At 66.5% G+C, this 230,686-nt stretch carries 201 protein-coding genes and 2 pseudogenes (2 of these 203 cut by a window edge); 96 read left to right on the top strand and 107 right to left on the bottom strand.

Going from position 1 to position 230,686, the window contains the following annotated elements:
* The 5 genes from KR541_RS25685 to KR541_RS25665 all read left to right on the top strand — a co-directional run.
* Positions 1-860 carry the 3' portion of a serine hydrolase gene (locus tag KR541_RS25685; protein ID WP_089489438.1) on the top strand. Its footprint begins 223 nt before the window's first position, so only the last 860 of its 1,083 coding nucleotides appear in the window; its start codon lies off the left edge, out of view; its stop codon occupies positions 858-860.
* A gap of 44 nt (positions 861-904) precedes the next feature.
* The gene (locus tag KR541_RS25680) at positions 905-1,138 is read left to right on the top strand and encodes a DUF7661 family protein (RefSeq protein ID WP_050012804.1); all 234 of its coding nucleotides are present in this window, start codon (positions 905-907) and stop codon (positions 1,136-1,138) included.
* Positions 1,139-1,211: 73 nt separating this feature from the next.
* Complete coding sequence (locus tag KR541_RS25675) at positions 1,212-1,667, top strand: MarR family winged helix-turn-helix transcriptional regulator (RefSeq protein ID WP_050012805.1); 456 nt, start codon at positions 1,212-1,214, stop codon at positions 1,665-1,667.
* A 64-nt stretch (positions 1,668-1,731) separates the two neighbouring features.
* A complete protein-coding gene (locus KR541_RS25670; RefSeq protein WP_124554960.1) occupies positions 1,732-2,295 on the top strand; it encodes an isochorismatase family protein in 564 nt (187 codons plus the stop codon).
* Entirely contained in the window at positions 2,292-3,749 is a 1,458-nt protein-coding gene (locus tag KR541_RS25665) for a DHA2 family efflux MFS transporter permease subunit (protein WP_050012807.1), read from the top strand. The genes KR541_RS25670 and KR541_RS25665 overlap by 4 nt, the downstream gene beginning before the upstream one ends.
* Positions 3,750-3,785: 36 nt before the next feature.
* Here the strand turns inward: KR541_RS25665 and KR541_RS25660 are convergent, their stop codons facing one another.
* On the bottom strand, positions 3,786-4,385 hold the full coding sequence (locus tag KR541_RS25660; RefSeq protein WP_050012808.1) for a LysE family translocator: 600 nt from the start codon (positions 4,383-4,385) through the stop codon (positions 3,786-3,788).
* Between the two features lie 96 nt (positions 4,386-4,481).
* Between KR541_RS25660 and KR541_RS25655 the strand changes: the two genes are divergently transcribed.
* A complete protein-coding gene (locus tag KR541_RS25655; protein WP_089489441.1) occupies positions 4,482-5,357 on the top strand; it encodes a LysR substrate-binding domain-containing protein in 876 nt (291 codons plus the stop codon).
* 97 nt (positions 5,358-5,454) lie between these two features.
* Here KR541_RS25655 and KR541_RS25650 read toward each other — a convergent pair whose 3' ends face one another.
* Positions 5,455-7,173: a SulP family inorganic anion transporter gene (locus tag KR541_RS25650; RefSeq protein WP_050012810.1), complete on the bottom strand. Its 1,719-nt coding sequence runs from the start codon at positions 7,171-7,173 to the stop codon at positions 5,455-5,457.
* Between the two features lie 328 nt (positions 7,174-7,501).
* Between KR541_RS25650 and KR541_RS37075 the strand changes: the two are divergent.
* Positions 7,502-7,738 (top strand): annotated as a pseudogene (locus tag KR541_RS37075) (mechanosensitive ion channel family protein); the annotation flags it as partial.
* Here the strand turns inward: KR541_RS37075 and KR541_RS25645 are convergent.
* Complete coding sequence (locus KR541_RS25645; RefSeq protein ID WP_050012811.1) at positions 7,663-9,084, bottom strand: aminotransferase-like domain-containing protein; 1,422 nt, start codon at positions 9,082-9,084, stop codon at positions 7,663-7,665. The pseudogene KR541_RS37075 and the gene KR541_RS25645 overlap by 76 nt on opposite strands.
* 153 nt (positions 9,085-9,237) lie before the next feature.
* Between KR541_RS25645 and KR541_RS25640 the strand changes: the two genes are divergently transcribed.
* Complete coding sequence (locus tag KR541_RS25640; RefSeq protein WP_050012812.1) at positions 9,238-11,562, top strand: FdhF/YdeP family oxidoreductase; 2,325 nt, start codon at positions 9,238-9,240, stop codon at positions 11,560-11,562.
* Between the two features lie 39 nt (positions 11,563-11,601).
* Positions 11,602-11,880: pseudogene (locus KR541_RS25635) on the top strand (hypothetical protein); the annotation flags it as partial.
* Positions 11,881-11,904: 24 nt separating this feature from the next.
* On the opposite strand, the gene KR541_RS25630 reads toward KR541_RS25635, so the two are convergent.
* Positions 11,905-13,935, bottom strand: a complete 2,031-nt coding sequence (locus KR541_RS25630; RefSeq protein ID WP_176015776.1) for an FUSC family protein — start codon at positions 13,933-13,935, stop codon at positions 11,905-11,907.
* Between the two features lie 146 nt (positions 13,936-14,081).
* Here KR541_RS25630 and KR541_RS25625 point away from each other — a divergent pair, with 146 nt between their 5' ends.
* From KR541_RS25625 to KR541_RS25610, 4 genes are all read left to right on the top strand, one after another.
* Positions 14,082-14,984: a LysR family transcriptional regulator gene (locus KR541_RS25625; RefSeq protein WP_050012814.1), complete on the top strand. Its 903-nt coding sequence runs from the start codon at positions 14,082-14,084 to the stop codon at positions 14,982-14,984.
* A 394-nt stretch (positions 14,985-15,378) separates the two neighbouring features.
* Complete coding sequence (locus tag KR541_RS25620; protein ID WP_050012815.1) at positions 15,379-16,938, top strand: DHA2 family efflux MFS transporter permease subunit; 1,560 nt, start codon at positions 15,379-15,381, stop codon at positions 16,936-16,938.
* A 285-nt stretch (positions 16,939-17,223) separates the two neighbouring features.
* Positions 17,224-17,556 carry a sugar ABC transporter ATPase gene (locus tag KR541_RS25615; protein ID WP_050012816.1) on the top strand — a complete coding sequence of 111 codons (333 nt, stop codon included), beginning with the start codon at positions 17,224-17,226 and terminating at the stop codon, positions 17,554-17,556.
* Between the two features lie 139 nt (positions 17,557-17,695).
* Positions 17,696-19,285 carry an ABC transporter substrate-binding protein gene (locus tag KR541_RS25610; RefSeq protein ID WP_089489446.1) on the top strand — a complete coding sequence of 530 codons (1,590 nt, stop codon included), beginning with the start codon at positions 17,696-17,698 and terminating at the stop codon, positions 19,283-19,285.
* Positions 19,286-19,436: 151 nt separating this feature from the next.
* Here KR541_RS25610 and KR541_RS25605 read toward each other — a convergent pair whose 3' ends face one another.
* From KR541_RS25605 to KR541_RS25590, 4 genes are all read right to left on the bottom strand, one after another.
* Positions 19,437-20,744 carry an Nramp family divalent metal transporter gene (locus tag KR541_RS25605; RefSeq protein WP_216089880.1) on the bottom strand — a complete coding sequence of 436 codons (1,308 nt, stop codon included), beginning with the start codon at positions 20,742-20,744 and terminating at the stop codon, positions 19,437-19,439.
* A gap of 94 nt (positions 20,745-20,838) precedes the next feature.
* Positions 20,839-22,095 carry an oxalate decarboxylase family bicupin gene (locus tag KR541_RS25600; RefSeq protein WP_050012819.1) on the bottom strand — a complete coding sequence of 419 codons (1,257 nt, stop codon included), beginning with the start codon at positions 22,093-22,095 and terminating at the stop codon, positions 20,839-20,841.
* A gap of 317 nt (positions 22,096-22,412) precedes the next feature.
* The gene (locus KR541_RS25595) at positions 22,413-23,747 is read right to left on the bottom strand and encodes a type II toxin-antitoxin system HipA family toxin (protein ID WP_050012820.1); all 1,335 of its coding nucleotides are present in this window, start codon (positions 23,745-23,747) and stop codon (positions 22,413-22,415) included.
* A 3-nt stretch (positions 23,748-23,750) separates the two neighbouring features.
* The gene (locus KR541_RS25590) at positions 23,751-23,999 is read right to left on the bottom strand and encodes a helix-turn-helix domain-containing protein (protein WP_050012821.1); all 249 of its coding nucleotides are present in this window, start codon (positions 23,997-23,999) and stop codon (positions 23,751-23,753) included.
* Between the two features lie 257 nt (positions 24,000-24,256).
* Here KR541_RS25590 and sapR point away from each other — a divergent pair, with 257 nt between their 5' ends.
* From sapR to KR541_RS25525, 13 genes are all read left to right on the top strand, one after another.
* Positions 24,257-25,144: a sap1 transcriptional regulator SapR gene (sapR, locus tag KR541_RS25585; RefSeq protein WP_050012822.1), complete on the top strand. Its 888-nt coding sequence runs from the start codon at positions 24,257-24,259 to the stop codon at positions 25,142-25,144.
* Positions 25,145-25,160: 16 nt separating this feature from the next.
* Positions 25,161-25,724 carry a D-alanyl-D-alanine dipeptidase gene (gene ddpX, locus KR541_RS25580; protein ID WP_050012823.1) on the top strand — a complete coding sequence of 188 codons (564 nt, stop codon included), beginning with the start codon at positions 25,161-25,163 and terminating at the stop codon, positions 25,722-25,724.
* Positions 25,725-25,794: 70 nt separating this feature from the next.
* On the top strand, positions 25,795-27,396 hold the full coding sequence (locus KR541_RS25575) for an ABC transporter substrate-binding protein (RefSeq protein WP_050012824.1): 1,602 nt from the start codon (positions 25,795-25,797) through the stop codon (positions 27,394-27,396).
* A gap of 10 nt (positions 27,397-27,406) precedes the next feature.
* Positions 27,407-28,477 (top strand): ABC transporter permease, encoded by a 1,071-nt coding sequence (locus KR541_RS25570; RefSeq protein ID WP_050012825.1) that lies wholly within the window; start codon positions 27,407-27,409, stop codon positions 28,475-28,477.
* A 67-nt stretch (positions 28,478-28,544) separates the two neighbouring features.
* Complete coding sequence (gene nikC, locus KR541_RS25565; protein WP_050012826.1) at positions 28,545-29,459, top strand: nickel transporter permease; 915 nt, start codon at positions 28,545-28,547, stop codon at positions 29,457-29,459.
* A gap of 1 nt (position 29,460) precedes the next feature.
* On the top strand, positions 29,461-30,378 hold the full coding sequence (locus KR541_RS25560; RefSeq protein ID WP_050012827.1) for an ABC transporter ATP-binding protein: 918 nt from the start codon (positions 29,461-29,463) through the stop codon (positions 30,376-30,378).
* The gene (locus KR541_RS25555) at positions 30,375-31,151 is read left to right on the top strand and encodes an ABC transporter ATP-binding protein (RefSeq protein WP_050012828.1); all 777 of its coding nucleotides are present in this window, start codon (positions 30,375-30,377) and stop codon (positions 31,149-31,151) included. The genes KR541_RS25560 and KR541_RS25555 overlap by 4 nt, the downstream gene beginning before the upstream one ends.
* Positions 31,152-31,545: 394 nt before the next feature.
* Positions 31,546-32,097 (top strand): fimbrial protein, encoded by a 552-nt coding sequence (locus KR541_RS25550; protein WP_050012829.1) that lies wholly within the window; start codon positions 31,546-31,548, stop codon positions 32,095-32,097.
* 111 nt (positions 32,098-32,208) lie between these two features.
* Positions 32,209-32,949, top strand: a complete 741-nt coding sequence (locus KR541_RS25545; RefSeq protein WP_050012830.1) for a fimbrial biogenesis chaperone — start codon at positions 32,209-32,211, stop codon at positions 32,947-32,949.
* A 209-nt stretch (positions 32,950-33,158) separates the two neighbouring features.
* Positions 33,159-35,756: a fimbria/pilus outer membrane usher protein gene (locus tag KR541_RS25540; protein ID WP_050012831.1), complete on the top strand. Its 2,598-nt coding sequence runs from the start codon at positions 33,159-33,161 to the stop codon at positions 35,754-35,756.
* Positions 35,757-35,819: 63 nt separating this feature from the next.
* Positions 35,820-36,764 (top strand): fimbrial protein, encoded by a 945-nt coding sequence (locus KR541_RS25535; RefSeq protein ID WP_235356180.1) that lies wholly within the window; start codon positions 35,820-35,822, stop codon positions 36,762-36,764.
* A 169-nt stretch (positions 36,765-36,933) separates the two neighbouring features.
* On the top strand, positions 36,934-37,188 hold the full coding sequence (locus tag KR541_RS25530) for a GlsB/YeaQ/YmgE family stress response membrane protein (protein WP_050012833.1): 255 nt from the start codon (positions 36,934-36,936) through the stop codon (positions 37,186-37,188).
* A 364-nt stretch (positions 37,189-37,552) separates the two neighbouring features.
* Positions 37,553-37,888, top strand: coding sequence for a hypothetical protein (locus tag KR541_RS25525; protein ID WP_050012834.1), 336 nt, complete (start codon positions 37,553-37,555; stop codon positions 37,886-37,888).
* A 25-nt stretch (positions 37,889-37,913) separates the two neighbouring features.
* On the opposite strand, the gene KR541_RS25520 is transcribed toward KR541_RS25525, so the two are convergent.
* The 3 genes from KR541_RS25520 to KR541_RS25510 all read right to left on the bottom strand — a co-directional run bounded on the left by KR541_RS25520 (position 37,914) and on the right by KR541_RS25510 (position 40,868).
* A complete protein-coding gene (locus tag KR541_RS25520; protein WP_050012835.1) occupies positions 37,914-38,786 on the bottom strand; it encodes a LysR substrate-binding domain-containing protein in 873 nt (290 codons plus the stop codon).
* A 112-nt stretch (positions 38,787-38,898) separates the two neighbouring features.
* Positions 38,899-39,798: a class A beta-lactamase gene (gene bla, locus KR541_RS25515; RefSeq protein WP_050012836.1), complete on the bottom strand. Its 900-nt coding sequence runs from the start codon at positions 39,796-39,798 to the stop codon at positions 38,899-38,901.
* Positions 39,799-40,007: 209 nt separating this feature from the next.
* On the bottom strand, positions 40,008-40,868 hold the full coding sequence (locus KR541_RS25510; protein ID WP_050012837.1) for a peptidoglycan DD-metalloendopeptidase family protein: 861 nt from the start codon (positions 40,866-40,868) through the stop codon (positions 40,008-40,010).
* A gap of 499 nt (positions 40,869-41,367) precedes the next feature.
* Here KR541_RS25510 and KR541_RS25505 point away from each other — a divergent pair, with 499 nt between their 5' ends.
* From KR541_RS25505 to KR541_RS25495, 3 genes are all read left to right on the top strand, one after another.
* Positions 41,368-42,264, top strand: a complete 897-nt coding sequence (locus KR541_RS25505) for a LysR substrate-binding domain-containing protein (RefSeq protein ID WP_050012838.1) — start codon at positions 41,368-41,370, stop codon at positions 42,262-42,264.
* A gap of 46 nt (positions 42,265-42,310) precedes the next feature.
* Complete coding sequence (locus KR541_RS25500) at positions 42,311-42,697, top strand: ester cyclase (RefSeq protein ID WP_050012839.1); 387 nt, start codon at positions 42,311-42,313, stop codon at positions 42,695-42,697.
* 504 nt (positions 42,698-43,201) lie between these two features.
* Entirely contained in the window at positions 43,202-45,352 is a 2,151-nt protein-coding gene (locus KR541_RS25495) for a hypothetical protein (RefSeq protein WP_050012840.1), read from the top strand.
* An 83-nt stretch (positions 45,353-45,435) separates the two neighbouring features.
* On the opposite strand, the gene KR541_RS25490 is transcribed toward KR541_RS25495, so the two are convergent.
* Both KR541_RS25490 and KR541_RS25485 read right to left on the bottom strand, forming a co-directional pair.
* Positions 45,436-46,176 (bottom strand): sulfite exporter TauE/SafE family protein, encoded by a 741-nt coding sequence (locus KR541_RS25490; RefSeq protein ID WP_050012841.1) that lies wholly within the window; start codon positions 46,174-46,176, stop codon positions 45,436-45,438.
* 129 nt (positions 46,177-46,305) lie between these two features.
* Positions 46,306-47,307, bottom strand: coding sequence for an aldo/keto reductase (locus KR541_RS25485; protein WP_050012842.1), 1,002 nt, complete (start codon positions 47,305-47,307; stop codon positions 46,306-46,308).
* A gap of 143 nt (positions 47,308-47,450) precedes the next feature.
* On the opposite strand from KR541_RS25485, the gene KR541_RS25480 reads away from it, so the two are divergent.
* Positions 47,451-48,362: a LysR family transcriptional regulator gene (locus tag KR541_RS25480; RefSeq protein ID WP_050012843.1), complete on the top strand. Its 912-nt coding sequence runs from the start codon at positions 47,451-47,453 to the stop codon at positions 48,360-48,362.
* A gap of 41 nt (positions 48,363-48,403) precedes the next feature.
* Here the strand turns inward: KR541_RS25480 and KR541_RS25475 are convergent, their stop codons facing one another.
* Complete coding sequence (locus KR541_RS25475) at positions 48,404-49,558, bottom strand: porin (RefSeq protein ID WP_050012844.1); 1,155 nt, start codon at positions 49,556-49,558, stop codon at positions 48,404-48,406.
* Between the two features lie 381 nt (positions 49,559-49,939).
* On the opposite strand from KR541_RS25475, the gene KR541_RS25470 reads away from it, so the two are divergent.
* The 3 genes from KR541_RS25470 (at position 49,940) to KR541_RS25460 (ending at position 52,989) form a co-directional block, all read left to right on the top strand.
* The gene (locus tag KR541_RS25470) at positions 49,940-51,037 is read left to right on the top strand and encodes an OpgC domain-containing protein (RefSeq protein ID WP_050012876.1); all 1,098 of its coding nucleotides are present in this window, start codon (positions 49,940-49,942) and stop codon (positions 51,035-51,037) included.
* A gap of 61 nt (positions 51,038-51,098) precedes the next feature.
* Positions 51,099-52,046 carry an alpha/beta hydrolase gene (locus KR541_RS25465; protein ID WP_050012845.1) on the top strand — a complete coding sequence of 316 codons (948 nt, stop codon included), beginning with the start codon at positions 51,099-51,101 and terminating at the stop codon, positions 52,044-52,046.
* Positions 52,047-52,230: 184 nt separating this feature from the next.
* Entirely contained in the window at positions 52,231-52,989 is a 759-nt protein-coding gene (locus KR541_RS25460) for an SDR family oxidoreductase (RefSeq protein WP_050012846.1), read from the top strand.
* Positions 52,990-53,091: 102 nt separating this feature from the next.
* Here KR541_RS25460 and KR541_RS25455 read toward each other — a convergent pair whose 3' ends face one another.
* Positions 53,092-53,466: a hypothetical protein gene (locus KR541_RS25455; RefSeq protein WP_050012847.1), complete on the bottom strand. Its 375-nt coding sequence runs from the start codon at positions 53,464-53,466 to the stop codon at positions 53,092-53,094.
* Positions 53,467-53,889: 423 nt separating this feature from the next.
* Here KR541_RS25455 and KR541_RS25450 point away from each other — a divergent pair, with 423 nt between their 5' ends.
* The 4 genes from KR541_RS25450 to KR541_RS25435 all read left to right on the top strand — a co-directional run bounded on the left by KR541_RS25450 (position 53,890) and on the right by KR541_RS25435 (position 60,341).
* A complete protein-coding gene (locus KR541_RS25450; RefSeq protein ID WP_050012848.1) occupies positions 53,890-57,144 on the top strand; it encodes an efflux RND transporter permease subunit in 3,255 nt (1,084 codons plus the stop codon).
* A complete protein-coding gene (locus KR541_RS25445; protein ID WP_216089879.1) occupies positions 57,134-58,339 on the top strand; it encodes an efflux RND transporter periplasmic adaptor subunit in 1,206 nt (401 codons plus the stop codon). The genes KR541_RS25450 and KR541_RS25445 overlap by 11 nt, the downstream gene beginning before the upstream one ends.
* Positions 58,332-59,798, top strand: a complete 1,467-nt coding sequence (locus tag KR541_RS25440; protein ID WP_124631055.1) for an efflux transporter outer membrane subunit — start codon at positions 58,332-58,334, stop codon at positions 59,796-59,798. The genes KR541_RS25445 and KR541_RS25440 overlap by 8 nt, the downstream gene beginning before the upstream one ends.
* Positions 59,799-60,068: 270 nt before the next feature.
* A complete protein-coding gene (locus KR541_RS25435; protein WP_050012851.1) occupies positions 60,069-60,341 on the top strand; it encodes a DUF4148 domain-containing protein in 273 nt (90 codons plus the stop codon).
* 35 nt (positions 60,342-60,376) lie between these two features.
* Here KR541_RS25435 and KR541_RS25430 read toward each other — a convergent pair whose 3' ends face one another.
* Entirely contained in the window at positions 60,377-60,652 is a 276-nt protein-coding gene (locus tag KR541_RS25430) for a hypothetical protein (RefSeq protein ID WP_160300506.1), read from the bottom strand.
* A 63-nt stretch (positions 60,653-60,715) separates the two neighbouring features.
* Positions 60,716-60,925: a hypothetical protein gene (locus KR541_RS25425; RefSeq protein WP_089489464.1), complete on the bottom strand. Its 210-nt coding sequence runs from the start codon at positions 60,923-60,925 to the stop codon at positions 60,716-60,718.
* A 278-nt stretch (positions 60,926-61,203) separates the two neighbouring features.
* On the opposite strand from KR541_RS25425, the gene KR541_RS25420 reads away from it, so the two are divergent.
* Positions 61,204-61,509, top strand: a complete 306-nt coding sequence (locus KR541_RS25420) for a DUF4148 domain-containing protein (protein WP_089489465.1) — start codon at positions 61,204-61,206, stop codon at positions 61,507-61,509.
* Between the two features lie 98 nt (positions 61,510-61,607).
* Here the strand turns inward: KR541_RS25420 and KR541_RS25415 are convergent, their stop codons facing one another.
* Positions 61,608-62,609 carry a zinc-binding dehydrogenase gene (locus tag KR541_RS25415; protein ID WP_216089878.1) on the bottom strand — a complete coding sequence of 334 codons (1,002 nt, stop codon included), beginning with the start codon at positions 62,607-62,609 and terminating at the stop codon, positions 61,608-61,610.
* A 135-nt stretch (positions 62,610-62,744) separates the two neighbouring features.
* Between KR541_RS25415 and KR541_RS25410 the strand changes: the two genes are divergently transcribed.
* Positions 62,745-63,638, top strand: coding sequence for a LysR family transcriptional regulator (locus KR541_RS25410; protein WP_216089877.1), 894 nt, complete (start codon positions 62,745-62,747; stop codon positions 63,636-63,638).
* Positions 63,639-63,677: 39 nt separating this feature from the next.
* Here KR541_RS25410 and KR541_RS25405 read toward each other — a convergent pair whose 3' ends face one another.
* Entirely contained in the window at positions 63,678-64,595 is a 918-nt protein-coding gene (locus tag KR541_RS25405; protein WP_050012856.1) for a LysR family transcriptional regulator, read from the bottom strand.
* A gap of 117 nt (positions 64,596-64,712) precedes the next feature.
* On the opposite strand from KR541_RS25405, the gene KR541_RS25400 reads away from it, so the two are divergent.
* On the top strand, positions 64,713-65,522 hold the full coding sequence (locus KR541_RS25400) for an alpha/beta fold hydrolase (RefSeq protein WP_124631052.1): 810 nt from the start codon (positions 64,713-64,715) through the stop codon (positions 65,520-65,522).
* Between the two features lie 26 nt (positions 65,523-65,548).
* Here the strand turns inward: KR541_RS25400 and KR541_RS25395 are convergent, their stop codons facing one another.
* The 8 genes from KR541_RS25395 to urtA form a co-directional block, all read right to left on the bottom strand.
* On the bottom strand, positions 65,549-66,574 hold the full coding sequence (locus tag KR541_RS25395) for an aliphatic amidase (RefSeq protein WP_124653271.1): 1,026 nt from the start codon (positions 66,572-66,574) through the stop codon (positions 65,549-65,551).
* 83 nt (positions 66,575-66,657) lie between these two features.
* Positions 66,658-66,993: an FmdB family zinc ribbon protein gene (locus KR541_RS25390; RefSeq protein WP_216089876.1), complete on the bottom strand. Its 336-nt coding sequence runs from the start codon at positions 66,991-66,993 to the stop codon at positions 66,658-66,660.
* Positions 66,994-67,030: 37 nt separating this feature from the next.
* Entirely contained in the window at positions 67,031-68,269 is a 1,239-nt protein-coding gene (gene fmdA, locus KR541_RS25385; RefSeq protein WP_216089875.1) for a formamidase, read from the bottom strand.
* 66 nt (positions 68,270-68,335) lie between these two features.
* Positions 68,336-69,025, bottom strand: a complete 690-nt coding sequence (urtE, locus tag KR541_RS25380; RefSeq protein WP_089489469.1) for an urea ABC transporter ATP-binding subunit UrtE — start codon at positions 69,023-69,025, stop codon at positions 68,336-68,338.
* Between the two features lie 34 nt (positions 69,026-69,059).
* Complete coding sequence (gene urtD / locus KR541_RS25375; RefSeq protein ID WP_050012862.1) at positions 69,060-69,803, bottom strand: urea ABC transporter ATP-binding protein UrtD; 744 nt, start codon at positions 69,801-69,803, stop codon at positions 69,060-69,062.
* A gap of 3 nt (positions 69,804-69,806) precedes the next feature.
* Positions 69,807-70,976, bottom strand: coding sequence for an urea ABC transporter permease subunit UrtC (gene urtC / locus KR541_RS25370; RefSeq protein WP_216089874.1), 1,170 nt, complete (start codon positions 70,974-70,976; stop codon positions 69,807-69,809).
* A gap of 55 nt (positions 70,977-71,031) precedes the next feature.
* Positions 71,032-71,949 (bottom strand): urea ABC transporter permease subunit UrtB, encoded by a 918-nt coding sequence (urtB, locus tag KR541_RS25365; protein WP_011875582.1) that lies wholly within the window; start codon positions 71,947-71,949, stop codon positions 71,032-71,034.
* A gap of 55 nt (positions 71,950-72,004) precedes the next feature.
* Positions 72,005-73,279 (bottom strand): urea ABC transporter substrate-binding protein, encoded by a 1,275-nt coding sequence (gene urtA / locus KR541_RS25360; protein WP_089489759.1) that lies wholly within the window; start codon positions 73,277-73,279, stop codon positions 72,005-72,007.
* Between the two features lie 224 nt (positions 73,280-73,503).
* Here urtA and KR541_RS25355 point away from each other — a divergent pair, with 224 nt between their 5' ends.
* Together KR541_RS25355 and KR541_RS25350 are read left to right on the top strand one after the other, a co-directional pair.
* Positions 73,504-76,923, top strand: coding sequence for a hybrid sensor histidine kinase/response regulator (locus KR541_RS25355; protein ID WP_050012865.1), 3,420 nt, complete (start codon positions 73,504-73,506; stop codon positions 76,921-76,923).
* 67 nt (positions 76,924-76,990) lie between these two features.
* A complete protein-coding gene (locus KR541_RS25350) occupies positions 76,991-77,929 on the top strand; it encodes a response regulator (protein ID WP_050012877.1) in 939 nt (312 codons plus the stop codon).
* Between the two features lie 459 nt (positions 77,930-78,388).
* On the opposite strand, the gene KR541_RS25345 is transcribed toward KR541_RS25350, so the two are convergent.
* Positions 78,389-80,257, bottom strand: a complete 1,869-nt coding sequence (locus KR541_RS25345; RefSeq protein WP_239468977.1) for an FUSC family protein — start codon at positions 80,255-80,257, stop codon at positions 78,389-78,391.
* 128 nt (positions 80,258-80,385) lie between these two features.
* Complete coding sequence (locus KR541_RS25340; RefSeq protein WP_124640423.1) at positions 80,386-81,483, bottom strand: branched-chain amino acid aminotransferase; 1,098 nt, start codon at positions 81,481-81,483, stop codon at positions 80,386-80,388.
* A 183-nt stretch (positions 81,484-81,666) separates the two neighbouring features.
* Between KR541_RS25340 and KR541_RS25335 the strand changes: the two genes are divergently transcribed.
* Complete coding sequence (locus tag KR541_RS25335; protein WP_050012095.1) at positions 81,667-82,125, top strand: Lrp/AsnC family transcriptional regulator; 459 nt, start codon at positions 81,667-81,669, stop codon at positions 82,123-82,125.
* Positions 82,126-82,178: 53 nt separating this feature from the next.
* On the opposite strand, the gene KR541_RS25330 is transcribed toward KR541_RS25335, so the two are convergent.
* The 8 genes from KR541_RS25330 to KR541_RS25295 form a co-directional block, all read right to left on the bottom strand.
* The gene (locus KR541_RS25330) at positions 82,179-83,327 is read right to left on the bottom strand and encodes a porin (RefSeq protein ID WP_050011869.1); all 1,149 of its coding nucleotides are present in this window, start codon (positions 83,325-83,327) and stop codon (positions 82,179-82,181) included.
* Between the two features lie 385 nt (positions 83,328-83,712).
* On the bottom strand, positions 83,713-84,948 hold the full coding sequence (locus KR541_RS25325) for a S53 family peptidase (protein WP_050011870.1): 1,236 nt from the start codon (positions 84,946-84,948) through the stop codon (positions 83,713-83,715).
* A gap of 33 nt (positions 84,949-84,981) precedes the next feature.
* On the bottom strand, positions 84,982-87,114 hold the full coding sequence (locus KR541_RS25320) for a polysaccharide deacetylase family protein (RefSeq protein WP_089489472.1): 2,133 nt from the start codon (positions 87,112-87,114) through the stop codon (positions 84,982-84,984).
* A 651-nt stretch (positions 87,115-87,765) separates the two neighbouring features.
* Complete coding sequence (locus KR541_RS25315) at positions 87,766-92,154, bottom strand: autotransporter domain-containing protein (protein ID WP_216089873.1); 4,389 nt, start codon at positions 92,152-92,154, stop codon at positions 87,766-87,768.
* Between the two features lie 562 nt (positions 92,155-92,716).
* Positions 92,717-93,907, bottom strand: a complete 1,191-nt coding sequence (locus KR541_RS25310) for a M20 aminoacylase family protein (protein ID WP_050011873.1) — start codon at positions 93,905-93,907, stop codon at positions 92,717-92,719.
* 69 nt (positions 93,908-93,976) lie between these two features.
* Complete coding sequence (locus tag KR541_RS25305) at positions 93,977-95,311, bottom strand: DUF3100 domain-containing protein (RefSeq protein WP_050011874.1); 1,335 nt, start codon at positions 95,309-95,311, stop codon at positions 93,977-93,979.
* Between the two features lie 48 nt (positions 95,312-95,359).
* On the bottom strand, positions 95,360-96,877 hold the full coding sequence (locus KR541_RS25300) for an aldehyde dehydrogenase family protein (RefSeq protein WP_050011875.1): 1,518 nt from the start codon (positions 96,875-96,877) through the stop codon (positions 95,360-95,362).
* 54 nt (positions 96,878-96,931) lie between these two features.
* Positions 96,932-97,804, bottom strand: a complete 873-nt coding sequence (locus tag KR541_RS25295) for an NAD(P)-dependent oxidoreductase (protein ID WP_213346372.1) — start codon at positions 97,802-97,804, stop codon at positions 96,932-96,934.
* 143 nt (positions 97,805-97,947) lie between these two features.
* Between KR541_RS25295 and KR541_RS25290 the strand changes: the two genes are divergently transcribed.
* Positions 97,948-98,856 (top strand): LysR family transcriptional regulator, encoded by a 909-nt coding sequence (locus KR541_RS25290; protein WP_050011877.1) that lies wholly within the window; start codon positions 97,948-97,950, stop codon positions 98,854-98,856.
* A 174-nt stretch (positions 98,857-99,030) separates the two neighbouring features.
* A complete protein-coding gene (locus KR541_RS25285) occupies positions 99,031-100,218 on the top strand; it encodes a GGDEF domain-containing protein (protein WP_089489474.1) in 1,188 nt (395 codons plus the stop codon).
* A 119-nt stretch (positions 100,219-100,337) separates the two neighbouring features.
* On the opposite strand, the gene KR541_RS25280 is transcribed toward KR541_RS25285, so the two are convergent.
* Together KR541_RS25280 and KR541_RS25275 are read right to left on the bottom strand one after the other, a co-directional pair.
* Positions 100,338-101,432: a potassium channel family protein gene (locus tag KR541_RS25280; protein WP_089489475.1), complete on the bottom strand. Its 1,095-nt coding sequence runs from the start codon at positions 101,430-101,432 to the stop codon at positions 100,338-100,340.
* A gap of 60 nt (positions 101,433-101,492) precedes the next feature.
* Positions 101,493-102,827 (bottom strand): NAD(P)/FAD-dependent oxidoreductase, encoded by a 1,335-nt coding sequence (locus tag KR541_RS25275; RefSeq protein WP_089489476.1) that lies wholly within the window; start codon positions 102,825-102,827, stop codon positions 101,493-101,495.
* A 598-nt stretch (positions 102,828-103,425) separates the two neighbouring features.
* Between KR541_RS25275 and KR541_RS25270 the strand changes: the two genes are divergently transcribed.
* Complete coding sequence (locus KR541_RS25270; protein ID WP_216089872.1) at positions 103,426-104,073, top strand: hypothetical protein; 648 nt, start codon at positions 103,426-103,428, stop codon at positions 104,071-104,073.
* Positions 104,074-104,191: 118 nt separating this feature from the next.
* Here KR541_RS25270 and KR541_RS25265 read toward each other — a convergent pair whose 3' ends face one another.
* A complete protein-coding gene (locus KR541_RS25265; protein ID WP_050011882.1) occupies positions 104,192-104,467 on the bottom strand; it encodes a hypothetical protein in 276 nt (91 codons plus the stop codon).
* 176 nt (positions 104,468-104,643) lie between these two features.
* Positions 104,644-104,853: a hypothetical protein gene (locus KR541_RS25260; protein WP_216089871.1), complete on the bottom strand. Its 210-nt coding sequence runs from the start codon at positions 104,851-104,853 to the stop codon at positions 104,644-104,646.
* A 487-nt stretch (positions 104,854-105,340) separates the two neighbouring features.
* Between KR541_RS25260 and KR541_RS25255 the strand changes: the two genes are divergently transcribed.
* The 4 genes from KR541_RS25255 to KR541_RS25240 all read left to right on the top strand — a co-directional run bounded on the left by KR541_RS25255 (position 105,341) and on the right by KR541_RS25240 (position 109,807).
* Positions 105,341-106,195, top strand: coding sequence for a helix-turn-helix domain-containing protein (locus tag KR541_RS25255; RefSeq protein ID WP_050011883.1), 855 nt, complete (start codon positions 105,341-105,343; stop codon positions 106,193-106,195).
* A gap of 123 nt (positions 106,196-106,318) precedes the next feature.
* Positions 106,319-107,992 (top strand): ATP-binding domain-containing protein, encoded by a 1,674-nt coding sequence (locus KR541_RS25250; RefSeq protein WP_050011884.1) that lies wholly within the window; start codon positions 106,319-106,321, stop codon positions 107,990-107,992.
* A 196-nt stretch (positions 107,993-108,188) separates the two neighbouring features.
* On the top strand, positions 108,189-109,409 hold the full coding sequence (locus KR541_RS25245) for a DUF6402 family protein (protein WP_216089870.1): 1,221 nt from the start codon (positions 108,189-108,191) through the stop codon (positions 109,407-109,409).
* Positions 109,410-109,435: 26 nt separating this feature from the next.
* Positions 109,436-109,807 carry a hypothetical protein gene (locus KR541_RS25240; RefSeq protein WP_235356150.1) on the top strand — a complete coding sequence of 124 codons (372 nt, stop codon included), beginning with the start codon at positions 109,436-109,438 and terminating at the stop codon, positions 109,805-109,807.
* Between the two features lie 160 nt (positions 109,808-109,967).
* On the opposite strand, the gene KR541_RS25235 is transcribed toward KR541_RS25240, so the two are convergent.
* On the bottom strand, positions 109,968-111,527 hold the full coding sequence (locus tag KR541_RS25235) for a methyl-accepting chemotaxis protein (RefSeq protein WP_050011885.1): 1,560 nt from the start codon (positions 111,525-111,527) through the stop codon (positions 109,968-109,970).
* 231 nt (positions 111,528-111,758) lie between these two features.
* Here KR541_RS25235 and KR541_RS25230 point away from each other — a divergent pair, with 231 nt between their 5' ends.
* Positions 111,759-113,273, top strand: coding sequence for an MDR family MFS transporter (locus KR541_RS25230; RefSeq protein ID WP_089489762.1), 1,515 nt, complete (start codon positions 111,759-111,761; stop codon positions 113,271-113,273).
* A 40-nt stretch (positions 113,274-113,313) separates the two neighbouring features.
* Here the strand turns inward: KR541_RS25230 and KR541_RS25225 are convergent, their stop codons facing one another.
* Positions 113,314-114,312, bottom strand: a complete 999-nt coding sequence (locus KR541_RS25225; RefSeq protein ID WP_050011886.1) for a quinone oxidoreductase family protein — start codon at positions 114,310-114,312, stop codon at positions 113,314-113,316.
* A gap of 131 nt (positions 114,313-114,443) precedes the next feature.
* On the opposite strand from KR541_RS25225, the gene KR541_RS25220 reads away from it, so the two are divergent.
* From KR541_RS25220 to KR541_RS25195, 6 genes are all read left to right on the top strand, one after another.
* Positions 114,444-115,316 carry a LysR family transcriptional regulator gene (locus tag KR541_RS25220; RefSeq protein ID WP_050012097.1) on the top strand — a complete coding sequence of 291 codons (873 nt, stop codon included), beginning with the start codon at positions 114,444-114,446 and terminating at the stop codon, positions 115,314-115,316.
* A 79-nt stretch (positions 115,317-115,395) separates the two neighbouring features.
* Positions 115,396-115,956, top strand: a complete 561-nt coding sequence (locus tag KR541_RS25215) for a GNAT family N-acetyltransferase (protein ID WP_050011887.1) — start codon at positions 115,396-115,398, stop codon at positions 115,954-115,956.
* 9 nt (positions 115,957-115,965) lie between these two features.
* Positions 115,966-116,805, top strand: coding sequence for a MerR family transcriptional regulator (locus tag KR541_RS25210; RefSeq protein ID WP_050011888.1), 840 nt, complete (start codon positions 115,966-115,968; stop codon positions 116,803-116,805).
* A gap of 381 nt (positions 116,806-117,186) precedes the next feature.
* Positions 117,187-117,390, top strand: coding sequence for a cold-shock protein (locus tag KR541_RS25205; RefSeq protein ID WP_006485974.1), 204 nt, complete (start codon positions 117,187-117,189; stop codon positions 117,388-117,390).
* 279 nt (positions 117,391-117,669) lie between these two features.
* Positions 117,670-117,894 (top strand): hypothetical protein, encoded by a 225-nt coding sequence (locus KR541_RS25200; RefSeq protein ID WP_050011889.1) that lies wholly within the window; start codon positions 117,670-117,672, stop codon positions 117,892-117,894.
* A gap of 277 nt (positions 117,895-118,171) precedes the next feature.
* Entirely contained in the window at positions 118,172-119,152 is a 981-nt protein-coding gene (locus KR541_RS25195) for a sulfonate ABC transporter substrate-binding protein (RefSeq protein ID WP_050011890.1), read from the top strand.
* Between the two features lie 79 nt (positions 119,153-119,231).
* On the opposite strand, the gene speB is transcribed toward KR541_RS25195, so the two are convergent.
* Positions 119,232-120,200, bottom strand: a complete 969-nt coding sequence (gene speB, locus KR541_RS25190; protein WP_089489479.1) for an agmatinase — start codon at positions 120,198-120,200, stop codon at positions 119,232-119,234.
* A 361-nt stretch (positions 120,201-120,561) separates the two neighbouring features.
* Between speB and KR541_RS25185 the strand changes: the two genes are divergently transcribed.
* The 5 genes from KR541_RS25185 to KR541_RS25165 all read left to right on the top strand — a co-directional run bounded on the left by KR541_RS25185 (position 120,562) and on the right by KR541_RS25165 (position 125,848).
* Positions 120,562-121,233, top strand: a complete 672-nt coding sequence (locus KR541_RS25185) for a lysoplasmalogenase (RefSeq protein WP_124592903.1) — start codon at positions 120,562-120,564, stop codon at positions 121,231-121,233.
* Between the two features lie 246 nt (positions 121,234-121,479).
* Positions 121,480-123,060: a flavin-containing monooxygenase gene (locus KR541_RS25180; RefSeq protein ID WP_050011892.1), complete on the top strand. Its 1,581-nt coding sequence runs from the start codon at positions 121,480-121,482 to the stop codon at positions 123,058-123,060.
* 21 nt (positions 123,061-123,081) lie between these two features.
* Positions 123,082-124,005: an SDR family NAD(P)-dependent oxidoreductase gene (locus tag KR541_RS25175; RefSeq protein WP_050011893.1), complete on the top strand. Its 924-nt coding sequence runs from the start codon at positions 123,082-123,084 to the stop codon at positions 124,003-124,005.
* The gene (locus tag KR541_RS25170; protein ID WP_050011894.1) at positions 124,002-124,907 is read left to right on the top strand and encodes a metal-dependent hydrolase; all 906 of its coding nucleotides are present in this window, start codon (positions 124,002-124,004) and stop codon (positions 124,905-124,907) included. Before KR541_RS25175 ends, KR541_RS25170 begins: the two co-directional genes overlap by 4 nt.
* Complete coding sequence (locus KR541_RS25165) at positions 124,904-125,848, top strand: alpha/beta fold hydrolase (RefSeq protein WP_089489481.1); 945 nt, start codon at positions 124,904-124,906, stop codon at positions 125,846-125,848. The genes KR541_RS25170 and KR541_RS25165 overlap by 4 nt, the downstream gene beginning before the upstream one ends.
* Here KR541_RS25165 and KR541_RS25160 read toward each other — a convergent pair.
* Complete coding sequence (locus KR541_RS25160) at positions 125,809-126,363, bottom strand: putative glycolipid-binding domain-containing protein (protein ID WP_050011896.1); 555 nt, start codon at positions 126,361-126,363, stop codon at positions 125,809-125,811. The genes KR541_RS25165 and KR541_RS25160 overlap by 40 nt on opposite strands.
* A 358-nt stretch (positions 126,364-126,721) precedes the next feature.
* On the opposite strand from KR541_RS25160, the gene KR541_RS25155 reads away from it, so the two are divergent.
* The 4 genes from KR541_RS25155 (at position 126,722) to KR541_RS25140 (ending at position 133,644) form a co-directional block, all read left to right on the top strand.
* Positions 126,722-127,612, top strand: a complete 891-nt coding sequence (locus tag KR541_RS25155; RefSeq protein WP_216089869.1) for an urea transporter — start codon at positions 126,722-126,724, stop codon at positions 127,610-127,612.
* On the top strand, positions 127,590-128,363 hold the full coding sequence (locus KR541_RS25150) for a class II aldolase/adducin family protein (RefSeq protein WP_050011898.1): 774 nt from the start codon (positions 127,590-127,592) through the stop codon (positions 128,361-128,363). The genes KR541_RS25155 and KR541_RS25150 overlap by 23 nt, the downstream gene beginning before the upstream one ends.
* A gap of 49 nt (positions 128,364-128,412) precedes the next feature.
* Entirely contained in the window at positions 128,413-128,601 is a 189-nt protein-coding gene (locus KR541_RS25145) for a 4-oxalocrotonate tautomerase (protein ID WP_050011899.1), read from the top strand.
* A gap of 201 nt (positions 128,602-128,802) precedes the next feature.
* Positions 128,803-133,644 carry an NAD-glutamate dehydrogenase gene (locus tag KR541_RS25140; RefSeq protein WP_124630746.1) on the top strand — a complete coding sequence of 1,614 codons (4,842 nt, stop codon included), beginning with the start codon at positions 128,803-128,805 and terminating at the stop codon, positions 133,642-133,644.
* Positions 133,645-133,657: 13 nt separating this feature from the next.
* Here KR541_RS25140 and KR541_RS25135 read toward each other — a convergent pair whose 3' ends face one another.
* The 6 genes from KR541_RS25135 to KR541_RS25110 form a co-directional block, all read right to left on the bottom strand.
* On the bottom strand, positions 133,658-134,521 hold the full coding sequence (locus tag KR541_RS25135; protein ID WP_216089868.1) for a class I SAM-dependent methyltransferase: 864 nt from the start codon (positions 134,519-134,521) through the stop codon (positions 133,658-133,660).
* 7 nt (positions 134,522-134,528) lie between these two features.
* Positions 134,529-134,879, bottom strand: coding sequence for a VOC family protein (locus KR541_RS25130; protein WP_050011902.1), 351 nt, complete (start codon positions 134,877-134,879; stop codon positions 134,529-134,531).
* 1 nt (position 134,880) lies between these two features.
* A complete protein-coding gene (locus tag KR541_RS25125; RefSeq protein ID WP_050011903.1) occupies positions 134,881-135,057 on the bottom strand; it encodes a ribbon-helix-helix domain-containing protein in 177 nt (58 codons plus the stop codon).
* 114 nt (positions 135,058-135,171) lie between these two features.
* Positions 135,172-136,002, bottom strand: coding sequence for an arylamine N-acetyltransferase family protein (locus KR541_RS25120; RefSeq protein ID WP_216089867.1), 831 nt, complete (start codon positions 136,000-136,002; stop codon positions 135,172-135,174).
* Between the two features lie 126 nt (positions 136,003-136,128).
* Positions 136,129-136,818 (bottom strand): hypothetical protein, encoded by a 690-nt coding sequence (locus KR541_RS25115; RefSeq protein ID WP_124630743.1) that lies wholly within the window; start codon positions 136,816-136,818, stop codon positions 136,129-136,131.
* Between the two features lie 353 nt (positions 136,819-137,171).
* Positions 137,172-138,656 carry an amidase gene (locus tag KR541_RS25110; RefSeq protein WP_050011905.1) on the bottom strand — a complete coding sequence of 495 codons (1,485 nt, stop codon included), beginning with the start codon at positions 138,654-138,656 and terminating at the stop codon, positions 137,172-137,174.
* A 343-nt stretch (positions 138,657-138,999) separates the two neighbouring features.
* Between KR541_RS25110 and KR541_RS25105 the strand changes: the two genes are divergently transcribed.
* The 3 genes from KR541_RS25105 (at position 139,000) to KR541_RS25095 (ending at position 140,772) form a co-directional block, all read left to right on the top strand.
* A complete protein-coding gene (locus tag KR541_RS25105; protein WP_050011906.1) occupies positions 139,000-139,434 on the top strand; it encodes a universal stress protein in 435 nt (144 codons plus the stop codon).
* 478 nt (positions 139,435-139,912) lie between these two features.
* Complete coding sequence (locus KR541_RS25100) at positions 139,913-140,161, top strand: hypothetical protein (RefSeq protein WP_050011907.1); 249 nt, start codon at positions 139,913-139,915, stop codon at positions 140,159-140,161.
* 137 nt (positions 140,162-140,298) lie between these two features.
* Positions 140,299-140,772, top strand: a complete 474-nt coding sequence (locus KR541_RS25095) for a nuclear transport factor 2 family protein (protein WP_050011908.1) — start codon at positions 140,299-140,301, stop codon at positions 140,770-140,772.
* 29 nt (positions 140,773-140,801) lie between these two features.
* On the opposite strand, the gene KR541_RS25090 is transcribed toward KR541_RS25095, so the two are convergent.
* Complete coding sequence (locus tag KR541_RS25090) at positions 140,802-141,539, bottom strand: BPL-N domain-containing protein (RefSeq protein WP_239468979.1); 738 nt, start codon at positions 141,537-141,539, stop codon at positions 140,802-140,804.
* A 433-nt stretch (positions 141,540-141,972) separates the two neighbouring features.
* Here KR541_RS25090 and acnB point away from each other — a divergent pair, with 433 nt between their 5' ends.
* A complete protein-coding gene (gene acnB / locus KR541_RS25085; RefSeq protein ID WP_089489489.1) occupies positions 141,973-144,558 on the top strand; it encodes a bifunctional aconitate hydratase 2/2-methylisocitrate dehydratase in 2,586 nt (861 codons plus the stop codon).
* 114 nt (positions 144,559-144,672) lie between these two features.
* On the opposite strand, the gene KR541_RS25080 is transcribed toward acnB, so the two are convergent.
* Entirely contained in the window at positions 144,673-145,185 is a 513-nt protein-coding gene (locus tag KR541_RS25080; RefSeq protein ID WP_089489490.1) for a DUF4274 domain-containing protein, read from the bottom strand.
* A 71-nt stretch (positions 145,186-145,256) separates the two neighbouring features.
* A complete protein-coding gene (locus tag KR541_RS25075) occupies positions 145,257-145,670 on the bottom strand; it encodes a PPC domain-containing DNA-binding protein (protein ID WP_216089866.1) in 414 nt (137 codons plus the stop codon).
* A gap of 312 nt (positions 145,671-145,982) precedes the next feature.
* Between KR541_RS25075 and KR541_RS25070 the strand changes: the two genes are divergently transcribed.
* Positions 145,983-146,885: a hypothetical protein gene (locus KR541_RS25070; RefSeq protein WP_050011913.1), complete on the top strand. Its 903-nt coding sequence runs from the start codon at positions 145,983-145,985 to the stop codon at positions 146,883-146,885.
* Positions 146,886-147,078: 193 nt separating this feature from the next.
* Here KR541_RS25070 and KR541_RS25065 read toward each other — a convergent pair whose 3' ends face one another.
* The 15 genes from KR541_RS25065 to KR541_RS24995 all read right to left on the bottom strand — a co-directional run bounded on the left by KR541_RS25065 (position 147,079) and on the right by KR541_RS24995 (position 161,156).
* Complete coding sequence (locus tag KR541_RS25065; RefSeq protein WP_050011914.1) at positions 147,079-147,627, bottom strand: GNAT family N-acetyltransferase; 549 nt, start codon at positions 147,625-147,627, stop codon at positions 147,079-147,081.
* Between the two features lie 170 nt (positions 147,628-147,797).
* Complete coding sequence (locus KR541_RS25060; RefSeq protein ID WP_050011915.1) at positions 147,798-149,198, bottom strand: MFS transporter; 1,401 nt, start codon at positions 149,196-149,198, stop codon at positions 147,798-147,800.
* Positions 149,199-149,235: 37 nt separating this feature from the next.
* Positions 149,236-150,480, bottom strand: coding sequence for an NAD(P)/FAD-dependent oxidoreductase (locus KR541_RS25055; RefSeq protein ID WP_089489491.1), 1,245 nt, complete (start codon positions 150,478-150,480; stop codon positions 149,236-149,238).
* Entirely contained in the window at positions 150,477-151,439 is a 963-nt protein-coding gene (locus tag KR541_RS25050) for a VOC family protein (RefSeq protein WP_050011917.1), read from the bottom strand. Before KR541_RS25050 ends, KR541_RS25055 begins: the two co-directional genes overlap by 4 nt.
* Before the next feature lie 18 nt (positions 151,440-151,457).
* A complete protein-coding gene (locus KR541_RS25045) occupies positions 151,458-152,948 on the bottom strand; it encodes an aldehyde dehydrogenase (RefSeq protein ID WP_050011918.1) in 1,491 nt (496 codons plus the stop codon).
* A gap of 72 nt (positions 152,949-153,020) precedes the next feature.
* Positions 153,021-153,842: an aspartate dehydrogenase gene (locus KR541_RS25040; protein WP_050011919.1), complete on the bottom strand. Its 822-nt coding sequence runs from the start codon at positions 153,840-153,842 to the stop codon at positions 153,021-153,023.
* Positions 153,835-155,502: a thiamine pyrophosphate-binding protein gene (locus tag KR541_RS25035; protein WP_050011920.1), complete on the bottom strand. Its 1,668-nt coding sequence runs from the start codon at positions 155,500-155,502 to the stop codon at positions 153,835-153,837. The genes KR541_RS25040 and KR541_RS25035 overlap by 8 nt, the downstream gene beginning before the upstream one ends.
* The gene (locus KR541_RS25030) at positions 155,495-156,292 is read right to left on the bottom strand and encodes an SDR family oxidoreductase (protein ID WP_050011921.1); all 798 of its coding nucleotides are present in this window, start codon (positions 156,290-156,292) and stop codon (positions 155,495-155,497) included. Before KR541_RS25030 ends, KR541_RS25035 begins: the two co-directional genes overlap by 8 nt.
* Entirely contained in the window at positions 156,289-157,149 is an 861-nt protein-coding gene (locus tag KR541_RS25025; protein WP_050011922.1) for an IclR family transcriptional regulator, read from the bottom strand. The genes KR541_RS25030 and KR541_RS25025 overlap by 4 nt, the downstream gene beginning before the upstream one ends.
* Complete coding sequence (locus KR541_RS25020; protein WP_050011923.1) at positions 157,146-158,048, bottom strand: alpha/beta fold hydrolase; 903 nt, start codon at positions 158,046-158,048, stop codon at positions 157,146-157,148. Before KR541_RS25020 ends, KR541_RS25025 begins: the two co-directional genes overlap by 4 nt.
* Before the next feature lie 18 nt (positions 158,049-158,066).
* Positions 158,067-158,594, bottom strand: a complete 528-nt coding sequence (locus KR541_RS25015; protein ID WP_006489904.1) for a cupin domain-containing protein — start codon at positions 158,592-158,594, stop codon at positions 158,067-158,069.
* Between the two features lie 34 nt (positions 158,595-158,628).
* The gene (locus tag KR541_RS25010; RefSeq protein ID WP_089489494.1) at positions 158,629-159,399 is read right to left on the bottom strand and encodes an SDR family oxidoreductase; all 771 of its coding nucleotides are present in this window, start codon (positions 159,397-159,399) and stop codon (positions 158,629-158,631) included.
* Positions 159,392-160,462, bottom strand: coding sequence for an aromatic ring-hydroxylating dioxygenase subunit alpha (locus tag KR541_RS25005; protein ID WP_089489495.1), 1,071 nt, complete (start codon positions 160,460-160,462; stop codon positions 159,392-159,394). The genes KR541_RS25010 and KR541_RS25005 overlap by 8 nt, the downstream gene beginning before the upstream one ends.
* Positions 160,463-160,525: 63 nt before the next feature.
* A complete protein-coding gene (locus tag KR541_RS25000; protein ID WP_050011926.1) occupies positions 160,526-160,837 on the bottom strand; it encodes a recombinase-like helix-turn-helix domain-containing protein in 312 nt (103 codons plus the stop codon).
* Position 160,838: 1 nt separating this feature from the next.
* Complete coding sequence (locus tag KR541_RS24995; protein WP_050011927.1) at positions 160,839-161,156, bottom strand: non-heme iron oxygenase ferredoxin subunit; 318 nt, start codon at positions 161,154-161,156, stop codon at positions 160,839-160,841.
* A 444-nt stretch (positions 161,157-161,600) separates the two neighbouring features.
* Here KR541_RS24995 and KR541_RS24990 point away from each other — a divergent pair, with 444 nt between their 5' ends.
* Positions 161,601-162,680: a porin gene (locus KR541_RS24990; RefSeq protein ID WP_089489496.1), complete on the top strand. Its 1,080-nt coding sequence runs from the start codon at positions 161,601-161,603 to the stop codon at positions 162,678-162,680.
* Between the two features lie 107 nt (positions 162,681-162,787).
* Here the strand turns inward: KR541_RS24990 and KR541_RS24985 are convergent, their stop codons facing one another.
* The 5 genes from KR541_RS24985 to KR541_RS24965 all read right to left on the bottom strand — a co-directional run bounded on the left by KR541_RS24985 (position 162,788) and on the right by KR541_RS24965 (position 167,194).
* A complete protein-coding gene (locus tag KR541_RS24985; protein WP_023475914.1) occupies positions 162,788-163,684 on the bottom strand; it encodes an IclR family transcriptional regulator in 897 nt (298 codons plus the stop codon).
* Positions 163,685-163,967: 283 nt separating this feature from the next.
* A complete protein-coding gene (gene tecA, locus KR541_RS24980) occupies positions 163,968-164,447 on the bottom strand; it encodes a type 6 secretion system effector deamidase TecA (protein ID WP_050011929.1) in 480 nt (159 codons plus the stop codon).
* A 323-nt stretch (positions 164,448-164,770) separates the two neighbouring features.
* Positions 164,771-164,977 (bottom strand): hypothetical protein, encoded by a 207-nt coding sequence (locus KR541_RS24975; RefSeq protein WP_034204546.1) that lies wholly within the window; start codon positions 164,975-164,977, stop codon positions 164,771-164,773.
* Positions 164,978-165,282: 305 nt separating this feature from the next.
* Positions 165,283-165,882 carry an alpha-ketoglutarate-dependent dioxygenase AlkB family protein gene (locus tag KR541_RS24970; protein ID WP_179233172.1) on the bottom strand — a complete coding sequence of 200 codons (600 nt, stop codon included), beginning with the start codon at positions 165,880-165,882 and terminating at the stop codon, positions 165,283-165,285.
* Between the two features lie 166 nt (positions 165,883-166,048).
* The gene (locus tag KR541_RS24965; protein WP_050011931.1) at positions 166,049-167,194 is read right to left on the bottom strand and encodes a metallophosphoesterase; all 1,146 of its coding nucleotides are present in this window, start codon (positions 167,192-167,194) and stop codon (positions 166,049-166,051) included.
* Positions 167,195-167,380: 186 nt separating this feature from the next.
* On the opposite strand from KR541_RS24965, the gene KR541_RS24960 reads away from it, so the two are divergent.
* The 6 genes from KR541_RS24960 to KR541_RS24935 all read left to right on the top strand — a co-directional run bounded on the left by KR541_RS24960 (position 167,381) and on the right by KR541_RS24935 (position 173,786).
* Positions 167,381-167,704 carry a hypothetical protein gene (locus KR541_RS24960; RefSeq protein ID WP_143328905.1) on the top strand — a complete coding sequence of 108 codons (324 nt, stop codon included), beginning with the start codon at positions 167,381-167,383 and terminating at the stop codon, positions 167,702-167,704.
* Positions 167,705-167,872: 168 nt separating this feature from the next.
* A complete protein-coding gene (locus KR541_RS24955) occupies positions 167,873-168,166 on the top strand; it encodes a hypothetical protein (RefSeq protein ID WP_050011932.1) in 294 nt (97 codons plus the stop codon).
* A complete protein-coding gene (mdtN, locus tag KR541_RS24950) occupies positions 168,163-169,212 on the top strand; it encodes a multidrug transporter subunit MdtN (RefSeq protein WP_050011933.1) in 1,050 nt (349 codons plus the stop codon). The genes KR541_RS24955 and mdtN overlap by 4 nt, the downstream gene beginning before the upstream one ends.
* Positions 169,193-171,238 (top strand): FUSC family protein, encoded by a 2,046-nt coding sequence (locus KR541_RS24945; protein ID WP_089489497.1) that lies wholly within the window; start codon positions 169,193-169,195, stop codon positions 171,236-171,238. The genes mdtN and KR541_RS24945 overlap by 20 nt, the downstream gene beginning before the upstream one ends.
* Positions 171,225-172,775, top strand: coding sequence for a TolC family protein (locus KR541_RS24940; protein WP_089489498.1), 1,551 nt, complete (start codon positions 171,225-171,227; stop codon positions 172,773-172,775). The genes KR541_RS24945 and KR541_RS24940 overlap by 14 nt, the downstream gene beginning before the upstream one ends.
* 303 nt (positions 172,776-173,078) lie before the next feature.
* Positions 173,079-173,786, top strand: coding sequence for an MgtC/SapB family protein (locus tag KR541_RS24935; RefSeq protein ID WP_050011936.1), 708 nt, complete (start codon positions 173,079-173,081; stop codon positions 173,784-173,786).
* Between the two features lie 51 nt (positions 173,787-173,837).
* Here KR541_RS24935 and KR541_RS24930 read toward each other — a convergent pair whose 3' ends face one another.
* On the bottom strand, positions 173,838-174,557 hold the full coding sequence (locus KR541_RS24930) for an autoinducer binding domain-containing protein (RefSeq protein WP_050011937.1): 720 nt from the start codon (positions 174,555-174,557) through the stop codon (positions 173,838-173,840).
* A 73-nt stretch (positions 174,558-174,630) separates the two neighbouring features.
* Here KR541_RS24930 and KR541_RS24925 point away from each other — a divergent pair, with 73 nt between their 5' ends.
* From KR541_RS24925 to KR541_RS24915, 3 genes are all read left to right on the top strand, one after another.
* Positions 174,631-175,074 (top strand): DUF4902 domain-containing protein, encoded by a 444-nt coding sequence (locus tag KR541_RS24925; RefSeq protein WP_089489499.1) that lies wholly within the window; start codon positions 174,631-174,633, stop codon positions 175,072-175,074.
* A gap of 211 nt (positions 175,075-175,285) precedes the next feature.
* Positions 175,286-175,894 (top strand): acyl-homoserine-lactone synthase, encoded by a 609-nt coding sequence (locus KR541_RS24920; protein WP_050011939.1) that lies wholly within the window; start codon positions 175,286-175,288, stop codon positions 175,892-175,894.
* A 51-nt stretch (positions 175,895-175,945) separates the two neighbouring features.
* Positions 175,946-176,710, top strand: coding sequence for a hypothetical protein (locus KR541_RS24915; protein WP_179233173.1), 765 nt, complete (start codon positions 175,946-175,948; stop codon positions 176,708-176,710).
* A gap of 204 nt (positions 176,711-176,914) precedes the next feature.
* Here the strand turns inward: KR541_RS24915 and KR541_RS24910 are convergent, their stop codons facing one another.
* Positions 176,915-177,205: a hypothetical protein gene (locus KR541_RS24910; RefSeq protein WP_050011940.1), complete on the bottom strand. Its 291-nt coding sequence runs from the start codon at positions 177,203-177,205 to the stop codon at positions 176,915-176,917.
* Between the two features lie 302 nt (positions 177,206-177,507).
* On the opposite strand from KR541_RS24910, the gene KR541_RS24905 reads away from it, so the two are divergent.
* Positions 177,508-177,894, top strand: coding sequence for a VOC family protein (locus KR541_RS24905; protein ID WP_050011941.1), 387 nt, complete (start codon positions 177,508-177,510; stop codon positions 177,892-177,894).
* A 275-nt stretch (positions 177,895-178,169) separates the two neighbouring features.
* Here KR541_RS24905 and ribA read toward each other — a convergent pair whose 3' ends face one another.
* Entirely contained in the window at positions 178,170-178,820 is a 651-nt protein-coding gene (gene ribA, locus KR541_RS24900; RefSeq protein WP_006480964.1) for a GTP cyclohydrolase II, read from the bottom strand.
* Between the two features lie 175 nt (positions 178,821-178,995).
* On the opposite strand from ribA, the gene KR541_RS24895 reads away from it, so the two are divergent.
* On the top strand, positions 178,996-179,457 hold the full coding sequence (locus tag KR541_RS24895) for a CBS domain-containing protein (RefSeq protein ID WP_050011984.1): 462 nt from the start codon (positions 178,996-178,998) through the stop codon (positions 179,455-179,457).
* A gap of 157 nt (positions 179,458-179,614) precedes the next feature.
* On the opposite strand, the gene KR541_RS24890 is transcribed toward KR541_RS24895, so the two are convergent.
* On the bottom strand, positions 179,615-179,944 hold the full coding sequence (locus KR541_RS24890) for a DUF4148 domain-containing protein (protein WP_050011985.1): 330 nt from the start codon (positions 179,942-179,944) through the stop codon (positions 179,615-179,617).
* 510 nt (positions 179,945-180,454) lie between these two features.
* Between KR541_RS24890 and KR541_RS24885 the strand changes: the two genes are divergently transcribed.
* Positions 180,455-180,853, top strand: a complete 399-nt coding sequence (locus KR541_RS24885; RefSeq protein WP_050011986.1) for a GreA/GreB family elongation factor — start codon at positions 180,455-180,457, stop codon at positions 180,851-180,853.
* Between the two features lie 176 nt (positions 180,854-181,029).
* On the opposite strand, the gene KR541_RS24880 is transcribed toward KR541_RS24885, so the two are convergent.
* On the bottom strand, positions 181,030-182,151 hold the full coding sequence (locus tag KR541_RS24880; protein WP_050011987.1) for a porin: 1,122 nt from the start codon (positions 182,149-182,151) through the stop codon (positions 181,030-181,032).
* Between the two features lie 583 nt (positions 182,152-182,734).
* Between KR541_RS24880 and KR541_RS24875 the strand changes: the two genes are divergently transcribed.
* Positions 182,735-183,106, top strand: a complete 372-nt coding sequence (locus KR541_RS24875; protein ID WP_050011988.1) for a YXWGXW repeat-containing protein — start codon at positions 182,735-182,737, stop codon at positions 183,104-183,106.
* Positions 183,107-183,470: 364 nt separating this feature from the next.
* On the opposite strand, the gene KR541_RS24870 is transcribed toward KR541_RS24875, so the two are convergent.
* The 6 genes from KR541_RS24870 to KR541_RS24845 form a co-directional block, all read right to left on the bottom strand.
* Entirely contained in the window at positions 183,471-184,721 is a 1,251-nt protein-coding gene (locus KR541_RS24870; RefSeq protein ID WP_050011989.1) for an MFS transporter, read from the bottom strand.
* Between the two features lie 339 nt (positions 184,722-185,060).
* A complete protein-coding gene (locus KR541_RS24865) occupies positions 185,061-185,708 on the bottom strand; it encodes a glutathione S-transferase family protein (protein ID WP_050011991.1) in 648 nt (215 codons plus the stop codon).
* Between the two features lie 166 nt (positions 185,709-185,874).
* Positions 185,875-186,330 (bottom strand): MarR family winged helix-turn-helix transcriptional regulator, encoded by a 456-nt coding sequence (locus KR541_RS24860; RefSeq protein ID WP_050011992.1) that lies wholly within the window; start codon positions 186,328-186,330, stop codon positions 185,875-185,877.
* Positions 186,331-186,494: 164 nt separating this feature from the next.
* On the bottom strand, positions 186,495-188,006 hold the full coding sequence (locus KR541_RS24855) for an efflux transporter outer membrane subunit (protein WP_050011993.1): 1,512 nt from the start codon (positions 188,004-188,006) through the stop codon (positions 186,495-186,497).
* The gene (locus tag KR541_RS24850; protein ID WP_050011994.1) at positions 188,003-191,176 is read right to left on the bottom strand and encodes an efflux RND transporter permease subunit; all 3,174 of its coding nucleotides are present in this window, start codon (positions 191,174-191,176) and stop codon (positions 188,003-188,005) included. Before KR541_RS24850 ends, KR541_RS24855 begins: the two co-directional genes overlap by 4 nt.
* Positions 191,177-191,189: 13 nt before the next feature.
* Positions 191,190-192,389, bottom strand: a complete 1,200-nt coding sequence (locus KR541_RS24845) for an efflux RND transporter periplasmic adaptor subunit (RefSeq protein WP_216089865.1) — start codon at positions 192,387-192,389, stop codon at positions 191,190-191,192.
* A 79-nt stretch (positions 192,390-192,468) separates the two neighbouring features.
* Here KR541_RS24845 and soxR point away from each other — a divergent pair, with 79 nt between their 5' ends.
* Positions 192,469-192,948, top strand: a complete 480-nt coding sequence (soxR, locus tag KR541_RS24840; RefSeq protein WP_050011996.1) for a redox-sensitive transcriptional activator SoxR — start codon at positions 192,469-192,471, stop codon at positions 192,946-192,948.
* Positions 192,949-192,972: 24 nt separating this feature from the next.
* Here soxR and KR541_RS24835 read toward each other — a convergent pair whose 3' ends face one another.
* Positions 192,973-193,734, bottom strand: coding sequence for an SDR family NAD(P)-dependent oxidoreductase (locus tag KR541_RS24835; RefSeq protein WP_050011997.1), 762 nt, complete (start codon positions 193,732-193,734; stop codon positions 192,973-192,975).
* A 108-nt stretch (positions 193,735-193,842) separates the two neighbouring features.
* Between KR541_RS24835 and KR541_RS24830 the strand changes: the two genes are divergently transcribed.
* A complete protein-coding gene (locus KR541_RS24830) occupies positions 193,843-194,754 on the top strand; it encodes a LysR family transcriptional regulator (RefSeq protein WP_124555943.1) in 912 nt (303 codons plus the stop codon).
* Between the two features lie 24 nt (positions 194,755-194,778).
* On the opposite strand, the gene KR541_RS24825 is transcribed toward KR541_RS24830, so the two are convergent.
* The gene (locus tag KR541_RS24825) at positions 194,779-195,438 is read right to left on the bottom strand and encodes a TetR/AcrR family transcriptional regulator (RefSeq protein ID WP_050011999.1); all 660 of its coding nucleotides are present in this window, start codon (positions 195,436-195,438) and stop codon (positions 194,779-194,781) included.
* A gap of 145 nt (positions 195,439-195,583) precedes the next feature.
* Between KR541_RS24825 and KR541_RS24820 the strand changes: the two genes are divergently transcribed.
* On the top strand, positions 195,584-196,876 hold the full coding sequence (locus tag KR541_RS24820; RefSeq protein ID WP_216089864.1) for an NAD(P)/FAD-dependent oxidoreductase: 1,293 nt from the start codon (positions 195,584-195,586) through the stop codon (positions 196,874-196,876).
* A 44-nt stretch (positions 196,877-196,920) separates the two neighbouring features.
* The gene (locus KR541_RS24815; protein ID WP_050012001.1) at positions 196,921-197,310 is read left to right on the top strand and encodes a DUF3331 domain-containing protein; all 390 of its coding nucleotides are present in this window, start codon (positions 196,921-196,923) and stop codon (positions 197,308-197,310) included.
* A 3-nt stretch (positions 197,311-197,313) separates the two neighbouring features.
* Here KR541_RS24815 and KR541_RS24810 read toward each other — a convergent pair whose 3' ends face one another.
* Positions 197,314-198,642 carry a dicarboxylate/amino acid:cation symporter gene (locus KR541_RS24810; protein WP_050012002.1) on the bottom strand — a complete coding sequence of 443 codons (1,329 nt, stop codon included), beginning with the start codon at positions 198,640-198,642 and terminating at the stop codon, positions 197,314-197,316.
* A 153-nt stretch (positions 198,643-198,795) separates the two neighbouring features.
* A complete protein-coding gene (gene ggt / locus KR541_RS24805; protein WP_216089863.1) occupies positions 198,796-200,547 on the bottom strand; it encodes a gamma-glutamyltransferase in 1,752 nt (583 codons plus the stop codon).
* Positions 200,548-200,915: 368 nt separating this feature from the next.
* Here ggt and KR541_RS24800 point away from each other — a divergent pair, with 368 nt between their 5' ends.
* The gene (locus KR541_RS24800; protein WP_069619302.1) at positions 200,916-201,794 is read left to right on the top strand and encodes a MurR/RpiR family transcriptional regulator; all 879 of its coding nucleotides are present in this window, start codon (positions 200,916-200,918) and stop codon (positions 201,792-201,794) included.
* Between the two features lie 120 nt (positions 201,795-201,914).
* Here the strand turns inward: KR541_RS24800 and tssJ are convergent, their stop codons facing one another.
* The 11 genes from tssJ to KR541_RS24745 form a co-directional block, all read right to left on the bottom strand.
* Complete coding sequence (tssJ, locus tag KR541_RS24795; RefSeq protein WP_176015801.1) at positions 201,915-202,424, bottom strand: type VI secretion system lipoprotein TssJ; 510 nt, start codon at positions 202,422-202,424, stop codon at positions 201,915-201,917.
* Between the two features lie 17 nt (positions 202,425-202,441).
* A complete protein-coding gene (gene tssF / locus KR541_RS24790; protein ID WP_089489510.1) occupies positions 202,442-204,292 on the bottom strand; it encodes a type VI secretion system baseplate subunit TssF in 1,851 nt (616 codons plus the stop codon).
* Positions 204,289-207,873: an ImcF-related family protein gene (locus tag KR541_RS24785; protein WP_252996684.1), complete on the bottom strand. Its 3,585-nt coding sequence runs from the start codon at positions 207,871-207,873 to the stop codon at positions 204,289-204,291. The genes tssF and KR541_RS24785 overlap by 4 nt, the downstream gene beginning before the upstream one ends.
* A complete protein-coding gene (locus tag KR541_RS24780; RefSeq protein WP_244137962.1) occupies positions 207,821-209,173 on the bottom strand; it encodes a hypothetical protein in 1,353 nt (450 codons plus the stop codon). The genes KR541_RS24785 and KR541_RS24780 overlap by 53 nt, the downstream gene beginning before the upstream one ends.
* Positions 209,125-209,385 carry a PAAR domain-containing protein gene (locus KR541_RS24775; protein ID WP_089489513.1) on the bottom strand — a complete coding sequence of 87 codons (261 nt, stop codon included), beginning with the start codon at positions 209,383-209,385 and terminating at the stop codon, positions 209,125-209,127. Before KR541_RS24775 ends, KR541_RS24780 begins: the two co-directional genes overlap by 49 nt.
* Before the next feature lie 88 nt (positions 209,386-209,473).
* The gene (locus KR541_RS24770; RefSeq protein WP_176015803.1) at positions 209,474-210,139 is read right to left on the bottom strand and encodes a hypothetical protein; all 666 of its coding nucleotides are present in this window, start codon (positions 210,137-210,139) and stop codon (positions 209,474-209,476) included.
* Positions 210,103-212,472, bottom strand: coding sequence for a hypothetical protein (locus KR541_RS24765; RefSeq protein ID WP_306427013.1), 2,370 nt, complete (start codon positions 212,470-212,472; stop codon positions 210,103-210,105). The genes KR541_RS24770 and KR541_RS24765 overlap by 37 nt, the downstream gene beginning before the upstream one ends.
* Before the next feature lie 76 nt (positions 212,473-212,548).
* On the bottom strand, positions 212,549-214,903 hold the full coding sequence (locus KR541_RS24760; protein ID WP_216089862.1) for a type VI secretion system Vgr family protein: 2,355 nt from the start codon (positions 214,901-214,903) through the stop codon (positions 212,549-212,551).
* Positions 214,904-215,439: 536 nt separating this feature from the next.
* Positions 215,440-216,786, bottom strand: a complete 1,347-nt coding sequence (locus KR541_RS24755) for an ABC transporter ATP-binding protein (protein WP_060733366.1) — start codon at positions 216,784-216,786, stop codon at positions 215,440-215,442.
* Between the two features lie 11 nt (positions 216,787-216,797).
* Positions 216,798-218,552 carry an ABC transporter permease gene (locus tag KR541_RS24750; protein ID WP_089489517.1) on the bottom strand — a complete coding sequence of 585 codons (1,755 nt, stop codon included), beginning with the start codon at positions 218,550-218,552 and terminating at the stop codon, positions 216,798-216,800.
* An 85-nt stretch (positions 218,553-218,637) separates the two neighbouring features.
* Positions 218,638-218,823: a hypothetical protein gene (locus KR541_RS24745; RefSeq protein WP_050017457.1), complete on the bottom strand. Its 186-nt coding sequence runs from the start codon at positions 218,821-218,823 to the stop codon at positions 218,638-218,640.
* Between the two features lie 254 nt (positions 218,824-219,077).
* Here KR541_RS24745 and KR541_RS24740 point away from each other — a divergent pair, with 254 nt between their 5' ends.
* On the top strand, positions 219,078-220,022 hold the full coding sequence (locus KR541_RS24740; RefSeq protein WP_216089861.1) for a metallophosphoesterase family protein: 945 nt from the start codon (positions 219,078-219,080) through the stop codon (positions 220,020-220,022).
* Positions 220,023-220,041: 19 nt separating this feature from the next.
* On the top strand, positions 220,042-220,383 hold the full coding sequence (locus KR541_RS24735) for a cupredoxin domain-containing protein (RefSeq protein ID WP_050017455.1): 342 nt from the start codon (positions 220,042-220,044) through the stop codon (positions 220,381-220,383).
* Between the two features lie 153 nt (positions 220,384-220,536).
* Here the strand turns inward: KR541_RS24735 and KR541_RS24730 are convergent, their stop codons facing one another.
* Positions 220,537-221,706, bottom strand: coding sequence for an alpha/beta hydrolase (locus KR541_RS24730; protein ID WP_216089860.1), 1,170 nt, complete (start codon positions 221,704-221,706; stop codon positions 220,537-220,539).
* Positions 221,707-222,056: 350 nt separating this feature from the next.
* Here KR541_RS24730 and KR541_RS24725 point away from each other — a divergent pair, with 350 nt between their 5' ends.
* Together KR541_RS24725 and KR541_RS24720 are read left to right on the top strand one after the other, a co-directional pair.
* Positions 222,057-222,365, top strand: coding sequence for an ArsR/SmtB family transcription factor (locus tag KR541_RS24725; protein WP_050017453.1), 309 nt, complete (start codon positions 222,057-222,059; stop codon positions 222,363-222,365).
* An 81-nt stretch (positions 222,366-222,446) separates the two neighbouring features.
* On the top strand, positions 222,447-223,508 hold the full coding sequence (locus KR541_RS24720; protein ID WP_050017452.1) for an alkene reductase: 1,062 nt from the start codon (positions 222,447-222,449) through the stop codon (positions 223,506-223,508).
* 18 nt (positions 223,509-223,526) lie between these two features.
* Here the strand turns inward: KR541_RS24720 and KR541_RS24715 are convergent, their stop codons facing one another.
* Entirely contained in the window at positions 223,527-224,054 is a 528-nt protein-coding gene (locus KR541_RS24715; protein ID WP_204384362.1) for a GNAT family N-acetyltransferase, read from the bottom strand.
* Between the two features lie 102 nt (positions 224,055-224,156).
* On the opposite strand from KR541_RS24715, the gene KR541_RS24710 reads away from it, so the two are divergent.
* Positions 224,157-224,768 (top strand): LysE family translocator, encoded by a 612-nt coding sequence (locus KR541_RS24710; protein ID WP_050017450.1) that lies wholly within the window; start codon positions 224,157-224,159, stop codon positions 224,766-224,768.
* Positions 224,769-224,789: 21 nt separating this feature from the next.
* Here the strand turns inward: KR541_RS24710 and KR541_RS24705 are convergent, their stop codons facing one another.
* Positions 224,790-225,710 (bottom strand): phosphatidylinositol-specific phospholipase C, encoded by a 921-nt coding sequence (locus tag KR541_RS24705; protein ID WP_176015809.1) that lies wholly within the window; start codon positions 225,708-225,710, stop codon positions 224,790-224,792.
* A 6-nt stretch (positions 225,711-225,716) separates the two neighbouring features.
* On the opposite strand from KR541_RS24705, the gene KR541_RS24700 reads away from it, so the two are divergent.
* Entirely contained in the window at positions 225,717-226,739 is a 1,023-nt protein-coding gene (locus KR541_RS24700; RefSeq protein WP_089489522.1) for a LacI family DNA-binding transcriptional regulator, read from the top strand.
* A 32-nt stretch (positions 226,740-226,771) separates the two neighbouring features.
* Here the strand turns inward: KR541_RS24700 and KR541_RS24695 are convergent, their stop codons facing one another.
* From KR541_RS24695 to KR541_RS24680, 4 genes are all read right to left on the bottom strand, one after another.
* Positions 226,772-227,632 (bottom strand): carbohydrate ABC transporter permease, encoded by an 861-nt coding sequence (locus tag KR541_RS24695; protein ID WP_124630721.1) that lies wholly within the window; start codon positions 227,630-227,632, stop codon positions 226,772-226,774.
* Complete coding sequence (locus KR541_RS24690; protein ID WP_124555964.1) at positions 227,629-228,498, bottom strand: carbohydrate ABC transporter permease; 870 nt, start codon at positions 228,496-228,498, stop codon at positions 227,629-227,631. Before KR541_RS24690 ends, KR541_RS24695 begins: the two co-directional genes overlap by 4 nt.
* 40 nt (positions 228,499-228,538) lie before the next feature.
* Positions 228,539-229,783 (bottom strand): ABC transporter substrate-binding protein, encoded by a 1,245-nt coding sequence (locus tag KR541_RS24685; RefSeq protein WP_124630720.1) that lies wholly within the window; start codon positions 229,781-229,783, stop codon positions 228,539-228,541.
* 313 nt (positions 229,784-230,096) lie between these two features.
* Positions 230,097-230,686, bottom strand: the 3' end of a protein-coding gene (locus KR541_RS24680) for a porin (RefSeq protein ID WP_216089859.1). The gene runs 619 nt beyond the window's last position; 590 of the gene's 1,209 nt are visible here — the last part of the coding sequence; its start codon lies beyond the right edge, outside the window; it ends in the stop codon at positions 230,097-230,099.

Below are 230,686 nucleotides of genomic sequence, written 5' to 3'. Positions count from 1 at the left end.
CCCAACGCCACGCGGCACCCGCATCGCAGCAGCGGCGCGCGAAACGCACGACCGCCGTGCGACCGCCCGCGCCCGCGAAACCGAAATTGCTCGCCAGTTGCGGCTATACGCCGCGCGCGGTCGCGTCGCTGCATTCGCGCGCGGCTTACGTGCTCGACGTCGATTCCGGCACCCCGCTGCTCGCGCGCAACGCGCGAACCGTACGGCCGATCGCATCGATTTCGAAACTGATGACGGCCGTCGTCGCGCGCGACGCCGATCGTCCGCTGAACGGCGTGCTGCGCGTGACCGCGCGCGACCGCGACACGATCAAGTTCACCGGCTCGCGCCTACAGGTGGGCTCGGAACTGTCGCGCCGCGACATGTTCCATATCGCGTTGATGTCGTCGGAGAACCGCGCAGCCGCCGCGCTGAGCCGCGACTATCCGGGCGGGCGCGCGGCGTTCGTGAAGGCGATGAACCGCGAAGCGCGCCGGCTCGGCATGCGGCGTACGCACTTCCGCGAGCCGACCGGCCTGTCGCCGCGCAACGTGTCGACGGCGGAAGATCTCGCACGGCTCGTCGGCGCGGCCGCGCAGGATCCGCTGATCCGCTATTTCTCGACCGACCTGTCGACCACCGTGCGCCCCGGCGACGGCGAACTCGTGTACGTGAATTCCGACCCGCTCGTGCGCTACCGCCGCCTGCCGATCCGGCTGCAGAAAACCGGCTTCATCAACGAATCGGGGCACGGCGTCGTGATGCGCATGCGCGTGAAAGGCCGCCGCGAAACGGTCGTGCTGCTCGGCGCGCCGACGCGTGCCGGCGTGTCGAGCGACGCAATCAAAATCCATCGCTGGCTGTCCTGCTCGATCCAGTAAACACACACGGGCAGCCGGCGCGTTCACGCTAACGGAGCGACGCGATGCAGCACGAATACCGCTTCAACGCCTTCGGCCGGCTGCTCGCCGTCGTGCGCACGGACGGCCGCTGGGCCGTGTTCGATCTCGGCGCCGAAGGCAAGCGGCGCCCGGCCAATCTGCAGATTCCATCGGCGCTCACCGCCGACGAACTCGGCCAGTACCTCGGCGATCTGCTGCACGAAAACGCAACCCCGCGATACAGCGAAGTCGTACCGGTCGCGCATCGACGCACGTAATCGCGCATCGGATAGTAACGCCGGCCAGCGATCAATTCGACAGTTAAACTTGCAAGTCTAACTGTCGTGCTCTATGATTCGCCGCATGAACCCGCCACGCAAACCCGGCGTTTCCGCCGAAACCGTTGCCGCCGACCTGACCCTCGCGGTCGGCCAGCTCATCCGCCGGCTGCGCTCGGAGATCGATTCCGAAGGGCTCGGCATGTCGCAGACGAGCGCGCTCGCGCGACTCGAACGGCACGGGCCGATGACGACCGCCGATCTCGCGCGCGCCGAGGCGATGAAGCCGCAGTCGATGAAGGCGATTCTCGCGAGCCTCGAGGAAGACGCGCTCGTCGAGCGCGAACCGCATCCGACCGACGGCCGCCAGATCCTGTTCAAACTCACCGCCGCCGGCCTCCACGCACGACGCAAGCGCAACGCCGCGAAACACAAGTGGCTCGGCGCCGCGATCGAGAAGCTCGACCCGCACGACATCGACACGCTTGCCGCGGCCATCCCGCTGATCCGCCGCATCGGCGACCAATAAACCCGGCCCGTGCGCCACGCAGCATTCGCGCACGGCTTTCCTCGCCCTTTCCCCGGAGCCCATCATGAGCGCAACCCGTCTCGACACGAACACGGCGCTGGTCGTCATCGACCTGCAGAAAGGCATCGTCGCCCTCCCCACCGCGCACCCGGTCGCACCGGTGATCGCCCACGCCCGCGAACTGCTCGACGCCTTCCGCGGTCGAGGGCTGCCGGTCGTGCTGGTCAACGTCGCGGGCGGCGCACCGGGCCGCACCGAGCAACCGCCGCGCACGGCGCAGCTTCCCGCCGACTGGACCGAACTCGTGCCCGAACTGAACCGCCAGCCAAGCGACCACGTCGTGACGAAGCGGACCTGGGGCGCGTTCACCGGCACCGGTCTCGACGCGCATCTGAAGGCATCCGGCGTCACGCAGATCGTGCTGACCGGCGTCGCGACGAGCATCGGCGTCGAATCGACCGCGCGGCAGGCGCACGAACTCGGCTACAACGTGACGCTCGCCGTCGACGCGATGACCGACCTCAACGCGGACGCACACGCGAACAGCGTCGAGCGGCTGTTCCCGCGCCTCGGCGAGACGGGCACGACGCAGGACATCGTCGCGCTGCTCGACCGGCGCGGCGCGTGAGCGAGCCACGCAGACAGCCAACGCCGGGCCACGCGGCCGGCCGGCTCGATCCGTCGATCTGGAAAGTCAGCGCGGTCGCGACGCTCGGCTCGCTGCTGTCACAGCTCGATGCGACGATCGTCAACGTGTCGCTGTCGAGCCTCGCGACCGACCTGCATGCGAGCCTGTCGACGATCCAGTGGGTGACGAGCGGCTACCTGCTCGCGCTGACGCTGGTGCTGCCGCTGAGCGGCTGGCTCGTCGATCGCATCGGCGCGAAGGCGCTGTACCTGTGGTGCTTCTCGGCGTTCACGCTGACGTCGGCGCTGTGCGGGCTCGCATGGTCCGCGCCGTCGCTGATCGCGTTCCGCGTATTGCAAGGCGTCAGCGGCGGCTTGCTCGCGCCGATGGCGCAGATGATGATCGCGCGCGTCGCCGGCCAGCAGATGGCGCGCGTGATCGGCTACGCGGCGGTGCCGGTGCTGCTCGCGCCGATCCTCGGGCCGGTCGTCGCCGGCGCGATCCTGCAGCACACGTCATGGCGCTGGCTGTTTCTGGTGAACCTGCCCGTCGGCGCGCTCGCGCTCGCACTGGCCGCGCGGTTCCTGCCGGGCGACCGGGACGACGCGCCGCGGCGCGAACTCGACTGGATCGGCCTCGCGTTACTGTCGCCGGGCCTCGTGCTGTTCCTGTACGGCGTCGAGCGGATCGGCTCGATGCCCGGCATCGCGGCGGTCGCAGGTTCGGCGCTATTGCTCGTCGCGTTCCTGCGCTTCGAGCGCCGCCAGGGCGAGCGTGCGCTGATCGATCTCGCGCTGTTTCGCTCGCGCGTGTTCGGCGCCGCAGCCGGCACGCAGTTCCTGTCGAATGGCGCGCTGTATGCCGGCCAGATGCTGATTCCCGTGTTCCTGATCCAGGCGTGCGGGCGCTCGCCGGGCGAAATGGGCTGGCTGCTCGCGCCGCTCGGGCTCGGCATGCTCGTCACCTATCCGTCGATGGGCGCGCTGACGAGCCGGTTCGGCGTACGCCGGCTGGCCGCCGCCGGCGCGCTGCTCGCACTCGCCGCGACACTGCCGTTCGTGTTCGTCGCGCTGACCGGCTACGATCCGCTCGTGCTCGTCCCGGCGCTGTTTCTGCGCGGCATGGGCCAGAGCGCGATCGGCGCGCCGTCGATCGCCGCCGCGTATGCGTCGGTCGAGCGCCGCGACCTGCCGATGGCGACCACGTCGCTCAATATCGTGCAGCGGCTCGGCGGCCCGACGTTCACGACGCTCTGCACGCTGTTTCTCGCGTGGCGGCTGCACGCGGAAGCGACGTCGGCCGGCGGCACGCAGGCCGTCGCGTATGCGTGGGCGTTCGGCCTGCTGTGCGCGCTGCATGCGGCGAGCTTCGTGACGACGCTGCGGCTGCCGTTGCGATCGGCCGGTGCAGGCGGCGACCGACGGGCCGGCAACGCGCCGGCCGGTTCGCGCTGAACGGGCGCCGCGCCGCACCGCGTGCGCGGTTTCCTGTTACGGCAACCACATCGGCACGATCGACGCCACGAGCAACAGGCCGAGCCCCGCATTCAGGCAACGCCACTGCCGCTCCGTGCGCAACACGCGGGCAAACAGCAGCCCGGCGAAACACCACAGCGACAACGACGCCATCGCGGCCACGCCGAACGCCACCCCAAGCAGCACACCGAGCCGCGCCGGCCCCGACGCGAGCGCCGCGAACGACGCGGCCGCGCCGAGCGTCATCGCCCAGCCTTTCGGGTTGTGCCACAGCATCCACACGCCGCTGACGAACCCTTGCGGCCGGTGCACGTCGACATCGAGCCGCGGCTTGCCGCCACGTCCGATGCGCAACGCCAGCCACATCAGGTACGCCGAACCGACCGCCTTCATCGCGAGCTGCAACGCGGGCAGCGCGAGCAGCACACTGCCGAGCCCGGCGGCGGCCGCCGCCGCCATCGACGCGAGGCCCGCCGCGATGCCCGACATCAGCGGCAGCGAACGCCGATAGCCGAAATGGGCGCCCGAGGCGGTCGCGAGCGTCGTCGCGCCACCCGGCGTCGCGGTGGAGACGATCACGAACAGCACCAGCGGCAGATAGTCGTGAAGCGGCACGAGGGCTCCCGGTTGTCGTCATTGAAGCCCCGTTTTTACCTGCGATTGCGCCATTACGACAGCGAAAGATTTTTATGCCTTCCATTAGCATCCATAATGCGAAGCATGGCTCGCAATCTCGATCTCGCGCTGCTGCGCGCATTCGTCTCCGTCGCCGATCATCGCAGCATGACGGCGGCCGGCCACGCGCTGCACCTCACTCAAGGCGCGATCAGCCAGCAGGTCGCGCGGCTCGAAATGCTGTCGGGCCCGCTGTTCGTCCGCGAGCATCGCAACCTGCTGCTGACGGCGGCCGGCGAGCGGCTGCTCGAACAGGCGCGCCGGCTGCTCGCCGTTCACGATGCGCTGCTCGCCGACCTGAGCGCCGGTGCGGTGGAAGGCCCGGTGCGTCTCGGCGCACCGCAGGATCTGGTCGGCACCTGTCTCGCGCCGATCCTGAAAAGCTATGCGCACGCACATCCGCACGTCGCGCTCACGCTCGTGTGCGCGGCATCGCCGGAGTTGCGGCGCGGGCTCAAGCAGGGTGATCTCGACGTCGCGCTGATCGAGGCGCCGGTCGGATCGTCGCGCGGCGAATGCATCGCCGTCGACCGGCTGGTGTGGGTCGGCGCGAAAGGCGGCACCGCGCACCGGCACTCGCCGCTGCCGGTATCGATGGTCGCGCAGACCTGCGCGTTCCGCCCGACGGTGCTCGACGCACTACGCGGCAGCGATCGCGCGTGGCGCACCGTGTTCGAGAACGGCAGCTTCGATGCCACGGCCGCGACCGTGCGCGCCGATCTGGCCGTAACCGTGTGGCTCGCGTCCACCGTGCCGGCCGACCTCGAGATCCTGCCGGCCGGCAGCGGCCTGCCCGCGCTGCCGAATTTCTCGATCAACCTGCATGTGCCGCGCGGCCAGCACACGGCGGCCGCGGCGGAACTGGCCCGTTGCCTGCGCAACGGTTTCGCACGCCTGCGCGCGGTCGCGTAGCGCTGCTGAGCAAGAGCGTGTTCACGCTAATAACGCACGTTCCCGTGTTTGGAAAAAATCGTTCGTGGGGCTGGCCCGTTATCGGCGTGTACAGGCCCTACACCGTGCCCGGCTCCTGCGGTGCGGGCGTCGCGCCCGCCGCCTCCAGCGCCTGATGCAGCGTGGCAAAGATGCACGACGCGCCGACCGCCTCGGTGATCCCGTGACGATCCATGTCCGCGCGCAGATAGCGGTTCACGCGCCCGAACAGCACGCCGATCCCACGCACATGCAGCGCCCTGACGAGATCGACCAAGGTCCGTGCGGCCGAATAGTCGACGTCGGTGATCGCGCCCGCATCGACGACGAACCAGCGCGGCGGCACCGGCGCCGCATCGACGAGTTCGATTACTTCGGCAGCGAACAGATGATCGTTCGCGAAGAACAGGTCGGCGCCGAACCGGTAGACGATCAGCCCGGGCGCCGTCATCGCGCCGCGCCGGGCGGGCACCGGCTGCCACCGTCCGTTGCCGGCGACGGGTTCGAGCACCATCGTGTGCGGCTGGTAGCTGTGGCGCACGTGCCGCATCAGCGACAGCGCGACGGCCAGCAGGATGCCCTGCTCGACGCCGACCGTCACGACGGCGGCGGCCGTGACCAGCGCGAGCGTGAATTCCCCGGGGCTCTCCCGACGGATCGCGGCGAGACTGCGCACGTTGATCAGCCCGAGCGCGATCGTGAACACGATGCCGGCCAGCACCGCATGCGGCAGATACTGCAGATACGGGCTGAAGAACAGCAGCACGATAGCGACGACCGCAGCGAACGCGAGATGCCCGATCTGGCTGCGCACGCCCGCGCCGTCGGCCATCGCCGTCTGCGTCGGGCTGCCGTTGACGACGAACGCGCCGCCGAGCGCCGCCGCCGCGTTCGCGGCCGCGAGGCCGAGGATGTCGGCATTGGTGTCGACGTCCTCGCCGTACTGCTGCGCGAACACCCGCGCGGCGGCCGCGCTCTGAGCGATGATCATCACGAAGCACGAAGCGGCGACCGGCACGAGATCGAGGAACTGCTGCCACGTGACGGACGGCCAGCGCAGCGGCGGCAGCCCGCCCGCCACGGGCCCGAGCACCGCGATGCCGTGCGCGGCGAAACCGAACGTTGCGCTCGCGGCGATGCTGCCCGCGACCGCGATCATCGGCATCGGCACGCGCGGCAGGAACCGCTTGCACGCGAGAATTGCGACGACGACGAGCGCCGCGAGCGCGAGCGTCGGCCGGTGCGCGTCAACCAGGTGCATGACGACGTAGTCGAGTTGCGCGAGGCTGCGCGACGCCGGGTACGGCACGGCCACGCCGAGCATGTCGCCGAGCATCGCGATCGACACCTGCGCGCCGACGCCAGCGAGGAAACCGACCAGCACCGTGCGCGACAGGAAATCGGCGAGGAAACCCAGCTTGAAGATGCGCGCGAGCAGCAGCATCGCGGCGGTCAGCAACGCGACCATGCCGGCGAGCGCCGCATAGTCGGCGCTGCCGGCCGGCGCCATCGACGACAGCCGGCTCGCGAAAATCGTCGCGGTCGCGGAATCGGCGGCGACCACGAGATGGCGCGACGCGCCGAAGCATGCGAACGCAACGAGCGGCAGGAACACCGTGTAGAGCCCCGTGACGGCCGGCATGCCGGCGATGCGTGCGTAGCCGAGCACCTGCGGGATGTCCATCGACGCGAGCGACATGCCCGCGAAGATGTCGCGGATGGCACCCGCGCGACGGATCGGGAGGAGGCCTTTCAGCAGCCGCACGCGCGACGGACGGCTTTCATTGGAATCTTGCATGCGTGAAATGCGTGAAGTCGAAATGACGGGCCACGAACGGGTGCGCAACGGTGTCGCGTGTCGCTCACCGTTGCCGGAGGAGCCGCACGCCAACGCGCGCGGCACACCGACGACGCCTGCGACGTCCGCATGATTGCATGGATCGCCGACCGCGCGCATCGAAACGCGACGGCCTGCCGTCATGGCTTCGGGCCGATCGCGTTCCTGTAGACGCCGCATCCGGCAACCGGCTCGCACGCCGGCTTGCGGTGATGCGGGTTCACCAGCGGCCTTCACCTCGATGCAGAGGATACCTTCACAAAGGTGAGCCGATTCGGGAGCCGATCGACCTGCGTTCGCGGCACGCATTCCGCTCGAACTGCCCTGCTTCACCGATACGACGACGTGAGTCGACTACGAGGCCATCCAGGCCGACCTGTTCGACCACCTGATCGCAGTGCTGCCGGCGTTCCCGCTGCGCATGTACCCGCATCCGCCGGCCGGCAGCGCTCACCGCGCCGCGCACTCCGACGCGAGCCGCCCCAGCACCTTCAGCGCATCCTCGATCTGCCGCGACCACGGGTAGCTGTAGTTGAGCCGGATGAAATGCCGGTAATCGGTGCCGGCCGAGAACATATGCCCGGGCCCGAGCGTGATCCGCTGCGCGAGCGCGAGCGTATACAGCTTCATCGCATCGACCCGCGGCGGCAGCTCGACCCACAGCACATACCCGCCCTGCGGCTGCGACAGCCGCGTGCCTTCCGGGAAGAAACGCCGCACCATCGCACTCATCAGGCTCGCCTGCTGCGCATACAGCTTGCGCATGCGCCGCAGATGAAAATCGTAGCCGTCGTGTTTCAGGTATTCGGCGATCGCGAGTTGTTCGATCGCGGGCGTCGCGAGCGTGTTCAGGAATTTCAGCTTCTCGACCTGGTCGCGGTAACGGCCCGGCATCGCCCAGCCAATCCGGTAGCGCGGCGACAGGCTCTTCGTGAACGACGCGCAATGCAGCACCAGCCCGTCGCGATCGAACGACTTCAGCGCGCTCGGCGCCGTGTCGCCGAAGTGCAGCTCGTGATAAACGTCGCTCTCGATCGCCGGCACGCCGTGCTTCGAGAGCAGTTCGACCAGCGCGCGCTTGCGCGCATCGGGCATCTGGAAGCCGAGCGGATTCTGGAAATTCGGCATCACCATGCATGCGGCGATGCGCTCGCGCGCGAGGATCCGCTCGAGCGCGTCGAGATCGATGCCGTCGCCCGGGTGCGTCGCGACTTCCAGTGCACGCATGCCCATCCGCTCGATCGCGTGCAGCATCGCGTAAAACGTCGGCGACTCCACCGCGATCGTGTCGCCCGGTTTCGCGACGGCCTGCAGGCACAGGTTGATCGCCTCGGTCGCGCCGATCGTCATCACGATCTCGCCGGGCTCGACCGCGACCCCGCGCTCCGCATAGCGCCGCGCGATCTGGCGGATCAGCTCCTGGTTGCCGGGCGGCAGGTCGTCGATCACGCCCCAGCGCGTGCGCCGCCGCCCGATCGCCTGCGCATAGCGCGCAAGACGCTGCACCGGAAACTGCGACGCGTCGGGATACGGCGAGCCGAGCGGCACCGCGTCGTCGCGCGCGATCGAACGCAGCGTCGACAGCACGAGCCGGCTCACGTCCACGGCCGACGGCTCGGCGGCCGGCGCGGAAATATGCAGCTCGGCCTCGGCCGGCACTGCCGCACGCGCCCGCACGAAGTAGCCCGACTGCGGCCGGCTTTCGATCAGGCCGCGGCTTTCCAGCACGAGGTATGCGCGCAGCACGGTCGTGACGCTGAGCTGCTGTTGCCGGCCCGCGTGCCGCACCGACGGAATCCGCTCGCCGGGCCGGTACACGCCGCGCTCGATCTGCGCCTGGAGATCGTCGGCCAGTTGTTCGTAACGCTTCACGCGCTTCCCCTTTCAATTTCCCTTCAGCAACACAGTTGCGATCCGCACGGGATGAATGGCCGGAACTGTACTCTTTTTTGAAGTGAACAGGTGTACACACAGCCGCACGGGTGCCGCGCGTACTCTGCACGCATCGACCCCGACACCTGCATCATGAAAAAGAAATCCGCGACCGCGCGCATCGAACCGTACACCCACCCGGCCGCCGGCTGGGGCGCGCTGAAAGCCGTCACGATCAACCTGATCAAGGAAAAGGTCGCCGGCGGCAACTACCGTACGCTGCTGCGCCAGAACCAGCCGGACGGCTTCGACTGCCCGGGCTGTGCATGGCCGGACCGACAGCACGCGTCGACGTTCGAATTCTGCGAGAACGGCGTGAAGGCCGTGGCCGCGGAAGCGACGAGCAAGCGCGTGACGCCCGAATTCTTCGCCGCGCACACGGTGACCGAACTGCTCGAACAATCGGATTTCGAGCTCGAACAGCACGGCCGGCTCACCGACCCGATGGCGTACGACGCACAGACCGACCGCTACGTGCCGATCGCGTGGGACGATGCTTTCGCGCTGATCGCGCGCCATCTGCGCGCGCTGCCCGACCCGAACCAGGCCGCGTTCTACACGTCCGGCCGCGCGAGCAACGAAGCGGCGTTCCTCTATCAACTGTTCGTGCGCCTGTACGGCACCAACAACTTCCCCGATTGCTCGAACATGTGCCACGAGGCGACGAGCCGCGGGCTGCCGGCGTCGGTCGGCGTCGGCAAGGGCACGGTCACGCTCGACGATTTCGAGCATGCGGACATGCTGCTGATCTTCGGCCAGAACCCCGCGACCAATCACCCGCGGATGATGGGCGAGCTGCGCGAGTGCGCGAAGCGCGGCGCGACGATCGTGTCGATCAACCCGCTGAAGGAGCGCGGCCTCGAGCGCTTCGCCGATCCGCAAAGCCCGCTCGAGATGCTGACGATGTCGGGCACGAAGATCGCATCGACGTTCATCCAGCCGACCATCGGCGGCGATTTCGCGCTGATCAAGGGGATGGCCAAGCGCGTGCTCGAACTCGACGACGCCGCGCGCGCCGCCGGTGCGCCGCGTGTGCTCGACACCGCGTTCATCGACGAGCACACGGCCGGCTTCGATGCGTTCGCCGACGATCTGCGCGCCGAAAGCTGGTCCGCGCTGACGGCCGAAAGCGGCGTGCCGTACGAGCAGATCGACGCGCTTGCGCAGCGCTATGCGCGCAGCGAACGCGTGATCGCGACGTGGGGGATGGGCATCACGCAGCACAAGCATTCGGTCGCCACGGTGCAGATGCTGACCAACCTGATGCTGATGCGCGGCAACATCGGCCGCCCCGGCGCCGGCCTGTGCCCGGTGCGCGGCCATTCGAACGTGCAGGGCAACCGCACGGTCGGCATCGAGGAAAAACCGTCGCAGGCGTTCCTCGACCGGCTCGGCCACGTGTTCGATTTCGAACCGCCGCGCCACCACGGCTACGACGTCGTCGAAACGATCGAAGGGATGCTCGACGGCCGCGTGAAGGTGCTGATCGGTCTCGGCGGCAACTTCGCGATGGCGACGCCGGACACGCCGCGCACGTGGGAAGGGATGCGCCGCTGCGCGCTTTCCGTGCACATCACGACGAAGCTGAACCGCAGCCACCTGATCCACGGCCGCGACGCGCTGATCCTGCCGACGCTCGGCCGCACCGAGATCGACCTGCAGGACAACGTCGTGCAAGGCGTGACGGTCGAGGATTCAATGAGCATGGTCCACGTGTCGTACGGGATGAACAAGCCGGCGTCGCCGAACCTGATGTCGGAGCCCGCGATCGTCGCGCACATGGCGCACGCGCTGTTCGGCAGCGGCAAGATCGACTGGCTCGCGTACAAGGACGACTACGCGAAGATCCGCGATGCGATCGAGGCGACGCTCGACGGCTTCTACGACTACAACACGCGCATCGCGCGGCCCGGCGGCTTCCACCTGCGCGTCGCGTCGCGCGACCGCGAATGGCTGACGCCGACGGGCAAGGCGAACTTCATCGCGCACGCGCTGCCGACCGACACGCCGATCCAGCGCGCCCGCGCGCTGCACGGCGAACGGCTGATGACGCTGATGACGACGCGCTCGCACGACCAGTACAACACGACCGTGTACGGGCTCGACGACCGCTATCGCGGCGTGTTCGGCCAGCGCCGCGTGGTGTTCGTCAACCGCGACGATCTCGCGATGCTCGGCCTCGCGGCCGGCGAATGGGTCGACATGGAAACGGTGTGGCACGACGGCATCGAGCGGCGCGCGAACGGCTTCCTGCTCGTCGAATACGACATCCCGCGCGGCTGCATCGGCGCGTACTACCCGGAAACCAACCCGCTCGTGCCGCTCGACAGCGTCGGCGACGTGTGCAACACGCCGACGTCGAAGTCGGTACCCGTGCTGCTGCATCGCGCGGCCGCGCCGGCGTCGATCGCTGCCTGACGGAGCACGACGATGATCGTTCGTCCGCGCGAGCACTGGCTGTGGATGCTCGATGCGCATCTCGACAAACTCGTCGCGATGGTGAGCGGCTGCGAGCGCATCGCGTCGACGCCGATTCCGTTTTCCTACGACGTGCTGCTGCCGTTCGGTCTCGTCGATTCGATCGGCGCGGCGACACTCTTCGTCACGGTGTTCGTCGCCTATACGCTGATCGCGCTCGATGCGATGACGCGACAGATCGAGCGCACGCTGCTCGAACTGAACCGCGAGCCGCTGCCGGCCGAAGTGACGCCCGGCCCGTCGTACCGACTCACCTGACCCGCTTCGCCTGACTCGCGCCGCTCAATCGCGGCGGCCGCGCAGGAAGCCGCCATGTTCGGCGGCCGCGTCCGCGATCCGTCGCAGCAGGACAATGCCGCTCAGCAATGCATGCGCGGCGTCGCCGTCGCGCGCGGCCACGCGACGCCGCAACAGGCGGGCCGCCGCGGCACACGTCTGCTCGAGCCGCGCGAAATCGGCCTGCGCGATGCGCCCACGCACCACCGCTGCCGCGCGGCGCGCGGCCGGCTCGCGCGTGGCCAGTTCGGCAAGCGACAGCAGGCTGTCGCCGAGCCCCCAGATCGCGAGCAGGTCACGCATGTCGCGCTCGATCAGCGTCTGCGGCAGGCTGCCCGCGAAACCGAGCTCGCGCCCGAGACGGTCGGCCGTGCGGCTCAGCCATGCGCTTGCGGACCATGCACGCGGATCGCGTGCGATGCCGGCCAGATCGCGACGCACCGCGCGGTGCAGACGCCGTCGGCTCGTGCCCGGATCGCCGGGAAACACCAGCGCGAATACCAGCGCGCCGAACGCGATGCCGAGCAGCGTCGCGAGCGCGCTGTTCAGAAACGCGGCGTCGCCGATGCGCGTCGTGTTGTCCGGCGACGTGAAATTCCAGAAGAAGATCGAGAACGCGCTGCCCATCGCGGCCGTGCGCGGATGACGCATCGCGACCCCGGTGCCGATCAGGAACATGCCGAGAATGTAGGCGAGCATCTCGAAGCCCGACACCGCCGGCAGCAGGATGAAGTTGCAGACGGCGCCCGCGACCGCCGCGCATGTCGTGCCTTTCATGAAACCGACGATCGCACGCACCGAATTGGGGCGTGTCGAGAACAGTGCGCTCACCACGGCCGTGATCGCAACGAAGCCGCCGCCTGACGGCCACGCGGTGAAGATCCAGATCGCCGACGCGGCCAGCACCGCGATGAACGCGCGAATGCCGTTGTGGCACGCGAGCACCGGATCGCGGTGGAACGCGTAACGCACGCGTGCAGAGGGAGGCACCGGCCGGTCGAACAATGCCAGGCTCGCGAATGCGCGGTCGAACCCGCCGAGCAGTGCCGACAGCCGGTCGAGCATGAGCAGGCGCGACGTGTCCGGGCCGGCCGGCACGGCGGCTTCGACACGCAGTGCATCGTCCACGCGCGCGCGCAGCGCCGCCATCTCGTGCGCCGCATCGCCCGACACGGCGACCCGGTCGAGCACGCTTGCCGCCTCGTCGACGAGCGGTTCCGGCGCATCGCCGCCGCGCGCCGCGTGTTCGCGAATCGCTTGCCCCGCGGCCTGCGCGGTGAGCACGCCGAGCGCCGCCGCGCGCACATGGCCGATCATGTTGCGCACCGGCGGTGCGCCGGCGGCCGCATATTCGGCCGCCGTGTCGAGTTCGAGCGCCTCCGCGAACAGCCGGTGCACGGCCGCGCCGTTCGGCTCGCGGCGCAGCGCGCCGGCGCCGAGCGCCACCGCGCGCTCGAGATAGCGCGCGAGCCGCGTCCGGACATCCTCCAGCGGTGTGCCCGGCGCGAACACCGTTTCGAACAGCGCACCGCACAGGATGCCGACCACCACGTACAGGAACCGCGCGACCGCGATATCGAACGCGTGCAGCGGCGCCGACACCGCGTCCATCGCGACGATCGCGGCCGTATAGCCTGCGAGCACCGCCGCATACGCGCGGAAATTCCGCTGGAACGTCGCGATACCCGCGCACAAGCCGATCCACGCGGCGAGCGCGGGCAGGAACAATTCGGGTGTCTGCGCGAACGCGCCGGTCAGCGCGAGCGCGACGGCCGCACCGATCGCGGTGCCGAGAATCCGGTACTGGCTCTTCGACAGCCCCATCCCGCGGCTGCCCTGCGCGACGATCCAGACGGTCGACGCGGCCCACATCGGATCGTCGAGATTCATCCGGAACGCGATATAGAGCGCGAGCAGCGACGCGGCCGTATTGCGGAGTGCGAAGGCAAGCGCGCCGGGCGGCAGCGTCGGCCGCGCGTCGCGCAGCGCGGCCCGGACGGCCGCGAGCGGCGGCATGCTGGGGAATGCGAATTTCATGCGGCGAGCATACGGTCGCGCGCCGGCCGCCACTACGGGGCAGCGGCGGGATGCGTTATTGCGCCGGGCGGGATAATCGGCTCGACCCGCGGCGATCCGGCCCGCGACGGTAAGATGCGCGCATGTCGAACACTGAAACGAATCGCATGGACCTCGAGAGCATCCGGATATTCCTGCGCGTGGTGGAGCGCGGCAGCTTCACGGCCGCCGCCACGCAACTCGACATGCCGCTCAGCCGCGTGAGCCGCAAGATCCGGCAGCTCGAGGACGACCTCGGCGTCCAGCTGCTGTACCGCACGACGCGTCGCGTGTCCGTCACCGAAGCCGGACGCGACTATTACGAACGCTGCCTGCGCGCCGAGGAGATCCTGCTCGATGCGGACCGTCAGGTGCGCGCGCTGCGCACGGAGCCCGAAGGCACGCTGCGCGTGCTGGTGCCCTACGCGATCGGCCTGTTCGAACTGGAACCGGCGCTCGCCGAATTTCGCCGGCGCTACCCGCTGGTCCAGCTCGTGCTGATCTACGACAACAGCGCGCTCGATCTCGTCGAACACGGCTTCGACGTCGCGCTGCGCACCGGCGTGCTGACGGATTCAGGCTATGTCGCGCGCTCGCTCGGCTGGTCGCACGCGAAGTTCGCGGCCAGCCCGCACTATCTCGACCGCGCCGGCCGGCCGCAGACGCCGCAGGATCTCGCCGATCACGACATCCTGTTCGTCGGCCGCGACACGCCCGGCCTGACGCTGCGCCTGACCAACGCGGCCGGCGACGTCGCCGACGTGCCGGTGCGGCCTGTGCTGATCTCGAACGAATCGGTCACGGTGCTGCGCCAGGCCGCGAGCGGCGGCGGCATCGCGCTGATTTCGACCCACTTCACCACACGGCGGCTCGCGAGCAACGAACTCGAAATCGTGCTGCCCGACTGGCACCGCACCGACGACGTCGAGCTGCACGCGCTGTACCCGAAGCGCGCGACACTCGACAGCAAGGTGCGTGCGTTCGTCGAATTCCTGACGGAAGTCTTTACTGCGTGGCGGGCCGCGTCGTAGTCGACTCGGCACGACCGGCAATCGATGCACGTCCGCTGCATTATTGCAGCGCAGGAAAGGAATTAATGAGCGCGCAAGCGTTGATCGCCGTTCGCCGCATCGTTAGCCTGTGCCGATGAAAAATGACCACACACGCGACGGCAGCCACCTGAGCGCTGCCCGCCGACGCGTCACGCGCGTCGCGCCGTCCTGACCGGCCTGCCTGCTTGCCGAAGCCGTCACGGCTTCGCCGATCCGATCGAACGCCTGAACCGCACGCCGCGCGCGAGCGGCCCTCCGCTTGGCCGGCCGCGCGCACGTCGCGCGTGTCCGCACGCGCGGCCGCCGCACGCCCGTGCGCGGTCGCCATCGGCGCATGCGCCCCGCGGGCCACTTTCCATCACGCAGGAACACCATGTCATCTCCGTCACCCCAGGCGCCGCTGTCGGGCGGCAAGCTCGCGATCGGCACGATCGCGGTATCGCTCGCGATGTTCATGAACGTGCTCGATTCGTCGATCGCGAACGTCGCGATCCCGACGATCTCGGGCGACCTCGGCGTGTCGGTCGACGAAGGCACGTGGGTGATCACGATCTTCGCGGCCGCGAACGCGGTGTCGATTCCGCTGACCGGCTGGCTCACGCAGCGCTTCGGCCAGGTGCGCCTGTTCGTCACGTCGATCCTGCTGTTCGTGTTCGCGTCGTGGCTGTGCGGGATCGCGCCGAACCTGCCGACGCTGCTCGCCGCGCGAATTCTGCAAGGGGCCGTGGCGGGACCGCTCGCGCCGCTGTCGCAGGCGCTGCTGCTCGGCGCGTGGCCGCGGCAGAAGTCGTCGACGGCGCTCGCGCTGTGGTCGATGACCGCGCTCGTCGGTCCGATCGCGGGGCCGTCGCTCGGCGGCTGGATCACGTACGACTACAACTGGTCGTGGATCTTCTACATCAACATTCCGGTCGGCTTCTTCGCGGCGGCCGTCACGTGGTTCGTGTTCCGCGATCGCGAATCGGCCACGCGCCGCCTGCCGATCGATACGGTCGGACTGCTGCTGCTCGTGCTGTGGGTCGCCTCGCTACAGATCATGCTCGACAAGGGCAAGGATCTCGACTGGTTCAATTCGCCCGTGATCGTCGCGCTGGGCATCGTCGCGCTGATCGGCTTCGCATTCTTCCTCATCTGGGAGCTGAACGAGGCCAACCCGATCGTCGACCTGCGGCTCTTCACGCAACGCAACTTCGCGGGCGGCACGATCGCGATCTCCGTCGCGTACGGGATGTTCTTCGGCACGCTCGTGCTGCTGCCGCAATGGATGCAGGGCTATCTCGGCTACCGCGCGGTCGATTCGGGGCTCGCCACGGCGCCGCTCGGCGTGTTCGCGATCCTGCTCACGCCGGTCATGGGGCGCCTGCTGCCGCGCACCGATCCGCGTTATATCGCGACGCTCGCGTTCGTCGGCTTCGCTGTCGTGTTCATGATGCGCACGACGTTCTACACCGACGTGTCGCGCTGGGATCTCGTGCTGCCGACGCTGCTGCAAGGCATTCCGATGGCGATGTTCTTCGTGCCGCTGACGTCGATCATCCTGTCCGGGCTGCCGCCCGACAAGATTCCGGCCGCGGCCGGCCTGTCGAATTTCGGTCGCACGTTCTGCGGCGCGGTGGGGACGTCGCTGATCAGCAATGCGTGGAACGACCGCACGATCCTGCATCACGTGCGGCTCACCGAACAGGCGAGCGTCACCAATCCGGTCTTCACGCAACAGCTCGACACGTCCCGTTCGCTGCTGCACCTGGGCCCCGATTCGGCGCTCGCGTTCTTCAATGCGTCGGTCGATTCGCAAGCGGCCGTGATGGGATTGAACGACATCTTCTACGTGTCGGCGATCATCTTCGTCGCGATCATCCCGCTCATCTGGATCACGAAACCGGTGCGCTCGGGCGGCGGCGATGCCGATGCGGCGGCGGCCGGCGCGCATTGATCCGCATGCGCGGCAGCGGCGCGCCTCGCGCCGACAGCGCGACGACCGGGCGATCCGCCGGTCGCGACGACAACCGAAGCGAGCGCCCGTCCGACAGCGGGCGCCGGTTGTATCGAATCGTTTCAACGCGCCAACGGCGTCAAATGCTGCGGGTATACTCCGTCGTCAGCCGCCTGCCGTGTCGTCGTCCGTCAAAAAGGCCCGATTCCAGGCGGTTTCGTCGCGAAGCTTCGCGTTTCGCTCCCCCGCGCCCCAGCCTCGATACGAGACACCCGACGACCGATCATGAAACGATTCCTGCTGCTTCTTCCCGCCGCCCTGCTCGCCGCCTGCGGCTCCGCACCCTCGTCCGATTCGGCCGGCTCGGGCGCCGCGCCGATGATCTACGTGTCGTCGCAACGTCCAGCCTACGCGGTCGCGAACTGCCTCGACAGCCGCCTGTCGGGCACCGAACAATCGCAGCACAACGGCGTCACCGACATCGCGGTCGGCTCGAATTCGTACTTCGTCACGCTGACGCCGTCGGGCAACGGCTCGGTGATCAAGGTCGTGCGCGGCTCGGGCAACGAACCGGCCGAGGAAGCGATGCGCTTCGCGGTCGCGCGCTGCGCGATCTGACGCCCTCCGGCGCCGGGCGCCCGCCCGGCCCTCCCGCCTGCCTGCCGCTGCGCGCCACCCGGCGCGCCTGCCGAATATTTTCATCCGGGTGCCCGTCGATGAGAGAATCGCACCACGATTCCCTTTCGAAGGAGCCCGCATGAAGCACCTGCTGTCCCGGCTGTTCGTCAGCGCCGCGCTCGTCGCGCTTGTTCCGGCGCTGCCGGCGCAGGCTGCCACGCCGCCCGGCATCTTCGTCGTCGCCACGCAGCTCGGCGAATTCACGACCCTCGACCCGAGCGGGATCTACGAACTGGTGCCGTCCGAATACGTCGCGAACACCTACGAGCGGCTGGTGCGCGTCGACCTGAAGGACCCGACGCGCTTCGACGGACAGATCGCGCAATCGTGGACGGTCGGCGCCGACGGCGTGACCTACACGTTCAAGCTGCGCCCGGGCCTTACGTTCCATTCCGGCAACCCGGTCACCGCCGACGACGTCGCGTGGTCGTTGCAGCGGACCATCCTGCTCGACAAGGGGCCGGCCGGCGTGCTCGCCGATCTCGGCCTCACGAAGGCGAACGTGACGCAGAAGGTGCGCGTGGTCGATCCGCAAACCGTCGTGCTCGAAACCGACCGCAAGTACGCGCCGAGCTTCGTGCTCAACGTGCTGAGCGCGTGCCCGGCCTCGGTCTTCGACAAGAAGCTGCTGCTGTCGCACCAGCAAGGCAACGATTTCGGCAGCGGCTGGCTGCGCACCAACGACGCGGGCTCGGGCCCGTACCAGCTCGTCAAGTGGACGCCGAACGAGAGCATCGTGCTGCAGCGCTTCGACAAATACCGCACGCCGTACCCGATGAAGCGCGTGGTGCTGCGCCACGTGCCCGAAGCGTCCGCGCAACGGCTGCTGCTGGAGAACGGCGACGCCGACGCCGCGCGCAACCTGAGCCCCGACAGCCTCGCCGCGCTGTCGAAGGCCGGCAAGATCAAGATCGCGTCGTGGCCGGTGTCGGCGCTGCTGTACCTGAGCCTGAACACGAAGAACCCGAACCTCGCGAAGCCCGAGGTGCAGCAGGCGATGAAGTGGCTCGTCGATTACGACGGCATCCAGCGCAACATCGTCAGCACGACCTACAAGGTGCATCAGACCTTCCTGCCCGAAGGCTTCCTCGGCGCGTCGAACGCGCGGCCGTACAAGCAGGACGTCGCGAAGGCGAAGGCGCTGCTCGCGAAGGCCGGCTTGCCGAACGGTTTCGACGTGACGATGGACATGCCGAACGACTATCCGTACCTCGAGATCGCGCAGGCGCTGCAGGCGAACTTCGCGCAGGGCGGCATCCGCGTGAAGCTGATTCCGGGCGACGCGAAGCAGGCGATCGGCAAGTACCGTGCGCGCCAGCACGACATCTTCGTCGGCGAATGGTCGCCCGACTACATGGACCCGAACAGCAACGCGCGCGGTTTCGCGTGGAATCCGGACAACTCGGACCAGTCGCCGACCAAGATGCTCGCGTGGCGCAACAGCTGGGACATTCCGCAACTGACGAAGGACACCGAGGCCGCGCTCGTCGAGCCGTCGCCCGCGAAGCGCGCGCAGCGTTACGAAGCGCTGCAGAAGGCCGTGCTCGCGAACTCGCCGTTCATCATCATGTTCGAGAAGGTCGTGCAGGTCGCCACGCGCCCCGGCGCGACCGGACCGGAAATCGGGCCGATCAACGACCTCGTGTCATACCGCACGCTCGCGAAGTAATCGCGGCTGCCCGCGCGTGCGGCCACGCCGCCGTGCGGGTAATCGCCGCGCGCCGCGGCGCTGGCGCCGGGCCGTGCGCGATCGACAATGACCGCCATCGGTCGGATACCGTGCCGCGCACACGTCACGGGACGAGAACGCGCATACCCGTTCAATTGAATGCCGCCCATACCAGGTACGCATTCAGCCCGACGATCACGACCGTCGCCGCGCCGGCGACGATCCGCAGCGGCATCCGCATCGCGTAAGCGCCCATCACGTCCTTGCGCGCCGACAGCATCAGCAGCGCGATCATCGGCATCGGCAGCACGAAGCTCAGCACGACCTGGCTGGCCACCATCGCCCGCGTGACGTCGCAGCCGAGCGCGACCACCACGAACGCGGGCGCGATCGTCACCGCGCGCCGCACCCAGATCGACATGCGGCGGCGGATGAAGCCCTGCATCACGACCTGCCCCGCCATCGTGCCGACCACCGAACTCGACACGCCGGAGGTCAGCAGCGCGACGAGAAACAGCGCGCCGGCCGCCGGCCCGAGCACCGGGATCAGCGTGTGATAGGCGTCGCCGATGTCGGTCATGCCGGGCGCGGCCGCGTGAAACGCCGACGACGCCATCATCACCATCGCGAGATTCACGAATCCGGCGAGCCCCAGCGCGATCACGACCTCGCGGTTCGAGAAACGCACGAGCCGCCGCCGCTCTCCGTCGTCGCGCGGCGCGGTGCGATCCTGCGTGAGGCCCGAATGCAGATACAGCGTATGCGGCATGATCGTCGCGCCGATGATGCCGACTGCGATCGTCAGCGCCGCATGATCCGGAATCTGCGGAACCACCAGATGGAACGCGGCCGCATGCCAGTCCTGCGGCGCGATCAGCAGTTCGCCGAGATAGCACGCGCCGATCACGCCGACCAGCGCCGCGATCGCCGCTTCCAGCGGCCGGAAGCCGCGTTTTTCGAGCGCGAGGATCGCGCAGGTCGCGAACGCGGTCGCGATCATCCCCGCGAGCAGCGACAGGTGGCACAACAACCCGAACGCAAGCGCGCCGCCGAGGAATTCGGCGAGATCGGTGGCCATCGCGGCGATCTCCGACGCGATCCACATGCCCCACACGACCGGCGCGGGGAAACGGTCGCGGCACAGCTCGGCGAGATTGCGGCCGGTCACGATGCCGAGCTTCGCCGACATCGCCTGGAACAGCATCGCGATCGCGTTCGCGGCCAGCACGACCCATAGCAGCCGGTACCCGTACGCGGCGCCGGCCTGGATGTTGGTCGCGAAGTTGCCGGGATCCATGTAGCCGATCGACGCGATCACGGCCGGGCCGACGAACGGCAGCAGCGCGGCGACGCCGGTGCGGCGCCCTTCCAGCGCGGCGCGCGCCGCGCCGTCGATAGGCTCGATGGACCGGCTCGGCAGCGCGAAGCCACCGGCAGGTTTGCTCGGGACGGGGATCATGTGAGTATTCCGTTCGAATAAGGACGGCTGATTGCGGATCGCGCCCGCCGTGGCCGGCATGCCGCGTGCCGGCCACGGCAAGACGCCGGCGACATTACAGCGGCACGACGTCGGGACGATTGCGCGGAAACTGCGCGATCACGTCCGGCGCGATGTTCAGGTGCGCTTCGACGAGCTTCGGCGGCGTGTGCGCGAGCCAGTCGGACAACGACACCTCCGCATAGCGGTCGGTCTTGAAGATCTCGAGGAACACGAGGTCGGTCTGCCCGGTGTTCTGCACGTAGTGGCCGAGGCTCTTCTTCACATAGCCGACGTCGCCCGCGCGGAAGTCGGCCGTCTGCGCCTTCGGCCCCGTGTCGAACACGGTCATCCGCGCCTCGCCCTGCAGGTAGTACTGCCATTCGTCGGCGTTCGGATGCCAGTGCAGCTCGCGCATGCCGCCCGGGTGCACGGTGACGAGCGCCGCCGCGACGGTCGTCGACACGTTGAAGTTGGTGCTGTCGGCGATCCGCACCTCGCCGCCGCGCGTCTTCCTGACCGGCTTCATGTCGCCGAGCGAAAACACGAACGGATGCGGCGGCGCACCGGCCGACGCGGCCGACGCGCGCTGCGCGTCCGCGAGCGGGCCCGGTTCGTCGCCCTGGAAGATCCACAGGTTGTCGAGCGGCACGTTCCTGAACGCGTCGGCCGGCACGCCGAAGTTGAGCGCGAGCACGTCGGGCGGCGTATGCGCGATCCAGTCGGTCAGCAACAGCGTGTTGAATTCCGATGCGCGGCCGTTATCGAATGCGAGCAGGAATTCGGCGCCGTCGCTGCCGAGGCCCTGCAGCGAATGCGGCAGGCCGGGCGGGAAATACCAGAGATCGCCGGTCTTGACGTCCTGCACCGACGGCCGCCCGAGTTCGTCGAGCACCGTGATCCGGCAGCGGCCGTCGAGCATGATCGCCCACTCGGCCTGCTGGTGCCAGTGCATCTCGCGAATGCCGCCGCGCGTCAGCCGCATATTGACGCCGGAGATGGTTTCGGAAATCGCGAAATCATCCTGCGTGACTTCGCGCGCCCATCCGCCATTCTGAATGCGCTTATGCGCATTATTGAAAGACGCCCAGAATAACGGCATCCCGTTGATATCGGTAGCCGGCGGATCCTGAAAGGACGGGAATTGATTGGCGATGGCCGGATTTTTAGGCCCCGGGTCGGTCAGGCTCTGACGGTTGCGCGCATTCACCGCGCCTTCCGGCGGGCTGTCCGGGTTACCGAACGAAGCGGCCTTCGCCGTTACCGCAATACCCGCCGCGGCAATGGCGCCGGCCGTACTCGTCAACATCCTGCGTCGAGAAAGATTCGTCATGATTTCCTCTTCATTTCTGCAATCGAGAGAATTTCCACTACGGAACACTTGCCGTTTTTCGAATTACCGAAAATCGAACATCCCGTGACGCAAGTTAAATCCATATTCATCTAAAAATTAAATGAATTATTAACCTGAATTAATGACTAAAACTGATCGATTTTAATTTTTTGTAATTATTGCGATGCAGCAATGGATGAATGGCGACGAGAAGAGATCGATAGGCGCGCCGCACGATGGCGACTCAATGCGATCGACGGGAACAGGAAAATGCGGATGCGCGTGCTTTCACCTGCCCGGCCCGGACCTGGACCGGGTCACTCCCGCGGCATGTCGGCAAGCCGTTGCGCAGCGAAGCGCAATCCGCCGAGAATGCGTTCGGCGATCCTTGCCGGAAACCCGGCCGGCAGCGCCGCGCCGACCGATTCGATCACGTGCGGCGTCATCGCAATCAGTCGTTCGACAATCGGCGTAGCGATATCGCCAAGCAGGCAATACTCCGCCATCGCAGTGAAGTGCCGGCGCGTGATGTCGCGCATCGCGTAGTGCTTGCGCTTGCCGTGCACGGCCATCGCGAGCTTCGCCTTGTGCCACGACCACTGGTTCGCGCCATCTCCCTCGACCGGCCAGATCGACATCACGTCGTAGAGCGGCGTCAGGTGGAAGCGGCCGCCGGGCAGCAGGCGCAGGCTGAAGTTCTTCGCATGCCCGTCCGGTGCGGCGAGCATCCAGAACACCACCAATGCGGCGAACAGCGTGTCGAGGTCGGCCTGCGCCGTTTCCGACCGGCGCAGGATGCCGGCCAGATCGGGCACGCCGGGGCCGCCCTGCGATTCGTATTTCAGATGCGGCGGCACGCCGAGCGCCTGGCAAAAATCCTCTTGCGGCAAGCGCAACAGCCATCCGCCATCACGATGCAGCACGCGATCGAAGCGCGCGACCGACAGCACCTTGTGTTCGCCGAAACGCAGGATGTCGGCATCCGCCGTCGGCAAGCCGAACGCGCGCAGGACCGCGAGGCACAGCCACTCGTTTTCGACGGATGTCGTCAGATCCGCACGCTTGTTGCCGACCAGCCCGAGCGGCAACTTGAGGATATGCGTGGTCGGCGTCGCGCCATGCGGACGCATCCATCGCCCGTCGTGAAACAGCAACGCGGTCTTTTCCTGCGCGCCGGCCAGCGACAGGCGGAAGTCGTCGTCGTCCTGCGCACCGCCCGCCGCCCCGCTCGCCTGATCGAGTACGCGCGCCACGTCGTCGTCGGACAACGGCGTACCGTCGATCCGGTCATGGCCGGTCGGGGCTTCATCCTCCCCGAGCAACTGCACCGCACCGACGCAGTCCCGGCCGAGCGCGGCGAGCAGATCGAACGGCTCGGTCGTCGCCGTGCCGAATCGCGACGCAAGCCGGCGCCGAATCGCGTCGCTGTCGGGCAGCAGATTGTCGAAGTAGTGGTTCACGCGCTCGCCGCGCAACGGCGCAGGGCCGATGCCGAACGGCAGCGACAGCGACAGCGGGCGGCCGGCATCCGACTGTTTCCAGCCGATGTCGTACAGCAACTCCATGTCGCCGCGCGCGGGAATCCGCCAGATGCCGACCCGCACGCCGTTGGCCCAGATCGATAGCGCGCGGCTGTGCGATTTGCGTCCCATCGATTACCACTCGACGTTGGCAGCGTCGCGCCCGTCCTTCGTGCGAATGCTGAGCTCGAGACCGTACAGCGCGGTCAGTTCGAGCAACTGCTTGAGCGACAGGCTTTCGGTGCGGATCGTTTCCAGCGACGACAGCCGCGATTGGCCGACGCCGATGCGTGCCGCCGCCTCGGCTTGCGTCAGCCCCTTGGCCTGACGCGCGGACGACAGGATTTCGCCCAGTTGAGCAGGGGTATTGACGATGAGATTCACGGCGCGGGTCCTCTATGCAATCCATGCAGTATATCTCTGACAGGCATAAACGCAAATTATCTCTGATACAAATAAACGCGAAATATCCCTGTCAGGAATATTTTCACACTACAGGGCGTGGCGGCCCCAGTCGTTGCGCGCACGCACCGCCCTATCGCCTCCTACCACCCCATAGTTTTTATTCGCTGGCGCCGATGATTTTGGCTTTGTCAGATAGATGACATCGAATCATCAAATGACAACGATCTAACAGCCCGATGACCTGCGCATTCGCCCACACCGTCGAATCCCGCTTTGCCGAGCTGACGCCGACCGCGAAACGCATCGCCAGCTACATGCTCGCGAATCTCGATCGGCTCGGCCTCGAAACCGCCGACCAGATCGCGCAGCAGACCGGCACCAGCGGCATTTCGGTCGGGCGTTTCCTGCGCAGCGTCGGTTACCGGAATCTCGACGACCTGAAACGCGAACTGCGCGGCGGCGGCGACCGCCCGTGGATGATCACCGACCGCCTCGACGAGTACCGCCGCGCCGCCGCCATGCCAACGACCGCCGACGCGCGCGACAGCGAGCGCAGCGCCGGCACGCTCGCCGCATCGCTCGACCGCGAACTCGACGCGATCCGCCACGTGTACCGGCTCGCCGAGGAACCGGTGTTCGCGCAGGTCGCGGACCGGATCGCGCATGCCGATGCCGTCTTCATCCTCGGCATCCAGTCGACGCGCGGCATCAGCAATGCGTTCAGCAGCTACCTCGAATACCTGCGCCCGCGCGTGTTCTATTCCGACGGCCAGTCGGGCTCGTACGTCGATTCGCTGAATTCCGAGTTCGAACGGCCGTACTGCATCGTCACCGATACGCGCGCCTATTCGCGCAGCGCGCGCCGCTATTGCCAGGCCGCCGCCGAGCGCGGCCAGCCGTTCGCGCTGGTCACCGATCTGTATTGCCCATGGGCGCGCGAATGGCCAGCGGATCTGCTGCAGGTGAAGACCGACGTCGGCCAGTTCTGGGATTCGCTCGCGCCGCTCACCTGCCTGTTCAACCTGCTGATCACCGCCGTGGTCGACCGCCTCGGTCCCGCGATCGACCGGCGCGTCGCGCGCAACCGCGAACTGCAGCGCACGTTCGACCAATTCGAATCCTGAGCGAACCGGACCGCCGATGAACCCGCACCGCCTCGTCGAAATCACGCCCGCCACGCATCGCGTCGAGATCGATCTCGTCTACGCGACCGAGCGCAACCTGACCGGCAAGCCGATCTACCGCCACGCGCACTGTCTGCTGCTCGAGCCGGCCGAAGCCGCGCTGCGCCGCGCGGTCGACGTCGCCGCGCAAGCCGGCTTCACGCTGCGCCTCTACGACGCATACCGGCCGCCGCAGGCGCAGCAGGTGCTGTGGGATTTCCTGCCCGACCCGAACTTCGTCGCCGATCTCGGCCGCGGGTCGAACCACAGCCGCGGCACCGCCATCGACCTGACGCTCGTCGACCCGAGCGGCGCGCCGCTCGACATGGGCACCGGCTTCGACGAGATGGTGGCCGCATCGGGCCACTTTCACGCGGGGTTGCCCGAGCCCGTGCAACGCAACCGTCTGCTGCTGCTCGGCGTGATGCACGCGGCCGGTTTCGCGCACATCGACAGCGAATGGTGGCACTACGAGCTGCCGGGTTCGCACGCGCTGCCGCCGATCGACAATGCGGCGAGCGGCCCGTGGCGCCTGATGTGACGACGCCGCACGCCCCCTTTTTCATGCACGTTCACGTTCAACGACTCAAACGACAGATGGAGAAGCGCCCATGAAATTCCCGACCTCCCCGCTCGTCGCGGCGCTGGCCGCCGCGTCCCTGCTCGCCGCCGTTCCGTTTTCCGCCGCCCGCGCGGAAACGCCGAAAGACATGTTCGTGATGGCCACGCTGCTCGACGAATTCACGACGCTCGACCCCGGCGAGATCTACGAGCTGGTGCCGGAGGAATACGTCGCGAACACGTACGACCGGCTCGTGCGCGTCGACCTGCGCGATCCGTCGAAATTCAACGGCGACGTCGCGCAGTCGTGGACGGTGAGCCCGGACGGGCTGACCTATACGTTCAAGCTGCGCGCGGGCCTCAAGTTCCACTCGGGCAACCCGCTGACGGCCGACGACGTCGCGTGGTCGATCCAGCGCACGGTGCTGCTCGACAAGGGCCCGGCCGCGGTGCTGACCGGCATCGGGCTCACGAAGGCCAACGTCGCGGCGAACGTGAAGAAGCTGGACGACCAGACGGTGTCGATCACGACCGACCACAAATACGCGCCGACCTTCGTGCTCAACGTGCTCGGCTCGTGGCCCGCGTCGGTGCTCGACAAGAAGCTGCTGCTGTCGCACCAGCAGGGCAACGATTTCGGCAACGCGTGGCTGAAGACAAATGAGGCCGGCTCCGGCGGCTACAAGCTCGTCAAGTGGGCGGCCGGCGACAGCATCGTGCTGCAGCGCTTCGACGGCTACCGGCTGCCGCTCGCGATGAAGCGCATCGTGCTGCGTCACGTGCCCGAAGCCGCGAGCCAGCGCCTGCTGCTCGAAAACGGCGACGTCGACGCGGCGCGCGACCTGAGCCCCGACGATCTCGCGTCGGTCGTGAAATCCGGCAAGGCGAAAGTATCGGCCTCGCCGCAGGCGACGCTGCTGTATCTCGGCCTGAACACGAAGAACCCGACGCTCGCGAAGCCCGACGTGCAGGAAGCGCTGAAGTGGCTGGTCGACTATGCGGGCATCCAGTCCAACGTCGTGAAGACGACCTACAAGGTGCACCAGACCTTCCTGCCCGAAGGCTTCCTCGGCACGCTGAATTCGAACCCGTACAAGCTCGACGTCGCGAAGGCGAAGGCGCTGCTCGCGAAGGCCGGCGTGCCGAACGGCTTCTCGGTGACGATGGACGTGCGCAACGACTATCCGTACACGGAGATCGCGCAGGCCGTGCAGGCGAACTTCGCGCAGGCGGGCGTCAAGGTGCAGTTGATCCCCGGCGACAACAAGCAGACGCTCGCGAAATACCGCGCACGCCAGCACGACATCTACATCGGCGAATGGTCGGCCGACTACATCGATCCGCACAGCAACGCACAGGGTTTTGCATGGAATCCGGACAACGGCGACAAATCGAGCTATAAGATGCTGGCCTGGCGCAACAGCTGGGACATTCCGCAACTGACGAAGGAGACCGACGCCGCGCTCGCCGAGCCGACCGCCGCGCAACGCGCGCAGCGGTACCAGGCGATGCAGAAGGCGATGCTCGCGCGCTCGCCGTTCGTGATCATGTTCGAGAAAGTCGCGCAGGTCGCCACGCGGCCCGGCGTGAGCGGGCTCGAAGTCGGGCCGATCAACGATCTCGTGTCGTACCGCAACCTGAAGAAGCAATAAGAATCGCCGCATGTCGACTCCCGCCTCCTCCCTCGAAGCACTGCGCACGCTGCCCGCGCGGCGCCCGGCCGTACGCTGGGCGCTGCGCGTGGTGCGCTGGGCGCTCACGCTCGCCGTCACGTTCGCGGGATTGCTCGCGCTGACGTTCGTGATCGGCCGCAAGGTGCCGATCGATCCCGTGCTCGCGATTCTCGGCGATCGCGCGTCCGCCGAAGCGTACGCGGCCGAGCGCATCGCACTCGGCCTCGACAAGCCGCTCGTCACGCAGTTCCTGATCTACGCGCGCGACGTGCTGCACGGCAATCTCGGCATGTCGCTGCTGACCGCGAACCCGGTGCTCGACGACATCAGGCGCGTGTTTCCGGCCACGCTCGAACTCGCGACGATCGCGACGTTGATCGGCATCGCGATCGGCGTGCCGCTCGGCGTCGCGGCCGCGGTGAAGCACAACCGCCCGATCGATCACATCGCGCGCTTCGTCGGGCTGATCGGCAATTCGGTGCCGGTGTTCTGGCTCGGCCTGATGGGGCTGCTGCTGTTCTATGCGCGGCTGCACTGGGTCGGCGGGCCCGGCCGGCTCGATCCCGTGTACGACGGAATGGTCGACCCGCGCACGGGCAGCCTGTTGCTCGACGCGGCGCTCGCCGGCGAGTGGGACGTGTTCCGCAACGCGGTGTCGCACATCGCGCTGCCGGCCGCGATCCTCGGCTACTACTCGGTCGCATACCTGAGCCGGATGACGCGCTCGTTCATGCTCGACCAGTTGAGCCAGGAATACATCGTCACCGCGCGCGCGAAGGGCCTCTCGGAGCGGCGCGTGATCTGGCGGCATGCGTTCGGCAACATCGCGGTGCCGCTGCTGACCGTGATCGCGCTCACGTACAGCAACCTGCTCGAAGGCTCGGTGCTGACCGAGATCGTGTTTGCGTGGCCGGGGCTCGGCTCATACCTGACCGGCGCGCTGCTGAACGCCGACATGAACGCGGTGCTCGGCGCGACGCTCGTGATCGGCGCGATGTTCATCACCGTCAACCTGCTGACCGATGCGCTGTACCGCGTGTTCGATCCGCGTGCACGCTAAAGGACCGCCCCGACATGACCGCTTTCACCCCGCTTTTTTCATCGCCGATGCCGAAGGTCGTCCAATCATGAATGCCGAGCGTCTCACATTGCGCGCGTGGCTGCTGTCCGATGCGCCCGCGTCGCGCTCGCAAGCCGCGTTCGGCCTCGCGTACCGCCGCTGGCGCCGGTTCGCCACGAATCCGCTCAACCTGTTCGGGCTCGCGATCCTGGTCGCGCTGATCGTCGTCGCTATCGTCGGCCCGCTGATCATGCCTCACGATCCGCTGCGCCAGGTGCTGTCCGACCGGCTGCTGCCGCCCGGCTCCGCATCGCACTGGCTCGGCACCGACCAGCTCGGCCGGGACATCCTGTCGCGGCTGATCGCCGGGTCGCGCCTGACGCTCGGCATCGCGCTGCTCGTCGTCGTGATCGTCGTGCCGATCGGCCTGTTGATCGGCACGACGGCCGGCTATTGCGGCGGCTTCGTCGACAGCGTGCTGATGCGCATCACCGACATCGCGCTCGCGTTCCCGAAGATCGTGCTCGCGCTCGCGTTCGCGGCCGCCCTCGGGCCCGGCGTGATCAACGCGGTCGTCGCGATCTCGATCACCGCGTGGCCGGCCTACGCGCGGCTCGCGCGCGCGGAGACGATCCGCATCGCGCAGGCCGACTACATTCACGCGGCACGGCTGCAAGGCGCGTCGGGCCCGCGCATCCTGCTGCGCTACATCATGCCGCTGTGCATGTCGTCCGTGATCGTGCGCGCGACGCTCGACATGGCCGGCATCATCCTGACCGTCGCGGGCCTCGGCTTTCTCGGCCTCGGCGCGCAGCCGCCGAGCCCCGAGTGGGGCTTCATGGTCGCGTCGGGCCGCAACGTGCTGCTCGACGCATGGTGGGTCGCGACGCTGCCCGGCATCGCGATCCTGCTCGTGAGTCTCGCGTTCAACCTGCTCGGCGACGGGCTGCGCGACGTCTTCGATCCGCGTCATGGAGCGTGACATGCCAATGAATTCCACCGCCGCGCCGGCCGCACCGCTCTGCGAGATCGACGGCCTGAAGATCGGCTTTCGCGGCCACGACGGCGTCGTCACCGACGCGGTGCGCGACCTGTCGCTGACGCTTGCGCCCGGCGAACGGCTCGGCATCGTCGGTGAATCGGGCTCCGGCAAGTCGCTGACCGGCCGCGCGCTGCTCGGCCTGCTGCCCGACGCCGCACGCTGCTCGGCCCGCACGATGCGCTTCGCGGGCCACGACCTGCTCGCGATGTCGCCGCGCGAACGCCGGCGCCTGTGCGGCAGCCAGATGGGGATGATCCTGCAGGACCCGAAGTATTCGCTGAACCCGGTGATGACGGTCGCGAAGCAGATGGGCGAAGCGTTCCGGCGGCACGAGCCGAACCTGCGCGGCCGCGCGCTGCGCGAGCGGATCGTCGACGCGCTCGCGGCCGTGCAGATCCGCGACCCGGCGCGCGTCGCCGATGCGTATCCGCACGAGCTGTCCGGCGGCATGGGCCAGCGCGTGATGATCGCGATGATGGTGTCGACGGGCCCGCGCCTGCTGATCGCCGACGAGCCGACGTCCGCGCTCGACGTCGCCGTGTCGATGCAGGTGCTCGCGGTGCTCGACGCGATGATCGCGCGGCACGGCACGGGGCTGATGTTCATCAGCCACGACCTGCCGCTCGTGATGTCGTTCTGCGATCGCGTCGCGGTGATGTATGCCGGCCGCGTGGTCGAGACCTGCGCCGCGCGCGACCTGCGCGACGCATCTCATCCCTATACGCGCGGGCTGCTCGCGGCGAACCCGCCGCTCGCGAACCCGCCCGATGAATTGCCGGTGTTGCAGCGCGATCCGGCGTGGCTCGACGCCGTTTCGCCTGCAAGCGCCGCGATGGCACAACAGGAGGCCACACGATGATCGACGTCGATCACGTCTCGATCCGTTTTCCGACCCGTACGGGCCATGTCGATGCCGTGCGCGATGCGAGCTTCGCGGTGTGCGACGGCGAAGTGTTCGGACTCGTCGGCGAATCGGGTTCCGGCAAGTCGACGCTGCTGCGTGCGCTGACGGGCCTCGTGCCGCTCGCATCCGGCCGCCTGTCGATCGACGGCCGCCCAGTGGGCGGCACACCGGATCGCGCGTTCCGCCGCCACGTACAGATGGTGTTCCAGGATCCGTACGCGTCGCTGCATCCGCGCTTCACGGTCGACCAGACGCTGCGCGAGCCGCTGTCGATCCATGCGATCGGCGACGCCGATGCGCGGATCGCCCGCGCGCTGTCCGAGGTCGGGCTCGGCCCGGCGTTCCGCTTCCGCTATCCGCACCAGTTGTCGGGCGGCCAGCGCCAGCGTGTCGCGATCGCGCGCGCGCTGATCGTCGAGCCGCGCGTGCTGCTGCTCGACGAACCGACCTCCGCGCTCGACGTGTCGGTACAGGCCGAGATCCTGAACCTGCTGCGCCGCCTGCATCGCGAGCGCAACCTGACGATGATCCTCGTGAGCCACAACCTCGCGGTGATCGGCTTCCTGTGCCAGCGGGTCGCGGTGATGCAGCATGGCGAGATCGTCGAGCAGCTCCGGATCGAGGACGTGCGCGCCGGGCAGGTGGCGCGCGACTACACGCGCACACTGCTGCGCGCGACCGAAGGCTACCGCCGTCTGGACCCGGCGATCGACGCGCCGGCGGCCTGACGCGCGGCGCTCGGCGAAAGTACGACCCTGCGCGCGTCGCATGACATGACCCGAACGCGACGCGATAGGCCGGCCGCCGTCATGCTCCGTCGGCCGGTCATTCCAGTTCCAGCCCGCTTCGAATAGCGCGACCACCGAAATCGGCCCCTCGACCGATTTCCGGCATCGGCATGCCCGCCCACGCGAGCCCCTCCTGCCGGCCCCCACGTCCCTCCGCCTGCCTGCCGGCTTCTTCAAAAATTAGTACGTGTACTAGAAGAAATCCCAATCCATTCGTACCAGTCAAATTACAAAATCCTTACGTAAATCGCATAATTTCATCCGAAACGCGCCATCCTGAGATTTAAATTCAACCCGCGCTTTCGAAAACCGAAGTTTATTTGGAGATTTAAATATGCGAATCATCAAGCGCAGCGCAATCCCGTTCCTGCTCGCCGTCGCGAGCGCAGCCGGTTCGTCCGCGGCCTACGCGGCGGACGGCACCGTCAACTTCTACGGCAACGTCATCGCGTCGACATGCAGCGTCGAGGGCGGTTCGGATCTCTCCGTCCCGCTGCCGCCGGTCAGCACCACCGCGCTCGCCGATGTCGGCGCCGTCGCCGGTCGCAGCGCGTTCTCGCTGGCGCTCAAGGGCTGCGCGGTCGGCGATGGCAATCCGGTGAAGGTCGGCGTCATGTTCGAAAACGGCACGAACGTCGATCAGTCGAGCGGCCGACTGACGATCGACACGGGCGCCAAGGCCGCCGAAGGCGTCCAGATCAACGTGCTGGATTCGCAGCAGAAGCTGATTCCGGTCGGCGCGCAAACCGGCGCGAGCACCGAGATGGCCACCATCGATGCCGACGGCAAGGCGAAGCTGAACTACTTCGCCGAATACTACGCCTCGGGCGCCGTGAAGGCCGGCGACGTCAAGTCGCGTGTCGAGTACTCGCTGATCTACCAGTAAGGACGAGACCTGGAGGTCGCCGCCCCGGCGATCTCCAAGCGTCACGCCGTGCGGCGCGGAAACCGCCGCATCCGCCTGCTCCCTGCCCCAACGATCCGAGTCCGCACGCCCATGAAACTGTTGAAGCTCCTCCGTACGCTGGCCCTCGCCGTCACCGCATTCGCGTCGCAAGCCGATGCGAGCGTCGTGATCGCCGGCACGCGCGTCATCTTCCCGTCCAGCGAGCGCGAAGTCACGATCCAGCTCACGAACGACAGCAAGCGTCCGGCGCTGGTGCAGGCGTGGCTCGACGAAGGCGACAGCCGCGCGTTGCCCGAGAACATCGACGTGCCGTTCACGCTGACGCCGTCGGTCTTCCGGATGGAAGCCGGCAATGGCCAGGCGCTGCGTCTCGTGCATACCGGCGAACCGCTTCCTGCCGATCGGGAATCGCTGTTCTGGCTGAATGTGCTCGAAGTGCCGCCGAAGGCGTCCGCGGAAGAAGATCGCAACCGCATACAGTTGGCGTTCCGCTCACGCATCAAGATCATGTATCGCCCCGCCGGACTGGCCGGCAATGTGGACGACGCACCGATGCAGCTCGACTGGCACGTGGTTCGCATCGACGGAGGCTATGCGCTCGAGGCAAGCAATCCGACGCCGTTCGTTGTCAATTTCGGCAACGTGCTGCTGAAGTCGGCCGGGCGCAAGCACGACGCAGGCATGGGTTACGTGCTGCCCCGAAGCACGCAACGGTTCCCGATCAAGGATCTCGCCAGCGCACCAGCCGCGGGCGCGACGGTCGAATTCGGCAGCATCAACGACTGGGGCCGGGCAACCGACATCGAACGTCCGGTCGGTATCGCACCGTAACTCGACCGAGGCCCTCGACGCGCACCAACGGCGCGTGCCGGCCGCTTCACCTCTTTTCGTCCATCGCCGTTTCGGCCGTCCCGACGACCGGCACGCCTCCCGAACTTGCCACGCGCCGCCGCAGCGCTGCGTCGCGCAACGCGCACGCCGGTGCGCCTGCCCCCCGCCGAACGCGCCCGCTCGATCCGAAACTTTGTGGAGTACTACGCATGACCCCGACTCGACCGCCGTGCCACGGCGCGGCCGACATGCCACGCGTCAAGCCGATCCATCTGCTGGTGGCGGCCTGCGTCGCCGCGTGGTCCGCCGATGGCCGCGCGACGACACCGGCTGCCGCGGAAGGCACGCTCGCGCAAGTCGAGTTCGACGGCGCGTTCATGCAGAATCGCCTGGGCAGGGATTTCGACGTGTCGCGCTTCGCCCGGCGCAACGTGACGGCCCCCGGGGTGTATACCGCCGACGTGCATGTCGGTCCCGACTGGATCGGCCGCTACGACGTGCGCTTCGTGGCCGCGCCGGATTCGGGCGACGCGCGTCCATGCTTCGACCGCGCGCTGCTCGAGCGCGTCGGCGTCGATTTCGGCAAGCTCGCGCCGGACGTCGTCGCGCGACTGGACGGCGACGACGCCTGCCTGCGACTCGACGAAGTCGTGCCGGGCGCCAGCGCCGCATTCGACTTCACGCGACAGACGCTGCGGCTGTCGATCCCGCAGGCGTCGCTCGCGCGCAAGGCACGCGGCTACGTGAGCCCCGATCAATGGACCTCCGGCGAAACCGTCGGCCTGCTCGGCTACAACTTCAACCTCTACACGTCGAAGGCCAGCGGCCACACCGCGCAAACGCAAGGCTATCTCGGCCTGAACGGCGGCGTGAACCTCGGCACCTGGCGCTTTCGCCACGAAGGGTCCTATTCCTGGTCGTCGCGCGGCGAGAGCCGGTACCAGGGCCTCGCGACCTATCTGCAGCGCGACCTGCCGTCGCTGTCGTCGCAGCTCGTCATCGGCGAAAGCTACACGTCGGGCGAGCTGTTCGACTCGACGCAATTCCGCGGCGTGCGCCTGTCGACCGACGACCGGATGCTGCCCGACTCGCTGCGCGGCTACGCGCCGGTGGTGCGCGGCATTGCGAACAGCAACGCGAAGGTGACGATCCGCCAGAACGACGTGACGATCTACGAGACGACGGTCGCGCCCGGCAATTTCGAAATCGACGACCTGTACCCGACCGGATATGGCGGCGACCTGCAGGTATCGGTCGAGGAGGCCGACGGCTCCGTGCACTCGTTCTCGGTGCCTTATGCCGCCGTGCCGATGTCGCTGCGGCCGGGCATCGGCCGCTACAGCTTCGTCGCCGGCACGCTGCGCAATCCTCATGGCTCGAGCCAGCCGCTGTTCACGCAGGTCACGTACCAGCGCGGCCTGACCAACCTGCTGACCGCCTATGGCGGCGTCACACTCGCCGGCGGCTACGTGTCGGCGATGCTGGGCGGTGCGTTCAACACGACGTTCGGCGCGTTCGGCGCGGACGTCACGCATGCGCTCACCACGATCCCCGGCGCGAAGCGCTACAGCGGTTCGAGCGTGCGCGTCAGCTATGCGAAGTCGGTCGACTCGACCGGCACCGACATCGCGCTCGCCGCGTATCGCTATTCGACGGACGGCTATTTCGGCCTCAATGACGCGATGCAGGCGCGCGATGCCGCGCGCGACGGCCGTTCGGCCCAGTCGGTCTGGCGCCAGCGCCATCGCGCGTCGCTGGCGCTCACGCAGCGTCTCGGCACGACCGGTGGACGCATCAATGCGACGGCATCGGCCGTCAACTACTGGAACCGCCCCGGCTCGGACGTCAATTATTCGGTCGGCTATACGAACCAGTTCCGCAACGTGTCCTACAGCCTGACGGCCACGCGGCAGCGCAATGCCGGCGGCGACATGAGCACGCTCTATTACGCCAGCGTCACGATCCCGTTCGGTCGCGAGCGCCCGATGACCGTCTCGGGCAACGTGTCGCGCGACACGCTCGGCCGCACCCGGCTGCAGTCGACGCTGTCCGGATCGGTCGGTGACGACCACGCGCTGTCGTACAGCGTCAGCGCGAACCACGCGTCCGGAACGAATTCGACCACGGACGGCAGCGCCAACGTCACATACCGCACGCGCCTGGCGGAAGTCAGCGCCAGCGCGGGCGCGAGCACGGAGTTCCAGCAAGGCTCGCTCGGCGTACGCGGCGCGCTCGTCGTGCACCGCGGCGGCATCACGTTCTCGCAGCCGGTATCCGAAACGTTCGCGATCGTCGAGGCGCCGGGTGCGGCCGGCGCGCGCATCACGAACGCGGCGGGCGTCAAGGTCGACGGCAACGGCTACGCGGTCGTGCCGTACCTGACGCCATACAGCCTCAATACGGTCGCGCTCGATCCGAAGGGCATCTCGATGGATGTCGAGTTGAAGGAAACCAGCCGGCAGATCGCACCGCGCGCCGGCGCGGTGCCGCTCATCCGGTTTGCAACCGACACCGGCCGCGCCGCGCTCGTTCAGGCGCGCCAGGCCGACGGCACGCCGCTGCCGTTCGGCGCCGCCGTGCACGACGAGACCGGCAAGGAAGTCGGCGTCGTCGGCCAGGCGAGCAAGATCTTCGCGCGCGGACTCAACGACAGCGGCTCGCTGACCGTGCGGTGGGGCGCCGATTCCGGCTCGATCTGCCGGATCGCGTACGACCTGCCGGTCGCAAAACACCACCGGCAAGCGCCGGGCATCCAGACCGTGACGAGCATGTGCCGCCCCGATTCGACGACCGCCGACACTCAGTAAGGAATCCCTATGTCCCACTTTCGCCAATCGCCCGCGTTGACCCGAGTCACGATCCCGGCAGGCATGGCGCGCACGCGCGACGCGCGCGCCGACATTACCCGACGCGCATCCCGCATGGTCGCGGCCGCCGCGACGCTTCTCCTTGCATGCGCGGCATTCGCGACCGACGCGGCCGCCCTCAATGCGTTCGGGCAGGCAACCCTTTCCAGCCCCGGGAACGCCACGCCCGGCACCGTCGTCGCCCGTCATTACTTCACGCCGCAGGACGTTTGCGGCAAGAGCACCTGCCAAATCACGAGCATCGCGATGTATCCCAAAGGAAGCGTGTGGGCGTCCGACGGCCCCGACCTGGAAACCAACGTGTCAGGCCTGTCGACACGCATGATCGTCGATGGTAACGTCGCCGTCGCGTCGACGAAGACGACACTGCGCAACACGCTCGAAATCACGCTGTTTCGCGACAGCCGGCCGCCGCAGGACGGGTCGCTCAATTCGGGCTTGGCCAGCGCCTATTACACGATCTACTACAAGTCCGGCCTCCTCGGCGGGTCGAACCCGGTCAACCTGGCCGCCAAGGTCAGCTTCATCAACGGAACGTGCTCGATTCCCGACCAGACCGTCACGCTACCGCCCGTGCAGCATCGCGAATTCAACGGCGTCGGTTCGACCGCCGGCGCGACGGATTTTCAGGTGCAGTTGAACAACTGCCCGGCCGGTTACAACCGGATCGGCTACCAGTTGGCCCCGCTGGACGACGTGGTCGCCGACACACCCGGCGGGATGCAGTTGCGCCCGGATGCCACGGCCATCGGCGTCGGGATCCAGATCGCCGACGCCACGACGGGCCAGCCGCTGGTGCTGCGAAAATCGCACACCGTGACGAACTACAACCAGGCCACCGGCGGATCGCCTTCGATTCGGCTCCGCGCGTCCTACCTGCAAACGGGTGCGAAAGTCGGCGGCGGTTCGGTTCATGCCGCGGCGCAGGTTCTGCTCGACTATCAATGAATGACGCGCAATGAACGACGCGCGGCCGCGGCGGCCCTGACATCCGCGCGACGCGGCGACGTGCGATACTCGGCACGCCGCGCGCCGGTTCGCCGCCGCAGGGAACCCCGGCGCGCCGCGCGAGTCCATTTCCTTTCGTCAACAGCTCAACAGCAATAGGGAGGCGTTCATGCTGCAATTCATCGAAACCCTGGTCGTCGGGCTCATCGTCGGCCTCCTCGCCCGCGCACTGAAGCCCGGCGACGACAAGATGGGCATCCTGATGACGGTCGTGCTCGGCGTCGTCGGCTCGCTCGTCGCCGGCTACATCGGCCGCGCCGCGGGCTGGTATGCGCCGGGTCAGGGCGCAGGCTGGATCGCATCGATCATCGGCGCGATCGTGCTGCTCGTCGTCGTGGGTGCGGTGCGCAAACGCGCAAGCTGACCTCAGCGTCGTTCACTCCGACGCAAACGGCCGCTCGTCACACACGAGCGGCCGTTTTCCTTTGGCGAATCGTCATCCTGGGGATTGGACGAATCGTTGAGCCCTCAACGATTTATCTGCAAATCCCGCATCCATTGGCACGCTTCCCCCGAGCCTACGTCATCGGCAATACCCCGACTTGCGGCCGCTCAATTTTGAGATAAATTGATTGAAGGAACATGGCGTCGTTTGCTCGTCGTCGTTATTTCCGGTTTCTCACTCAAGAGGTTCGATGAAATTGCCGTTTACGCATACAGCACCGCAGCGTTGACGGACTGCCATTCGAGCGGCCTCGCTGCGACGCGCTTCCTCTCTGGAGCCTGTCATGAAGCATCGTTCGTTTGCCGCCTCGTTTGCCCTGGCTGCCTCGCTTCTGGCCTCGTCCTCGTCATTTGCCGCCGGCACGGGCGGCATCATCCACTTCACCGGCATGATCGTCGAGCCGCCCTGCTCGTTCGCGCTCGACACGGCCAACGCCGCGCATGCGCAGGTGCGCCCCGACTGCCCGCGCCCGGCGAGCGGACATGTCGCGTTCGTCGACGCGGCCAGTCTGCGCACGATCAAGACCACGACCTTTACGCAGGCCTCCCGCGCAATCGTTTTACCTGACCGTCCGGGCAACGCGCGCGCGCCGATGATCGCCGTCGTGACTTACCAGTAGAAGCCACCGCTGGAACCGCCGCGCGTCAGTCGCGGTGGCGCGCGATCCAGTCGCTGAACGCGCGGATCTTCTGCTGGCTGCCGAGGTTTTCGGGATAGACGAAGAAGTAGCGTGCGCCCGTCTCGAGCACGATGTCGAACGGCCGTTCGAGCCGGCGCGCGCTGACGTCGTCGTCGACGAGCGTCACGTCGCCGATCGCGACGCCGAAGCCCTGCATCGCCGCGTTCGTCGCGAGATCGAGCGTGTCGAACGTCGGCCCGCGCGCGGGATCGACGCCACGCTCGCCCGCATGGTCGAGCCAGGCTCGCCAGTCGCGGTGGTCGCGCGTCGGATGCAGCAGCGTATGGCGCGCGAGATCGCCGACCGCGGCGAGCGGCGACGCCTGCCGCAACTCGGGCGCGCAAACGGGCGTGAGCCGCTCGTCGAACAGCGGCAGCGCGACGACGCCAGGGCCCGGCGACGTCCCGTAGACGATCGCCGCATCGAACGGCTCGCTCGAGAAATCGACGACGTGCTGCCACGCGGTCGTGATCTGCACGTGGAGATCGGGATGTTCGCCCTGGAAGCGCATGATGCGCGGCAGCATCCAGCGCATCACGCAGGTCGGCACCTTCAGCGCGAGATCGGTGCGCTGCCGCGTGAGCTTCATCGAGATGTCCTCGATCCGCGCGAAGCTCTCGTCGACCACCGGCAACAACTGCTCGCCCTCGGCCGTCAGCGTGAGGCCCTTAGCATGCCGCCTGAACAGCGGAAAACCGTAATGCGCCTCGAGCGTCTGGATCTGCCGGCTCACCGCGCCCTGCGTGATGCACAGCTGCTCGGCCGCGCGCGTGAAGCTGCGGTGGCGAGCCACCGTCGAGAAGATCTGCAGCGCGTGCAGAGGCGGAAGTCGGCGCATGGCGAACGGGAAACGGGAACGGAAAACGACGCGGAAGGACCGCGCGCCGACGCCGGCGCGCGCTGACCGACACGATAAGCCAAACGCCGGCTTCGCGCGAGACGCCGGGGACTCAGGCCGTCGCGGCGAGCGCGCCCGCCGCGATGCGCGCCGCCGATGCAACGACGTCCGCGCGCGCCGCGGCATCGGCCTGCGGCAGCGTGAACGATACGGCCATCACGATCGGCGCGCGCGACGGCGGCCACAGCACCGCGATGTCGGTCGTCGTGCCGAAGCCGCCGGTACCGGCCTTGTCGGCGACACGCCAGCCGGGCGGCACGCCCGCCGCGATGCCGGTCGCGCCGCGTGCGCCGCCGACCATCCATTCGGTCAGTTGCGCGCGCTGCGGTTCGCGCAGCGTGTCGCCGAGCAACAGCCGCTGCAGCGTGTCGACCATCGCGACCGGCGTCGACGTGTCGCGCTCGTCGCCGGGCGCCGCCTTGTTGAGTTCGGGTTCCCAATGATCGAGACGGAAGGTGGTGTCGCCGCTTTCGCGCGCGAACGCCGTGACGGCCTGCGGGCCGCCGAGTACGCCCATCAGCAGGTTGCCCGCGCCCTTGTCGCCCGACTGCAGCATCGCCGCGCACAGCTGCGCGATCGTCATGCCGGTGTCGACGTGGCTCTCCGTAATCGGCGAGCCGGACACGATTTCGTAGCGGCGATACAGGATGCGGCGCGGCAGCAGCGATGCGTCGAGCGAGCCGCGCGCGAGCATCGCGGCGGCGGCCATGACCGCATACGTGCCGCACAGCGGGAAGCGCTCGCGCGCATGGTGCGCGATGCGCACGCCGTTCGATGTATCGAGCGCGGCGACGCCGAGCCGCCCGTTCGAGGCTTTTTCGAGCGCGGCGAGTTCGGCGTGCGCGGTATGGGCGCGCCCCTGGTCGGCGACCGGCGCGGACGTGCACGCGGCAACGAACGGCGCGGCAACGGCGGCAAGCAACAGCGAGCGGCGTGTCGGAGAGTGTTCCATGAATGAGGTCTGTTCTGTCGGAAACGGTGGCGCGAAGCGACACTGTCGCGCGTCGGCGACGCGCGACCGTTCACGCCGACGGCCGGCCCGCGACGGCATTCGCCGCGCATCCCCGAAAGACGCCCGTCGGCCCCGCGATAGCGGGATTCGCATGAACAAACCTTAGCGTAGCAGCGACCGCCGCCGCGTTCCAGCGAAACGGCCCGACTTCACCCTTGCGACGAAGGCAGGTACGGCATCGGATTCACCGGCTTGCCGTCGCGTCGCACCTCGAACAGCAACGCGACGCGCGAGTTGTCGAGGTCGCCCATCTCGGCGATCGCATCGCCCTGATGCACGATGTCGCCCGTCTTCACGAGCAGCTTGCGGTTGTGCGCATAGGCGGTCAGGAAATCCGCGTTGTGCTGGACGATGATCAGGCTGCCGTAATCGTTCAGGCCGGTGCCCGCGTACATCACGCGCCCATCAGCCGCGGCGCGGACCGGGTCGCCCGGCCGGCCGGCAATCTGGATGCCGCGGTTCTGCCCGGGCCGGAACCCTTCGACGATCTTGCCGGTCGCCGGCCACTTGAGCGCGACACCGCCCGCATGACGCTTCGTTTCCTTGACGACCTGACGGTCGTTCGCGGTCGACGCGCTGGCCGGCGACGTGGCCTGCGCAGTTCCCTGATTACCCGCCGCGCCATTGCTCGCGACGACCTGCGTGCCGGCCGCGCCCGCGGGCGGCAGCGGCTGCTGCTTGACGATCCGCAGCACCTGCCCCATGCGCAGCCTGCCGTTCGCGGCCAGCTTGTTCCAGGTGCGCAAGTCGGCCACGCTGCAATCGTTCGCGGTGGCGATGCCCGTCAGCGTGTCGCCGCGTTTCACGATATATTTCCGCGCGACGAGGATCGGCGCGGCCGGCATCGTGGCGGCCGGCGGCGCCGCGGCGGACGAGCTCGAATCAGAGGGCTGCGCCGCCAGCGTGTCGCTCGGCGGAACGGACTGCGTATTTGCACAACCGGCCATGACGAGCACGGCGGCCAGGCCCGACAGCCACGCCGCCTTGCGGTGAATCTCGCGCGTTTTCATGGACGATCCGACTCCGGTTTGACAATCTTTCAAGCATCTCAAAAACGGAACGGCCGACGTGTAACCGGATGCAAACAATGATGACAAACGATCACGGACCGGATGCCGGCCGGCATTCGCTACCGGTAATACGGTCCGATCCGGAAAAACTTGATGGTCTGGGCGCAGAAAAACGGAAGAATTTTCGTCGCAAAAAACTATGGTTCATTTGTTTCGATAGTCGCGCGACGACATTCATCGCAACCATGCGACGAATTCGGCACCGGCCCACGCGACGCCGATACACAGGAACAGCAGATGCAGCGCGATCTTGAACGACACGCCCCACGACGAATCGATCTGCATGACGGGCTCCGCGGTTGATGTGCGTCCATGATCGGGCGTCGATCGCGCCCCGAAAATGCGGAAGCGGCGAACCGGGTCTCAGGCTGGCCCTGAGACCGCCGCCGCGGTTCCTGCTAACTTATCGGCCATTCCCCGAGCCATCCCTCCGCCCATCATGCGCTTCGACCTGACCGACCTGCGGCTCTTCCTGAACATCTGCGAAGCCGGCACGATCACGGGCGGCGCCGAGCGAACGCACATCACGCTGCAGGCCGCGAGCGAGCGCATTCGCGGGATGGAGGACGAGCTGGGCGTGCCGCTGCTGCACCGGACCAAGTCCGGCGCGCAGGCCACCGACGCGGGCCGCGCGCTCGAACACCACGCGCGCACCGTGCTGCAGCAGATCGATCACATGCGGGGCGAACTGCAGCAATACGGCCAGGGGCTGCGCGGCCATATCCGGTTGCTGTGCAACACCGCGTCGCTGAGCGAATACCTGCCCGATGCGCTGGCCGATTACCTGCCGCACCATCCGAAGCTGTCGATCAGCGTCGAGGAACGCTCGAGCCAGGAGATCGTGCATGCGATCCGCAACAAGACGGCCGAGGTCGGCATCGTCGCCGATTCGGTCGGGCTCGGCGGCCTCGAACAGAAGCCGTTCCGCGAAGACTGGCTGATCGTCGTCGTGCCGGCCACGCATCCGCTCGCGTCGTACGGCGCGGTCGCGTTCGACGACATCGCCGGCGAAGACTTCATCGGCCTCACCGACGGCAGCGCGCTGCAGGTGCATCTCGCCGACCAGGCGCGCGCGCTCGGCAAGCGGATCCGCTATCGCGTGCAGTTGAAGAGCTTCGACGCGATCTGCCGCATGATCGCGAGCGGCGTGGGCATCGGCATCGTGTCGCGGCATGCGGCCGAGCGCGCGATGCAGACGATGGACGTGCGGCTCGTCGAGTTGTCCGATCCGTGGAGCCATCGGAAACTGACGCTCTGCGCGCGGTCGTTCGACGCGCTGCCGAAGTACACGCGCGAGTTCGTCGCGTTCCTGTCGGGCGACGCGCCGCCGCCGTAACGCGCGCCGCATTCGATTCGTCCCATCGACCTACGGAGACATCGCCATGACCGATACCGATCTCGCCACCCGCTATCGCGCGTATATCGACTGCCTGAACCGGCAGGACTGGACGGCGCTCGGCGAATACGTGTCCGACGACGTGATCCACAACGACCGGCCGCTCGGCCTCGCCGGTTACCGCGCGATGCTGGAGCAGGACTTCCGCGACATTCCCGATCTGCGCTTCGACATCCGGCTGCTCGTGTGCGAGCCGCCGCGCGTCGCGTGCCGCCTTCGCTTCGCGTGTTCGCCGAAAGGAACGTTCATGGGGCTCGCCGTCGACGGCCGCAAGGTCACGTTCGCCGAAAACGTGTTCTACGAGTTTCACGACGGCAAGATCCGCCAGGTGTGGTCGGTGATCGACAAGGCGGCGATCGAGAAGCAGCTTTGAACGTCGTCGAAACGGCGGGTCGGCGCATGCGGCGGCGGGCGGCCGGGAGCGGCTTACTGCATTCCGATTCTTATAGATAACGTTTTCTCTCTTCATGCACCGAGAACCCGTTTCCCGCCCATGCTCGCCCTCACCGCTTCAAAGCTTTTCTTTCGCACGATGACCACGCGATCATCAAGATAAACATCCCGACGATTTACGCGTAATTCCGATTCCCCTCTCGCACGCCCCGGCTTCCTCCATTCGGGTTTCTACCGGCGCATCCGATGTGAAAGTTCATTGACATCGCGCCGATCGATGCCTAAATTTGGAAAACGTTTTCCAATGCTCGAGCGCGACGCCGGTCACGGCCCGTGCAGGGGGAACGCTTGCCTGCTCGATTTGCGATTCAGGCCGTCCGTCTTCAGGGATCAGGGTTTGCAAGGCGGACGCCCGGTATGGGTACCGAGCGCGGCATCGGCGACACGTGCCCGTGTTTCATCACTATTCAAAATTGGAGACACCATGCATCCGCGCAGCAGATTCACGCTCGGCGCCCTTTCCGTCGTGCTCGTCAGCGCGTGCGGCGGCAACGACGTGACCGACACGCCGTCGTCGCCCCCTACGTCCACCCCGCCCGCGCTCGCAGCGAACTCGCTCCAGGCGCTCGTCTACGGCGCGCCCGACACCCGCGTGCCGGCCGGCACGAACATCCCGCTCACGATGATGGGCCAGATGCGCGCGCTGTTCGACCTGATCCGGAAATCGCCCGATTTCACGCAGGTGGTGATGGATCTCGGCGACGGCACGCCCGTCCACGTGCTCGACACGAATACCGGCGACAAATTCCTGCCCGGCAAGCTCGCGCTCGGCCTGTCCTACATCCTGATCGACATGAAGTCGAAGAACGACCCGCAATACGCGAGCTACCTCGCGACGTACCAGACGATCACGACCGCGATGATGGCGCAGTCGGGCGGCAACTACGCGTATGCGAATACCTCGTGGGGCGAGTACTACTACCTCGTCGCGCTGAACAACCTGAAGGCGCACGGCATGCTCAACGAAGTCTTCAGCGATGCGATGCTGGCGACGCTGCAGCAGCGGCTCACGTTCTGCGACATGTTCGGCCCCGATGCGAGCGGCAAGACCACGACCTGCCCGGCCGCCGGCACGCCGATCGACATCGCGTCGCTCAACACCGCGCAGAACTACTATGCGGTGTCCTACGGCATTGCCGGGCTGCGCCAGAAGCTCGGCTGGAGCAGCCCGTCGTTCGCATCGAAGACCGATCCGGCGGTCGCGACGATGAGCGCACGCGACGCGCTGCTGTACACGCTGACGAACCACATCCGCAACGACTCGTCGGGCGGGTTCTCCGACGAAGCATCGAACACGCACACGACCTATTACGACCAGGCGCGCTTCGACCGCTACAGCACGCTGCTGATCGGCGAAGTGGTCGAGCGCACGTTCGAGATGGGCAACGAAGCGAATCTGACGGCGGAGCTGAAGGGCTATCTGCGCAAGTCGGTCGACCTGATCCTGCCGCAGCTGAACGCCGACGGCCAGGGCTTCAACTATGGCCGCTCGATCGGGCCGTACGGCGATTCCGCGTTCATGGAAGTGCTGACGGCCGCGGCCAATGCCGGCGTGCTGACCGATCGCGAGAAACAGGTGGCGTATGCATTCATCTACCAGGCAGCGCGTCGTTTCGACACGTACTGGTACGACCCGTCGCTGCCGACACCGTCGGTGAACATGTGGGTCAAGGGCCGCGGCACCGACACGTATCGCGGCAAGCCGCGCGTGATGGGCGAGAACTTCAGCCTGCTGCACCAGTACCTGTACGTGAACGCGTGGTGGAACAAGCTCGGCTTCGGCGGCCAGGCGCCGATGGCCGACGCGGACTACCGCGCGTGGCTCGACGCGCTGCCGCGCTACACGCTCACCTGGTACAACCAGCCGGGCGATGCCGCGCATCCGTACAGCGCCGCGCTGCTCACCGTGCGCGACGGCCGGCGCGTGATCAACCTGAACCTCAGCCAGGCGCCCGACTACGACGCGTACACGCCGTATTACCCGGTGCCGTTCTCGGACAAGCTGATCTACGGCACGACCGACCTCGGCTATGCGCTGCTGGTGCCGCAGGTGACGTACAACGCGAAGACCTACATTCCCGTCACGTACTACAAGAACCTGAACGTGCAGCAAAGCAACGGCCAGGTGATCGTGTCGTTCGATACGACGAAGTTCCGCGTCGCGTCGAAGAACACCGCGTACACGACGGATCTCGACCTGCAGGTGCACACGGTGCTGACGTTCGCGCACGGCACGATCTCGCGCAGCGATACGCTGAGTTCGGGCACGCTCGCGGGCAACCTCGCGGTCGAGACGGACTTCACGTCGTTCGCGGATTTCGCGTCGACGCAGGCCAACGGCGACGGCGTGTCGGTAACGTACGCAAACAGCGCGGCGACGCGCTATGCGGCATCCGGGTTCGACAACTGCGCGCTGTCCGCCTTCGACACCGCGAACGGCACGACGAATCCGCTGTCGACGACGCCGATCGGGCAGCTGCATTCGAACTTCGCATGCACGACGAAACCGTTCGCGCTCGGCGCAGGCGCGACCCGCACGGTCGGGTGGACGCTGAGGTACGCCGATCCGGCGTAAGCGCCAAGACCGCGCTCCCGCGCCCCTTCCCGAAGCCGGTTGCCGAAGCCGGCTTCGGGATCATGCAGTGCCCGGGCCCGCGTTCACCACCAACGCGATCCCGCCATAGACGCGCCCAGCGCGATCAGCCCGACGAAGAAGCAACGCTTGAACATCTTCTCGCTCATCACGCGCCGCGCATATTGCCCGCCGGCCATTCCCGCCAGCGCGGGCACGAGCGCGAGCGCCGACACGCCGAGATCGACCGTCTGCAGCGCGCCCGTCACGCGCAATTGCAAGCCGAGCACGATCGTCGATGCGGTAAACGACAGCCCGAGCGCCTGGATCAGATCGTCCTTGGACAACCGCAGCGCCTGCAGGTACGGCACGGCCGGTACGACGAACACGCCGGTCGCGGCCGTCACGACGCCCGTCAGGTAGCCGACCACGGCCGACAGCCATGTTTCATGGCGGCCCGGCGCGGGCAATCGCGCCGCCGCCAGCCCCCATACCCCGTAAAGCACGAGCACGACGCCGAGCGCCGCGTGCGTCCACGTGCTGCCGGCCGCGAGCGCCGGCAGCCCGCCCGTCAGCGTGCCGACCGTCAGGCCGGCGAGCAGCGGCCACAGCCGGCGCAGCAGCGCGCCGAACGACGGGCCGAGCCACAACTGCCACACGTTGGTGATGAACGACGGCACGAGCAGCAGGCTCGCCGCGGCCGACGGCGGCATCGCGAGCGTCAGCAGCCCCATCGCGATCGTCGGCAGCCCGAGCCCGATCATCCCCTTCACCGCGCCGGCCAGCAGGAAAACCAGCACGATGATCGTCAGCGTATGAATTGACATGGCGGCATTCCGTCCGTTGAGTACGGCGCCGATGGTGCCTGCCCGCCATGCCGCCCGCCATCTGGCTTTGCCTGAGGCTGGCTCGGGCCCGCCGGACGGGGCTTCGGGGCCCCGACCCGGCCCCATGCATCACCCCCGGCCCTGCTCGCTGTCGAGGTGCGCCATCTGCGCGGCCGGATAGCGCTCACCGGCAGCCGCCCCGGCGGGAACCGCCGCTTCGATGCGTGCACGCGCTTCGACCGTTAGTTGCAATTCTGTCGCCAGCAAACCGTCCTGCAGTTGCGTGCGCTTGCGCACGCCGACCAGCGGCACGATGTCGGCGCCACGCGACAGCGCCCACGCAATCGCGACCTGCGCCGGATTGCTGCCCTTCTCGTCGGCGATCGCGCGCAGCGCGTCGACCAGCGCGAGGTTGTGCGCGAGGTTCTCGCCCTGGAAGCGCGGGCTCGCCGCGCGGAAATCGCGCTCGCCCTGCCGCGCCGCCGTCCAGCGCCCGCCCAGCAGCCCGCGCGACAGCACGCCGTAGGCCGTCACGCCAATGCCGAGCTCGCGGCAGACGGGCAGGATCTCGGCCTCAATCCCGCGCGACAGCAGCGAATATTCGATCTGCAGATCGGCGATCGGCGCGACGGCGGCCGCGCGGCGGATCGTGTCCGCGCCGACTTCCGACAGCCCGATATGGCGCACGTAGCCGGCCTTCACGAGATCGGCGATCGCGCCGACCGTCTCCTCGATCGGCACCGCCGGATCGACCCGCGCCGGCCGGTAGATGTCGAGGTAGTCGGTGCCGAGCCGCTTCAACGAATACGCGACGAAGTTCCGGATCGCCGCGGGCCGCGCGTCGTAGCCGGCAAACCCGCCGGCCGGATCGCGCAGCGCGCCGAACTTCACGCTGATCACCACCTGGTCGCGCGCCCGGCCGCGCAGCGCGTCGCGGATCAGCATCTCGTTGTCGCCCATCCCGTAGAAGTCGCCGGTATCGAGCAGCGTGATGCCGTGGTCGAGCGTCGCGTGCAGCGTCGCGATGCTTTCGTCGCGATCGGCCGGCCCGTAGAGATCCGACATCCCCATGCAGCCGAGCCCGATCGCCGAAACCTGTGGGCCCGTGCGGCCCAGTTGACGCCTGTCCATGTCCGTTTCCTTCGAATGGTGAGTGGATGAAACGGATTCTGGCCGCACGACGCCGCGCGATAAACGCGAAACGCCCCACCAAACCATTCGACGGTGATTAACAATGGAGCCTTGTTCCCGTTCCCGCCAAGGTTCTCGCCCGCATGGACCATCTGCAAGCAATGCGCGTCTTCGCGCGCGTCGCCCATCTCGGCAGCTTCACGAAAGCGGCCGAGCAGCTCCAGCTGCCGCGCCCGACGGTCAGCAATGCCGTCCAGTATCTGGAAAAGCACCTGAAGATCCGCCTGCTGCAACGCACGACGCGGCGCGTCGCGCTGACGGCCGAGGGCGCGACCTACTACGAGCGCTGCGTGCAGTTGCTCGCCGACCTCGACGATGCGGAGACGCTGTTCGAGGATGCCGGCGCGTCGCCGCGCGGCGTGATCCGCGTCGATCTGCCCGAGCGGTTCGCGCTGAACCAGGTGATTCCGGCGCTGCCCGATTTCCACGCGCGCTATCCCGACCTGCGCATCGCGATCAGCACGACCGACCGCTTCGTCGATCTCGTCGCGGACGGCATCGACTGCGCGGTGCGGGTCGGCGTGCTGTCCGACACGTCGCTCGTCGCGCGGCGCGTCGGCGAAATGGCGCAGATCAACTGCGCGTCGCCCGCGTATCTCGCGCGACACGGCCTGCCCCGCTCGCCGGACGATCTGCCGGACCACGTCGCGGTCGGCTATTTCTCGAGCCGCACGGGCCGCGAGCTGGACTGGGAATATACGGACATGGATTCGGGCGAGATGCACACGGTGAAGATGCACAGCGTCGTGTCGGTCAACAGCTCGCAGGCGTATCTCGCGTGCTGCCTCGCGGGCCTCGGGCTGATCCAGGCGCCGCGCGACGGGCTCGCGCCGCTGCTCGCCGACGGCTCGCTGGTCGAGGTGCTGCCGGAATGGAATGCGGGGCCGCTGCCCGTGACGGTGGTGTTTCCGACCGGCCGGCATCTCGCGCCGCGCGTGCGGATCTTCGTCGACTGGCTCGCGGAAACGCTCGACGGCCCGCACCGGGCGGACTGACGACGGCCGTGCCGGGGCCGTTCGCCCCGGCGCCGCCGCCCTCAGAACTTGTGGCGGATCGCGGCGCGCACCGCGAACTGGTTCGACGACGCCGACGGGCCGTCGGTCCCGACGACATAGCCGCCGTCGGCTGCCGTGCCCGTCTTGTCGCCGCCCACCTTCTGCCATGCGCCCTGCAGGTACACGTCGGTGCGCTTCGACAGGCTGTAGTCGGCCATCAGGCCGACCGTGTGGTACTTCGGCTTGAACGAACCGGCCGCGGCGTCGTACTTGCCGTCCGTATACACGTACTGCGCGCCGAGGTAGAACTCGGGCGTGAGCTGGTACTTGCCGTTGATCTCGAAGTTCTGGAACTTCGTCGCGGTCAGCCCGAGGCCGGCGAACGTCGACGCCGGCAGGTAGACCGTCGATACCGGGTTCTTCACGTCGGTCTTCGTATAGACGACGCCGACCGTCGCCGGGCCGAACGTGTAGTTGACGCCGCCGCCGAAGATGCGCAGCCGATCGGCGACGAAGTTCGCGTCGTCGGCCGCGATCGCGCCCGCGTTGCCGATGCCCGGGTTGTTCGCCTGCAGGTACGCGGCCGCGACCTGCAGCCCGGCCAGCGAATACTGCGCGCCGATGCTGTACTGGCGGTTGTTCGAGAAGCCCGTGCTGTTGCTGAAGCTGTACGTGCCGCCGAACGTCAGGCCGTTCCAGTCGGCGCTCGCGTACTTGACCGTGTTGTTGACGCGGAACGAGTTGTCCGTGTTGTCGTTGTCGAACGGGTGCGAGAACAGCGTGCCGCCCCAGTTGCCGTTCGCGGTCAGCGGCGCGAGATAGTCGACGACGGCATCGTACTGACGGCCGAAGGTCAGCGTGCCGAAGCGCGACTCGGACAGCCCGACGAACGCCTGACGGCCGAACATGCGGCCGCCCTGGCCGAGCCGGCCGTTGTTCACGTCGAAACCGTTTTCCAGCGTGAAGACCGCCTTCAGCCCGCCGCCGAGATCCTCGCTGCCCTTCAGGCCCCACCGGCTGCCCTGAGCATAGCCGCTTGCGAGCTGGTAATTGGTCTTTCCGACCCCATTGACGTTGACGTTGTTCGTGTAATTGAAGCCTTCGTCGATCACGCCGTACAGCGTCACGCTGGTCTCGGCAAAGGCCGGCGCGGCGAAGGCGGCGAGCGCGGCGACAAAAATGACGTGCTTCCTCATGACGAATCTCCGGAGCCGGGGGCCGGGCAGGCCATGCGCCCGGCGAATTGTTCGATCTGTTGTATGTGTGGCCCGCAGGGCGGACGACGCGGTGTGCGGCCGCGTGAGGACAAAATGGTGTCACGACGCAAACCGCCCGTCCATCGGGTGCGGGTCGTCGCGCGCAAAGCGTTGCGCTCGTCCAACTGCCCCTTGCGCGGACGGCCTGACCGGGCTTGTCGGTAGCGGCCGGCCGGCCCGCCATTCGCGTAAACCCGGAAGGCTTCGCATCGATGGCACAATGCGCATCCGTTCGCCATTTCTTCACGAAGTCATGCTTGACCCCGATTCATGCGCGGCGCGTACCGGCCGCGCCCGCGGCCCGTGCCGAAAGGCGCCCCGATGACCGCGCCGGCCCGAGCCGGCCGCTACGCCGAGCTCGATTTCTTCCGCGGCCTCGTGCTGCTCGTCATCGTCGTCGACCACATCGGCGGCAGCATCCTGTCGCGCGTGACGCTGCACGCGTACGCGCTGTGCGACGCGGCCGAGGTGTTCGTGTTCCTCGGCGGCTTCGCGACCGCCATTGCGTACAACTCGCTCGCCGAGCGGCATGACGAGGCCGCCGCACGCCAGCGTTTCATCCGGCGCGCGTTCGAGATCTACCGCGCGTTCCTGGTGACGGCCGGCCTGATGCTGCTGATCACCGCCGTGCTGAACGCGTTCGCGATCGACGGCCCGAACATGCCGACCAACGATCTCGACGGGCTGCTGCACAAGCCGCTCGCCGCGCTGCGCGACATCCTGCTGTTCCGCCGCCAGCCCTACCTCGCGTCGGTGCTGCCGATGTACGCGTTCTTCGCGCTGCTCGTCCCGCTCGCGCTGCCGCTCGCGCGCACGCAGCCCTGGCTGATGCTCGCGTTCAGCGGATCGCTGTGGTACGCGGCGCCGCACGTCGCACGCTTCTTGCCGACCGTCGAAGGCGCGCCGTGGGATTTCAACCCGTTCGCGTGGCAATTCCTGTTCGTGCTCGGCGTGATCGCGCGCTGCCAGCCCGTCTACCAGACCCTCGCGCCGAAGCCGCAGGGCTGGCTGCTGACGGCCGCGGCGCTCGCGATCGTCGCGGCCGGCGCGTACTACCGGCTGCGCATCGAGCCGTTCCCGACCGATCCGTCGATCAAGCAGAACCTCGGCGCGCTACGGCTCGTGAACTTCCTCGCGATCGCGTGGCTCGCCGCCAAGCTCGTGCACCTCGGCTGGATGAAGAAGGTCGCGCACGCGATGCCGTGGATCGGCACGATCGGCCGGCAGGGATTGCTGTGCTTCGTCGCGGGCACCGGCATCTCGCTCGCGGTCGATTCGCTGCTCTACCAGGCGACCGAAGGCTATCTCGACGTGCCGCTCGGCCTGACCGCCGACGTGGTCGCGATCGGACTGCTGTATCTCGTCGCCAAACTCTACGGGCCGCTCGTCGCGCGGCTGCCGTTCGGTTCGCGGCCATGACGCGCCGCGCCGTCATGCGCCGCTGCTACGATAGCCGGCGCCACTCCTGAAACGATTCGCCATGCGCCGACTCGCCCTTCCATTCGCCCTCGCCCTGATCGCCGGCGCGATCGCCACCGCCCACGCCACGCCACCGTCGGCCGCGCCTGCCGCCGCGCCGGCCATATCGCCCGCGCCGCCGGCCGTCCAGACCGCGACGACGCCATCGACCGCGCAGGAGCCGCCCGTCAATCCGGGCAGCAGCGTCGTGCTGCGCACGTTCCGGTCGGCGTCGCTGAAGCGCGACTGGTCGTACACGGTCTACCTGCCGCCCGGCTACAACCCGGAAGGCGCGCGCTACCCGGTGATGTACCTGCTGCACGGCAACGCGGGCAACGCGAACGACTGGGTCACGCAAGGCCGGCTGCAGGCCACCGCCGACACGCTGATCGAGCGCCACGACATTCCGCCGGTCGTGATCGTGATGCCGCAGGGCGGCACCGACTGGTACGTCGACCGCAAGGAGAAGATGCAGAGCGCGTTCCTCAACGACCTGCTGCCCGAAGTCGAAGCGCACTTCGCGGTGTCGAACCAGCGCGCGGGCCGCGCGATCGGCGGCGTGTCGATGGGCGGCTTCGGCGCGCTGCGCTTCTCGCTGCTCGAACCGGGGCTGTTCTGCGGCGCGATGCTGCTGAGCCCCGCGATCTATGCGAACGAGCCGCCGCTCAATTCCGCCGCGCGCTACGTCGGCGTGTTCGGCGACCGGCAGTTCGATTCGCGCGTGTGGCACGAGCTGAACTACCCGGCACTGCTGCGCGGCTATTTCGCGCGCAATTGGCGCGTGCCGATGTTCATCGCGGCCGGCGACGACGACCTGACGATCCAGGCGGAATCGAGCGTGCTGTACACGCACCTGCGCCGCGCGCAGAACCCGGCCGAGCTGCGCATCGTCGACGGCGGGCATACGTGGGACGTCTGGCGCGGGTTGCTCGGGCAGGGGTTGAAGTATGCGCTGGAGTGCGTGAAGTGACGGCCGGCGGGCATTGTCCCGCCGTGCCGCTTGCTCGGCTCCGCGTTCAGCGAAAACCATGGCATCCGATGCGCTTGACGGCGTCGCCTGAATCCGTACCCGCCGCATTTCGTCTACATTGCCGAAGTGGCGATGACATCGTTCGTCGCCTGCCTCCCCTACTCGACCCGCAGGAAATCACGCCATGTCCGTCTCGAAGAAATTCGCCGCCGTCACGGGCGCCGGCTCCGGCATCGGTCGCGCCGCGGCCCTCGCACTCGCCCAGGCCGGCTTCATCGTCGCGCTGCTCGGGCGCACGGAGGCGTCGCTGCGCGACACGCAGGACGCGATCCGCGCCGCCGGCAGCGACGCCGAAGTGTTTCCCGTCGACGTCACCGACGAAGCGTCGGTCGACCACGCGTTCGCGCAGATCGCGCAACGGTTCGGCCGGCTCGACGTCCTGTTCAACAATGCCGGGCGCAACGCCCCGGTCGTGTCCCTCGACGAATACGAACTCGACGTGTGGAACAGCGTCGTCGCGACGAACCTGACCGGCGTCTTCCTGTGCGCGCGCGCCGCGTGGCGGCTGATGAAAACGCAAACGCCGCAGGGCGGCCGGATCATCAACAACGGCTCGATCTCGGCGCACGCACCGCGCCCCGATACGATCGCGTACACGGCCACCAAGCACGCGGTAACCGGAATCACGAAGTCGCTGGCGCTGGACGGCCGCCGATACAACATCGCGTGCGGCCAGATCGACATCGGCAACGCCGCGACGTCGCTCACGGAACGGATGACGCAAGGCGTCCCGCAAGCGGACGGCAGCCTGGCGCCCGAGCCGCGGATGGACGTCGCGCATGTCGCGAACGCGGTCGTCCAGATGGCGAATCTGCCGCTCGATACCAACATCCTCAACATGACGATCATGGCGACCGCGATGCCGTTCGTCGGGCGCGGATAGCGCGCGCCGCGGCCCGTGCCGGGAGGCGGCGTTCACGCACTGGCTGCTACCGAATCACTCCGTCGCAACGACGCTGCATGCAAGCACGTTCGCGAAGCAGATTCAGTGCGGCAGGCTGATCGCTCGCCGCTCGTCCTCGAGCAGTTGCGTCAGCGAAGCGTGCAACCGTTCGAGGCTGCACGGCGGTAGTGCGAAGCTTGCCCAACCGAGCCCGCCATGACGCAGTAACAGCACCACGCCGCCCTGCACCGGATGGCGCTCGGCATACCAGCAGGGATCCATTTCCGTCACGAATTGCTGCCCGTGTGGCGGACGCTCCGGCACCGCCGGCTGCATCGACGCGCGCAGCAGACTCAAGTACTGGATGACTGCGTCCACGTCTTCCGGATCGAGCACGGCTGCGCCCCGTTCGATCGACATCAGCACCACGAGCTTGCCGCGCTCCTCGATCATCTTGATGCTCAACGGTTGTGTCATTTTTGTCGTCCTTGCCGGAATGACGCGATCCCATTATCGACCTCGGTACATCTGAACCGGCTGAAGATTCGTGAACTGCGCATGAATCTTTTTTTAGAAAGCGCTGGAAAAGTGCGCAGCTTCATCGGCTATGTGATCGACCCCTATCGCACACCCGACCGCGCCGCCACGCAGCTTGCCGCCGCCTGATCCCCCCGGCATCGCGCACGCCGTGGCACACATCCCGACGTCGAAGACGATCCGCGGCTCGCGGCCACCTGCCCGGTTAAGCCCACCCGCTCCTTAAAACTTGTTTCATCTTTTTTGCGACCGGCTGTTAGTGGCCGCTCCGCAGAATGCGCTCATCGGTTGCGCCTCGGGTTTTTCCCGACGACGCGCACATCCGGCTCTTCTTCACGACGATATTGAACGGAGCAGCACCTCATGCTGAAAATTGTCCGGCTCGCGCTCGCCCGGCCCTATACGTTCGTCGTACTGGCGCTGCTGATCCTGATCGCGGGCCCGCTCGCGGCGGTCCGAACGCCGATCGACATCTTCCCGGACATCCGCATCCCGGTGATCAGCGTCGTCTGGAACTACGCGGGCCTGCAGCCGGACGACATGTCCGGACGCGTGATCACGTACTACGAGCGCACGCTCGGCACGACGGTCAACGATGTCCAGCATATCGAGTCGCAATCGTTCCGCGGCTACGGCATCGTGAAGATCTTCTTCCAGCCGACGGTCGATATCCGCACGGCGACCGCGCAGGTCACGTCGATCTCGCAGACCGTGCTCAAGCAGATGCCGCCCGGCACCACGCCGCCGCAGATCCTCAACTACAACGCGTCGACCGTGCCCGTGCTGCAGATCGCGCTGACCAGCAACACGCTCGACGAACAGAAGCTCGGCGATTACGCGGTCAACTTCATTCGACCGCAGTTGCTGTCGGTGCCGGGCGTTGCGATTCCGACGCCGTACGGCGGCAAGACACGTGAAGTGCAGATCGATCTCGACCCGCAGGCGCTGCAGTCGAAAGGGCTGTCGGCGCAGGACGTCGCGCACGCGCTCGCGCAGCAGAACCAGATCATCCCGGCCGGTACGCAGAAGATCGGCCGCTTCGAATACAACATCAAGCTCAACAACAGCCCGCTCTCGCTCGACGCGCTGAACGACCTGCCGATCAAGTCGGTCGACGGCACGACGATTTATGTCCGTGACGTCGCGCATGTGCGCGACGGCTATCCGCCGCAGGGCAACATCGTGCGCGTGGACGGCCACCGCGCGGTGCTGATGAGCATCCTGAAGAACGGCTCGGCCTCGACGCTCGACATCATCGCCGGCGTGAAGGCGAAGCTGCCGCTGGTCGAACAGACGCTGCCGCCGGGCCTGAAGCTCGTCACGATGGGCGACCAGTCGACCTTCGTGAACGGCGCCGTCAGCGGCGTCGCGCGCGAAGGCATCATCGCCGCCGCGCTGACCTCGCTGATGATCCTGCTGTTCCTCGGCTCGTGGCGCTCGACGCTGATCATCGCCGCGTCGATCCCGCTGGCCGTGCTGTCGGCGATCGCGCTGCTCGCGGCCACCGGCGAAACGCTCAACGTGATGACGCTCGGCGGCCTCGCGCTCGCGGTCGGGATCCTGGTCGACGATGCGACCGTGACGATCGAGAACGTGAACTGGCACCTCGAACAGGGCAAGGACACGCGCACCGCGATCGTCGACGGCGCGAAACAGATCGTGATGCCGGCGCTCGTCTCGCTGCTGTGCATCTGCATCGTGTTCGTGCCGATGCTGATGCTCGACGGCATCTCGCGCTTCCTGTTCGTGCCGATGGCCAAGGCGGTGATCTTCTCGATGGCGTCGTCGTTCGTGCTGTCGCGCACCTTCGTGCCGATGCTCGCGCAATACCTGCTCAAGCCGCACGCATCGGCCGGTCACGCGTCGGGCGAACTGGCCGCGGTCATGGATCCGCACGCGGGCCATGCCGGCGCGCACGACGTCCCGCCGTCGCGCAATCCGCTGGTGCGCTTCCAGCGTGCGTTCGAGCGCCGCTTCGAAGCCGTGCGCGCGTCGTACCGAATCCTGCTCGGCCTCGCGCTCACGCGCCGCAAGCCGTTCGTCGTCGCCTTCCTCGGCATCGTGGCCGCGTCCTTCCTGCTCGCCCCGTCGCTCGGCCGCAATTTCTTCCCGACCATCGATTCCGGCGAGATCGCGCTACACGTGCGTGCGCCGGTCGGCACACGTGTCGAGGAAACCGCCGCCGAGCTCGACCGCATCGAGAACACGATTCGCGGCGTGATCCCGCCCGCGCAGTTGCGTGCAGTGATCGACAACATCGGCTTGCCGAACAGCGGGATCAACCTGACCTACAACAACAGCGGCACGCTCGGGCCGCAGGACGGCGACATCCTGATCTCGCTGTCGCACGATCACGCGCCGACCGCCGACTACGTGCACACGCTGCGCGAACGCCTGCCGCGCGCCTATCCGGGCACCACGTTCTCGTTCCTGCCCGCCGACATCGTCAGCCAGATCCTCAACTTCGGCGCGCCGGCGCCGGTCGACCTGCAGGTGGCCGGCCCGAACCAGCAGGCCAATCTCGCTTATGCGCGCGAGCTGTACCGCAAGCTGCGGCTGGTCGCCGGCGTCGCCGATCCGCGCATCCAGCAGGCCAGCACCTATCCGCAGTTCACGGTGACGGTCGATCGCACGCGCGCCGACCAGCTCGGCATCACCGAGCAGGACGTGACGAACTCGGTGGTCGCGACGCTGGCCGGCACCAGCCAGGTCGACCCGACCTACTGGCTCAACCCGCACAACGGCGTGTCCTATCCGATCGTCGCGCAAACGCCGCAGTACAGGATGACCACGCTGTCGGCGCTGCGGAACCTGCCGGTCACCGGCGCGAACGGCCAGTCCCAGTTGCTGGGCGGCCTGGCCACGATCACGCGCGGCGTCGGCAACGCAGTGGTGTCGCACTACAACATCGAACCGCTGTTCGACATCTACGCGACCACCCAGGGGCGCGACCTCGGTGCGGTCGCGGCCGACATCGACGACATCGTCAAAGCCACCGCGAAGGATCTGCCGAAGGGCTCGACCGTCACGCTGCGCGGCCAGGTGCAGACCATGAACGGCGCGTTCGCCGGCCTGCTGCTCGGCCTCGTGGGCGCGATCGTGCTGATCTACCTGCTGATCGTCGTGAACTTCCATTCGTGGGCCGACGCTTTCGTGATCGTCTCGGCGCTGCCGGCGGCGCTGGCCGGCATCGTCTGGATGCTGTTCACCACGCATACGCCGCTGTCGGTGCCGGCGCTGACCGGCGCGATCCTGTGCATGGGCGTGGCCACCGCCAACGCGATCCTCGTCGTCAGTTTCGCGCGCGAACGCCTGGCCGACACCGGCAACGCGCTGGCCGCCGCGCTCGAAGCCGGTTTCACGCGGTTCCGCCCGGTGCTGATGACCGCGCTCGCGATGATCATCGGCATGGCGCCGATGGCGCTCGGCCTCGGCGACGGCGGCGAGCAGAACGCACCGCTCGGCCGCGCGGTGATCGGCGGCCTTGCGTGCGCGACGATCGCGACGCTGTTCTTCGTTCCCGTCGTGTTCAGCCTCGTGCATCGGCGCGACGCGCTGAAGCACGACGCGTCCCGCGCTTCCTCCCTTTCCGCGTCCGGAGCCTCCCATGTCCACTGAGATCGATATCAAGTCGCCGAAACGGCTGCCCAACCTCAAGCTCGTCGCCACGCTCACCGCGCTGATCGCGGTCGGCATCGTGGCGACCGGCATCGTCGGCCGCGCGCACGCGAAACAGGAAATGACGACCTGGTCCGCCGAACAGGCGGTGCCGACCGTGGTCGCGTACACGCCGTCGGCCGGCGGCGACGGCGCGACGCTCGTGCTGCCCGGCCATCTGTCCGCATTCGAGAGCGCGCCGATCCACGCGCAGGTGTCGGGCTACCTGCATGCGTGGTACACCGATATCGGCGCGCACGTGAAGTCGGGGCAATTGCTCGGGCTGATCGATACGCCCGAACTCGACCAGCAATTGCAGCAGGCGCGTGCCGACCTGCAGAGCTCGCTCGCCAACGAGAAGCTGGCCGCGTCCACGGCCGCGCGCTGGACCAGAATGCTCGCGCAGGATTCGGTGTCGCAGCAGGAAACCGACGAGAAGACCAGCGACCTCGCGGCCAAGCAGGCGATCGTCGCCGCCAACGAAGCAAACGTGCGGCGCCTCGACGCGCTGGAGGCGTTCAAGCGCATCGTCGCGCCGTTCGACGGCGTCGTCACCGCGCGCAAGACCGACATCGGCCAGTTGATCTCGGCCGGCGGCGGCGCCGGCCCGGAGCTGTTTGCGGTGTCCGACGTCCACCGGATGCGCGTCTACGTGAGCGTGCCGCAGAACGAGGCCGCCGCGATCCGGCCCGGCATGACGGCCACGCTGACCGTGCCCGAGCATCCGGGCGAGACCTTCCAGGCGACGCTCGCCGATACCGACGACGCGATCGCCGATTCGACCGGCACGCTGCTCGTCCAGTTGATGGTCGACAACCGCGACGGCAAGCTGATCCCCGGCGAATACACCGAAGTGCATTTCGCGCTACCGGCCGGCAGCACCCACGTGCTGACGATTCCGGCCAGCTCGTTGATCTTCCGGCAGGCCGGCCTGCAGGTCGCCGTGGTCGGCAAGGACGATCGCGCGGTATTCAAGCCCGTGACGATCGCGACCGATCTCGGCACGCACGTGCAGATCGCGACCGGCCTCGCGCCGGACGATCGCGTGATCGACAATCCGCCCGATTCGCTGGCCGACGGCGACCCGGTCAGGCTCGCGGCGCCGGCCCCCACCGTTGCGTCTGCCAAGCGCAACACGGAGCGTGCGCATGGCTAACCGGCTTCGGCTCTGCGCGATGCTCGCCGGCGTCGCGTTCCTCTGCGCGTGCTCGTTCGCGCCCGCCTATCACGCGCCGCAAACGGCGCTGCCGGCCAGCTTCAAGGAAGCGGGCGGCTGGCAGGCCGCGAAGCCGGCCGACCGCATCGCGCGCGACGGCTGGTGGACGGCGTTTCGCGACCCCGTGCTCGACCGGCTCGAGGCACGGGTGGCCGCGGCCAACCCCGACGTGGCCGCGGCCGTGGCGCGCCACGACGAAGCGGCCGCGCTGTTCGATCAGGCGCGCTCGGGGCTGTTCCCGACCATCGGCCTCGGCGCGCAGGTCTCGAGCAACCGCCAATCGGCCACGCGGCCGCTGCGCGGCTCGAACCAGCCGAACGTCTATGGCGACAACACCCTCGACGCCGGCTTCGACTACGACCTCGACTTGTGGGGGAAAGTCCGCAACGAAGTCGAGGCCGGGCGCGCCGACGCACGGGCCAGCGCCGACGATCTCGCGTCGGTCCAACTGCGCCTGCAGGCCAGCCTCGCCAGCGCGTACTTCAGCCTGCGCGGGCTCGATCAGCAGCAACGGTTGCTGGCCGACACGATCGACACCTACCGGCGCGCGCTGCGCCTGACGATGAGCCGGCACGCGGGCGGCATCGCGTCCGATCTCGACGTGTCGCGCGCGCAGACGCAGCTCGATTCGGCCCGGGCGTCGGCCGAGGACATACGGGCGCGGCGCGCGCTCGACGAGCACGCGATCGCGACGCTCACGGGCGTACCGGCGTCGTCGTTCTCGCTGACGCCGAACCTGAACGCGGCGTACCTGCCGACGATCCCGGCCGGCATTCCCGCGACGCTGCTGCAGCGGCGACCCGACGTCGCGGCCGCCGAGCGGCGCATGGCCGCCGCCAACGCGAAGATCGGCGTGGTGCGCGCGGCGTTCTTCCCCGACGTCACGCTCGGGCTGGTCGGCGGCTACCAAAGCTCGGGCCTCGGCCAATGGCTCCGCGCGCCGAACGAGATCTGGTCGATCGGGCCCAGCCTCGCGCTGACGCTGTTCGACGGCGGCCGGCGCCAGGCGCTCACCGACCAGGCGCGCGCGCAGTTGGCCGAGAACGGCGCGAAATACCGCGCGGTGGTGCTCGACGCGTGCCAGCAGGTGGAAGACAACCTCGCACTCACGCATCACCTCGGCGACGAAGCCGATCGCGAGCAGGAAGCACTCGAGGCGGCCGAACGCACGTTGCAGTTGTCGATGTCGCGCTATCGGGACGGCGTCGTCAGCTATCTCGATGTGGTAACCGCGCAGACCACCGAACTCAATACGAAGGTTGCGATGCTGGCGCTGGACACGCGCCGGCAACTGGCGGCGGTGGGGTTGATCGCCGCGCTGGGCGGCGGGTGGTCGACCGATGAAGCCGCATCCGGTACGCAAGCACCGGCTGCGACGCCGGCCCGTGCAGCGAACTGATTCCCTTGCGACACGGACGAGGCGTGTCGTATTTCAAGGCACCCGTCGCGATGACGGGTGCCGTTTTTTACGTCTGCCCGACCGCGCGGAACGCTTCACGGCATGCCGGTTTGATGTCGCCGCGACTGCGCGCCGATGCATGAATTTCTTTTCACGTTGCGTATGCCGATCCGCTAATGTCCGCCGCCTATGCTTGTCCTCAACCCGTGCGCGACACCGACACGCCGCGCCGGTGGATGAACCCGTTCAATCATCATGAGGACTCCCGACATGAAAACCGCCAACATCGTCGCCACTGCCCTGCTCGCCGCAATCGGCACGCTGTCCGTTCCCGCGTTTGCACTGACCGGCAGCCGGCCGGTCCAGATCTCCCCGGCCGCCACCAAGGACGGCGTGCCAGGCACTCAGGCTGCCGGCCAATGGGTGCCGCCTTACGGCCAGCCGATTCATGAAAAGACGCGCGCCGAGGTCCATGCCGAGCTCGTGCACGCCGAACAGGACGGACAACTCAAGTACCTGAACTCCACGCTCTATTCGCATTGATGCGCGCGACCGTGCGGCCGGGCGGGGTGCCCGGCTCACGCCGGCAGCGCCGCCAGCCGCCCACCGAATTGCTCAAACTTCATGAAACTTCGTCCGTTGCTCGCTCGTTCCGCCCGTATCGCACTCGTCGCGATGGCTGTCAGCGTCATGTTGTCCGGGTGCGCCTCCGCGCCGCCCGACGGCCCAGACGATTGTGTCGGGCCGCCCGACTTCTGCGTGCCGTTCTTCGGCTCGTAAACGAACATGACGGGCGCGCTGCCATCGGCAAGGCGCCCGTCATGTTCGTTGCTCGGCCGGAATCGCGCGTTCATGCGTCCGGCGGCGTCACCGGATAGCCGTAGCGGCTTGCGCTATCGATTCGAACGTCGGGCATCTCAGCCCTGGTGCGATTGCGTGCTCGATCTGTCCGCGCGATGCGACGCGAGATTGCGCTCGGCATCGATCGCACGATCTCCATGTTCGGCATTTGCGTGCGCGAGCGTCACATCGGCAATCGCGAGCCCGGTTCCCTGCACCTTCGCGAACGCCGGCAGCGACGAACACGCCAGCGCGATCAGTCCAGCCGTCATGACGGTCGATTTCATTGCATTACCCCCAGTGCGCACCGCGCGATGCGCGGCATCGAATGATCCATCGCTCGACGATACGCCGCTGCGCCTGACCATCCGGGAACACAGGCATGAAGGATTCTTTAACTTTCAGTGCATGCGGCAGCCAATGCATGACCCGATGCGGATTTTCCTAAAACATGTTTCATCCTCGCGCTGCTGTTTGGATAGTCCGCTGTCCCTAATCTTCGTCCCGCGGCCGACGCAGGCATCCTGCCGTACGGCCTCTATTCAACGCTATCCAGGAGCCGAAGATGAATCATCCCATCCGTTACCTCGTCTGCGCCGCCATGCTCGCATCGAGCGTCTCCGCGCATGCCGAGACGAAGCTCACGTCGGCGCAATGCCACGACTATCCGTTCGTGCACGCGAACGGCCCGATCTCCCACCGACAGCTCGTCAACGAACTGAACGAGTTGGAATCCGTCGGCTACGACCCGTCGTCCGGAGACGAGAGCAGCTATCCCGACGATATCGATTCGGCGCAGGCGCGCCTGATGCAGAAGTACCGGCGCGATTGTGCCGGGGTAGCCAATACCGTCGCGTCGAGCGGTAACTGAATTGTCCGCATGGGAACCATTCTCCGAGTTTGCGCGCGAGCCTTGTGACCGCGCGCGTTTTCTTGTGAAGTTGATAACCGATACGCCCCATCGATGCTTCACGACCGGCTCGCCAGTATCGCCTTTCGTCCGTCGACGGACTCGTACGTCATGGCGTCGTCGATCAGATCGAAGTTGAATTCCTGACCGACGCGCGTCCTGAACACGGGATCGCCGATCACGCTCTCGAGCGCATGCAGCGCAGCCACCAGCCTTTCATGCTCTCGCACCGTGCGGCTCTCGAAATTGCTGAAACGCTGCATCGACAGATCTTTCATCATGAAGAGCGGCGCCGACACGGGAAACGGAACGGGGCCAGCCATCGTGCCGTAGAAATATACGGACGAGCGCATCGGCAGACAGGTTGCCAGCTGGCCGGTCAGCGCACCGCCCACGCCATCGAATACGGTCGTCGTTCCAAGCTCCGATGACAGCTTTCCAAGTGTGTCGGTAAAGTCTTCATCGGCGCGCACGATATGCTCGACACCATCGCGTTGCAGAGCCTCTTGCGCAGCCTGGCTCCTCACCATGGAGATGACCGGCATATTTCTCTGACGAGCGAGGGCCGCGAGCGCCAGCCCGGTTGCCGAGTTCCCCGCCGTGGCAATCACGCCGCGATGCCCGGCCTCGGTAATCGTTTCGAGAAACGCATAGGCTGCGATCACGTTGACCAGCGACCCGCAATAGTCCCGTGCGCTGACGTGTTCGGGCAAGATCAGGCAACTCGTGTAAGGCACCTGCGCTTTTTCGCACCAAAACCCGAGGTTGTACGCGCTACGGTTCAGCGAGCGGTAGACAGCGACACGTCTCCCCATATAACGCTCTGGTACACCGGCACCCGTCGCCACTACCGTCCCGGCACCGGATGCGCCCCACACACCGTGCTGGCTCGCCGGCAGCGCTTTGCCATCGTCAGCACGCGCACGCAAAAATATCTTGTCGCCATGGTTGATTGCAGATGCCTCCATGTCGATCAGCACATGGCCTGCTTCCGGCCGGCTCGGCGGCCGGATATCACGAACTTCCAACGAGCGTTCAGCGGTAACGCAGATAGCTTTCATGACGCGTTTCTCCAGCGATAAACAGCGATGGCGGTAACTGCACAGGCCGTAACTTAAACAAGTAAGCCCGTTGCCGAAACGCAGCCTCCCGGCATACCATCGATTCCAATACAGAATGGATCGATACGAATACCCATGGATCGTCTGGATGCAATTCGCCTGTTTGTCCGACTAGTCGAATGCGGCAGTTTTTCCGCCGTAGGGCGAGAGGAAGGCATTGGACAACCAACCGTAAGCAAGCAGATTGCCGCGCTGGAGCAGTATCTCGGTGCTCAACTGGTGTTGCGAACGTCGCGTCAGGTGGTGATCACCGCGGCGGGCCAAGCGTTCTATGAATCGGCCAAGCCCTTGATGGAGGGCTTCGATTCGCTGGAGTCGTCGGTCGAGACGCGACAGCAATCTCCGCAAGGCTTGGTGAGATTGACGACCGCGCCTGCCTACGGCCGCCTGTGCGTGACGCCGCTCCTTCCCGGGTTCTTTCGGCAATATCCGCACGTTGCGCTCGAATTATCCGTATCCGAACGACAGGTCGACCTGGTCGGGGAAGGCGTGGATCTGGCAATCCGCCACGGGCCGCTGGTGGATTCCTCGCTGACAGCGAGAAAACTATCGGAAACGGAATCGCTGCTCGTGGCCAGTCCGGGCTATATCGCCGCTAAAGGCAGGCCTGCCCGGCTGGCCGATCTGGACGGACATACAGGCGTCGTCTTCGCTCGAAACCATGAGCGCCGCCCTTGGCGCTTCAAGGTCGGGCGGGAAACCGTTCATCGCGTTCCTCAGGGGTCTTTCTTTACGGGTGACGCAGAGCAGGTGCGCGCCGCGGTACTGCACGGGCTCGGCATTGCCCAGGCGCCACGATGGCTCTTCGGAGCGGAAATCGATACCGGGCAAGTCGAAGTCCTCCTGCCCGAGTTTCAGCCGGAACGCATGGCAACCCATCTCGTCTATCCCGCCGGTCGACGCGTACCGACGCGAGTCCGGGTAGTGATCGATTACTTGATGTCGGCACTCGGAACCGCTTCTACCTGAACCGGGCTGGCCGATCGCGCGTAGCGGCTTGTCGCCATCCTACCTTTTCAAACTTCGATCCCAAGGCGGCTCGTTGCCGCACGCTGCAGTCAGGTAGTCGACGAACCGTCGAACCTTGAGCGGGATGCGCCGAGCACTCGGGTAGACCGCCTGTATCGTCAACTCGGTTGCTCGGTAGCCTGGCAGTAGCGCGACGAGCTCGCCACGTCGCACATGCTCCCCGAAGACGAAAGTCGGGCCGTACGCGACGCCGGCGCCCGCCAACGCGGCAGACAGAAGCATCTGGGTGTTGTTGGCAGCGATTCGACAGGGCCCTTCGATGACATGCGCGCGGTTTTTCGCATCGAATAATGTCCAATCCCCGGCCGAGACGGCCTCGCTGAAGACGAGCCGCTGTGCATGAACCAGATCACTCGGCTTACGCGGCATTCCATGCCGCTCGATGTACGCGGGCGACGCGCATATGACCATTCGACATGGCGCGATGCGACTTGTAACGAGCGCGCTGTCCTGCAGCTTCCCAATTCGGATGGCGACGTCGATGCCGTCCTCCAGGAGATCGACATAGCGGTCGCCGAGCAGCACTTCCGCGTTGACCTCAGGGTGGTCCTCGAGATAGCGGGCCGTGACCTCGCCCAAGTGCATCGCACCGAACGTGACAGGCGCCGCAACGCGTAGAACGCCGCGCGCCGTGCGTTGCGAATCGTGTGCTTCCCGGTTGGCGTCTTCGAACGCTTCCAGGATTTGCTTGCTGCGAGCGTAGTACGTCTGGCCGATATCGGTCAGGCTCAAGCGCCGCGTGGTGCGTTGCAGAAGTCGCGCGTTCAGTTGAGCCTCGATCGCACTCACGTGCTTTCCGGCCATCGCCGGCGACAATCCGAAGCGCCGCGCGGCCGCGGCCAGACTGCCCTCTTCGACAGCAGCGACGAACACGCCAAGGCTGGTCAATCGGTCCATTTTCGCCCCCGCCTGATTCGATAACACCATTATCGACTGCCGCTATCCCGCGTGCAATTATCAAATTGCAGGCGCGACACTACGATTCATCCATCCAACCGAGAAGAGGCAGCGCAAATGGAAATCGAAGCGAATGGCACGCGAATCCACGTGACCCAAGCCGGCCAGGGCGACCCGGCCCTGGTGTTCCTGCATTACTACGGCGGCTCGTCGCGGACATGGCAACGCGTGACAGACCTGTTATCGAGCCGATATCGCACCGTCGCCACTGACCATCGGGGCTGGGGCAAGTCCGATGCGCCGGCGGATGGCTACGGTATCGCCGATCTCGCTGCCGACGCCGAGGGCGTCATCGAGACACTGGGTTTGCAACGCTACGTACTCGTCGGTCATTCGATGGGTGGCAAGGTCGCGCAGTTCATCGCGTCGCGACGGCCGAACGGGCTTCAAGGCCTTGTGCTGGTCGCGCCATCGCCACCATCGCCGATGCTGCTTTCCGCGGAAGAACGTGCGACGCTGACGGGCGCCTATCAATCGCGCGAGTCGGTCGAATTCGTTATCGACCACGTACTTACCGCCAAACCGCTCGACACCGCCTGCCGCGAAATGGTCATCGAGGATAGCCTGAAGGCTGGGCCGCAGGCTAAAGCTGCCTGGCCGGAGGTGGCGATGCGCGAAGATATCAGTGCGGCCGTAACTTCGATCGACGTACCGACGATCGTCCTCTCCGGGGAACTGGACCAGGTGGATCGCGTGGTCACATTGCGAACGGAACTGCTGCCGCGTATTCCGCAAGCGACCATGCATATTCTTCCTGGCGTCGGCCACTTGGCGCCGCTAGAGGCGCCGACCGAAGTTGCGCGACTCATCGAAGACTTCGTTGCTGCGGCAAAACCTGAATGGCGTGCCGCACCCACCGCACAATGAGCACCCGACGCCCACGGCGCGCATACTCACTCTTCGTGCGGAATTCCGTCGATCGGACATTCCGGCGTGCCGGGTGTTGCGCGCGTGAGCGCTTCGACACGGCGACGCGTGGCGTCGGGATCCGCAATCCAGTCGCGATAGAAGCCGAACGGACATTCGGCGACGCCATTCGCGCCATCGCCGGAATGGATCGTGCCGGTATAACCGCGATGCAGCAGCTTGTACAGATGGTTCTGCGACTGCATGTTGCGCCGCGCGTCGCGAATCATGCCCAGCGACAGCTCCGCATACTGCACGCCCATTTCCTCCTCGCCGCATTCGCCGAGCGTGCGCCCGTCAAACCCGACGATCGCCGAATGGCCGAAGTACGAATACACGCCGTCCCACCCCGTGGCGTTGGCCACGGCCACGTAGGTGTTGTTCATCCACGCCATCGCCTTCGCGACCATCACCTGCTGCTCTTTCGCCGGATACATATAGCCCTGGCAGCGCACGATCAGCTCCGCGCCATTCATCGCGCAGTCGCGCCAGATCTCCGGATAATTGCCGTCATCGCAGATGATCAGGCTGATCTTGAGGCCCTTCGGCCCATCCGTCACATAGGTGCGGTCGCCCGGATACCAGCCTTCGATCGGCGTCCACGGCATGATCTTCCGATACTTCTGCACGATCTCGCCGCGATTGTCGATCAGCACGAGCGTGTTGTACGGCACCTTGCGCGGATGTTCCTCGTGGCGCTCGCCCGTGATCGAGAACACGCCCCACACGTTGGCCTTGCGGCACGCCGCCGCGAAAATATCCGTCTCTTCGCCGGGAATCGCGGACGCCGTATCGAACATCTCCTGGCGGTCGTACATGATGCCGTGCGTGGAATACTCGGGAAACACCACGAGATCCATGCCCGGCAAACCCTGCTTCATGCCGACCACCATGTCGGCGATACGCCGCGCGTTGTCGAGCACCTCCGCCTTCGCGTGCAGACGCGGCATCTTGTAGTTGACCACCGCGACGCCCACACAGTCGCGGCTACTCGAAATATCACCCTGTCGCATGACGCTTCCTCCTCTAACACGTACACGTTGACGCCGCGCGCGATGGCCGCTGCTTCCGCGCATCGGCTCGCGCGCGGCACACCTTAGTGGCTGATCATCCACGGCCGTCCCGCCGGCCGCTTGAGGCCGTCCGACGCCGTGCCTGCGAGTTTCGACGCGCCGCCCGAGCAGCAACTGCAACCGGCGCGATGGCATAGTGGCGGCCCGTCGCCGGACTGACGCGGCGCGTGCGCGGCACGTTCGTTGGTCGTGTGTGCGGCGCGGCGCGTACCTCCCATCAACGCCAGTGATGGCGCGCTGATGACGCGCCCGCCTTCGGCGCCGCAATCGGGACAGCGGCACGGTTTCTCGCGATCCGCGATGCGACGCATGACGGAGAACGGCCCGCAGCTCGCGCATTCGAAGTCGTAGATTGGCATGACGGCCTCCTATTCCTGCGTCATTTCAGTGTGTCGGTCACGCGTTCGCGAGATCCGGCGAACACGGCAGATCGACGCCGCCCTGGATGTGCCGGATCGGGCCGTCGGCATTCGGGCGAATGTCGAAGTCGAAGATCTGCGTGGGCAGCCACAAGGTCGCACACGCGTTCGGAATGTCCACCACGCCGCTGATGTGCCCCTGCACCGGCGCACAGCCGAGCAGCGAATAGGCTTGCGCGCCCGAATAGCCGAATTTCTTCAGGTACTCGATCGCGTTCAGGCACGCCTGGCGATACGCGGTGGTGACGTCGAGATAATGCTGGCCCCCCTGCTCGTCGACGGAAATGCCCTCGAAAATGAGGTAATCGTTATAGGTCGGCGTGATCGGGCTGGGCTGAAAGACGGGGTTGCGAATCCCGTATTTCGCCATGCCGCCCTTGATCAGATTCACGCGCATATGCACCCAGCCGGCCATTTCGATCGCGCCGCAGAACGTGATCTCGCCGTCGCCCTGGCTGAAGTGCAGGTCGCCGACCGACAGGCCCGCGCCATCCACGTACACGGGGAAAAACACCTTCGAGCCGCGCGACAGATCCTTGATGTCGCAATTGCCGCCGTGTTCGCGCGGCGGCACGGTGCGCGCGCCCTGCGCGGCGGCCCGGTCGCGCGCGTCGCCCGCGAGCTTGCCCATGTGCGCGGTGGCCGCGAACGGCGGATTCGCGAGCGGCGGCACACGATCGGGCGCGGTGGCGATCAGGCCGGTTTCGCGCGCGTTCCAGGTCTCGAGCAGTGCCGGGTCGGGCAGGCAGCCGATCAGGCCCGGGTGAATCAGGCCCGCGAAATGCACGCCCGGAATATGGCGCGAGCTCGTGTACACCCCGTGAAAATCCCAGATCGATTTCTGCGCGCTGGGGAAATGATCGGTGAGAAAGCCGCCGCCGTTGGTCTTCGAAAAGAAGCCATTGAAGCCCCACTGACTATCGGCCTTCGCGCCGATGTCGAGCAGGTCGACCACCAGCAGGTCGCCGGGCTCCGCGCCATGCACGCCGACCGGGCCGGACAGAAAGTGCACGATCGACAGGTCGATGTCGCGCACGTCGTCGGCGCTGTCGTCGTTCTTGATGAAGCCGCCGGTCCAGTCGTAGGTTTCGAGGATGAAATCGTCGCCGGGCTTGACCCAGCAGGCCATCGGAATATCGGGGTGCCAGCGGTTGTGCACCTGTTCGTTTTCGTAAGCCGACTGGTTCAGATCGACCTTGATGAGAGTCTCGGGCATGGCGTTCGCTCCTGGGTTCGCGGATTGACATACGGCGCGGCGCGCGAACGCCGCGCCGCGCCGCGCTCAGACGGACAGATATTCGCGGATGCGGTCGGTGTCGCCCGCATCGCGCGTGCTTTGGTGCACGAAGCGCCCGCCCTCGATCACGAACAGGCGGTCGGCCACGTCGAGCGCGAAGCTCAACACCTGCTCCGACACGACGATGGCGATATGGCGGCTCGTGCGAATCTGGTTGAGCGCCTTGGCGATGTCCTTGATGACGGACGGCTGGATGCCTTCGGTCGGCTCGTCCAGCAACAGCACTTTCGGGTCGGTCGCGAGCGCGCGCGCAATCGCGAGTTGCTGTTGCTGGCCGCCCGACAGATTGCCGCCCTTGCGCTTTCTCATGTCGAACAGCACGGGAAACAACGCGTAAAGTTCGTCGGGCACGCGCTGGCTCTGCGCGTTTTCGAGGCCCGTCTGGATGTTTTCCTCGACGGTCAGCGACGCGAAGATCTGCCGCCCTTGCGGCACGTAGCCGATGCCTTTCGACACGCGGCGGTAGCTCTCGTCCTTCGAGACGTCGGCGCCGGCCACGCGCACGGTGCCGCGATTGGCGGGCAGCATGCCGATCAGCGCCTTGAACAGCGTCGTCTTGCCCATGCCGTTGCGGCCCATCACGGCCACGCTTTCGCCTTGCGCAACGGCAAAGCCGACGCCGTGCAGCACCTCGCTCTGACCGTAGCTGACGACGAGATCGTCGACTTCCAGCATGATGTGTTCTCCGTGTTGTCGTTCGGTTGCCGGCTCAGTGGCCCAGGTACACGTCGATCACGCGCGGATCGGCCTGCACCTGCGCCATTGGTCCTTCCGCGAGAATCTTCCCCTGATGCATGACCGTGACCTTGTGCGCGATGCGCTCCACGAAGGCCATGTCGTGCTCGATCACGATCATCGAGCGGTTGCGGCAGATGCGGTCGAGCAGATCGGCGGTCAGTTCGCGCTCGCGCACGCTCATGCCCGCAATCGGCTCGTCGAGCATCAGCAGTTCGGGGTCCTGCATCAGCAGCATGCCGATTTCGAGCCACTGTTTCTGGCCGTGCGACAGCAGCCCCGCTTCCAGATCGAGCGTGCCGGCGAGGCCGATTTCATCGGCCACGTCGCGCACGCGATCGGCCACGTCGGCGTCCTCGCGATACGCGAGCGCGCCGAACACGCTGCGTCCGCGCGGAAACGACACTTCGAGGTTCTGCGCCACGCTCAGGTTTTCGTAAATCGACGGCGTCTGGAACTTGCGGCCGATCCCTTTACGCACGCGGCGGAATTCCGCGAGATGCGTGATTTCCTCGTTGCGGAACTTGATGCTGCCCGCCGTTTCCTTCGTCTTGCCGCAGATGAGATCGAGCAGCGTGGTCTTGCCTGCGCCGTTCGGGCCGATCACGACGCGCAGCTCGCCGCGTTCGAGATAGAGATTGAGCGAATCGATCGCCTTGAAGCCGTCGAACGACACGGTCAGGTCTTCGATCGCGAGCAGAAAGTCGGTATTGCTCATGCTTCATGCCTCCTCGTTCGCCGCGCCGAGCAGCCGCCGCACGCGCGGGCGCACATGCTCGTCGTACAGACCCGCCAGCCCGTTCGGAAACACCATCACCACGCCGATGAACATCGCCGCCATCAGATAGAGCCAGAGGTTCGGAAAACTCTCCGAAAACCAGCTCTTGCCGAGATTGACGAGAATCGCGCCGTATACCGCGCCGACCAGCGACATGCGCCCGCCGACGGCCGCGTAGATCACCATTTCGATCGACGGCACGATGCCGACGAACGACGGCGACATGAAGCCCACCTGCAGCGTGAACATCGCACCGCCGATGGCCGCGAGCATCGCCGCGAAACAGAACGCGAACACCTTGAACATGGCGACGTCGTAGCCCGAGAAGCGCACGCGGTCTTCCTTGTCGCGCATCGCGAGCAGCAACGTGCCGAGCTTGCTGCGCTGAACCCAGCGGCACGCGAGCAGCGCGCCGATCAGCAACGCGGCGTTCACGAAATACAGCACAAGCTTCGCGTGATCCGTGCGGATGTCCCAGCCGAGCAGCGTGCGCAGGTCGGTGATGCCGTTCACGCCGCCCGTATAGCCCTGCTGGCCGATGATCAGCACCGACAGAATCAGCGCGACCGCCTGCGTGATGATCGCGAAGTACACGCCGCCCACGCGCCGCTTGAACATCGCGTAGCCGATCACGAACGCGAGCGCCATCGGCACGACGAGCACCGCGAGGATCGAGAGCGGCAACGAGTGAAACGGCTTCCACCACGTGGGCAGTGCGGTGAGCTGGTTCCAGTCCATGAAGTCGGGAATGCCGGGCGTCGTCTGCGTGTGCGTGGCGGCCGGATCGGATGCCTCGAGCTTGAGAAACATCGCCATCGCGTAGCCGCCGAGGCCGAAGAACACGCCCTGGCCGAGACTGAGCACGCCGCCGTAGCCCCACGCGATCACGAGGCCGATCGCCACGAACGCGTAGGTCAGGTACTTGCCCATCAGGTTCAGGCGGAACGTGTCGAGCGCGAGCGGAAACACGACCACGATCAGCAGCGCGAGCAACACGATGCCCGCGTAGCCCGACGCATCGAGTCGCGCCACGCGCACGCGCCAGCCGGCCGGCGGCGCGCCCGGGCCGGATCGCGGGGATACGCCGCTCGCCGCGGATTGGATGGGTTCCATGTCCCTCTCTCCAGTCGAATGAAGCTGTCAATGACGCTTGTGCATGAACGCACGCTCAAACTCGCCGCACCTTCGACGCAAACAGGCCTTGCGGACGCAGCATCAGAATCACGACGACGGTCAGCAGCGTGAGCACGCGCGCAATCGAGCCCGACAGAAAGAACTCGCTGATCGACTGCATCTGCGCGATGCCGAACGCCGACGCCACGGTACCGAGCAGGCTCGCCGCGCCGCCGAACGTCACGACGAGAAACGAATCGACGATATACAGCGAGCCGCTCGTCGGTCCCGTCGAGCCGATCGCCGTGAAGGCCGCGCCGGCCACGCCCGCGATCCCGCAGCCGATCGCGAACGTCATGCGGTCGGTGCGCCGCGTGTTGATGCCCGCCGCGTTCGCCATCGGCCGGTTCGCGACCGTGGCGCGCACGCGCAAGCCCCAGCGCGACCGATAGAGCGCGAGCAGCAGGCCGCCCGTCATCAGCAGCGCGAGGCCCATCACGAACATGCCGCTCACCGGAATGTCGAGGCCGGGCGTGGGCTCCCACGAACCCATCAGCCAGTCGGGCAGCGCCGGACTCACCTCCTTCGGCCCGAAGGTCGAGCGGAACACCTGCTGCATGCCGAGGCTCAGGCCCCAGGTGGCGAGCAGCGTGTCGAGCGGCCGCTTGTACAGATGGCGGATCAGCGCCCATTCGGCGAGCCAGCCGGCCGCGAAGGCCAGCGCGAACGCCGCGAGAATCGCGAAGAAGAAATACACGGGCGTGAGCGCGTGCCAGACGTTCTGCGAAAACCACGAAAACAGGTAGACCGTATACGCGCCGATCGTCATGAATTCGCCGTGCGCCATGTTGATCACGCCCATCTGGCCGAAGATCACGGCGAGCCCGAGCCCCATCAGGAGCAGGACGCTGAAGAGGCTCAGACCGGCGAAGCCCTGCATCAGCGTGATGTTGAAAATATCGGTAGCGGACATCGAACGCTCCTCGCGCGGCGGCGTCATCGGCCGCCGCGCCGCTGCGGTTGACGGATTACATGTAGCCCTTCGGGAACGGATTCGGCTGGATCGGCTGCTCCGACTGCGCGACGACCTTGAACTGGCCGTCCGCCTGGCCCTGCCCGATCAGCGAGCGGCTCCACAGGTGATGGTTCGCATCGACCTTCGCATAGCCTTGCGGCGCGTTCGCCACTTCGATGCCGGCCGAATGCGCGACCACCTTGTCCACGTCGAAACTGCCCGCGCGCTCGCACGCGGCCTTCCAGATCCACGGGCCGAGATAGGCGGCCTGCGTCACGTCGCCGATCACCGACTTCTGGCCGTAGCGCGCCTTGAATGCCGCGACGAACTTCTTGTTGTTGTCGGTATCGAGCGACTGGAAGTACTTCATCGACGAATAGAAGCCCGCGAAGTTGTCGCCGCCGATGCCGAGCACTTCGTCCTCGGTCACCGACAGCGTCAGCAGAAACTGCTTCTGCGGCGTGATGCCCGCGGCCTTGAGCTGCTTGTAGAACGCCACGTTCGAGCCGCCCACCACGGTCGCGAAGATGCAGTCCGGGCGCGCGAGCTTGATCTTGTTCATCAGCGACGCGAACTCGGTCGTGCCGAGCGGGTAGTACTCCTCCCCCACCACCTTCGCATGCAGATGCTGTTCGATATGGCGCCGCGCGATCTTGTTCGACGTGCGCGGCCAGATGTAGTCGGAACCGATCAGGAAGAAGGTCTTGGCCTTCTTCGTGTTCGACGCCCAGTCGAGCGCCCAGACAATCTGCTGGGTCGCTTCCTGGCCCGTGTAGAACACGTTCTTCGACTGTTCGAGGCCTTCGTAGAAGGTCGGGTAATACAGCAGGCCGTTGTCCTTCTCGAACACCGGCAGCACCGCCTTGCGCGAGGCCGAAGTCCAGCAGCCGAACACGGCCGCGACGTGGTCGTTCTCCAGCAGCTTCTTCGACTTTTCGGCGAAGGTCGGCCAGTCGGACGCGCCGTCTTCCTGAATGATCCGCACCTTGCGGCCGAGCACGCCGCCCATCGCGTTGATCTGCTCGATCGCGAGGCGCTCGGCCTGGATCGAGCCGGTTTCGGAAATCGCCATCGTGCCCGTGGCCGAGTGGAGCTGGCCGACCGTCACGGTCGTATCCGTGACCGCGAGGCCCGTGGTGTTGACCTTCGCCGTGGGCGGCGTTTGCGCCAACGCGCCGCGCGGCAGGCCCAACGCCATCAGCGGCGCGGCGGCGAGACCGCCGAGCATTTTCCGGCGCAGCGGCGAAGGCATCCGGGCTTCGTCATCGAGTCGATCGTCTGCGGACATCACGTTCTCCTTATCGGGCGCCCGGCGCGGATCGCTGCGGGCTGGGTCGAGGTTGGACGCAATGTAGAAAGCCAATTTGACGATCGAAATACGTCAATCGACGTATTTCCGGCGCACGTACTGGAATGTAATTTGCATTGCAGGGCGATCCTGGGCGCCGTGGTCCGCCGTTGTGCCGTTCACGCCCCGCTCGTGCCGCTTTCGCACCAATTCGGATCATCGTCATGTCCCAGAGTCACCCGTCAATGGGCGCGCCCGGTACCCAACGCATCGTCAAGGTGCGCCGCGACTACAACGCGTGGGTCGGCGACGAAACCCTCGAGGACTACGCGCTGCGCTTCACGCCGCGCTCATTCCGGCGCTGGTCGGAGCTGCGCGTGGCCAATACGGCGATCGGCGCGGTGTCGTTTCTGGTGCTGGAGGCGATCGGCGGCAGTCTCGTCGTGAACTACGGCTTCACGAACGCGTTCTGGGCCATCGCGGCCGTCTCCGTGCTGATCTGGCTGACCAGTTTGCCCATCAGCTATTACGCGGCGCGCTACGGCGTCGACATGGACCTGCTCACGCGCGGCGCGGGCTTCGGCTATATCGGCTCGACGGTCACGTCGCTGCTGTACGCGGTGTTCACGTTCATTTTTTTCGCGCTCGAAGCGGCCATCATGTCGCTGGCGCTCCAGCTGTATTTCCATATTTCGCTGGCGATCGCCTACGTCGTGAGTTCGCTCGTGGTGATTCCGATCGTCATGTTCGGCATCACGCTGATCAACCGCCTGCAAAGCTGGACGCAGCCGCTGTGGCTCGTGTTGTTCGTACTGCCCTACGCCGCCGTGCTGTGGCGCCATCCCGACCTGATCGCGCAATGGACCACCTTCGCGGGCTTCGCGCCGCAAGGCCGCGCGTTCAGCCTGATCGCCTTCGGTCAGGCGTCGACGGTCGTGTTCGCGCTGATCGTGCAAGTGGGTGAACAGGTCGACTATCTGCGGTTCCTGCCGCCGCTCACCGCGAAGAACCGCACGCGCTGGTGGTTCGCGCTGCTCTCGACGGGGCCTGGCTGGATCGTGCCCGGCGCGCTCAAGATGCTGGGCGGTGCCCTGCTCGCCTTCATCGCGCTCCAGTATGAAGTCGATGCCAGCCACGCCACCGAGCCGACGCAGATGTACCTCGTCGCCTATCATCTGCTGCTCGATCCGCTGGGGCTCGCGAGCTGGGCGCTGCCCGCGATGACGCTGTTCGTGATCGTCTCGCAGTTGAAGATCAACGTGACCAACGCCTATGCGGGCTCGCTCGCGTGGTCCAATTTTTTCGCGCGGCTCACGCACAGCCATCCGGGCCGCGTGGTGTGGCTCGTGTTCAACGTCATGATCGCGTTGCTGCTCGTGGAAATGGGCGTGTTCGATGCGATCGCCAAGGTGCTGTCGCTCTACGCGAACATCGCGATCGCGTGGATCGGCGCGTTGTTCGCCGATCTCGTCATCAACAAGCCGCTCGGCTACAGCCCGCGACATATCGAGTTCAAGCGCGCGCACCTCTACGATGTGAACCCCGTGGGCGTCGGCGCGATGCTGATCGCGGCCGCCGTCGCGATGCTGGCGCATAGCGGCCTGTTCGGCGCGCTCGCCCAGGCGATGTCGTCGTTCATCGCGTTCGGCGCGGCGTTCGCGTGCGCGCCCGTGCTCGCGGTACTGACACGCGGTCGCTATTACATTGCCCGCGCCGCGCAACCGACCGGCGACGCCACCTCGCTGCGCTGCGCGATCTGCGAAAACACCTTCGAACCCGACGATACGGCGTACTGCCCGGCCTATGGCGGCACGATTTGCTCGCTGTGCTGCTCGCTCGACTCGCGCTGCCACGACCGCTGCAAGCCGCACGCGCGCTTCGCGTCGCAGGCCGGCCGCGCGCTGCATCGCGTGCTGCCCGGTGCGCGACTCGGCCCCGCCGCGCTACGCCTGATCCACTATGCGAGCCTCGTGTTCGCGATGCTCGCGGTGCTGGGGAGCGTGCTCTATCTGATCTGGTCGCAGAGCGCGACGTCGATGAGCGCCGCCGGACCGTCGATCGGCCATGCGCTCTCGGGCAGTTTTCTGAATATCTTTCTCGCGCTCTCGCTGGTGGGCTGCATCGCGGCCTGGTGGTTCGTGCTCGAGCGCGAAAACCGTCGTGTCACGCAGGAAGAATCGCAGCGGCAAAACGAATTGCTGATGCTGGAAATCGACGCGCATCAGAAAACCGACGCGGCGCTCAAGCGCGCGACCGCCGCCGCGGAATCGGCCAATCAGGCCAAGAGCCGTTACGTGTCCGGCTTGAGCCACGAGTTGCGCACGCCGCTGAACAGCATTCTCGGCTACACGCAGTTGCTGCTGCAGGCGAAGGAAGAACTCACGCCCACGCGCTACAACGCCGTGCGCACGATCCATCGCAGCGGCGAGCATTTGCTCGCGCTCGTCGACGGTCTGCTCGACATCGCGCGCATCGAGGCGGGCAAGCTTCAGTTGAACATCGCCAAGGTATCGCTCGCCGATTTCGTCGCGCATCTGACGTCGATGCTCCGTCCGCAGGCGCTCGAAAAGGCGCTCGCCTTCGATGTGCAGACGGCCGGCCGGCTGCCCGCCACCGTGCGCACCGACCAGAAGTGCATGAGCCAGATCCTCACGAACCTGATCGGCAATGCGATCCGCTTCACGTCGAGCGGCACGATCACGCTGCGCGTGAGTCACGGGCTCGATACGCTCAAGTTCGAGGTGATCGATACCGGCCCCGGCATCCCGCCCGCCGAAATGGAGCGCCTGTTCCTGCCGTTCGAACGCGGCGAAGCGGCCCATGCGTACGATCACGGCGCCGGCCTCGGACTCACGATCTGCCGCCTGCTCACGCACGCGCTCGGCGGCAGCCTCGAAGTGGACAGCGAAGTCGGCCACGGCACGCGCTTCGTGGTACGCCTGTTCGCCCCGGCCGTCGACGCGGCGGCAGAAACCCCGACCGAACTCGCGTCGATTCGCGGCTATACGGGTGCGCGCCGCACCATTCTCGTGGTCGACGACCTCGACGACCAGCGCGATATCGTCGTGCAATTGCTGACGCCGCTCGGCTTCGACGTCGCCGAAGCGGCCAGCGGCACCGATGCGCTGCGCTGGCTGGCGATGCACACGGCGGACGCGATCGTCATGGACATTTCGATGCCGTTGATGGACGGCTACGAAACCAGCCGCCTGATCTCCGAGAATCAGTTGTCGAGCGCACCCATCGTGCTGCTCTCCGCCAACGCGTTCGCCGACGACCGCGATCGCGCGAGCGCGACCGGATGCAAGGGTTATCTGGTGAAACCGCTGCAGGTGAATCTGCTGCTCGACAAGCTTGCGCAACTGCTTGCACTCGACTGGATCGCGTCCGATACCGGCGCGAGCGCGCCGGTCGCGACAGCGCCGCTCACGGCCGCCGTGTGGCCGCGGGGGCTCGTCGAGCATCTGCATGCGCATCTCGAAGTCGGCTACGTACAGGGCGTGATCGAACAGCTCGACGCCGCCCGTGAGGCCTGGCCCGCGTTGCGGGATCAAATCGACGCGTTGCGCTCGTTGGCGGAACGTTTTCAGCTAAGGGAACTCGAGCATGAACTTGACCGACTCGCGCGCGGCGCGGACGCATGACGCGCACACCCCGATCGCGGCCTCCCCGATCGTCGAGGCTCCGGCCGTGTGGCTGCGCGAACGGCCCATGATATTGATCGTCGACGATACGCCGGAGAACCTCGCCTTTCTCTCCGATACGCTGCAGGCGCACGGCTACGCGGTGATCGTCGCGCTGTCCGGCGACGACGCGCTCAAGCGCCTCGCGCGCGTGACGCCCGACGTGGTGTTGCTCGACGCAATGATGCCCGGCATGGACGGCTTCGAAACCTGTGTGCGCATCAAGCAGGACGGACGGCACGAGCATCTGCCCGTCATCTTCATGACTGCATTGACGGAAAGCGAGCACGTCGTACGCGGCTTTCGCGTGGGCGGCATCGATTACGTGACCAAGCCGGTGCAGCCCGAGGAGTTGTGCGCACGCATCGGCGCCCACGTGCGGCGTTCACGCGCACAGTTGTATGCGGAGGCCGCACTGTCGCTCGACACGCGCGCGGCGCTGATCGTCGGCGCGGACGGCACGATTCGGTGGCAGAGCCCTCAGGCTGCGCATCATATCGCTGCATACACGGCCGCGCATGACGACCGCTTCGATGCCGCGCAAACCACGAACGCGCGCGATACCGAGGCGCCGCCGAAACTGCCTGCGCCGCTGCGCGCCTGGTTCATCGACTGGCTCGCGCGCGGCGCCCAGGACGACGCCGTGCATGAATTCGGCTCGGGCCAGATACGCCGCTCGGCCAGTGCGACGCTCGGTCCGGAGCCGGGTGAATGGATCGTTATCCTCAAGGAAAGGGACGACACGGTGCATTGCAATGCGCTCGCCGAACGCTTCGGCCTGACCATGCGGGAGGCCGAAGTGTTGCTGTGGGTGTCGCACGGCAAGACGAACCGCGATATCGGCGACATTCTGGGCATCGCCCCGCGCACGGTCAACAAGCATCTCGAACACCTGTTCCGGAAGTTGCATGTCGAGACCCGTGCGGGAGCCGCCGCAGCAGCGATCAAGATGCTCGAGCGCACGTGAAAAGCTACCGCTTTCCCGCATATCGGTGGCGCGAACGTTGCTGGCGGGGCGATGCGTTGAACGACCGTCCGAACGATCGGCGGATAGCGGGTGCCGCCAACGATAGCCAGTCGGCAGCCCGATGCGCGAGATCCGTCGATTCCTAGGGTCTGTTTACATATGGAACGCGCATGCGAATGCCCGAAATCGCTCGTCCCCCAAGGGGACTTCCTCCGGGGCGTATGGCAAGGAGTGAGGAGCGCCGTTTGGCCGAGCCAAACAAGCGACGAGCGACGCCGCCATACGGGCGATTTCGGGCATTCCCGTGGAATGATTTTTTAATTTGGGGTTGCCACGAGAACGACCGCTCTCGCGAGCGGCCGTTCTCGTGGCAACGCATGCGCGTTCCATATGTAAACAGACCCTAGCGCACCAGAATGCGTGTCAGCGCTCAACGCGCGAGCGATGCGAGCGCCGCCGTTATCTCCGCCACCGTTCCTCGCCCGTCACTTTTCCGAACAGCGCGTGCTCGAATGCCCGGTTGAGTTCGGTCAGCTTCGCGTCGAGCCGAGCCAGTTCCGGATGGGCCGGTAACGGACGATCACCGGATATCGCGAGCGTTCCGTGCCCCACGTTCGCGGCCGCGTCGAGTCGCATCGAGCGACTGTGATCCAGATCGTCCATCAACGCATCGATTCGCGTGACGATGGCTGCGCGTGAATGCCGTTCGAATCCGACAACCGAGCCGTCGGCTTCAGCAGGCAGGAGCGTCGCGACGATCCGGCCATGCAGCCAGCAAGACAGCAGCGTGTCCGACAACCGTCGCGCATCGCCGGATACGCGGAACATGCTCCACGCAGCCAGCGGCCTGATCGCCATACGCACGTCGTGAAAACGGCGATCGGCCGCGCGCATCTGCGCCGCCTCCGGCCGCGTGCCATCGTCGCGCTCGTGCATGAGTTCGCGCAGCGCCGCCAACAGGTTGTGCGAACGCATCGCGATGTGGCGCGACGCCGCCAGTGGCATCACCAGCATCGCCGCCGCGAGCGAAACCGCGCAGCCGATCAACACCTCGCCGATACGCAGTTCCGCAAGCGTTCCGATCTCGAAGCCCAGTTGCGCATAGACGACGCCGATCAGCACCGTCAAAAAGAATACGCCGCGCCCGTAGGCATGCAGGATGTGGTACGCCCAGGCAAACACGCACACGCCCATGACGATGACCACGACTGCATTCGCATGATGAACGGCACTGACGACGAGTACGCTCGCAAGCGCGCCGGCGAGCGTGCCGACGACACGTTGCGTGCCGCGATAGATCGTGTCCGCACACGAATACGTGCCGAAGAACACGACGAACGTGCTAAGCACCGCCCACATCCATCGCTCCGACGACAGCGTCTCGCCGATCAACATCGCGGCGCACGCAGCCGCCACGGCGCGGATCGCCGGCAACCATGCAAGCGTGCGCCAGCCGGCGCCCCACCGAACCGCACGCGCATGCGGCGGGGACGCGGGCGGACGTGTGGCGGTCCTGCGCGCCGCCACGTCGCCGGCGACGGCATCGAAGCGCGCAATCGCCGCGCGTAGCGCCGCGGCGGCGGCATCCGTCCGGTCGTGGTTCAGCACGCGCCGGGCGGCTGCGAGCTCCAATGCGACGAGCGCGGCGTGCAATGCACGCGCGTCGCGTTCACCGAATGTCGACGCATGATTCTCGAGTGCGATGGCGGCTTCGTTCAACGCGAGCAAATGCGCCATCGCATCGAACTCGCCCGCGTCCGACACGGCGCTTCGCGCAATGCATGCCGCGTGCAGCGATACCGAGCGCGCGATGAGCCGGGGCGTGTGCGCCGCATGCGTCGGCAACAGCATCCGGCAGACGAGCACGACGCCCGCCGGGCCCGCGATCGACATCGCCAGCATGTGGCCGACCTGTAGCGCGGCCGGATGCAGATAGAGGCCAAGGTAGTACATCGCGATCGCCAGGAACGCACATCCGATCGTGCGCGGCCCTTGAGTCTGGCACAGCATCGAACAGAACAGGACGATCACGAAACCCGCCTTGCCGACCGCTGGCCACGCACTCGCGACGGCGGCCGCGGCGAAACTCGCGCATGCGACGCCGTATTGCCACGCCAGCGATTCATACCAGTCCAGCCGGCGAGCATCGCGCAGGAAGAGCGGCGCGATCATCGCGAACAGTATGCCCACGGCGCCGGTGGTGATCGCGAGACCGAGATGCAGCGCCGATGCAATGCCGAGCGCGCCGACGAGCACGCTCGCGAGTGCGGCGCGCACACCGCCCAGCAGCCGGTGAAGACCGGGGTCGACAATGAACAAGCGGTCCATGGCGCGTGACAACGAAACAGCTGACATGATCAAAGCATTCCAGGAGGCGGCACGGCTGCTTCCGGCCGGCATGCCGGCCGCGGCTTTCAGGACGGCCGCCACGACACGCGATGGCCGCCGTGCCGAACTCAAAACACGCGGTCCACCCAGCCGTGGCGATCGGCTTCGCGCCCGTTCTGGATATCGAGCAGCGCCCCCTTCAGCCGCGACGTGACCGGCCCCGCGCCGCCTTCGCCGATCGTGAAGTCGTACGCGCGCCCCTTCACCCGGCCGATCGCCGTCACGACCGCCGCCGTGCCGCAGGCGAACGCCTCGACCAGCCGACCGCTGCGCGCGTCCGCCTGCCACTGCTCGATCGTGTAGCCCTCCTCCCGCACCGTGTAATTCAGTTCCCGAGCCAGCGTGATCAACGACGCGCGCGTGATGCCAGGCAGAATCGTCCCGTTCAGCGGCGGCGTCTGGATCGATCCGTCGTCGAACACGAAGAACACGTTCATCCCGCCCAGTTCCTCGATCCAGCGGCGTTCGACCGCATCGAGAAACACCACCTGCTCGCAGCCTTCGCGAGTCGCCTCCGCCTGTGCGGCCAGGCTCGCCGCGTAGTTGCCGCCGCATTTCGCGTCGCCCGTGCCGCCCGGCGCCGCCCGCGTGTACTGCTCCGACACCCACAGCGTCACGCCCGACGCGCCGCTCTTGAAGTACGCGCCGACCGGCGTCGCGATCACGCAATACAGATACTCCGGCGACGGCTTTACGCCGAGCACCGCCTCCGTCGCGATCATGAACGGCCGCAAATACAGCGCCGCGCCGTCGAACGCCGGAATCCAGTCGCGATCGGTGCGGACGAGCGCACGTACCGATTCGACGAACATCGCCTCCGGCAACGGCGCCATCGAGAGCCGCTCGGCCGAATGACGAAAGCGCCGCGCATTCGCATCGGGACGGAACAACGCCGCGCCGCCGTCCGGCAGCCGGAAGGCTTTCAAGCCCTCGAAGATTTCCTGCGCGTAGTGCAGCACGAGCGTCGCCGGATCGAACCGGAACGGCTCGCGCGGCCCGATTTTCGCGTGATGCCACCCTTCGTCCGCCGAGTACCGGATCGTCACCATGTGATCCGTGAAGACCCGGCCGAAACCGGGATTGGCGAGCAGCGCGGCGCGCTCGGCCGCCGCGACGGGGTGAGGATTTTGTTCGAATTCGAAGTGCTGGACGGAATCGGTGCTCATCGTTTGCCCCTTGATCGGCAGCGGGACCGTCCCGGCTGCTACGGGCAAAAATTTATCGTAGAAAAAATAATTTCAGGTTGCGTGTTCGCCTTAAGATGGGCGCGATTTAGCAATTCCATGCTTCAAAACCCGAAAACCCGGGCACCGCGTGCCTCAACCGAATAGGTCCGATCAATGGCCGTCATCGAACTGGACGAAATGGACCGTCGCATTCTGAACGTGCTTCAGGAAGACGGACGAATCCAGAACGTGGAACTCGCGCAGAAGGTGGGACTGTCGCCGTCACCGTGCCTGCGTCGGGTCAAGCAGCTGGAACAGGCTGGCGTCATCGAGCGCTACGCGGCGCTGCTCGACGCATCGAAGATCGGCGCGGGGTTGACCGTCTTCGTCCGCATCTGGCTGACGAGCCAGGACGCGAAAACCGTCGACCGTTTCACCGAAGCGGTTCAGCGTCTTCCACAGGTGCTCGAGTGCCACTTGATGGCGGGCGATTGCGATTGCCTGCTGCGTGTCGTGACCGCCGATATCGACGCCTATCGGCAACTCCAGATCGACCACCTGACCCGGATCGAAGGCGTGCAGAGCGTGAAGACCGAGATTCCGATGCAGAAGATCAAGCAGACTTCCGTGCTTCCGCTGTGATCGCGCACGGCGCCAGGAAACGCCGGCGCGTCGTGTCGAACGGGGCATGGGCATCAGAAGTGATGCAGCAGCGCGATACGTGCGACATATTGATTCGGGCCTGACGAGATATCGGCGGCGCCCGGAATGTACGCGTAATCGAAGTCGGTTCCCGTGTGCGCGTTCATCGCATGCTGATAGACGCCCTCTACGAATACCGACGTGCGTTTCGACAAGTCGTAATTCACCTTCGTGCTCAGCTGATGCCACTTCGGATTGAACGCGCCGACCGTCGACGCGACGCGGGCCTGCGTGTACGTGTATGCCGCGCCGACGTAAAACGCAGTCGTGAAGTGATAGAGGCCGTTCACCTCGAAGTTGTCGAATTTCCACGATTTCCATGCACCGCCCGCCGGCTGCGTCGTGCCGGTGAAATACGCGTTCGAAGTCGGGTCGTAGACGTCGACGTGCGAATACGTGAATCCCACGAGCGCATTCGAGAACGCATAATTCACGCCGATACCGATGTTCTGCTGCGACGACGCATCGAACGTGTTGTCGCCGGTGATCGCCCCGGTCGAATCGGCATTGCGTGCGTTGTTGATCTTCAAATACGACGCGCCGACCGTCAGCCCGCCCTGCTGGTATTGCAGCGCGGCGCCATACAGGCGGTTGTTCGCGAAACCGCCCGCCTGATTGCTGAACCCGTACATCGCCTCCGCGGTCACGCCGTGCCACACCGGCGACACGTACTTGACCGCGTTATTCACGCGGAACGAGTAGTCGGTGTTGTCGTTGTCGTACGGATGCGAGAACAGGTAGCCCGTCCAGTTGCCGTTCGCGGTGAGCGGCGAGAAGAGATCGACGCTCGGGTCATACTGGCGACCGAACGTCAGCGTGCCGTATCGATCCGACGCGATGCCGACGAAGGCCTGGCGGCCGAACTCCCGACCACCCTGGTTCATCTTGCCGGTGTTGACGTCGAAACCGCTCTCGAGCGTGAAAATCGCCTGGTAGCCCGCGCCAAGGTCTTCCGTGCCCTTGATGCCCCAGCGGCTCCCGTAGTCATAGCCGCTTTGCAGTTGCACGGTTCCGTGGCCGCGTGCGTTGCTCGTGTAGTTGATACCGTCCTCGATCTTGCCGTACAGGGTCACGCTGCTCTGCGCATGAGCGGCTGCAGCAAGCAACGCGGCGGGTGCGACGATCCCCCAACGCTTGTTCATGACGATTTACCCCCAAATCTTTCGTTTGCCGGTCGTAACGCTTGCGCGCTGCGTCTGTGCCGCGTCGAGACTGCTCGGCGATGCGACGGGCGCAGTGTAATGAGCCGATTTTTTACTGTTAGCCCCTCGCGGCAGGAAGGTGCTCTTCAAAATGGGGGATGTTTGTCAGCGAGGAAAGCGGCTAGCGGGCGGTTGAACGGTGGACCGGCCGGCGCTCCATGGACAGTCGCGCGCCGTTTGGCGCGTAGCCCGGAGCCGGGATCCGGACGTGTCGATCGAAGGCTATTACAGGGTGCGAGGGGAATCGTCCATTCGCGCTAACGGCGATGTCGACCAGCCGTCAGCGTGATCGAGCCCGCCTGCCTCTTCCGCGGCCTTACCCGTGTCACGGCGCGGCGATCAACGCCTGGACCAGATTGGCGGCCATCGGGCGCCCGAGACCGGTTACGTAGTCGTATCCGGTTGCCGCCGTGCAAAGCGTGCCGCATGCGCCGTTCGAGCCGCTGACGATGTCGCGGAAGTTCGTCGCGTAGGCGCTCGACGCGAGCCCGTACAGCACACTCTGGATCGCGCTCACCGCGTTCAGCGTCGTCTTGCCGCGCGCGATGCGCACGCTGTTCGCGATCGCGATCAACGCGGACCATTGTGGTGCGCCGGCGCTCGTGCCGCCGACGACGAACCACCCGCCCTGCCCCGCATAGCCGTACGAATCGTAGACCGCGAAGCCGGACGCCGGGTCGGCGTCATAGGCGACGTCGGGCAGGCCGCGCAGCCCGAGGCTATTCGACGGCAGTCCGAAGTTCGACTGATACGTCGGCGCCGTCTCGACGGCGCTCTGCCCGCCGCCGCTGCCGACCCACGCCGTTTCGTCGACATAGGCGCCGCTCGCATCGGTTGCGATCGACGTGCCGCCGACGCTCAGCACATACGGCGACGCGGCCGGGTAGTCGACCCCGTTGCCGCCGTCGCCGGATGCCGCGACGAACGACACGCCGTTCGCGCTGGCGAGCTGCCCGTCGAATTGCGTTTCGGCCAGGAACTCGCCGCTCCCCCAACTGATCGACACGACCTTCGCGCCGACCCCGCCCGGTGCCGGACGCGTCGCGAGTGCGACCGCGCTCATCAGGTCATCGAGCGAACTCGATGCGGCTTCGACCAGCACGATCCGCGCATTCGGTGCGATCGCGTGCGCCCACTGCACGTCCAGCGAACTCTCGAGTGCCCACAGTGCGTCCGGCGGCGGCGGACGCTTGTCCGCCGTCGCGTACACCTTCGTGAAGCAGCGCGGCGACGCGCACGGCGGCAGGCCGAACGTGCGGCTGAACAAGCGCAGATCCGCCTCGACGTTCGGATTGTCGTACGCATCGACGATGGCGATGATCTGATCGTCGCCACCGTAGCCGCGCGCCGGCAACGCGTCGAACCCGTAGAAACGGCGAATCTGCTGCGGCGACAGGCCCACAGGATTCCGTTTCGCGGCGCCATGCAGATGGAGCGGCGGCCGTGCAAACCCGCGCGGCGCTCGATGCGCGGACTGTGCGAACGACACGCCGAACATCAGCGCGATGCTCGCCGATACGGCCAGCATGCGCAGCGCACGCGCAAACGAAGCTCGCTTCATGGTGTTCCCCGTTGGCAAAGGAGCCGGCGCGCGTCAGTGCACCTTCGCGCTCGTGAACGTCAGCGACTTGCCCGAGCCCGCGATGACCAGCCAGTTGACCGGATCGGTGCTCACGACCGTCGCGCTGCCGCTTTTCACGCTCGGCAACTGGTACGTGCTCTTCGGCAACAGCCACGTCATGTCCTGCAGACTGGTCGGCTGCGTCGCGCTGAACGTCCAGCTGGTGCCGGTATCGGTCGCCGTCCAGTTCACGAGCAGACGGCGCCGGTCGAACTGCGTGAGCTGATCCATCGTGAACCACTTGAACTGGCCGGTCGTCGCCAGCGACGACGCGTAGCCGAGAATCGTCGTGACGACGTTCGGATACCACGACGCGCCCAGCGGGTGCATGTAGATCAACCGGCTCGTGCGGTTCGCGACGACGAAATCCATCAGCGACAGATACCAGTTCTGGACGTCCGTCGTCGGCACCGCGAACTCCTGGAACTCTTCGAACGTCGCATACTTGCCGAACGGCATCACCGGAAACGCCCAGATGCCCGGATTCAGCAGCGAACCGTTGCGATACGCACGCGTTTGCGCATTGCCGGTATGGCCGGTGAAGTAGTAGCCGGAGTAGCCGTTCGATTCGAGCCAGTTCACCGCCCACGTCGGCGTATTGCCTTCCGGGGCCGCCCACTCGACGTCCGGCTTGCCCGTCACCGACTGAACCGCATTGTGGTTCAGCACCAGATACTGCGTGAACGTGCTCGCATTGGTTTCGCTCGCGTTCGCCCCCCAGTAGTCGTGCGCCCAGCCGCCGTGGCTGCCGACCTTGTGCCCGCGCTTGAGCAGGAACGCGACCAGTTGTTTCGCCTGCGTATTGTTCGTCAGGTTGATGCCGAGACCGTCGCCGATCGTCACGTCGTCAGGGCCGGCCGTCATCACGATCGAATACGGGCCGCTGTTCCAGACGCCGTAATTCTTCAGGTACTGCGCCGGCTGAATCTGATCTCGCGCACAGAAGTGCCAGTTCAGGACCATCCCGGCCTGCGCCCGCGGCTGCAGCGACAGGTGCGGCATAGACAGGATGTTCGTCGTGAAGTAATGCAGGAAGCCGTGGATCGGCATGCTGTCGGTTTGCCCGTCGAGATACGCGAGCGGCAGGTTGACGAACATCACGCCGCCGTTTCCATACGCCTGATAGCCGGCGACGAGCCCGAAGTTCGGCGACGTCAGCAGCGTCGTGCCGGTATACGTGCCTTGCGTGACGTAGCTCGGATAGGTGAGGAAGCCGTATACGTAGCCGGAGATGCCTTCGAGCACGTCGGTCGTCGCGGCGGGCGACGCGGTCGCGAACGACGTCGCGCCCTTCACCGCCGTCGATACCGGCGACAGCATCGTCGAGGTCGGCGAGTACGATCCGGATCCGACCTTTGCGCCGGCCGACACGCGCCCGAGATTCAGCGGCACGCCGGTCATGCGCCCGTTGACCGTCTTGTACGTGAAATACGCCTGATGGTTGTAACCGGCAAGCCCGCCCGGGTTCGACGGGCTCGGCTGCAGGTAGAGCAACGGGTTCGTCGTCGAGCCGGTCGATGTAGTCGACGCGGTTGAGGCCAACGCGGTCGCCGCCGTCGTCGAGCCCGGCCATGCCATCGACTTCCCCGGAGGAATCTGTAGCGCGCGCAACGTGCTGCCCATGCCGGTCACGTTGCCGAGGCCGATCATGTTCCCGCCGAGCGTGTCGTAGAGCACGTAGTTGACGCCGGCCATCGAGCTGAAACGCGATTGCCCGGCCGGATAGAATCCCGTCGCGTTCAGTACGCCGAAATCATAGACGAGCATCACGCGCCCGCCGTTCAACGCATAGCTCTGGATGGCGGTCACGAGCGTATCGTCGGCGACCGTATGCACCTGGTCAGGCAGGATGAGTCCCTGGTACTGCTGCAGCGACGTGCCGCCCTGCTTGAATTGCGTGTCGCTGATCAGCGAGATCTGCAGTCCCTCCTCCGCCGCGGAATCGAGCCATGCGGACACACGCGGGTCCGGCAACGTGAAGTTGTCCGGCAGCAGCAACAGCAACTGGTTCGACAACGCGCTCGCCCGCCCGGGTGCCAACGTCATCAGGCAAACGGAAAAGACGATCAGAAACGCTCGTAGGGTCCGGATTGGCTTGGCCGACATTTTTTCTCTCCCCGTAGGAGGTGGGATGACAGCCGATGCTCGACTCGTCACTGCGTGCGCGTTGCGCTCGTCATGATCGAGCGGTCCGCGTCCGGATCGGGGTGCGCCATCGGCTGGCGGCGCAGAGCGAACGTGCCGTGTTTCGGACGCCCCGCGACGCATGCGCGTCGATTTGTCGGACGATCAGGAGTGCATGGCGACTATCGTTCCTACCGCCCCCCGGTGAAGCGAACAACGTGCCAGTCTCGCGACTGCGTTGTCGGGACGGCCCGCGGCGATGCCGGGCATCCGGCACGGGAAAATCGCGCCAAAAACGTTACAGCGCCGATACGGCGCACGTGGCGGGTAATGAAGCGGGGCCGGGGGAACCGTCGCGATGGACGACGTGAGGCTATTCGGCGCCGCGCCGGATGGGGCTTCCGATCGCTGCCTGCGTTGTCGGGCATCGGCAAGCGCGCGGGGATTCAACGGAAAATGATTCCGCCGTGCAACACCGGCTCGGCACGCATGTGGCCGTGCCGGGCTCGCCTGCACGGCGTGCGGTTCTACCTGCGAAGCATAGGAAATTGACGACGGTTCATCGATCGATTGAAGACGAGGGACAACCCGCCACATCGAAAGACCCGTTTCACCATCCCTGTTCCCACGCGGTCAGAACCTGGAATTGACGCGCACATATGCCGACTGCGCCGACACATGGCCCGTATTGATCGTCGCATCCAGCCCGAGCGATACCGTGGTCGTCTTGGCGGCCTGCAGCGTGACGCTGGCGCCCGTGGTGAGGAACGAGCGTGGCAGATCGGTACCCGGCGCCGCGAACACGGTCCCGTCCTGGCTCTGCACCTGGACGACGCGACTGTCGCGCAGCACCTCGTGCGCATAGCCGACGCGCAGCTGGACGTCGACCGGGCGCACGGCATCGCCGAACGCCTTGGCGAGCGACACACCCACGTACGGCTGCAGGCTCCTCGCGCTGTCGGGGCCGACGTGCAGGTTCTGGCCGTTGGCGCCGTCCTCGCTGAAGCCGCTGCCGCGCACGTATGCATACCGCAGCCCGACGTGCGGCGCGAACCGGAAGCCGCCGGCCGCCATCGGCAGGCTGGCCTGCGTAGCGGCGGTGAATTCGTGGCCGAGATGGTCGCCTTCGGCGGTACCCGCGCTGCCGAATGGCCGCTTCTGCGACAGGAAATCGAGACCGTAACCGAGCGTGGCCGACAGGTTGACCGCGCCGATCGGCTGCGCGCCGTACAGCGCGACGCGCAGCGTGTCGATGGCGCCCGATGCGCCTGTCGTGTCTTCGGACAGCGCGGTGTGCGTGTAGCCGCCGGCCGCACCGACGGTGGCGTCGCCGAGCCGTCCCTGCCCGCCCGCCAGGAACCCGTACGCGTGCGTGAGGAAGCCCGGCGCGCCGCTCGTGCCGCCCACCTTGGTGCTGGAACCGCTGGCAACGGCCCACACGTTGCGGGAGCCGGACGCATCGTCCTCCGGGGCCGCCAGACGCCCGAGCAGCGTCGAACTGGCGCTCTGCGCCTGCAGCAAGGCCATCGTGCCGAGCGCCGAGTAGATCGACGTCCTGGTCGGCGCGATGATCGTCGGGCCGGCCGGCGTACCGGGCCCCGTCGGCTCGGCGAGCAGCAGGTCGACCGCGTTGGCGCCGTAGTCCACCGACGATTGCAACGCGCCGAGATTCGCGCCGGCCGTGGTGGTGCCGACGGTCGCGAAATGGCCCGTCACGCCGTTGGCCGCGCTCAGCACGGTGTAGCGGCGGGCCGTATAGGTGCCGGGATCGAACAGAACGGCCAACGTGCCGCCGAGCGTCGCGGCGCCGCCTACGCGCAGTTGCGATGCTTCCGTCGGGCTGACCTCGATCGACAGCGTGCCGCCGGCCGCCTGCGTATAGTTGCCGCCCACCGACAGCGTTCCGATCGAGCCGCCCGGTGCGACCACGCCGCTGCTGCTGACGTCGCCCGATATCGTGCCGTGGCCGCGCAACGCGCCGAGCGAATTCACCACGACGTTGCCACCCAGCACCGCGGCGGGATTCGCCGCGTCGCCGACGGCCAACGTGCCGCCCGCCACCGTCGTCGTGCCGGAGAACGCGTTGCTGACACCGTTCAGCGTCAGCATGCCCGCGCCCTGTTTGACCAGGCCGCCGGTGCCGACGAGACTGCCGCCGAAGGTTTGCGACGAGTCGTCGGACAGCGTGAGCGCACTGCCGCCCAGCACCACGCGGCTGCCTGCCACGCCGGACAGATGCGCGACCGTCTGGCTGCCGGCCGCGGACAGGTCGAGCGCGGCCACGGGGCCGGCGAGCGTGACCGCCGTGGACGATGCCAGCCGACCGGCGCCCGACAACGCGAGCGTGCCCGCGTTAACCGTCGTCGCGCCTGTATAGGTGTTCACGCCGGACAGCGTCTGCGTACCGCCCGCAACCGTCAGCCCGCCGCTGCCGCTGACGGTTCCGCCAAACGTGCCGGCCGCATTGGCGAGTGTCAGCGTGCGGCTGCCCAGCGCGACCGTGCCGCTGCCGGTGAGCGTGTTGATCGTGGCGCCGGAGGTGGTCGCCGAAATGTCCAGCGTGCCGTTGTCGACGACGCCGCTCGAGGCGGCAATGCTGCCGGCGCCGGTCAGCGCCAGCGTGCCGGCATTGACCGTGGTGGTGCCCGTGTAGGCATTCGCCGCCGACAGTGTTTGCGTACCGCCGCCGACGGTCACTCCACCGGTCCCGTTGATGGTCCCGCCGAACGTGCCGGCCGCATTGGCCAGCGTCAGCGTGCGGCTGCCCAGCGCGACCGTGCCGCTGCCGGTGAGCGCATTGATCGTCGCGCCGGTGGTGGTCCCCGAGATATCGAACGTGCCGTTATTGACGACACCGCTGGACGCGGCGACGCTGCCCGAACCGGTCAACGCCAGCGTGCCGGCGTTGATCGACGTTGCACCGGTAAAGCCGTTGGCGCCGGATAGCGTTTGCGTGCCGCCCGCCACGGTGAGCCCGCCCGTGCCGCCAATCGCGCCGCTGAACGTGCCGGCTGCATTGGCCAGCGTCAGCGTGCGGTCGCCCAGCGCAACCGTGCCCGTCCCGGTCAGCGCATTGATCGTCGCCCCCGCGGTCGTCCCCGAGATATCGAACGTGCCGTTGTTGACGACGCCGCTGGACGCGGCGACGCTGCCCGAACCGGTCAACGCCAGCGTACCGGCGTTGATCGACGTTGCACCGGTAAAGCCGTTGGCGCCCGACAGCGTTTGCGTACCGCCCGCAACCGTCAGCCCGCCCGTGCCGCCAATCGCGCCGCTGAACGTACCGGCCGCATTGGCCAGCGTCAGCGTGCGGCCGCCCAGCGCGACCGTGCCCGTGCCGGTCAGCGCGTTGATCGTCGCCCCCGCGGTCGTCCCCGAGATATCGAACGTGCCGTTCGCGACGACTCCGCTGGAAGCAGCAACGCTGCCCGCGCCGATCAGCGCGAGCGTGCCGGCATTGATGGTGGTGCTCCCCGCATAGCCGGCGACGCCGGATATCGCGAGCGTGCCGGTCCCCGCCTGCATGAGGCTGCCCGTCCCGCTGATCGTGCCGCCATACGACACCGTGTCGCTGCGGTTGAACGCCAACGTGCCGTTGTTGACGATGTCGCCGGCGACGGAGCCCGTGGTCCCGCCGCTGCCGATCTGCAGCGTGCCGGCGGTGATCGTGGTGCCGCCGGTATAGGTGTTGTCTCCCGTCAGCATGATCGTTCGGCCACCGCGCACCGCGACGTTGCCCGCCCCGGATATCACGCCTGACACCACGAGGTCGGTCGTGGTGGAATCGAAGGTCACGCGGGACGCGGCATCGCCGAGCGTGACCTGGTTGGACAACGAGAGCCCCGCGGAGCCCGCGGTGATGGTGGTCGTCGCCCCGGCCGTCACCTCGAGGTTACCGACGATGTTGGACCCGGTGACCAACTGCAGCGTATTGTTCGCGCCGTTGAACCGGATGGCTGATGCGCGCGTCACGCCGTCCGCGTACAAGCCGCCCGCGATCGTGCCGCCGTTGACGACGACATCGCGGCCATTGGCGATGACACCGGCACCGGCAGCCCCGCCGTTGCCGGCGCCGCCGGTGATCGTGCCGACGTTGGTCAGCACGGTGAAGTCGCTAGCCAGGTTGACGCCCGCGCCGCTGGCGCCGGCCGTGCTTGCGCCGCCGCCGCTGACGCCGCCCACGCCACCGACGACGGTCCCGAGATTGGTTACCTGCGAACCGGGGCCCAAGGTCAGCAGCCCGTCACCGCCCCCGCCTCCGCCGCCCGGGTTTCCGCCGCCGCCCCCGGTGCCGCCGTTTCCGCCGACGAGCGTCCCCTGGTTCATCACGTCGGCCGCCGGCGTCACCATGACCAGCCCACCGCCTCCGCCCCCGCCACCGCCGCCGTTCGACGCAGGCCCCGACGTGCCGGCACCGCCATTCCCGCCGCTGCCACCCTGCACGGTCACGCCGTTGCTGACGGTCACGCTGGTGCCGGTCGAATACACGCCCGCGCCACCGCCGCCCGCGCCACCGGCAAAATTGAATCCGTCGAAGGCCTGACCTGCGCCGCCTTGCGCGTTCGCGTTGACCACCGCATCGCCGGCCAGCACCACCGCGGGTGCACCGCCGACGCCGCCCTGCCCGCTGTCATTCGTCGCGCCGGTGCCGCCGGTCCCGCCCGACGTGGGGCCGCCGGGAACCTGGACCGTGGCGGAGCCGCCGCCCAACGTGGAGGAACCCCCGCCACCGCCGTTACCGCTGCCGCCGTTGCCGCTTCGGTCCGGGATGCCGGCGCCGCCGGGGGCGCTGCAATTCGCGATGGTGCCGGAAGAGCACGTGACGGCCCAACCCGGGACGGCCGCGCCGGCCAGGCCGAGCGACACGCCGATCGAAACGACGGAAGCGATGGAAGCGCAGCGGCGCGCGGGCGTGGCGCCATGACCGGCGTCGACTCCGCCGTGTGATGCCCTCGTGTGTTCGGATACCACTTGCGGAGCACGCAAGCCACGGCTCCAGACCAGCCGATAGACCCGGTTCATGTCGATCCCCTCGGTGCATAGACCCATGGGCCTGGCGCTGGTCACGAAGAGGCTGTACCGGTGGCGCGACGGACCCGTCGTTGTTGTCTTTCTATGGCGCGCCGGTCCGCGGATACTGATTGTGTTGGCTCATCGGTCGGGGCGCATGCGCGCGCAATATAACACCTGCCGCGAACACACATCCAGCGCTGTCGCGGGGCCGCCACTGTCCAAGGGCGAGAGGAAGATAAAGCACGGCCGACTACCCCTCGCGATCGAGCCGGGCAACCATGCTTGACTTGCATCATCATCGCTTCGTCGCGGCCTTCGCGTCACGCTCGCGTCAAACGCGGCCGCGCTCGCTGCCCCCGTCGATATGCCGTCGGCGCAGGTCCGGACATGCGCTCGAACGCGTGACTGCATGCGCTTTCGGTCGATGTTCGATGCATCCGCGCGCATACGCGGCGGAGCAACGATCTCGCCACACGCTACGCGATGAGGAATTCGTCGCCGTGTTGCCCGATACCGGCGAACGAGGTGCCGCCAAGTTGGCGATCGCCTCCGAAAAGTCGCCACCGCGTCCCTACCGCGCCAGAACCCGCTCCACCAACTTCACGAAATAACTCGCGCCCACCGGCAACAACGCATCGTTGAAGTCGTAGCTGGCGTTATGCAGCAGGCAAGGCCCGCCGCCATGCCCATGCTCGCGATGATCGCCCGCCCCGTTCCCGAGGAATGCATAGCAACCCGGCTTCTCGCGCAGCATGAACGAGAAATCCTCCGCCGCCATGGTCGGATCGACGGCTGCGTTCACATGCGCGTCGCCCACCAGCTCGCGCATCACCGTCACCGCCACCGCCGTCTGCCCGGCGTCGTTCACGGTGGCCGGATACTGGCGCTGGAAATCCACCTCGCTCTCGCAATCGAAGGCCGCGGCCGTCGCGGCCGCCACGGCGCGCATGCGCGTCTCGATCAGGTCGAGCGTCGCCTCGGAGAAGGTCCGCACCGTGCCGCCGAGCCACGCATCGGTCGGCACCACGTTCATCGCCTCGCCCGCATGCACCTGCGTGACCGACAGCACCGCGCCGTCGATCGGATTGCGGTTGCGCGTGACGATGCCCTGCAGGGCGCTCAGCACCTGTCCCGCCGCGAACACCGGATCGCGGCCCAGGTGCGGCATGGCCGCGTGGCAGCCGGCGCCGCGCAAGTCGATCCGGAACAGACTGGTCGACGCCATCAGCGGCCCCGGCCGCACCGCGAAATCGCCGGCCGCGATGCCGGGCCAGTTGTGCAGCCCGAACACGGCATCCACCGGAAAACGCTCGAACAAGCCGTCCTCGATCATCGCGCGCGCGCCGCCGCCCGCCTCCTCGGCCGGCTGGAAGAACAACTGCACGGTGCCGTCGAACTCGCCATGCCGCGCCAGATGGCGCGCGGCCCCCAGCAGCATCGCGGTATGCCCGTCGTGGCCGCACGCATGCATCGCGCCGGGCACCGTCGAACGATGCGCGAAGGTGTTGGCCTCGTGCACGGGCAGCGCATCCATGTCGGCGCGCAGGCCGATCGCGCGCGCGCTGCCGCCGCGCTTCAAGGTGCCGACCACGCCGGTGCGGCCGACGCCGCGCGTGACGGCGTAACCCCATTGCTCGAGCCGCTCGGCGACGAGTTCGGCGGTGCGGAACACGTCGTAGCCCACCTCGGGATGGGCATGGATATCGCGGCGGATCGCCGTCAGTTCGTCGGCGTACGCGACGATGGAATCGATCAGTGTCATGCGGAAGGAAGCGCTCTTGTCGGTCGTTGCGTCGCGGCACGGCGGCGGGCCGCGCCGCGACGCATCGGATCAGATATGGAACAGCTGCGCCACCAGGGTCGCGCCGATGAAGGTGCCGGCATTGGCCACGAAGGACACCAGCACGATGCGCCAGCCGAGCCGGCGGAAGGCCGGGATGTCCTTGGCGATCGACAGCCCCGCGAACACCAGCATCGGCGTGGTCACGCCGAGGAAATCGTTGTGCGAGCTGAGCGCGGCGATCTGCGATGCCCACGGGGACCACGGCGAGGTCAGGAACATCGCCACCACCGATACCCAGCAGACCGCCGGAATCCGCCGCCCCGTCACACGCGCCAGCGCATCGCCGACGATCGTCGCGCACACCATGATCGCGATGCCCGGCAGTCCCGCCAGCGGGGTGGTGCCGTGGGCGATCCAGTCGCACACCAGCGCCATCGCGGCCGTCACGATCCAGGCCAGCAGCTTGCCGCCGTAGCCGAGCGCGGGCGCCTCGGTCCGCACGTCGCCCAGCGACGGGCTGGCCGCCTCGGGCTGCGCCGATGCCTTGGTGGTGCGTCCGATCAGCGGCTCCAGCACGCGATAGCCCCAGACCGCGAGCGGCAGCGAGATGAACAGCGTGAAGTAGGTACCGATGGTGGTGGTGATCAGGTTGCTGGCCGCGGCGAACGCGAGCACCGATTTCGCCGTCTCCGGGTCCTGCTGCGCGGCGATCGCGCCCGACGCGGCCGCCATCATGCTGCCCGAGCCGACGCCCGAGCCCATCGCCAGCGCGAGTGGATCGAAGATGCCGAGGCTGCTCACGAAACCCGCGAATACGGCGATGAACACCGCGCCGAACACTGTGCCGGTCAGGTACTCGGCCAGCACGCCGCGGCCTTCGGCCGAATCCATCCCGTACTTCTCGCCGATGATCGCGAGGCTCGGCTCGCGGCCCACCGAGAAGGTCGCGCCAATCGCCTCGCGCTTGATGCCGAGCAGCAACGCAAGCGGCAGGCCGAGCAGGATGGTGCCGACGAAGTGGCCGAATTCCTGGAAGGCCAGCGCCCAGCCCGCGGACGCCAGCTTGGGCAGCGCGCTGCCCACCATCAACCCGAGCTTGGAGACGAACAGCAACAGCGCCGGCTGCAGGATCGCGGCCGCGAAAAACTGGTCGGGCACGCTCAGGCGCGCGCTGCTGTTCCAGCGCGCGCTGGCCAGTCCGACCGCGGCGCCGAGCAGCAGCGCCCAGATCATCGGCAGCAGCACGACCTTGCCCGGTCCGAGCTTGAACGTGAACGAACCGATCCATTCGGCGACCAGCAGGATGCCGGCCGCGTAAAGCAGGACCTTGGCGGTGGCCGCGCCGCCCAGCTCGCGGCGCTCGATACCCAGTGCGTGTTCCATGACGAGTCTCCCCTTGAAGCCCGGCTGCCGTCGCATGCGGGCCGGTGATTACAAATAACCGAACGCGGTGGGCGGCGCTTCGGCCGTCTCGACCCACACGCTCTTGGTCTGCGTGTATTCGTACAGCGCCTCGACCCCGCTCGAGCGGCCGTAGCCGCTCATGCCGTAGCCGCCGAACGGGGAAGCCACGTTGATGGTCTTGTAGCCGTTGACCCAGAAGGTGCCGGCATTCACCTGCGCGGCCACGCGATGCGCACGCGCCACGTCGGTAGTCCAGGCCGCGCCGGCCAGGCCGAAGTCGGTGTCGTTGGCGATCGCGATCGCCTCCTCCTCGGTGTCGAACGGGATGGCCGCCACCACCGGCCCGAAGATCTCGGTGCGCGCCACGTCCATCGCGTTCGACACGCCGGCCAGCACGGTGGGCGCCACGAAGTAGCCGCCGCGGCCTTCCCCGACGCGCTCGGCCGAGCCGCTGGCAAGCGTGGCGCCCGCCGCCACGCCGCGCGCGATCATCGACATCACGTGGTCGTACTGCTTGCGATTGTTGATCGGGCCCACCTCGGTCGCCTCGTCGAGCGGTGCGCCGACACGGATCTTCTTCGCGCCGGCCGCCACCATCGCGACGAATTCGTCGTAGACGGCGCGCTGCACCAGCAGACGCGAGCCGGCCACGCAGCTCTGGCCCGCGCCGGCGAAGATCGCCGCCTGGGCGGTCAGCGCGGCGCGCTTGAGGTCGGCATCGGCGAACACGATATTGGCCGACTTGCCGCCCAGCTCCAGCACACAGGGCAGCACGCGGCGCGCGGCGGCCTCGGCGATGCGCGCGCCGGTGGCCGGCGAACCGACGAACACCACCTTGCTGACCACGCGATGCGCGATCGCGGCCTGCCCGGCGGTGTGGCCGAAGCCGGCCAGCACGTTGACCAGGCCGCGCGGCAGCCCCGCACGCTCGCCGAGTCTGGCGACCGCCAGCGACGTGAAGGGCGTCAGCTCCGAGGGCTTGAGCAGCACGCCGTTGCCCATCGCCACCGCGGGCGCCACCTGCCAGCCGCAAGTGAACACCGGCGCATTCCACGGCGTGATCTGCAGCACCACGCCGGCCGGCTCGCGGCGCGTGTAGTTGAGGTGCGAGGTCGGCACCGGGATCACGCTGCCGTAGAACTTGTCGGTCCAGCCCGCGTAGTACTCGAACATCTCGGCGACCTTCGCCACCTCGCCCCGGCAGTCGCGGATCGGCTTGCCCGAGCCTAGCGCCTCCAGCCTCGCGATCGCCTCGGCCTCGGCGCGGATCGCGCGCGCCACCTCCTGCATCACGCGACCGCGTGCGGCATGCGTGAGCGCCCACCATTCGCGCTGCGCGCGGCGCGCGCTTTCGGCGGCATGGTCGACCACGGCTGCGCCGGCGTCGCGATAGGCGAGCGTGGCCTCGCCCGTCGCCGCATCGTCAAGCTGGATCGTGTCGCCCTGGCCGGCGACGAGTTCGCCGTCGATATACGAGCCGATCGTGGCGGCACCGGGGAAAAAATGGGCGAAGGCGGCAAGCAACTGATCTGCGTGCTGGGTCATGTCGGGTTTCCGTATAGGTGGGTCGAGCGGAATCGTGGCGCGGGCTGCCCGGCCTCAGGCAGGATCGACGAAGTCGACGATGCGGTTGAAGTCCTCGCCGTCGGCGACGGAACCCTCGCTCGCGGCCCACACGCGCGCGGCCTCGCGCGCCACCGGCGCGACGCTGCCGAACTGGTCGAGCAGCCCCAGCGCGAGCCGCACGTCCTTGCGCATCAGCTTCATCGTGAAACCGGAATCGAACTTGCCGTTGAAGATCCAGGTCGGGTAGTTGGTCAGCGTCGCGCTGTTGCGGCCGGAGCCGCCGTTGAGCGCGTCGACTAGCTTTTCCGGATCGACGCCGGCCGCGCGCGCGGTGCGCACCGCCTCGCTGGCGACCAGCAAGTGCACGCCCGTCAGCAGATTGTTGAGCAGCTTGGTGACGTGGCCGGCGCCCACCGGGCCCACATGCACGCGCTTGGCGCTGATCGCCGCGAGGATCGGCTCGATGGCCGCGATATCGCTGTCCGAGCCGCCCAGCACCATCGTCATGGTGGCGGTGGCCGCGCCCTTCGGGCCGCCGCTCACCGGGCCGTCGACGAAGCCGATGCCGCGCTCGGCCAGGGCTGCCGCCACGCGCCGCGTGCTGTCCGGATCGGCCGTGGTGGTGTCGATCACGATGCTGCCCGGCTTTGCGTTCTCGAGCACGCCACCCGCGCCCAGCACCACCGCCTCGACCACCGCCGAGGTCGGCAGCGACAGCAGCAGCACGTCGGCGTCGCGCGCGATCCCGGCCACCGAATCGCGCGCCGACAGCACTTCCTGCCCGGCCAGCGCGAGCGCCACGCCGGGCGCCGCGTCGTAGCCGAGCACCGTGTAGCCGCCGCGCCGCAGCGAACCCGCCATGCCGCGCCCCATGTTGCCCAGACCGATCACGCCCACCGTTTTCATCCGACGACTCCCGATAGCTGTTGGTTCGAGGCCGGCGCATCAGCTTGCACCCGCCTTGCATGGCAACGATGTTCGGTCCGGCGACCCGTATAATCAATCAACGCCAATATTGATATTGTTCTCTTTTTTAGAACACCCGAATCATGAGCGATACCCTGACCGACAGCCGGATCGTCTATTTCTACGAGGCCGTGCGCTGCGGCACGATTCGCGCCGCGGCGGACTGGCTCGACGTGGCGCCGTCGGCCGTGAGCCGCCAGATCGGGCTGCTGGAGAAGGAGCTCGACGCCACCCTGGTGGAGCGCCACGCGCGCGGCGTGACGCCCACCGAGGCGGGACACTGCGTGATCGAGTATTTCCGCGAGCAGCTCGCGCACCGCGACGACCTGATCTCGCGCCTGCAGGAGCTGCGCGGGCTGAAGACGGGCCAGGTCAGCCTGGTGCTCGGCGAGGGCTTCGTGTCGGACCTGCTGGCCGGGCCCATGCAGCAGTTCTGCCGGCAGTTCCCCGGGATCCGCGTCAACCTCGACGTGGGCAGCACCAACGACGTGATCCGCAAGATCTCGAACGACGAGGGCGAGATCGGCCTGGTCTACAACCCGCCCGCCGAGCCCAAGCTGGTGTCGCGCGCGTCGAAGCGACAGCCGATGATGGCGATCGTCGGCCCCGACTTCCCGCGCCGCAGCCACAAGGTGCTGACGGTGCAGCAGCTCGCCACCTACCCGCTGGCGGCCACCCACCCGTCCTACGGCACGCGGCAGATGATGGAGGCCGTGGAATACGCGGAGCGCGTGCGGCTCACGCCGGTCGTCACCACCAATTCCTTCGCGATCCTGAAGGAGTTCGTGAAATCGGGGCTCGGCATCGCGGTGATGCCGGCGTTCGCGGTGACGGCCGAACTGCAGGCCAGGGAGTTGTTCGCGATCGACATCGCGCATCCGATCCTCGAGAACGCCGAGGCGCACATGGTCACGCGCGTGGGACGCAAGCTGTCGGTGGCCGCGAACAAGATGCTGCAGATGATGACGGGGCAGATGCGGGCGTTTCGTTAGCGGGGGGCTGGCCCGACTCCTCCTCGCGACGCCTGACCACCCCTGTCGGAAACGCGGGTTTTCGCCGCTGGCGATCCGGACCGGACTTTTTTCAAGAATTCGACGCGTCTGCCGTTATCTCGGTATTCCCTCAACCTTTCCTCGTCGTGGCGGGGACTCGCCTTGGCGTCGGCAATGACAGTCGATCTAGCTACCCTCTACCTGCTGGCGATCGGAACGTTGCTTGCCAGTTCCGCCATGACGTACTGGGAACATATTTCACATCCCAAGCGCGGCAACGAACTGCGAATGCTGGCGATTGGATATGCGGCACTCGGTGGCGGCTGCGCACTCGCGACATTTCGGCGCGAACTGCTGGGCGCCGCTGGCGCCGCCGTGAGCAACCTCGTGATTCTGGGTGGCTATCTGCTGGTTCTGCACGCCGTGGCAATGTTCAATGGCCGACGGTATGTCAAAAGCTCAACGGGTTTGCTTCTCTTGATGGGGCTGACATGGACAGCCTCTACAGCGTCCTCTCAGACGGTCATCTGGCTCTATGTCAGCGCAATCCCGATCGCGCTCGTCTCCGCCATGACGGCCTTCGAGCTCACGCGACGCGATGGCATTCCAGCGGTTCAATCCCGACGCGTCGCGGTGGCGGTGACGGGAATCCACGCCCTGTTCTATGCCACCAGAGCATTCGCCCTGCCATGGCTGATCTCGGTCTTTGGAGCCGGCGCACAATCGATTGCCAGCAAAATCACCATGTACGAAGGGGTCCTTTATTCCGTTATTTTGCCGATGACGTTGCTCCGCCTGACACGGGAAGAAATTCATGGCGAGCTCTTGCAGGAGTCCCGTACCGATTACTTGACTCGCCTGGGGAATCGCCGGCTGTTTTTCGAAGAGGGAGACCGGGTTATCCACGAGCACGGGATACGTCGGCTACCTGTCGCTCTCCTTGCATTTGATCTCGATCAATTCAAGAGAATTAACGATCGCTTCGGGCACCAAACCGGCGACGAGGTATTGAAGTCATTCGCGGATACGGTTCGATCCGTTGTCGACGCAGAGACGAGCGTGGTTCTCGCGCGCATCGGCGGCGAAGAATTCGCTGCGCTGCTGCCAGGTTACGACACCCACCGCGCAAGAACGGTGGCAGAGACCATCGCAAACCGGTTCGCGGCGATATCGCATGGCACTGACGGCAATCGCATTCGCGCTACCGTAAGCATTGGCCTGGCCGAGTCGGATCATGAGACGGCTTCGCTTACCCACTTGCTCTCGGTTGCCGACCAGGCACTGTATCGAGCAAAATCGCTCGGCGGAAATCGTCTCGTCCACGCAACGGGCGAACACACCGGACATGCAGCAGTGTTTTGAAAGAATGGAGCCCTTGCGGCCCGACTCCGGATATCGTTGCAGGCCAGGATGGCTATATCCGGCAATTCAGCTGAAATAAAAACAGTCAATCCATTGAGTTATCAAAACTCAAAACGCCCTCAAACATCCGGATCCGGAATCCGCGCCGACTGAATCACCACCAGCGTGTCGCCCGCCTCGATCCTGCACGGCGGATCCTCGTAAAACGAATAAATCTTCCCGCAGCGATCGAGCCCGATCACGATCGCGCCCGGCACGATGTTCGTCAGGCAGCCGATTTCATGCGGCAACGCCTCGCGCTCCAGCAGCGTCGCGCGCCCGCGCGTCGACAGCATGTCGTTGACGAACGGCACGATGTAGCGGCTATGGACCGCATCCGCCAGCAGCAGCGCGCCGATCTTCGTCGACGATACGATCACATCCGCGCCGGCCTGCCGCAGTTGCCGCTGGTACAGGTTCTCCTGGATCCGCACGACGATCTTCGTATCGGGCGCGATGCTGCGCACCGACAGCGTCAGCAGGATCGCGGTCGGATCGTCGGTCACCGAAATGATCACGGCCTTCGCCGCGCGCACCTGCGCCTGCTGCAGCAGATCCTCGTGCGCCGGATCGCCGAGCAATCCGGTCACGCCGAGCGACGTCGCCGCCTCGAGAGCTTGCTGCTGCGAATCGATCACGATCACCGTCGCCGGATCGACGCCGCTTTCCAGCAGCTCGCGCACCGCGATCGACCCCGACAGGCCATAACCGCACACGACGATGTGATCGGACAGTTGCTTCTGCAGGCGTTTCATGCGGAATTCCTCGATGACGCGCTGGATCACGAACTGATACGCCGTGCCCAGGAAAATGAACCAGATGCCGATGCGGATCGGCACGATGAAGAACGCATCGAGCAGGCGCGCCCGCGCCGTGACGGGCACGATATCGCCGTAGCCGACCGTCGCGACCGTGACCATCGTGAAGTACACGAGATCGGCGACCGTCATCGGCGTGCTCTTGGTCGAATCGCGCAGGCCGTCGCGATCGAGATACAGCACGAGGAACGCAAGCATGCACAACAGCACGACCGCGCCGAGACGGAACAGCAGCGTGCGCCGCGGCGACGTCGCGGGGCGTGTGAACAACGTGCGCGCACGCGGCGCCTGCCACGGATTGCGGGCGCGACGCAGGCGCATGCGCAACGAGCGGCGCTGATCGGATGGCGTGGCCAACGGGGAATCTCCTGAAGGATGCGGGCTCGATTCTACGACGGGAACGCATGCGCCCGGCCGTCACAGCATGCTGCGCGGCCGCACCATCGTCCCGTCGACGAAACGCCTTGCGCGAAACGCCGACAGGTCGAGCGACGGCGCGCCCGTGTCGATCCATTCGGCGAGCAGCCGGCCGACGATCGGCCCCATCGCGAAACCGTGCCCGCAGAACCCGGTCGCGATCGCGAGCCCCGATGGCGTGCCGGGTGCATCGATCACCGGGATGCCGTCGGGCAACACGTCGATCAGGCCGGCCCACGCCTCGACGATCTGCGCATCCTTCAGCGCGGGAAAGATCGCCTTGAGCTTCGCGAGCGCGTGCGGCGCATGCGTGCGATTCGGCTGCGGCTGAGGATCGCGCGGCTCGATCGGCCCGGTCGAGCCGTTGATGCGGGCGAGCACGTCGCGCCACGCGGACGCACCCAGTTGCAGCCGGAATTTGTCGCGCTGCGACCAGAATTGCGGCCAGAAGAGGCTCAATCCGCGCAAATGGCCGAGCGTCAGATCGACGTCGACCTGCATGTCGTCGGCGAGATTGATCGCGCCGCTCTTGCGCTGCCGGATGCCGAGGCCATGGCCCCACACCGTCGCCGCCGTCACCGGCGGGACCACGTTGGTGCGCATGCAGGTGCCGCGCACGGCCTGCTGCGGCAGCCGGATGCCGACGCCGTCGAGTAGCCGGAAACTGGTCGCGCCGGCCGCGCAGATTACGCGTCGCGTGCGGATCGTGCCGCGTTCGGTCGCGACGCCGACGACCGCACCGCCGGCCGTCTCGATCGCGGTCACGCCGCAGCCTTCGAAGAAACGCGCGCCGGCCTCGGTCGCGCGCGCCGCGAAGGCGGCGGCCACGCGACGCGGCTCGGCCTGCCCGTCGGTCGCTGTATACAAGCCGCCGAGGGTACGCGCGTGCGTCGACAGCCCATTCACGCGTTCGTCGATCTGCGCGCGCGTCAGCGTGCGCGTGTCGAGCCCGTGCTCGCGCGCCACGGCGAGCCACGCCTGGAACGACGCCCAGTCGTCTTCGTTGTCCGCCATGTAGAGGCAGCCGCCCTGCCGCCATTCGAGATCGAAGCCGAGCGCCTGCTCCAGGCCTTCCCAGATCCGCATGCCGGCCATCATCAGCGGCACTTCGGCGGATTCGCGTCCCTGCTGTCGCACGAAGCCCCACGCGCGCGTCGATTGCTGGCCGGCGATGCGCGACTTGTCGAGCACGACGGCTTTCAGGCCGCGCAGGCCGAGGTAGTAAGCAGCCGCGCAGCCCATGATGCCGGCGCCGGCGATCACGACGTCGGCTTCGGGCGGAAACGCCGTATCGGCGTGGCTCAATGCGTCGTGCAGCGGATAGGTGGTGGTCATTGTTTTCTGTCGAGTGTCAATGCATGGCCGGCAAAGCTTATCGCGGCAACGTCGTCGCATGAAGCGATAAATGGCGGGAAACCGTCATTCGGCCATCCCGTCGAGGCCCACCATCGCATTGACGCCGACGGCGGTCGCGCGGGTCTGCCGAAGCCACGGCGCCGGAGCCGCGCATTGCATTGACGGTTGCCGTCGCTTGCGCATCGATACCGGTAGCGATGAAAACGTCGACCGACACCGGCGCGCCCACACCCAACGCCGTTGCGGAAATTCCATTCGACGATGCGAAGCCGCGGAGCGCAACGCGAACGGCTGCTTCGAATGGGCTCGACGCTCGATGCAATCGTCCTCTCAAACATTCGGCGTTTTTTATTCAATCAGGACTGCCAATGCAACGGCAAACCATGCCCGCTCCATGTCGGGCATCTAGCCATGTCATGCGCGGTCGGCGCCGGTCAACAAGCAATTGCGGCAATCGCTTCCGGCTACCCGAGCAGCGGCCGATCCGGCGCGATCGACCGGCCCTGTTTTTTCGGCTTGACGACCCCGGACCGCCGCGAGATAAACTGTATATCCATACAGTATCATCGCAGTAAAAATGATCCTCCCCCCATTCGATCCCCCGAAGCTGAACGACCTCACCGAATGGTGGACGAAGTGCACCTACGCGGACGTACAGCGCCTGATCCTCGAAGTGCAGCACCTTCGCCTGACGCTGTGGGAGTTGAAAGCCCACGTCGCGGACGCATCGCGCCGCATCCGCGTGCTCGATCCGGACATGCTCGCGCATGGGTCCGCGCTCCGGCGGCTCGGCTACCTGCTCGACAAGGAGATCGAGCGTGCCAACCCGATCGGGCGCACGCGCGACGTGTATGCGCCGTTTTCGGACGAATGGCGTGCGCGCGCGTCGCTGCGCTGCGCGTTGCGCGGGCAGCCCGAGCCGGCCGAGGCAGGCACGCTGCCGAACACGATTCCGGAATTTCAGCGCATCACCTGGGCCGAGCTTCGCGATCGCTGGCGCCACCTGAGCGACAAGCAATCGAATCGGCAGAACGTCGAACAACGGATGGTGCTCGAGATCGCGCGTCAGCGCTCCGTGATCCTTGCGCGGGCGCGCAAGCTGGTCGACGCGGCGATCGCCGAAGCCGCGGCGGATGGAAAACGGCTGTTCGCGCTGGATCAGCTCCAGCGGCTGCTGTCCGTCGAGCGGGAGGACGGCGAGCCGTTCATGTATATGCCGGCGTAGCGCGAACGCGCAATCCATCCGTATCGGCGCCACGGCGACATGGCAGCGCTGGATCAACCACACGGCCATTGAGGCGGGCGTCTCGATCTCCACGGGCGCCGCCGCCATGCAAGCTCCGTCAGTGCGAATAGCGCGCTTGGGTGCCTGCCGTGCGGTCGAACGGCTGCAGCCTCGCAAGCTGCTCGATCGACATCGCGACGACCTCGAGAACATGCCGCGCGATTTCGTCGGCGGCCATGCCGGCATTGACGTACCGCTCGATGCTCATCGTGCGGGGCGGATAGCTGCCGGTTTCGTCATCGACGATGTCGATCCTGGCGGTACGCCGCTCGGGCGACAGCACGATCTGGACAGTTTTGCCGTGAACGACGGTCTGCATGCACAAAGTGGACATTCGCAGTCTCCAATTGCGTTGCCTTCGGACGATCGATACCTCACAACAGGAGTCGTCAATCTACAAATTTCCGAACGCATTCGCAATCTTCAGGCAGGAATGACGGCCGTTCGGGGCGCCGCACCGGTCAACCCGATGCCGTCTTTGCACGGGCACGGGCATGCGCACGCGCCGCGCTACGCATAGCGACTCAGCCACTCTTCGGAGAATTGTCTCGCGTACGCGACCGCTTCGGCTTCGGTCTCGAACTCACCCAGCTTACGGAACGCAGCCTCACGGCTGAAACCCACCTTCGTGACCTCGACCTGCGCGGCGTATTTGCCGGCCTCCGTCACGTGCGGCTCGCAGTTCATTTCGTATCCGCGCATCAAGAATTTCTTCTGCATCGGTTCAACACTTTTTTGAGACGGCAAAAATCGTAGCACGCAGTTGCGCTGACGCCCAAAAGTGTATCCACGTTGGTTTCACTAGAGGAAACAGTCAATCGCTCGTCCTGCAAAGGCGTCAGCGGCCGTCGCGCGATATCCTTCAAAAATGGGGCGAATACCTCGGTCAGGGCAAGGACGCGCCCCGCGCTGGTGCATGGCGCGGCGATTACCTGCCGCCTCGTGCGGAATCGCCTCCCGTCCGTAGCAATCCCGACGCGGAGCTGCCGAACGCACCTTTTCGCGCACGCGCCGCGGCAGGCCGAACGTAACTTCATGACACACCTTTCACACAAACGCACCTTTCACCACACTGAATGGCGACCATTTTGCGGTAAAGTTATCTTTTCCGTGCGTGGCCGGTCGGCTCGCCATTGGACGTCATGAAGACTGTCCGCCGAGACTGCCGCAAGGCGTCGTTCTGAACGTCACGATCCGTTCCCGTAGCATGACCACTGAAGCAATCACCACGGATTCCCTCGCGGTTGCCGAGCGCGTGCGCGAGCTGATGACCCGCAACGGCATCGGCAAGCGCCAGCAGACCACCGAGCTGTGCCGCATCCTCGATCTGAGTTTCTCGCAAGGCCACCGCAAACTGCGCGGCAGCAGCCCCTGGACGCTCGCGCAGATCAAGAAAGTCGCCGAAGCGTACGGCGAGCCCGCCGCCCAGCTGTTCGGCGCGCAAACGCTCGACCCCGGCATGGTCGGCGCCTATTCGCAGGAAGCCGTCCTGTATGCGGGCGTCGCAGAAATTCCGTGCACCGCCTGGATCGGCGCACCGCTCGAAGCCGGCGCGCGCCCCGAGTTCGTCGCGTACGAACAGAATGGCCGGTGGCGCGTGCTGCGCCATACCGGCGTGCTGTACCAGAACGCGTACGACGTGCACAAGATCGAGATCTACCCCCGCCGCGCGGAGAGCGACAAGCTCGTCGTCGCGGTGATCGATCCCGATCGCGTCAGCGCGACCGAGCTGTGCCGCTATCTCGAACGGCAAAGTTTCGCGACGGCCGCGTTCGACGGCCTCGCGGCGTTCGTCGACGCGCTGCAGGGCCAGGCCTTCGACGCGGTCCTGACCGAATGGCTGTTCGACGACGGCACGGCCGCCACCGCGATCAAGGCCGTGCGCACGTCCGACAACCCGGGCGCGCCGATTTTCGTGCTGACGGGCGACCTGCTCACCGGCCGCGCGAGCGAAGCCGACATCAGCGAAGTGATCCGCGCGTTCGACGTGGTGTGCTACGAAAAACCCGCGCGCATGGCGATCCTCAGCGCCGATCTCGCGAAGCGGCTCGCGCGCGGCTGACGTCCGCCGGGCCGGCCGCCCGTCGAAGGGCCAACGCACGCGCGGCGCCGCGGGCATGAACGGGTTCCTCAGTACAATAGCCGCACCCGTTCACGCCCACGCCGGCATCCGGCGCACGACTCCATGGCCCGCCTCATCCCCGACGACTGGAAAAGCCTCGCCGCGACCGGCGCGGCCGAACGCGAGCGCGAAACGCTCGCCGCGCTCGAACACGCGCTGCCCGACGGCTACACCGTGTATCACGGCGTCCACTGGACGCGCGCCGACCAGGCGTTCTCGGTGTTCGGCGAAGCCGCGTTCGTCGTCGTGAGCCCGGCCGGCCGCGTGCTGCTGATCGAACAGAAGGCCGGCTTCCTGCGCGAAACCCCGAAAGGGCTCGTGAAGGTCTACCTGCAGAAGGAGCGCAATGTCCCGATCCAGCTCGCGCGCACGCAGGAAACGCTGCATCGGCGCCTGACGGCCGCGCTCGGCGCGGGCGTCTACGGCGTCGAGGCGCTGCTGTACTGCCCCGACTACGCGATCCGCGACGCGTCGATCGCGGGCGTCGCGCCCGACCGCATCGTCGATGCGTCGCGCAAGGCGCAGCTGGCGCAGGTGATCCTGCAGATCCTGCCCGAGAACGACGAACCCTTTCCGAACGCGCCGAAGCTCCACCATTTCCTCGCGGACGAGCTCGCGCTCACGCCCGACACGAGCGCGCTCGTCGGGCAGGCCGGCACGCTCGTCACCCGGTTGTCGGGCGGGCTCGCCGCATGGGCACGCCAGCTCGACTTCACGCCGTTCCGGCTGCGCATCACGGGCACCGCCGGGTCGGGCAAGACACAGCTCGCGGTGCAGGTGATGCGCGACGCCGTCGCGGGCGGCCAGCGCGTGCTCTACGTCTGCTTCAACCGGCCGCTCGCCGACTACATCGCGCGCATCGCGCCGCCCGGCGCGAAGATCGCGAACTACCACCAGCTGTGCGACTGGGTCGCGCGCGACAGCGGCTATACGCCCGACTTCCAGGTACCCGGCGAATTCGAACGGCTCGAGGCGCGCTTCGCGCAAGCGCCGATTCCCGAACGCTGGCGCTTCGACGTGCTGATCGTCGACGAAGGGCAGGATTTCCATGCGCCGTGGGCGGCCGCGCTGGAGCGCCTGCTCGCGCCGAACGCCGCATGGTGGTGGCTGGAAGATCCGCTGCAGAACCTGTACATGCGCGAACCCGTCGCGCTGCCCGGCTGGGTCACGCTGAAGGCGCTCACGAATTACCGCAGCCCGCGCGACCTGCTCGACTTCGTGCGCGACGTCGTCGGCCGCGTCGAGCCGCTCGCGGCCGAACTGCGCTCGGGCAGCCCGTTCGACGGCTCCGATCCGTCGGTGTCGGCATACGGAGAAGACGGCGCGTCGGGCGACGCATTGGCGCAAGCCTGCATCGACGCGACCAAGCGCGCGATCACGCAGGCGCTGTCACTCGGCTTCCGCAAGCAGGACATCGCGGTGCTGTCGTACCGCGGCCGCGAAGGCTCGGTGCTCGCGCCGCTCGACCAGCTCGGCCCACACCGGATCAAGCGCTTCACCGGCAAGTACGACCTGTTCGGCAACCCTGAGTATCGCGAAGGCGACGTGCTGCTCGATTCGATCTACCGCTTCAAGGGCCAGTCGGCGCCGTGCGTGATCCTCACCGAAGTCGACTTCGACACGCTCGACGCGCGTGCCGCGCGCAAGCTGTTCGTCGGCGCGACGCGCGCGACGATGAAGCTGCTGATCGTCGCGTCGTCGCGCGCGGCCGCGCAACTCGCGGACGCCGCGGGTTGACGCGGCGGGCGGGCGAACGCCTGTCCGCTTCGGGGACACTCTTCGATATCGGGGCCGTTGACACAATCGGGCACATTTCTCGATGCTCCGGACCCTTGTCCACGCTCGTTTCGACCTGTTAAGGCCATCCTGACGGTTTGTCCGTTTGCAGCCGGCGTTTACGATTCCGGGCCATTCGTTGCAAACGGAATAGCCCATGGCCGACGTGAAAAAACTGCCGTACTACAAACCGACAAAGGGATTGTTCGGATCGGAGTTGAGGGAATACAAGGGTTCCCAAGGGTGCGTTCCGCTTGATACGCAAAGGAGCGTATCGATCGACCGGCTTGCACCGGGCGAAAAGCCGCCGCCACCGCCTCCGAAAGCGATTTCCGGGCCTTCGAATGCCCCGAAGCCTCCTGCGCCACCTCGACCGCCGCCGCAAACCGATCAGGCAAGAACCAAAGAACCGCCGACGCAGGCGGAGTCGGAGTCGGAAGTTTGCGAAAACCCGCCGCCTTTCGATCTCCAGGACGTGCCGATTGCGATGGACAATCTCGGCTGGAAGGTTTCAGCCAGGCTTGCGCGAATCTGGTTTGCGGGCGCGGCGCATACCTACAATGACGATCCAACGTCGGTCCAGCCGATGAATAACGATGACGTTACCCTTGATTGGGTGTTGAAATTCGGAAATGTCAGGGAAAAATACGAGAAACTTCTTGAGAGCGATATTTACAGCGAGCGCTCCATACGCACAGCAACAGACATCACGAAGTCCTTTGTCAAAGAGCTATTTTTTGACAGAAATTCGACATTCAATTTCAACACCTCGTCGTTTATAGGAAATTTTCAAAAATTTCACAACAATTGGCAATTTCAACTATCTAAAATAGGTAATTTTGACACCCTGAAAAACCTTTCCCCGACGGATCTCACAGGGGCATTGGCCAATTTTAATATTTATGCGGCCATTGGAAACGTCGAAATTTCCAGTGAAAAATACTTCAAATATGAAAAATCAAGCACCTTTTATTGCCCAAGCACCACGGGGAAAATTACGCACATCTATGTTTACGTGAAAGACAACTACTCATTCAACGGAAAACAATATTTAGGCCACTGGAACAAACATGGAGTGATCATTGCGACAGGGTCGCTTCTCACCGGATCAGGATCGCCAAGGCGAGAATTCGACATTGATATTTGGTCAAAAAATATCAAGCCAGTCGACACCCGAAGAAGCATGTTCGGAAAATTCAAAAGGCCCGACGTTTACTTTCCGATCTACAACGCAGATTACAGTCGCTGGAGAGAGAGGCATCACAGAGGCCGAGACTTCATGATATATTCAAAGCCAGTCTATTTTAAGCTGAATAATCCGATCGACCTTAATCTTGGTGAAATATGCCGAATAGAGCCATCAGATACATTGGCCTGACCATTGCCATTTACATATGCGCAGGTTTGATCATTCATTTCAGTCGCCCCGCCTACGGACGATGCGATTTCTATGATCGCGCGGATACATTGGATGGCGGCAAAAAAAACATGAATGGCGTTTGGTATCGATTCAAGCTGTGTGGCACTGGCGGGAATGATCAGGACGCGACCAACGACAACATCGAACTAAGCGTGTTTAGTGAAAATGGCGAGCTTCTTGCGAGACGATATTTCTCCGTCAACTGGTATCACGGAGATAGCTCTCACCCGCCCCTGCGCTACGAGGGCAACCTGGTTCGCTATATCGACTTGACCGATGAATCGAATATAAAAAAACATCTGATGATCCCTCCCTCCAAGTGGGATTGGCTTCGCGCCAGATTGCCTTTGTTTTAAGGGTTACAACCTAAGTTTTTGATTTATAAGAAACAAAGCCCCGCTAGCGGGGCTTTGTTTCTAGACAGACTGCGCGCTCGGATCACCGACGAGAGCATCGACCAACCCGCGAAACAGGTCGCATCAGCCCACAGGTCCGCGGCAATTCACCTCGTCACGCTCAAGCCACCCGAAACGCCCCCACCGCGCGACGCAGCCCATCCGCCTGCTCCTCGAGCGATGCGGCCGCCGCGGCCGCCTGCTCGACGAGCGCCGCGTTCTGCTGCGACACCTGATCCATCTGCGACACCGCGCGGTTCACCTGCTCGATCCCGTCGCGCTGCTCGCTCGATGCGGCCGCGATCTCCGTCATGATGCCCGTCACGCGCCCGATCGCCTGCTGAATGTCCTGCATCGTCGCGCCGGCCGTACCGACGAGCCGCGAGCCGGTCGCGACACGCTCGACCGATTCGCCGATCAGCGTGCGGATTTCCTTCGCCGCGGACGCCGAACGTTGTGCCAGCGTGCGCACCTCGCCCGCGACCACCGCGAAGCCGCGCCCCTGCTCGCCCGCGCGCGCGGCCTCGACCGCCGCATTCAGCGCGAGGATGTTGGTCTGGAACGCGATGCCTTCGATCGTGCCAATGATGTCGGCGACCTTCTGCGAACTGCGGTCGATCTCGTTCATCGTGCCGATCACCTCGCCGACGACCGTCGCGCCGCGCGTCGCGATCTCGCTCGCGCTGTCCGCGCAGGCCTGCGCCTCGAGCGCATGGTCCGCGTTCTGCTTCACGGTGGCCGTCAGCTGCTCCATGCTCGCGGCCGTCTCCTGCAGCGCCGACGCCTGCTCCTCGGTGCGCTGCGACAGGTCGGTGTTGCCGGCCGCGATCTGGTGCGTCGCCGTCGAGATCGCTTCGGAACCCTGGCTCACCTGACGCACCGTATCCGCGAGGCTGCGCTGCATGCCGGTCACGCCGTTGACCAGTTCGGCCATCTCGTCGCGCGACGACCAGTGCACTTCCGACGTGAGATCGCCGTCCGACAGCCGGCGGAAATGCGACAGCAGGCGATTCACCGGTTGCGTGATCGCGAAATGCAGGCCGATCGCGCAACCGAGGCACGCAGCAAGCCCAAATGCGATGCCCGCGATCGCGCCCATGCGCATCCAGCCGTAATAGGTTTGCGCAGTGTCGTACACGTCCTTGCCGCGCGCGGCCTGGTACGCATCGAGCGCGTCGGTCGCCTGCGTGAGCGCGACCGACAGCGGCGGCGCGACCGTCATCAGCAACCGGTCGGCTTCGTCGCGCCGCCCTTCGCGAATCGCATCGATCATCGGCTTCAGCGCCTGTCCGATCAGCGCCTGGCGCGCGGCATCGAGGCGACTCGCGAGCGGGCCTTCGTCGTCGCCGTGCGGCATCGCCGCGTAGTTGCGCCACGCCGTGTCGGCCTTCGCCAAATAACCCTCGGCCTTCTTGACGAGCTCGGGCACCTCCGCCGCTTCCGGATGCAGCAGCGCGCGGTCGAGCGTGGTGCGCACGATCGTCAGGTTCAGGCTCGCCGCGGACAGCGCGGTCTTCGCGGCCAGTTGCCGCGTGTAAGCCTCGTCGAGGGCGCGGTTCGAGCTCTGCATGCCCGCGAGGCCGATCAGCCCCGACACGACGAGCAGCGCGGCGACGAGGCCGAGCGTGGAGAAAATCCGCGTACGGATCGAGAAACGGGAAAACAGGGCGTTCAGGTTCATGACGGCACGTGAGCGATGAAAAATGCCGCGGCAATCGGTCCGCGGCCCTCTGTATTACGGTTTGCCTGCAAAAAACTTGAGTCCGTCCCTGCATCGACGCTGACCGTGGTCAATTTTTCGGACGGGCAACCTCCTGTTACGACTGCAACATATCGAGGCTGGGCAGAAATTGACTAGTCAATCATCCATGACTATATTTCGATCCAATTCCCTGCCATGGCAGATATCTCGATGACAACGGACACTTTCCTCACCCGGCCGGCCGCCGACGCGGCCCGCCGCGACGCGCCGACCGGGCTGATCGTCGCCGCGCTGCTGCTCGTCATGCTGCTGTCCGCGCTCGACCAGACGATCGTGTCGACCGCACTGCCGACGATCGTCGGCGAACTCGGCGGGCTCGACCAGTTGTCCTGGGTCGTCACCGCATACCTGCTGTCGTCCACCGTCGTGCTGCCGCTGTACGGCAAGCTCGGCGACCTGTACGGCCGCAAGATCGTGCTGCAGGCCGCGATCGTGCTGTTCCTCGCCGGCTCCGCGCTGTGCGGCGTCGCGCAGGACATGACGCAGCTGATCGTGCTGCGCGCGCTGCAGGGGCTCGGCGGCGGCGGCCTAATGGTCGTCACGATGGCCGCGATCGGCGATCTGGTTCCGCCCGATCGCCGGGCGCGCTACCAGGGGATGTTCGGCGGCGTCTACGGCCTCGCGACGATTGTCGGCCCGCTGCTCGGCGGCTTCCTGGTCGAGCATCTTTCATGGCGCTGGATCTTCACGATCAACCTGCCGCTCGGCCTGCTCGCGCTCGCGGTGATCGGCACCGCGTTCCGGCCGCACACCGCGCACGTGAAGCACCGGATCGACTATATGGGCGCCGCGTTCCTCGCGACCGCCCTCACCTGCGTGATCCTGTTCACGAGCGAAGGCGGCTCGCTGCTGCCGTGGACGTCGCCGCAGCTGTGGATGACGCTCGTGCTCGGCCTCGTCGCGATTGGCGGCTTCATTTATGAGGAACGCATCGCGGCCGAACCGATCATGCCGCTCGAGCTGTTCCGTCATCGCACCTTCGTGCTGGTCAGCCTGATCGGCTTCGTGGTCGGCATCGCGCTGTTCGGCTCGGTGACGTTCATCCCGCTCTACCTGCAGGTCGTGAAAGGCTCGACGCCGTCGCAGGCCGGCATGCAGCTGCTGCCGATGATGGGCGGGATGCTCGTCACGTCGATCGTCAGCGGGCGGCTGATCTCGCGGCTCGGCTCGTACCGGCCGTTTCCGATCGCGGGGACGCTGACCGGCGGCATCGCGATGGCGTTGCTGTCGACGCTGACGCTCGATACGCCGCTGCATACGATGTACGCGTACATGGCGCTGCTCGGGATCGGGCTCGGAATGGTGATGCCCGTGCTGACGCTCGCCGTGCAGAACACCGTCGAATTCCGGCATATGGGCGTGGCGACGTCGGGCGCGACGCTGTTCCGGTCGATCGGCGGCTCGCTCGGCGTCGCCGGGTTCGGTGCGCTGTTCTCGCACGGGCTGCAGTCGCGCATGATGCACGCGCTGCCGGCCGGCACCGAGCTGCCGCCCGCGCTCGGCCCGGCCGCCGTGCGCCAGTTGCCGGATGCCGTGCGCGACGCGTACCTGCACGCGTTCGCCGGTTCGCTGCACGTCGTGTATCTGGTGGCTGCGGCGATCATCGCGATCGCGTTCGTGTTCGCATGGTTCGTCGAGGATGCGCCGCTGCGCAAGCATCACTGAGCGGCCGGCGGAGCGCGACGCGCTCCATCCGCACCCGCCGTCACGCCAGCAGCACGACCCCGCCCGTCGTCGCGCGCGACTCCAGCAACCGGTGCGCATCGGCCGCCTGTTCGAGCGGCAGCCGCGCGCCGATCTCGACGTGCATCCCGCCCGCCAGCCGGTCGAGCGTCGCACGCGCGGCGTCCCGATACGCGCCGACGTCGCGCGCGATGAAACCGAGCACGCTCGGCCGCGCCAGCGCGATCGAACGGGCCGGCCCGAGTTCGTCGAGATCGAACGTCTGCCGCGCGCCGATCGCCGCCACCTGCCCGATGCTCGCGACCATCCCGAACGGCCGCACCGCCCCGAGCGTGCGGGTCAGCACGTCGCCGCCGATTCCGTCGATCGCGTAGTCGACGCCCGCACCGCCGCCGAACGCACGCGCGGCCGCGACGAAATCCTCCTCGCGATAATCGACCACCGCTTCGGCGCCGTGCATGCGCACGAGCGCGGCTTTCGCGGCCGATCCGACGGTACCGATCACGCGCGCGCCGAGCGCACGCGCCCACTGCGTCGCCAGCAGCCCGACGCCGCCGGCCGCCGCATGCACGAGCACCGTATCGCCGGCGCCGACCCGCCGGACGCGATGCAGCAGCATGTAGACGGTGATCCCCTTCAGCAGCCCGGCCGCGGCGGCTTCGTCGCTCAGCCCGCCGGGAATCGGCAGCACGCGCTCGGCCGGCATCGTGCGCAGGCTCGCATAGCTGCCGGTCGGCATGCCGGCATACGCGACGCGCTGACCGGGCACGAGCGCCGTCACGCCCGGCCCGACCGCGTCGATCACGCCGGCCGCCTCGACGCCGAGCGCGTCCGGCAGCGCGGGCAACGCGTGCGCACCCGTCCTGAAATAGATGTCGACGAAGTTCACGCCGATCGCGGTCTGGCGAATCCGCACTTCGCCGGCGCCGGGCGGCGCGACGGGCGCATCGACGCGGCGCAGCACGCCGGCGTCGCCGTAACGGTCGATCCCGATCCGGATGGCGTTGGCTGTTTGGATCATGACGTTCCTCGCTATCGAATGAAGTGACACAATCATCCCATCGTGCATAATCGAACGGAATTCACGTTGAACGCCCACTTACTGTGCAAAATTCGACCGATTACGATTCTGCCGCGACGCCCGCGCTGCCGATGAGTTGGGACGACATCCGCTACTTCCTTGCGGTGATGCGCGGCGGCAGCCTGTCGGCCGCGGCGCGGGCGCTGCAGGTCCAGCACTCGACGGTCGCGCGGCGCATCGACGCGCTCGAGTCGGCGCTCGGGATCCGGTTGTTCGACCGTCTGCCGCGCGGCTGGCCGCCGACCGACGAAGGACTGCACCTCGCCGAGCACGCCGCGCGCCTCGAAGCCGACGCGCATGCGTTCGCGCGTGCGGCACAGGGCGCGGCCGCGCTCGACGGCATCGTGCGCGTATCGGCGTCGCCGGTGTTCGCCAGCCATTTCCTCGCGCCGCGCCTGGCCCGTGCGCAGCGCGCATGGCCGGCGCTGCGGATCGACCTGATGGGCGAGATGCACGCGGCGAACCTGTATGCACGCGAAGCCGATCTCGCGGTGCGGCTGTCGCGGCCGAGCGAGCCGGGGCTCACCGCGCGCCGGCTCGGCACGATGCGCTTCGCGCTGTGCGCGACGCCGGAATGGGCGAACGCGACGCCCGACAGCTGGCCGTTCATCGGCTACGACGATGCGCTCGCGCAAACGCCGCAGCAGCAATGGCTCGAACGCTTCGCGGCCGGCCGTCGCTTTGCGTTCATCGCCAACGACCTCGCCGCGCAGCATCGCGCCTGCGCAGCCGGGGCCGGTGTCGCGCTGCTGCCGCGGTTTCTCGTCGACGATCCGGCCGCGCACGCCGGCGCGCCGCTCGTCGAACTCGCGAACGCGCCGCGCTGCGACATCGAGCGCGAGATCTGGCTCGTCGTTCACCCGGACGTACGCCGGTCGCCGCGCGTGCAGCGCGTCGCCGACGCGATCGCCGATGCGGTTCATGCGGCGGACGGACGGCTGTAAGCCGCCGAAACCGCAAACGGGCTTTGCCACGCGCGTCGACGGCCGGCATAGTAGCGTTTTGACTTCAGGCCCTGCCGCCATGTCCACCGCCACCGCCTGCGTCGTGCGCGACGCGACCGACGCCGACCTCGACGCGATCCACGCGATCTATGCGCACCACGTTCACCACAGCGTCGCGTCGTTCGAGGAAACGCCGCCCGACGCCGCCGAACTGCGCGCACGCCGCGACGCGGTGCTGAACCACGGGCTGCCGTATCTCGTCGCCGAATGCGACGGCCGCGTGGCAGGCTACGCGTACGCGACGCCGTACCGCACGCGCAGCGCGTACCGCTTCACGATCGAGGATTCGATCTACATCGACGACACGCAGCGCGGGCGCGGCATCGGCCGCGCGCTGCTCGAGGCGCTGATCGCGCGCTGCGAAAGCGGCCCGTGGCGGCAGATGATCGCGGTGATCGCCGACGGCGGCACCGGCGGCTCGACGTCGCTGCATCGCGCGTTCGGCTTCGAACCGGCCGGCCTGCTGAAAGCGGTCGGTTTCAAGCACGGCCGCTGGATCGACACGGCGCTGATGCAGCGCCCGCTCGGCGACGGCGCGAACACGCGCCCCGCCTCGCCCGAGCCTGCCGCGGCGCGCTAAAATCACCGCATGTCAAAACAGACTCATTCCACGCCCGACGAGGCCGCGCCGGATTCCCGCAACGAGTACACGGTCGACGAACTCGCGCGCGTGTCCGACACCACCGTGCGCAACGTCCGCGCGTACCAGGATCGCGGGCTGCTTGCGCCGCCGGAGAAACGCGGACGCGTCGGCATCTACGACGACACGCACGTCGCGCGCCTGAAGCTGATCAACCATCTGCTCGCGCGCGGTTACACGCTGTCGAACATCCAGGACTTGATCAAGGCGATCGACGAAGGCCACGACCTGCGCTCGATCCTCGGCCTCGAAAACGCGATCGGCGGCCGCTGGTCGCACGAGCTGCCGAAAACCTATTCGCTCGCGCAACTCGCTCAGATGTTCGGCCCGCAAGCGACCACGCAACTGTCGCGCGTGACCGAGCTCGGGCTGCTCGAACGGCGCGGCCTGTCGTTCGTCGCGAAAAGCCCCGCGCTGCTCGAGGCGGCGGCCGCGATGACGAAGGAAGGGATTCCGCCGCGCGAGCTGCTCGACGTGATCAGCCTCGCGCGGCCGCATTTCGACGCGATCGCGCGGCTGCTCGTCGATCTCGTCGTGAAGCGGCTCGACCGCTACGACGCCGGCACGCTGCCGCCGGCCACCGACGTGCCCGAACTGGTCGACGCGATCTGGCGGCTGCGCCCGCTCGCGGCCGTGTTCGTCGAAGGCGAGACGAACCGCGCGCTCGAAACCGCGGCCGGCGCGTATCTCGGCGGCCGGGTCGCGACGATCCTCGACAAGAAGCTCAGCGACGAAGCGGCGCGGCAGTCCGGTACGAGCGATACGCAAGGCGACGGCGACAACGGATAGCCGCGCGGCCGTCATGCAGGCGTCGGCTTGTCGCCGCGACGCGTGCGTAGTCGGTTCGCGGCAGCGCCGACGGCCATTGCCGGTCGCAACCGCGGTCCGCATGGGTCGGCGAATGGCCAGGCGCGCCGCTCGGCGCGCATTCCAGCCGGACGGCGTCGCATCGCTCCCCGCACGGTAACCCCGCGTGCCGCGACACAGTTACAAGTTATCGGTTGACGCAAGCCCGCCCGGCGGTTAGTGTACGCATCGAAGTCCAAGAAGTCCGATTGCTGTTCATCAATTGCTCGCTCCTCCCCAGCGGTATTCGTTGTCCTCTCCCTCCTTGACGCTTCACGCGCTCTTCAACAGAGCAAATCTCTATTTTTTTCTCAAGGAATCTTCATGGATACCGGTATCGTCAAGTGGTTCAACGACAGCAAAGGCTTTGGTTTCATCACGCCGGACAACGGCGGCGACGACCTGTTCGCTCACTTCTCGGAAATTCGTGCCGACGGCTTCAAGACGCTGGCTGAAAACCAAAAAGTGAGCTTCGAAACGAAGCAGGGCCCGAAGGGTCTGCAAGCGGCCAACATCAAGCCGCTGTAAAGTTTGAAGGGCCCGGCGTCCGTCGACGGACGCCGGGTCGCAGCGACATCCCCACGGAGCTTCGTCTCCTAAAGTTGGCGCGATCGGCTTGAGCTGCCTTTGTTCAGTGAGCAGCTTGCCAGGCGCCACACGTCTCGTTGCACTTCATCCCCCCTCCGGCCGCAACGCCTTATTTTTCGCTTTCCGACTGCGTCAGATTCCGCTCGCAATGGCGTTGAATCGGCATACCCGTGCGCATTTCGCACGGCACGCGCGCACTCGATCATCATTAAAATTAAAATGCACAACCAACGAATTCAACAGTACAACGGCTATGCCGTCCAACCCTCGGCGCATCGCCTGCCCGACGGGAGCTTTTCATCCAACCTGCTGCTCGAACGCGCCGATAGCACGCGCGACGAAGGCCGCTACCAGTTCTATTCGCTCGACTACTTCGCGAGCGAAGCGCAGGCGATCGCGCATTCGGCACGCTGGGCACGCAACTGGGTCGATACGCGCGGTTAAAGGCCACGCTACTGTCGATATCAGCAGACGGTCATAAAAAGCCGGCGGGCAACGTGCCCACCGGCTTTTTGCATGACACGCCCGTTCACCTGTTTCGCCGCATTCCGGCACGACGGAGTCGTCCGATCCGGCAGGCCACGACGCCAAAGCATAGGGCGGCCGCCGTCATATCCATATCGGCAATGCTTCGTTTGCGGGCGCGATCGCCCATGCGACGATTCTTCCAACCGAGCGGCGCCCGCCGCTCCCCGAAGATGCCTCGCATGGAGTTCGTTCGATGATTCGTTTCACCCGCTGGATCACCCGCGCCGCCGCCGTCTCGCTCGTTGCGCTGTCCGCCGCGTCGGCATTCGCGCAAGGCGGCACCGACAAAATCGTGCGCATCGGTTATCAAAAGGCCGGCCTGCTGTCGATCGTCAAGGCGCAGGGCGCGCTCGAAGCGCGACTCAAGCCGCTCGGCTATGACGTTCAATGGTTCGAATTCCCGGCCGGCCCGCAACTGCTCGAAGCACTGAACGCGAACAGCATCGACTTCGGCTACACCGGCGCGCCGCCACCCGTGTTCGCGCAGGCGGCCGGCGTGCAGTTCGTCTATGTCGGCGCGGAACCGCCGGCGCCGCACAACGAAGCGGTATTCGTGAAGAGCGATTCGCCGATCCGGACGGTGGCCGGCCTGCGCGGCAAGAAGGTCGCGCTGCAGAAAGGCTCGAGTGCGAACTACCTGCTGCTCGAGGCGCTGAAGAAAGCCGGCGTGCGCTATGACGAAATCCATCCCGTGTATCTCGCGCCGGCCGACGCGCGCGCCGCGTTCGAAAGCGGCAATGTCGATGCGTGGGCCGTGTGGGATCCGTACTACGCGGCCGCGCAGAACGCGCTGAAGGTGCGCACGCTGTCCGATTACGCGGGGCTCGCGGCGACCAACAATTTCTACGAGGCGACGCGGCGTTTCGCGCAACAGCATCCCGACGTGGTCGGCGCGATCCTGAAACAGGCGCGCGAAACCGGCCAGTGGGTCAACGGGCATCCGGCCGACACGGCCGCGCTGCTTGCACCGAAGGTCGGGTTGCCCGAGGCACTCGTCGAAACATGGATCAAGCGGGTGCCGTTCGGTGCGGTGCCGATCGATGAGCGCATCGTCGCCGCGCAGCAGGGTGTCGCCGATGCGTTCTACGCGGCGAAGCTCATTCCGCAGAAGCTGAGCGTGGCCGACAACGCATGGGTCGACAAAACCGTGGCGAGTGCGCTGGCGGCGAAGTAACGCTCGCGGCCCCATCCATCAGCAGGCCGGCCGGGCGCGATGCCCCACCGGCCGCTTTCGTGTCCAGAGCGGCACGCGCTCAACGCAGCGCCCCCGCCACCTTCTTCTGCCGCCACAAACACAGCAGATCGCACGCCACATGCGCAGCCGCGATCGCCGTGATGTCCGCGTGATCGTACGCGGGCGCGACCTCCACCACATCCGCTCCGACCAGATTCACCGCGCCGAGCGAGCGCACGATCGCCAGCGCCTGTGCGGACGACAATCCGCCCGCGACCGGCGTCCCCGTCCCCGGCGCGAACGCCGGATCGAGGCAATCGATATCGAACGTCAGATACGCAGGCCGCGCGCCGACGATCTCGACGATCCGCTCGACCGCCGCTCGCGGACCATGGTCATGCACCCACGCGGCATCGAGCCGCTCGATCCCGAGAAAGTCGTCGTTCCACGTACGGATGCCGACCTGCACCGACGTCGCGGGATCGATCAGTCCTTCCTTTACCGCCTTGTAGAACATCGTCCCGTGATTGAGGCTGTCCGGATCGTCGTCGGCCCACGTATCGCAGTGCGCGTCGAAATGGATCAGCGACAGCGGCTTGCCGTAGCGCTCCGCGTGCGCGACCAGCAGCGGATACGTGATGTAGTGGTCGCCGCCGAGCGTCAGCATCTTCGCGCCCGAGCTCAGGATCGTGCGCGCATGCTCGACGATCGCCGGCTTGATCGACAGCGGGTTGTGCGCATCGAACCAGCAGTCGCCGTAGTCGACGGCCGCGAGATCGTCGAACGGATCGAAGCCCCACGGATACGGATTGAGCTCCGCGAGCTGCACGCTCGCCGCGCGGATCGCGGCCGGCCCGAGCCGCGCACCGGAGCGATAGGTCGTCGCGAGGTCGAGCGGCACGCCGGAGATCGCGACGTCGACGCCGTCGAGCGCGCGCGAGTAGTTGCGGCGCATGAACGACAGCACGCCCGCGTAGGTGTTTTCGATCGACGAGCCGTACGGCGTCGTGCGACGGATCGCGCCGTCGCCGTGGAGAAGTTCGGTCATGGTCGGACCTGTTTTCGTGATGGCCGGACCGCCCCGCTTCGACTGAGCGCGCGGGCCGGGCACGGCGGGGATTCATCGGGCATGTACCGGCTCGCGCATCCAGTCGCGAAGCAAGGCGGGACATCGACAACGACAACGGTAATACCGCGGCGATCGTAGCAAGCCGAATCGGAACCGTTGCCCCGGTTCAGCCGGGGCAACGCGCGAAAAAAGTCCGGTGGCGGCGTCGCCCGCGGTCGCCGTCGTTTCCTAGAAGGGTTCGCCGGTTTTCGCGCACCCGTTCTTCCGGATAATGGCCGGCAGCCACGCGGTGAACGGCCCATCGTCCACCGCGGACAACAACAAACCGGAGACACCCGCCTTGATCGCCACGCTTCCCGCCACCTACCGCCGGCTCTGGCCGCTCGCCATCGCGGCGGCGCTCCTGTACGGGCTGTCGCTCGCCGCGGCGCCCTATCCGGGCCAGGCCGCCGCGAAGGCCGCGATGGGCATCCTGCTGCTCGCGGCGGGCGGCACCTGCGGCGCGGCGCGCGAACGCGCGTGGCTGTGCGCGGCACTCGCGACGGCCGTGCTCGGCGACGTGCTGCTCGCGTTGCCCGACTGGCCGCTGTCGTTCGTGTTCGGCCTCGGCGCGTTCCTGCTCACGCACCTGTGTTATTGCGCGATTTTCTTCCGGTGGCGCGCGCGGCCGCGTGGCTGGCGCATCGTTGCGCTCGTCGGGCTGTGGATCGCCGCGCCGGCGTTCTACGTGGCGTTCTTCCCGCACCTCGGCGAGCTGCTGGCGCCGGTCGCCGTCTATATGCTCGTGCTGTGCGCGATGGCGAGCTTCGCGCTCGCCGCCCGCACGCGCGGCCCGCTGGTCGCGACCGGCAGCCTGATCTTCGTCGGCTCGGACACGCTGATCGGCGTCGGCCGGTTCCTCGGCGGTTTTCCGGGCATCGACTATCTGATCTGGGGCCTTTATGCGCTAGCGCAGGTCACGATCGTGGCCGGGGTTTTCCATGAGACGGCCGCTCGATCGATCCGTCCCTGATACCGTTTCAAACAGGCCGCCGCGCGCCGGCGGCTTGATCGCCAGCGCCTCCCGCCCTGCCGACGGCCTTTTCCGCGCATCCCGCATGGCGGAAACGGGACCGTTCCAAACCCCGCTCAGCCTTTCCCCGCTTGATTTCCTGCCCTTAGAGCGTCGCTTCTAGCCTCTTGCGGTTTCCGGGTTCACCCACTATCGTTACATCAACCAATGTAACATTAAAAAATGAGCCAGATCGGAGACACCCGGATGAATGCTCGCACGTTGCCTTTCGGTCCACCCGGCCCTGACGGCCGGGATGAAGCCATCGACATCGCCATCATCGGCACCGGCTTCGCCGGCCTCGGGATGGCGATCCGCCTGAAACAAACCGGCGTGACCGACTTCGTCGTCCTCGAGAAGGCCGCGTCGGTCGGCGGCACGTGGCGCGACAATCATTACCCCGGGTGCGCATGCGACGTGCAATCGCACGTCTATTCGTTCTCGTTCGCGCCGAACCCGCGCTGGACCCGCATGTTCGCGCCGCAGCCGGAGATCCGCACGTATCTGGAAGACTGCGTGCAGCGCTTCGGCGTCGGCCCGCACCTGCGGCTGAATCACGAGTTGCAGCGCGCCGAGTACGACGAAGCCGCGCAACGCTGGCGCCTCACGTTCGCGAACGGCAAGCGGCTGTCGGCGCGCGTGCTGGTGTCCGGGATGGGCGGGCTGTCGCGCGCCGCACTGCCGGCGATTCCCGGTGTCGAGACCTTCAAGGGCCGCGCATTCCATTCGCAACAGTGGGATCACGACTACCCGCTCGAAGGCAAGCGCGTCGCGGTGATCGGCACCGGCGCGAGCGCGATCCAGTTCGTGCCGCAGATCGCGCCGCGCGTGAAGTCGCTCGCGCTGTTCCAGCGCACGCCGCCGTGGATCATGCCGAAGCCCGACCGCAACCTGACCGGCGTCGAGAAATGGCTGTTCCGCACGCTGCCGTTCACGCAGAAGGTCGTGCGCAGCGGCATCTACTGGATGCTCGAATCGCGCGTGCTCGGCTTCGCGATCCATCCGTCGCTGATGAAGAACGTGCAGAAGCTCGCGCTGCGTCACATCCGCAAGCAGATTCCCGATCCGGCACTGCGCAAGGCCGTCACGCCGAACTACACGCTCGGCTGCAAGCGCGTGCTGATCTCGAACGACTACTACCCGGCGCTGTCGCGCAAGAACGTCGACGTGATCACGACCGGCATCGATCGCATCGAAGCCGACGCGGTCGTGACGACCGACGGCAAGCGTCATGAAGTCGACTGCCTGATCTACGGCACCGGCTTCCAGGTGGCCGACCCGTATCCGCGCGGCGCGATCATCGGCCGCGGCGGCCTCGACATCGTCGATGCGTGGCGCGACGGCGCGCACGCGTATCTCGGCACGACGCTGCCCGGCTACCCGAACTTCTTCATGATCGTCGGCCCGAACACGGGCCTCGGCCACAACTCGATGGTGTTCATGATCGAGTCGCAGATCGAATACATCCTCGGCGCGCTGCAGGCGATGCGCCGCGAGCGCGCGGAGGCGATCGAGGTACGCCCGCTCGTCGAGGCGCAGTACAACGACGACCTGCAGGGCAAGCTGAAGAAGGCGATCTGGTCGACGGGCGGCTGCAAGAGCTGGTACCTCGACCCGCGCACCGGCAAGAACACGACGCTGTGGCCGGGCTTCACGTGGCGCTTCCGCCAGGCCACCGCGCAGTTCTCGATCGCCGATTACCACGCGTATCGCGCACCGCACGACACGACCGCGCGGCCCGCCGCCGCGCCGGCCGCTTCCGCTTCCACGTCCGCCGAAGCGGCCTGAGCCAGACAAGGAGCCATCGACATGAGAGATTTCGCCAACAAGGTCGCCGCGATCACGGGTGCCGGCTCGGGCATGGGCCGCGCACTCGCGATCCAGCTCGCGCAGGCCGGCTGCCACGTGTCGCTCGCCGACAAGAACGGCGTCGGCCTCGCCGAAACCGAACGAATCGTCGGTGCGATCGCGCCGAACGTGCGCGTATCGACGCGCGTGCTCGACGTCGGCGATCGCGACGCGATGTTCGCGTGGGCCGACGACACCGCGAAGGCGCACGGCAAGGTCAACCTGATCTTCAACAACGCGGGCGTCGCGCTGTCGAGCACGATCGAAGGGATGGACTACAGCGATCTCGAGTGGATCGTCAACATCAACTTCTGGGGCGTCGTGCACGGCACGAAGGCGTTCCTGCCGCACCTGAAGGCATCGGGCGACGGCCACGTGATCAACACGTCGAGCATCTTCGGGATCTTCGCGCAGCCGGGCATGAGCGGCTACAACGCGACCAAGTTCGCGGTGCGCGGCTTCACCGAATCGCTGCGCCAGGAACTCGACATGATGAAGTGCGGCGTGTCGGCCACCTGCGTGCATCCGGGCGGCATCCGCACGAACATCGCGCAGTCGAGCCGCGTCGCGAAGAACATGGTCGGCTTCATCGTCGAGAGCGAACAGCAAGGCAAGGACAGCTTCGAGAAGTTCTTCATCACGACCGCCGACGACGCCGCGCGCACGATCCTCGCCGGCGTGCGCAAGAACAAGCGCCGCGTGCTGATCGGCCGCGACGCGAAGGGCGCGGACTGGATGGCGCGCCTCCTGCCGGCCGCGTACCAGGCGCTCGTCGTGCTCGCGACGCGCCGCGAGGCCGCGAAAGCCCGCCGTGCCGCACGCGGCACGCCGGCACCGGTGCACGCCACCTACAACAATGCAGGCAATCAGGGAGAACAATCATGACGACACCGAACATGATGCCCGTGCGGCGCGACATCCGTTTCGCGCTGCCGCCCGAACGCGCGAAGGACTGGCATGTGCAGGGCGTGCCGGTCACGCACTTCATGAATGCGCTGTCGCTGCTGTTCCCGGCCGGCGAACGCTTCTTCATGGATTCGGTGCGCCACTACCGCGACCGGATCGAGGATCCCGAGCTGAAGAAGCAGGTCATCGGCTTCATCGGGCAGGAAGCGATGCACACGCGCGAGCACATCGAATACAACGATCTGCTGCAGGCGTCAGGCCTGCCCGCGCACAAGCTCGACAAGCGTCTGTGGACGATCCTCGGCTGGTTCAAGAAAGTGCTGCCGCACTCGATGCAGCTGGCGATCACGATCGCGCTCGAACACTACACGGCGATCCTCGCGAACCAGTTGCTGTCGGGCCACGAGCACCGGATCGACGGCTCGGTCGAGGGCTACCAGCAGATGTGGATGTGGCACGCGATGGAGGAAACCGAGCACAAGGCGGTGTCCTACGACGTGTGGCGCACCGTGATGAAGCCGGGCCTCGGCAGCTACCTGCTGCGCACCGGCACGATGCTGACGACGACGGTATTCTTCTGGGCGATCGTGTTCGACTTCCACGTGCGGCTGATGCGCGCGCACCGTCGCGAACACGGCAAGTTCGACGGCATGTGGCGCCTCGTGAAGTATCTGTACAGCCCGAAGAACGGCGTGTTCCCGAGCATCGCGCGCGAATGGCTCGACTACTTCCGCCCGGGCTTCCACCCGTGGGATCACGACAACCATCAGTACCTGCAGGAGCTCGACACGCTGCTCGATAACATCGACGCGACCAACGCGCGCTATGCGGCGCAAGCCGCCCCGCGCCGCGTGCCGCTGCATTCGGTAGCGCAGGCATGACGCGATCGCGCGCTCACGAGATGCTGACCGTCCGGTCCGGCGACGTGAAACTCGCCGTCTACGTCAGCGGGTCGCGTCGCGCGCCGCCGCTGATCCTCGTGCATGGCTACCCGGACTCGGCGACCGTGTGGGCGCCGATCCGCGCGCGGCTCGCGAAGCGCTACCGCGTGATCGCGTACGACGTGCGCGGCGCCGGCGCATCCGATGCGCCGCGCCGCCGTGCCGACTACACGCTCGAACGGCTCGCCGGCGACCTGAAAGCGGTGGCCGACGCGACCTGCGGCGGCCGGCCGTTCCATCTGGTCGGCCACGACTGGGGCTCGATCCAGTGCTGGGAGGCCGTGACCGACCCCGCGTTCCGCGGCCGCATCGCGTCGTACACGTCGATCTCCGGCCCGTGTCTCGATCACGTGTTCCGCGCGAAGATGCGGCTCAAGCAGAGCCTGAAGTCGTGGTACATCGGGTTCTTCCATCTGCCGCTCGTGCCGTCGCTGGTATGGCGGCTCGGCGGCGCCGCGCTGTGGCCGCGCTGGCTGCAGCTCACCGAACGCGTGCGCGCCGAGCGCGATCCCGTGCAACTGAAGAACGCGCTGAACGGGATGCAGATGTACCGCGCGAACTTCCTTGCCCGGGCCCGCAAGCCGCGTGAGCGGTACGCGCAGGCGCCGGTGCAGATTCTCGTTCCGCTGCGCGACCGCTACGTGACGCCCGAGATGTCGGTCGACCTCGACCGCTGGCTCGGCGAGCACGTGCGCGAGGAAATCGACGGCACGCACTGGATCGTGCTGCGCCATCCGGACATGATCGCGTCGCGGATCGACCGGTTCGCGGCCGCGCATGAACGGCCCGCGGTTGCCGCCGCGTCGGCAGCGGCGCCGGCCACGAGAACGGGAGCCGCGGATCAGCGCAGCGGCGGCAGTCGCTCGAACAGCGTTTCGTAGTCGATCACGAGCCCGTCGTCGTCGATGTCCATCTCCGCGGTGAAATCCCGGAAGATCCCTTCGTAGCGGTAGCGGCGGCCCGGTTCGATGCACGCATAAGCCTGCTTGACCGGCATGACCTTCAGATCCGGCGTCGAGATGTACGCGACGTCGAGCGGCCGCCGCTCGCCGCGCGCGAGCCCGAGGCGGCCGATCGGCAGCGAATTCGTGAACGGCGTCGCGGCGATGTCGATATCGATGCAGCCGTCGAGCTCGTGCAGTTCGCGGCCTGAGCCGTCACGCCAGTGCCCAGCCCCGTCGCCACGCAGTTCGAGCGTGCCGCCGCCCATCACCTTGAGCACCGCGTAGGTCACGCGCCATTGCAGATCGCATTCGACGCGATACGCGAGCCCGTACGCGCGGCCATACCGCTGGCCGACCACCGCGCTTTCGACGACGATGCCGGATTCACTCCGGTCGAACGTCAGATGTTCGACTCCGTCGCCTTCGAGCGACGCCCAACGTACTTCGCGCATCGTTCCACCTCCTTGGTATCCCGCGTCGGGGCATCGTCACACAAATCGTCGCTATCCGGAATGCCGCCGTCGATTGAGTCCAGCTCGGCGGCCCGGTCGCTAGAGCGTTGAAACTGACGCGCATGGGTCCCCCCTCGGCAACCCCGCGTGCACGCGAAAGCAATAGCGATGGCGCAAATTTGATATCGAATCGCCAGAATCTCGCGAAAACGCTAACAACACATCCCGAGTACGCGCACCGCACCTCGCGATGCCCCGCTTCAGGGCATCGACCACAAATCCTGACTATCCGGAATTCCCTATTCCGGTGCATCGCAGCATGTCCTATGCTCGCGGCTCATCCTGTTCCGCCGCGATCATGCCTACTGCCCGCCCCGCTTCGCCGTCGATCGACCTGCGCATCCTGCTGCGCGGCATCGGGCAGATCGTGCTGCAGGCGAATGCGCTCACCGGGTCGCTGCTGCTCGCCGCGCTCGCGCTGAACGACCTGCGGCTCGCATGCGCGGCGCTGGTCGGCTCTGCCGCCGCCAGCATGACGGCCGTGCTGGCCGGCGCCGAACGCCGCGACGTCGAACAGGGGCTGCACGGCTTCAACGGCGCGCTCGCGGCGCTGATCGCCGTATTGTTCGCGCCCCATCAACTCGCCGCCGTCGCGCTGGTGCCGCTGGTCGCGATCGGCGCGGCGCTCGCGCAACGCGCGATGCGGGCGTCGCTCGCCCGCTGGCGCCAGTGCCCGTATTCGAGCCCGTGCCTGGTCGTCACCGCGCTGTGGCTGCCGTTTGTCGCGTTGCAGCATGCGGACGGCGCGACCGCCGCCCCGGTGCCGACACTCGCTTCCGCAACCGGCGCGCTGTTGTCGGGCGTTGCTCAGACCACCTTCGCGCAAGGCGCATGGGCCGGCGCGCTGGTCGTCGCCGCCCTCGCCGTCGCGTCACGCCGCGCGGCCGCGTTCGCGCTCGGCGGCGCGATCGCGTCGACCGTGCTGCTGACCGCGCTCGGCGCAAGCGACGCGTCGTTCGCCGGCGGCCTGCTCGGCTTCAACGGCGCGCTCGCCGCACTCGCGCTGATGTCGCGCGGGCCGCGTGCGGCGCTCGCGGCCGCCGCACTCGCCGCGCTGATCCAGTGGCTCGCGATGCGCGCGGGCATCCCGGTGTTTACAGCCCCGTTCGCGCTCGCGGCGTGGGTGACCGTAGTCGTCGCGCGCCGCCTCACCCTCGGAGCACCCGATGTCATTCGCACACCGTCCTGACGCCGTGAAGCCCGGCGGCCCGATCTCCGACGCCGAACGCAGGCTGCGCGTCGACCTCGCCGCCGCGTACCGGCTCGTCGCGCTGAACGGCTGGGACGACCTGATCTACACGCATCTATCCGCGACCGTGCCCGGCGAGCCCGGCCACTTCCTGATCAACCCGTTCGGCCTCACGTTCGACGAGGTACGCGCATCGAACCTCGTGAAGATCGACCTCGCCGGCAACCGGATCGGCGACAGCGAGCACGCGGTCAACGTGACCGGCTTTGCACTGCATGCGGCCGTGCACGCCGCGCGCGCCGATGCCGTCTGCGTGATGCACCTGCACAATACGGCCGGCATCGCCGTGTCGATCCAGCGCGACGGGCTGTTGCCGGCGTCGCAGCACGCGTTGCGCTTTCACGGCGACCTCGCGTACCACGACTACGAAGCGCTCGCGTTCTCGCCGGCCGAAGGCGCACGGCTGACCGCGAACCTCGGCGCGAAATCCGCGATGCTGCTGCGCAACCACGGCACGCTGACGGTCGGCCGGACCGTCGCCGAAGCGTACGTGCTGATGGATACGCTGATCAAGGCGTGCGACATCCAGGTGCGCGCGCAAGCAGGCGGCGGGCCGCTCGTGCTGCCGGAGCCGGCCATCGCCGAGCGCACCGCCGAACAGTTGCGCGACGGCGGCGCGATCGAAGGCGAACTGGAATGGCCGGCGCTGCTGCGCCGGCTCGACCGGATCGATCCGTCATATCGCGACTGACCGCGCATCCACCCCACCCAATCGTTCAATCCCAACCGGAGCCTGTGTCATGCCGACTTTCAATATCCAGCTGTTCGAAGGCCGCACCGTCGAGCAGAAGCGCGCATTCGTCGAAGCAATCACGCGTGTCACGTGCGACACGCTCGGCTGCACGCCGGGCTCGGTCGACATCATCCTGACCGACGTGAAGAAGGAGAACTGGGCGACGGCAGGGAAGCTGTGGAGCGACGAGCGCTGAGCACCGACGGCGGCGTCGCGTCGGCGCCGTCCGCTCTGTGCTGAGCCCTGCACTGAGCCCTGCACCGCAGCGCCTGCGACGCGTGCCGCACGCCGGCGCCTCCACTCGCCTCCGTTGTGCGCCCGCACATCGCTTTGTCACGCAATCGGCGCATAATGCCGAACAGACGCAGCAGCCAATGGCCACCCGACGGAGACCGCCATGGAAGCGAAGAACGAGGAAGTCGTCGCACACCTGCTCTCCGATGTCGTCGAATTCGCGCGCGCTCGTCTGCCCGACGCCACGTTCCGGATCGTCGAACCCTTCCTGCGTCATTACTACGATTTCGTCGATGCCGACGATCTGCAGAGCCGCGGCATCGCCGACCTGTACGGCGCCGCGATGGCGCACTGGCAGACCGCCCAGAAATTCGTGCCCGGCAGCGAACGCCTGCGCGTGTACAACCCGATCCTCGAACAGCACGGCTGGCATTCCGACCACACGGTGATCGAGATCGTCAACGACGACATGCCGTTCCTGGTCGACTCGGTGACGATGGCCATCAACCGTCTCGGGCTCGCGCTGCACTCGGCGCTGCATCCGGTGTTCCGCATCTGGCGCGGCGCCGGCGGCGGCATCGAGCGCGTCGACGCGGGCGGTGCGACGTCCGGCGACGGCCAGTCGCAACTCGCGTCGTTCATCCATTTCGAAGTCGACCGCTGCGGCGACGCCGCGCTGCTCGACACGCTGCGCGAGGACATCGCGCGCGTGCTCGGCGACGTGCGCGCGTCGGTCGAGGACTGGCCGAAGATCGTCGACATCGCCCGCGCGACGATCAAGGAGATGAAGGCGCGCGAATCGACCGCGGAGGACATCGAGGCGCGCGCGTTCCTCGAATGGATGGCCGCCGATCACTTCACGTTCCTCGGTCAGCGCGACTACGCGCTCGTATCGGACGGCACGGGCTTCGGCCTGCGCGGCATCGAGGGCTCGGGCTTCGGGATCCTGCGCGAATCGCTGCGCACGTCCGGCGCCGCCGACGTGACGCCGCTGCCGCCGGCCGCCGCCGACATCATCACCGGCGCCTGGCCGATCTTCGTGACCAAGGCGAATTCGCGCGCGACGGTGCACCGGCCCGGCTACCTCGACTACGTCGGCGTGAAACTCGTCGGCGCCGACGGCAAGGTCACCGGCGAGCGCCGCTTCATCGGGCTCTACACATCGACCGCCTATTTCGGTTCGTACACCGAGATTCCGATCGTGCGCCGCAAGTGCGCGAACATCGTGCGGCGCGCGGGCTTTTTGCCGAAAGGGCATCTCGGCAAGTCGCTCGTGACGGTGCTCGAAACCTATCCGCGCGACGAACTGTTCCAGGCCGACGAAGACCGGCTCTACGACATCGCGCTCGGCATCCTGCGCCTGCAGGAACACCAGCGCACGCGACTGTTCGTGCGGCGCGACCGGTTCGACCGCTTCGTGTCGTGCCTCGTGTTCGTGCCGCGCGACAAGTACAACACCGACCTGCGCCGCCGCATCGCGAAGCTGCTGGTCGACGCGTACAACGGCGTGAACGTCGAATTCACGCCGCTGCTGTCGGAATCGGCGCTCGCCCGCATTCACTTCGTCGTGCATGCGGAACCGGGCACGATGCCCGACGTCGACACGCGCGAACTCGAAACGCGGCTCGTGCAGGTCACGCGCCGCTGGCAGGACGATCTCGCCGACGCGCTGCTCGACGCATTCGGCGAAGAACAAGGCAACCGCCTGCTGCAGCGCTATGCCGATTCATTCCCGGCAGGCTATCGCGACGACTATCCGGCGCGCACGGCCGTGCGCGACATCGAGCTGATCGAGCGCGTGAAGGACTCGGGCCAGCTCGCGATGAACCTGTACCGGCCGATCGAGGCCGAGCCGCGCGCGTTCCGCTTCAAGGTGTATCGCGCGGGCGACCCGATCGCGCTGTCGCGCAGCCTGCCGATGCTCGAACATCTCGGCGTGCGCGTCGACGAGGAGCGGCCATACCGGATCCAGACGCAGGACGCCGCGCACGCGTGGGTACACGATTTCGGGCTGGAACTCGCCGACGATACCGAGTTCGACATCGAGCGCGTGAAAGGCCTGTTCGAAGATGCGTTCGACCGGATCTGGAGCGGCCGGATCGAGAACGACGACTTCAACCGCCTCGTGCTGCGCGCGCACCTGAGCGCGCGCGAGGTCACGATCCTGCGCGCGTATGCGAAATATCTGCGGCAGGTCGGCTCGACCTTCAGCGACGCGTATATCGAACGCGCGCTGACCGGCAATCCGGCGATCGCGCGGCAACTCGTCGAGCTGTTCCTGCTGCGCTTCGATCCGCGCATCGGCGACACGCGCGACGTGCAGGCCGAACGGCTGCTGAAGGCGATCGAAGGCGCGCTCGACCAGGTGCCGAACCTCGACGAGGATCGCATCCTGCGCCAGTTCCTCGGCGTGATCAACGCGACCGAGCGCACGAACTACTTCCTCGCGGACGCGAACGGCGAATCGAAGCCGTACCTGTCGTTCAAGTTCAATCCGGCGAAGGTGCCCGGCCTGCCCGAACCGAAGCCGATGTTCGAGATCTGGGTGTATTCGCCGCGCGTCGAGGGCGTGCACCTGCGCGGCGGGCGCGTCGCGCGCGGCGGCCTGCGCTGGTCGGATCGCCGCGAGGATTTCCGCACCGAGGTGCTCGGGCTGATGAAGGCGCAGATGGTGAAGAACGTCGTGATCGTGCCGGTCGGCTCGAAAGGCGGCTTCGTCGTGAAGAACCCGCCGCCGCAGAGCGATCGCGAAGCGTGGATGCGCGAAGGCATCGCGTGCTACCAGACGTTCCTGCGCGGGCTGCTCGACCTCACCGACAACCTCGCCGGCAACGCGATCGTGCCGCCGCCCGACGTGGTGCGCCACGACGCCGACGATCCGTACCTGGTCGTCGCCGCCGACAAGGGCACGGCCACCTTCTCCGACTATGCGAACGCGATCTCGCACGAATACGGCTTCTGGCTCGACGACGCGTTCGCGTCCGGCGGCTCGGTCGGCTACGACCACAAGAAGATGGCGATCACCGCGCGCGGTGCGTGGGAATCGGTGAAGCGGCACTTCCGCGAGATGGGCATCGACACGCAGGCGACCGATTTCACCGTGGTCGGCGTCGGCGACATGTCGGGCGACGTGTTCGGCAACGGGATGCTGCTGTCGCCGCATATCCGGCTCGTCGCCGCGTTCGATCACCGGCACGTGTTCCTCGACCCGAACCCCGACCCGGCAACGAGCTTCGCGGAGCGCCAGCGGATGTTCGCGCTCGAACGCTCGAGCTGGGCCGACTACGATACGTCGGTGATTTCGCCGGGCGGCGGCGTGTATCCGCGCACCGCGAAGACGATCCCGCTGTCGCCGGCCGTGCAGTCCGCGCTCGGCATCGACGCGCACGCGCTGCCGCCCACCGAGCTGATCCGCGCGATCCTGCAGGCGCCGGTCGACCTGCTGTACAACGGCGGCATCGGCACCTACGTGAAGGCCGCGCGCGAAACGCACACGCAGGTCGGCGACCGCGCGAACGACGCGGTGCGCGTGAACGGCGCGGACCTGCGCTGCAAGGTCGTCGGCGAAGGCGGCAATCTCGGCTGCACGCAGTTCGGCCGCATCGAATTCGCGCAGCGCGGCGGCCGCATCAATACCGACGCGATCGACAACTCGGCCGGCGTCGATTGTTCGGATCACGAAGTCAACATCAAGATCCTGCTCGGGCTCGTGGTGTCCGACGGCGAGATGACCGAGAAGCAGCGCAACGCGCTGCTCGCCGAGATGACCGACGAAGTCGGGCTGCTCGTGCTGCGCGACAACTACTACCAGACGCAGGCGCTGTCGATCGCCGGCCGCTATGCGGTCGAACTGCTCGACGCCGAGGCGCGCCTGATGCGCTGGCTCGAGCGCGCGGGCCGCCTGAACCGCGTGATCGAGTTCCTGCCGACCGACGACGAAGTCGCCGAGCGGCAGGCCGCGAAGCTCGGCCTCACGTCGCCGGAGCGCGCGGTGCTGCTCGCGTACAGCAAGATGTGGCTCTACGACGCGCTGCTCGAATCCGACGTGCCCGAGGATCCGCTGGTGGCCGCGATGCTCGTCGACTACTTCCCGAAGCCGCTGCAACAGCGCTTCAGCGAGCCGATGCGCCGCCATCCGCTGCGCCGCGAGATTCTCGCGACGCATCTGACGAACGCGCTCGTGAACCGCGTCGGCTGCGCGTTCGTGCACCGGCTGATGGAGGAAACCGACGCGCAGCCCGGCGACATCGTGCGCGCGTGCATCATGGCGCGCGACGTGTTCGACCTCGATGCGGTGTGGCGCGATATCGACGCGCTCGACAATCGCGTCGCCGACGACGTGCAGGCCCGCATGTTCGTCGACGTCGCGCGGCTGCTGGAGCGCGCGGCGCTGTGGTTCCTGCGGCATCTGCAGTCCGGCGCGGTGGCCGACGGCGGCGTCGCCGGATTGATCGCGCGCTGCCGCGACGCGGTGCAGCGCATCGCGCCGCAACTGCCGTCGCTGCTGCCGGCCGACGATCTGGAAGCGCTGTCCGAGCGGCAGCGCGTGCTGGTCGACGCCGGCGTCGACAGCGCGCTTGCGGTACGCGTCGCAAGCGGCGACATCTCGGCCGCGCTGCTCGACATCGCCGAAGTGGCGGCGACCTGCAATCGCAGCCTCGAACTCGTCGCGGGCGTCTATTTCTCGCTCGGCACGCTGCTCAATTACGGGTGGATCGGCGAACGCGCGGCGAACCTGCCGACGCCGACGCACTGGGACATGCTCGCGCGCGCCGCCGCGCTCGCGGAAGTCGCGCGGCTCAAGCGCACGCTCGCGACGAGCGCGCTCGCGGAATCGCCGGATTCGACCACGCCGGACACGATCGTCGGCGCGTGGCGCGTGCGCCGCGAGGCCGCGCTCGCGCGTTACGAGCACCTGCTCGCGGATCTACGCGCATCCGGCGGCACGAGCCTCGCGGTGCTGCTCGTGGTCGTGCGGGAAATGGCCGTGCTCGAACGCGCGTGACGAAGGCGACGGGTCAGACCGTCGCGACGAGCAATTCTTCCGCGCGGTTCGGCGGCCGCAGGCCGTCCATGCGATCGACGAAATAACGGCGCGTCAGCTCGGCGGCCGACACGTGTTCGGCCTTCGCAAAACCGGCCTCCCGTGCAAGCGCCTGGATCTGTTCCGGCATGAAGAAGCTGATGAACGGCGTGCCGCTCGCCCGCGCGCCCTTCGCGGCCATTTCCAGCCCGGGGCGCACGTCCGGATCCGCATTTTCCAGCGGCAGCAGGAACGTCATCGCGAACGTCGAACCGGGCGCGAGCGACGCGACTTCGCGCAGCGCGGCCGCATTCGCTTCGCGCGTCAGGTACATGCTGACGCCGGTGGACACCACGACCGCCGGCTGGCCCGCATCGAAGCCCGCGCCGACGAGCGCGTCGCGCCACGACTGCTCCGCCTCGAAATCGACCGGCACGAAACGCAGCCAGTCGGGCACGCCGAAGCCGAGTTCGGCCAGGCGGCGCTGCTTCCAGCGTTGCGGCGCCGGCGGGTCGACTTCGAACACGGTCACGCGCGATGCCATGTCCGGCCGGCGCTGCACGAAGCTGTCGAGCCCCGCGCCGAGGATCACGTACTGGCGCACGCCGCGCGCCGCCTGTTCGGCCACGAGATCCTCGATGAAGCGCGCCCGCGCGACGATCGACGCGCGAAACGGCCGCGTGAACTGCGGATCCATGTCGCCGCGCTGCTGCCAGCCGGGCGCCGGCGCGAGCAATTGCAACCCGATTGCGTCGGCGAGCACGTGCGGCGGCGCGTCGAGTTCGACGTGCAGCGCACGCCACAGCGCGACGCGCGCGGCCGTGCTGTCGGGCGCATCGTCTTCGCGGATAACCGTCATATCGACCTCACGCGAGCTGCTTGCCCGGCGCCTGCAGGCGCCACACGCGACCGTCCGGATCGCGCACGGTCATGTCGCGCGTCCCCCAGTGCGTATCCTCGAACGGCGCGACGACATCGACGATCGGCCGCGGCTGCACCGCCTGCTCGTCGGCGACCTTGATCACGACCTGCATGTCGGGCTTTTCGCTCGGCGGCACTTCGGCGATGAACAGGAACGGGCCGTCGCCGCTGCGCAACTGGCCCGACTGGTGATCGGTTTCGAATTCCAGCGTGAAGCCCAGCGCCTGGAAGAACTTCGCCGACTTGCCCCGGTTGTGCGTGGTCAGATACACGGCTTCGATTCGCTCGGATGACATGTCACTCCTCCTGGTTGGACGGTCCCGCGCCGGGCGGCGGCGCGGCCAGGTACGCGCGCAACGCGTCGGCCACCAGCGCGGACAGCGATTGCTCCGTTTCGATGGCGCGATGCTTGACCTGCCGGATCAGGGAGAGCGGCAGGTACACGTTGAATTGCTTCACTTCTTCGTCGGTCATGGGACTAGTATGCTAGCAATCTAGCAAAAGTCAAATGCGGATGCGGTGAAACGACTGGAATGAATCGGCGCGCGGCCCGCGAGCAGGCCGCTTGCAGTGCCTCGTATGTCCGCGTTACCGCGCAACTCGCGCCGCGAGCCGCGCGAACAGCGCGTCGAGATCGAATCCCGCCGTATTGACGCCGATCGTGTCGCGCAGGCACGCGGCCCAGTCGGCTGCTGTGTCGAACGTGACCGTGCGCCCGGCGCCCGCCGCGTCGCGCAGCGTCAGCACGGTGTTGACCAGCGCCGCGCGGCCGTCCGGCAGCACGCGGCACGCGATCAGGTCGTTCACGAAGATCGATTCGGGATACGTCGACGTGAACCAGTTCGCGGCGTCGTAATCGATCCATTCGGCCGGCTTCAGCGAGAAGCGGTAGGTCGTGTGCCAGCCGTCGGGGATCTCGAACTGCATGTCGAATTCGCCGTGGACCGGCGCATCGACCACGCGAAACGCGCCATGCGGCGTCAATTGCCGCTCGCCCGGCGCGAAGCGCAGCGGCGCGGTCAGCGTCGCGCTGCCGAAGCCGATGTCCGCGAGCCACGCCGCGCCGTCGAGGTCGATGCGCAGCAGCATGTGCGTCTGCGCGGTGACGATCTCGGGCGGCCGCATCCAGCGCACGCGCGCGATCAGCGGCGTCACGCGGAAACCGATCGTCGTGAGCGCGGTGTAGAACAGCTTGTTGAGTTCGAAGCAGTAGCCGCCGCGGCGGCGCTCGATCACCTTGTCGACGATCGCGGACAGGTCGAGCGCGACGCGCGTGCCGGTCAGCGGATTGAGGTTTTCGAACGGAATCGCCTGCGGGTGCAGCAGATGCAGCCGGCGCAGCACGTCGAGCGTCGGCTCGACCGGGCCGTCGTAGCCGATGCGGGAAAAATAGCGCGAGAGGTCGAACGAGTCAGTCATGAACCGGCACCGATGAAAGGGACCCGCCACGATAGCATCGCGCGAAATCCCCATGTTGTGCGGGCCTATCGTTCGTGGCCGGCGTGCGCGATGATGGCCACGCATCGCCGCCGCACCCGCACGACGTTACGGCAGCAGCTTCAGCGCGGACGACGCGACCGACGGCACCGAAATGCCCTGGCTCGTCGCGAACTGCACGGCCTGGCTGAGCGTCGCGGCAAGCGACTGCAACTGGCCCGGCGCGCTTTGCGCGATATACGTCGCGGCCTGCATGTTCTGCGGATTCAGGCCCGACTGCAGCAGCGACGCCGCGCTCGTCGAGCCGAGATTGCCGAGCCCCGACTGCAGTTGCGAATACTGCGTGAGCCCCTGCCCGAGCGAGGCGAGGCCGTTGCTGAACGCCTGCTTGTCGATCGGCCCGTGCGTGGCGCCGCCGCTCGCGAACGCCTGGCCGAGCGCCTGCGACACCGATTGCTGCGCGCCGCCCATCTGCGACAGCGTGGCCGGCGACAGCGCATCGCCGCCGGATAACTGGCTCGCGGCCTGCTGCGCCTGCCCGGCCGCCCCGGTCAGGCCCATCGCCGATGCGAGCGACGACTGGCCGCTCAGCACCTGCTGGTTCGCGCCGACATAGGCCTGCAGCAACTGCGCGACACCGCCCTGCGCCGGCGCTGCCGCCTGCTGCTGCCCGCCGCCGAGCAGCGACGCGCCGATCGACTGCAGGTCGAGCTGCGCGTGTGCGGCGCCGCTCGCCAGGATGCCGAACGCGATGCCTGCCGAGGCCAGATGCCGGCCCGTCGCGCGAATGTGCTTCATGTTTTTCCCTCGTGCCCGAATGGTCGAGGCGATATTGTCGAAGCGCGTCGCGCGCCGCCGCAACGACTGAAACACATCGAAACGAAATCACCGCGCGCCGCCGCTTGCAATTCCGCGGCCGGCGACCGTCGTCGCGCCGATTCGTCCATGTTTGCGGTGCGATGTGATGCGCGTACCGGCATTCTTTCTCCGGTTGCGTCAATGGACGCAGGCTCCGGCGTGCGCAGGCAGCGCGCCGAAACACCTCCACGGGCGCGTTTCGTGTCGAGCGATGCCAAGCAAAACGGGCAGCGCATCGCCGCCCGCTTCGTCATGCGGCCACTACCGCCCGCCACTGCCTGCCGGCGACGCCGTTACGCTGCCATCCACGCCGGCAACCGCTGGTTGACCCAGTCGGCCGCCTGCTCGTAGCCGTGCGCAAGCTGCAGCACGGCGAGATCGGCGCGCGGACGCCCGATCAGCTGCATCCCCATCGGCAATCCCGCGTCGTTGAAGTCGACCGGCACGTTGATCACCGGGCAGCCGGCCAGCGTCCACGGCACGACCGTTTCCATCCAGCGATGGTAGGTGTCCATCGCGCGGCCCGCGATCTCCTTCGGCCAGCGCTGGTCGACGTCGAACGGAAACACCTGCGCGGTCGGCGCCGCGATGAAGTCGTAACGGTCGAAGAAGCTCAGCACCGCCTGATGCCACGCGGTCCGTTCGACGCTCGCGTCGAACACGGCCGCGCCCTGCATCGCGAGCAGCCCCTCGACCTCGTAGATCGCCTCGGGCTTCAGCAGCGCGCGGCGCGCCGGGTCGCGATAGTGCGCGAGCAGCCCGCCACCCGACAACAAGTGCCGGTGCGTGAGCCACAGACGCCAGATCCGGTCGGGCGCGAACGCCGGCAGCGCCGCATCGACGTCGCAGCCGATCTCGCGCAGCGTCGCCAGCCCCCGCTCGCACTGCGCGAGCACGCCGGCCTCGGTCGCGAGATAGCCGTTCCAGTCGCCAACCCACGCGATGCGCTTGCCGCGCAGGTCCGCGTCGAGCGGCTGCGCGAACACGGCCGGATCTTCCGCGAGCGACAGCGGATCGTTGCGGTCGTAGCCGGCCTGGATCGCGAGCAGTTGCGCGACGTCGCCGACGGTGCGGCCCATCGGCCCTTCGATGCCGAGCTGCTGCATGAACACGTCGACGCCCGGCCAGCGCGGCACGCGGCCCTGCGACGGACGGAAGCCGACGATGTTGCAGAACGCGGCCGGATTGCGCAGCGACCCGCCGAAATCGCTGCCGTCCGCCACCGGCAGCATCCGCGACGCGAGCGCCGCCGCCGTGCCGCCGCTGCTGCCGCCCGCGCTCTTCGTCAGGTCGTACGGGTTGCGCGTCGCACCATAGACCTCGTTGAACGTGTGCGAGCCGAGCCCGAACTCGGGCGTGTTGGTCTTGCCGATGAAGATCGCGCCGGCCGCGCGCATCCGCGCGACGCCGACGGAATCGGCCTGCGGCACGTTCTCGCGGAAGATCGGCGAGCCGTAGGTCGTCCGCAGCCCCTTCGTCATCGCCAGATCCTTCGGCGCCTGCGGGATCCCGTGCAGCCAGCCGCGGTACGCGCCGCGCGCCAGCTCCGCATCCTTTTCCGCGGCTTCCGCCAGCAGCGCGTCGCGGTCGCGCAGCGCGACGATCGCGTTGACCGCGCCGTTCACGCGCTCGATATGGTCGAGATACGCACGCATCGTCTCGACGCACGAAACCGCCTTGCTGCGGATCGCCGACGCAAGCTCGCCGGCCGACAGGCGCACGACCGGATCGACGGGAATGGAAGCGGGAGCGAGAAACTGCGGGGCGCCGTGCGGCATGCGGGGTCTCCTGGGAAGCGGTATCGGATGGCGCGCCGCCCGGCGGCGGCCGCCGCTCTACTCTACGCGACGCGATCCGGGCGACCTCCGATATTTTGCGGCGCAATTCATTGCGGATTCGACTGAATCGCGATGCTTCGGACAGCCGGCGACGACCGGGCGGGGCCGGCGTCGCCGCTCGCTGCCGTTTATGCGCATAAACTTAAATTTCTTATATTTTTAATCGGTGCGTCACAGGACCGCGCACGTTAACGACATTTTTATACGGCCGACCGATCTCTTTAGATCGCTTCGTCCGGCCGCCCGCTACGCTGGAAGCACTTCGTTTCCGGGTTCATCGTCCATGCTCAAGCTGCTGGTTCCGGTCGGCCATTCGCCCCGCTCGCTTCAGGCAGTTCGTCACGCGACGTTCCTGTATCGCGAGCGCTGCGCGTCGGAGGTCGTGCTGATCAATGTGCAGGCGCCGTTGGAATCGACGCGGCTCGAGGCCTATCACCCGCTGTCGCGGCTGCGCGCGATCGAGACACGATTCGCGACCGACGATCTCGCGATGGCCGAGCGGATCCTGCGCGATGCGGACGTGAAATTCAGCGTCGTAATGAAGGTCGGCCCGGTCGCCGATACGATCGCGGCCGTGGCGGCCGAGACCGGGTGCGACGAGATCGTCGTCGCCGCGCCGAGACGCGATCCGCTGCACGCGCTGATGTCGGTGTTCCGGCGCAGCGTGATGGCGCGGCTGGTGCGAATTTCGAACGTGCCGGTGACGGCGGTGCAATGACGGAAAGGCGCGTCACGCGTGCGCATCGTGCGCACGCTGTCGCGCAGCGCTTATTTGATGGCCTTGCGCCAGAACACGAAATAGGCGGCCGCCGAAGACGCCAGCAGCAGGATCGCCCACATCGGGGCAAGACTGATCAGGACGGAAGAGACGTTCAACATTTGGATTCCTCACTATTTCGACAGCGATATTCAACACCTGCGTGCTTGCCGGACCTGACGCGTTGACCCTGCGTCGCGTTTCGTCAAATCATGCATTCATGCTATCGCTTTGAACGGCCGCGCGACCGCCGCCGCCCGCCCGTACCCTGACATTCGTCAAACTACCGCGCATTGCCCGCCCGCCGGGCGGCGGCGACGGAAAAACAGGACAGGATCGTCCCGCCCCGCTACCGCTTTCAGCAGACGTTTACCGGGGGAAGCCCCAAGTGCTTCGTCGAACGTGTCCGCGTTACGCTTGAGCGACGAGGAGACGAACCATGAGACGCGCCGTACATATCGCTGTTTTTGCACTGCTGGCCTATCTCATCGGCGATCGCGCGATCCTGCATGCGCAGGGCCGCGACGCCAGCCCGCTCGCGTGCGAGCAAGGCGCCGCGCAGGTGAAGGCCGACGCGCTCGGTCGCGGCTTTGGCGAAGCCGCCGCCGGCAGCCAGAGCGAGGCCTTCATGTCGGGCTGCCTGGTGACGGGACGGAACGATCGGAACGTCGCGATGGCGGCCCGCTGACGCGTATCATCCGTGGGCGAGCCTGCGCGCCCGAAGTCGCAGGCTCGGGCGCCGGTTTGCGCTGCCGGCCGCTACTTTCCCGATCGACGTTTCGACGGACGTCATCGTCCGCCCCTCCCTGCCCCGTTACGCCCAACATGACCGATCCGAACACCGCGTTGATCCAGCGCTTCTACACGGCCTTCCAGCAGCGCGACATCGATGCGATGCTCGCGTGCTACGCCGACGACATCGTGTTCAGCGATCCCGCATTCGGCGAACTGCGCGGCGAACTTGCGCGCGACATGTGGCGGATGCTGGTCGCGCGAGCCCAGGAGTTCTCGCTGACGTTCGGCGAAGTCGCCGCGGACGACCAGGCCGGGCGCGCGACGTGGAGCGCGCGCTACCGGTTCGCCGCGAGCGGGCGGATGGTGGTCAACCGGATCGATGCGCGCTTCCGGTTTCGCGACGGACGCATCGTCGAGCATCGCGACCATTTCGACCTGTGGCGCTGGGCGCGTCAGGCGATCGGGATGAAAGGCGCGCTGCTCGGCTGGACGCCCTTCATGCAGCGCGCAATCCGTGCACAGGCACGGAAAAATCTCGACGCGTATCGCGCCAAGCGGAAATAAATGAACCCGCGCGCGCCGCGGCCCCTCCGCTAAGGCTTCATCGTCGCGTTGATCAGGTCGTACGCCATGTCCGGCACCACGCCGTCCGGGTTCGTGAGGCCGTTCTGGCGATACCAGCTTTCATCGGCCTCCGGATGCGGGCCGGCAAGGCCGACGCGCCCTTTGCCGTAGCGGTAAGTGGCAGCCGCGATGTCCTTGTTCGGGTAGATCGCCAGCACGATCCCGCCGGAGCCGATCGGCGCGACCGGCAGCCTCGCGCCGTCCTGATAGTAGATCCAGCGCTTTTTCCCGCGCCAGACGACCGGCGTCACCGTGTCGGCGATGCCGTGAAGCGTCGAGCCCGGCCGGTCGACCTCGGAGTCGATATCGCCGGCAACCAGCCCGAAACCCTGCGCGCCGGCCAGGTAGGCGCCCATGCACAGCCCGAGGTATCGGCCGCCGTTCGCGACGTATCGCCGCACGGCCCGCATTTCGTTTCGGCCGATGCTGGCTGCCGCGCCGGGAATGTCCTGCCCGCCGCCGGGCTGCACATAGAGCGCCGCACCGGCCAGCGCGGCGGGCGTGATCCTGAGCTTTTCCGCCGGCCCCACGTAGATCACCCGGAACCGCTGGTCCGATTCCCGCAGGCGTGTGGCGATGGTTTCGGCGCACCCGTCACACGCGGCAGGACCGCGATAGACCAGCGCGACCGGCCGACTCGCCGCATCCCCCGCTTCGTCGCCGGGCGTAGCCGCGTAAACGGCCGGCGACGCGACGAGCGCCATCATCAGGAAAATCGCGTTTCTGGAGTGCATGTGGTGGATCGCCGGAGTCAAGGGAAGCGCTACCGCCCGGGCCGAATCGACGGGGCGCGCGACGACTTCCGCCTCCCGTTCCGCCACCCGATTGCAAGCTGCGTGACGGCAAGCGTAGCGGCCCGAACGCGCCCGGTGTGTACCGTTTCCTGCGGGATTGTGCAGATACGTGCGATACCGACGACCTGAACCGACACCCTCCATCCGCCCGCCGGCCCGCCCGACAAGGCCGGCTCCGCCATGCAGCCGCGCCTCCCGTCTTTCGCATTGCCAAGTCTTATATAAGACATAAGACATTTGACGTTCCAGACCATTGAGATTAGAATCCCGCTCAAAGCAGTGCCTGGAATAGCCCCGGAGTGCCGGCAAGGCCTTCCCCTCAAACGCAATATCAGCAGGTCTCCCCATGCTTGAAAACTTTCGTGCTCACGTGGCCGCCCGCGCCGCGCTCGGTATTCCTCCCCTGCCGCTGACGGCTCAGCAAACCGCCGAACTGGTCGAATTGCTGACGAACCCGCCCGCCGGCGAAGAGCAGACGCTGCTCGAGCTGATCACCCATCGCGTGCCCGCCGGCGTCGACGAAGCCGCTCGCGTGAAGGCCGGCTTCCTGGCCGCCGTCGCGAAGGGCGAGACCGCCTGCCCGCTGATCTCGCGTGCGCGCGCCACCGAGCTGCTCGGCACGATGCTCGGCGGCTACAACATCCAGCCGCTGATCGAGCTGCTGTCCGACGAAGCCGTGGCCGCGGTCGCCGCCGACGCGCTGAAGAAAACCCTGCTGATGTTCGACCAGTTCCATGACGTGAAGGAACTCGCCGACAACGGCAACGCGCACGCGAAGGCCGTGCTGCAGAGCTGGGCCGACGCCGAATGGTTCACGAGCCGTCCGGAAGTGCCGCAAAGCCTGACCATCACCGTGTTCAAGGTGACGGGCGAAACCAACACCGACGATCTGTCGCCGGCGCCGGACGCCACCACCCGCCCGGACATCCCGATGCACGCGCTGGCGATGCTGAAGAACGCGCGCCCGGGCATCACGCCGGAAGAAGACGGCAAGCGCGGCCCGGTCAAGTTCATCGAATCGCTGAAGGAAAAGGGTCACCTGGTCGCCTACGTCGGCGACGTGGTCGGCACCGGCTCCTCGCGCAAGTCGGCCACCAACTCGGTGCTGTGGTTCACCGGCGAAGACATCCCGTTCGTCCCGAACAAGCGCTTTGGCGGCGTGTGCCTCGGCGGCAAGATCGCCCCGATCTTCTACAACACGATGGAAGATGCCGGCGCGCTGCCGATCGAGCTCGACGTGTCGCAGATGGAAATGGGCGACGTGGTCGAACTGCGCCCGTACGAAGGCAAGGCGCTGAAGGACGGCAAGGTCATCGCCGAATTCCAGGTGAAGTCCGACGTGCTGTTCGACGAAGTGCGCGCCGGCGGCCGCATTCCGCTGATCATCGGCCGCGGCCTGACCGCGAAGGCGCGCGAAGCGCTCGGCCTCGCGCCGTCGACGCTGTTCCGCCTGCCGCACCAGCCGGCCGACAGCGGCAAGGGCTTCTCGCTCGCGCAGAAGATGGTCGGCCGCGCGTGCGGTCTGCCGGAAGGCCAGGGCGTGCGCCCGGGCACGTACTGCGAACCGAAGATGACCTCGGTCGGCTCGCAGGACACCACGGGCCCGATGACCCGCGACGAACTGAAGGATCTGGCCTGCCTCGGCTTCTCGGCCGACCTCGTGATGCAGTCGTTCTGCCACACCGCCGCGTATCCGAAGCCGGTCGACGTGAAGACGCACCAGACGCTGCCGAACTTCATCAGCACGCGCGGCGGCATCGCGCTGCGCCCGGGCGACGGCGTGATCCACTCGTGGCTGAACCGCATGCTGCTGCCCGACACCGTCGGCACCGGCGGCGATTCGCACACGCGCTTCCCGATCGGCATCAGCTTCCCGGCGGGTTCGGGCCTGGTCGCGTTCGCGGCCGCCACCGGCACGATGCCGCTGGACATGCCGGAATCGGTGCTGGTCCGCTTCAAGGGCAAGATGCAGCCGGGCGTCACGCTGCGCGACCTCGTCAACGCGATTCCGCTGTATGCGATCAAGCAAGGCATGCTGACGGTCGCCAAGCAAGGCAAGAAGAACATCTTCTCGGGCCGCATCCTCGAAATCGAAGGCCTGCCCGACCTGAAGGTCGAGCAAGCGTTCGAGCTGTCGGATGCATCGGCCGAGCGTTCGGCCGCCGGTTGCACGGTGCACCTGAACAAGGAACCGATCATCGAGTACCTGAACAGCAACGTCACGCTGCTCAAGTGGATGATCGCGCAGGGCTACCAGGATCCGCGCAGCCTGCAGCGTCGTATCGCCGCGATGGAACAGTGGCTCGCCGACCCGCAGCTGCTGTCGCCGGATGCCGACGCCGAATACGCGGCGGTCATCGAGATCGACCTCGCCGACATCCACGAGCCGATCGTCGCCTGCCCGAACGACCCGGACGACGTGAAGACGCTGTCCGACGTCGCCGGTGCGAAGATCGACGAAGTATTCATCGGCTCGTGCATGACCAACATCGGTCACTTCCGTGCCGCGTCGAAGCTGCTCGAAGGCAAGCGCGACATCCCGGTCAAGCTGTGGGTCGCGCCGCCGACCAAGATGGACCAGAAGCAGCTGACGGAAGAAGGTCACTACGGCGTGTTCGGCACGGCCGGCGCACGGGCCGAAATGCCGGGCTGCTCGCTGTGCATGGGTAACCAGGCACAGGTGCGCGAAGGCGCGACGGTGATGTCGACGTCGACCCGCAACTTCCCGAACCGCCTCGGCAAGAACACGAACGTGTACCTCGGCTCCGCTGAACTGGCGGCGATCTGCTCGCGTCTGGGCAAGATCCCGACCAAGGAAGAGTACATGGCCGACATGGGTGTGCTCACCGCGAACGGCGACAAGATCTACCAGTACATGAACTTCGACCAGATCGAGGACTTCAAGGAAGTCGCCGACACCGTGCAGGTGTAAGCACGCAGTCGGGCTGCGACGGGCGGTCGACGTCGCAGCGCACTGACAGGCGCCGCAAGCCGAAAGGCCGCGGCGCTTTTTTTCATGCGTCGGCGACCGGACGCGCCCGTTCGGTCAGTCGTACAGCGCGTGCAGCCGCTCGACCACGTCGAACGGCAAGCCTTCGTCATAGCCGTCCGCTTCGTCGAGATCGACGTACTCGCGTCCGTCGGTCGGTTGCAGCATCAGCGCCGGCACAGGCCGCGCGACCGGTACGTCCGGATAATCGTCCGGCCCCGCGCCATCGAAGTCGTGCGGATCGAACCAGATGCCGTGATGGGCGTAATAGCCGTCGGCATAACGTCGTTCGATGTCGCGAAGCAGCCGGAACGTATCGAGTTGATACGACGCGTCGCCCAGATCGCTTTCGTTCGCATACTGCACGAACCACGCGGCGCCGAGATTCCAGTAGATCAGCAGTGCGGTCGCGCGATCGACGTTGCGGTTGTCCAGCAGCCAGCGCAACGCGCGGCCGTTGCCATCGTAATTGGAGCGTGCGGCGAACCGGTGCCACTGCTCGGGCGTCGCGCGTTCGAGCCACGCCCGGACGATGTCCCACGCCTTCTGTTCGATTTCGGTGTCGTCCATGGATTGCGCGTTGCGGAATGAGCGGTAACGGGAAAGTCTTCGATGAGCGGCGATTCTAGCGCCGCTGCCATTCATGCGGCGTCGCCGCCCGACTCGCGACGGATCACCAGTTCGTTGAAGCCGGTGCCCGCATCCGGCTCGCGCGAGAAGCGATGCGCGGGCAGCAGCGCGAGCAGGATCTCGGCCGTCGTGCGCACCACGCAGCCGCTCGCAACGTGGCCGCCCGTCACGCGGCCGGCTGCATCGGAGATCGACATATGCAGGTGTGCGCCGTCCGGCGATACGGAGCCGGCCAGCGTCAGGATTTCGAGGTCGCCGCGCAGCTCGGTCGGCTGATCGACGCCGGCGAAGCGCAACCGCGCGACGCTCAGGCTGCCGATGCCCTGGATCACGAAGGCCGCATGCGCTTCGTGCTGGCGTAGCGCTGCCTCGATGGCGCCGCGCAGATCGTCGCCGGGAGAAAGACGCAAAGGATGGGCTTGCATGGTCGAGAACCTGTGGGTCGGTCGCGGTATCGGCCAAGCGTACGTTCGCCGCGTGAATCCGGCAAGTCATCCGCTCACGATAGTCCGCGCGCGTCGGCGTCTTCCTGGCGCCGTTTCATCCACTACCGCTCGACTCCGGCGACCTGCGCATACGGAATCCGCGGCATGGTTTCGCACCGGCCGCAGCGCATCGGTTTGTTGACGTACGGAACGCACACGTATCCGTATGAAAACCGACCCCAACGTATGCAAGAATCAGTTCCTCGAGGCAATCCCTGCTTTATCGCCCTCTTTCACCGAACGCTCCGTCGAATGCCCAAATGCCAGAATACGTATGAGCGGTTCCACACCCCAAGCGACGACATCGCCGCGCGGGAAGTCGCGGCAATGAGCGATGAGGAGCGTGCGCGCGCCAAGTCGGTGGGGAGCGTGCATGTCCGAAGCTGGCTCGCCATTCTGGTGATGCCGGTCGCAGTCGGGCCTGCGATCCCGATGCTCGCGTATTTGCTGGGTATGCTTGCATACCGCGGAACGGTCGATCCGGCCTTCGATATGGATCGTGCGGTTAGCGAAACAGCCGTCACCGTCATATGGGTCACGGCGCTCTTCATCGCAGCGTGGATCGGCCTGAACTGGTGCGTCGCGACGTACGGCACCCGACAGCGGTACTGGCGTGAAATGCCGTCGAACGGGCATGTCGAATTGGAGCGCCATACGCTATGCTCGGCAATCGTCGTGTGGTCGGACGACTACGATCCGGAACCCCTCTACGTCGAGGAATGGATCGACGGCAAGCTCAAATCCAGCATGACCGGAGTCAGACAATGGATCCTGGCCCGAACGTCCGCCGGTCATTGGCTGGTGCTGGATCATCGAATTGCGGCAGACGGTTGGGGCGCGCCGCCAACGTTCCCCTCGGAGACGAAACGATTGATCCCGCGGCGAGAATTGGCAATCGCATTTGCGCCACGCACCCATATCCGCATCGGATTGAGATGGAGTGGACCAGCGGCGCCATTGACCGTGACGTCCTACCTGCTGTCTCATGCCGAATGTGAGCGCCTGGCTGCGGCGGCTCATCACTATGCTTTTTTTCCGCCGGATCAATATGGCGTCGTCGATCCCGCCGATGCAGACTGGGTCGGGGAACTCGCCGCCAAGGCACTGGAGCGCGAAGTGCCTGTCGACGTGGCGGCCGGGCGAGCGTTGACGTAATCGTCGCCGACCGAAGGATTGCAACGCTGCGCGGGAAAGACAAGGCCGAGGGCTGGCTCGCGAAGTTGTGAATACAACCTCATCCGCCGACCGTCGAATCGAACTTGGCGGGCCGAATCCGATTGCGCCGCGCGAGTGCATCAGCGCGTGCGCGATCGTCTCCGCCGGAAAATGGACTGCCGCCGCGGCAGCATCAGCCGCGGTCGCGCGCCAGCAACCCGTACAGCGCGCTATCCGACACTTCGTCGCCGACGATCCAGCGTTCGCGCAGCAGCCCTTCCCGGACGAAACCCAGCCGTTCGAGCAGCCGCGCCGACGCGACGTTGCGCGGATCGATATCGGCCTCGAGCCGGTTCAGCCGCAGCGTGTCGAACGCATGATCGATCATGGCCGACGCCGCTTCGCGCATGTATCCGCCGCGCCAGAACGCGCGCCGCAGGCTGAAGCCGATCTCGGCGCGTCGGCATTGCGCGTTAGCGTGGAACAACACGCACTCGCCGAGCGCTTCGCCGGTTTCCCGCAGTTCGAGCACGCAGGTCAGGCTCTCCCCGCTCACGGACGTCTGCACGTTGCGCGCGACGCGCGCCTCGGCCTGCTCGATCTGCGTCATCGGCGAGAACGAGAAATAGCGCATCGCTTCCGCATCGGACCAGATCTCGAAGAAGGCTGGCGCGTCGGCGTCGCGAAGCGGCCGCAGCACGAGGCGGGAGGTATTCAGCGTGACGGGTTCGAACAGGGGCATGGCAGCGGTCTGATGAAAATCGGGACCGTTCATTAGACCACGCGAGCCGCGCGGCAACCATGGCGCCCGTTTGCAACGCTCGACATCGAACGACCGAATCGCCGCGAAATGGACAGACCCGGGCGAACATCCCCGGGCCTGAGCACCTCATCCGTTACTGCCGGCCCCGCTTACGCCTCGAGCGCCTCCAGCACCTTCCCCTTCGTCTCGATTCCGACGAAGTGCACGGTCAGCGCCGCGATCAGCGGCACCACGCCGATCAGGTAGAACGCCGGCGCGAGGTTTCCGCCGATGATCGCGTGCGGCACGATCATCGGCGCCGCGAACGACGCGATCTTCAGCCACGCGCTGCCGAGCCCGCAGCCCGACGCGCGGATGCTCGTCGGATACTGCTCGGGCGTATAGACGTACGCGGTAATGAACCCGGACGCCATCAGCCCGAGCGACAGCGAGCAGAAGATCGCGACCACGTACACCGACGACGCGTGATAGATGCCGGCGAGCGCGAGCGACAGCGCGCACAACACGAACGACCACACGATCACCGGCTTGCGGCCGAGCTTGTCGACCAGCAGCGCGGACGCCAGCGAACCGAGCACGCCCATCACCGAGCCGATCACCGCGAGGTTCAGCGCGAGCTGCAGCGGCGCATGATAGAAGTTCTTGTAGATCGTCGGCAGCCATGTCGACAACCCGTACTGGATGAACCCGCAGGTCGCCCACAACGTCGCCACCGCGAGCGTGCGCTTGCGATATGCGGCGCTGAACAGGTCGCTCATCCGGCGCTTCGGATGCTGGCGCACCATCTCGTCGAACGCGGCCACCTGCGTGACCGGCGGCAGTTCGCCGCGCACCGATCCTTCGAACACGCCGACCGCGCGCCCGGCTTCCGCGAGCCGCCCGCGCGACGCGAGCCAGCGCGGCGATTCGGGCACGAGGTGCGTGAGCACGAGCGACAGGATCAGCGGCAGCCCGCCGACGAAGTACATGATCTCCCAGCCGAAGCGCGGCACGAGCCACGCACCGAGCGCCATCGACACGAGCAGGCCGATCGGGAACACGATCTCGTACAGCAGCACGAAACGGCCTCGGCCATGCGCGCGCGTGATCTCGTTGATGTACGTGGCCGCGACCGGCAACTCGCCGCCGAGCCCGAGCCCCTGCAGAATCCGCAGCAGTACGAATATCTCGAACGTCGGCGCGAAACCGCACGCGATGCTCGTGATGCCGATCACGGCCGAACTCCATGCGATCGCTTTCACGCGGCCATGCTTTTCCGCAAGGGCGGGAAACAGGAATGCGCCGATCAGCTGGCCGATCGCGCCGGACGCGATCAGCATGCCGATCTGCGTCGGCGACAGCCCCCACTTGTGAATCAGCAGCGGCAGCGTCGCCGCGATCGTGATCACGTCGAAGCCGTCGAAGAACGTCGCGGTGCCGATCAGCACGCGCGCGCGGATCTGCATCGCGTTGGCCGGAAGCCGCTCGAGCCGCGCGATGATCGCGCCGGGCGTGGAGGCGGCAGCTTCCATCGTGGCCCTGCCGGCCACGACGTTGTCGAAAGTGCTCATGCGGGGTGTCTCCTGGGTCTCTTTCCGGTCGAGCCGGTCAGGCAAGCGCTTGGGTCGTGTCTGCCAGGGCTTCCGTATCCACAGCCCGGCCCTGGTTCATCCACTTGCGCGCGAGCTTCAGCTCACGCGCGTTGTTCACGGCGATGACACCTCTCACATGCCCGTCGCCCACAAAAAACAGCGTCGCACGACGCGCGGCGAGATCGCCGCGCACGACGAGCTGCGCATCGGCCGGCAGATCGCCGAGGATCTGCAGGTTCACGTCGTACTGATCGGACCAGAACCACGGAATCTCCGCGTACGGTGCACGCTCGCCGAGCACGGCCTTCGCCGCCGCGATCGCCTGGTTCTGCGCGTTCGCCCACGATTCGAGCCGCACGCGCCGTTTCAGCCAGCCGTTGTGATGGTTCGCGACGTCACCGCACGCGAAGATCGCCGGGTCGCTGGTCGCGCCGTATTCGTCGACGACGATGCCGTCGGCGACCGCGAGCCCCGCATCGCTCGCGAGCGACGCGTTCAGCGCGAGGCCGATGCCGGCCACCGCGAAGTCGGCGTCGATCGTCGTGCCGTCGGCGAGCGTCGCGCGCACCTTCGATGCGTCGCCAGGCTCCACATCGAGCGACGCGAGTGCCGCGCCGAGCCGCACGTCGACACCGTTCGAGCGATGCAGGTCGAGCAGGAAGTCCGACACGACCTGCGGCACCGAGCGGCCGCACAGGCGCGGCGCGCCTTCGACCACGACCGCCTCAACGCCGAGCTTGCGCGCGGTCGCCGCGACTTCGAGGCCGATCCAGCCGCCGCCGATCACGAGCACGCGCCGGCTCGCACGCAGCTTCTCGCCGAGCGCGGCCGCTTCGTCGAGCGTGCGCAGGTAGTGCAGGTTCGGGGTCCTCACGAGTGCGTCCGGCAGGCGGCGCGACGTGCCGCCGGTCGCGATCACGAGGCGGTCGTATTCGATCTCGCGGCCGCTTTCGGTTGTCACGACGCGGCGTGCGCGATCGATCGAGCCCGCGCGTTCCGGCTGCCATGCTTCCACGTTCAGCGCGTCGAATTCATCGGGGCGCACGACGCGCACGGTTTCGATGTCGGCGTCGCCGGCCAGCACGGCCTTCGACAGCGGCGGGCGCTCGTACGGCAGGTGCGGCTCGTCGGCGATCATCACGAGGCGGCCCGCGTACCCTTGCGCGCGCAACGTCTTCAGTACCCAGCCGGCCGCCTGGCCGCCGCCGATCACGACGACCGTGCCCGGCGCGGCCTGCTCCTGTGTGTTTGCTTCGTTCAAGATTTGCGCTCCGTCATGAACTTGCCTTCCGGCGCCTTCGCGTTCTTCTGCCGGCGCGTGTTGCCGTCGAGGCCGCCGTCGACGGCCCACTCGGCGAACACGGTCGGGCCCGGTTCGAATTCGCGCGGTTGCCATTCGGGCGTCAGCACGTCTTCGTCCGCGTAGTACTCGATCAGCGCGCCGGCCGGGTTCTGGAAATACCAGAAGTACGCGGACGACACCGGATGACGCCCCGGGCCGAGTTGCGTTTCCCAACCGCAGCGGTCGATGTGCATGCCGCCGCCGAACACTTCGTGGATGTCGCGCACGGTGAACGCGACGTGGTTCAGGCCGCGCTTGCCATTCGGCAGCGCGAGCAGGAACAGGTCGTGATGGCCGCCGTGCGGCGCGCAGCGCATGAACGCGCCGCGGCCCGGATAGCGATCCGACGTCTCGAAGCCCAGCAGTTCGTGATAGAACTTTTCCTGCGCGTCGAGGCAGTTCGTGAAGAACACGACGTGCCCGACTTCGACCGGCTCCGCGCGCGCGTAAATCGGGCTCGGCTGGTCGACGCGCAGCGTCTGGCCCCACACGTTCGACGGCGAGCCCGTGAGGTCGAGTGCGCGCTTGCGCGTGACTTCGACGCGAATCGCCATCCCGTTCGGGTCGATACAGCCGACCGCATCGTCCTGCGCGTAGTAGCCGGGTTGGCCGGCCAGCTTCGTGCGCAGTGCGTCGAGTTCGCGCCGCGTCGCGACGCCCCACGTGACTTCCCGCAACGTCGGCCCCGCTTCGAACGCAGGCGGAAGCGACGGATCGTCGGCCGTCACGACGAGCACGGTGCAACCGTTCAGCGTCTCGAAACGCGCACGCGTGTCGTCATGCGCGACTTCCTTCAAGCCCCAGTCGGCGAAAAAGCGCCGGCACGTCGCGAGATCGTCGACACCGTACGTGATCTGCTCGATTCCCAAGATGCTCATTGCGTCATTCCCCTTCGCTCAGTTCGCCCACGGCAGCGGCGCGTCGTTCAAGCCCCAGTAGAGGCTCTTCTGCTGCATGTACTCGCGGATGCCGAGACGCCCTTTCTCGCGGCCCATCCCGCTCTCCTTCCAGCCCGAGAACGGCGTGGAGATCGAGAACAGCTTGTACGTATTGATCCAGACGGTGCCCGTCTCCAGTGCCCTCGCGATGCGCCACGCGCGCTTGTAATCCCGCGTCCAGATGCCGGCCGCGAGGCCGAACACGCTGTCGTTCGCCTGCGCGATCAGCGACGCTTCGTCGTCGAACGGCATCGCGACCAGCACCGGCCCGAAGATTTCCTCCTGGCAGATGCGTGCGCTGTTCGACAAGCCTTCGAGAATCGTCGGCTGATAGAAGAAGCCGTCCTCGCGCCCGTCGCCCGACGGCCGCTCGCCGCCGCACAGCAGGCGACCGCCTTCTTCCAGCCCGAGCGCGACGTAGCGTTCGACCGATTCGCGATGCTTCGCGGTGATCAGCGGGCCCATCTGCGTGTCGGGCCGCGTCGGGTCGCCCACGCGCAGCTTGCGTGCGCCGGCTACCAGCCGCTGCATGAATGCGTCGTACACCGCGCGCTGCACGAACAGCCGCGACCCGGCGATGCATGCTTCGCCCGACGAGCTGAAGATCCCGTACAGCACGCCGTTGACCGCGTGGTCGAGATCGGCGTCGTCGCATACGATCGTCGGCGACTTGCCGCCGAGTTCGAGCGATACGGGCATCAGTTTCTCGGCGGCGATGCGGGCAATGCCGCGGCCCACTTCGGTGCCGCCGGTGAACGACACCTTCTTCACCAGCGGATGACGCACGAGCACGTCGCCGATCACCGAGCCCTTGCCCGGCAGCACGCTCAGCACGCCCTTCGGCACGCCGGCTTCCTCGCAAATGCGCGCCAACGCGAGCGACACGAGCGGCGTGACCTCGGCCGGCTTGAGCACCACCGCGTTGCCGCCGGCCAGCGCCGGCGCGAGTTTCTGCGCATCGGATGCGATCGGCGAGTTCCACGGCGTGATCGCCGCGATCACGCCGATCGGCTCGTACACGCTCATCGTCAGGTAGTCGCCGCGCGACGGCGTCAGCTCTTCGTCGAGCGTTTCGAGGCACGCCGCGAAATAGCGGAACGTGTTCGCCGCGCTGGCCACCAGCACGCGCGTCTCGGCGATCGGCTTGCCGTTGTCGCGGCGCTGCAGGTTCGCGAGCGCCTCGTGACGCTGCATGATCAGGTCGGCGATCCGGTACAGCACCTGCGCGCGCTGGTGCGGCTTCAGCCCGGCCCAGTCGGCGCGGCGCCATGCGGCGTCGGCGGCCGCGACGGCGTCGGCCGCGTCTTCCGCGTTCGCCGTCGACACTTCCATGTTCAGCGACTGGTCGGCCGGATAGATGCTCGCGTACGGCGCGCCTCGGCCGCGCCGCCACTCGCCGCCGATCAGGATGTTGCCGTCGGGCACGAGGCTCGTATCGAAAGGAGTCATGTCACAAGTCCCACAAATCTGTCTCTGCACATCCGCCCTCACCGTGACGCGGGCGGACGCTCGATGGTCCGCTCAGATCACGCAGCAGGCCGCGCGGTTGCGCAGCGCGCGAATCGCGCTGTACGCGGTCAGCGCGGACGTCTTCGGGTTGTCGGGCAGCGGCTTGCCGCTCATTTCCAGCGACATCTCGCCGAATGCGCCGCGCGCGGTGATGCGGTGCACGTTGCGCTCGACGGCCGGATCGGCGATCAGGCGCACGTGCGTCGCGTCGAGGCCGAGGCCCGCGAGCGCCACCGTCGCCGCGACGTTCGCGTTCTTCGGATACAGCCGCGCGGCGTCGCGCGCAGTGCCTTCGAAGATCACCTTTTCCTCGCTCATCGCGTGCAGGTCGCACAGCGCCTCGGCCGGCGTGTCGAGCCAGCCGAGCGGCGGCTTGCGGCCGACGTACAGCACTTCGTCGAGCCCCCCCTGCTTCGCCGACGCCAGCGCGTCGATGCCGCCGATTGCGCCGGACAGCAGCGTCACGGTGGCGCCACCTTCGTCGGCGGCCTGCGACAGCACGTCGAGCAGCGCGAGGTCGGACAGCGCGCCGATCGACGCGACCGCGCAGTCGGTGCCGGCCTTCAGCAACGGCACGACGTGATCGACGAGCGCGCTGTGGCCCGCGCATTCGAGCGCGAACCCGGGGCGGCGGGCCAGCGCGTCGACCGACGACACGACCTCCACCGCACTGCCAAGCTCGCGCTGCACTGCGTCGCGCTGATGCTCCGGCACGATCACGTGCGCGACGTGCAGCGACGCATCGTGCTCGACCGCGCGGTACACGGCTGCGCCGATCGCGCCGAAGCCGATCATCGCGACGTCGACGGGTGCCCGCTTGTGCCCGTTACGCATACTGGCGCTCCGTCGGCGCTTCCTTCTTGACCGGCGGGCCCGCGAACGCAGACGCGAACGAGCCGACCGACAGCATGTCGACCTCGACCATCACCGGCCCTTCCTTCGCGATCCCTTCGCGGACGATCGCTTCGGCCTGGTCGAGCGACGTGATCCGGTAGTGCGTGAGGCCGAAGCTCGCGCAGAACTGCGCGAAATCGGGCTGGTGCAGTTGCACGAAGCAGCGGCGACCGCCGTAGTGCGCGTCCTGGATGTTGCGGATCACGCCGTAGCACTGGTCGTTCATCAGCACGATCATCACGTTCGCGTTTTCCTGCACGGCCGTCACCAGTTCGCCGACGTTGACCATCAGGCCGCCGTCGCCGACGAGGCAGACCGTCTTCGCCGCCGAACCGGCCAGCGCCGCGCCGATGCCCATCTGGATGCCCTGGCCGATGCCGCCGCCGAGCGCATGCACGCCCGCGCGCGGCTCGAAGATCTTCAGCAGGCGGTTGCCCCACGTGCTGTTCGAGATCGTCACGTCGCGCACCCAGTTGTAGTCGCGGCCAACGGCGCCTTGCAGCGTGTCGACGAGCTTCTTGTACGGCCCGAGGCCTTTCGCCACATCGGCCACCGCGTCCTCGCGGGCCGCCGCGAGATCGGCCGCGAATTGCGGATCGACCGACAGACGGCCTTCGAGGTGGTCGGCCAGCTCCGCCAGCACGCGCTTCGAATCGCCGTGCACGAACAGCGCGTTGCGATAGCCACGGTTGTCGGCGAGCGCATCGGCATCGACGCGGAACAACGGCTGCGGCAGCGCAAGCTTGTACTTCAGCGTTTCGTTGCCGCGCAAGCGCGAGCCGACCACGACGAGCGCGTCGCAGGTCTTGTAGAACGCCTCGACCGACGCATGCACGTTGAACGCGCCGAGCGTCGCCGGGTGATCTTCCGGCAGCACGCCGCGGCCCTGCACGCTCGTCACGACGCCGAAGCCGAGCTTCACGAGGCGTTCGACCTCGTCGCGTGCATGGCGCGCGCCGCCGCCGAGCCACAGCAGCGGGCGGCGCTTGGCCGCGAGCGCGTCGGCGAGCTTCGCGACGCGTGCTTCGTCGTGCTCGCGCACCGCGACGTGCGCCGGTGCGAGGTCTTCCGGCCATTCGATTTCGGCTGCCTGGATGTCGATCGGAATCTCGACCGACACGGGGCCCGTCGGCGCGGTCTGCGCGACGCGCACGGCTTCGCGGATCGTCGGCAGCACCGTTTCGACCGTGCGCACGCGGAACGCGGCCTTCGAGATCGAGTCGAGCATCGACAACTGGTCGGGCGCTTCGTGGATGTACGCGAGATCCTGGTCGAGGTACGGCGTCTCGATCTGCCCGGTGATGTGCAGCAGCGCGGTGCCGGCCGTCAGTGCCTCGACCATCGCGCCGGCCGCGTTGCCCGCCGCCGTGCCGGTGCTCGTGAACGCGACGCCGAGGCCGCCCGACACGCGGGCCAGCCCGTCGGCCATGTTCAAGGCGCCGGCTTCGCCGCGTGCACCGACATACCGGATGTTGCCGCGCGAGTTGATCGCGTCGAGGATCGGCATGTTGTGGATCGAGATGACACCGAATGCGGTCTTCACGCCGCACTGCTCGAGAAAGGCGGCAATCAGCTCGCCAACCGTGGTTTTTTTAGACATGGCGTGCAAAGCCTCCAGAAACGTCGATATGGCTGCCCGTCGTGTAGGACGACAGATGCGTTGCGAGATAAAAAAGGGCCCAGGCCGCCTCGTCGGGCTTGCCGAAGCGATTCAGCGGAATGTTCTTCTTGCGGGCGAGCGCGCTCGTCCAGTCCTCCCAGCTTTCGCCGGGCTGCGCCTGCGCTTCATGGCGGCGGCGCCACTGCCCCGACTCGACGATGCCGATCAGGATCGAGTTCACGCGGATGCGCTGCGGCGCGAGTTCGGTCGCGAGCGATTTCACGAGGCTCAGCACGCCGGCGCGCGCCGACGACGTCGCGACCATGTGCGGCTCCGGCTGCAGCGCGAGCAGCGAGTTCACGCAGGTGATCGACGGCGCGGCCGCCTCGCGCAGCAGCGGCAGGAACGCGCGCGTCGGGCGAATGATGCTGAAGTACTTCAGCTCGAGTTCTTCGCGCCACGCGTCGTCGGTCGTGTCGGCGAAGGTCGACACGCGGCCCTGGCCGGCGTTGTTGACCAGCATGTCGGCGCGGTCGAAACGGGCGGACACCGCTTGCGCGAATGCAGTCACGTCGGCTTCGTCGAGCACGTCGCAGCGTGCGGTCAGCAGTTGAGCATCCGCGTACTTGTCGCGCAGCACCGCTTCGGCGCGTGCGAGGCGTTCGCCATCGCGGCCGCAAATCGCGACCGACGCACCGGCCTGCAGGAACCGTTCGGCCGTCGCGAGGCCGATGCCGGACGAACCGCCCGTCACCACCGCTACTTGCCCGGTCAGATCGATCTCAATCATCGGAGTCCTAAAGCCTTCATGAACGTGTGCTCGTCATCCGAGCGGTAATTGAGCCGCCGCGACAATTCCGCCGCCGCGCGCTGCACCTTGTCGATCAGCCCGTCCGCGATCAGCGCCGCGTCGATCTCCGGCCTCGGCACCGTCACCGTGATGCACGCGACGATCTTCTGCGTCTCGTTGCGCACCGGCGCCGTGACGACCGAGATCCCGCGCTCGAACGACGAATTGCTGACGCCGTAGCCGCGCAGCGCATCCTCGCGAATCACTTCGTACAGCGCGTCGACCGTCTCCGGCGTCGCGCTCGTCATCCGGTTCAGCGCGCCTTCCGGATACAGCGCGTGCAGTTCGTTCAGCGACAGGTCGCCCATCAGCACGTGGCCGTGCGTCGTTGCATGCGCGGGCAGCCGCGTACCGACGTTCACACGAATCGAGCTGAACACCGGCGACTGGCTCTGCGCCTTCGCGACGAACACCACGTCGCGGCCGTCGCGAATCACGATATGCGTCGTGAAGCCGGTCGCATCGCGCAGGCTCTCGATCACCGGCAGGCCGAGATCGGTCAATTCCAGCGAGCTCAGGTATTCGAAGCCGAGCCGCAGCACGGCGATGCCGAGCTTGTAGTTGCGATCCTTGTCCGCACGTTCGAGAAAGCCGAGCGATTCGAGCGTCTGCAACAGACGGAACACCGTCGTGCGCGGAATGCCGAGCCGTTTCGACAGCTCGGGCGCGCCGAGCACGGGCTCGCGCGGCGAGAATTCGGCGAGGATGCGCAGCCCGCGTTCGAGGCCCGGCACCACGTAGCCGGCTTCGGTCTTCGCATTGTCCGCGTCCTGCTGGTGTTGCAACGGTTCGCTCATTCCCGCCCCCGTTGACCATCGCACTGGCGGCAGAAGCCGTCTATCAGCGCGGAATAGACTGCCGGCGCTTCCACATAACCGGCGTGCCCTGCCTGCGGAATCACCTGCAGCCCGACGTGCGCGGCCGCGGCGATCCGCTCGCATGCAGCGGGCGGCGTGATCGCATCGTTCGCGCCGACGGCCACGGCGATGCGGCCGCGAAAGCCGGCGAGATCGGCCGCGAGATCGGCGTTCGCGAGCAGATGCGTGGCCTGCGCATAGCCGGCCGGCACGATGCGCGCCATGTTCCAGCGCACCCACGCCCGCGCCTCCTCGTTCGCGAAACCGGACAGCATGTTGCCGCTGCGCTGCTCGGCGAGCCCGGCCGGGCCGAGTTCCGCGAGCATCGCGAGCCGCGCGTCGCGGCGCGATTCGCGCGTGTCGGCCGGTGCGCCGCCGTAGCCGCCCGCGGGCGAAATCAGCAGCAGGCCGGCGATCCGCGCGGGCATCACGCGCGCCAACCCGCCCGCGATGATCGCGCCGAGCGAATGCCCGACCAGCACGCAGCGTTCGATGCCGAGTGCGTCGAGCCACGCGTTCAGCGACGCCGCGTAATCGGCGGCGGCCGGCGACGCGCCGCGCACCGGCGTCGACACACCGTAACCGGGCGCATCCCACGCGAGCACGCGGCGCGACGCGCCGAGCGTGTCGAGCTGGCGGACCCACGATGCGGCGCCCGAGCCGATCCCGTGCAGCAGCACGACGGGCAGCGTGCGGCCCGCGTGCTGCGCGCCGGCCTCCCGGTAGCCGATCGTGCCCGCCGCGCCGGCTTCGCAACGCTGCTCGGGAAACTGCCCGAGCAGCGCGGCGAACGCCGCGGTGCGGTCGCGTTCACGTTCGCGTTTGTCGATGACACTCATTGCTTCACCGGCTCCGTCTCAACGCTTGATCTTCGCGAGCGGCGAATCGGGCGGATACGTCGGCGTGATCGGCTTCGACGAACCGAGCATCACGCACATCAGCGCATCTTCCTCGCCGATGTTGATTTCCGTCCGATACACGCCCGGCGGCACCGAGATCAGGTCGCGCTCGCCGAGGATCGCTTCCCAGGTCTCGCCGTCGCGCTCGCAGATCACCTTCATCTTGCCGCGCAGCACGAAGAAGATTTCCTCGACGTCGATATGGATGTGGCTCGGGCCGATGTTGCCGGCCGGGATCACCATCGTCGAGAACGTGAAGTTGCCGGCCGGCACCGTGTTGACGTCCTTCGCGACGCCCGTGCCGCCCGTGCCGACATAGCGCATCTGCGCACGGCGGTACTTCGGGTCGTAGTCGGCCTGGAACTTCAGTGCGTCCCAGTCGTAGCGCCGCGTCGCGTAGCGCGCGACGCGCCCTTCCATCCAGTCGTTGAAGCTTGCGCCTTCCGGCTGGTCCCACGACTTGCGTTCGAGATCGGCGTCCGCCATCGTCCTCTCCTTCATTTCGAGTGAAAACTTCAAATCAGTTCATTACGAAGCCGCCGTTCACCGGCAGCAGTTGACCCGTCACGAAACGCGCGCCGTCCGACAGCAGGAACAGCACGGGGCCCGTCACGTCGTCGGGCACCTGCGTGCGTGCCAGCGCACGGCCCTGCAGGTAGAACGCATGCCGTTCGGCCGGCACGCAGGCGGTCGCCTCGACTTCGGTCAGCCCCGGCGCGATCGCGTTGACCGTCACGCCGTGCGCGCCGAATTCGCGTGCCTGCGCATGCGTCATCGCGATCACCGCGCCCTTGCTCGCGACGTAGGCGAGCAGCTTCGGCGCGCCCCACAGCGCGGTGTCCGATGCGAGGTTCACGATCGCGCCGCGGCCCGATTGCGCGAGATGCGGCAGCGCCGCATTGCTGACGAGCCACACGCCGCGCACGTTCACGTTCATCACGGCATCCCACGTCGACACGTCGAGCTCCGTCGAGAGCTTGCCGCCCGAGTTCGTGATCGCCGCGTTGTTGATCAGCGCGTCGATGCCGCCGAGCGCCGCCGCGCCCTGCGCGACGAACGCGTCGATACTGGCCGGGTCAGCCAGGTCGAGCGCGAAGAAATGCGCGGTGTGGCCGGCTTGCGCGAGCTGCGCGGCCAGCGCGCGGCCCTCTTCGATCAGCACGTCGCCGAACGCGACCTGCGCGCCCGCCTCGACCAGCGCCTTCACGAAGGCGGCGCCGAGACCGCGCGCGCCGCCCGTGACGAGCACGCGGCGACCGGGCAGCGCCACGACGGGAGCGAGCTCAGCCATTCGCGGGCTCCGAAGCGGCGTGGGCCGCGCGATGCGCGTCGAGCGCGGACAGATGCTCCTGCGCACGCTGGCGCAGCATCCGGCGCACGCGCGTGATGCCGACGTCGTGCTGGTACAGGTATTCGTGATCGCGCGCATGCGGCGCGAGGCTTTCGAGGACGTAGCGATCCTGCTCGAGCACGTCCCAGTGCAGGCCCTCGAGGCGGTTGCGGTACATGAAGCGCCACACGTCGCGCTGCCAGCCGCCGACCTTGCGGGTACGCCAGAAGTAGACCTGACAGTGGTCGCCGTCGACCGGCGTCGCGAAACCGATGATCCCGAAGTTGCCGCCGGGGCCGAACTTCTGCTTGTACGGAATCGCGAGGCGCATCCACAGGCAGCCGGTTTCGCCGAGCTCGACCCAGTCGAAGTTCACGTCGCGCTGGCCGATCTTCTCGAACATCAGGCCCGTGTCCGTCTTGCGCACGCGCATGTCGGCCTGCTTGTCGCCTTCGGCCATCGAGTGCGACGTCGCATGCAGATACGCGCCGTGCATCGGGTCCATCACGTTGTCGATCGCATACTGGTAATTGCACTTCCAGTTCGACACGCACAGGAAGTGCGCGTATTCATCGGCGACCAGCTCTTCCGGCAGGTTCAGCGCGGCCGGCTCGCCGTGCGCTTCGTCGCCGAACCACAGGAAGATCGCGCCGGCCTTCTCTTCGACCGGATACGACTTCACGCACTTCGTGCCTTCGAGCGGACAGTTCGACACGGCCGGCACGCGATTGACCGTGCCGCCGCCGTCTACTTCGATGCCGTGATACCAGCACGCGATGTTGCCGCCGAGGTTCCAGCCGAGCGACAGGCGCGCGCCGCGGTGCGGGCAGCGATCTTCCAGCGCGTGGACCTTTCCTTCGTGATCGCGCCACAGCACGATCTGCTCGGACAGGCGCGTGAGGCCGACGGGCGCGTTCGACACCTGCCAGCTCGGCGCGACGGGATACCAGTAGTTCTTGATGCCGCGGTCGAGATAGTCGCGGACCGCGTCGTGTTGGGTTTCGTGTTGGTCGGGGGACGTCATCAGTGTGCTCCGGATGCGGTTGTCGTCGGGCCGCCGCTCAGGCGCGCGGCGCGGTCGGTGCGTTCATTCCGCCAGCGAGGCCATTTCGGCGCGGAAACGCTCAGGTGTCCAAATCGTGCCGTCCGGCGCGCGAAAGCCGATGCGGTTCAGGCCCGCGACGACGTCGTCCAGCTCGGTCGCGCCGCTCTCGAACACGCGTTCGAGCGCATCGCCGAGGTCGTTCTCGTACTGCGTCGGTTCGGCCTTGCGGTTCTGCCAGACCTGGTTCTCGACCTGCCCCGGAATCTCGATCTGCCCCTTGCCCGCGACGTTGTTCGGCTGCGGCGCCACCCACGGCTTCAGGAAGGGATTGAAATTGACGGTCGCTTCTTTCATGTCATTCCACCTTGATCTGGATTTCTTCACCGGCCAGACGCACCGCGTACTGCTTCAGCGCACGCCCGCCCGGGCCCTTCAGGCATGCGCCCGTCTTGATGTCGAACACGGCTTCGTGCAGCGGGCATTCCACCGTGCCCTCGTCGACGAACCCCTGCGTCAGCAGCGCGTACGCATGCGGGCACACGTTCTCGAGCGCATACACGTCGTCGCCGACGCGGTAGATCCCGATTTCCACGCCGTCGGTCCGCTTGAACTCGATCGGCGTGTCTTCCGACAGCGCGCCGGCGTGGCCGGCGCAAACCCATTGTTCAGACATCTCGCACCCTTCCTTCTGATCGACTCTCGGTTTGTTCCCATTTGTTCCATATTAGGAACGTCAGTTTATGGATGGTGATTATAGGAGCGACTTTCCACGAGTAAAATAAAAAGCTGCATGTCCTAGGGAAAACACCGACACCTCGCTCGACCGCTCCCTTCGCCTACTCTGTCGAATGTAATTTTTTGTTATGTGACGGGGATTTATCGGCTTTTTCGAGACGTCACGCAGGATTGCCGGGAGTCGGCCCGGCGCTCATCCGTCCCGAAAAATTTATTTTTGATCGGGCGCACACCCCCTCTATACTCCATTCCATTAAAGGCACGTTGTTCCTTATATGGAACATAAGAATGTCCTTTCGGCGATGAACATGCGCGACGGCCGGCCGTCCCCGCGCAGGCCGTCACAACACGTATTCATCAGGTTGGAGAGTCAGGAGATCAAATGGTCAAGCATGCGGTAGCAGCAGCAGTCATCGGGATGGGCGCCGCGTCGGGCGCGTGGGCGCAGAGCAGCGTGGTGCTGTACGGCAGCATGGATGCGGGCGTCGCCTACGTGAACAACGTCGGCGGCCACGCGAAGTGGGCGATGATCCAGGGCAATACGCAGCCCGACCGGTGGGGCCTGAAGGGCAAGGAAGATCTCGGCGACGGGCTGTCGGCGATCTTCCAGCTGGAAAACGGCTTCTATACGAACAACGGCCAGTTCGCGACGGCGAACACAATCTGGAACCGCGCGGCGTTCGTCGGCCTCAGTGCCGAGCGCTACGGCACGCTGACGCTCGGCCGCCAGACGCCGCTGACGTTCGACTATCTCGATCCGCTCAGCACCGCGTACCTCGCGCTGAGCTGGTTTGCGTTCCATCCGGGCAACATCGACGCGCTCGCCGCAACCGGTAACGTGCCGTACAACAATTCGGTCAAGTACCGTTCGCCGACCTTCGCGGGTTTCTCGGCCGCGGCGACGCTCGCGCTCGGCAACACGACGAACTTCTCGACCGGCAAATCGGTCGGCGTCGCGCTGAACTATGCGAACGGGCCGTTCAAGGCGTCGGCCGTCTACTCAAACGAGCACGACCGCTCGATCCTGATCAGCCAGACGGGCATCACGTCGTTCCAGGGGCAGAACACCGCGAACGGCTACCTCGCGAACAAGGTCGAGAACATCGGCGCGGGCGCGTCGTACCAGATCGGCGACTTCCTCGTGCATGGCCTCTACACGCGCGTGAAGATGCAGTCGAACGGGTTTTCCGACACGTTCCAAAGCTACGACGCGGGCGTGAACTACCGCAGCAGCGCGTTCAACACGATCGCGGGCGGCGCGGCGACCACGACGCTGGCCGGCCGCCGCTGGACGCAGGTCGAACTCGGCGACATCTACGCGTTGTCGAAGCGTACGCAGTTGTATGCGAACGTGCTTTACGAACACGGTTCGGGCGGCGCAAAGGCTGCGTTCTTCACGGCCGGCGTGTCGAGCACCGCGAACCAGGTGATCGTGCTGACCGGCATTCATCACTCGTTCTGAGTGAACTCGGGCACCGCGCCTGCGGTGCCCGAAAACGACAAGAGCAGCCCGCGGGCCGCTCTCTTCGTTGCGATGCCGCGCGCCGCGGCCGGATCGATGCGCGAACGTCAGAACATCGCGACCTTGTGGCGCGCATGCGCGAACGTCGGGTCGCTTTCGAGCGGACGATAGTTCAGCCGTTGCGACAGGTCGACCGCCGCGCCGCACACCGCTTCGACGAGCCGTTCCTTCTCGCCGGCCTCGCCGATCTCCGAGCGCGGCACCGTCGCGGTGATCGCCGCGACGATCGAGCCCGAATGATCGCGCACGGGCGCCGTCACCGCGGAAATACCGCTCTCGAACGCCGCCTCGCTGACCGCATAGCCGAGCCGCGCGTAATGACGCACGCGCTCGTACAGCTCGTCGACGGTGCCGGGCGTGCGCTCGGTGAACTGTTCGAGTTTCTTCTCCGGATAGAGCTGTCGCAGCGCATCGCGCGTCAGGTCGCCCATCAGCACGTGGCCGTGCACGGTCGCATGCGCGGGCAGGCGCGTGCCGACGTGCACCTTCACCGAGCCGAACATCGACGCATTGCTTTGCGCCTTCGCGACGAACACCACGTCGCGCTGGTCGCGGATCAGCAGGTGCGTCGACAGGCCGGTCGAATCGCGCAGCCGTTCGAGCACGGGCGTGCCGAGATCGGTCAGTTCGAGCGAATTCAGGTATTCGAAGCCGAGTCGCAGCACGCCGACGCCGAGCCGGAAATAGCGGTCGCCGTTCACGCGTTCGAGAAAACCGAGCGCCTCGAGCGTCTGCAGCAGGCGGAACGTGGTCGTGCGCGGAATGCCGATGCGCTTCGACAGCTCGGGGGCGCCGAGCACGGGCTCGCGCGCGGAGAATTCAGCGAGGATCCGCAGCCCGCGTTCGAGCCCCGGCACCAGATAGGACGAAGCGCCGCCGCCCGACGACTCGTCGTCGCCAGGCACCGCCGGCTCAGGGGCATCGCTCATCGTTGTCTTGACCATGTGGACATGGACGGAAGGAAATCAGTCACGAAACAGGTCATGGATCGCCGTGGAGATTCAGTCATGCTACCTCAGTGCGCGCGTGGGCTCGCACCGCTGCGCGGCGCCGCGATGCAGCACGCGCATCCACGCACCATGACGCGTCATTCAAGGTCGAGAGGATAGCAGCGTTGGACGGCGCGACGCCATGCGGAAATCGCCGGACGACGGAAAGGCGGCCGCGCGGCACGCGGCACGCGGTCGGGCAACGATGGCCGAAGCGTGAGCTTCGACGCCGGACAGCCTACAGGCGCGACAGATAAACGCGAATGGTCGTGCGGTCGTACGTAAAGCCGCCGGCCGGATCCGGCTGCAGCACGCGTGCCAGATCGACCGGATGCAGCCATCCGGCGCCCAGCAGGCCGCCGTTGATCCCGCGAATCCGGGTGCCGCCGACGGCGATCGCGGCGTGAAAGACATTGGTGCCGCGCGCGAAGCCGACCGCGGTGCCCGCCGGAATGCTCGCGCGCCCGTCCCACTGATTGCCGGTCTCGAAGTTGAAGCGCGTCTTCCACAGCTGGCCGATCGTGTCGAGCAGCGTGCCGGGCGCGATCATCGCGTCGGCGCGCAGCAGATAGCGGACATAAGCAGCGGCATCGTAGCAGACGCCGCCGGACACGTACTCGTCGATGTTCGCCATCCCGAACATCAGCGCCTGCGCGTGTTTTTGCCGTTCGGCGACGCCGGATTGGGCGACATGCCCGCCTAACTGGGTCAGTTGCACGGATAGCTCCTTTCAGGAAGGCGGGACGTCATCGTCCCGCGGATGCAATAACGTCATATCTTATTACGATATGGCTCGGCGTTTTCCAGGCTTGTTCGCGCCAAACGCGGTGCGTGCTTGCCGGCGGGTCGCGAGCCCGCGTCCAGGCTTTCGCCACGCGCGTCGCATCGTCGGCGCAAGGACAGGTGGCGCGGCGAACGCCAGCGGGCAGGCGCCTCTCGCCACCAGCGAAAAGCGAAAAATGCAAGGCAGTGGGGAAAGCGCCGCCCCGTAACGGACGGCGCAGAGGAAGACGATCCTCGGGCGGGATCGCCGCGACGGCGTCAGGCCGTCACGGCGGCGTCATATTCGGCGCGGGCAAGCTGGCCGGCGGCGTATGCCTCGGCTTCGCCGCGAAAGCCTTCGCGGCTGAACGCCACGACTTTTACGCCGACGCCGGTCGCCCGCTTCACCGTCAGCGCCCATTGCCATCCGCCGTCTTGCTCGAAGACGTGCAGCGAGGGTGCGAAGGAAGGGTCGAGTACGGTCACGCGTTTTGCTCCTGCCCCGTTGCGCGCTGCGTCGGCCACGCACGGAGACATGTCGAAAGGGTCGCGCCGATAGGCCGGCGCATTTCTGTCATTCGACAGTTTATTCAAGGATTGTTGCGACGCACCATCAGAGGTTTCACTCACCTATCGGAACCGGGCGGTCGATCAAATCTATCTGAAACCCATACGGGACGGGCCTCTGCGCCCGGTCACGCCGGCCGGCATCGCGTTCGTGCGGCAACGTGCCGCACGCGCGGCCGATTGCTTGCATCCAGCTTTCGTGGATCAAGAAAACGGGGCGCGATCTATCCGCCCGCCATCGACACGCGCCGGAAGGTCAGGTTCACGCGTTCGCCCTGCACGCCCGGCGCCTTCGGCACGCGGTGCTGCCATTCGGCCTGCGTGCGTCCGCGCATCACGAGCAGGCTGCCATGCACGAGACGGTATGCATGCGTGACGCCCGTCGCGCGATGACGAAGATCGAACACGCGCATCGCGCCGAGACTCACCGACGCGATCACCGGCGCGTCGCCGAGTTCGGGTTCGTTGTCCGCGTGCCAGCCGAGGCTGTCCAGCCCGTTGCGATAGCGATTGAGCAGCACGCTGTTGAAACGCACGCCGCAGGTCGCCTCGATCGCCTGCTTCAGCCCGAGCACGGCCGGCGTCCACGGCTCCGGGACGTTGCGGATCCCCGAGTACACGTAGACGGCATCCGGTTCGCCCTGCCACGCGGTGAGCCGCGGCAACGGAACGCGTCCGCGCGGCGTGCGGATCGTGTCCTGCCGCCACGCGACCTCGTCGAGCAGCGCGGCCAGCGCGCGATCGGCGTCGGGCGGCGCAAGCCAGTCCGGGTACCAGTCCACGTCGGGCACGGGCGTATCGGCGAAGAGATCGGGGATCGACATGTCGGCAGGAACGGGCAAGGAACGGAGCGAAAGATGCATGTCTGCATACTAGCCAACGGCGCCGCGCGCCGCCATGCGCTGTCATTCGCGCCGAAAGGCCGACAGGAAGCCGCCGCGCGCCGCGAGGCGCATTCGTATCGCGCGACGGCCGCCTCCCGGCTATCGGCTAGCCGCGCGTCAGCCGAATCAGCGTGATCTCGGATGGCACGCCGAAACGGTTCGGCGGCCCCCAGTAGCCGGTGCCGCGGCTCGTATACAGCCACATGTCGCCGAAGCGGTTCAGCCCGCCGATCACCGGCTGCTGCAACCGCACGAACGGCGGCCACGGCAGGAACTGGCCGCCATGCGTGTGCCCCGACAACTGTACCGTAAAGCCCGCGCGATTCGCCGCTTCCGCGCTGCGCGGCTGGTGTGCGAGCAGGATCTTCGTGCCGACGTCGCGCGGCGCACCGGCCAGCGCCTGCTCAGGATCGCTGCGATGCGCGGGATCGAAGCCGCCCGCGGTGAAATCGGTCACGCCCGCGAGCACCGCCCGCGCGCCGCCGTGCTCGATCAGCACGTGCTCGTTGAGCAGCACCGTCAGCCCGATACGACGAAACTCGTCGATCCATGCATGCGCACCCGCGTAGTACTCGTGGTTGCCCGTCACGAGGAAGGTGCCGTGCCGCGAGCGCATCTGGCCGAGCGGCGCCGTGTGTTCGCGCAGGCGCTTGACCGAACCGTCCACCACGTCGCCCGTCACGACCACCAGGTCGGCGTCGAGCGCATTGACCGCGCGCACGATCCGTTCGATGTACGGCCGCTTGATCGTCGGCCCGACGTGGATGTCGGACAGTTGCACGATCGTCAGCCCGTCGAGCGCGGCCGGCAGCCCGGCGACCGGAATCGACACGCGCTTGACCGCCGCCGTGCGACGCGCGCCGACGAATCCGATCGCCGTCGCGAGCACCGCGGCCGCCAGCACGCCGAGCGCCGTGTCGGGCGCCGCGCGGCTCCATGCACCGTCATGCCCGAGATGCCGCCACGCGAACACGCCGAGCAGCACGATTTCGCGCAGGAACGTCAGCACCAGCAACGACGAGAAGAAGCCCATCGCGAGCGCGCCGGCCCATCCGACCAGTGTCGCGGCCCACCCTTCGTCGAAGCGGCGCGAGAACATGCCGACCGGAATCAACACGACGAAACTCGCCAGCACGAGCGCCGCGACCGTGCGTGCGAGCGGCGACGCGAACGCATCGGGAATGATCCGCATCCCGACGTACAGATGGAACAGCACGCCGATTGCAATGAACCGGACAAAGAAACTTCGCATGGAACGTTCACCTTCGTTGCAGTACCGCTTCCCCGACGCGCGTCGCGCGGGCCGTGATGCCCGGTGCGGCGCGTCGCGCCCTACGCACGATGGTACACAGATCCCGGCCGCGACGACGGGTCGCGGCCGGCGGCGCAGCGCCGTGCGGCTGCGCACGCCACTCGGCCACCTTCCCGCCGCAACGCCATGCGCTTCGTTCTCGTCGACGTCAAACTTTTCACGCAGATCGCGAAAGCGAACAGCCTGCCGGGCGTGCTGCACCACGCTCTCGTCGACCTGCTCGTCGAGGCTGCGCGCGGGTCAGCCGGACCGACCAGATTTGCATGGGTCCAGGCGGCAATCGACGGTTTGCGCGCCGATTGCCGCTGCGTCGACATGGCAAATTCCGCTGCGCGATTTCATCTGACGATCCTTTACAGTCCGTTAGCAACCCTACGCGAGCGGGTGCTGGCAGAATCGCGACGGTCCGATCATCGATGCCGACACACACTGCCGGACCGTCCGGCATGACCGACCACGCGGCCACGGCCAGCCTACGTGCCGGATCGCTGGCGGTCCGCATCGCGCTGATTTATGATCGCCTCCGTATTCAGGAATCGTCGTCGCGGCCCGGCCGGTCGCGACGATCCGCATTGCGCCGCGCCCGGCATCCACCCCCAACGTCGAGCTCGTCACACCATGAGAAGAACAACGCCGCGCGCGCCCCTGCGCGTCGCCGCCGTGCTGGCGCCCGTCCTGCCGCTCGCGGGCTGCGCATCGCGCGGCGCACCGTCCTACGTGCTGTTCGGCGCGTATTTCCCGCTGTGGCTCGTCAGCGCGATCGTCGGCATCGTCGGCGCGATCGTCGCGCACCGCGTGTTCGTCGCGACCGGCTGGGCCGCGACGGTGCCCTACCAGCTCGCCGTCTGCACCGCGATCGGGCTCGTGGTCGCCGTGATCGTCTGGCTCACCGGCACGGGGCCGTTCGCATGAAGGCCGCCGGCATCGCCCGCCCCTCCGTCAAAGGCCGCGTGATCGCGCTCGCGATCGTCGCGCTCGGCATCGCGGCGCTCGCGTACGCGTACCACCGCACGACCGCCTATCCGTCCACCGACGACGCGTCGATCGACGCCGACGTCGTGCACGTCGCGTCGCCGGTCGGCGGCCGCATCGTGCAGCTCGCGGTGCATGAAAACCAGCGCGTCGCGAAAGGCGAGCTGCTGTACGTGATCGATCCCGTGCCGTACCGGCTGACCGTCGCGCAGGCGCAGGCCGACCTCGAACTCGCGCGCGCGTCGCTCGACACGCGCCGCCGTTCGCTGATCGGCGAGCGCTCGAACGCATCCGTCGCTGCCGAGCAGGTCAAGCGCGCGACGCAGAACTACGATCTCGCGACGCGCGACGTGAACCGGCTCGCGCCGCTCGCCGCGCAGGGCTACGTCAGCGCGCAGCAGTTCGACCAGGCGAAGGTGCGCCAGCGCGACGCGTCCGTGTCGCTCGCGCAGGCGCAGGAGCAGCAGCGCGCGTCCGCGCAGACGATCGGCGACGATGCCGACGCGATCGCGACGCTGCATGCACGCGAAGCCGCGCTGGCCCGCGCGCAGCATGCGCTCGACGATACGGTCGTGCGCGCGCCGCACAACGGGCTCGTGACGGGCCTGAGCGTGCTCCCCGGCGAAACCCTCGCACCGAACCAGTCGATCTTCACGCTGATCGACGCGAGCGAATGGTTCGCGGTGGGCAATTTCCGCGAGACGTCGCTCAATCGCATCGCAGTCGGCGACTGCGCGACCGTCTATTCGATGATCGACCGCAACCGCCCGATGACGGGCAAGGTCGTCGGCATCGGCGCCGGCATCGCGGACAGCGCGCGCATCAACCTGCCGCGCTCGCTGCCGATCGTGCAGAACTCGGTGAACTGGGTGCACGTCGCGCAGCGCTTCCCCGTGCGCGTGAAGCTCGACGAACCCGACGGCAAGCTCGTGCGTGTCGGCGCGAGCGCGATCGTCGAGGTCCGGCATGGCTCAGCCTGCCGCTGACGTCCGCACGCCGGGCCCGCGCGAAGTCCTGCGGCTGCTCGCGCCGTTTCCGGGGCGCGCGGCCATGTCCGTGCGCGTCGCGCTGATCTGCGCGCTCGTCGCGCTCGTGACGAGCGGATACGGCACGCCGGAAGCCGCGATTTCCGCGTACGTCGTGTTCTTCCTGAACCGCGCCGATCGCGTGACGAGCGTCGTGCTCGCGGTCGCGATGTTGCTGCTCGTCACGGTCGTGATCGCGCTCGTGATCGGCGCCGCGATCTTCAGCATCGAGTATTCGGTACTGCGCGTCGCATGCATGGCCGTGCTGTCGGTCGGCCTGCTGTACCTGACGTCCGCGAGCAAGCTGCGCCCGGTCGGTGCGATCCTCGCGATGATCGTCGGCTTCGGGCTCGACGAACTCGGCCTGGCGCCGGTCGGCGAAGCCGCGACGCGCGCGCTGCTCTATGCATGGCTGATGGTCGCGATCCCGGTCGGCGTCGCGATCGTCGTCAACCTGCTGATCGCGCCGTCGCCGCGCAAGCTCGCGCACGCTCAGCTCGCGAAGCGGCTGCGGCTCGCCGCGCGGCGGCTGCGCGGCGGCGACGACGCGCGCGCCGCGTTCGACGCCAGCCTGCGCGAAGGCGACAAGCCATTGCTCACGTGGCTCAAGCTGTCGAAGCTCGAAGGTTCGTCGTCGGGCGCCGATGTCGTCGCATTGCGGCAGGCCGTCGCGTCGAGCACCGCGCTGCTCGTCGCGGTCGCGCTTGCGGATCGCGAAGCGGACGCGCGGCTGCCCGACGCGTTCGCCACGCCGATCGCGACGACGCTCGACGAGATGGCCGCGATCCTCGAACGGGGCGGCTATCCGGTCGACGTGACGCTCGCGCTGCCGGCCGCCGATGCGCTGCCGCCGCTCGCGCGCGTCGTCGCGACCGACCTGCACACGGCGATCACGCAGTTCGCGCAACCGCCCGCGATCGACGCGGCGGCCGCACCGGCCGATACCGCCGACACGCGCGCCGCCGACAAACCGGCGGAACCCGCCACACCGCCCGCCCCGCGCGGCGGCTTCTTCCTGCCGGATGCGCGCACCAATCCCGACCACATCCGCTATGCGCTGAAAACGACGGTAGCCGCCATGTTCTGCTACCTGCTGTACTCGCAGCTCGACTGGTCGGGCATCCATACCTGCTTCATCACCTGCTACATGGTGTCGCTCGGCTCGACGGCCGAAACGGTCGAGAAACTGACGCTGCGCATCGCCGGCTGCATCGTCGGCGCGCTGATCGGCACCGCCGCGCTCGTGTTCGTCGTCCCGTCTCTGTCGTCGATCGGCGAGCTGATGGCGCTCGTCTTCGCCGGCGCGTGGCTGTCCGCATGGGTCGCGTTCGGATCGCCGCGCATCGCGTACGCGGGCTTCCAGATCGCGTTCGCGTTCTTCCTGTGCGCGATCCAGGGCGCGGGCCCCGGCTTCGACCTGACGCTCGCGCGCGATCGCACGATCGGCATCCTGCTCGGCAACGTGGTCGTGTATCTCGTGTTCACGCGCATCTGGCCGGTCAGCATCGGCAAGCAGATCGACGCGGCGCTCGCAACGCTGCTCGACCAGTGGCGGCGCGTCGCGCAGATCGCGCAGCCGGCCGAACGGCGCGCGCTGGCCGCCGAAGCGTTCGCGCGCCACGGCGCGATCTCGCAGGAGCTCGGCCTGATCCATTACGAACCGTCGTGGGTGCGGCCGGCCGCGACGTGGCTGGCCACACGGCGGCGCGCACTCGCGGAACTCGGGGCGATCGAAGGTCCGCTGTTCCTGCTCGCCGAGCGCAAGCCCGGCGACGCGGCGATCGGCGCGCAACTCTCGCGCGTGACTGCGCCGGGCGACGACGAAACCGCGCCCCGCACGAATGCCCCGACACCACCGTCGGACATCGCCCCCGCCGACCCCACGCGCGACGCGCTACTGAACCTGATCGACGCGCGGCTCGCGCAGATCGCCGACGCCGCCCGTCAAGCCACACCGAAGGAGCCTGCCCCTCATGCGCCCACCTGAACCGCCGGCCGCGTCGATCGCCGCTGCCGCGCTCGCGACCGCCGTCGCGCTGGCCGGCTGCGCGACGTCGTCGATCGATCTGGCGCCGGAGGCGTCCGACCGCCCGTGGCAGCCGCAAACGTCGGCCGCGGGCGACATCGTGGCGGCGCCGCCACGCGCGTCCGCACAAGGCGCGCACGACTACACATTGCCTGCCTCGCCGGCGCTCGCGTCGGTGTCGGCGCCGGCGCCGGCCGCGCTGGATGCCGCGCATGCGTACACGCTGCCCGAGCTGATCGATCTCGCGGAATCTTCGAATCCATTGACGCGTATCGCGTGGAACGACGCGCGCAACGCGGCGCTCGCAGTCGGCCTCGCCAAGTCCGCCTATCTGCCGCGCCTGTCGGCGACGGCGATGGGCGCGTACCAGGCGAACCACGGCTCGACGTCGACGATCCTCGGCGATTCGTCGAGCAACACCACCGCGCACGGCACGATTTCGGCGCTGTCGCTGCAATGGCTGCTGTTCGATTTCGGCGGCCGCGCGGCGCGCGTCGAAGCGGCCGAACAGGCGTCGATTGCATCGAACGTCGCATTCACGGCCGTGCATCAGCAGGTGATCCACGACGTGACCGTCTCGTACTACCGCTACGAAGCCGCCCGCTCGCGCGCGCTCAGCGCGCAACAGGGCCTCGCGAACGCGGATGCGATCCTCGCGGCGTCCCGCGCGCGGCTCAAGCACGGCGTCGGCACGGTCGTCGAGCTCGCGCAGGCGACGCAGAACCGTGCGCAGGCGAACCTCGCGCTCGTGCAGGCGAACGGCGCCGAGAGCGACGGCTATCTCGCACTCGTCTCCGCGCTCGGCATCTCGCCGCTGTCGAAGCCGACGATCGCCGCGTTGCCGAAGCGGACGCTGCCGCCCGCGCTTGGCTCGTCGGTCGACGCGATCGTGTCGGACGCGATCGCGCGCCGCCCCGATCTGCAGGGCGCGTTCGCGGTCGAAAAGGCCAATCGCGCGAAGATCAAGGCGGCGGAAGCCGCGTTCATGCCGAAGATCTTCCTGTCCGCGTCCACGTCGTATGCGAGCGGCGGCACGTCCATCTCCGCGCTGCCCGCGATCGGCGACCAGGCGCCGACCGTCAACCTGAACGGCAGCCGCTACGGCGGCGGCGTGTTCCTCGGCGTGACGATTCCGCTGTACGACGGCGGTTTGCGCTCCGCCGTCTTGATGCAGGCGCGCAACGACGCGGAAAGCGCCTCCGCGCGCCTCACGCGGACCAAGGAGGAAGCTGTGCGCCAAGTCGTCGCCGCACAGAACGCGGTGCAGACGAGCCTGGCGTCGCACGACGCCGCGAAGGCGCTCGTCGATGCCGCGCAAACCAGCTACGACGCGGCACTGACCGCGTACCGGAATGGCGTCGGCTCGGTCACCGATGCGACGATCGCGCAAAGCCAGCTGCTCGCCGCGCGGAACGCGGAAGTCGACAGCTATGCCGGCGCATTGTCGGCCGCCGCCGCGCTCGCGCTCGCGACGGGCACGATCGGCTCGGCGCAGTAGCGCCGCCGCAGGCGGTTGACGCGAGCGCGCGCCGCCCACTAGAATGCCGCCCATTCTTCCTTCAGGAACCATCGTGGACAGTTGCAGCACTCCGTTGCGTGCGCCGCTTGCCGCCTGAACGCCTGTCCGCCGCAGTTCTCCTGCCGCGGCTCGCGTTCCGCGAGCCGCACGCTCCCCCGTTTCACACTGAATGACGCATTCGCGCGGTACAGTACCGCGCAATGACGGCTATCGCCGCGTCGCGTTCGGCCTTGCGCCGCGGCGACGCGCGCCGGCATGCGCTTCTTGCACGGCAGGACAACCATGACTTTTGATTTCGCACTCCGTCTTTTCACCGCGTTCGCCTGCGGCGTCGCCATCGGCCTCGAGCGGCAGATGCGCCAGCGCACGGCCGGCCTGCGCACCATCACGCTCGTCGCGAGCGGCGCGTGCCTGTTCGTCACGCTCGGCGTGCTCACCGGCAACGGCGTCGCGGGCGTCACGCAGATCGCCGCGTACGTCGTGTCGGGCGTCGGCTTTCTCGGCGGCGGCGTGATCATGCGCGACAAGGGCTCGATCCAGGGCATCAACACGGCCGCGACGCTGTGGTGCTCGGCCGCCGTCGGCGTGCTGGCCGGCTCCGGCCACTACGTGCCCGCGCTCGCCGGCACGGCCGTCGTGCTGCTCACCAATACGGTGCTGCGCGGCGTCAGCCAGGCCATCAACGCGACGCCCGTGTCGAACGCCGACCTTGTGCGCGAATACCAGATCACCGTGATCTGCCTCGCCGCCGACGAAGTGCACATCCGCACGCTGCTGTCGAACGCGATGTATGCGAAGCCGCTGTCGTTCCAGAGCCTCACGAGCGAAGACGTGCCCGAGCAGCCCGACCGGCTGAAGGTGACCGCGACGCTGAAGCTGCATCCGAAGGATCAGCAGAAGCTCGAGCAGATCGCGAGCCGGATGAGCATGGAGAAAAGCATTTCCAGCGTGAGCTGGACCGCAAAGGAAGCGGAGCCGATGATGGAGTGAGCCGCGGCGCGGCGGACGCGGCATCCGGCGCCGCCGTCGCACGACGTCACGTCAAGGTGCTTCGATGAGCCCGGCCGAAATCGCCTTGACGACCGCCTGGACCTTGTTGGTCGCGCCAAGTTTCTCGAGGATGTTGTTCACGTGGAAGTTGACCGTCCGCTCCGAGATGCTGAGGATCTGGCCGATTTCGCATGCGGTCTTGCCCTCGGCCGTCCAGCACAGCACCTCGCGCTCGCGCGCGGTCAGCGTGACGCCCGCCGCGGGCGACAGCTTCGGCACCATGAAGCGGCTCATCAGCGAATGCGACAGGTTCGCGAGCCAGTTCGTCTGCAGCGTCAGCATGTTGATCTCAGCCGGCGTCAGCCGGTCGGCATGACGGGCGATGCTCAACAGGCCGAACGCGCCGCGCGCCGCCCAGCTCGATTGCGCGATGCCCACCGACAACCCGAAATCGCGCGCGTCCTGCCACAGCGGACACGGGTCGAGGTTGTCGACGTCCGGCCAGACGATCATGTTGGTGCTGAGCGCGCCGTCGCGAACCGTCGAGTCGATCTCGATATAGTTCTGCGCCTGATAGTGCGCCATCCAGCCATCCGGATAGGTATTGAAGATGGCGACCGCCGGCTTCGAAACGGGCAGCGGTACGCGAATGCCGTAACAGCAATATTCGAATCCCAGCCGCCTGGAATAGGCGGCGATCCGCTGGAAGAGCTGCTGCTCGTCTTCCGCGGCGCTGAATTGTTGGTAGGCATCCTGCCAGCGCAGTTCCATTCTTTCTCCGACAACGTCACGCTGTCATACTTGTCAGGTTCCAGCACCCTTTCGAGGCTGATACATTCCGCGCATGACTTCACCCTTGCTGCACCCTGTCCCCGGCCCGTCCCCGGACGGCTACGTACGCCTGTCAGAAGGCGCACTGGCCGCACTTGTACTCGACCATGTCGCAAGCGGCCTCGACCCTTCTTTGCTCGCCGAACTGCGCGACAACGCGATCGACGCCCGCCTTGCCGGCTATACCGAATGGCATCGCGCGGCCGGTGCCGGCGTCGCCTACGTGACGGTCGGCTGGGACTGGTACCTCGAACGCGCGACGGGCGCGTTCGTGATCGCGGGCGGCGACGTCCGCAGCAACGTGATGGCCATCGACGCCAAGGGCGCCGACATCGGCATGTTCCGCACGGCCGCCGCGCTCGCCGCGCGGCTCGCCACCCTCGACTGGCCTGCCGCGGTCGCGTCCGCCCTGCTCGGGCCCAACGACGCCTATCATGCCGGTCCGACGCTCCAGTGACAACTGGCCGCGCATTCCTCTGACTATTTTGCAAGACTGGCGCTCTTTATAAATAAAACCGCCCCGGTTTTCAATCCCGTCGATCAAGAAACCGTTACCACCGCGCAAATGGCGTCTTTTACGCCGCCACCCTGTAAGAGTTACCAGTTACAGGCTCCTCGTGCCGCGCGCTGTAATGCGTGCATACAAAAGCACAGATCCGAGGACATCCATGCAGACCTTCGTTCACGAGGAAGGGCGGTTGCCGCACGCACTCGCGGCGGACCTAGGGCGCTATCGGCGCCGCGTGTTCGTCGAGCAGCTCGGTTGGGCGCTCCCGTCGGCGAACGAAAGTTTCGAGCGTGACCAGTTCGATCGCGACGATACCGTCTACGTGTTCGCGCGAAACGCCGCCGGCGACATGTGCGGATGTGCGCGCCTGCTGCCGACGACGCGCCCGTATCTGCTGAAGTCGCTGTTCGCCGACCTGGTCGCCGAGGACATGCCGCTGCCGCAATCGGCCGCCGTCTGGGAACTGTCCCGGTTCGCGGCGACCGACGACGAAGGCGGGCCCGGCAACGCCGAATGGGCCGTGCGCCCGATGCTCGCGGCCGTCGTCGAATGCGCGGCGCAGCTCGGCGCGCGCCAGTTGATCGGCGTGACGTTCGCGAGCATGGAGCGGCTGTTCCGCCGGATCGGCATACACGCGCACCGCGCAGGCCCGCCGAAGCAGGTCGACGGACGTCTGGTGGTCGCGTGCTGGATCGATATCGACTCGCAAACGTTTGCCGCGCTAGGAATCGAGCCGGGGCAGGCCGCCCGGCAAGCTATCGCCGCCTGAGCCGGAACGCACGTTTCCGTCCGGGTGGCATCGTAACGAAGGAGAACCAACGTGGACCAGTCCCAGGTCTTTCGCGCGATGATGCCCGGGTTGACGAGCGCCAGCGGCGCCCGCATCGCGGTCGCCTATCCGTCGTTCCCCAGGCCGTTGCCGCTCGTGCGGCTCGACCGCCGCGGGCTCGTGTTTCGTGCGACCGGCGCCGCGCCGCTCGTGTGCGGGCTGCCGCGGCCGGCCACCCTGCTGGTCGCGGACGAGCCGCTGTGCTCGCTGCGCCTCGTGATCCGCGACATCGCCGCGGTCGGCGACGGCCGGCACGACCTGACGATGCAGCCGTCCGGCGCCGCCGGCGACGAATTGCTGTGGCACGCATTGCGCGATCGCGAGCCGTACCGGCAGATTCGGCACCCGCTCGCGCCGGTCGACGCGCCCGTCGCGTCGGATCGCGAACCGCCTGAGGCGGCCGGCGAAATCGCGGCGCGCCCGTCGCGCAGCGCGGCTTTCCGCCTGCCCAGCCACAGCGACGCGCTGTTCTTCGCGGACTGGCTCGAATATCACTTCGACGAACTGCGCGCGCTGTCCCACCAGCACGGGCCGCAACTGCAGCTCAATCAGCTTGAACGACAGGTTGACGATGACGAGGTCGGTGTGCGTTTCGTCTACGACATCGACGGGCATGCGACGCGGCACGCATTGACCGACTGCGCGCGCGAGGCGTGCGCATGGATCGAAACGGAGATGCGCAGCAAATACGCGCTGCCCGTCGCGCAGGAGCGGTTCGGCGCGTTTGCGACGCACGCACGGGCCGGAAGCGTATGAATAAGGCTGTGCCGCGCGCCGCCGCCAGGCGGTCTGCGCGGCGGCAAGTTGTGCGGATACAACGAGGGCTTGCAAACGTCCGGGTTTTCCCTTAAATTTACCTCTGTCTCCTCCATGTCTCCAAACATGGATTCAGCCCGCTCAAGCAGCGGGCTTTTTTATTGCCCGAACGGTTTGTGGGGCCGCATCGCCTCCCCCGCCTGACTAGCCCGCCGGACGCACGCCGGTCGGTCGCAGCCGGTAGTGATGCTCCGCAAATATCAGCGCGACCGCCGCGACGAGCGCCAACAGCAGGTACAGCCAACCCTTCCGGGTCGTCGGCAGGTCCGTCAGGGCACCGACATCGCCCGTCAGCGCCGCCAACGCGACCATCGCCAAGCCGGCCAGTACCAACGTCCCCTTTGCCGCCCATCCGAAACCGGCCTCCAGTCCGGCCGCCCATCGCGACTGACGATAAGGTCCGGCAACAGGTCGACGAAGATCGGGCTTATCCATTCGTCACCTCCCGCCCGGCATGCGCGTATCCGCGCGTCGTGCGGCAGGCGCTGTCGAACGCATGCCTTCGAAGGTCTTGCTGACGAGTGGCCGCAGCAACGCGGAGTGCCCATACTGGATCGACAAGCGTCATGTTTTTTCTTTCGCGAGATGAGGCTCGACACCATTCGATCCGTTTGGCCGCGCCGAATCGATATCGTTCGATACGGCGAGTATCGCGGGAAACAAGACTCGCTCGCCTCGCGCGATCGCGATCGGCCGGCTTATCATTGAGCGGCCCGCCACTTCCCGCCGAGGCCCTCTTGCACGCCCATCTGCGCATTGCCCGCCCGGTCAGCAACCTCGCCCACACCGAGCGCATGTATCGCGACGCCCTCGATCTATCGGTACTGGCGCGCTTCGAGGATCACGACGGCTTTTCCGGCGTGATCCTCGGACGCGAAGGCCTCGACTATCACTTCGAGTTCACGCACTGCCCCGACCATCCGATTGCGCCGTCGCCGACGCCCGAGGACCTGATCGTGTTCTACCTGCCCGATCGTCCGGAATGGGAAGCCGCCTGCGAGCGCGCGACCGCACACGGCTTCATGCCGGTGACGTCGTTCAATCCGTACTGGGAAATATCAGGCCAGACTTTCGAGGATGCCGACGGCTACCGGATCGTGTTGCAGAACGGCACGTGGCGTTGACGGGCAGATGCGCGTGAGCGGTTACGCGCCGGCGTGACTGCGGGGAGCGGTCGCGCGTCCGCCGATCGCCAGCGACGCAGCGTCGGGCGTTCGATTTCGAACTTCGATGGCGTGATCGTCATGGGCGGCGCGGAACGGGCGGACGCCGCGCGCAACGCAGCTGATGACATAAGCGCGGCACTAGAACGAATGAGGGGGAAATCGCGATCGTCGCTTGTACCTGCAACGATCGGAAAACAGATGACGAACAACGGGCGCCGTCGCGCCCGCTCCGGTTACTCGTTTTCTTCGAAGTAATGCCCGAACTTCGTCTGCTTCGTGCGGATATAACGTTCGTTTTCCTCGCGCACGGGCACCGCGAGCGCCACGCGCTCGCAGACGGGAATACCGTGCTTCACGAGCGTATCGAACTTCTTCGGATTGTTGCTCATCAGCCGCACCGACGTCACGCCTAGGATCCGCAGGATCGCAGCGGCCGAGTCGTATTCGCGGGCGTCATCGGGCAGCCCGAGATCGAGGTTCGCCTCGACGGTGTCGCGCCCCTGCTCCTGCAGCGCGTACGCGCGGATCTTGTTGCTCAGGCCGATGCCGCGGCCTTCATGGCCGCGCAGATACAGCAGCACGCCGCGGTCTTCGGCCGCGATGTAACGCAACGCGAGATCGAGTTGCTCGCCGCAATCGCAGCGGTACGAGCCGAACACGTCACCGGTCAGGCATTCGGAATGCAGCCGGGTCAGCACGGACTGCTCGCCCGTCACGTCGCCCATCACGAGCGCGAGATGTTCGGCATCGCTGCCCGATACGCGAAACGCGTATGACGTGAACGTACCGTAGCGCGTGGGCAGCGACGCGGTGGCGACGAGCGTCACGCACTCGTCGGCCTGGCCATTGCCCGGCGTGGGCGATTGGGGACGCGAAGACATCATGAATTCAATCGAAACTTCAGGAATGTAGGAGTTATGTGGATGGTGCGTGACGGGAGTTTACCGCTAATCTGGAAACGTCACGCGACTGCCGCCGCCCGCCCGGCTATACTGGGCTCACCGGGTGACGCGCATCACGCCCCGACTGCCCTGCATCGACTGCACACGGAGAAAGCGAATGAGCACGACTGTCGCGCAGATTCTCAAGGCCAAGCCGGATTCGGGCCGCACCATCTACACCGTCACGAAGACCGATCTCGTCTACGACGCCATCAAGCTGATGGCGGAAAAGGGCATCGGCGCACTGCTGGTCGTCGACGGCGACGACATTGCGGGCATCGTCACCGAGCGCGATTACGCGCGCAAGATCGTCCTGCAGGACCGTTCGTCGAAAGCCACCCGCGTCGAGGAAATCATGACGGCGAAGGTGCGCTACGTCGAACCGTCGCAATCCACCGACGAGTGCATGGCGCTGATGACCGAGCACCGGATGCGCCACCTGCCCGTGCTCGACGGCGGCAAGCTGGTCGGCCTGATCTCGATCGGCGACCTCGTGAAGAGCGTGATTGCCGATCAGCAGTTCACGATCAGCCAGCTCGAACACTACATCCACGGCACGCCCAACGTCACGTCCGCCTGATCCGCCCAGCAAAAAAGGCCCAAACGCGTCAGCGTCTGGGCGGAAAGCCGCCGGCATGCGGCGACGGAGGTTCTGCTCCTGCGGGCGAACGACGCGCGCGACCGGCGCGCGTCTCGTCAATTCAGCGGTGCGCTCGGGCAGACCCGGGGACGTTCAATCAATTACCGAAGTAGACCGAATTCACGGGATTCGGCGCTTCCCGCGTCACGCGGCGGCCGCCTTGCGCGGCGCCCGTTGCCACGGCGCCGTAGCCGCTCGTATCGGCTTGCGCGAGCATCGGCTGGTTCGGCTGAATGCGCTGCTCGGCGACCTGGATGTCGCTCGGATATTGCGAATCGCTCGCCACCGGCTTGTAGCCGTTCTGCTCGAGTTGCACGAGTTCGGCCTTGACCTCCGCGCGGGTCAACCCCTGCTCGGATTGCGCGAACGATGCGATCGGAGCGGCAAGGACGGATGCGGCGATGGCTGCGTAGATGATCGACTTCATGATTTACCTCCGGAATATTCTGTTTTGACGTCGCCTCGGCAGGACTGTCTGAAGCGATTGAATCCAGTGTAGTGCTCGCCACCCCAAGGGGAAACCCTTAGTTTGAACATACAGCGTTGCGTTTTTGGAAAAGATCGCCCACTGTTTCGGAACAGGGCCGCTCCAACTTGCCTCACCTGCACAACAATCGCTGACGAAACGCCGACAGTCAGATCACATGCCCGGAAGGTTGTGTTGTAGAATCGTAAGGTTTTATTCGCCAGTCGATATTCCATCCACCATGTACGCGCTCACGTCCCTTTCGGTTTCGCCGTCCGGCCCGGCCGGCGTGTGCGCGCGCGCCAGCCAGCCGGCGCATCCCCTCGCTCGACGCACGGCCCAGGCGCCGCTCGCCCCTGCCCGGCGCCTGATCTGACCGCACGGTCTCCACCCGGAGCCAGGTTAGACAGGCTCCGGGCGATCCTCATAGGCACGCCACGCCTGCCCCTGCCGATCATTTGGAGAACCACCATGAAACAACGCCTTTACCAGTTGACCGAACTCGACGTCGCCCGCCTCGAAAAGCACGCCGAGCACAACCCGCGCTTCCAGACCATGCTCGACACGCTGCTCGAACGCGCGGATATCGTCCAGCCCGACGCCATCAAGGCGAACGTCGTCACGATGAACTCGCAAATCACGCTGCTCGACGAAGCAACTCAGGAACAGGCCACGTGGACGATCGTTTATCCGGACGCCGCCAACCTCGAACGCGGGCGCCTGAACGTGTTCTCGCCCGTCGGCATGGCGCTGCTGGGCACGCAGCGCGGCCAGATGGTCAAGGTAATGCAGCCCAGCGGCGCCGAAAAGCTGATGAAGGTCGCCGCGATCGTGTTCCAGCCGGAAGCCAACGGCGAATACACGCGCTGAGCTAACGGCCGGCCAGCGCCCCGCCATACGCGCGCAGAACGACAAAAGCGAGGCACGGGCCTCGCTTTTTTGCATCCAGACGATCCGGATTATCGTCATCGCCTTCCGCATACAAAAAAAAGGCGCCCGAAGGCGCCTTTTCGATGCTGCGGAGCGGGTTACCCCGCCCGTCACGCTTAGAAGCGGTGACGCAGACCAACCGTTGCTGCGGTTTGGTTGATCGACGAGCTCGGCAGGTTGTTGTTGAAGCTGTCGCCGTTGTAGATCGACGCGCCGATGCCGTTCTTCGCTGCACGCTGGTACACAGCTTGTGCGTAGACGTCCGTGCGCTTCGACAGTGCGTAATCAGCTTGCAGGCCGAACTGGTTCCAGTGCGTGCTGCCGTTGTTGATCTTCGCGTTCGTGTACGTGTAAGCAGCACCCAGGCCGAGAGCCGGCGTCAGGTTGTACTTCGCGTTGACTTCGTAGTTGTCGGTGCGCAGCGTGCCTGCAGCAACTGCGTTGTTGTCGAGACGTGCTTGCGTCCATGCAGCGCCGACTTGTGCCGGGCCGAATGCGTAGCCAGCAGCAGCACCGTACGTGCGGACGCGGCCTTGGTTAGCGATGCCACCGATCGCCGACGACGTCGCGCCGTTTGCGTTCGTGCCGTCACCCAGGTTCGCTTGCGAGTATGCAGCAGCCAGCTTCAGACCTTGGAACTGGTATGCAGCACCTGCGCTGTACGCACGGTTGTTGCCGAAGTTCGTGTTGTTCGAGAACGAGTACGTGCCGCCGAATTGCAGGCCAGCGTAGTTCGCGCTCGTGAACTTGATCGTGTTGTTCTGTGCGACGTCACCGTTCGTGCTCAGACGGTCGAGGTTCAGCGGGTGCGCGAAGTACGTGCCGCCCCACGAGCCCGTTGCCGTCAGCGGTGCCAGGTAGTCTTGCGTTGCGTCATACTGCTTACCCAGCGTGACCGTGCCGTACTGGCTCGACAGGCCGACGAAAGCCTGGCGGTTGAACATGCCGCCGTTGCCGTTCGCGAAGCGGCCGTTACCGATGTTGAAGCCGCTTTCCAACGTGAAGATTGCCTTCAGGCCGCCACCCAGGTCTTCCGAGCCACGCAGGCCGAAACGGCTCTGGTCAATGCCCGAACCCATCGCCCAACGCGACTTGCCAGCTTGGCCGAGTGCCGGCTGGACGTTGCTCGTGTAGGTGATGCCTGCGTCCAGCACGCCGTACAGCGTGACGCTGCTTTGCGCGTGAGCGACGGTAGCGAACGATGCTGCAGCTGCTGCAACGATCAGAGTCTTGTTCATTCGTGGAGCTCCCTTCTAAAAAGAGGCAGGTCTCGCGACCTTGTTCATAAACGGTCTGCAACCGCCCGGGAGCGCCATCGGTCCTGCTGGCGGCGCCCGGATAGTTGCCCGTTTGGGAACCGTGAGTTTAGGGGTGTACCCTAGGGGAGCGATCCGCAAATAAAGAAATAAGCTTTTCCAGAACTAGAAATAATGAAAGTGGGGACGCGTCATAAGTATTTGTTTTAACGTTTGTTTTTGACTTCTTGACGAGCCCTTTTTGGAGGCTTTCATCGCACCATTCTTACATGTCATCGTCTTGACGGTTGCATAGAAACAACAAACGGATTCGGTTCGGCACCCCAAAATCGGTAATTGTTACCCAAATCAATCTCAAATATTGGCCGATCTGCCTCCGAAACGTCCCGCCGACCCGTCAACAGCGGGCGGCGCAGTGCCACGGCGAGATCCCGTCGGCCGGCAGAAAGGGAAGGCGGCTCGCGCCTGCCGTGACACTCGGTAACAGCCTTGACCGCCCGCGTAACCCGGCGGGCCTGACGGCAGGCTAATGTAAGGCGGTCTTGGATACAGAACGGGAACCGCCATGAATCGACGCTCGCTGCTGCGCGCCATCGGATTGACCGCAGCCTTCGCCGGCACCGGCTGGCTGCGTGCCGCCTCGGCCCAGCCCGCCCCGCCCGCGTACCGGCCATCCGGCCCGCACCGCGTTCCCGGCGGGCCGCCGTATGCGGATCGCCCCGGCTTCGCACCCCCGGCGGCACGCCACGACCGTCGCCCGCCGCCGCCACGGCCGCACGGCTATATATGGACGGACGGCTACTGGCGCTGGCAGCATGGCCGCTATATATGGGTGTCCGGCCGCTGGGTCGCACGGCGCCCCGGACGTCGCTGGATGCCCGGCTACTGGCGCCGGCAGGGGCCGGTGTGGGTCTACGTCGACGGTTCGTGGCGGTAAGCAGCGGTCCGGCTCCCCGGTCGATGAAGGTCCGGAGCCGGACCGTGCGCGAGAGCCGGCGCCGTCCGCGCCACGGAATCGTGCGCTACGGCAGCCGCGCTACGGTCAACCTATCGTCTGGCCGCCATTCGGCGACATCATTCGAATAACGAAATCATGCCGTGGCGATGCGAATGCATTCGGCCATGCTCGCCGCCCGCGCACTCGTCTGCCGCTTACCGCCCGCCAACGGACCGATGCGTGCACCGCGCTCAGCGCCCCCTTCCAGCTCGCGCGCACGACGGCACGCCGCGCAGATCGCGCGATGATGTCCGTGGGCCCAGCGGATCGTCGCCGCGGGCAGGCTAACGTACGTGCGAGCCGCCTACGACAACATTGCCGCTCGCGCACCCGGCCGCGTGCGGCCATACGCGACCATCATCGCGAAGCTGAGCAGGAAACCTGCGCCGCCGATCAGCAGCAGCCCCGTCTCGCCGAATAGGGGTAGCAGGTTCGTCAGCGCGCCCGTCACGACCCACGCGACCGCCATCACCGAGCCCGCGACGCCGAGCGCCCAGCCTTGCCGATCGTCGCCGACCGCGTCGGAAAACGCCGTATACATCGTCGTGTACGCAACCATGTCGAAGCAGCCGACGACCATCGCGAGCGCCCACAGCATCGGTTCGTGCGGAAACAACGCGGACAGGATCTGGCCAAGCCCGGCGACGAGCAGGCCCGTCTTCGCGATATCGATCACGCGCCACACGCGCAGCATCAGTCGCACGACGCACAGCAGGCCGAACACGAAGCAGATGCCGATCACGCCGCTGAACAGCCCGAGCCGCGCGCTCGTATAGCCGAACTTCGCCTGCAACAGCAGCATGATGGTCTGCAGGTAGAGCCCGTAGCCCACTTGCATCAAGAAGAACACCATCGACAGGAACGCGACGTTGCGCTGGCGCGCCGCCTCCCCGATGATCCGCAGCGGCAGCAGCGGATCGATGCGCGTATCGCCGCGCGGCGCGGCGGAATCGCGATACGACGCCCAGGTCCAGCACGCGCAGATCAGCGACAGCGCGGCGACCAGCACGAACGGCGTGCCGTAGTCGAACAGCGGCGAGATCGTCCGGTCGGACGTGACGCCGCCGAGCACCGGGCCGACGATCACGCCCGCGCTGAACGCGAGCGACATGATGCTCATGTTGTACGCCTTCGTGTCGGGCGTGCTGAGATCGGTGATGGCCGCCTGCGCGATGCCCTGGCAGCCGGCCATCAGGCCGGTGAGCCCGCGGCCCGCCAGCAGCAGCGCGATGCTCGCGTGCCACGCGCCGGCCGCCATCATCGCGTAGCCGGCCGCGAGACCGAGCACGCACAGCAGCAGGATCCGGCGGCGGCCGTAGCGGTCGGACAGTTCGCCCATCAGCGACGAGCCGAAGAACATGCACAGCGGGTAGATCCCGTAGCCGAGGCCGAGATAGAAATTGCGCGCATGCGCGCCGGTGTCGGCCGGCAGGATGCCCGCGTGCGGATCGCTGAAGATCGCGGACATCATCGGATAAACGAGCCCGAATCCCATCGCGTCGAGCGCGATGGCGAGCAGGCAGGGGCCGAGCAGTGTGTAGTCGAGCCGGGACATGGCGACCTTCCGGACAGAGTGGATGATCGCCCGAGCGTAATGATCGCGCGGCGGCCGCGGTAGGCAGCCGGCCGCGATGCTAAGCATCGGCTCGTGCGATACCCTGGACGGCCCGCGCCGAGGGATCGCCGTCCATGCCGTGCGGCCGCTACGCGACGCTCAGCGGCTCGCGCTGAAATCGTCGGCGCGCGACCACGCACGGCGCGCCGTCGTGCATGAACACGCTGGCGAGCAGCCCGAACGACGCCGCACGCCGTCCGCATGCGGCGCTCTCGTTCGACTGGATAACACGAAGCGATTTATTGCGACCATGGTCCACGCGGCGCGGCCGATGCGATGTCAGTGCGCCGCCTCGGCCGTCGACGCGCGGCATGCGATCAGGCCGCGTTGCACGGCCGGCCGCGCGGCGATATTGGCAAGCCAGCGCTCGACGTACGGGAAACCGGCAATGTCGAGATCGAGCTCGTCCGCCGTGCGCAGCCACGGAAACGCCGCAATATCGGCGATCGAATACCGCGACGACGCGAGATACGCCGATTCCGACAAGCGGCCGTTCACGACCCCGTAGAGACGCAGCGCCTCCTTCCGGTAGCGGTCGATCGCTTCCGCATTGCCCGTCTTCGATGCGCGCAGGAACCACCACAGCTGGCCAAGCATCGGCCCGATCCCGCCGATCTGGAAATGCAGCCATTGCTGGACCGCCGTGCGCTCGGCCAGCGTTTCGGGCTGCAGGCAACCCGTCTTCGCGGCGAGATAGCTGAGGATCGCGCCGGATTCGAATACGGCGAGCCCCGTGTCGTGGTCGACGATGGCCGGGATCTTGCCGTTCGGATTGATCGCGAGATACGCCGGGCTGCGCTGCTCGCCGGCGGACAGGTTCACCTGCACGCGATCGTGGGCAAGCCCGGCCTCTTCGAGGTAGATCGCGATCTTGTGTCCGTTCGGCGTGTCGGCCGTATAGAACGTGAGAGCGTGCGTCGAGGTCATGTCGGTCCTTGTCATCGGGTTATCGTTGCAACTACAATCGTTGCAATTGCAATCCTATGCCGAAAACGACGGCGTTGGGACATGCCAGTACTCGAAGGAGGGACATGCGGACTGTGCGACCCGGTGCGCCCGCGCGGCGCACGGCCGCTCGGTACGCCGGATACCGCTACTTCGCGTCGGCTGCCGCGTCGCGGGCCGCAGCGGTCGCACGATCGAGCGCGGCGGCCATCGCCGCCCGCTCCTTGCCGGTGAACTGGTCGAGAAAAAGCTCGGCGACCGTCGACTGGTACACCTTCCACATCTTTTTGCGCAGCGTCCGCCCCTTGTCGGTGATGCTCGCGAACGCGGCACGGCCGTCGTCCGCCGAACGCGTGCGCGTCACGAGCCCCTCCTGTTCGAGTCGGTCGACGAGCCGCGTCAGGTTGTAGCGCTCGATCGCGAGCACGTCGGCCAGTTCGTGCATGCGGCGCGTACCGTCGGGGCCGCTTTCGAGCCCCCACAGCGCGTCGTACCACGCATACGCAGGCAGGCGGGCCGCCGCGAGGCGACGCTCGATCTCGCGGATCATCGTCCGGTGCGCGCGGACGAACGAGAACCACAGATCGGGTTCGGTTGCGTTCATGTCAGGTCGTTCCTCTCGCTTGATTGCAGTTGCAATTAAATTTTACCGCGAGAACGACGGCCCTTTCATGCGCCTGCAATCGCCTAGGCGTTGCCCACCGATCGGCAAGGCAAGCGTTTCGTCGCGCGACGCGGCGCCACGACCGCCGCGCCGCACTGCTCGCATTACTTCCCCGACCGAGCGAGCGGGCCTTGTGGGCCCTGGCCCGTGCCCGCCGGCCAGCCGCCCGCGAGCGCCTTGTACAACGCGACCGTCGACGCCGCGCTGCGCATCCGCCCGTCGGCCGCCGCATCCTGCGCCTGCAGCAGCGTCCGCTGCGCGTCGAGCACTTCGTAGTAGTCGATTGCGCCGGCGGAGAAGCGAGCCTGCGCGAGCTGTGCGGCACGCGCGCTGTCGTCGGCCGCGCGCACGAGGTGCGCGGTCTCGTCACGCGTTCGGGCAACACGCAGCAACGCGTTCTCGGTTTCCTCGAGCGCGCCGAGCACGGTCTGCCGGTACTGCGCAAGCTGGCCGGCCGCTTCCGCGTCGCTCGCGGCGATCCGCGCACGCACGCGGCCGACGTCGAGGAACGACCAGTCGATGCCGAGCGCGATCAGGTTCGTGTCGCTGCCCGCGCGAAAGAACCCGTAGCTGCTCGTCGCGCTGCCGAGCAGCCCGGACAGCGTGAAGCGCGGAAACAGGTCGGCGGTCGCTACGCCGACGCGCGCGGTCGCCGCATGCAGCCGCGCCTCGGCGGCCGCGACATCGGGACGGCGGCGCAGCAGGTCGCCCGGCATGCCGGGATCGATGTCGACGGCAAGCGCCGGCAACGGCACCGGCGCGGCCGTCTTCGGCCAGTCGAACCGGCCGATCAACGCATCCGGCGTCCGCCCGGTCAGCACCGCGAGCCGATGCTCGTCGACGCCGATCGCGGCTTCGTACACGGCGATCCGCGATGTCGTCGATTCGTACTGCGCGCGTGCTCGCGCCGCATCGAGCTCCGAGCCGCGTCCCGCGCCGACGCGCGCATTGATCAGCGCGAGCGTCTGCTTCTGGTTGTCGGCGTTCTCGCGGGCGATCCGCAACCGCTCCTGCGAGCCGCGCAGGTCGACATACGTGCTCGCGACCTCGCCCGCGATCGCGACGCGCACCGCACGCACGTCGGCCGCGCTGGCCGCCGTCTCCGCGCGCTGCGACTCGATCGAGCGGCGCACGCGGCCGAACAGGTCGAATTCCCACGCGGCATTGATGCCGACGCTCGATATCGGCGTATCGCGCTGGCTGCGCGGCGCGCCGAACGCCTGGTCCTTGCTCGTCAGCCGATGGCCGATCTGACCGCTCGCGGTGAGCGTCGGATAGCGGTCGAACGTCGCCTGTGACAGCAACGCGTTAGACGCGTCGTAGCGCGATACGGCGACCTGTAGATCCTGGTTCGCCGCGAGCGCCGCATCGATCAACAGCGTGAGCGCCGGATCGCCGAAGCCATGCCAGAACGCGGCATCGGCCGCCGCCGATGCATCGGGCGGTATACCTGGCTGTGCATCGGCCGGCGCCGCGTCGCGCTGCGTCGCCGGGTGAGCATCGCGCACGAACCGCGCGGCGGTGGCCGTTTCAGGCCGTTTGAAATCGGGGCCCACCGCGCAGGCGGCCAGCGTCACCGACATCGCGAGCGCGGAAAGACGGAAAGCGGCGCTCATCGGTTTTCTCCTTCGAGGGTGCCGTGCTGTTCGCTCCAGACGGCCGGCGTGCCGCCCGCGAGCTTGCGGATCGCCACGTAGAACACGGGTGTCAGGAACAGCCCGAACAGCGTGACGCCCAGCATCCCGGCGAACACGGTGACGCCGGTGGCCGCCCGCACCTCGCTGCCCGCGCCGCTGCCGATCAGCAGCGGCACCGAGCCCGCGATGAACGCGACGGACGTCATCACGATCGGACGCAGCCGCAGCTTGCACGCTTCGAGCGCCGCTTCGACCGCGCCCTTGCCCTGGATCTCGAGCTCGCGTGCGAATTCGACGATCAGGATCGCGTTCTTGCACGCCAACCCCATCAGCACGACGAGTCCGACCTGCACGAACACGTTGTTGTCGCCGCCGGACAGCCACACGCCGAACAGCGCCGCGCACATGCACACGGGCACGATCAGGATCACCGCGAGCGGCAGCGTCCAACTCTCGTACAGCGACGCGAGCACCAGAAACACCAGCATCACGGCAAGCGGGAACACGACGATCGCCGCGTTGCTCTGCGTGACCTGCTGATAGCTGAGGTCGGTCCATTCGAGCGTGATGCCCGGCGGCAGCACGTCCTTCGCGATCTGCTGCAGCTTCGCGATCGCCTGCGACGACGACATCGTCTTCGGATCGGCGTCGCCGATCAGGTCGGCGGCCGGATAGCCGTTGTAGCGGACGACCGGGTCGGGTCCGTACGCGGGCCCGACCGTCACCATCGAGCCGATCGGCACCATCTCGCCCTTCGCGTTGCGCGTGCGCAGGTTCGCGATGTCGGCGGCCGTCTGCCGGTGGCCGGCATCCGCTTGCGCCATCACGCGATACACGCGGCCGAACACGTTGAAGTCGTTCACGTACATCGAGCCGAGATACACCTGCAATGTATTGAACAGATCGGTCAGCGCGACGCCCTGCGCCTTCGCCTTCAGCCGGTCGACCTTCACCTCGAGCTGCGGGATGTTCGCCTGGTACGAGCTGACGGGATAGCTCATTCCCGGTGTCTTCGCGACCGCGGCCTGGAACGCGCTGAGCGCCTTCTGCAATTCGCCGTAGCCGAGGCCGCCGCGATCCTCCAGATACAGCGAGTAGCCCGAACCATTGCCGAGACCCTGGATCGGCGGCGGCATCAGCGCATAGGTGATGCCGCCATCGATCGCCGCGAAGCGCGCGTTCAGATCCGCGTTGATCTGCGCGGCGCTGCGATGACGCTGGTCGAACGGCTTCAGGATCACGTACGAGTTCGTGATGTTCGGCGTGTTCACGCCCTGCAGCGCATTCAGCCCCGCGAACGCCGGCACCATCTCGACGCCGTCGGTGCCGAGCGCGATCTTCGTCATTTGCTCGGTCACCGCACTGGTTCGCGCGAGCGACGCGCCTTCCGGCAACTTCGCGCCCGCGAACAGGTACAGCTTGTCCTGCACCGGGATGAAACCGCCGGGCACCGCATTGAACAATAGCGCGGTCGCCGCGAGCAGCATCGCATAGACCGCGAACACCACACCGCGCCGCTTCAGCGTGCGACCGACGACGCCGTGATAGCGATCGGAGCTGCGCTCGAAGAAACGGTTGAATGGATGGAACAGCCAGCCGAACGCGCGATCGAGCGCGCGCGTCAACGCATCCTTCGGCGCGCCGTGCGGACGCAGCAGCTTCGCGGCAAGCGCGGGCGACAGCGTCAGCGAGTTGATCGCGGAGATCACCGTCGAGATCGCGATCGTCACCGCGAACTGCTTGTAGAACTGGCCGGTGACGCCCGACATGAACGCCATCGGCACGAACACCGCGCACAGCACGAGCGCGATCGCGACGATCGGCCCCGACACCTCGCGCATCGCCTGGTGCGCGGCATCGCGCGGGCTCAGGCCCCGTGCGATGTTGCGCTCGACGTTTTCGACGACAACGATCGCATCGTCGACGACGATCCCGATCGCGAGCACGAGCCCGAACAGCGTCAACGTGTTGATCGAGTAGCCGAGCAGGTACAGCCATGCGAACGTGCCGACCACCGACACCGGCACCGCGACGAGCGGAATGATCGACGCGCGCCACGTCTGCAGGAACAGGATCACGACGAGCACGACCAGCACGACGGCCTCGATCAGCGTGTGCTGCACCGCGCGGATCGATTCGCGCACGAACACGGTCGGGTCCCACACGGGCCGATACGCGACGCCCGGCGGGAAGCGCTTCGACAGCTCGTCGAGCTTCGCATACACGGCTTTCGCGACGTCGAGCGCGTTCGCGCCCGGCGACAGGAAGATGCCGACCACGGCCGAATGCCTGTCGTTGAAATACGAGCGAAGCGTGTAGTCTCCCGCGCCGAGCTCGATGCGCGCGACGTCGGACAGCTTCACGACCTGGCCGTCGTCGCCGTTGCGCAGCACGATGTCGCTGAATTCCTGCACCGTGCGCAGCCGGCCGCGCACGTTGATCGACACGAGGAAGTCGTTCTTCTTCGGCGACGGCTCCGCGCCAAGCTGGCCGGCCGACACCTGCACGTTCTGCTCGCGCACGGCCGCGATCACGTCGCTCGCGGTGAGCCCGCGCGACGCAAGTCGATTCGGGTCGAGCCACAGCCGCATCGCGTAGTCGCCGGAGCCGTACACGCCGACGTCGCCGATGCCGGTCAGGCGCGACAACTCGTCCTTCACGTGCAGCGTCAGGTAATTGCGCAGATACAGCGAATCGCGGCTGTTGTCCGGCGAGTAGAGACTCACGTACATCAGCGGCGTGGGCGACTGCTTCTGCGTGGTCACGCCGTACTGGCGCACCTCGTCGGGCAGGCGTGACAGCGCCTGGCTCACGCGGTTCTGAACGCGCACGGCGGCTGTATCGGGATCGACACCCTGCAGGAACGTGACGACGACCTGCAGGCTGCCGTCCGAACCGGCGACCGACTTCATGTACATGATGCCTTCGACGCCGTTGATCGCCTCTTCCAGCGGTTCGGCGACCGATTCGGCGATTTCCTTCGGGTTCGCGCCCGGATACGTCGCGCGCACGACGACGCTCGGCGGCACGACCTCCGGATATTCGCCGGCCGGCAGCATCGGAATCGAGATCAGGCCGAGCGCGAAGATGACGATCGACAGCACGACCGCGAAGATCGGCCGGTCGATGAAGAATCGGGAGAAATCCATCACGTGGCTCCCGTTATCGCGAGGCAGGCGTGCCGGCATCGGCCACGGCCTGCGTACCGGCGCCGGAGTCCACCGCCCGCACGGGCAGCGCCTTCGGCTTCACCTGCGCGCCCGGATAGTAGATGCGCTGCACGCCGTCGACCACCACGCGATCGCCCGCCTGCAACCCCTTCTCGACGATCCGCTCGCCGTCGAGTTCGCGGCCGATCGCCACGTCGCGGCGCAGCGCCTTGTCGCCGGGGCCGAGCACGTACACGTACTTGCGATCCTGGTCGGTCAGCACGGCCTTGTCGTCGACCAGCAATGCATCCTGGTCGCGGCCGCTGACGAGCTGCACGCGCGCATACAGGCCCGGCGTAAACGTATGGTCCGCATTCGGCAGCCGCACGCGGGCGCGAATCGTGCCGGTCTGCGGATCGAGCCGGTTGTCGAGGAAATCGACGGTGCCCGCATGCGGGAAGCCCGTCTCGTTCGCGAGTCCGACGCGCACCGGATCGGCGCCGATCGCGCGATGCGCCGGATCGGCGCGCCGCGCGTTGTAGCGCAGGTAGCTCTGCTCGTCGCAATCGAAATACACGTAGACCGGATCCTGCGACACGACGGTCGTCAGCAGCGTGTCGTCCGCGCGCGCGAGGTTGCCGACGGTCGCGACCGCGCGGCCGACGCGGCCCGCGATCGGCGCGCGCACTTCGGTGAAGCCGAGATTGAGCTTCGCGTCGGCCACGGCCGCATCGGCCGCCTGCAGATCGGCGCGCGCCTGCTCGGCGGTGGCGCGCGCATTGTCGAGTTCTTCCTGCGACGTCGCATGCGCCTCGATCAGCGTCTGCACGCGCTTGAGCTGCACGTTCGCGAGGCTCGCGGCCGCGCGGGCGCGCTGCTGCTGCGCATTCGCACGGTCGAGCGCGATGCGGTACGGGCGCGGATCGATCTCGAACAGCAGCGCGCCCTGCGCGACCACGTCGCCCTCCTTGTACGCGACACGCTGCAGATAGCCGCTCACGCGCGGCCGCAGCTCGACCGCGTCGACCGCTTCGACGCGTCCGTTGAATTCGTCCGCGAGGCGGACGGTACGCGGCGCGACGGTAGCGACGCCAACTTCGGGAAGGGGCTGGGCCGACGATGTACCTTTGCCGTCGTGACAACCCGACAACGCCAGCAACAGGGCGCAGGCGGCGCCCAAAGGCGGCGTCCTGCGTAGGGAAAAGGAGAGCATGATGCCTCGCGACGGGTTAAACTGCCGCGTAGCATAAAAGTTGAAGTTAACTTCAAGTCAAGCTTTCCCGGAGGGTGTCATGGGTATCCAGGAAACCCCGCAATGGCCGCTGATGTCGATCCGCGAAGTGGCCGCGCGCAGCGGCGTGCCGGCGTCGACGCTGCGTTTCTACGAGATGCGCGGGTTGATCAAGTCGCACCGCAACGGCTCGAGCCATCGCCACTATTCGCGCGCAGTGCTGCGGCTGATCGCATTCATCGTGTTCGCACAGAAGATCGGCTATTCGCTCGACGAGATCGCCGAGCAACTCGTCAGCCTGCCCGAGGACACGGCGCCGAGCAACAAGGACTGGCAGCGGCTGTCGCGCGGGTGGAAGCAGCGTGTCGCGAGCCGCATCGAGGAGCTCCAGCGGCTCTACATCAACCTCGACGAATGCATCGGCTGCGGCTGCCTGTCCCTGAAACGCTGCAAGCTGACCAACCCGGAAGACCGCGCGGGCCGCAACGGGCCCGGCGCGCGGCGCTGGCTCGGCGACAAGCCGCCGATCGATTCCGAATGACACGCAGGCCGCGCGCGCCATGCATCATCCGACGCGCCAGCCGCCGTTCACCGCGATCGTCGCGCCCGTGACGAACGATGCGCGCGGCCCGGCGAGCCACGCGACCGCATCGGCGACGTCGTCCGGCTGCCCGGCGCGGCCGGCCGGCGTCTGCGCGCGGATCATCGCCGCGACGGCCGGCGCGACCCCGCTATCGCCGAACAAGTGCGTGCCGGCGATATAGCCGGGCGCGACCGTATTGACCGTCGCGCCGCGCGGCCCGAGTTCGCGCGCCAGCGCGACGGTGAAGCCTTCGACGCCGGCCTTCGCGGCCGCATACGCGAGGCCGCCCGGCAACAGGCTGCCGGCGCGCGCCGCGATCGAGCCGATGTTGACGATTCGCGCGGCACGGTCGGCCAGGTGCGGCAGCACGGCCATCGTCGTCAGGAACAGGCTTTTCAGGTTCGCATGGAGCACCGCATCCCATACGGCCTCGGCCTCCCCTGCTTCGGTATCCGCGCCGACGCGCCCGGTGCGCCCCGCATTGTTGACCAGCACGTCGATGCGCGGCCATCGCGCGACGATCGCGGCGACCACCGCTTGCGCGTCGCGCCGGACGCTCAGATCGCCGGCCTGCCCGATCGCTGCGCCGCCGAGACGCTCGACGGCGGCCTCCAGCCTCGCCGCATCGCGCCCGACGATCGCGACGCGATACCCGTCCTGCACCAGCCGGCTCGCGATCGCGAAACCGATCCCGCTCGACCCGCCCGTGACGATTGCCGTGCGTTGCTGTTCATTGCCCGTCATGATCTGTCCTCCTGAGTATCGACGGTTGACGACAGGGACATTCTGGGCAGCTCGGAGTGATAGGTAAAATACGAATTCGATGATCTACTGATACATGGAAGGTATCGCATGATCGATCTGCGCCAGTTCCGGCAATTCATCGCAGTGGCCGAAACGCTCAGCTTCCGCCGCGCGGCCGAACGGCTGCACATGGCTCAACCGCCGCTCAGCGCGGCGATCCGCAAGCTCGAGGACGAACTGGGCGTCGCCTTGCTCGAACGCGACAATCGCGGCGCGCGGCTCACGCCGGCCGGCGAAGCGTTCCTGCTCGAAGCACGGCGCGCACTCGAACAGGCCGAGCGCGCGGTGGCCGTGGCCCGCCGGGCGGGCGCCGGCCTCGGCGGCACGCTGCGGCTGCGTTTCGTCGACAGCACGGTGAACGCGCTGTTGCCGCTGATCCTGCGCGCGTTCCAGGAACGGCATCCCGACGTCGATTTCCAGCTGGAAGAAGGCACGACCGCCGAGCAGGTGCTTGCGCTGCGTCAGGACCGCACCGACGTCGGCCTCGTCGTGCTGCCGGTGGCCGACGCCGGCGACGTGCATGTCGAGCCGCTGCTGCGCGACCGGATGGTGGCCGCGCTGCCGGACGGGCATCGGCTCGCGCGCCGCCGCCGCATCGCGCTGGCCGAGCTGGCGGACGAACCGTGGGTCATGTTTGCCGCGCACCACGGGCCCGGCATGCACGCGCTGATCGTGACGGCGTGCGCGCAGGCGGGCTTCGCGCCGCGCGTGGTCCAGCAGCCGCGCCAGATGCAGACGACGGCCGGGCTCGTCGCCGGCGGCATCGGCGTCGCGCTGATGCCGCGCCTGTTCGTGCCAATGCATCCGCAAGGCATTACGTTCTGCGAACTGAAGGATGCGGGCAGCCCGCTCGCGTACGAAGTGGCGCTCGCGTACCGTACGCCGTCGCCGCTCGTCGATGCGCTGCGCGACACCGCGCGAAACGCGGTGCACGAACTGGGCCTGGTTGCGGCGACGTGACCGCGCGCATCGCGCGCGCGGCGCTCAGTCCCGGTCGCCGAGGAAGTTGAACACGACGCCGAGCACGGCCTCGCGGAACGCCTCCGGCCGCGTCGGCAGCGACGTGTACTCCAGCATCATGTGGCTGTACGACACCGTCGTGCCGATCGCGCTCGCGATCATGAAGAACAGCACGTTCGGATCGACCGGACGGATCGCGCCGGCCTCGACCGCGTCCGCGATCAGCGGAAACATCGCGTCGTGATACGGGCGCACGATCCGCTCCTGCAGCCGATCGAGCCGCGCGCCCTCCTCGGTCGCCGCGGTCGAGAAGAACATGCCGATATCCGGCTCGGCGAATTCGTGATCGACGCACAGCTCGAGCGCGCGCCGCACGCGGTCGCGATGCGGCAGCGGCGACGTGCGCAACGCGCGCAGCGCGTCGAACATCGGTTCGGCCAGCTCGACGATCTGCTCGACGACCGCCAGCCACAACGTTTCCTTCGCACCGAAGTGATGGGCGATCAGCGCCGCGTCGATCCCTAACTCGCGCGCGACTTCGCGCACGCTCGTCGCGTCGTAGCCGCGCTTCGCGAACGTGCGGCGCGCGGCCCGCAATATCACGTCCGGACCGACGGATGCATCCGCCGACGGCCGTCCGCGCGTACGCCGCTTCGACGGCGCGCGCTCAGTGACTTCTGCCACGTTTTTCCTGCTCCTTGAACGATTCGAATGCCCGTATCCGGCGCCGGTTTCCCGGCCCGGAATCGGGCGGCTTGCCCCGCTCCGTTGACACGCGGAGCCGGGAAGCGCTAGGATCATACCTTATTCATCACGTGATGATTTATCCATGACAACCCCTACACGTATCGTCATCGTCGGCGGCGGGATCGCCGGGCTGCAGCTCGCGACCCGTCTGGGCGAGCGTCTCGGCCGGTCCGGGCGGGCGCAGATCACGATCGTCGACCGCAGTCCGACGCACATCTGGAAGCCGATGCTGCACACGATCGCGGCCGGCACGCGCGACGTCCAGCAGCAACAGGTGATCTTCCTCGCCCATGCCCGCGACCACGGCTACACGTACCAGCCCGGCGAACTGAAGGGGCTCGATCGCGCGCGCCGCCGCGTGCAGCTCGGCGAGATCCGCTCGCAGGACGGCGACGTGGTGATCGACGCACGCGAACTCGACTACGACGTGCTGATCCTCGCGCTCGGCAGCCGGGCCAACGATTTCGGCGTGCCCGGCGTGCGCGAGCACTGCTATTTCATCGACAGCCAGCAGCAGGCGGAGACCTTCAACGAAGCGTTGCGAATGCGCGTGTTCCGCAGCATCGCGCGCGACGAGCCGTTTCGCGTCGCGATCGTCGGCGCGGGCGCGACGGGCGTGGAACTCGCGGCAGAGCTCAGCCGCTTGCTGGAAGTGGCGCAGGCGTACGGTGACGAAACGGTGCGCGAGCGGCTGCAGCTCACGCTGCTCGAAAGCGGCCCGCGCATCCTCAACGCGTTTCCGCCGCGGATTTCCGCGTCGGCCCAGCGGCGGCTCGAACAGATCGGCTTTCGCGTGCTGACGTCGACGCGCGTCACGTCGGCCGACGCGAACGGTTTCCACTACGGCGACGGCTCGTTCGCCGAAGCGGACCTGATGGTCTGGGCGGCCGGCGTGAAGGCGCCCGATTTCATGCAGGGGCTGGGCGGACTCGACACGAACCGCGCGAACCAGATCGTCGTCAGCCCCACGCTGCAGGCGAGCGGCGACGAACACGTGTTCGCGATCGGCGATTGCGCGAGCCTGCAGCTCGAGGGCCAGGAACGGCCGCTGCCGCCGACCGCGCAGGTCGCGACGCAGCAGGCCGAGCATCTCGCGAAGCACCTGCCCGCGTGGCTCGACGGCACGCCGATTCCGCCGTTCGCGTTCCACGATTTCGGCGCGCTGGTGTCGATCAGCGATTACGACGCGTTCGGCACGCTCGGGCAGTTCGGGTTCTTCCGCGGTGGCTTCATCCAGGGGCGTTTCGCGCAGTTCAGCCACCTGATGCTCTATCGGCGGCACCAGCAGGCGCTGCACGGCTTCTCCAAGGCGACCTTGCTGTGGATCGCCGAACGGATCAACGGCTGGGTGCAGCCGCGCATCCGCCTGTCGTGATGCCGCGCGTCGCGGCACCGCGTAACGTTTCGAGGAACAGAAACATGAACAACCGTGCAATGCCCTGGCTCATGACCGTCGCCGCAATCGGCAGCTTCGACATGCCGTCCGTCTCGTGGGGCGAGCCGCGGCGGCGCAGCGTCACGCGCGACCGGCTGCCGTCGTGGGACGCGACGAGCAAGCCGACCATCAGCGTGCTCGAACGGCCCACGGCCGACACCGTGATGATTTCGTGGTGCGACGCCTGCACCGGACACTACGGCTACCAGAAGTGGCGCCTGTTCACGACGCGCAAGCGCGGCGTGTGCGCGCTGTCGGGGCGACCGATCGAGATCGGCGACAGCGTCTATGCGCCGCAACTGCTCGGCTCGACGCCCGGCAACGCCGCCGCGATGGTGCTCGCGGCGTGCATCGACGACGCGTTGGCGGGCTGAGCATCAGGTCGACGTGGTCTGACCGGCGCCATAGGCCGGAGCGCGGTTCTGCCGTTCGAGTTCGGCATCGAGATGCGCGGCATGCGCGTTCGCTTCGGACTCCGACATCAGCTCGCCTTCCCACTTCGCGACTACCGCGCTGGCGATCGAGTTGCCTACCGCGTTCGTGGCCGAGCGGCCCATGTCGAGGAACGTGTCGACGCCGAGAATCAGCAGCAGTCCGGCTTCCGGGATGTCGAACTGGTGCAGCGTCGCGGCGATCACGACGAGCGACGCGCGCGGCACGCCGGCCATCCCCTTCGACGTCAGCATCAGGATCAGCAGCATCGTGATCTGCGTACCGAGCGACAGGTGGATGTTGTACGCCTGCGCGATGAACAGCGACGCGAACGTGCAGTACATCATCGAGCCGTCGAGGTTGAACGAATAGCCCATCGGCATCACGAAGCTGGAGATCTTGCGGCGCACGCCGAAACGGTCGAGCGCGTCGAGGATCTTCGGATATGCGGCTTCCGAGCTCGCGGTCGCGAACGACAGCATGAATGCTTCCTTGATCAGCAGGAGCAGCTTGAACACGCGGCGGCCGAGGAACAGCAGCCCGGCCGCGACGAGCGTGGCCCACAGCAGCACGAGGCTCACGTAGAAGTCGCCCATGAACACCGCGAACTTCAGCAGGATCGACAACCCGTTGACCGCGACGGTCGACGCCATCGCGGCCATCACCGCCAGCGGCGCGAGCTTCATCACGTAGCCGGTGATCTTCAGCATCACGTGCGCGAGCTGGTCGATCGCGGCGACGAGGATCTTGCCGCGCTCGCCGAGTGCGGCCAGCGCGATGCCGAAGAACATCGAGAACACGACGATCTGCAGGATCTCGTTGTTCGCCATCGCCTCGGCGATCGATTTCGGCACCATGTGGCCGACGAAATCCTTCAGCGTGAACTTGGACGTCGCCAGATGCGCGGACGCGCCGATGTCCGGCAGCGGCAGGCCGAGGTTCTCGCCGGGCCGCAGCAGGTTCGCCATCAGCAGGCCGAGCAGCAGCGAGATCAGCGACGCGGTGACGAACCAGCCGAGCGCCTTCACGAACACGCGCCCGACCGACGACGCGTCGCCCATGTGCGCAATGCCGACGACCAGCGTCGAGAACACCAGCGGGCCGATCACCATCTTGATGAGCCGCAGGAACACGTCGGACACGAGCGAGATGTAGCCGGCGATTTCCGCGGCCGACTGCTTGTCCGGAAGCTGCGTATAGATCAGGTAGCCGATCAGGATGCCGGCTGCCATCGCGAGCAGGATCCAGCCTGCCGCGGACATTCGTTTGTTCATGAGGGAATTCGCCGCATGGCGATCGAGTTGACGGAAAAAGGCGCGCGGGCCGCTCAGGCTGGCGGATGTCCGCCGACGGACGCGCCGCCGCCGCGCACCGGCATTCGCGGCAACGCGAACGCCGGCGGCAGCGATTCGGCATGAAACGATCGGTCAGTAGCCGATCGCGGCGCCCGCCGGACGGCGCGGGTCGTTGTAGCCGTAGATGAAGCCGACCCGCACGTTGCCGGACACGGACGAATCGTTCCCGGAGCTCTGGCGGCTCGCCGCTTCGGTGCCCGGCAGGCCGACCATGATCAGCTCGGCGGCGCCCCACGGCGTCTGCTCGACCATCTTGTAGCCCATGTTGCGCAGGATCGCGAGCGTGTCGGGCGACAGGCCGTAGGTTTCGTAATAGACCGCATCGGGCAGCCACTGGTGATGGATGCGCGGCGCGGCGACCGCATCCTGCGGCGTCATCCCGTAGTCGATCACGTTCAGCACGGTCTGCAGCGTGATCGTGATGATGCGCGATCCGCCCGGCGAACCGACCACCATGAACACCTTGCCGTCCTTCTTCACGATCGTCGGCGCCATCGACGACATCGGACGCTTGCCGGGCGCGATCGAGTTGCGCGTGCCCTGCACGAGGCCGAACAGGTTCTGCGCGCCGACCTTCACGGTGAAATCGTCCATCTCGTCGTTCAGGAAGAAACCCGTGCCCGGCGCGATGACCACGGCGCCGAAGCGGCCGTTGACCGTATAGGTCGTCGACACCGCGTTGCCGTCGTGGTCGACGATCGAGTAATGCGTCGTTTCCGGCTTCTCGTGCACGCCGACGCCGGGCTGCACGTCGACCGACGGCGTCGCCGTATCGGCATGGATGCTCTTGCGGATCTGCGCCGCGTATTCCTTGCTCGTGAGCTTCGCGATCGGATTGTCGATGAAGTCCGGATCGCCGAGCAGCGTGTTGCGGTCTTCGTACGCATGGCGCATCGCTTCGGTCATGTAGTGGACCGCCGCGGCCGAGTGGTAGCCGAGCTTGCGCAGGTCATACCCTTCGAGGATGTTCAGCGTCTCGCACATCGTCACGCCGCCCGAGCTCGGCGGCGGCGCCGACACGAACTCGTAGCCGCGATACGTGCACGTCAGCGGCGACATGTCCTGCGCGCGATAGGACGCGAAATCGGCCGCCGTGATCACGCCGCCGCCGCGCTTGGCCGCTGCCTCCACGATCTTCGGGATCTCGCCGTGATAGAACGCGTCGGGCCCCTGCTCCGCGATGCGCTCGAGCGTGCGGGCCAGGTCCTTCTGCACCAGGCGATCGCCCGGCTGCAACGCGGTGCCGTCCGGGCGCAGGAAGATGCGCGCGGCTTCCGGATCCTTCTTGAAGCGCTCGACCGTCGTATCGAGGATGTCCGTATCGCCGCGCGTCAGCACGAAGCCGTCGCGCGCGAGCCGGATCGCCGGCGCCATCACCTGCTTGCGCGTCAGCTTCCCGTACTTGCGCTGCGCGAGATCGAGGCCGGCCACGGTGCCCGGCACGCCGACCGCGCGATAGCCGTACAGGCTCTGCTCCGGAATCACGTTACCCGACGCATCCAGATACATGTTCGCAGACGCCGCGGCCGGCGCGGTCTCGCGGAAATTGATGAAGCGGTCGCGGCCGTCGGCCAGGTGGATCGTCATGAAACCGCCGCCGCCGATGTTGCCGCAGCACGCGTTGGTCACGGCCTGCGCATAGCCGACGGCCACTGCCGCGTCCACCGCGTTGCCGCCTGCCTTCAGGATGTCGACGCCGATCTGCGACGCGAAGTGCTGCGACGATACGACCATGCCGTTCTTCGCTTCGACCGCCGGGTCCGACGCGGCGAACGCGCACACGCTCATCGCCGACAACAGGGTGAGTATTACCAGCCGCCTCATGACGGGATCCTCCAGACGAATAAACTGGGCCATGCCGGGATGCGTCGACGCGCAAGCGCGTATCGACGCGGCCAATCCGGCATGTAATGAACGATACATTTCAGCGAGGCCGCGATCATAGCACTCGCTTTTTTCCACCAAAACCTAGGGTAATCACTGAATTTAAAGCGAATAAGCGTGACTGTCGTCGTTGGTAAATGTTTGTTTTATTACATATATGAACGGATTCACTGGACGAGTGATGCGTCCCTCTAATTTCGGACCGCCCGCGGCCTGCCGCACGTCAATCGGCTAACATGCGTGCAGTTGTCGGCGGACGCCCGTCCGCCGTTTGGTCGTTCAATTCAGATAGAGAGCCGGAGTGCCCGATGGGGACGAGCATCAGGGCGTTGCTGTTATCCCAGATGGATAGCTTCACGCCGTCGGAACAGAAGGTCGCACAGGCGTTGCTGGATCGCTACCCCAGCCTCGGGCTGGGTCCCATCGCACAGTTCGCGAAGCAGGCGGAAGTCAGCGACCCGACCGTGTTCCGCTTCGTCGTGCGGATCGGCTTTCCGAACTACTCGTCGTTCCAGCAGGCGCTGCACGACGAGATCGACACCGCGATGAATTCGCCGCTCGCGCGGATGGATGCGTTTCACTCGGAAACGGGCATGCGCGATAGCCATGCGGCGATTTTCCAGCGGCTGTCCGAATCGCTCGCGACCACGATCGAAGGGCTCGACGCGGCCGCGTTCGATGCGGCCGTGGCGGTGCTGGCCGATCCGGACGTGCGCGTGTTCTGCGGCGGCGGTCGTTATACGGCGCCGCTCGCATCCTTGTTCTCGTTCACGCTCGCCTATGCGCGGCCGCATGTGCAGTCCGTCGAGCCGAACGTGAATCTCGCGTCCGTCGCGCTGGCCGACATGGGGCGCAACGACGTGCTCGTGATCTTCGACTTTCGTCGCTACCAGAAGGACAGCATCCGCTTCGCGCAGGCCGCGCACCGGCTCGGCGCGCGGATCCTGCTGATCACCGACGAATGGCGCTCGCCGATCGGCGAGTTCGCGGAGATCGTGCTGCGAATCCAGGGCCGCCCTTTCGCGATGCTGCAGACCAACGTGCCGGCGCTGGCGCTCGCCGAAGCGCTGGTGATCGGCGTGACGAACCGGCTGCCGGAGCTGGCGCGGCAGCGGATGGAGAAGATCGAGCAACTCAATGCGGGCGGGATCGAGTGGGATGTAAGTCAGCGGGATTTGCCGGAGTGATGGCGTATTGCCATTCAGGCGCGGGCGTCAGCGCTCGGCCTCGCGGCGTGTGCAATTCGAATCCCAAACGGCAAACCCCACATGTCACGCGCCATGCCAGCCCCCGTCGCGTTCCCTCGTTCAGGGCACCAGTTCCATCCGGTTGCCGGTCACGACCAACTTGACGGGGTCCGTCTTCTTCCACTGCGACTTCGGAATCACCAGTTGCCACTCGGCACCGCGCCCATCGCGGAAGAACCCCGCCACGCCCACAGCTTGCGCGTCGGCTGCCATTGGCACAGACAGAGCCATCGAGGCATCAGGCACGAGCGTGATCTCCATGCTGTCGAGCAGCTCGGCCTTCAGTAACGCACTGTCGTCATTGAGCAGCGAAACGTAAGCTGTGTTTTCGAAGACCTTCGCATCCTTCAACTGATAGACGCGCATCACGACCGGTAGCGATTGTCCCTGCTCGTTCTCGTTGAGTGCGGCACGGCTTTCGATCACGAGGTTCATCTGCTTGACCTTCGTGACGAAAATCGCGCGTGTCATGCCGCCGATCGTCTCTTTCGTCGATTGCCACATACCGCAGCCAGACAGCAACGCGGCCGTCATCGCAATAGCAGCCGCCAATCGAATGCTTCGCATCATCGGATGTGCTCGCGGTGTCACAGCCAGTCTCCCGTCTTGATCGTGCATGGATAGCGCCGGCTCGGGCCGCCCACGCCTTCATACAGCACGAGCCGCACCGCAAAATGGAAGCACGCATAGCGGCCGACGAAGCGACTGAGTACGTCGCCGAACAGCGCGACGTCGCCGGACCCGGCAAAACCCGACGGCTCGATACCCACGTTCACATTCACGATACGGTCGACGCGCGCCCCCACCCGTTCCGTTTCCTCATCGAGCCAAACGTGACGAATCGCGTCGATGCGTCGCCGGTTATCGTCATCTCGCCTCCAGTCGTACAACGACAGCGCGCCGCGCAGCACATTCGCGTCCATCATGTTCAGCTCGGTTGTGCCCGCGCCATTGAAGTGAGAAATCACCCGCCAGTCATAATCGCCGCCGCGCGGCGGATACAGCGGCATCGTCGGGGCCGTCAAGTTGTGCACGCGCTCGACACCATTGAAGGTCGAAGCAGGCGTGGTAACCATCGATTCGCGCAGCGCCATACGCGGCAAGCGCCCGTTGTTTGCCAATACCCGGACCGTTACGTGTCCGTCCGGTAAGCTGCCCGGTTCCGCCCACAGATGCCCGCCCAACGTCACGACCATCTCGCGCTGGCCCGTTACACCCTGCCGATTCGAAGCGTGGTAGTACCGATCCGGCGACTCGTGCCGCATCATCCCGCCGCGGTGCCGGAATACCTTGATCGATTGATACGGGTATTGCCTGGCGGTGCGCGGATCGGTCGCCACCACCGACAATACATCGTACGGCTCGACGTGCTCGCCTGCGGAGGCCGGGGCGCGCACCGGATAGTCGCGGTCATGCGCATTGGGACGGATTGCCTGCGCGTCCAGTTCGAGCAGATTGATCACCGGCGTGCAGAACAACCGGATGTTGTCCGCACAGAACGTGGCGTCACCGGGGATCCGGTCTCGAATCACGATTTCGAATTCAAGACGTGTTTCGCCCGGCGGCACGCTGGCCGCGTCGAAACCGCACAAATCCACGAAGTGGAACTTTTCGGGGAATGCGAAATATTCGAGCATCGTCTGCTCGCGGTCGAGATCGACGTCGCGTACATCGAGGTCGGTCGGCCACAGTCGCGCGTGCGCGCCGAAGCCCGCCGCCTCGATCGTCATCGCCGGGCGCAGTTGTAGCTGGCCGTCTAGCAGGCGCGGCATGCGCACGCCGATCGACTCCACCTGGCGCGTGAAAACCGCGTACAGCGCCGATGCAGTCGGCCGGTCGCCATGCAGGTATAGCCGGATACGCGACAGGTCGTCCACCAACCGCTGCTCGCGGTGCAGCAGGTCGAACGCGAGCCGGATTACCGTAAGGCCGTCCTCGCGCATGCGCGCGCCCGCCTCGCGCACGTTGAGCGGTAGCAAGTGTATCGCCCGAGTGGTTCGATAGACACATATCGTCCCGTCCGGACCGACCGGTGTCGAACGTACCTGCAACCCTGGTGGCAACGTATCGAGTATCCGCGCCTCGCCGGTGCGCGGCACGCACTCGAGGATGGTCAGCGACGGAATCGTACGGCCTGTATGCGGCCACAGATGATCGAGCAGTGGATCGGTGATTTCCGGTGCCGCGTCATCGAGCTTCATCCGCAGCCGGCTCGTGAGAAACGCGAAACCCTCGTAGGTCTGCTCGACACTGTCGTGGCGCGCGCCAGGCATCGTCATTCCCACACGGCGGGCGCCTTGTGGCTGGGACCTCGCGAACTCCTTCCCCGCCTCGCGCAGATAACGCATCTCCGCATCGAAGTAGCGCAGGTATCGATCGTCATCCGCACCGACACCGCTTCCTGCAGGCTTCGTCGGATTGTTCTTGTCTTCACTCATGGCTGGAAATCCGGTGGCAGCGGCGGCAGAAGCGGCATCGTCGGCACGGCACCCGCCTTGCCGACGACGAAAATGCGATCCGGCATGCGGAACCCGCGCAGTTTCAGCAGGTCGATCGGCCCGGCGCCGACCCGCGTACGCAATACGTACGACAACGGCTCGCTGCTCCCCGTGTTCCATGTAAGCCGATAGCGCGTGCCATCGAGCGGCTTGATGTCGGCCTCGCTCAGCAGACGCAGGAATGCCCAATCGCCGGCCGAATCAAATGCCTGTCGCAGGCCTGCGTCGCGCGTCTGCCATGTGAGCCTCGCGTGCCCGTTCAGGCCGTTGCCGGGCCATGCCAGTGGGGTCCAGCGCTCCTGCTGATTGAAATAGACGATCCGCATGCCGTCGACCGACAGTTCCGATCGCGTCACGTTCGGCGTCGGCAACGCCATCATTTCGAATTTCTGCCCCGCATCGGCCTGCGGGTAAAGCTGTACCCCAACCGTCGACAACTGCCGGACGGCGCTCAGGAATGTCGGGTCGAACTGCAACGCCTGCGGTGCGAGCTCGCTGCGCGCCCAATAGTCACCCTCGAGTTTCATCACGCCGGCCAGTTGCGTCGTGATGAAGCGCGAAATCAATCCGGTATCGGGTCGTACATAGCGGCCGAACTCGGCGAAGGACGCATCGGCCTGCGTATCGAAGAACGGATAACGGCCGCTCATCGCTGCGTTGAACGGTGCGGCAACACCGGCTCGCCATGCGTCATTCAAGCTCGCGGCAGCCGGTTGCAGGATCGTCTGCCATGCGGTTTCGAGCGGCTGCGCAAACACCGTATCGCCGAAGCCCGCCCACGCCGTACCCAGGCTCGCGGCCGTGAGCGCCGCGTCGTTGCGCGCCTGGGACAATTCCGACAACTTGCCTTGAAACACGGTCTGGGCGAGCGAGCGCGCCATTACCTGAGCGTCCGGACTGCCCGCGATCTGCTGCAGCTTCAGCCGCATCGTCGTGACTGCCGTCAGGTAGCGCGACAAGCTGACACCGCTTAGCGCGATGTCGGCTGGCGTGGCGCGCTTCCCGTTTTCCGCGGCAGACGACGTGCCCGTATCGCCCATCAGCACCAGCAGTGGACCAAACGGCTTGTCGAGCGGGTTGATGACGGTCGCCCCCGCCTGTTCGTCGGCCCCGATCAGGTTCTGCGCCTTTCTCACCAGGGTGTCGGCCAGCGCCTGCGACGGCCGTCCCGCTTGCGCCTGATACTGCACGGATTTCATCAGCGCGATCAACGGGGACGTCTGCGCGTCCGCCAGTCGAGAAAGCTGTTCGATCGCGCCACCGAGGTTGGACGTCGGTTGCCACTGCAGGCTATTGAGCATGCGCTGCCATGCCGCCGTGTACTCGCCAAAATACCGGGCCGTCAATCGCTGCTTCAGTTCCTCGGCTGCGCGTTTCTCGTCGTCGATCGCCGTGGTTTGGGTCATACCGTTCGCGAGCGTATTGCCGATCCTCTGCGAAATCTGCGAGCCGGACAACACCCAGTCACCGCTGATCCGGCGTTCATGCGACGCCTTGTCGATTGCCGAGGCGACCATGCCGTCCCACGCCGCACGCGTATAGATCCCCGGGACGGTCTGTGATGCCTTGAACATTCCATGCGCATCTGCGCCATTCAGCAGCGTTTCGAGCGACGCGTCGGCGTATTTGTTTTTGACTTCGTCGAGGATACGTTGGTACACCGTGTCCTCCGCCGACGCGAGTCCCATTTGCGTGACCAGCATGTTGCGGGTCGAGGTCACGATGCGATCGTCCGTCGCTATCCGCCATTCGGGATGCGCTTTCAGGTGCTCGGCGTAGAAGCCTGCAAGCCGCCTGCCAGTATCGTCACGCTCGCCGAGCGGCATCTCGACAGGCCGCGCCCATAGGGTGACGAGCGTACGCTTCAGAAATGCGGGCTCGGTGCGCGATGGCTCGCCGAGCATCAGATAAGTCTTGAGCGCGTTGTAGGTGCTACGTCGCGTGTCCTGCGATTGCAGGCTATCGGCGCGTGCCTGATCTGCTGCCTTCAACACTTCCCCGATCGTTTGCACCACGGGCACCTGCAAGTTACGCGTCGCAGCGAGTCGGTACGGTTGCCAGAGACTGCCGAGAACATCGTCATTTCGCGACAAGCCGGCCCGCAGGTACCACGGGGCGCCATGCTGCTGCCGGTATTCGAGCCTTTCCATCAACTGTTGTAACGCCAGTTGCGCGCGCCAGGCGGCTGTGGTCTGCGGCCGCGCATCGACCGCTGCGCGCGCTGCCGCCTGCGCTTCGCGCATGAGTCGCTGGTTGCCGATGAACGATGCGGTCATCCATGCACACCACGCTATCGCCGCAATGGTCACGCCCATCGCTAGCACATCCGGCCAGTAGAATCCGACCCGCCGGCCAATGCGTCGCCGGTTGGCGATAGCGCGCCACGCGGGTAGCAGTGCAGCCGGTTGCGGCGGGAACTCGATCGGGATGTTCGTCACCCTTGTGCTCGCGTCCGCGGCGATCGGCACCGGCGTCGGCATCGCCGCTGTCGCCTCAAATACCGGAGCGAACATCACACCTGCTAGCGGCGCGCGCAGCCATTGCGATGCCAAGAGCGCTTGCCAGCCGGTAACGATGTGTTCGAGCTGTGTCCCGATGTATTGCGAGATTTCGGCTAGATAGCTGACCCGCGTGGGCGCTGTACATTGCTGCACGCCCGCGTCCGCCGTACAGCGCTCAATCGTGGCAAGCTGATCGCGTAAGTCCAGCGCCGGCTGCTCCCTCTTGTATGCCGCCCCCAGAAATGCACCGATCGCCTCGAACGTCTCGGGTCGATCGCCCTGCGCGGGCACGGCGTGCAGCACGGTGACAGGCGCGGCCCAGCCGATATCGGCGGCCAGTGCAGCAAGTACGCGCGGCAATTCGATATCGCGCTCTTCCACGTGCGTGACGTGCACAACGCCGTCGACGGGCCGTTTGCTCCGCAGCTTACGGATCTGCCGGCGCCACACGCCCGCGTCGATGCCGTCCGGTGCCCCGTGCACGAGGATCGCATTGCCAACCGGCATCACGCCCGCGCGCTTCAGACCGGGCGCGACCTGATCGACCAACGTATCCGCACCGCTCACCATCAGCCACGGTGAGCGGTATCGCCAGCGCCGGCCCTGCGATACCCGTAGTTCCTCGAACAGGCGTTGCAGACGGGCATCGCGTTTGATCTGCTGTCCCGTCGTTGAAGCAGCCTCCTTCTCGCCGGTTTGCAGACGAAACAGTTTGGCAGCGCCCACATATGCGCCAGTCGATATCGCAATCAGATGAATGATCACGATGACAACCAGCAATACCGGAATACCGATTAATGCCAGTGTGCGAGGCGTGCCATCGGGAACGCCGAGGCGCTCGCCCTGGAACCAAGCCAGCACAAGCGCTGCAACGGCAATAACCAACGCGGCAAGAGGCAGCCCCCAGACTGCGACCCGGCTGTGAGCTTCTTCGGTTAACGCCGCTTGAGGCTGCGCGTTATGCAGGTTATTTTTGGATATCGACATGCGTTGAAGCCGTTTGATCTTGGGGTAAGACATGGAGGATGGCCGAGTGCGAGCCATCGACGACGAGTTGCGGTCCGTCACTGGCACCGGACTCGATCGCCGCAGCGATCGCCAGCAGACCGTTCGCTGCCCGCATGTCGCCAACGATACGATCCAGCCGAGTCTGCGCGGCGTCTTTTGCTGCAATCACAAACCCTGCAGCGTTCAAAGCGGGGACGCAGTTTTCAACCGGCCGCGTTATCCACGCGCGCGTCACCGACGCGGCATCGGCTTTGCCCCAGATGGCGGCGTTCGCGAAACCATATCCTGATTCAGCGGAATCACCTGCAACGGGCCTATGTAGCGCAGCCTTTCTGCTGACCTCATGCGGGAGCCCGAAACAGCCGGCATCGAACAACGCAGCCACACATCCCTCGGCGAGGCTCTCATCGATATCATCGTCGTACCACGCCGTAGCGATGACGAGGAGCGGACGGGATTCATGCGCATCGAGCCATACATCGGCCACAAGCAACCCGTCGGTAGCCGGAACGGCCCGGACTTCCAAGGGCGGAAGCGCCGCCAGATGCATCGCAGCGCGAACCTGGGTCAAACGCATGTTCGCGACGTCCGACTCGGTCAATACGCGTACTTGGGGCCAATATGCCCTTTCGTATCGAGTTAATGCGTGAATGCTTCCAGCGAGAGGCTCAAGCGCAACGCGGATCATCTGCACAACTGGATCGGCCTTCTTCGGTACGGCAGCATTGTCAGTTGGGGTTTCCTCTTCATCCGCCATGAATGAAGCGTCCAGTGGCGGCTCATTCGACGGGTCGTCCAGTAGCGGGTCGTCGTCGTCAAAGCGATTGCACAAAACTTTTCCTGAGCCGTGCCGCGGGGCTTGCACCTTCATGATGGAGCGTTTCCCTCTCAGAACGTCGAACAAAGATGTCCCGCCAAGAGGCAGGCAATAGCCTGCGCCGAGTACATAAAGCGGTCGCTGCGCGAACCCGATCTTCTTCGCAAGCCAGCGGTCACGATGATGGTTGCGCCAGTATGCGCGGTACCACAGCCCCTCGTAGCCTGCGCGACCAAAGCCGAGCAGGACCAGAAACAGTCCGTTCGGCACCCCAATAATCAAGCCCCAAAACCTAAGGCCACTCGCGGGTTCGCTTTTCGGCCACGTCAGCAAAATAACCAGCGGACCGAACACATTACAGACAAACCAAGTTAATGCCCACGGCCAGAAGCGCATCCTGGGCGGATACGCGCTGGGGCGTCCGGCGGGAGAAAGATCGACCGGCATTACTCGAAGTGGACGTTCGGTAACGACGAAATCAATCGACAACCACATGCGCAGCGATGGCCGTCCAGCGCAAACAGCTCCCCGTCGCGATCGGGATACTTGTCGGCGCCCTCGTCAATCACAGTCGGACCATGCAAGTCGCAGGTCGCATCGTCGCCTTTACGTGCAAGCGGCCTGTCCATGAACATCGTCCATGGCGAGCCGCTGGTGACTTCGCCGCCATGTTCGAGCTTGTCACCTTTGCGAATGGGAGATTGCATATATCGGCTATCTAGTTGAGTAGGGTTTTTTGAATTCCCGGCACACCGCGCACCCAAGCGCACGGACAAATTAATGGAGAATTAAAGTCTATCGATCCCTTTCGTTTGTTTCAGGAACTGTCGATCGCAAGGCAACAACTTCAATTCCGCCAAGCACCACAGGAATTCGATCGCTTTCCTTTTTTGCAAGCCCCCTCCCCACAACCTCAAACGAGAAACACGGAAAATATATTGCATTAGGACATATTAAAAAATAATCAGGAACACGCATTCTTTCCCGATCTCCATATACCGAATTAACATAGGCAACAGTTCCATCCCACCCCTTTCCTTCATATTTCCTTTGCCATACGATATTGCGCACATATCGTCCGCCAGAATCTTCCAAAGCAATTTCGTCGACTGCGGTAGTTTTATTCGCAACACTCGAACTTGACACACTCGACCCAGCCACAAAGCAACTAAACGATAGCTTACCGCGTATAGCAGACCCATCCAGCTTCATCACAAGATAAAAATCAAATGACACAATTCCATTATTTACACTCATAGACGAATCAACCGTTTTTGACGATATATTTTCACCGAGAATATACCCACACCGACTCTCCAATAGAAATATATTATCTCTATAATTGGATCGACCATTAGAATCCAACTCAGCTATCGCAGCTCCATCGAGCCAAAAAAATGCCACCAACGCTAAAAATACATTTCTCACGACAATTTCCGCCTTGTGAAATTTTCCGGCCACGTTAGATCCTCTTGATTTGGGCCCTTGAAAACCACAATATCAGCCAGAACCATTAGCGCATTAATGAACGACGTCGACCGATCTACTAGACCATTCATGTTTGGTGGATTCCTGCCTGTAGCCCCCGGATAATTCACTGCCGCAGCACAATTCGCAAAGGACTGGTTGTAATACCACACCTTAACACCGGCATTTGTTCGGATTGCCCTTCTTTCATTCACACTCATCTCGTCTGCATATTTATTCGCACTATCCACCCGTGGTCGCGCCGGATTGTTCGCCGTTGGCATTGATTTTCCGGACCAAACCCAATAAGCGCCTGCACTATGACTCGCATGACAAACATCTCTTGCAATCTCATTTCGCCACCGCACCTCCTGCTCCCCTGGTGGTAAACGCGGGTTTCGACCAATAAATTTAAAATATTTATAATAATTATTATTTCCGCCACCCATATTTCCGTTAGGATTTGTCAACTGCAGAAAACCCCGACCAAACCAACCACCGTGCAGATCTGTCGCACCATCGTTGCGATTCCCTTCCGCAAGATAGCGGAACCATCCTGTTTCCTGTGTGGCATTTGCCATAAAACACGCCTGTCGACTAGGGGTATCAAGCTTGAACTTCCTCATCGAATTGTTCAAACCCAGTCCAAATCTATCAAGCAAAGATGAAGCATAATCTGGATTTGGCGATTCCCATACTCCCTGAGAGGGCGAATTATGCGACCCGGGCTTTCTAATAACGCGATCCGGTATAAGCTGAAGCATCTCCTTCTTACTGAGCCACCCGCACTTCCTGAAGTGCCGAATAAATTCAAGCGGATGAAAATACCAGAACTTCTGATCTGCTAGCGACGATTCGGACGGCAACTTGTCCAGAAACTGAAAATTCCCGAGGAACTTAATAAACGAGGCATAGCCACCTGGATTGGTATCTTTCTGCTTGCCAAAGAATCCATCTGGTCCATTCAGACCTTTATAGCGATCGTCGTTGTACAAGGGATCCCACTCGCTGCGCGCGTTGAACACCAACCCTCTGAGCTTTGTGCGCACACCCTCTGCATTCCGCACATAGCCTGCGAGCAACTGGTTGGCATTATCGTCGTTGTTATTGTCGTATTCGAGCGGCTGGATCATTCCGGACGTTGCCTGTGGATCAGCAACGCCGGTCAGACGGCAAAGCTCATCGTATCCGCATAACCCGTCCTGATTAAACGGCGTATTGCTTTCGTCAACTTTTTGCCAGCCCTTGAAGAATGGAAAGTCGGCGTCCGACAATTTGATGATCTCGTCAGCAGCGATGTTGACATATCCTTGCGTGCCATTCTCATCGATGGGCACTGCGACCCAAGTAGCAGGAGCTTCTCCCGGCACCACCGCACTTGAAAGAATTCGCCCAAAGCGCAGCATTTCATAGCCATCGCTCGGACACTCTGAATAGAGTGCTACCGCTCGATCATACAGATCATATTCATACTGTTCCGTTTCTCCGTCGTACGGGTCAGCAACCGGAACCTGTGTAAGCAGGATAACGTTGCCGCTGCTACCACGGTCGATCCACGCGCATGTATAGCGCCGCCCCTTGTTGAACCACGCTTCCACATAAAGGATGTCTTGCTCACCAATTGAGCCGCCTGGCAGTCGCGGAAACCAGTCGTCCGTCATACCCGCCGGCTGCGCGACAAAATCCTGTGGCCCCTTAATGATGAAATAGGAATGTCCCCAGTAGTCGCTCGACGCAGGCTGAACAGGATCTTTCTCACCCAGTTGAACCTGATGGCCGTCGTGATCAAACCAGGCTGTAAAATCAGCATCGGACATGAAAACTTCGAAATGCAGATGCCGCACCCCCTGATGCTGACCGACATATCCGAGCATGTCCTTGCGGTACACCTTCTTTGCGCCGCCCGGCTGAACGACTCCGTCCTTGCCGCCCGCCGTATCGAGCAGCCATTTGGGGAGGGCACTCATCGATCCCTCGGCCGGCGGATCGGTTGGCTGGGGAGCAAGCCACTCCTGTTCGGTCATGTCCAGCAAATGCATATATAGTGAGTAGAACGTGATCGTTCGCCCACGTCCTGTCTCGGTCTTATGTCTGAGTAAGACGAATCCCGCATTCGAGTTCAGCGCCGGTTGTCCAGTCGGATCTTTCGCGCCATCAGACAGAGCGCTTTTGCAAACGCGATACGCGACCACCTCGCCGTCAGCAATTGCCCGCACCGGTTCGTGCTGCTCGCCCGGATCCAGGTGAATGCCACAGTGAAAGCGCCGGTCGAAGGCAACGGGATAGACCCCATGATGACCAATCTCGAACTGATCGACGACGTCCATCATAGCGTCCGTCTTTGACGCATCACTAGACGTCGCGCCCGATACGGGAAGGAAGGGAGGGCTGATGATCATGGCTTCAGTGGGACGACGAGTACCGGTCGGAAATCTTCAGGTTGGCCTGCGGTAGCGACGGCAATGGTGTCGTGACGTTGTTCGGCCCGTGAAACGAGAATGACGCCGCCTTTATCGTGAAGGCGCCGGGACAGTGAAATGTCATGTTGCCGTTCTCGATTACGAGCGAAGCTCCACCGCTGTTGAGTGTGATCTTCGACTTGGCCGACACTTGGACATCCGCACTTTGGCTCGCGACGCGCAGCTGCTGCTTCGCGAACAAGTCCATCCCGTCCGTAAGCGCCGCCATCATGACCTTGCCCTTCGCTGCGACAAAATTCAGCCCGAGCTTGTGCGCACACAGCGAGATCAGGTCACCCGCCACCATGCGCAGCCGCCTGACGATGCTCACGTCCATGTCCCGGCCTGCGGTGACGATCACGTTCTCGCCCGTCGATTGCTGCAGTGATTTCGGTGTCACGAACGCGATGCCGCCGGGAGCACTCGCAAGCAGCCCCGCGTCGCGAAGCTGATCGAGGCCGTCGAGCAGCGCCGCCTGCGTCGCACGGTCCGCAGGGTCGGCCTTGGCTTGCGTCGTCGCAGCCGCAAGGTCTGTTACGCGCTGCAATGCTGTCTTGAGTTGCGCGATAGCGGCGGGCATGTCGAGATGCGGTGTCTCGGATCCACCTGCTGCGTCTGCCGAAACGAACAGCCCCTTCGGCGCGCGCAACGTGCCCCAGTTCTGCGTGGTCAATTCGAAGCCCTGGCCGCGCTTGTTCTTGTCCCTGTCGACCAGATGGCCCATGTTGAGCGACGACTGCCCGAACACCGTCGCCAACCGGATACCCTCGTGGTCTTTCAAATCCTCGAAGCGCAACTTGTTGCCGAGCAATGGCGAGCGGAATACGGCGCGGCTGTACCACCCTTCCTTGCCGTGAACGAGGTCGCGACGCGCATGGTCATGCAGCGCCCCTGCGATCAGCAGGCGGTCGCAATTTCCCTGGGTCGCGACGACGCGTACTTCGGACCGCGGCAGCAAGGGGATGTGCAGGCCGCCCTGATACGACGCCGACGTACGCAGCACACGCAACGGCATGCTGTTCGTGCCACGCTTGCCGCTGTGCCGGGTGAACAGGAGCCTGACGCGATAGCGGCCATATTCGTCCATCCATGCGTACGGCTCGTCATCGCCTGACTCGACCACACCGATCAGCATGCCGGCGATCCATCGCCAATGCTTTTCAGGAACGTATTCGGGCCGGTAGGTCTGATGCGCGGGGATCGCTTCAAAGGTGTTGACCACCGACTGGCTCCGGCTACCGGTCGTGACGAGCTTCGTGATCACCATCCCGTGCGGCGCCTCGTGCACCTCGTCATTGGTGATCCGCACCACCATGCCAGGCGTCATGCCGATGACGTTACTCGTGCCGTTGAGCCGCACTTGCCGCGTGAGCAGTTCGTCACGCCGCGCGTCAGCCAGCGCCTGCCCTTCCTCGACCGAATGGAAATGCTCGACGCTGCGGTTCACACTCCCGTATACCGAGCGATCGTCATAGGCCACGATCGATTCGACCTGCAGCGGATCGTCGGGTATGCGGTAGTTGCGATCCCATTCGCGCACCGTCTGCGGCACCAGCGCGCGCGTGACTTCCAGCGTCAGAATCGCCTCGTGCCAGCTCGTCAGACCGGAATGCGGCATCACCGGCACCTCGAGCGCTCGCATATAGCCTCGAGGCGTATTGCCGAACACCAACGTGTCGCGTTGCGGGCCGTCCTCCTTCTTCGCCTGCTTGAAGTAGTAATAGACTCCCACGCGCCGGCAGTGCCGGTCGATAAAGTTCGCGACCGTCTCTTCGTACATCACGGTTTGCTCGAACTTCCCGTCGAGCCCTTCCAGCTCGAACTCGACGTCGAAGGATTGGAACAAGTCGCGATCGACGATCATGTCGCTCAGCAGCTCGCGCAACGACCTGTCCAGCAATACGGCCGAATCGTGCACCTCTTCAAGCAGCGAGAAACGCGGCTTCAGATGGACTTGGTAGGTGGCTTCGTCGCGAGACGTTCTGACGCGAGTCCATTGTGTTACGACGCCGTGCACGGTACGCGCTGCATGCCGAACCGGATGGATCACATCCGCCATCGACGGCACGGAAGCGTGTTCCTCGATCGTGAAGACTGCCGGCTGGCCCACAATCGTCGCGCCGTTGATCCGCTTGTCCTGCGAGGTCACGATGATGTCCGCGAGGAATCGCGTATTCATTTCCTCGGTCAGAACGAATGACAGAACGGAGGCCGGCGCATCGAGCGCCGCGATCTCGAGATGCAGCGGTTGGGTAACGACCGAATTGGGGTGTTTCAGTACATCCTGAATGGTTCGCATGGTTGCCGTTGAACGAGAGGTTTTACACCGGCACGTTCTCCCATTCACGCATTCAGGGACGCAGTGCCACAACGCTCTCGCCAGTGAAGCATGGGTTCACGAGGATGAACACACACCGGTCACAGATCTGGCAGTTCGGAACTTTTACAGAATCAAATCAATCACTTATTTATTTTATAAATTTTTATTTACTTTTGATTAGCTTTCTATTTTTTCTTATCTCTTATTACCTCAAACCGCGATCTCCAAAAGCATCGCTAAAATCAAAAAACTGAATAGGAAATATAGGTCATCATGGGATACAAAAAGGGCTCTCGGCCATCATACGAGAAAGCCAATTCTATCGAAATGAAAGTAGATTTCATAAATTATGATATCCCACAAAATCCCCTATAAATCCTCGACATGCCGAACGATATCAATCCATCTATCTGATACATAACCGAATTTCGAAATGTAGAAAATTGTCACACCCCAACGTCGGCGCGACATCGGTGACGGAGGAATGTCGCGCCCTACATATCTACTTTCCGACTTTATGACTCGACATCCTCCAGACTGAACACTTCCGTCTTGTCGTTGTACGAAAAAACCTCCCCGTACCGCCCCCAGTCGATCACCGCATCGAGCGTTTCCTCCGCCGCTTCGTCGGACAGGAAATCCTCCAGCTCCTGCTCGAAGCGCACGCGCGGCGCGCGATGGCCCGGGCGCTCGTTCAGCACCTTCCGAATCCGCGCAGCAAGCGGCACATGTTTCAGCAGGTGATCCGCGAACATCAGCTTGCGCTCCTGCGTGCCGAATTCCGCGAACACGCGCGCGGGCGGCGTCAGGAACACGTCGCCTTCGCGCACGTCCGCGAAGCCGAGGTGCTGCAGCACTTCCGCGATCGGAAACAGTTCGTCGACTTCCAGATGCAGCGAACGCGCGATTTCCGGCATGTCCGCACGACCGTGGTACGGCGCCATCGCGAGCGTCTCGATCAAGCCGGCCATCAGGTTGGTCGACACGCGCGGCATCCAGCTACCCAGTTCCAGCCCCTTCTTCGTCGCTTCGCCGGTCCGACGCGCGGTCATCTTCGCGTAGATGTCGTCGACGAGCTTGCGGAAATCGGTGTCGAGCCGGTTGCGCGGATGCTTGAACGGCACCTTGATCTCGGCGATCACGCGGCCCGGGTTCGACGACAGCACGAGAATGCGATCGCACATGAACACCGCTTCCTCGATGTTGTGCGTGACGATCAGCACCGACTTGATCGGCATGCGGCCTTGCGTCCACAGATCGAGCAAATCGGTACGCAGCGTTTCGGCGGTCAGCACGTCGAGTGCGGAGAACGGCTCGTCCATCAGCAGAATGGTCGGATCGACGACCAGTGCGCGTGCAAAACCGACGCGCTGACGCATGCCGCCCGACAGTTCTCGCGGGTACGCGTTCTCGAAGCCGTCGAGGCCGATCAAGTCGATCGCGGCCAGCGCGCGTTCGCGCCGCTCGCGCGCGCCGACGCCGAGCGCCTCCAACCCGGCTTCCACGTTCTGCAACACGGTGAGCCACGGGAACAGCGCGAAGGTCTGGAACACCATCGCGACGCCTTCGGCCGGGCCGCGCAGCGGCTTGCCGAGATAGGTCACCTCGCCACCGGTCGGCTCGATCAGGCCGGCGATGATGCGCAACAACGTGGATTTTCCGGACCCCGACCGGCCGAGCAGACCGACGATCTCGCCTTCGCGCAGCGACAGGTTCGCGTCGTCGAGCACGAGCAGTTCGCCCTGCGACTTGCTGAAGCCGCGGTTCACGTGCTCGACGCGCAGGATTTCTTCGCCGAGCCGCGGCGGCTGCAGCGGTTGAGACGTCTTGACGGGGGCGTTGACAACGGTCGAATTTTGCATCGCGCTTACTCTCAATCGAGACGGAGCCGGGATTCCGCATAGGCGTACATCGGACGCCACAGCAGGCGGTTGAACAAGGTAACGAACAGGGACATCACGGCGATGCCCAGGATGATCTTCGGGAAATCCCCGGCGGCGGTGGTCTGCGCGATATACGCGCCGAGGCCGTGCGCGACGACCTTCGTGTCGCCCCACTGCACGAACTCCGACACGATGCTCGCGTTCCACGCACCGCCCGACGCGGTGATCGCGCCCGTCACGTAGTACGGGAAGATGCCGGGCAGCATCGCCTGGCGCCACCACTGCCAGCCGCGGATGCGGAAATTCTTCGTCGCTTCCTTGTAATCGTTCGGATAGGACATCGCGCCCGCGATCACGTTGAACAGGATGTACCACTGCGTGCCGAGCACGATCAGCGGCGACAGCCAGATGTCCGCGTTCAGGTGGAAATGGACGATGACGATCACGAACACCGGAAACAGCAGGTTCGCCGGGAACGCGGCGAGGAACTGCGCGAGCGGCTGGATCTTCTCGGCCAGCTTCGGGCGCAGCCCGATCAGCACGCCGAGCGGCACCCAGATCACCGATGCGATCGCGATCAGCACCAGCACGCGCAGCAGCGTGATGAGCCCGAGCACGAGCACGTGGCCGACTTCGGCCATCGTCACGCCAGTCGCGACGAAGCTGACGACGCGCCATGCGACGTATGCCGTCAGCAGGATCACGAACGCGGCCCACACGATGTCGCCGATGCGCGACGAACGGCGCGCCGATGCGCCGCGAGCGCGCGTGCCCGCTAGCGACGGCACGCGCAGCGGAATCCGCGCGGCCTGCGACAGCAGCCAGCCGGCCGGCACGAGCAACTGATGGATCAGATGCGTGCGGCGCATCATGTCGAGCAGCCACGACTGCGGCGCATCGCCCGACGCGGTGTTCTCCATCCGGAACTTGTCGGCCCACGCGACGAGCGGGCGGAACAGGAACTGGTCGTAGGCAAGGATCACGACCGACATCGCGACGATCACCCAGCCGACCGCGCCGAGATTCTTGTCGGAGATCGCCTGCGCGAGATACGCGCCGATGCCCGGCAGCGTGATCGTCTGGTTGCCGACCGTGATCGCCTCCGACGCGACGACGAAGAACCAGCCACCCGACATCGACATCATCATGTTCCAGATCAGGCCCGGCATCGAGAACGGCACTTCGAGCTTCCAGAAGCGCTGCCAGGACGTCAGGTGGAAGCCGCGCGACACTTCGCTCAGGTCGCGCGGCACCGTGCGCAGCGACTGGTAGAAGCTGAACGTCATGTTCCATGCCTGGCTCGTGAAGATCGCGAAGATCGCGGCCAGCTCCGCACCGAGCACGCGGCCCGGAAACAGCGCGAGGAAGAACGTGACCGTAAACGAGATGTAGCCGAGCACCGGCACCGACTGCAGGATGTCGAGGATCGGGATCAGCACCATGCCCGCGCGGCGGCTTTTCGCGGCGAGCGTGCCGTAGACGAGCGTGAACGCGAGCGACGCGACCATCGCGGCGAGCATCCGCAGCGTGGTGCGCAACGCGTATTCGGGCAGGTTCGATGGATCGAGCGAGATCTTCTGCGTCTGCAGCACGCCGATCGGCGCCATCGTCTCGTGAAAGCCGACGATCGCCATCGCGAGCATGCCGATGATCAACGGAAACGCGACCGCGTCCCAGCGATTGGGCAGCACGCGCCACGCCGACGCGTTGGCGGTGCGATTCGGATCGAAGAAACGGATATCCATCGGTAGCGTCTTGTGTCTTGTGTTGAATTAAAAATCGATGGGTCCGGACGCATGCCGCGCAGCCCGCTCGCAGCCGCGGGGCGAATCAGGACAGCCCGTGCAGTGCGAACGGCAGCGCCGAGCCTTCCTTGACGAAGCGTAGATCGACGGCGAGATGAGTGCCGGCATCGACGATGCCGCCGGCAATGATCGAAGAAAACAGCGCGAAGCTGGCGGGGCGCATGCGATGACCGACCGCACCGCCCGTTTCCGTTGCCGCGAGGTTCGGCATGAAGGGCTCCGGAGAGGGTATTCGGAGTGGGAGGCTATCGGGCGGCCGTGACGCAAATGTGACATGTCACTTACAGGACATTGACGGGTCATCCGGCGGGCGTCGCGCATCGCGCCGTCGGCCGCGCGCACGGGGATTCGATCTCGCAACGCGCGGGAATAAATCCGCCGCTTCGCCGGTATCGCATGCGAAGGCGCCGGCTTATTCCAGGACGATCCGGCCGTCCGGTTTCGTCACACGAATGCGAGGCTTACATGTCTTCATCGACCCCCACCCGCCCGTCGCGCCGCAAGGCCTTGCAATGCATGGCCTTCGGCGGCCTCGGCACGCTGTTTACGCTGTCGGGCGGCATCCTCACGCCGTTCGACCTCGCGCTCGCGCAGACCGGCGACGCGCGCCCGGCCGACGCGGGGCGGCCGCTGTTCGTGCAGATCAGCGATACGCACATCGGTTTCAACAAGGACGCGAATCCCGACGTGTCGGCCACGCTGAAGCAGACGATCGATCTCGTCAACGGGATGCCTGCGCTGCCCGCGCTGGCGATCCACACCGGCGACATCACGCATCTGTCCAAGCCCGCGGAATTCGACCACGCGTCGCAGTTGCTGTCCGCGCTGCGCGTGCCGGAACTGCACACGGTGCCCGGCGAGCACGACGTCACCGACGGTTCGGGCGCCGAATATTTCGGCCGGTTCGGCAAGGCGTCGGACAACCGCGGCTATTACAGCTTCGATCACGCGGGCGTGCACTTCATCGGGCTCGTCAACGTGATGCACTTCAAGCCGAACGGGCTCGGCAGCTTCGGCGACGAACAGCTCGCGTGGCTCGCGCAGGACCTGAGAGGCCGCTCGTCGAGCACGCCGATCGTCGTGTTCTCGCACATGCCGATGTGGACCATCTACGAACCATGGGGCTGGGGCACCGGCGACGCGCCGCAGACGATGGCGCTGCTGCGCCGCTTCGGCTCGGTCACCGTGCTGAACGGGCACATCCATCAGATCGTGTCGAAGGTCGAGGGCAACGTGACGTTCCATACCGCCCGCTCGACCGCGTTCCCGCAGCCGACGGCCGGCAACGGGCCGGGCCCCGTGCCGCTCACGGTGCCGCACGACCGGCTGCCGTCGATGCTCGGCGTGACGACCGTCGAGTTCGCCGGCCATCCGGTCGCGTCGTCGCTGCACGATGCGACGCTCGCGTGACAAAAATAAGGAGACCGACATGATCCGCTTCAAGCCATCTCCAATCATCGCCGTGCTGATGCTGTTCGGCGCGGCTGCCGGTACGCCGCTGGCCGCGTTCGCGCAGGGCCCGAACGGCCCGCTCGTGACAATCCGCAATTTCATGTTCTCGCCGATGTCGACCACGATCAAGGCCGGCACGACGATCACGTGGAAGAACCTCGACGCGGAGCCGCATACCGTCGTCAACGACGCCGGCATCTTCCATTCGAAGGCGCTCGACCAGGACGAGACGTATTCGTTCCGATTCGACAAGCCGGGCGTCTACAAGGTGTTCTGCGGAATTCATCCGTATATGAAGGAGACGATCACCGTCGAATGACGCGGCTCGCCACGAAGCGCGCGGGCGAACGACGGGCGGCTGCCGCCTCCAACGACCGTCGTCCCCTTCGCCCGCGACGCACACGGAGCGGCCCACGATTCCCGCATTTTCCGGTCGATCGATGTTCGTCGCGGGCGGGCCTTGCATGCAGGCTCACTGCCCCGCCGCGCGCAAGTCCGGCGCGGTGCCCGCGACGACCGGACACGACTGCGGCAATGCGTGCCCGAACAGCACGGCCAGCCCGCACGCGGACGTGAACATGCCGAGACCGTCATGCCCGACACCCGGCACTTCGACGACCTGCTGCGCGAGATCGCCCGGATGCCGCTTTTTCAGGTAATCGAAATAGGCGAGCCCGCGCGCCAGCCGGTACGGCCCCTGCGCCATCGCCGCGCATGAACGGTCGATGAAATGCGTATAGGGATTCGTGTCGGCCTGCCCGAGCAGGTACACGACATGACGCGCGACGTAGCGCGTTTCGAGATCGCGCACGTCCTGCGACGCAACGTAAGGCGGCGCCGACTTCAGCCCGTACTTCCATTCGGTCGCGCGCGGGCATACGCCGCCGGCAAGTGCATCGGCATTCGGACGTTCGTCGTCGAAGTACAGGTAACTCGACGGGTTCGCGACCACGTAGCGTATGGCGATGCCGCCTCGCGCGAGCGCGTCGCCTTCGCGACCGGCCACTGCGTAACGCTGCAGCAACTGCGCACCGGCGGAGTGGCCGATCACGACGACCGTCGTCAGCGACGGGTACAGGCTGCGGTCGGTGAAATGCGCGAGCAGCGCGTCGAGCGCGGCAAACGAGCTGATCGGCGCCGGCTGGCGCGCGGGTTCGCCGCCCTTCCATCCTTCCTGCGTCCACGCGAGCGTCGATGCGGGTAGCGAAAACGCGCGCACGTCGGCGCGTGTCAGGAATTGCGGCGCGACGACCATCGTGCCCGCGCCCGCCGCACCGGCCTTTTCGACGACTGTGCGCCCCGATGCGTAGTACGCGTCGGCATTACGCAGCGTGCCGTGAATCACGATGAACACGCGCGTGACGTCGGGCGCGGCCCGGTCGAGCGGATGATCGGCGTAGACCGGCAGCATCGCGCTGCCCTGCGGCGTATCGACGACCATGCGCTGGTCGGCGACGGCCTTGACCGGCGCTTCGAGACGTTCGCGCTGCGCGGGCGTGGCGGCTTCGGCCTGCAGCGCGCCGGCCAGCGTGCCGGCGGCGGCGCAGGCGACCGCGAGCGGGACGGCGTATGACAAGGCGCGCGCGGCCGGCAGCGCACACGAGCGTCGGAGACTGGCAAACGCGACGGAAAGGACGGACATGGCGGCGGCTCGGGAGGCAGATATGACTTGAACGGCGATGGTCGCAGAATCCGTCGCGCGCCGCCGGGCCGTTGCGAACAACCGATCAGCCGGCCGGTTGCGCACCGCGTTCCGCGTCGATGCACCGTTGGCCGGAGCGGCTCGCGCGCGGCGGTATGAGATTGCCGACAAGACGAACTAAAACGAGCGAGTTCATCGAGGGCGGTTCACGGCGCGGCCCATGCGACCCCAAGATTACGATTCCCTATCAACCCCATTGCCGACAGTGCTTTCAAACATATCGTCAAAATACGATATAAGATTCGCCCATCGACGATACTTGTTTGCCCGATCGAAACACCCACCTTTCCATGCCGACCGAACTCGACATCGACGCGATCCTGAAAGCGCTCTCGAACCCCGTGCGCCGGGAGATCCTCGTCTGGCTGAAAACGCCCGGCGAGCATTTTCCGCAGCAGACGCTGCCGTACGAACACGGCGTCTGCGCGGGCCAGATCGACGCGCGCTGCGGGCTGTCGCAGTCGACCGTCTCCGCGCACCTCGCGACGCTGCAGCGCGCGGGGCTCGTGACGTCGACGCGGATCGGCCAGTGGGCGTTCTTCCGTCGCAACGAGGCCGTCATCGACGCATTTCACGACGCCCTGCGCCGCGAACTCTAGCCAACGGCCGAACCGGCCATCCGGGGCGCCGTCGCGCACGACGCGCACGCTTCCCCGCCTTTCGTGAAGAGGTTATCTGCCATGCCCACGTTGTTCGATCCCGTTACGCTCGGCGACCTGACCCTGCCGAACCGCATCGTGATGGCGCCGCTCACCCGCTCCCGTGCGGGCGCGGCGCGCGTGCCGAACGCGCTGATGGCGCGCTACTACGCCGAGCGCGCATCGGCCGGCCTGATCATTACCGAAGCGACGTCGGTCACGCCGCAAGGCGTCGGCTATGCCGACACGCCGGGCATCTGGTCCGACGAGCAGGTCGAAGGCTGGAAGCAGATCACGCAGGCCGTGCACGCGGCCGGCGGGCGCATCGTGCTGCAACTCTGGCACGTCGGCCGGATCTCCGATCCGATGTTCCTGAACGGCGACCTGCCGGTCGCACCGAGCGCGATCGCCGCGGGCGGCACCGTGAGCCTCGTGCGTCCGCCGCGTCCGTTCGTGACGCCGCGTGCACTCGAACTCGACGAAATTCCGGGCATCGTCGCCGCGTACCGCAAGGGCGCCGAGAACGCGAAGGCGGCGGGCTTCGACGGCGTGGAGATCCACGGCGCGAACGGCTACCTGCTCGACCAGTTCCTGCAGGACAGCACCAATCGCCGCACCGACGCATACGGCGGCCCGATCGAGCATCGCGCGCGCCTGCTGCTGGAAGTGGTCGACGCGGCGATCGACGTGTGGGGCGCCGGCCGGGTCGGCGTGCACCTCGCCCCGCGCGGCGACGCGCATACGATGGGCGATTCCGATCCGGCGGCAACGTTCGGTTATGTCGCGCGCGAACTCGGCCGCCGCAAGATCGCGTTCATCTTCACGCGTGAATCGTATTCGGGCGACCAGTTGAGCCCGCGCCTGAAGGAAGCGTTCGGCGGCCCGCTGATCGCGAACGAGCAGTTCACGCTCGACACCGCGCAGGCCGCGCTCGCGAACGGCAGCGCCGACGCGATCGCCTGGGGCAAGCTGTTCATCGCGAACCCGGACCTGCCGCGCCGCCTCGAAATCGGCGCGCCGCTCAACCAGCCGGTGCCGGAGACGTTCTACGCGGAAGGCGAAACGGGCTACACCGACTACCCGGCGCTGAGCGACGCGGCCTGACGGTGGAACGGCGCGGGTTCAGGCGGGCACGTCCGCACGCATGAACACGCGCCGCGTTTCGTCGAGGCCGAGCGCGACGTGGTGCGCGCGGATCGCGCGCAGCGCGTCGTCGAGCGCCGCATCGTCGATGATCCGGAACCCGAGACGCGCGTAGTACGGCGCATTCCACGGCGCATCGCGAAACGTCGACAGCACCACCTGCTCGACGCGCTGCCGCGCCGCGCGCGCGATCACCTGCTCGATGAGACGCACGCCGATCCGCTGCCCGGCATGCGACGGCGCGACATCCAGTTCCTCCAGATACAGCCGCTGCGCATCGAGCAGCCGATAGAACGCGAATCCCACGCACGTGCGTTGCGGACCGACCGCGACGTACGCGCGACCGTCGTCGATCCGCTCGAGCACGGCGGCCGCATCGGTCGGCTCGGCATCGGCGATGTCGGCCATGCCGATCTCGCGAAACCGCTGCGCGGCGGCGACTTCCACGGCGGCCATCGCGGCCGCGTCTTCCCGCGTGGCGGGGCGAATCAGGATCGAGGCAGGCATGACGGCATTTCAGGCAGGCAGTCTTGAACGGCCGTCACTATAATCGAAACTTCATACGTATCGTTTCGAACGATTTCGAACGCCCGATCCACGAGGTCCGTCATGACGCTGTCCGCACTCGCCGTCTTCGCCTTCGCCCTGCTCGTCACCGCCGGCACGCCCGGCCCGAGCGTCGCCGCGCTCGTCGCGCGCGTGCTGACGAACGGCGTGCGCGACGTGCTGCCGTTCCTCGCGGCCATGTGGCTCGGCGAGGCGCTGTGGCTCACGCTCGCGGTCGCGGGGCTGTCCGCGTTCGCGCACACGTTCGCGACCGGCCTGATCGTGCTGAAGCTGCTCGGCGTCGCGTACCTGCTGTTCCTCGCGTGGAAGATGTGGACCGCGCCGACCGGCACGGGCGCGGACGACCTGCCGCGCGGCCAGTCGCCGTGGCGCATGTTCGTCGCCGGGATGCTGGTCACGCTCGGTAATCCGAAAATCATGATCTTCTATCTCGCGCTGCTGCCGACCATCGTCGACCTCACGCACGTCGGCGTCGCCGCATGGGCCGAATTGGTCGGGACGATGCTCGCGGTGTTGATCCTGGCCGACTGCTTCTGGTCGCTGCTCGCGTCCCGGGCACGGGCCTTCCTGACGTCGGCGCGCGCGAAGCGGATCGCGAACCGCACGAGCGCGACCGCGATGGCCGGTGCGGCAGTCGCGATCGCGACGCGGTAGTCGCCGGCGACGCGCCGGCCGCTAACAGCGAAACGCCTTGCGCCACACGCCCCGCTGCGGCGTGTGATCGTTGCATTCGATCAGCGCACGCACCAGCGCCCAGTCGTCGTCATCGCAGAAATCGAGCAGCATCGCGCCGTACGGGCCGGGCTGCTCGCGCAAGCGCTCGGCGAGCCGCGCATGAATGCCCTGCACGCGGCCATCGCCGTGTGCGACCACCGACGGATTCGCGCCCATCCCCGTTCCGCTGCAGAAATTGAGCGCCCAGCGGCCGCTGTCCGGCAGCGGCAGATGCGTCAGCAGCGCGTCGATCGCGCGCCACTTCCACGCGATCGACGCGGCCACCGGCACGCGATACTCGTCCTGGATCACGAACGCGCCGTCCGGATGATCGATCGTGAACGTCGCGTTGTCGGGCCATGCGGTCAGGTCGATCCCGAGCGGCCGGCCGCTGCGGAAACGCCGCAACAGCACGATCGCGCCGCGCACGTCGCCGAGCGCGGGCAGCGTGCCGCCGGCATGCCAGCGCAGCCACGGGTGCCGCGCGCGATGCGCATCGAACGTCGCATCGAAACTGCGTGTGCACGCATGCGCCGGCCACTCGTCCTTCACCGACATCACGATGCATTCGCGCGGATGCGCATCGAGAAAGCGCGTGCAGCTTGCCAGCACGTCGTCGAACGTCATGCCGAGCGCGATGCCGCCGTGATGGATGTCGAACGCATCGCGCACGTGCCGGCAGCGGATGTCGAGCAGCCGCACGCCATGCGCGAGCTGCGCATCGAGCGGCGCACGCTGGGTGCGCACCAGCGAATCGTCGACCGTATACGCACAGGTGTCATGGCTGCCCGGTAGGGTCAGCGTATGCAGCGGCCGCGCGTCGTCGAGCGCGGACATCCAGTCGGCAGGCGGCATGCGCGTATCGTGGCGCGAAGGGATCATGAATCGATGAATGACAAGGAAAGAAAACCATGGGTAACGGCGTCGGATGTCGCGGCGCGGGCCGGCGTCTCGCGCTCGGCAGTGTCGCGCGCGTTCTCGCCGACGGCAAGCATCGCGCCGCAAACGCGCGAACGCGTGATGGTCGCCGCGCGTGCGCTGGGCTACCAGGTCAACCTGATCGCGCGCGACATGATCACGCAGCGCAGCAGCATGATCGGCGTCGTGACGGCCGGGTTCGAGAACCCGTTCCGCGCGCGGCTGCTGTCGGACCTGATGGCCGCGCTCGGGCAGCGCGCGCTCACGCCGCTCGTGACCAATGCGGAAGATCCGCGCCAGGTCCGGCAATCGCTCGAGCAATTGCTCAGCTACCGGATCGCGGGCCTCGTGATGACGTCCGCGTCGCCGCCGCTGTCGGTCGCGCAGCAGTATCTCGAACACCGGATTCCGGTCGTGATGATCAACCGCGAAGCGAACCTGCCGGGCGCTGATGTGGTCGTCAGCGACAACGCGGCGGGCGCCACCCACGCCGCGCAGCGGCTCATGCAGGCCGGCGCGCGCCGCCTCGCGTTCGTCGGGCCGCGCGGCACGAGCTACAGCGCGCGGTCGCGCGCCGCGGCGTTCGAGCAGGCGCTCGGGCCACGCGACGCGTCCGACGCGACGCTCGTATGCGTGCTCGACACGCCGTCCGACACCCACGCCTGCGGAATCGACGCCACGCGGCAACTGTTCGCGACCGGCGAGCGGCCCGACGGCGTGTTCTGCTCGTCCGACCTGCTTGCGCTCGGCGTGATCGACGTCGCGCGCCGCGAATTCGGCTTGCGCGTGCCGGACGACCTGCGCGTGATCGGCTTCGACGATATCCCCGCCGCCGAATACGATGCGTATCGGCTGACGACGCTGCGGCAGGACACGCGCGGCCTCGCGCACGCGGCGATCGACCTGCTCGCCGACCGGATGCAGGCGTTCGACGGGCCGTCGCGCACATGTGTCGTGCCGGTCACGCAGGTGGTGCGCGACAGCTGCGCGTGACGACGCACGAACGCGCGCGGCCACGCCACGCGTCACTTCAACCCGCCCGCGAACCCGCGCAACAGGTAGCGCTGCACATAACCGGCCACGGCCAGCGTCGGCAGCGACGCCATCAGCCCCGCGCTCATCAGGTCGCCCCAGTCGATGCCGTTCTCCGTCACATAGCCGGCAATCGCGAGCGGCAGCGTGAAGCGGCTCGGCGTCGACACGAACAGCAGCGCGATCAGGAATTCGTTCCACGCCGCGATGAACACGAAGATCGCGGTCGCGATCAGCCCCGGCGCGCACAGCGGCAGCACGATCTGCACGAGCCGCCGCGCGAGCCCCGCGCCGTCGATGCACGCCGCTTCCTCGTATTCGATCGGCACGTCGCGCACGAACGCGAGCAGCATCCAGATCGCCATCGGCAATGCGTAGATCTGGTACGCGAGCATCAGGCCGAGCGTCGAATCGAGCAGGTGCAGCCGCTTCGCGAGCGCGAATAGCGGCACCGCGATCGTGATCGGTGGCATCAGCTTCAACGCCAGCACGAGCATCAGGAACAGCAGGTCGAGCCGCGCCGGAAACCGTAGCCGCACGAGCGCATACGCGGCCGGAAACGCGAGCGCCAGCGCGAGCAGCGTCGTGCCGAAGCCGACCAGCAGCGAATTGAACAGCGGCGCGCCGATGCCGTTCGACCACACCGACGCAAAATGCGAGAAGGTCGGCGCGGCCGGCCAGATCCGCAACGGATGATCGAAACGTTCGAGCGTCGGCATGAAGGCCGCGCCGGCCATCCACAGGCACGGCAGCAGCAACAGCGCGAGCGCGAGGACGCGCAGCGTCCACGGCGTCGCGTGACCGAATGCGGCGCTCGCTCGTGCGCGCGGGATGCCCGCCGATCGTGTCGTCATGCGCGCCGCTTGCGAACCGTCTGCCATACGTACCCCGAGACCAGCAGCGCGGACGCCGCGAGCATCAGCACCGACGCGGCGCTCGCCGGCCCGACGTTGAAGAAACGGAAGCCCGTGTCGTAGATATAGGTCGACAGCGTCTGCGTCGCATTGCCGGGGCCGCCGCCCGTCAGCGCATAGACCTTGTCGAACAGCTTGAACGTGTCGATCGAGCGCAGCAGCAGCGCGAGGCCGATCTGCGGCGCCGCGAGCGGCAGCGTGACGTCGCGCAGGCACTGCCACTCGCTCGCGCCGTCGGTGCGCGCGGCTTCGTACAGTTCCTGCGGGATCGACTGCAGCCCGGCCAGCACGATCAGGAACGCCATCGGCGTCCACTGCCACACGTCGACGAGCGCGAGCGACCACAGCGCGAGATGCGGATCGGACAGCCAGCGCACGCCTTCGATGCCGAACGCCGCGAGCAGCGCGTTCAGGAAGCCGTCGAAGTTCAGCCAGTTGCGCCAGATCGCCGAGCACACGAGCGTGGACAGCATCATCGGCAGGATCGCGAGCGGCAGCGCGATGCGCCGCCCGGGAAACGCGCGCACGAACAGCAGCGCGAGGCCGAAGCCGAGCGCGACTTCGGCGAGCGACGCAACGATCGTGAAGCGCAGCGTGTTGCCGAAGCCGGCGGTAAACGCGTCGTCGCCGAGCACCGCGCGATAGTTCGCGAGCCCCGCGAACGCGCGATGGCCCGCCGAATAGTCGACCCGGCAGAACGAGTCGATCAGTACCTGCGCGACCGGATACAACGCCAGCGCGGCGAGCACCAGCAGCGCGGGCCCGAGCAGCGCGACGAACGGCAGGCTGCGACCGAACGCTTTCATCCGCGGCCTCCGGTCGTCGGGTCGACGTTGACGCGCGCGGTCACTTGCCGGCCGCGGCCGCGGCCGTCGCCTGCGCGATCTTCTGCTGCGCCTGGCGCAGCGCGGCGTCGGGCGCGGCCTGCCCCGTCAGCGCGAGCTGCAACTGGTCGCCGAGAATGCTCTCGACCTGCTGCCAATCCGTCACGCGCGGCCGCGCACGGCCGGCCTCGAGCGCCTTCAGTTGATCGGGATACCAGCGATACTGGCGCACCAGCGCCGGATCGTTGAACACGCTGCGGCGGGTCGGCGGAATGCCGATGCCGGCGAGGCGCGTCTGCGTATCGCGTGCGGTCAGGTAAGCGAGGAAGTCCTGCGCGAGCTTCGCGTGCGGCGCGTCCTTCGGAATACCCATCTGCCAGATGCCGAGCATCGGGGCCGGGCCCGCGGTCTGCCCCGGCGGCGGCTGCAGCGCGATCTGCCCGACCACGCGCGACTGCTTCGCGTCGTCGAGCGCCGGCACCCACGCGGGCCATACCTCGATCGACTGCGCGGCCGTGCCGCGTTGCAGCGCGTCGCGCACTTCGGCCGCGCCGTACACGTCGACGTCCTTCGGCGCGAACGCCTTCAGCGCGAGGAACGTCTTCAGCGCGGCCTGCGCTTCGCGCGAATCGATCGTCACGTTGCCGGCACGGTCGAACACGTCGCCGCCGTATGCCCACAGGATCGGCAGGAAGCCCGTGACGACCGGGTTGCCCTTCGTGCCGCGGAACACGACGCCCGACACGCTCTTGTCCGCGCCGCCGACGGTCTGTGCGATCTTCAGCACGTCGTCCCAGTTGCGCGGCGGCTGCAGCTTGTACTTCGCGAGCAGGTCCTTGCGATACGCGAACATCTCGACGTTGCCGACGATCGGCAGCGCGTACAGCGCGCCGGCCGCATTGCGGCCGAGCGCGACGGCGGACGGCACGAGATCGGCATCGGCGAGCGATGCGGGCAGCGGCTTCAGCCAGCCGTTGCCGATGAATTCGGGCGCCCACGTATCGTCCATCATCACGAGGTCGTACGCGCCGGTGCCTTCGCGCATCGACAGCTTCAGCTTCTGGTACAGGTTCGCGTTCGGCAGCTTGAGCAGCTCGATCTCGGTGCCCGGATGCAGCTTGGTGAAACCGGCGACGGCGTCGGCGAGCCCCTTGCCGTAGATGTCGTCGCGGCCCGCGATGACGAGATCCGCCGCGAAAGCGTGCGTGGCGGCGAAGGACAGCGCAACGGCGGCGGACAGCGCGCGCAGGCGGCTCAGCAGGGTCATGTGGTCTCTCTCGATCGGCGTATGGAGCGGGTATGGAGCGGAACGGTCATGCGTTGCACACGTGTGCAACGCCGGCGACACGTCGGGTCGCGTGAAGCGTCGCCATTGTTCACGCATACCGTGAAGGTATTGTGGCAACGCGCAAAGCCGGGCGACCTGACGCGCGCGTTCCGTCAATCCGGGTCCATTCAGTCAAGCATACGGACGGTTTTTTTCAAGCATCGCTTTCCAGCAATCGACCGGCGCCGGACCATGCGCGTGAGGGTCGTGCGGCGGCACGCGACCGACGTGCCGCCGCCAGCCGCATCCAGCATCAAAAGTTCACACGAATCCCCCCCATCACCGCCAGTTGCCGGCTCGAATTGCTGTTCGCGAGCACCGGAATCTGCGCATAGTTCGCCGCGTTGCCCGCCGCGTCGGTGCCGAGCCCCGTGCCGCTCGCGATCTGGCCGATCGCGACCGCATACAGCGCGGTGCGCTTCGACAGGCTGTAGTTCGTGCCGACGTTCAGTTGGTGGAAGCGCGTCGTGCCGCGCCCGTCCGTGTGCGCGGCGTTGAAGATGTACGCGACGCCGCCTTGCAGCGCCGGCGTGAACATGTACGTGACGTTCAGCTCGCCGACGTCGAACGTGAACGCGTGCGTGCGCGGCTGCGCGGCGGTCGAGAAATAGCGGCTGTCGCCGAGACGCGTATGCGTATAGGTCAGCGCGACCGTCGCCGCGCCGAACGTGACCGACCCGCCCGCGCCGAACGCGCGCATCGAGCCCGCATCCTGCAGCAGGCAAACCATCGCGCCCGGGTTGCTGCACGCGAAATCGCCGATATAGCCGCTCGCGCCGCCGAGCGCCGCGTCGAGCGGTTGATGCAGGTCGAGGTAGCCGACCGAGAACGCCACCGGCGCAC

Origin of the sequence: Burkholderia sola (assembly GCF_905400185.1) — a bacterium.
In the GTDB taxonomy this organism is placed as follows: Bacteria; Pseudomonadota; Gammaproteobacteria; order Burkholderiales; family Burkholderiaceae; genus Burkholderia; species Burkholderia sola.
Note: the sequence above shows the minus strand (reverse complement) of the source record. Positions and strands in the feature narration are given on the sequence as shown.

Excerpts from the sequence above, each read along its gene's own strand:
- KR541_RS25090 (WP_239468979.1), bottom strand. The coding sequence starts at position 141,539 with ATGATGGCGCTCGTCGCGTCGCCGGCCGTTTACGCGGCTACGCCCGGC.
- KR541_RS25550 (WP_050012829.1), top strand. The coding sequence starts at position 31,546 with ATGCGAATCATCAAGCGCAGCGCAATCCCGTTCCTGCTCGCCGTCGCG.
- KR541_RS24990 (WP_089489496.1), top strand. The coding sequence starts at position 161,601 with ATGGTCAAGCATGCGGTAGCAGCAGCAGTCATCGGGATGGGCGCCGCG.
- KR541_RS25095 (WP_050011908.1), top strand. The coding sequence starts at position 140,299 with ATGACCGATCCGAACACCGCGTTGATCCAGCGCTTCTACACGGCCTTC.
- KR541_RS24835 (WP_050011997.1), bottom strand. The coding sequence starts at position 193,734 with ATGACGGGCAATGAACAGCAACGCACGGCAATCGTCACGGGCGGGTCG.
- KR541_RS25605 (WP_216089880.1), bottom strand. The coding sequence starts at position 20,744 with ATGATCCCCGTCCCGAGCAAACCTGCCGGTGGCTTCGCGCTGCCGAGC.
- KR541_RS25325 (WP_050011870.1), bottom strand. The coding sequence starts at position 84,948 with ATGAAGCGAGCTTCGTTTGCGCGTGCGCTGCGCATGCTGGCCGTATCG.
- KR541_RS25440 (WP_124631055.1), top strand. The coding sequence starts at position 58,332 with ATGGCTAACCGGCTTCGGCTCTGCGCGATGCTCGCCGGCGTCGCGTTC.
- KR541_RS25445 (WP_216089879.1), top strand. The coding sequence starts at position 57,134 with ATGTCCACTGAGATCGATATCAAGTCGCCGAAACGGCTGCCCAACCTC.
- KR541_RS24845 (WP_216089865.1), bottom strand. The coding sequence starts at position 192,389 with ATGCTCTCCTTTTCCCTACGCAGGACGCCGCCTTTGGGCGCCGCCTGC.
- KR541_RS24685 (WP_124630720.1), bottom strand. The coding sequence starts at position 229,783 with ATGACCCTGCTGAGCCGCCTGCGCGCGCTGTCCGCCGCCGTTGCGCTG.
- KR541_RS25120 (WP_216089867.1), bottom strand. The coding sequence starts at position 136,002 with ATGACTGACTCGTTCGACCTCTCGCGCTATTTTTCCCGCATCGGCTAC.
- tssF (WP_089489510.1), bottom strand. The coding sequence starts at position 204,292 with ATGAGTGAAGACAAGAACAATCCGACGAAGCCTGCAGGAAGCGGTGTC.
- KR541_RS25395 (WP_124653271.1), bottom strand. The coding sequence starts at position 66,574 with ATGCGACAGGGTGATATTTCGAGTAGCCGCGACTGTGTGGGCGTCGCG.
- KR541_RS24715 (WP_204384362.1), bottom strand. The coding sequence starts at position 224,054 with ATGCCTGCCTCGATCCTGATTCGCCCCGCCACGCGGGAAGACGCGGCC.
- urtA (WP_089489759.1), bottom strand. The coding sequence starts at position 73,279 with ATGTCCGCAGACGATCGACTCGATGACGAAGCCCGGATGCCTTCGCCG.
- KR541_RS25115 (WP_124630743.1), bottom strand. The coding sequence starts at position 136,818 with ATGAAGCACATTCGCGCGACGGGCCGGCATCTGGCCTCGGCAGGCATC.
- KR541_RS24760 (WP_216089862.1), bottom strand. The coding sequence starts at position 214,903 with ATGCGAACCATTCAGGATGTACTGAAACACCCCAATTCGGTCGTTACC.
- KR541_RS25315 (WP_216089873.1), bottom strand. The coding sequence starts at position 92,154 with ATGAACCGGGTCTATCGGCTGGTCTGGAGCCGTGGCTTGCGTGCTCCG.
- urtE (WP_089489469.1), bottom strand. The coding sequence starts at position 69,025 with ATGCTGGAAGTCGACGATCTCGTCGTCAGCTACGGTCAGAGCGAGGTG.
- KR541_RS25425 (WP_089489464.1), bottom strand. The coding sequence starts at position 60,925 with ATGAAATCGACCGTCATGACGGCTGGACTGATCGCGCTGGCGTGTTCG.
- KR541_RS25050 (WP_050011917.1), bottom strand. The coding sequence starts at position 151,439 with ATGAGCATCTTGGGAATCGAGCAGATCACGTACGGTGTCGACGATCTC.
- KR541_RS24865 (WP_050011991.1), bottom strand. The coding sequence starts at position 185,708 with ATGACCTCGACGCACGCTCTCACGTTCTATACGGCCGACACGCCGAAC.
- KR541_RS25180 (WP_050011892.1), top strand. The coding sequence starts at position 121,480 with ATGAATGCTCGCACGTTGCCTTTCGGTCCACCCGGCCCTGACGGCCGG.
- KR541_RS24940 (WP_089489498.1), top strand. The coding sequence starts at position 171,225 with ATGCGCCCACCTGAACCGCCGGCCGCGTCGATCGCCGCTGCCGCGCTC.
- KR541_RS25520 (WP_050012835.1), bottom strand. The coding sequence starts at position 38,786 with ATGCGCCGACTTCCGCCTCTGCACGCGCTGCAGATCTTCTCGACGGTG.
- KR541_RS24785 (WP_252996684.1), bottom strand. The coding sequence starts at position 207,873 with ATGTCTTACCCCAAGATCAAACGGCTTCAACGCATGTCGATATCCAAA.
- nikC (WP_050012826.1), top strand. The coding sequence starts at position 28,545 with ATGAATGCCGAGCGTCTCACATTGCGCGCGTGGCTGCTGTCCGATGCG.
- KR541_RS24960 (WP_143328905.1), top strand. The coding sequence starts at position 167,381 with ATGCGCTTCGTTCTCGTCGACGTCAAACTTTTCACGCAGATCGCGAAA.
- KR541_RS24875 (WP_050011988.1), top strand. The coding sequence starts at position 182,735 with ATGAATCGACGCTCGCTGCTGCGCGCCATCGGATTGACCGCAGCCTTC.
- KR541_RS25350 (WP_050012877.1), top strand. The coding sequence starts at position 76,991 with ATGATATTGATCGTCGACGATACGCCGGAGAACCTCGCCTTTCTCTCC.
- KR541_RS25525 (WP_050012834.1), top strand. The coding sequence starts at position 37,553 with ATGAAGCATCGTTCGTTTGCCGCCTCGTTTGCCCTGGCTGCCTCGCTT.
- KR541_RS24730 (WP_216089860.1), bottom strand. The coding sequence starts at position 221,706 with ATGTCCGTCCTTTCCGTCGCGTTTGCCAGTCTCCGACGCTCGTGTGCG.
- KR541_RS25510 (WP_050012837.1), bottom strand. The coding sequence starts at position 40,868 with ATGAAAACGCGCGAGATTCACCGCAAGGCGGCGTGGCTGTCGGGCCTG.
- KR541_RS25010 (WP_089489494.1), bottom strand. The coding sequence starts at position 159,399 with ATGGCTGAGCTCGCTCCCGTCGTGGCGCTGCCCGGTCGCCGCGTGCTC.
- KR541_RS25005 (WP_089489495.1), bottom strand. The coding sequence starts at position 160,462 with ATGACGTCCCCCGACCAACACGAAACCCAACACGACGCGGTCCGCGAC.
- KR541_RS25075 (WP_216089866.1), bottom strand. The coding sequence starts at position 145,670 with ATGCAAGCCCATCCTTTGCGTCTTTCTCCCGGCGACGATCTGCGCGGC.
- KR541_RS25495 (WP_050012840.1), top strand. The coding sequence starts at position 43,202 with ATGCATCCGCGCAGCAGATTCACGCTCGGCGCCCTTTCCGTCGTGCTC.
- KR541_RS25655 (WP_089489441.1), top strand. The coding sequence starts at position 4,482 with ATGCGAAGCATGGCTCGCAATCTCGATCTCGCGCTGCTGCGCGCATTC.
- KR541_RS24885 (WP_050011986.1), top strand. The coding sequence starts at position 180,455 with ATGAAACAACGCCTTTACCAGTTGACCGAACTCGACGTCGCCCGCCTC.
- acnB (WP_089489489.1), top strand. The coding sequence starts at position 141,973 with ATGCTTGAAAACTTTCGTGCTCACGTGGCCGCCCGCGCCGCGCTCGGT.
- KR541_RS25205 (WP_006485974.1), top strand. The coding sequence starts at position 117,187 with ATGGATACCGGTATCGTCAAGTGGTTCAACGACAGCAAAGGCTTTGGT.
- KR541_RS25150 (WP_050011898.1), top strand. The coding sequence starts at position 127,590 with ATGTCATTCGCACACCGTCCTGACGCCGTGAAGCCCGGCGGCCCGATC.
- KR541_RS24930 (WP_050011937.1), bottom strand. The coding sequence starts at position 174,557 with ATGGAACTGCGCTGGCAGGATGCCTACCAACAATTCAGCGCCGCGGAA.
- ggt (WP_216089863.1), bottom strand. The coding sequence starts at position 200,547 with ATGAGGCGGCTGGTAATACTCACCCTGTTGTCGGCGATGAGCGTGTGC.
- KR541_RS25000 (WP_050011926.1), bottom strand. The coding sequence starts at position 160,837 with ATGAAAGAAGCGACCGTCAATTTCAATCCCTTCCTGAAGCCGTGGGTG.
- KR541_RS25030 (WP_050011921.1), bottom strand. The coding sequence starts at position 156,292 with ATGATTGAGATCGATCTGACCGGGCAAGTAGCGGTGGTGACGGGCGGT.
- KR541_RS25650 (WP_050012810.1), bottom strand. The coding sequence starts at position 7,173 with ATGCAAGATTCCAATGAAAGCCGTCCGTCGCGCGTGCGGCTGCTGAAA.
- KR541_RS24700 (WP_089489522.1), top strand. The coding sequence starts at position 225,717 with ATGAATGACAAGGAAAGAAAACCATGGGTAACGGCGTCGGATGTCGCG.
- KR541_RS25045 (WP_050011918.1), bottom strand. The coding sequence starts at position 152,948 with ATGACTCCTTTCGATACGAGCCTCGTGCCCGACGGCAACATCCTGATC.
- KR541_RS24820 (WP_216089864.1), top strand. The coding sequence starts at position 195,584 with ATGACAACCCCTACACGTATCGTCATCGTCGGCGGCGGGATCGCCGGG.
- KR541_RS25630 (WP_176015776.1), bottom strand. The coding sequence starts at position 13,935 with ATGAAATTCGCATTCCCCAGCATGCCGCCGCTCGCGGCCGTCCGGGCC.
- urtC (WP_216089874.1), bottom strand. The coding sequence starts at position 70,976 with ATGGAACCCATCCAATCCGCGGCGAGCGGCGTATCCCCGCGATCCGGC.
- KR541_RS25625 (WP_050012814.1), top strand. The coding sequence starts at position 14,082 with ATGGACCTCGAGAGCATCCGGATATTCCTGCGCGTGGTGGAGCGCGGC.
- KR541_RS25435 (WP_050012851.1), top strand. The coding sequence starts at position 60,069 with ATGAAAACCGCCAACATCGTCGCCACTGCCCTGCTCGCCGCAATCGGC.
- KR541_RS25015 (WP_006489904.1), bottom strand. The coding sequence starts at position 158,594 with ATGGCGGACGCCGATCTCGAACGCAAGTCGTGGGACCAGCCGGAAGGC.
- KR541_RS25060 (WP_050011915.1), bottom strand. The coding sequence starts at position 149,198 with ATGAGCACTTTCGACAACGTCGTGGCCGGCAGGGCCACGATGGAAGCT.
- KR541_RS24945 (WP_089489497.1), top strand. The coding sequence starts at position 169,193 with ATGGCTCAGCCTGCCGCTGACGTCCGCACGCCGGGCCCGCGCGAAGTC.
- KR541_RS25245 (WP_216089870.1), top strand. The coding sequence starts at position 108,189 with ATGGCCGACGTGAAAAAACTGCCGTACTACAAACCGACAAAGGGATTG.
- KR541_RS24895 (WP_050011984.1), top strand. The coding sequence starts at position 178,996 with ATGAGCACGACTGTCGCGCAGATTCTCAAGGCCAAGCCGGATTCGGGC.
- KR541_RS24765 (WP_306427013.1), bottom strand. The coding sequence starts at position 212,472 with ATGGACGTCGTCGATCAGTTCGAGATTGGTCATCATGGGGTCTATCCC.
- mdtN (WP_050011933.1), top strand. The coding sequence starts at position 168,163 with ATGAAGGCCGCCGGCATCGCCCGCCCCTCCGTCAAAGGCCGCGTGATC.
- KR541_RS25210 (WP_050011888.1), top strand. The coding sequence starts at position 115,966 with ATGTCAAAACAGACTCATTCCACGCCCGACGAGGCCGCGCCGGATTCC.
- KR541_RS24955 (WP_050011932.1), top strand. The coding sequence starts at position 167,873 with ATGAGAAGAACAACGCCGCGCGCGCCCCTGCGCGTCGCCGCCGTGCTG.
- KR541_RS25255 (WP_050011883.1), top strand. The coding sequence starts at position 105,341 with ATGACCACTGAAGCAATCACCACGGATTCCCTCGCGGTTGCCGAGCGC.
- KR541_RS24705 (WP_176015809.1), bottom strand. The coding sequence starts at position 225,710 with ATGATCCCTTCGCGCCACGATACGCGCATGCCGCCTGCCGACTGGATG.
- KR541_RS25145 (WP_050011899.1), top strand. The coding sequence starts at position 128,413 with ATGCCGACTTTCAATATCCAGCTGTTCGAAGGCCGCACCGTCGAGCAG.
- KR541_RS25570 (WP_050012825.1), top strand. The coding sequence starts at position 27,407 with ATGTCGACTCCCGCCTCCTCCCTCGAAGCACTGCGCACGCTGCCCGCG.
- KR541_RS25480 (WP_050012843.1), top strand. The coding sequence starts at position 47,451 with ATGGACCATCTGCAAGCAATGCGCGTCTTCGCGCGCGTCGCCCATCTC.
- KR541_RS25595 (WP_050012820.1), bottom strand. The coding sequence starts at position 23,747 with ATGGGACGCAAATCGCACAGCCGCGCGCTATCGATCTGGGCCAACGGC.
- KR541_RS25200 (WP_050011889.1), top strand. The coding sequence starts at position 117,670 with ATGCACAACCAACGAATTCAACAGTACAACGGCTATGCCGTCCAACCC.
- KR541_RS25125 (WP_050011903.1), bottom strand. The coding sequence starts at position 135,057 with ATGACCGACGAAGAAGTGAAGCAATTCAACGTGTACCTGCCGCTCTCC.
- KR541_RS25020 (WP_050011923.1), bottom strand. The coding sequence starts at position 158,048 with ATGAGTGTCATCGACAAACGCGAACGTGAACGCGACCGCACCGCGGCG.
- KR541_RS25250 (WP_050011884.1), top strand. The coding sequence starts at position 106,319 with ATGGCCCGCCTCATCCCCGACGACTGGAAAAGCCTCGCCGCGACCGGC.
- KR541_RS25260 (WP_216089871.1), bottom strand. The coding sequence starts at position 104,853 with ATGCAGAAGAAATTCTTGATGCGCGGATACGAAATGAACTGCGAGCCG.
- KR541_RS24855 (WP_050011993.1), bottom strand. The coding sequence starts at position 188,006 with ATGAGCGCCGCTTTCCGTCTTTCCGCGCTCGCGATGTCGGTGACGCTG.
- KR541_RS25270 (WP_216089872.1), top strand. The coding sequence starts at position 103,426 with ATGATCCTCCCCCCATTCGATCCCCCGAAGCTGAACGACCTCACCGAA.
- KR541_RS25420 (WP_089489465.1), top strand. The coding sequence starts at position 61,204 with ATGAATCATCCCATCCGTTACCTCGTCTGCGCCGCCATGCTCGCATCG.
- KR541_RS25295 (WP_213346372.1), bottom strand. The coding sequence starts at position 97,804 with ATGAAAACGGTGGGCGTGATCGGTCTGGGCAACATGGGGCGCGGCATG.
- KR541_RS24920 (WP_050011939.1), top strand. The coding sequence starts at position 175,286 with ATGCAGACCTTCGTTCACGAGGAAGGGCGGTTGCCGCACGCACTCGCG.
- KR541_RS25140 (WP_124630746.1), top strand. The coding sequence starts at position 128,803 with ATGGAAGCGAAGAACGAGGAAGTCGTCGCACACCTGCTCTCCGATGTC.
- KR541_RS24690 (WP_124555964.1), bottom strand. The coding sequence starts at position 228,498 with ATGAAAGCGTTCGGTCGCAGCCTGCCGTTCGTCGCGCTGCTCGGGCCC.
- KR541_RS25265 (WP_050011882.1), bottom strand. The coding sequence starts at position 104,467 with ATGTCCACTTTGTGCATGCAGACCGTCGTTCACGGCAAAACTGTCCAG.
- KR541_RS24725 (WP_050017453.1), top strand. The coding sequence starts at position 222,057 with ATGCCGACCGAACTCGACATCGACGCGATCCTGAAAGCGCTCTCGAAC.
- KR541_RS25410 (WP_216089877.1), top strand. The coding sequence starts at position 62,745 with ATGGATCGTCTGGATGCAATTCGCCTGTTTGTCCGACTAGTCGAATGC.
- KR541_RS24720 (WP_050017452.1), top strand. The coding sequence starts at position 222,447 with ATGCCCACGTTGTTCGATCCCGTTACGCTCGGCGACCTGACCCTGCCG.
- KR541_RS24970 (WP_179233172.1), bottom strand. The coding sequence starts at position 165,882 with ATGTCGATCCCCGATCTCTTCGCCGATACGCCCGTGCCCGACGTGGAC.
- KR541_RS24925 (WP_089489499.1), top strand. The coding sequence starts at position 174,631 with ATGACTTCACCCTTGCTGCACCCTGTCCCCGGCCCGTCCCCGGACGGC.
- KR541_RS25475 (WP_050012844.1), bottom strand. The coding sequence starts at position 49,558 with ATGAGGAAGCACGTCATTTTTGTCGCCGCGCTCGCCGCCTTCGCCGCG.
- KR541_RS25105 (WP_050011906.1), top strand. The coding sequence starts at position 139,000 with ATGCTCAAGCTGCTGGTTCCGGTCGGCCATTCGCCCCGCTCGCTTCAG.
- KR541_RS25400 (WP_124631052.1), top strand. The coding sequence starts at position 64,713 with ATGGAAATCGAAGCGAATGGCACGCGAATCCACGTGACCCAAGCCGGC.
- KR541_RS25170 (WP_050011894.1), top strand. The coding sequence starts at position 124,002 with ATGACGACACCGAACATGATGCCCGTGCGGCGCGACATCCGTTTCGCG.
- KR541_RS24965 (WP_050011931.1), bottom strand. The coding sequence starts at position 167,194 with ATGCGAAGTTTCTTTGTCCGGTTCATTGCAATCGGCGTGCTGTTCCAT.
- KR541_RS25470 (WP_050012876.1), top strand. The coding sequence starts at position 49,940 with ATGACCGCGCCGGCCCGAGCCGGCCGCTACGCCGAGCTCGATTTCTTC.
- KR541_RS25305 (WP_050011874.1), bottom strand. The coding sequence starts at position 95,311 with ATGGAACACGCACTGGGTATCGAGCGCCGCGAGCTGGGCGGCGCGGCC.
- KR541_RS25080 (WP_089489490.1), bottom strand. The coding sequence starts at position 145,185 with ATGGACGACACCGAAATCGAACAGAAGGCGTGGGACATCGTCCGGGCG.
- urtD (WP_050012862.1), bottom strand. The coding sequence starts at position 69,803 with ATGAGCAATACCGACTTTCTGCTCGCGATCGAAGACCTGACCGTGTCG.
- KR541_RS24880 (WP_050011987.1), bottom strand. The coding sequence starts at position 182,151 with ATGAACAAGACTCTGATCGTTGCAGCAGCTGCAGCATCGTTCGCTACC.
- KR541_RS24755 (WP_060733366.1), bottom strand. The coding sequence starts at position 216,786 with ATGCAAAATTCGACCGTTGTCAACGCCCCCGTCAAGACGTCTCAACCG.
- KR541_RS25110 (WP_050011905.1), bottom strand. The coding sequence starts at position 138,656 with ATGCCGCACGGCGCCCCGCAGTTTCTCGCTCCCGCTTCCATTCCCGTC.
- fmdA (WP_216089875.1), bottom strand. The coding sequence starts at position 68,269 with ATGCCCGAGACTCTCATCAAGGTCGATCTGAACCAGTCGGCTTACGAA.
- KR541_RS25345 (WP_239468977.1), bottom strand. The coding sequence starts at position 80,257 with ATGGACCGCTTGTTCATTGTCGACCCCGGTCTTCACCGGCTGCTGGGC.
- KR541_RS25530 (WP_050012833.1), top strand. The coding sequence starts at position 36,934 with ATGCTGCAATTCATCGAAACCCTGGTCGTCGGGCTCATCGTCGGCCTC.
- KR541_RS24740 (WP_216089861.1), top strand. The coding sequence starts at position 219,078 with ATGTCTTCATCGACCCCCACCCGCCCGTCGCGCCGCAAGGCCTTGCAA.
- KR541_RS25320 (WP_089489472.1), bottom strand. The coding sequence starts at position 87,114 with ATGTCGGCCAAGCCAATCCGGACCCTACGAGCGTTTCTGATCGTCTTT.
- KR541_RS25275 (WP_089489476.1), bottom strand. The coding sequence starts at position 102,827 with ATGACCACCACCTATCCGCTGCACGACGCATTGAGCCACGCCGATACG.
- KR541_RS25390 (WP_216089876.1), bottom strand. The coding sequence starts at position 66,993 with ATGCCAATCTACGACTTCGAATGCGCGAGCTGCGGGCCGTTCTCCGTC.
- KR541_RS25485 (WP_050012842.1), bottom strand. The coding sequence starts at position 47,307 with ATGGACAGGCGTCAACTGGGCCGCACGGGCCCACAGGTTTCGGCGATC.
- KR541_RS24910 (WP_050011940.1), bottom strand. The coding sequence starts at position 177,205 with ATGGATAAGCCCGATCTTCGTCGACCTGTTGCCGGACCTTATCGTCAG.
- KR541_RS25555 (WP_050012828.1), top strand. The coding sequence starts at position 30,375 with ATGATCGACGTCGATCACGTCTCGATCCGTTTTCCGACCCGTACGGGC.
- KR541_RS25340 (WP_124640423.1), bottom strand. The coding sequence starts at position 81,483 with ATGAGCACCGATTCCGTCCAGCACTTCGAATTCGAACAAAATCCTCAC.
- KR541_RS25155 (WP_216089869.1), top strand. The coding sequence starts at position 126,722 with ATGCCTACTGCCCGCCCCGCTTCGCCGTCGATCGACCTGCGCATCCTG.
- KR541_RS25025 (WP_050011922.1), bottom strand. The coding sequence starts at position 157,149 with ATGAGCGAACCGTTGCAACACCAGCAGGACGCGGACAATGCGAAGACC.
- KR541_RS25430 (WP_160300506.1), bottom strand. The coding sequence starts at position 60,652 with ATGAACGCGCGATTCCGGCCGAGCAACGAACATGACGGGCGCCTTGCC.
- KR541_RS25300 (WP_050011875.1), bottom strand. The coding sequence starts at position 96,877 with ATGACCCAGCACGCAGATCAGTTGCTTGCCGCCTTCGCCCATTTTTTC.
- KR541_RS25175 (WP_050011893.1), top strand. The coding sequence starts at position 123,082 with ATGAGAGATTTCGCCAACAAGGTCGCCGCGATCACGGGTGCCGGCTCG.
- KR541_RS25405 (WP_050012856.1), bottom strand. The coding sequence starts at position 64,595 with ATGGACCGATTGACCAGCCTTGGCGTGTTCGTCGCTGCTGTCGAAGAG.
- KR541_RS25215 (WP_050011887.1), top strand. The coding sequence starts at position 115,396 with ATGTCCACCGCCACCGCCTGCGTCGTGCGCGACGCGACCGACGCCGAC.
- KR541_RS25465 (WP_050012845.1), top strand. The coding sequence starts at position 51,099 with ATGCGCCGACTCGCCCTTCCATTCGCCCTCGCCCTGATCGCCGGCGCG.
- KR541_RS25670 (WP_124554960.1), top strand. The coding sequence starts at position 1,732 with ATGAGCGCAACCCGTCTCGACACGAACACGGCGCTGGTCGTCATCGAC.
- KR541_RS24750 (WP_089489517.1), bottom strand. The coding sequence starts at position 218,552 with ATGGATATCCGTTTCTTCGATCCGAATCGCACCGCCAACGCGTCGGCG.
- KR541_RS25455 (WP_050012847.1), bottom strand. The coding sequence starts at position 53,466 with ATGACACAACCGTTGAGCATCAAGATGATCGAGGAGCGCGGCAAGCTC.
- KR541_RS25100 (WP_050011907.1), top strand. The coding sequence starts at position 139,913 with ATGAGACGCGCCGTACATATCGCTGTTTTTGCACTGCTGGCCTATCTC.
- KR541_RS25225 (WP_050011886.1), bottom strand. The coding sequence starts at position 114,312 with ATGATCCAAACAGCCAACGCCATCCGGATCGGGATCGACCGTTACGGC.
- KR541_RS24710 (WP_050017450.1), top strand. The coding sequence starts at position 224,157 with ATGACGCTGTCCGCACTCGCCGTCTTCGCCTTCGCCCTGCTCGTCACC.
- KR541_RS24870 (WP_050011989.1), bottom strand. The coding sequence starts at position 184,721 with ATGTCCCGGCTCGACTACACACTGCTCGGCCCCTGCCTGCTCGCCATC.
- KR541_RS25415 (WP_216089878.1), bottom strand. The coding sequence starts at position 62,609 with ATGAAAGCTATCTGCGTTACCGCTGAACGCTCGTTGGAAGTTCGTGAT.
- KR541_RS24695 (WP_124630721.1), bottom strand. The coding sequence starts at position 227,632 with ATGACGACACGATCGGCGGGCATCCCGCGCGCACGAGCGAGCGCCGCA.
- KR541_RS24995 (WP_050011927.1), bottom strand. The coding sequence starts at position 161,156 with ATGTCTGAACAATGGGTTTGCGCCGGCCACGCCGGCGCGCTGTCGGAA.
- KR541_RS24745 (WP_050017457.1), bottom strand. The coding sequence starts at position 218,823 with ATGCCGAACCTCGCGGCAACGGAAACGGGCGGTGCGGTCGGTCATCGC.
- KR541_RS25070 (WP_050011913.1), top strand. The coding sequence starts at position 145,983 with ATGCCCAAATGCCAGAATACGTATGAGCGGTTCCACACCCCAAGCGAC.
- soxR (WP_050011996.1), top strand. The coding sequence starts at position 192,469 with ATGGGTATCCAGGAAACCCCGCAATGGCCGCTGATGTCGATCCGCGAA.
- KR541_RS25195 (WP_050011890.1), top strand. The coding sequence starts at position 118,172 with ATGATTCGTTTCACCCGCTGGATCACCCGCGCCGCCGCCGTCTCGCTC.
- KR541_RS25450 (WP_050012848.1), top strand. The coding sequence starts at position 53,890 with ATGCTGAAAATTGTCCGGCTCGCGCTCGCCCGGCCCTATACGTTCGTC.
- KR541_RS25165 (WP_089489481.1), top strand. The coding sequence starts at position 124,904 with ATGACGCGATCGCGCGCTCACGAGATGCTGACCGTCCGGTCCGGCGAC.
- KR541_RS25330 (WP_050011869.1), bottom strand. The coding sequence starts at position 83,327 with ATGAACAAGCGTTGGGGGATCGTCGCACCCGCCGCGTTGCTTGCTGCA.
- ddpX (WP_050012823.1), top strand. The coding sequence starts at position 25,161 with ATGAACCCGCACCGCCTCGTCGAAATCACGCCCGCCACGCATCGCGTC.
- KR541_RS24775 (WP_089489513.1), bottom strand. The coding sequence starts at position 209,385 with ATGCAATCTCCCATTCGCAAAGGTGACAAGCTCGAACATGGCGGCGAA.
- KR541_RS24985 (WP_023475914.1), bottom strand. The coding sequence starts at position 163,684 with ATGGTCAAGACAACGATGAGCGATGCCCCTGAGCCGGCGGTGCCTGGC.
- KR541_RS24935 (WP_050011936.1), top strand. The coding sequence starts at position 173,079 with ATGACTTTTGATTTCGCACTCCGTCTTTTCACCGCGTTCGCCTGCGGC.
- KR541_RS24735 (WP_050017455.1), top strand. The coding sequence starts at position 220,042 with ATGATCCGCTTCAAGCCATCTCCAATCATCGCCGTGCTGATGCTGTTC.
- KR541_RS25540 (WP_050012831.1), top strand. The coding sequence starts at position 33,159 with ATGACCCCGACTCGACCGCCGTGCCACGGCGCGGCCGACATGCCACGC.
- KR541_RS25505 (WP_050012838.1), top strand. The coding sequence starts at position 41,368 with ATGCGCTTCGACCTGACCGACCTGCGGCTCTTCCTGAACATCTGCGAA.
- KR541_RS25490 (WP_050012841.1), bottom strand. The coding sequence starts at position 46,176 with ATGTCAATTCATACGCTGACGATCATCGTGCTGGTTTTCCTGCTGGCC.
- KR541_RS25600 (WP_050012819.1), bottom strand. The coding sequence starts at position 22,095 with ATGACGAATCTTTCTCGACGCAGGATGTTGACGAGTACGGCCGGCGCC.
- KR541_RS25160 (WP_050011896.1), bottom strand. The coding sequence starts at position 126,363 with ATGCGCGAAGTACGTTGGGCGTCGCTCGAAGGCGACGGAGTCGAACAT.
- KR541_RS25575 (WP_050012824.1), top strand. The coding sequence starts at position 25,795 with ATGAAATTCCCGACCTCCCCGCTCGTCGCGGCGCTGGCCGCCGCGTCC.
- KR541_RS25640 (WP_050012812.1), top strand. The coding sequence starts at position 9,238 with ATGAAAAAGAAATCCGCGACCGCGCGCATCGAACCGTACACCCACCCG.
- KR541_RS25235 (WP_050011885.1), bottom strand. The coding sequence starts at position 111,527 with ATGAACCTGAACGCCCTGTTTTCCCGTTTCTCGATCCGTACGCGGATT.
- KR541_RS25500 (WP_050012839.1), top strand. The coding sequence starts at position 42,311 with ATGACCGATACCGATCTCGCCACCCGCTATCGCGCGTATATCGACTGC.
- KR541_RS25035 (WP_050011920.1), bottom strand. The coding sequence starts at position 155,502 with ATGTCTAAAAAAACCACGGTTGGCGAGCTGATTGCCGCCTTTCTCGAG.
- KR541_RS25675 (WP_050012805.1), top strand. The coding sequence starts at position 1,212 with ATGATTCGCCGCATGAACCCGCCACGCAAACCCGGCGTTTCCGCCGAA.
- bla (WP_050012836.1), bottom strand. The coding sequence starts at position 39,798 with ATGGAACACTCTCCGACACGCCGCTCGCTGTTGCTTGCCGCCGTTGCC.
- KR541_RS25130 (WP_050011902.1), bottom strand. The coding sequence starts at position 134,879 with ATGTCATCCGAGCGAATCGAAGCCGTGTATCTGACCACGCACAACCGG.
- KR541_RS25220 (WP_050012097.1), top strand. The coding sequence starts at position 114,444 with ATGAGTTGGGACGACATCCGCTACTTCCTTGCGGTGATGCGCGGCGGC.
- tssJ (WP_176015801.1), bottom strand. The coding sequence starts at position 202,424 with ATGATGCGAAGCATTCGATTGGCGGCTGCTATTGCGATGACGGCCGCG.
- KR541_RS24815 (WP_050012001.1), top strand. The coding sequence starts at position 196,921 with ATGAACAACCGTGCAATGCCCTGGCTCATGACCGTCGCCGCAATCGGC.
- KR541_RS25040 (WP_050011919.1), bottom strand. The coding sequence starts at position 153,842 with ATGCGTAACGGGCACAAGCGGGCACCCGTCGACGTCGCGATGATCGGC.
- KR541_RS24830 (WP_124555943.1), top strand. The coding sequence starts at position 193,843 with ATGATCGATCTGCGCCAGTTCCGGCAATTCATCGCAGTGGCCGAAACG.
- KR541_RS25610 (WP_089489446.1), top strand. The coding sequence starts at position 17,696 with ATGAAGCACCTGCTGTCCCGGCTGTTCGTCAGCGCCGCGCTCGTCGCG.
- sapR (WP_050012822.1), top strand. The coding sequence starts at position 24,257 with ATGACCTGCGCATTCGCCCACACCGTCGAATCCCGCTTTGCCGAGCTG.
- speB (WP_089489479.1), bottom strand. The coding sequence starts at position 120,200 with ATGACCGAACTTCTCCACGGCGACGGCGCGATCCGTCGCACGACGCCG.
- KR541_RS25290 (WP_050011877.1), top strand. The coding sequence starts at position 97,948 with ATGAGCGATACCCTGACCGACAGCCGGATCGTCTATTTCTACGAGGCC.
- KR541_RS25560 (WP_050012827.1), top strand. The coding sequence starts at position 29,461 with ATGCCAATGAATTCCACCGCCGCGCCGGCCGCACCGCTCTGCGAGATC.
- KR541_RS24800 (WP_069619302.1), top strand. The coding sequence starts at position 200,916 with ATGGGGACGAGCATCAGGGCGTTGCTGTTATCCCAGATGGATAGCTTC.
- KR541_RS24850 (WP_050011994.1), bottom strand. The coding sequence starts at position 191,176 with ATGGATTTCTCCCGATTCTTCATCGACCGGCCGATCTTCGCGGTCGTG.
- KR541_RS25230 (WP_089489762.1), top strand. The coding sequence starts at position 111,759 with ATGACAACGGACACTTTCCTCACCCGGCCGGCCGCCGACGCGGCCCGC.
- urtB (WP_011875582.1), bottom strand. The coding sequence starts at position 71,949 with ATGTCCGCTACCGATATTTTCAACATCACGCTGATGCAGGGCTTCGCC.
- KR541_RS24780 (WP_244137962.1), bottom strand. The coding sequence starts at position 209,173 with ATGTGGTTGTCGATTGATTTCGTCGTTACCGAACGTCCACTTCGAGTA.
- KR541_RS25545 (WP_050012830.1), top strand. The coding sequence starts at position 32,209 with ATGAAACTGTTGAAGCTCCTCCGTACGCTGGCCCTCGCCGTCACCGCA.
- KR541_RS25065 (WP_050011914.1), bottom strand. The coding sequence starts at position 147,627 with ATGCCCCTGTTCGAACCCGTCACGCTGAATACCTCCCGCCTCGTGCTG.
- KR541_RS24860 (WP_050011992.1), bottom strand. The coding sequence starts at position 186,330 with ATGAACGCAACCGAACCCGATCTGTGGTTCTCGTTCGTCCGCGCGCAC.
- KR541_RS24890 (WP_050011985.1), bottom strand. The coding sequence starts at position 179,944 with ATGAAGTCGATCATCTACGCAGCCATCGCCGCATCCGTCCTTGCCGCT.
- KR541_RS25135 (WP_216089868.1), bottom strand. The coding sequence starts at position 134,521 with ATGACGGTTATCCGCGAAGACGATGCGCCCGACAGCACGGCCGCGCGC.
- KR541_RS25285 (WP_089489474.1), top strand. The coding sequence starts at position 99,031 with ATGACAGTCGATCTAGCTACCCTCTACCTGCTGGCGATCGGAACGTTG.
- KR541_RS25355 (WP_050012865.1), top strand. The coding sequence starts at position 73,504 with ATGTCCCAGAGTCACCCGTCAATGGGCGCGCCCGGTACCCAACGCATC.
- KR541_RS25310 (WP_050011873.1), bottom strand. The coding sequence starts at position 93,907 with ATGACACTGATCGATTCCATCGTCGCGTACGCCGACGAACTGACGGCG.
- KR541_RS25460 (WP_050012846.1), top strand. The coding sequence starts at position 52,231 with ATGTCCGTCTCGAAGAAATTCGCCGCCGTCACGGGCGCCGGCTCCGGC.
- KR541_RS24810 (WP_050012002.1), bottom strand. The coding sequence starts at position 198,642 with ATGAACAAACGAATGTCCGCGGCAGGCTGGATCCTGCTCGCGATGGCA.
- KR541_RS25680 (WP_050012804.1), top strand. The coding sequence starts at position 905 with ATGCAGCACGAATACCGCTTCAACGCCTTCGGCCGGCTGCTCGCCGTC.
- KR541_RS25615 (WP_050012816.1), top strand. The coding sequence starts at position 17,224 with ATGAAACGATTCCTGCTGCTTCTTCCCGCCGCCCTGCTCGCCGCCTGC.
- KR541_RS25535 (WP_235356180.1), top strand. The coding sequence starts at position 35,820 with ATGGCGCGCACGCGCGACGCGCGCGCCGACATTACCCGACGCGCATCC.
- KR541_RS25620 (WP_050012815.1), top strand. The coding sequence starts at position 15,379 with ATGTCATCTCCGTCACCCCAGGCGCCGCTGTCGGGCGGCAAGCTCGCG.
- ribA (WP_006480964.1), bottom strand. The coding sequence starts at position 178,820 with ATGATGTCTTCGCGTCCCCAATCGCCCACGCCGGGCAATGGCCAGGCC.